At 69.9% G+C, this 215,842-nt stretch carries 192 protein-coding genes, 4 tRNA genes, 1 other RNA gene and 6 pseudogenes; 96 read left to right on the plus strand and 107 right to left on the minus strand.

Annotation, left to right across the window (positions count from 1 at the left end):
- Positions 1–107 precede the first annotated feature (107 nt).
- Both ACWCRD_RS13930 and ACWCRD_RS13935 read right to left on the minus strand, forming a co-directional pair.
- Positions 108–839, minus strand: coding sequence for a maleate cis-trans isomerase family protein (locus ACWCRD_RS13930; protein WP_450966077.1), 732 nt, complete (start codon positions 837–839; stop codon positions 108–110).
- Complete coding sequence (locus tag ACWCRD_RS13935) at positions 836–1,633, minus strand: maleate cis-trans isomerase family protein (protein WP_389071115.1); 798 nt, start codon at positions 1,631–1,633, stop codon at positions 836–838. The genes ACWCRD_RS13930 and ACWCRD_RS13935 overlap by 4 nt, the downstream gene beginning before the upstream one ends.
- A gap of 152 nt (positions 1,634–1,785) precedes the next feature.
- Here ACWCRD_RS13935 and ACWCRD_RS13940 point away from each other — a divergent pair, with 152 nt between their 5' ends.
- On the plus strand, positions 1,786–2,733 hold the full coding sequence (locus ACWCRD_RS13940) for a D-2-hydroxyacid dehydrogenase (protein ID WP_450966078.1): 948 nt from the start codon (positions 1,786–1,788) through the stop codon (positions 2,731–2,733).
- A gap of 21 nt (positions 2,734–2,754) precedes the next feature.
- Positions 2,755–4,167, plus strand: a complete 1,413-nt coding sequence (locus ACWCRD_RS13945; RefSeq protein WP_450966079.1) for an amidase — start codon at positions 2,755–2,757, stop codon at positions 4,165–4,167.
- 29 nt (positions 4,168–4,196) lie between these two features.
- Here ACWCRD_RS13945 and ACWCRD_RS13950 read toward each other — a convergent pair whose 3' ends face one another.
- A complete protein-coding gene (locus tag ACWCRD_RS13950) occupies positions 4,197–4,691 on the minus strand; it encodes a DUF3830 family protein (protein WP_450966080.1) in 495 nt (164 codons plus the stop codon).
- A gap of 204 nt (positions 4,692–4,895) precedes the next feature.
- Here ACWCRD_RS13950 and ACWCRD_RS13955 point away from each other — a divergent pair, with 204 nt between their 5' ends.
- The 9 genes from ACWCRD_RS13955 to ACWCRD_RS13995 all read left to right on the plus strand — a co-directional run bounded on the left by ACWCRD_RS13955 (position 4,896) and on the right by ACWCRD_RS13995 (position 11,016).
- Entirely contained in the window at positions 4,896–5,276 is a 381-nt protein-coding gene (locus ACWCRD_RS13955; protein ID WP_450966081.1) for a hypothetical protein, read from the plus strand.
- Between the two features lie 164 nt (positions 5,277–5,440).
- Positions 5,441–6,376, plus strand: coding sequence for an ectoine/hydroxyectoine ABC transporter substrate-binding protein EhuB (ehuB, locus tag ACWCRD_RS13960; protein WP_450966082.1), 936 nt, complete (start codon positions 5,441–5,443; stop codon positions 6,374–6,376).
- Positions 6,373–7,128, plus strand: coding sequence for an ectoine/hydroxyectoine ABC transporter permease subunit EhuC (gene ehuC / locus ACWCRD_RS13965; protein ID WP_450966083.1), 756 nt, complete (start codon positions 6,373–6,375; stop codon positions 7,126–7,128). The genes ehuB and ehuC overlap by 4 nt, the downstream gene beginning before the upstream one ends.
- Entirely contained in the window at positions 7,125–7,775 is a 651-nt protein-coding gene (gene ehuD, locus ACWCRD_RS13970; RefSeq protein WP_450966084.1) for an ectoine/hydroxyectoine ABC transporter permease subunit EhuD, read from the plus strand. Before ehuC ends, ehuD begins: the two co-directional genes overlap by 4 nt.
- 34 nt (positions 7,776–7,809) lie before the next feature.
- Positions 7,810–8,580 (plus strand): ectoine/hydroxyectoine ABC transporter ATP-binding protein EhuA, encoded by a 771-nt coding sequence (ehuA, locus tag ACWCRD_RS13975; protein ID WP_450966233.1) that lies wholly within the window; start codon positions 7,810–7,812, stop codon positions 8,578–8,580.
- Positions 8,581–8,764: 184 nt separating this feature from the next.
- Entirely contained in the window at positions 8,765–9,256 is a 492-nt protein-coding gene (locus tag ACWCRD_RS13980) for a hypothetical protein (protein ID WP_450966085.1), read from the plus strand.
- 335 nt (positions 9,257–9,591) lie between these two features.
- The gene (locus ACWCRD_RS13985; protein ID WP_030943859.1) at positions 9,592–9,816 is read left to right on the plus strand and encodes a LuxR C-terminal-related transcriptional regulator; all 225 of its coding nucleotides are present in this window, start codon (positions 9,592–9,594) and stop codon (positions 9,814–9,816) included.
- A gap of 262 nt (positions 9,817–10,078) precedes the next feature.
- On the plus strand, positions 10,079–10,837 hold the full coding sequence (locus ACWCRD_RS13990) for an IclR family transcriptional regulator (protein WP_389071138.1): 759 nt from the start codon (positions 10,079–10,081) through the stop codon (positions 10,835–10,837).
- A 105-nt stretch (positions 10,838–10,942) separates the two neighbouring features.
- Positions 10,943–11,016, plus strand: a tRNA-Lys gene (locus tag ACWCRD_RS13995).
- Positions 11,017–11,367: 351 nt separating this feature from the next.
- On the opposite strand, the gene ACWCRD_RS14000 is transcribed toward ACWCRD_RS13995, so the two are convergent.
- From ACWCRD_RS14000 to ACWCRD_RS14020, 5 genes are all read right to left on the minus strand, one after another.
- A complete protein-coding gene (locus ACWCRD_RS14000) occupies positions 11,368–13,002 on the minus strand; it encodes an AMP-binding protein (protein WP_450966086.1) in 1,635 nt (544 codons plus the stop codon).
- A gap of 40 nt (positions 13,003–13,042) precedes the next feature.
- Positions 13,043–13,558: a hypothetical protein gene (locus ACWCRD_RS14005; protein WP_450966087.1), complete on the minus strand. Its 516-nt coding sequence runs from the start codon at positions 13,556–13,558 to the stop codon at positions 13,043–13,045.
- A 90-nt stretch (positions 13,559–13,648) separates the two neighbouring features.
- Positions 13,649–14,254 (minus strand): lytic polysaccharide monooxygenase auxiliary activity family 9 protein, encoded by a 606-nt coding sequence (locus tag ACWCRD_RS14010; RefSeq protein ID WP_450966088.1) that lies wholly within the window; start codon positions 14,252–14,254, stop codon positions 13,649–13,651.
- Between the two features lie 113 nt (positions 14,255–14,367).
- Positions 14,368–15,480 carry an SPFH domain-containing protein gene (locus ACWCRD_RS14015; protein WP_450966089.1) on the minus strand — a complete coding sequence of 371 codons (1,113 nt, stop codon included), beginning with the start codon at positions 15,478–15,480 and terminating at the stop codon, positions 14,368–14,370.
- 134 nt (positions 15,481–15,614) lie between these two features.
- A complete protein-coding gene (locus ACWCRD_RS14020) occupies positions 15,615–16,922 on the minus strand; it encodes a peptidoglycan-binding protein (protein WP_450966090.1) in 1,308 nt (435 codons plus the stop codon).
- Between the two features lie 187 nt (positions 16,923–17,109).
- Between ACWCRD_RS14020 and ACWCRD_RS14025 the strand changes: the two genes are divergently transcribed.
- The 4 genes and pseudogenes from ACWCRD_RS14025 (at position 17,110) to ACWCRD_RS14040 (ending at position 21,850) form a co-directional block, all read left to right on the plus strand.
- A tRNA-Lys gene (locus ACWCRD_RS14025) sits at positions 17,110–17,183 on the plus strand.
- 237 nt (positions 17,184–17,420) lie between these two features.
- Positions 17,421–17,594: pseudogene (locus ACWCRD_RS14030) on the plus strand (FCD domain-containing protein); the annotation flags it as partial.
- A 315-nt stretch (positions 17,595–17,909) separates the two neighbouring features.
- The gene (locus tag ACWCRD_RS14035) at positions 17,910–19,916 is read left to right on the plus strand and encodes a glycosyltransferase family 2 protein (RefSeq protein ID WP_450966091.1); all 2,007 of its coding nucleotides are present in this window, start codon (positions 17,910–17,912) and stop codon (positions 19,914–19,916) included.
- Positions 19,913–21,850, plus strand: a complete 1,938-nt coding sequence (locus tag ACWCRD_RS14040) for a galactose oxidase-like domain-containing protein (RefSeq protein WP_450966092.1) — start codon at positions 19,913–19,915, stop codon at positions 21,848–21,850. Before ACWCRD_RS14035 ends, ACWCRD_RS14040 begins: the two co-directional genes overlap by 4 nt.
- A gap of 89 nt (positions 21,851–21,939) precedes the next feature.
- On the opposite strand, the gene ACWCRD_RS14045 is transcribed toward ACWCRD_RS14040, so the two are convergent.
- From ACWCRD_RS14045 to ACWCRD_RS14070, 6 genes are all read right to left on the minus strand, one after another.
- Positions 21,940–22,953: a glycoside hydrolase family 6 protein gene (locus tag ACWCRD_RS14045; protein ID WP_450966093.1), complete on the minus strand. Its 1,014-nt coding sequence runs from the start codon at positions 22,951–22,953 to the stop codon at positions 21,940–21,942.
- A 752-nt stretch (positions 22,954–23,705) separates the two neighbouring features.
- On the minus strand, positions 23,706–24,371 hold the full coding sequence (locus ACWCRD_RS14050) for a class F sortase (RefSeq protein ID WP_450966094.1): 666 nt from the start codon (positions 24,369–24,371) through the stop codon (positions 23,706–23,708).
- Positions 24,372–24,375: 4 nt separating this feature from the next.
- Positions 24,376–24,942: a hypothetical protein gene (locus ACWCRD_RS14055; RefSeq protein ID WP_450966095.1), complete on the minus strand. Its 567-nt coding sequence runs from the start codon at positions 24,940–24,942 to the stop codon at positions 24,376–24,378.
- A gap of 93 nt (positions 24,943–25,035) precedes the next feature.
- Complete coding sequence (locus ACWCRD_RS14060; RefSeq protein WP_344402802.1) at positions 25,036–25,815, minus strand: HAD-IIA family hydrolase; 780 nt, start codon at positions 25,813–25,815, stop codon at positions 25,036–25,038.
- An 86-nt stretch (positions 25,816–25,901) separates the two neighbouring features.
- A complete protein-coding gene (locus ACWCRD_RS14065; protein ID WP_450966096.1) occupies positions 25,902–26,642 on the minus strand; it encodes a hypothetical protein in 741 nt (246 codons plus the stop codon).
- Positions 26,643–26,904: 262 nt separating this feature from the next.
- Positions 26,905–28,023 carry an ROK family transcriptional regulator gene (locus tag ACWCRD_RS14070; protein ID WP_450966234.1) on the minus strand — a complete coding sequence of 373 codons (1,119 nt, stop codon included), beginning with the start codon at positions 28,021–28,023 and terminating at the stop codon, positions 26,905–26,907.
- A gap of 65 nt (positions 28,024–28,088) precedes the next feature.
- On the opposite strand from ACWCRD_RS14070, the gene ACWCRD_RS14075 reads away from it, so the two are divergent.
- Together ACWCRD_RS14075 and ACWCRD_RS14080 are read left to right on the plus strand one after the other, a co-directional pair.
- Positions 28,089–29,162 carry a Gfo/Idh/MocA family oxidoreductase gene (locus ACWCRD_RS14075; protein WP_450966097.1) on the plus strand — a complete coding sequence of 358 codons (1,074 nt, stop codon included), beginning with the start codon at positions 28,089–28,091 and terminating at the stop codon, positions 29,160–29,162.
- Positions 29,159–29,665: a heme-degrading domain-containing protein gene (locus ACWCRD_RS14080; RefSeq protein WP_450966098.1), complete on the plus strand. Its 507-nt coding sequence runs from the start codon at positions 29,159–29,161 to the stop codon at positions 29,663–29,665. Before ACWCRD_RS14075 ends, ACWCRD_RS14080 begins: the two co-directional genes overlap by 4 nt.
- A gap of 98 nt (positions 29,666–29,763) precedes the next feature.
- On the opposite strand, the gene ACWCRD_RS14085 is transcribed toward ACWCRD_RS14080, so the two are convergent.
- The 4 genes from ACWCRD_RS14085 to ACWCRD_RS14100 all read right to left on the minus strand — a co-directional run bounded on the left by ACWCRD_RS14085 (position 29,764) and on the right by ACWCRD_RS14100 (position 32,480).
- Positions 29,764–30,621: a fumarylacetoacetate hydrolase family protein gene (locus tag ACWCRD_RS14085; protein ID WP_450966099.1), complete on the minus strand. Its 858-nt coding sequence runs from the start codon at positions 30,619–30,621 to the stop codon at positions 29,764–29,766.
- A gap of 127 nt (positions 30,622–30,748) precedes the next feature.
- Positions 30,749–31,471: a YidC/Oxa1 family membrane protein insertase gene (locus ACWCRD_RS14090; RefSeq protein ID WP_450966100.1), complete on the minus strand. Its 723-nt coding sequence runs from the start codon at positions 31,469–31,471 to the stop codon at positions 30,749–30,751.
- Positions 31,472–31,560: 89 nt separating this feature from the next.
- Positions 31,561–31,878, minus strand: a complete 318-nt coding sequence (locus tag ACWCRD_RS14095; protein ID WP_365831475.1) for a DUF6412 domain-containing protein — start codon at positions 31,876–31,878, stop codon at positions 31,561–31,563.
- Positions 31,879–31,940: 62 nt separating this feature from the next.
- The gene (locus tag ACWCRD_RS14100; RefSeq protein ID WP_450966101.1) at positions 31,941–32,480 is read right to left on the minus strand and encodes a winged helix-turn-helix transcriptional regulator; all 540 of its coding nucleotides are present in this window, start codon (positions 32,478–32,480) and stop codon (positions 31,941–31,943) included.
- 69 nt (positions 32,481–32,549) lie between these two features.
- Between ACWCRD_RS14100 and ACWCRD_RS14105 the strand changes: the two genes are divergently transcribed.
- The 3 genes from ACWCRD_RS14105 (at position 32,550) to ACWCRD_RS14115 (ending at position 35,111) form a co-directional block, all read left to right on the plus strand.
- Complete coding sequence (locus tag ACWCRD_RS14105; protein ID WP_450966102.1) at positions 32,550–33,998, plus strand: MFS transporter; 1,449 nt, start codon at positions 32,550–32,552, stop codon at positions 33,996–33,998.
- A 232-nt stretch (positions 33,999–34,230) separates the two neighbouring features.
- Positions 34,231–34,653, plus strand: coding sequence for a hypothetical protein (locus ACWCRD_RS14110; RefSeq protein ID WP_450966103.1), 423 nt, complete (start codon positions 34,231–34,233; stop codon positions 34,651–34,653).
- Between the two features lie 56 nt (positions 34,654–34,709).
- Complete coding sequence (locus ACWCRD_RS14115; protein WP_450966104.1) at positions 34,710–35,111, plus strand: hypothetical protein; 402 nt, start codon at positions 34,710–34,712, stop codon at positions 35,109–35,111.
- A 57-nt stretch (positions 35,112–35,168) separates the two neighbouring features.
- Here the strand turns inward: ACWCRD_RS14115 and ACWCRD_RS14120 are convergent, their stop codons facing one another.
- Positions 35,169–35,942 carry a class E sortase gene (locus tag ACWCRD_RS14120; RefSeq protein WP_450966105.1) on the minus strand — a complete coding sequence of 258 codons (774 nt, stop codon included), beginning with the start codon at positions 35,940–35,942 and terminating at the stop codon, positions 35,169–35,171.
- 259 nt (positions 35,943–36,201) lie between these two features.
- On the opposite strand from ACWCRD_RS14120, the gene ACWCRD_RS14125 reads away from it, so the two are divergent.
- From ACWCRD_RS14125 to ACWCRD_RS14140, 4 genes are all read left to right on the plus strand, one after another.
- Entirely contained in the window at positions 36,202–37,674 is a 1,473-nt protein-coding gene (locus ACWCRD_RS14125; RefSeq protein ID WP_450966106.1) for a beta-1,6-galactanase, read from the plus strand.
- 44 nt (positions 37,675–37,718) lie between these two features.
- Positions 37,719–38,876: an MFS transporter gene (locus ACWCRD_RS14130; protein ID WP_450966107.1), complete on the plus strand. Its 1,158-nt coding sequence runs from the start codon at positions 37,719–37,721 to the stop codon at positions 38,874–38,876.
- A 62-nt stretch (positions 38,877–38,938) separates the two neighbouring features.
- Positions 38,939–39,949 carry a hypothetical protein gene (locus ACWCRD_RS14135; RefSeq protein ID WP_450966108.1) on the plus strand — a complete coding sequence of 337 codons (1,011 nt, stop codon included), beginning with the start codon at positions 38,939–38,941 and terminating at the stop codon, positions 39,947–39,949.
- A 129-nt stretch (positions 39,950–40,078) separates the two neighbouring features.
- The gene (locus ACWCRD_RS14140; protein WP_450966109.1) at positions 40,079–43,228 is read left to right on the plus strand and encodes a DUF3427 domain-containing protein; all 3,150 of its coding nucleotides are present in this window, start codon (positions 40,079–40,081) and stop codon (positions 43,226–43,228) included.
- Between the two features lie 15 nt (positions 43,229–43,243).
- Here the strand turns inward: ACWCRD_RS14140 and ACWCRD_RS14145 are convergent, their stop codons facing one another.
- The gene (locus tag ACWCRD_RS14145; RefSeq protein ID WP_450966110.1) at positions 43,244–43,915 is read right to left on the minus strand and encodes an ATP-binding protein; all 672 of its coding nucleotides are present in this window, start codon (positions 43,913–43,915) and stop codon (positions 43,244–43,246) included.
- Positions 43,916–44,096: 181 nt separating this feature from the next.
- On the opposite strand from ACWCRD_RS14145, the gene ACWCRD_RS14150 reads away from it, so the two are divergent.
- Both ACWCRD_RS14150 and ACWCRD_RS14155 read left to right on the plus strand, forming a co-directional pair.
- Entirely contained in the window at positions 44,097–44,945 is an 849-nt protein-coding gene (locus tag ACWCRD_RS14150; RefSeq protein ID WP_450966111.1) for a helix-turn-helix domain-containing protein, read from the plus strand.
- Complete coding sequence (locus tag ACWCRD_RS14155; RefSeq protein WP_450966235.1) at positions 44,945–45,145, plus strand: DUF397 domain-containing protein; 201 nt, start codon at positions 44,945–44,947, stop codon at positions 45,143–45,145. The genes ACWCRD_RS14150 and ACWCRD_RS14155 overlap by 1 nt, the downstream gene beginning before the upstream one ends.
- Here ACWCRD_RS14155 and ACWCRD_RS14160 read toward each other — a convergent pair.
- Positions 45,138–45,713 (minus strand): hypothetical protein, encoded by a 576-nt coding sequence (locus tag ACWCRD_RS14160; RefSeq protein WP_450966112.1) that lies wholly within the window; start codon positions 45,711–45,713, stop codon positions 45,138–45,140. The genes ACWCRD_RS14155 and ACWCRD_RS14160 overlap by 8 nt on opposite strands.
- 102 nt (positions 45,714–45,815) lie before the next feature.
- Here ACWCRD_RS14160 and ACWCRD_RS14165 point away from each other — a divergent pair, with 102 nt between their 5' ends.
- The 10 genes from ACWCRD_RS14165 (at position 45,816) to ACWCRD_RS14210 (ending at position 53,725) form a co-directional block, all read left to right on the plus strand.
- A complete protein-coding gene (locus tag ACWCRD_RS14165; RefSeq protein WP_450966113.1) occupies positions 45,816–46,847 on the plus strand; it encodes a hypothetical protein in 1,032 nt (343 codons plus the stop codon).
- A 126-nt stretch (positions 46,848–46,973) separates the two neighbouring features.
- On the plus strand, positions 46,974–47,612 hold the full coding sequence (locus ACWCRD_RS14170; RefSeq protein WP_450966236.1) for an HAD family hydrolase: 639 nt from the start codon (positions 46,974–46,976) through the stop codon (positions 47,610–47,612).
- Between the two features lie 135 nt (positions 47,613–47,747).
- The gene (locus ACWCRD_RS14175; protein WP_450966237.1) at positions 47,748–47,975 is read left to right on the plus strand and encodes a hypothetical protein; all 228 of its coding nucleotides are present in this window, start codon (positions 47,748–47,750) and stop codon (positions 47,973–47,975) included.
- Positions 47,953–48,465 carry a DUF6879 family protein gene (locus tag ACWCRD_RS14180; protein ID WP_450966114.1) on the plus strand — a complete coding sequence of 171 codons (513 nt, stop codon included), beginning with the start codon at positions 47,953–47,955 and terminating at the stop codon, positions 48,463–48,465. Before ACWCRD_RS14175 ends, ACWCRD_RS14180 begins: the two co-directional genes overlap by 23 nt.
- 30 nt (positions 48,466–48,495) lie before the next feature.
- Positions 48,496–49,344, plus strand: a complete 849-nt coding sequence (locus ACWCRD_RS14185; RefSeq protein WP_450966115.1) for a helix-turn-helix domain-containing protein — start codon at positions 48,496–48,498, stop codon at positions 49,342–49,344.
- A gap of 370 nt (positions 49,345–49,714) precedes the next feature.
- The gene (locus tag ACWCRD_RS14190; RefSeq protein WP_450966116.1) at positions 49,715–50,194 is read left to right on the plus strand and encodes a hypothetical protein; all 480 of its coding nucleotides are present in this window, start codon (positions 49,715–49,717) and stop codon (positions 50,192–50,194) included.
- 209 nt (positions 50,195–50,403) lie between these two features.
- Positions 50,404–50,841 (plus strand): hypothetical protein, encoded by a 438-nt coding sequence (locus tag ACWCRD_RS14195; RefSeq protein WP_450966117.1) that lies wholly within the window; start codon positions 50,404–50,406, stop codon positions 50,839–50,841.
- A gap of 89 nt (positions 50,842–50,930) precedes the next feature.
- Complete coding sequence (locus tag ACWCRD_RS14200; RefSeq protein WP_450966118.1) at positions 50,931–51,338, plus strand: hypothetical protein; 408 nt, start codon at positions 50,931–50,933, stop codon at positions 51,336–51,338.
- A 123-nt stretch (positions 51,339–51,461) separates the two neighbouring features.
- The gene (locus ACWCRD_RS14205; RefSeq protein WP_450966119.1) at positions 51,462–51,887 is read left to right on the plus strand and encodes a DUF6879 family protein; all 426 of its coding nucleotides are present in this window, start codon (positions 51,462–51,464) and stop codon (positions 51,885–51,887) included.
- A 413-nt stretch (positions 51,888–52,300) separates the two neighbouring features.
- Positions 52,301–53,725, plus strand: a complete 1,425-nt coding sequence (locus ACWCRD_RS14210; RefSeq protein ID WP_450966120.1) for a non-reducing end alpha-L-arabinofuranosidase family hydrolase — start codon at positions 52,301–52,303, stop codon at positions 53,723–53,725.
- Between the two features lie 225 nt (positions 53,726–53,950).
- Here the strand turns inward: ACWCRD_RS14210 and ACWCRD_RS14215 are convergent, their stop codons facing one another.
- Positions 53,951–54,310: a dihydrofolate reductase family protein gene (locus ACWCRD_RS14215; protein ID WP_450966121.1), complete on the minus strand. Its 360-nt coding sequence runs from the start codon at positions 54,308–54,310 to the stop codon at positions 53,951–53,953.
- A 335-nt stretch (positions 54,311–54,645) separates the two neighbouring features.
- Between ACWCRD_RS14215 and ACWCRD_RS14220 the strand changes: the two genes are divergently transcribed.
- Together ACWCRD_RS14220 and ACWCRD_RS14225 are read left to right on the plus strand one after the other, a co-directional pair.
- Positions 54,646–55,422 (plus strand): polysaccharide deacetylase family protein, encoded by a 777-nt coding sequence (locus ACWCRD_RS14220; protein ID WP_450966122.1) that lies wholly within the window; start codon positions 54,646–54,648, stop codon positions 55,420–55,422.
- Between the two features lie 176 nt (positions 55,423–55,598).
- Positions 55,599–57,185, plus strand: coding sequence for an amidohydrolase family protein (locus tag ACWCRD_RS14225; protein ID WP_450966123.1), 1,587 nt, complete (start codon positions 55,599–55,601; stop codon positions 57,183–57,185).
- Positions 57,186–57,364: 179 nt separating this feature from the next.
- Here the strand turns inward: ACWCRD_RS14225 and ACWCRD_RS14230 are convergent, their stop codons facing one another.
- The 3 genes from ACWCRD_RS14230 to ACWCRD_RS14240 form a co-directional block, all read right to left on the minus strand.
- Positions 57,365–57,985 (minus strand): nitroreductase family protein, encoded by a 621-nt coding sequence (locus ACWCRD_RS14230; protein WP_450966124.1) that lies wholly within the window; start codon positions 57,983–57,985, stop codon positions 57,365–57,367.
- Between the two features lie 160 nt (positions 57,986–58,145).
- Complete coding sequence (locus ACWCRD_RS14235) at positions 58,146–58,448, minus strand: hypothetical protein (RefSeq protein WP_450966125.1); 303 nt, start codon at positions 58,446–58,448, stop codon at positions 58,146–58,148.
- Between the two features lie 62 nt (positions 58,449–58,510).
- A complete protein-coding gene (locus tag ACWCRD_RS14240; protein WP_450966126.1) occupies positions 58,511–59,248 on the minus strand; it encodes an alpha/beta fold hydrolase in 738 nt (245 codons plus the stop codon).
- A gap of 63 nt (positions 59,249–59,311) precedes the next feature.
- On the opposite strand from ACWCRD_RS14240, the gene ACWCRD_RS14245 reads away from it, so the two are divergent.
- The 3 genes from ACWCRD_RS14245 to ACWCRD_RS14255 all read left to right on the plus strand — a co-directional run bounded on the left by ACWCRD_RS14245 (position 59,312) and on the right by ACWCRD_RS14255 (position 62,933).
- Positions 59,312–59,734 (plus strand): MarR family winged helix-turn-helix transcriptional regulator, encoded by a 423-nt coding sequence (locus ACWCRD_RS14245; protein WP_450966127.1) that lies wholly within the window; start codon positions 59,312–59,314, stop codon positions 59,732–59,734.
- A gap of 138 nt (positions 59,735–59,872) precedes the next feature.
- Positions 59,873–61,396: a serine/threonine-protein kinase gene (locus ACWCRD_RS14250; RefSeq protein WP_450966128.1), complete on the plus strand. Its 1,524-nt coding sequence runs from the start codon at positions 59,873–59,875 to the stop codon at positions 61,394–61,396.
- A 76-nt stretch (positions 61,397–61,472) separates the two neighbouring features.
- Positions 61,473–62,933, plus strand: coding sequence for an alginate lyase family protein (locus tag ACWCRD_RS14255; RefSeq protein WP_450966129.1), 1,461 nt, complete (start codon positions 61,473–61,475; stop codon positions 62,931–62,933).
- Between the two features lie 38 nt (positions 62,934–62,971).
- Here ACWCRD_RS14255 and ACWCRD_RS14260 read toward each other — a convergent pair whose 3' ends face one another.
- A complete protein-coding gene (locus tag ACWCRD_RS14260) occupies positions 62,972–64,492 on the minus strand; it encodes an MFS transporter (RefSeq protein WP_450966130.1) in 1,521 nt (506 codons plus the stop codon).
- A 119-nt stretch (positions 64,493–64,611) separates the two neighbouring features.
- A complete protein-coding gene (locus ACWCRD_RS14265) occupies positions 64,612–65,919 on the minus strand; it encodes a DUF445 domain-containing protein (RefSeq protein WP_450966131.1) in 1,308 nt (435 codons plus the stop codon).
- A gap of 219 nt (positions 65,920–66,138) precedes the next feature.
- Between ACWCRD_RS14265 and ACWCRD_RS14270 the strand changes: the two genes are divergently transcribed.
- Positions 66,139–67,473 carry a GDSL-type esterase/lipase family protein gene (locus tag ACWCRD_RS14270; RefSeq protein WP_450966132.1) on the plus strand — a complete coding sequence of 445 codons (1,335 nt, stop codon included), beginning with the start codon at positions 66,139–66,141 and terminating at the stop codon, positions 67,471–67,473.
- Positions 67,474–67,673: 200 nt separating this feature from the next.
- Here ACWCRD_RS14270 and ACWCRD_RS14275 read toward each other — a convergent pair whose 3' ends face one another.
- Genes ACWCRD_RS14275 through ACWCRD_RS14290 form a run of 4 tightly spaced genes read right to left on the minus strand, consistent with a single transcriptional unit; the run spans position 67,674 to position 71,164 of the window.
- Complete coding sequence (locus ACWCRD_RS14275) at positions 67,674–68,510, minus strand: DUF1707 SHOCT-like domain-containing protein (protein ID WP_450966133.1); 837 nt, start codon at positions 68,508–68,510, stop codon at positions 67,674–67,676.
- Positions 68,511–68,543: 33 nt separating this feature from the next.
- Complete coding sequence (locus tag ACWCRD_RS14280; protein WP_450966134.1) at positions 68,544–69,527, minus strand: ABC transporter ATP-binding protein; 984 nt, start codon at positions 69,525–69,527, stop codon at positions 68,544–68,546.
- Positions 69,528–69,549: 22 nt separating this feature from the next.
- Entirely contained in the window at positions 69,550–70,314 is a 765-nt protein-coding gene (locus ACWCRD_RS14285; protein ID WP_450966238.1) for an ABC transporter permease, read from the minus strand.
- Positions 70,315–70,363: 49 nt separating this feature from the next.
- The gene (locus tag ACWCRD_RS14290; RefSeq protein ID WP_450966135.1) at positions 70,364–71,164 is read right to left on the minus strand and encodes an ABC transporter permease; all 801 of its coding nucleotides are present in this window, start codon (positions 71,162–71,164) and stop codon (positions 70,364–70,366) included.
- 203 nt (positions 71,165–71,367) lie between these two features.
- Here ACWCRD_RS14290 and ACWCRD_RS14295 point away from each other — a divergent pair, with 203 nt between their 5' ends.
- On the plus strand, positions 71,368–73,782 hold the full coding sequence (locus tag ACWCRD_RS14295; RefSeq protein WP_450966136.1) for a transglycosylase domain-containing protein: 2,415 nt from the start codon (positions 71,368–71,370) through the stop codon (positions 73,780–73,782).
- Between the two features lie 51 nt (positions 73,783–73,833).
- Here the strand turns inward: ACWCRD_RS14295 and ACWCRD_RS14300 are convergent, their stop codons facing one another.
- Both ACWCRD_RS14300 and ACWCRD_RS14305 read right to left on the minus strand, forming a co-directional pair.
- Positions 73,834–74,190 (minus strand): GroES family chaperonin, encoded by a 357-nt coding sequence (locus ACWCRD_RS14300; protein ID WP_450966137.1) that lies wholly within the window; start codon positions 74,188–74,190, stop codon positions 73,834–73,836.
- Between the two features lie 54 nt (positions 74,191–74,244).
- Complete coding sequence (locus ACWCRD_RS14305) at positions 74,245–74,574, minus strand: DUF3618 domain-containing protein (RefSeq protein ID WP_390699771.1); 330 nt, start codon at positions 74,572–74,574, stop codon at positions 74,245–74,247.
- A 133-nt stretch (positions 74,575–74,707) separates the two neighbouring features.
- On the opposite strand from ACWCRD_RS14305, the gene bcp reads away from it, so the two are divergent.
- From bcp to ACWCRD_RS14320, 3 genes and pseudogenes are all read left to right on the plus strand, one after another.
- On the plus strand, positions 74,708–75,175 hold the full coding sequence (bcp, locus tag ACWCRD_RS14310) for a thioredoxin-dependent thiol peroxidase (RefSeq protein WP_115907926.1): 468 nt from the start codon (positions 74,708–74,710) through the stop codon (positions 75,173–75,175).
- A gap of 138 nt (positions 75,176–75,313) precedes the next feature.
- A pseudogene (locus ACWCRD_RS14315) lies at positions 75,314–75,951 on the plus strand (HNH endonuclease signature motif containing protein).
- 45 nt (positions 75,952–75,996) lie between these two features.
- Positions 75,997–76,080, plus strand: a tRNA-Leu gene (locus ACWCRD_RS14320).
- 46 nt (positions 76,081–76,126) lie between these two features.
- Here the strand turns inward: ACWCRD_RS14320 and rdgB are convergent.
- From rdgB to ACWCRD_RS14340, 4 genes are all read right to left on the minus strand, one after another.
- Entirely contained in the window at positions 76,127–76,732 is a 606-nt protein-coding gene (gene rdgB, locus ACWCRD_RS14325) for an RdgB/HAM1 family non-canonical purine NTP pyrophosphatase (protein WP_450966138.1), read from the minus strand.
- Positions 76,733–76,765: 33 nt separating this feature from the next.
- Positions 76,766–77,167 carry a hypothetical protein gene (locus ACWCRD_RS14330; RefSeq protein WP_450966139.1) on the minus strand — a complete coding sequence of 134 codons (402 nt, stop codon included), beginning with the start codon at positions 77,165–77,167 and terminating at the stop codon, positions 76,766–76,768.
- 142 nt (positions 77,168–77,309) lie between these two features.
- On the minus strand, positions 77,310–78,047 hold the full coding sequence (rph, locus tag ACWCRD_RS14335; protein ID WP_450966140.1) for a ribonuclease PH: 738 nt from the start codon (positions 78,045–78,047) through the stop codon (positions 77,310–77,312).
- A 105-nt stretch (positions 78,048–78,152) separates the two neighbouring features.
- Entirely contained in the window at positions 78,153–78,386 is a 234-nt protein-coding gene (locus tag ACWCRD_RS14340) for a glucose PTS transporter subunit EIIB (RefSeq protein ID WP_030943649.1), read from the minus strand.
- Between the two features lie 263 nt (positions 78,387–78,649).
- On the opposite strand from ACWCRD_RS14340, the gene ACWCRD_RS14345 reads away from it, so the two are divergent.
- On the plus strand, positions 78,650–79,915 hold the full coding sequence (locus ACWCRD_RS14345) for a PTS transporter subunit EIIC (protein WP_450966141.1): 1,266 nt from the start codon (positions 78,650–78,652) through the stop codon (positions 79,913–79,915).
- 98 nt (positions 79,916–80,013) lie between these two features.
- On the opposite strand, the gene ACWCRD_RS14350 is transcribed toward ACWCRD_RS14345, so the two are convergent.
- A complete protein-coding gene (locus ACWCRD_RS14350; protein WP_344402860.1) occupies positions 80,014–80,766 on the minus strand; it encodes an MBL fold metallo-hydrolase in 753 nt (250 codons plus the stop codon).
- A 289-nt stretch (positions 80,767–81,055) separates the two neighbouring features.
- Here ACWCRD_RS14350 and ACWCRD_RS14355 point away from each other — a divergent pair, with 289 nt between their 5' ends.
- Positions 81,056–81,508: a type II toxin-antitoxin system PemK/MazF family toxin gene (locus ACWCRD_RS14355; protein WP_450966142.1), complete on the plus strand. Its 453-nt coding sequence runs from the start codon at positions 81,056–81,058 to the stop codon at positions 81,506–81,508.
- A gap of 34 nt (positions 81,509–81,542) precedes the next feature.
- Here ACWCRD_RS14355 and ACWCRD_RS14360 read toward each other — a convergent pair whose 3' ends face one another.
- The 7 genes from ACWCRD_RS14360 to clpS all read right to left on the minus strand — a co-directional run bounded on the left by ACWCRD_RS14360 (position 81,543) and on the right by clpS (position 86,253).
- Complete coding sequence (locus ACWCRD_RS14360; protein ID WP_450966143.1) at positions 81,543–82,493, minus strand: PLP-dependent cysteine synthase family protein; 951 nt, start codon at positions 82,491–82,493, stop codon at positions 81,543–81,545.
- A 5-nt stretch (positions 82,494–82,498) separates the two neighbouring features.
- Complete coding sequence (locus ACWCRD_RS14365) at positions 82,499–82,777, minus strand: MoaD/ThiS family protein (protein ID WP_115907918.1); 279 nt, start codon at positions 82,775–82,777, stop codon at positions 82,499–82,501.
- A gap of 105 nt (positions 82,778–82,882) precedes the next feature.
- On the minus strand, positions 82,883–82,984 hold the full coding sequence (locus tag ACWCRD_RS14370; protein ID WP_311736770.1) for a putative leader peptide: 102 nt from the start codon (positions 82,982–82,984) through the stop codon (positions 82,883–82,885).
- A gap of 79 nt (positions 82,985–83,063) precedes the next feature.
- Positions 83,064–83,486, minus strand: coding sequence for a Mov34/MPN/PAD-1 family protein (locus ACWCRD_RS14375; protein ID WP_450966144.1), 423 nt, complete (start codon positions 83,484–83,486; stop codon positions 83,064–83,066).
- A 78-nt stretch (positions 83,487–83,564) separates the two neighbouring features.
- Positions 83,565–84,998 (minus strand): amino acid permease, encoded by a 1,434-nt coding sequence (locus ACWCRD_RS14380; protein ID WP_450966145.1) that lies wholly within the window; start codon positions 84,996–84,998, stop codon positions 83,565–83,567.
- Between the two features lie 322 nt (positions 84,999–85,320).
- Positions 85,321–85,923 (minus strand): DUF2017 domain-containing protein, encoded by a 603-nt coding sequence (locus tag ACWCRD_RS14385; RefSeq protein ID WP_450966146.1) that lies wholly within the window; start codon positions 85,921–85,923, stop codon positions 85,321–85,323.
- A gap of 12 nt (positions 85,924–85,935) precedes the next feature.
- Positions 85,936–86,253 (minus strand): ATP-dependent Clp protease adapter ClpS, encoded by a 318-nt coding sequence (gene clpS / locus ACWCRD_RS14390; protein WP_030943626.1) that lies wholly within the window; start codon positions 86,251–86,253, stop codon positions 85,936–85,938.
- 57 nt (positions 86,254–86,310) lie between these two features.
- Here clpS and ACWCRD_RS14395 point away from each other — a divergent pair, with 57 nt between their 5' ends.
- Together ACWCRD_RS14395 and ACWCRD_RS14400 are read left to right on the plus strand one after the other, a co-directional pair.
- Positions 86,311–87,657, plus strand: coding sequence for a nicotinate phosphoribosyltransferase (locus tag ACWCRD_RS14395; protein ID WP_450966147.1), 1,347 nt, complete (start codon positions 86,311–86,313; stop codon positions 87,655–87,657).
- A gap of 128 nt (positions 87,658–87,785) precedes the next feature.
- Positions 87,786–88,376: an isochorismatase family protein gene (locus ACWCRD_RS14400; protein WP_450966148.1), complete on the plus strand. Its 591-nt coding sequence runs from the start codon at positions 87,786–87,788 to the stop codon at positions 88,374–88,376.
- 41 nt (positions 88,377–88,417) lie between these two features.
- Here the strand turns inward: ACWCRD_RS14400 and ACWCRD_RS14405 are convergent, their stop codons facing one another.
- A complete protein-coding gene (locus ACWCRD_RS14405; protein WP_450966149.1) occupies positions 88,418–88,786 on the minus strand; it encodes a hypothetical protein in 369 nt (122 codons plus the stop codon).
- Between the two features lie 133 nt (positions 88,787–88,919).
- Positions 88,920–89,259, minus strand: a pseudogene (locus ACWCRD_RS14410) (immune inhibitor A domain-containing protein); the annotation flags it as partial.
- Positions 89,260–89,642: 383 nt separating this feature from the next.
- On the opposite strand from ACWCRD_RS14410, the gene ACWCRD_RS14415 reads away from it, so the two are divergent.
- On the plus strand, positions 89,643–89,918 hold the full coding sequence (locus tag ACWCRD_RS14415; protein WP_365842146.1) for a hypothetical protein: 276 nt from the start codon (positions 89,643–89,645) through the stop codon (positions 89,916–89,918).
- 100 nt (positions 89,919–90,018) lie between these two features.
- Here ACWCRD_RS14415 and ACWCRD_RS14420 read toward each other — a convergent pair whose 3' ends face one another.
- Both ACWCRD_RS14420 and ACWCRD_RS14425 read right to left on the minus strand, forming a co-directional pair.
- Positions 90,019–90,621 carry an RDD family protein gene (locus tag ACWCRD_RS14420; RefSeq protein ID WP_450966150.1) on the minus strand — a complete coding sequence of 201 codons (603 nt, stop codon included), beginning with the start codon at positions 90,619–90,621 and terminating at the stop codon, positions 90,019–90,021.
- A gap of 89 nt (positions 90,622–90,710) precedes the next feature.
- On the minus strand, positions 90,711–92,168 hold the full coding sequence (locus tag ACWCRD_RS14425; protein WP_450966151.1) for an RDD family protein: 1,458 nt from the start codon (positions 92,166–92,168) through the stop codon (positions 90,711–90,713).
- Positions 92,169–92,466: 298 nt separating this feature from the next.
- On the opposite strand from ACWCRD_RS14425, the gene ACWCRD_RS14430 reads away from it, so the two are divergent.
- Positions 92,467–92,880 (plus strand): SsgA family sporulation/cell division regulator, encoded by a 414-nt coding sequence (locus tag ACWCRD_RS14430; RefSeq protein ID WP_450698270.1) that lies wholly within the window; start codon positions 92,467–92,469, stop codon positions 92,878–92,880.
- 19 nt (positions 92,881–92,899) lie between these two features.
- Here ACWCRD_RS14430 and ACWCRD_RS14435 read toward each other — a convergent pair whose 3' ends face one another.
- Positions 92,900–94,315 carry an FAD-binding oxidoreductase gene (locus ACWCRD_RS14435; protein ID WP_450966152.1) on the minus strand — a complete coding sequence of 472 codons (1,416 nt, stop codon included), beginning with the start codon at positions 94,313–94,315 and terminating at the stop codon, positions 92,900–92,902.
- Between the two features lie 101 nt (positions 94,316–94,416).
- Between ACWCRD_RS14435 and ACWCRD_RS14440 the strand changes: the two genes are divergently transcribed.
- Positions 94,417–95,850, plus strand: coding sequence for a tetratricopeptide repeat protein (locus ACWCRD_RS14440; protein WP_450966153.1), 1,434 nt, complete (start codon positions 94,417–94,419; stop codon positions 95,848–95,850).
- Positions 95,851–95,872: 22 nt separating this feature from the next.
- On the opposite strand, the gene nthA is transcribed toward ACWCRD_RS14440, so the two are convergent.
- Genes nthA through hppD form a run of 4 tightly spaced genes read right to left on the minus strand, consistent with a single transcriptional unit; the run spans position 95,873 to position 98,189 of the window.
- The gene (gene nthA, locus ACWCRD_RS14445; RefSeq protein ID WP_450966154.1) at positions 95,873–96,454 is read right to left on the minus strand and encodes a nitrile hydratase subunit alpha; all 582 of its coding nucleotides are present in this window, start codon (positions 96,452–96,454) and stop codon (positions 95,873–95,875) included.
- Positions 96,451–96,747, minus strand: coding sequence for an SH3-like domain-containing protein (locus ACWCRD_RS14450; protein WP_115907904.1), 297 nt, complete (start codon positions 96,745–96,747; stop codon positions 96,451–96,453). The genes nthA and ACWCRD_RS14450 overlap by 4 nt, the downstream gene beginning before the upstream one ends.
- Positions 96,740–97,030 carry a hypothetical protein gene (locus ACWCRD_RS14455; protein ID WP_450966155.1) on the minus strand — a complete coding sequence of 97 codons (291 nt, stop codon included), beginning with the start codon at positions 97,028–97,030 and terminating at the stop codon, positions 96,740–96,742. The genes ACWCRD_RS14450 and ACWCRD_RS14455 overlap by 8 nt, the downstream gene beginning before the upstream one ends.
- Positions 97,031–97,043: 13 nt before the next feature.
- Positions 97,044–98,189 (minus strand): 4-hydroxyphenylpyruvate dioxygenase, encoded by a 1,146-nt coding sequence (gene hppD / locus ACWCRD_RS14460; protein ID WP_450966156.1) that lies wholly within the window; start codon positions 98,187–98,189, stop codon positions 97,044–97,046.
- Between the two features lie 128 nt (positions 98,190–98,317).
- Here hppD and ACWCRD_RS14465 point away from each other — a divergent pair, with 128 nt between their 5' ends.
- The 7 genes from ACWCRD_RS14465 to ACWCRD_RS14495 all read left to right on the plus strand — a co-directional run bounded on the left by ACWCRD_RS14465 (position 98,318) and on the right by ACWCRD_RS14495 (position 103,225).
- Positions 98,318–98,797 carry an Lrp/AsnC family transcriptional regulator gene (locus tag ACWCRD_RS14465; protein WP_115907901.1) on the plus strand — a complete coding sequence of 160 codons (480 nt, stop codon included), beginning with the start codon at positions 98,318–98,320 and terminating at the stop codon, positions 98,795–98,797.
- Positions 98,798–98,818: 21 nt separating this feature from the next.
- On the plus strand, positions 98,819–99,466 hold the full coding sequence (locus ACWCRD_RS14470; protein WP_450966157.1) for an ABC transporter permease: 648 nt from the start codon (positions 98,819–98,821) through the stop codon (positions 99,464–99,466).
- Positions 99,459–100,694 carry an ABC transporter ATP-binding protein gene (locus ACWCRD_RS14475; RefSeq protein WP_450966158.1) on the plus strand — a complete coding sequence of 412 codons (1,236 nt, stop codon included), beginning with the start codon at positions 99,459–99,461 and terminating at the stop codon, positions 100,692–100,694. The genes ACWCRD_RS14470 and ACWCRD_RS14475 overlap by 8 nt, the downstream gene beginning before the upstream one ends.
- A complete protein-coding gene (locus ACWCRD_RS14480) occupies positions 100,691–101,524 on the plus strand; it encodes an ABC transporter permease (protein WP_450966159.1) in 834 nt (277 codons plus the stop codon). The genes ACWCRD_RS14475 and ACWCRD_RS14480 overlap by 4 nt, the downstream gene beginning before the upstream one ends.
- Positions 101,521–102,483 carry a glycine betaine ABC transporter substrate-binding protein gene (locus ACWCRD_RS14485; RefSeq protein WP_450966160.1) on the plus strand — a complete coding sequence of 321 codons (963 nt, stop codon included), beginning with the start codon at positions 101,521–101,523 and terminating at the stop codon, positions 102,481–102,483. Before ACWCRD_RS14480 ends, ACWCRD_RS14485 begins: the two co-directional genes overlap by 4 nt.
- 65 nt (positions 102,484–102,548) lie before the next feature.
- Positions 102,549–102,791: a hypothetical protein gene (locus ACWCRD_RS14490; RefSeq protein ID WP_450757220.1), complete on the plus strand. Its 243-nt coding sequence runs from the start codon at positions 102,549–102,551 to the stop codon at positions 102,789–102,791.
- A complete protein-coding gene (locus ACWCRD_RS14495) occupies positions 102,788–103,225 on the plus strand; it encodes a TA system VapC family ribonuclease toxin (RefSeq protein WP_450966161.1) in 438 nt (145 codons plus the stop codon). Before ACWCRD_RS14490 ends, ACWCRD_RS14495 begins: the two co-directional genes overlap by 4 nt.
- Positions 103,226–103,241: 16 nt before the next feature.
- Here the strand turns inward: ACWCRD_RS14495 and ACWCRD_RS14500 are convergent, their stop codons facing one another.
- From ACWCRD_RS14500 to ACWCRD_RS14510, 3 genes are read right to left on the minus strand one after another with little or no spacing between them, the layout of a single operon-like run.
- Positions 103,242–104,033 carry a YlbL family protein gene (locus tag ACWCRD_RS14500; protein ID WP_450966162.1) on the minus strand — a complete coding sequence of 264 codons (792 nt, stop codon included), beginning with the start codon at positions 104,031–104,033 and terminating at the stop codon, positions 103,242–103,244.
- Positions 104,034–104,054: 21 nt separating this feature from the next.
- Positions 104,055–105,185: an o-succinylbenzoate synthase gene (gene menC / locus ACWCRD_RS14505; protein WP_450966163.1), complete on the minus strand. Its 1,131-nt coding sequence runs from the start codon at positions 105,183–105,185 to the stop codon at positions 104,055–104,057.
- Positions 105,182–105,952 carry a chorismate synthase gene (locus tag ACWCRD_RS14510; RefSeq protein ID WP_450966164.1) on the minus strand — a complete coding sequence of 257 codons (771 nt, stop codon included), beginning with the start codon at positions 105,950–105,952 and terminating at the stop codon, positions 105,182–105,184. Before ACWCRD_RS14510 ends, menC begins: the two co-directional genes overlap by 4 nt.
- 123 nt (positions 105,953–106,075) lie before the next feature.
- Between ACWCRD_RS14510 and ACWCRD_RS14515 the strand changes: the two genes are divergently transcribed.
- Positions 106,076–107,626 (plus strand): PucR family transcriptional regulator, encoded by a 1,551-nt coding sequence (locus ACWCRD_RS14515; RefSeq protein WP_450966165.1) that lies wholly within the window; start codon positions 106,076–106,078, stop codon positions 107,624–107,626.
- On the opposite strand, the gene dapE is transcribed toward ACWCRD_RS14515, so the two are convergent.
- The 5 genes from dapE to ACWCRD_RS14540 all read right to left on the minus strand — a co-directional run bounded on the left by dapE (position 107,598) and on the right by ACWCRD_RS14540 (position 112,311).
- Complete coding sequence (gene dapE, locus ACWCRD_RS14520) at positions 107,598–108,701, minus strand: succinyl-diaminopimelate desuccinylase (RefSeq protein WP_450966166.1); 1,104 nt, start codon at positions 108,699–108,701, stop codon at positions 107,598–107,600. The genes ACWCRD_RS14515 and dapE overlap by 29 nt on opposite strands.
- A 123-nt stretch (positions 108,702–108,824) precedes the next feature.
- The gene (locus ACWCRD_RS14525) at positions 108,825–109,466 is read right to left on the minus strand and encodes an IclR family transcriptional regulator (protein WP_450966167.1); all 642 of its coding nucleotides are present in this window, start codon (positions 109,464–109,466) and stop codon (positions 108,825–108,827) included.
- A 299-nt stretch (positions 109,467–109,765) separates the two neighbouring features.
- Complete coding sequence (locus ACWCRD_RS14530; protein ID WP_390699805.1) at positions 109,766–111,568, minus strand: DEAD/DEAH box helicase; 1,803 nt, start codon at positions 111,566–111,568, stop codon at positions 109,766–109,768.
- A gap of 177 nt (positions 111,569–111,745) precedes the next feature.
- A complete protein-coding gene (locus tag ACWCRD_RS14535; protein ID WP_062703422.1) occupies positions 111,746–112,114 on the minus strand; it encodes a type II toxin-antitoxin system death-on-curing family toxin in 369 nt (122 codons plus the stop codon).
- Positions 112,114–112,311 (minus strand): hypothetical protein, encoded by a 198-nt coding sequence (locus ACWCRD_RS14540; protein WP_124441851.1) that lies wholly within the window; start codon positions 112,309–112,311, stop codon positions 112,114–112,116. The genes ACWCRD_RS14535 and ACWCRD_RS14540 overlap by 1 nt, the downstream gene beginning before the upstream one ends.
- Positions 112,312–112,498: 187 nt before the next feature.
- On the opposite strand from ACWCRD_RS14540, the gene ACWCRD_RS14545 reads away from it, so the two are divergent.
- Positions 112,499–112,570 (plus strand) — tRNA-Cys (locus ACWCRD_RS14545).
- A 96-nt stretch (positions 112,571–112,666) separates the two neighbouring features.
- On the opposite strand, the gene ACWCRD_RS14550 is transcribed toward ACWCRD_RS14545, so the two are convergent.
- The 8 genes and pseudogenes from ACWCRD_RS14550 to ACWCRD_RS14585 form a co-directional block, all read right to left on the minus strand.
- Entirely contained in the window at positions 112,667–113,842 is a 1,176-nt protein-coding gene (locus ACWCRD_RS14550; protein ID WP_450966168.1) for an SUKH-4 family immunity protein, read from the minus strand.
- Between the two features lie 190 nt (positions 113,843–114,032).
- Positions 114,033–114,560 (minus strand): annotated as a pseudogene (locus tag ACWCRD_RS14555) (AAA family ATPase).
- A gap of 40 nt (positions 114,561–114,600) precedes the next feature.
- Positions 114,601–116,910 carry a xanthine dehydrogenase family protein molybdopterin-binding subunit gene (locus ACWCRD_RS14560; RefSeq protein ID WP_450966169.1) on the minus strand — a complete coding sequence of 770 codons (2,310 nt, stop codon included), beginning with the start codon at positions 116,908–116,910 and terminating at the stop codon, positions 114,601–114,603.
- A complete protein-coding gene (locus tag ACWCRD_RS14565) occupies positions 116,907–118,682 on the minus strand; it encodes a 2Fe-2S iron-sulfur cluster-binding protein (RefSeq protein WP_450966170.1) in 1,776 nt (591 codons plus the stop codon). The genes ACWCRD_RS14560 and ACWCRD_RS14565 overlap by 4 nt, the downstream gene beginning before the upstream one ends.
- Positions 118,679–119,572, minus strand: a complete 894-nt coding sequence (locus tag ACWCRD_RS14570) for an FAD binding domain-containing protein (protein WP_115907883.1) — start codon at positions 119,570–119,572, stop codon at positions 118,679–118,681. The genes ACWCRD_RS14565 and ACWCRD_RS14570 overlap by 4 nt, the downstream gene beginning before the upstream one ends.
- Before the next feature lie 245 nt (positions 119,573–119,817).
- A complete protein-coding gene (locus ACWCRD_RS14575) occupies positions 119,818–121,467 on the minus strand; it encodes a beta-N-acetylhexosaminidase (protein ID WP_450966171.1) in 1,650 nt (549 codons plus the stop codon).
- A 270-nt stretch (positions 121,468–121,737) separates the two neighbouring features.
- Positions 121,738–122,019 (minus strand): DUF3039 domain-containing protein, encoded by a 282-nt coding sequence (locus ACWCRD_RS14580; protein WP_078912757.1) that lies wholly within the window; start codon positions 122,017–122,019, stop codon positions 121,738–121,740.
- Positions 122,020–122,049: 30 nt separating this feature from the next.
- Complete coding sequence (locus ACWCRD_RS14585; RefSeq protein WP_266955832.1) at positions 122,050–122,622, minus strand: YqgE/AlgH family protein; 573 nt, start codon at positions 122,620–122,622, stop codon at positions 122,050–122,052.
- Between the two features lie 252 nt (positions 122,623–122,874).
- Between ACWCRD_RS14585 and murA the strand changes: the two genes are divergently transcribed.
- A complete protein-coding gene (murA, locus tag ACWCRD_RS14590) occupies positions 122,875–124,215 on the plus strand; it encodes a UDP-N-acetylglucosamine 1-carboxyvinyltransferase (RefSeq protein WP_450966172.1) in 1,341 nt (446 codons plus the stop codon).
- A gap of 196 nt (positions 124,216–124,411) precedes the next feature.
- On the opposite strand, the gene ACWCRD_RS14595 is transcribed toward murA, so the two are convergent.
- The 6 genes from ACWCRD_RS14595 to ACWCRD_RS14620 all read right to left on the minus strand — a co-directional run bounded on the left by ACWCRD_RS14595 (position 124,412) and on the right by ACWCRD_RS14620 (position 131,613).
- Entirely contained in the window at positions 124,412–124,693 is a 282-nt protein-coding gene (locus ACWCRD_RS14595; RefSeq protein WP_007382399.1) for an HU family DNA-binding protein, read from the minus strand.
- A gap of 344 nt (positions 124,694–125,037) precedes the next feature.
- Complete coding sequence (locus tag ACWCRD_RS14600; RefSeq protein WP_450966173.1) at positions 125,038–126,450, minus strand: malic enzyme-like NAD(P)-binding protein; 1,413 nt, start codon at positions 126,448–126,450, stop codon at positions 125,038–125,040.
- Positions 126,451–126,858: 408 nt separating this feature from the next.
- A complete protein-coding gene (locus tag ACWCRD_RS14605; protein WP_450966174.1) occupies positions 126,859–129,261 on the minus strand; it encodes a HelD family protein in 2,403 nt (800 codons plus the stop codon).
- A gap of 92 nt (positions 129,262–129,353) precedes the next feature.
- Entirely contained in the window at positions 129,354–130,175 is an 822-nt protein-coding gene (locus tag ACWCRD_RS14610) for an anti-sigma factor family protein (protein ID WP_450966175.1), read from the minus strand.
- Complete coding sequence (locus tag ACWCRD_RS14615; protein ID WP_010039908.1) at positions 130,175–130,696, minus strand: sigma-70 family RNA polymerase sigma factor; 522 nt, start codon at positions 130,694–130,696, stop codon at positions 130,175–130,177. The genes ACWCRD_RS14610 and ACWCRD_RS14615 overlap by 1 nt, the downstream gene beginning before the upstream one ends.
- A gap of 317 nt (positions 130,697–131,013) precedes the next feature.
- A complete protein-coding gene (locus ACWCRD_RS14620; RefSeq protein WP_450966176.1) occupies positions 131,014–131,613 on the minus strand; it encodes a CGNR zinc finger domain-containing protein in 600 nt (199 codons plus the stop codon).
- Positions 131,614–131,995: 382 nt separating this feature from the next.
- On the opposite strand from ACWCRD_RS14620, the pseudogene ACWCRD_RS14625 reads away from it, so the two are divergent.
- Positions 131,996–132,181 (plus strand): annotated as a pseudogene (locus tag ACWCRD_RS14625) (anthrone oxygenase family protein); the annotation flags it as partial.
- 182 nt (positions 132,182–132,363) lie between these two features.
- On the opposite strand, the gene ACWCRD_RS14630 reads toward ACWCRD_RS14625, so the two are convergent.
- Positions 132,364–133,524: a uroporphyrinogen-III synthase gene (locus ACWCRD_RS14630; protein ID WP_450966177.1), complete on the minus strand. Its 1,161-nt coding sequence runs from the start codon at positions 133,522–133,524 to the stop codon at positions 132,364–132,366.
- A gap of 116 nt (positions 133,525–133,640) precedes the next feature.
- On the minus strand, positions 133,641–135,020 hold the full coding sequence (locus ACWCRD_RS14635; protein ID WP_450966178.1) for a nitrate/nitrite transporter: 1,380 nt from the start codon (positions 135,018–135,020) through the stop codon (positions 133,641–133,643).
- A gap of 664 nt (positions 135,021–135,684) precedes the next feature.
- Between ACWCRD_RS14635 and ACWCRD_RS14640 the strand changes: the two genes are divergently transcribed.
- A complete protein-coding gene (locus tag ACWCRD_RS14640; RefSeq protein WP_450966179.1) occupies positions 135,685–136,002 on the plus strand; it encodes a helix-turn-helix domain-containing protein in 318 nt (105 codons plus the stop codon).
- Positions 136,003–136,049: 47 nt separating this feature from the next.
- Here ACWCRD_RS14640 and ACWCRD_RS14645 read toward each other — a convergent pair whose 3' ends face one another.
- Both ACWCRD_RS14645 and ACWCRD_RS14650 read right to left on the minus strand, forming a co-directional pair.
- On the minus strand, positions 136,050–136,664 hold the full coding sequence (locus ACWCRD_RS14645) for a Uma2 family endonuclease (RefSeq protein ID WP_450966180.1): 615 nt from the start codon (positions 136,662–136,664) through the stop codon (positions 136,050–136,052).
- Between the two features lie 65 nt (positions 136,665–136,729).
- Positions 136,730–137,470, minus strand: coding sequence for a helix-turn-helix domain-containing protein (locus ACWCRD_RS14650; RefSeq protein ID WP_450966181.1), 741 nt, complete (start codon positions 137,468–137,470; stop codon positions 136,730–136,732).
- 247 nt (positions 137,471–137,717) lie between these two features.
- Between ACWCRD_RS14650 and ACWCRD_RS14655 the strand changes: the two genes are divergently transcribed.
- Entirely contained in the window at positions 137,718–138,383 is a 666-nt protein-coding gene (locus ACWCRD_RS14655) for a DUF4097 family beta strand repeat-containing protein (RefSeq protein ID WP_450966182.1), read from the plus strand.
- Between the two features lie 79 nt (positions 138,384–138,462).
- On the opposite strand, the gene ACWCRD_RS14660 is transcribed toward ACWCRD_RS14655, so the two are convergent.
- Entirely contained in the window at positions 138,463–139,419 is a 957-nt protein-coding gene (locus tag ACWCRD_RS14660) for a LysR family transcriptional regulator (protein WP_450966183.1), read from the minus strand.
- A gap of 96 nt (positions 139,420–139,515) precedes the next feature.
- Between ACWCRD_RS14660 and ACWCRD_RS14665 the strand changes: the two genes are divergently transcribed.
- The 7 genes from ACWCRD_RS14665 (at position 139,516) to ACWCRD_RS14695 (ending at position 150,302) form a co-directional block, all read left to right on the plus strand.
- Positions 139,516–140,835, plus strand: coding sequence for an MFS transporter (locus tag ACWCRD_RS14665; protein WP_450966184.1), 1,320 nt, complete (start codon positions 139,516–139,518; stop codon positions 140,833–140,835).
- A 175-nt stretch (positions 140,836–141,010) separates the two neighbouring features.
- Positions 141,011–142,306, plus strand: a complete 1,296-nt coding sequence (locus ACWCRD_RS14670) for an extracellular solute-binding protein (protein ID WP_450966185.1) — start codon at positions 141,011–141,013, stop codon at positions 142,304–142,306.
- Entirely contained in the window at positions 142,303–143,262 is a 960-nt protein-coding gene (locus tag ACWCRD_RS14675) for a carbohydrate ABC transporter permease (protein ID WP_450966186.1), read from the plus strand. The genes ACWCRD_RS14670 and ACWCRD_RS14675 overlap by 4 nt, the downstream gene beginning before the upstream one ends.
- A complete protein-coding gene (locus tag ACWCRD_RS14680) occupies positions 143,259–144,083 on the plus strand; it encodes a carbohydrate ABC transporter permease (RefSeq protein ID WP_450966187.1) in 825 nt (274 codons plus the stop codon). Before ACWCRD_RS14675 ends, ACWCRD_RS14680 begins: the two co-directional genes overlap by 4 nt.
- Positions 144,084–144,094: 11 nt before the next feature.
- Positions 144,095–146,344 (plus strand): alpha-xylosidase, encoded by a 2,250-nt coding sequence (gene yicI / locus ACWCRD_RS14685; protein ID WP_450966188.1) that lies wholly within the window; start codon positions 144,095–144,097, stop codon positions 146,342–146,344.
- Positions 146,344–147,351: a LacI family DNA-binding transcriptional regulator gene (locus tag ACWCRD_RS14690; protein WP_450966189.1), complete on the plus strand. Its 1,008-nt coding sequence runs from the start codon at positions 146,344–146,346 to the stop codon at positions 147,349–147,351. Before yicI ends, ACWCRD_RS14690 begins: the two co-directional genes overlap by 1 nt.
- A 41-nt stretch (positions 147,352–147,392) precedes the next feature.
- Positions 147,393–150,302 carry a glycoside hydrolase family 3 C-terminal domain-containing protein gene (locus ACWCRD_RS14695; RefSeq protein WP_450966190.1) on the plus strand — a complete coding sequence of 970 codons (2,910 nt, stop codon included), beginning with the start codon at positions 147,393–147,395 and terminating at the stop codon, positions 150,300–150,302.
- Here ACWCRD_RS14695 and ACWCRD_RS14700 read toward each other — a convergent pair.
- The 8 genes from ACWCRD_RS14700 to ftsE all read right to left on the minus strand — a co-directional run bounded on the left by ACWCRD_RS14700 (position 150,289) and on the right by ftsE (position 157,432).
- Positions 150,289–151,275 carry an extracellular catalytic domain type 1 short-chain-length polyhydroxyalkanoate depolymerase gene (locus tag ACWCRD_RS14700; protein WP_450966191.1) on the minus strand — a complete coding sequence of 329 codons (987 nt, stop codon included), beginning with the start codon at positions 151,273–151,275 and terminating at the stop codon, positions 150,289–150,291. The genes ACWCRD_RS14695 and ACWCRD_RS14700 overlap by 14 nt on opposite strands.
- 90 nt (positions 151,276–151,365) lie before the next feature.
- Complete coding sequence (locus ACWCRD_RS14705) at positions 151,366–151,839, minus strand: hypothetical protein (protein ID WP_450966192.1); 474 nt, start codon at positions 151,837–151,839, stop codon at positions 151,366–151,368.
- 76 nt (positions 151,840–151,915) lie between these two features.
- Positions 151,916–153,265, minus strand: a complete 1,350-nt coding sequence (locus tag ACWCRD_RS14710) for a hypothetical protein (RefSeq protein WP_450966193.1) — start codon at positions 153,263–153,265, stop codon at positions 151,916–151,918.
- Between the two features lie 171 nt (positions 153,266–153,436).
- Positions 153,437–153,823, minus strand: a transfer-messenger RNA (tmRNA) gene (gene ssrA, locus ACWCRD_RS14715).
- 93 nt (positions 153,824–153,916) lie between these two features.
- Positions 153,917–154,459: an SsrA-binding protein SmpB gene (gene smpB, locus ACWCRD_RS14720; RefSeq protein ID WP_450966239.1), complete on the minus strand. Its 543-nt coding sequence runs from the start codon at positions 154,457–154,459 to the stop codon at positions 153,917–153,919.
- A gap of 82 nt (positions 154,460–154,541) precedes the next feature.
- Positions 154,542–155,720, minus strand: coding sequence for a S41 family peptidase (locus ACWCRD_RS14725; protein WP_450966194.1), 1,179 nt, complete (start codon positions 155,718–155,720; stop codon positions 154,542–154,544).
- 67 nt (positions 155,721–155,787) lie between these two features.
- On the minus strand, positions 155,788–156,708 hold the full coding sequence (gene ftsX / locus ACWCRD_RS14730) for a permease-like cell division protein FtsX (protein WP_450966195.1): 921 nt from the start codon (positions 156,706–156,708) through the stop codon (positions 155,788–155,790).
- A 34-nt stretch (positions 156,709–156,742) separates the two neighbouring features.
- Positions 156,743–157,432 (minus strand): cell division ATP-binding protein FtsE, encoded by a 690-nt coding sequence (ftsE, locus tag ACWCRD_RS14735; RefSeq protein WP_030943440.1) that lies wholly within the window; start codon positions 157,430–157,432, stop codon positions 156,743–156,745.
- A 368-nt stretch (positions 157,433–157,800) separates the two neighbouring features.
- Here ftsE and ACWCRD_RS14740 point away from each other — a divergent pair, with 368 nt between their 5' ends.
- Positions 157,801–157,992, plus strand: a complete 192-nt coding sequence (locus tag ACWCRD_RS14740; RefSeq protein ID WP_016438128.1) for a hypothetical protein — start codon at positions 157,801–157,803, stop codon at positions 157,990–157,992.
- Positions 157,993–158,097: 105 nt separating this feature from the next.
- Here ACWCRD_RS14740 and ACWCRD_RS14745 read toward each other — a convergent pair whose 3' ends face one another.
- From ACWCRD_RS14745 to ACWCRD_RS14760, 4 genes are all read right to left on the minus strand, one after another.
- Entirely contained in the window at positions 158,098–158,955 is an 858-nt protein-coding gene (locus tag ACWCRD_RS14745) for a hypothetical protein (RefSeq protein ID WP_450966196.1), read from the minus strand.
- 293 nt (positions 158,956–159,248) lie between these two features.
- Positions 159,249–160,352, minus strand: coding sequence for a peptide chain release factor 2 (prfB, locus tag ACWCRD_RS14750; protein WP_365835071.1), 1,104 nt, complete (start codon positions 160,350–160,352; stop codon positions 159,249–159,251).
- A 201-nt stretch (positions 160,353–160,553) separates the two neighbouring features.
- Positions 160,554–161,795 (minus strand): serine/threonine-protein kinase, encoded by a 1,242-nt coding sequence (locus ACWCRD_RS14755; protein ID WP_450966197.1) that lies wholly within the window; start codon positions 161,793–161,795, stop codon positions 160,554–160,556.
- Positions 161,796–161,908: 113 nt separating this feature from the next.
- Positions 161,909–163,549 (minus strand): serine/threonine-protein kinase, encoded by a 1,641-nt coding sequence (locus tag ACWCRD_RS14760; protein WP_450966198.1) that lies wholly within the window; start codon positions 163,547–163,549, stop codon positions 161,909–161,911.
- Between the two features lie 369 nt (positions 163,550–163,918).
- On the opposite strand from ACWCRD_RS14760, the gene ACWCRD_RS14765 reads away from it, so the two are divergent.
- The 7 genes from ACWCRD_RS14765 to ACWCRD_RS14795 all read left to right on the plus strand — a co-directional run bounded on the left by ACWCRD_RS14765 (position 163,919) and on the right by ACWCRD_RS14795 (position 178,183).
- Complete coding sequence (locus tag ACWCRD_RS14765) at positions 163,919–167,371, plus strand: FHA domain-containing protein (RefSeq protein ID WP_450966199.1); 3,453 nt, start codon at positions 163,919–163,921, stop codon at positions 167,369–167,371.
- 241 nt (positions 167,372–167,612) lie between these two features.
- A complete protein-coding gene (locus ACWCRD_RS14770; protein ID WP_450966200.1) occupies positions 167,613–168,989 on the plus strand; it encodes an ABC transporter substrate-binding protein in 1,377 nt (458 codons plus the stop codon).
- Between the two features lie 10 nt (positions 168,990–168,999).
- Positions 169,000–170,352, plus strand: a complete 1,353-nt coding sequence (locus ACWCRD_RS14775; RefSeq protein ID WP_450966201.1) for a carbohydrate ABC transporter permease — start codon at positions 169,000–169,002, stop codon at positions 170,350–170,352.
- A complete protein-coding gene (locus ACWCRD_RS14780) occupies positions 170,349–171,230 on the plus strand; it encodes a carbohydrate ABC transporter permease (protein WP_450966202.1) in 882 nt (293 codons plus the stop codon). Before ACWCRD_RS14775 ends, ACWCRD_RS14780 begins: the two co-directional genes overlap by 4 nt.
- Positions 171,231–171,388: 158 nt before the next feature.
- Entirely contained in the window at positions 171,389–173,596 is a 2,208-nt protein-coding gene (locus ACWCRD_RS14785; protein WP_450966203.1) for a bifunctional glycosyltransferase/CDP-glycerol:glycerophosphate glycerophosphotransferase, read from the plus strand.
- Positions 173,597–173,747: 151 nt separating this feature from the next.
- Complete coding sequence (locus ACWCRD_RS14790) at positions 173,748–175,946, plus strand: bifunctional glycosyltransferase/CDP-glycerol:glycerophosphate glycerophosphotransferase (RefSeq protein WP_450966204.1); 2,199 nt, start codon at positions 173,748–173,750, stop codon at positions 175,944–175,946.
- A 5-nt stretch (positions 175,947–175,951) separates the two neighbouring features.
- Positions 175,952–178,183, plus strand: coding sequence for a bifunctional glycosyltransferase/CDP-glycerol:glycerophosphate glycerophosphotransferase (locus tag ACWCRD_RS14795; RefSeq protein ID WP_450966205.1), 2,232 nt, complete (start codon positions 175,952–175,954; stop codon positions 178,181–178,183).
- A 13-nt stretch (positions 178,184–178,196) separates the two neighbouring features.
- Here ACWCRD_RS14795 and ACWCRD_RS14800 read toward each other — a convergent pair whose 3' ends face one another.
- On the minus strand, positions 178,197–178,610 hold the full coding sequence (locus ACWCRD_RS14800) for an organic hydroperoxide resistance protein (RefSeq protein ID WP_344402943.1): 414 nt from the start codon (positions 178,608–178,610) through the stop codon (positions 178,197–178,199).
- Positions 178,611–178,733: 123 nt separating this feature from the next.
- On the opposite strand from ACWCRD_RS14800, the gene ACWCRD_RS14805 reads away from it, so the two are divergent.
- The 4 genes from ACWCRD_RS14805 to ACWCRD_RS14820 all read left to right on the plus strand — a co-directional run bounded on the left by ACWCRD_RS14805 (position 178,734) and on the right by ACWCRD_RS14820 (position 184,134).
- Positions 178,734–179,225, plus strand: coding sequence for a MarR family winged helix-turn-helix transcriptional regulator (locus tag ACWCRD_RS14805; RefSeq protein WP_450966206.1), 492 nt, complete (start codon positions 178,734–178,736; stop codon positions 179,223–179,225).
- A 1,618-nt stretch (positions 179,226–180,843) separates the two neighbouring features.
- Positions 180,844–182,127 (plus strand): glycosyltransferase 87 family protein, encoded by a 1,284-nt coding sequence (locus tag ACWCRD_RS14810; RefSeq protein WP_450966207.1) that lies wholly within the window; start codon positions 180,844–180,846, stop codon positions 182,125–182,127.
- Between the two features lie 75 nt (positions 182,128–182,202).
- On the plus strand, positions 182,203–183,183 hold the full coding sequence (gene galE, locus ACWCRD_RS14815) for a UDP-glucose 4-epimerase GalE (protein WP_450966208.1): 981 nt from the start codon (positions 182,203–182,205) through the stop codon (positions 183,181–183,183).
- A gap of 9 nt (positions 183,184–183,192) precedes the next feature.
- Entirely contained in the window at positions 183,193–184,134 is a 942-nt protein-coding gene (locus ACWCRD_RS14820; protein WP_450966209.1) for an ADP-ribosylglycohydrolase family protein, read from the plus strand.
- 2 nt (positions 184,135–184,136) lie between these two features.
- On the opposite strand, the pseudogene ACWCRD_RS14825 reads toward ACWCRD_RS14820, so the two are convergent.
- Both ACWCRD_RS14825 and ACWCRD_RS14830 read right to left on the minus strand, forming a co-directional pair.
- Positions 184,137–184,593, minus strand: a pseudogene (locus tag ACWCRD_RS14825) (response regulator transcription factor).
- Positions 184,590–185,216, minus strand: coding sequence for a TetR/AcrR family transcriptional regulator (locus ACWCRD_RS14830; protein ID WP_450966210.1), 627 nt, complete (start codon positions 185,214–185,216; stop codon positions 184,590–184,592). Before ACWCRD_RS14830 ends, ACWCRD_RS14825 begins: the two are co-directional and overlap by 4 nt.
- A 244-nt stretch (positions 185,217–185,460) precedes the next feature.
- Between ACWCRD_RS14830 and ACWCRD_RS14835 the strand changes: the two genes are divergently transcribed.
- Both ACWCRD_RS14835 and ACWCRD_RS14840 read left to right on the plus strand, forming a co-directional pair.
- A complete protein-coding gene (locus ACWCRD_RS14835) occupies positions 185,461–186,378 on the plus strand; it encodes an ABC transporter permease (protein WP_232652744.1) in 918 nt (305 codons plus the stop codon).
- The gene (locus ACWCRD_RS14840) at positions 186,353–187,177 is read left to right on the plus strand and encodes an ABC transporter ATP-binding protein (protein WP_450966240.1); all 825 of its coding nucleotides are present in this window, start codon (positions 186,353–186,355) and stop codon (positions 187,175–187,177) included. The genes ACWCRD_RS14835 and ACWCRD_RS14840 overlap by 26 nt, the downstream gene beginning before the upstream one ends.
- A gap of 66 nt (positions 187,178–187,243) precedes the next feature.
- Here ACWCRD_RS14840 and ACWCRD_RS14845 read toward each other — a convergent pair whose 3' ends face one another.
- Complete coding sequence (locus tag ACWCRD_RS14845; protein ID WP_450966211.1) at positions 187,244–192,190, minus strand: NAD-glutamate dehydrogenase; 4,947 nt, start codon at positions 192,188–192,190, stop codon at positions 187,244–187,246.
- 576 nt (positions 192,191–192,766) lie between these two features.
- Here ACWCRD_RS14845 and ACWCRD_RS14850 point away from each other — a divergent pair.
- Complete coding sequence (locus tag ACWCRD_RS14850) at positions 192,767–193,333, plus strand: DJ-1/PfpI family protein (RefSeq protein WP_450966212.1); 567 nt, start codon at positions 192,767–192,769, stop codon at positions 193,331–193,333.
- 189 nt (positions 193,334–193,522) lie between these two features.
- Here ACWCRD_RS14850 and ACWCRD_RS14855 read toward each other — a convergent pair whose 3' ends face one another.
- A complete protein-coding gene (locus tag ACWCRD_RS14855; RefSeq protein WP_450966213.1) occupies positions 193,523–194,188 on the minus strand; it encodes an HAD family hydrolase in 666 nt (221 codons plus the stop codon).
- A gap of 45 nt (positions 194,189–194,233) precedes the next feature.
- Positions 194,234–194,749: a DUF6912 family protein gene (locus ACWCRD_RS14860; RefSeq protein ID WP_450966214.1), complete on the minus strand. Its 516-nt coding sequence runs from the start codon at positions 194,747–194,749 to the stop codon at positions 194,234–194,236.
- A gap of 315 nt (positions 194,750–195,064) precedes the next feature.
- On the opposite strand from ACWCRD_RS14860, the gene ACWCRD_RS14865 reads away from it, so the two are divergent.
- Positions 195,065–195,820 carry an Rv3235 family protein gene (locus tag ACWCRD_RS14865; RefSeq protein ID WP_450966215.1) on the plus strand — a complete coding sequence of 252 codons (756 nt, stop codon included), beginning with the start codon at positions 195,065–195,067 and terminating at the stop codon, positions 195,818–195,820.
- A 98-nt stretch (positions 195,821–195,918) separates the two neighbouring features.
- Here the strand turns inward: ACWCRD_RS14865 and secA are convergent, their stop codons facing one another.
- Entirely contained in the window at positions 195,919–198,732 is a 2,814-nt protein-coding gene (gene secA / locus ACWCRD_RS14870; RefSeq protein WP_450966216.1) for a preprotein translocase subunit SecA, read from the minus strand.
- Between the two features lie 282 nt (positions 198,733–199,014).
- Here secA and ACWCRD_RS14875 point away from each other — a divergent pair, with 282 nt between their 5' ends.
- Both ACWCRD_RS14875 and ACWCRD_RS14880 read left to right on the plus strand, forming a co-directional pair.
- Entirely contained in the window at positions 199,015–199,605 is a 591-nt protein-coding gene (locus ACWCRD_RS14875; RefSeq protein WP_450966217.1) for a GNAT family N-acetyltransferase, read from the plus strand.
- Positions 199,606–199,657: 52 nt separating this feature from the next.
- Positions 199,658–200,854 carry a winged helix-turn-helix domain-containing protein gene (locus ACWCRD_RS14880; protein ID WP_450966218.1) on the plus strand — a complete coding sequence of 399 codons (1,197 nt, stop codon included), beginning with the start codon at positions 199,658–199,660 and terminating at the stop codon, positions 200,852–200,854.
- Between the two features lie 18 nt (positions 200,855–200,872).
- On the opposite strand, the gene ACWCRD_RS14885 is transcribed toward ACWCRD_RS14880, so the two are convergent.
- From ACWCRD_RS14885 to mtnA, 7 genes are all read right to left on the minus strand, one after another.
- Positions 200,873–201,619, minus strand: a complete 747-nt coding sequence (locus tag ACWCRD_RS14885; RefSeq protein WP_450966219.1) for a response regulator — start codon at positions 201,617–201,619, stop codon at positions 200,873–200,875.
- 205 nt (positions 201,620–201,824) lie between these two features.
- Complete coding sequence (hpf, locus tag ACWCRD_RS14890; RefSeq protein WP_260326615.1) at positions 201,825–202,517, minus strand: ribosome hibernation-promoting factor, HPF/YfiA family; 693 nt, start codon at positions 202,515–202,517, stop codon at positions 201,825–201,827.
- A gap of 313 nt (positions 202,518–202,830) precedes the next feature.
- Complete coding sequence (locus tag ACWCRD_RS14895) at positions 202,831–203,766, minus strand: ComF family protein (RefSeq protein WP_450966220.1); 936 nt, start codon at positions 203,764–203,766, stop codon at positions 202,831–202,833.
- Between the two features lie 148 nt (positions 203,767–203,914).
- Entirely contained in the window at positions 203,915–205,741 is a 1,827-nt protein-coding gene (locus ACWCRD_RS14900) for an LpqB family beta-propeller domain-containing protein (RefSeq protein WP_450966221.1), read from the minus strand.
- Positions 205,731–207,782, minus strand: coding sequence for an MtrAB system histidine kinase MtrB (mtrB, locus tag ACWCRD_RS14905; protein ID WP_450966222.1), 2,052 nt, complete (start codon positions 207,780–207,782; stop codon positions 205,731–205,733). The genes ACWCRD_RS14900 and mtrB overlap by 11 nt, the downstream gene beginning before the upstream one ends.
- Before the next feature lies 1 nt (position 207,783).
- On the minus strand, positions 207,784–208,473 hold the full coding sequence (gene mtrA, locus ACWCRD_RS14910) for a two-component system response regulator MtrA (RefSeq protein ID WP_187284748.1): 690 nt from the start codon (positions 208,471–208,473) through the stop codon (positions 207,784–207,786).
- 301 nt (positions 208,474–208,774) lie between these two features.
- Entirely contained in the window at positions 208,775–209,923 is a 1,149-nt protein-coding gene (gene mtnA, locus ACWCRD_RS14915; protein ID WP_450966223.1) for an S-methyl-5-thioribose-1-phosphate isomerase, read from the minus strand.
- Positions 209,924–210,063: 140 nt separating this feature from the next.
- Here mtnA and ACWCRD_RS14920 point away from each other — a divergent pair, with 140 nt between their 5' ends.
- From ACWCRD_RS14920 to ACWCRD_RS14940, 5 genes are read left to right on the plus strand one after another with little or no spacing between them, the layout of a single operon-like run.
- Positions 210,064–211,425: a hypothetical protein gene (locus ACWCRD_RS14920; protein ID WP_450966224.1), complete on the plus strand. Its 1,362-nt coding sequence runs from the start codon at positions 210,064–210,066 to the stop codon at positions 211,423–211,425.
- A 4-nt stretch (positions 211,426–211,429) separates the two neighbouring features.
- A complete protein-coding gene (locus tag ACWCRD_RS14925) occupies positions 211,430–212,215 on the plus strand; it encodes a DUF4129 domain-containing protein (protein WP_450966225.1) in 786 nt (261 codons plus the stop codon).
- Positions 212,212–213,408, plus strand: coding sequence for a DUF4350 domain-containing protein (locus ACWCRD_RS14930; RefSeq protein WP_450966226.1), 1,197 nt, complete (start codon positions 212,212–212,214; stop codon positions 213,406–213,408). The genes ACWCRD_RS14925 and ACWCRD_RS14930 overlap by 4 nt, the downstream gene beginning before the upstream one ends.
- Positions 213,408–214,397 carry an AAA family ATPase gene (locus ACWCRD_RS14935; RefSeq protein ID WP_450966227.1) on the plus strand — a complete coding sequence of 330 codons (990 nt, stop codon included), beginning with the start codon at positions 213,408–213,410 and terminating at the stop codon, positions 214,395–214,397. The genes ACWCRD_RS14930 and ACWCRD_RS14935 overlap by 1 nt, the downstream gene beginning before the upstream one ends.
- Entirely contained in the window at positions 214,397–215,707 is a 1,311-nt protein-coding gene (locus ACWCRD_RS14940) for a DUF58 domain-containing protein (RefSeq protein WP_450966228.1), read from the plus strand. The genes ACWCRD_RS14935 and ACWCRD_RS14940 overlap by 1 nt, the downstream gene beginning before the upstream one ends.
- Positions 215,708–215,842: the final 135 nt, after the last annotated feature.

The raw sequence follows: 215,842 nt of genomic DNA on the forward strand, positions 1-215,842 counted from the left end.
CCGGAGGGGCTGGATTTTTCAGCCCGTCCGGCGTTTGAGGAGCGGGGGTCCGGGGGCTGGCCCCCGGGACGGGACGAAACGGGTAGGGGCGGCGGGGGCGAAAATCCTCAGACCTGCACGATCGGCTCCCGAGTGAACAAAGCCCCCAGCATCGGCGCATTCACCCGCCGATCAGCCAACCGCAACGCCTCCCACACAGTGACCTGATTCGCGGTGAGCACGGGCTTCCCCAGCTCCTTCTCCAAGGCGGGAATGTGCGCCGCCGTATGCAGCGCCGTGTCCGGCAACAGCAGCGCGTCCGCATCCGGACGGTCGGCCTCGCGGGCCAGCAGAAACACCTCCGCCTCCCCCCACGTCCCGACCTCCGCCGCCGTGATGATCCCGGCACCCCGCACGGACGTGACCTGCGCGCCCCCCGCCCGCAGAAACTCCGCGAACAGCCCGGCCACGTCCTCGGGATACGTCGCCCCGACCGCCACCCGCCGCACCCCGACCTCCTGCAGCGCGTGCACGAAGGCGAAGGACGTCGACGAAGCCGGCATCCCGGCCGCACGGGCAAGAGCGCGCACCTGCTCGTGGGCGCCCTCCCAGCCGTAGACGAAACTTCCGCTGGTGCAGGCCCACACCACCGACTCGGCGCCCGCCATGCGCAGCTCCTCGACTCCCGCCGCGAGCCGCTCGGCCGAGCCCATCTCCCGCAGCGCGTCCACCCGGTGCGCGTCCTCGCCGATGTCGGTGTGGACGACGTCGAGGCGGATGTTGCTGCCGAGCAGCTGCTCGATGCGTGGGTATTCGTCCTCCGCGGAGTGGCCGGGGTAGAGGAATCCGAGTGACGTCATGACCTGCCTTCCTGCTGCTGTTCACCGTCCGGGAGCTGTGGCAGTACGGGGCCGGAGCGCGCCGCCGGATCGATCAGCGCCTGATAGGGCCCCACCGCCCGGGTACCCAGTCGGGACAGCGCAGCCCACATCGTCACCTGGTTGGCCGAGATCACCGGGATGCGCAGTTCGGCCTCCAGTTGCGGGATGACGTCGTAGGTCGGGAGGTTGGTGCAGCTGATGAACAGGACGTCGGCCGGCCGTCGTACCGCCTTGTGGGCCATGGCGACCACATCGCGGTACGGGACCTTCCAGATGTGCCGGGTCAGGCCCATGTACGCGCGTCCGGTGACCTTGATTCCGGCCTCGGCGACGTACTCCTCCAGTGCGCGCGTCACGGACACGGTGTACGGCGTCACCAGCGCGACCCGTCGGGCGCCGAGCGCCACCAGGGCCTCCAGCAGGGCGCCCGAGGTGGTGACGGAGGGCATCGCACCGGCCCGGGTCATCGCCGCGCACATCGCGCGCTCCCCGGCGATTCCGCCGACGAAGCTGCCGGAGGTGCAGGCGTACGCGACGACTTCCGGCGCGACCGCGTTCAGCGTGCGGACCGCGTCGTCCAGCGTCTCGTGCTCGCTGACCAGCCGGGCCAGGTCGAGACTCACCTCGACCGGCACGAAAGGCGTCCGTGTCAGATGGAGCGACACGTCGTCCGGGACCCAGCGCCACAGCTCGCGGTCCAGAGCGAAGTCGAAGGGGGCGACCACACCCACACCCCGCTGGGGCAGTGGTCCACCGAGAAAGGAAACGTCCATGGCACCCATGGCGGCCACCGCCTCACCGTGAGAAACAGCGGAGCAACGGACCCCCCATCGCACCCGTGTTGACGAAGGTAGGTTCGGGTGCGAGCGTGGTCAAACCTCGCATGTCAGACGGCCCGCACCCGCCCGTAGAAACGGCTTTCCGCATGACCACCCCGACGCTTCTCGTCCTGGACACCGACCCTTTGCCCCGCCTCGGCAGACTCACCGGCCGCGCCCGGATCGAGCACGCGGACGAGTCGACCCTCGCCGAGCGCCTGCCGCACGCGGACGTCCTGCTGGTCTGGGACTTCACCTCCCGGGCGGTGCGTTCGGCCTGGCCGGGCGAGGGCCCGCGCCCGCGCTGGGTGCACACGGCGAGCGCGGGTGTGGACCACCTGATGTGTCCGGAACTCGCCGCCTCCGACACCGTGGTCACCAACGCCCGCGGTGTCTTCGACCAGCCCATCGCCGAGTACGTCGCCGCGCTCGTCCTGACCATGGCCAAGGATCTGCCGCGGACCTGGGAGCTGCAGCGGGAGCACACCTGGCGGCACCGCGAGACGCAGCGGGTCGCGGGCACGCGCGCGTGCGTCGTCGGTTCCGGGCCCATCGGCCGTACGATCGCCCGCACGCTCAAGGCGCTCGACATGACGACGGCGATCGTCGGGCGCACTCCGCACACCGGCATCTACGGCCCGAACGACCTGGACCGGCTGATCGCCCGCGCCGACTGGGTGATCGCGGCCGCTCCGCTGACCGAGCAGACGTACGGCATGTTCGACGCGCGCCGCTTCGGTGTGATGCAGCCCTCCGCGCGCTTCATCAACATCGGGCGCGGCGGTCTGGTCGTCGAGGAGGCGCTCGCCGAGGCGCTGGCCAAGCGGTGGATCGCGGGTGCCGCACTGGATGTCTTCGAACACGAACCCCTCACCGCCGACAGCCCGTTGTGGGAGGTTCCTGGCCTGATCGTGTCGCCGCACATGAGCGGCGACACGGTCGGCTGGCGCGATCAACTCGGCACTCAGTTCGTCGAGTTGTACGAGCGCTGGGAGGCGGGCAGACCTCTGCTGAACGTGGTGGACAAGAAGCGCGGATACGTACCAGGACGCTAACCGCCCAGCGATGGAGGGCAGATGACGGACCCCGGCCTCGACCTCACCGAGCTGACCGCCGCACGACTCGTCGAGGGCTACCGCAAGGGCGAGTTCAGTCCGGAGGAGGTCACGCGGTCCGCGTTGGAACGGGCCGAGCAAATCCAGCCGGAGGTGAACGCCTTCGTGCGGCTGCTCGCCGAGGAGGCCCTCGCGCAGGCCCGTGAGTCGACGGAGCGATGGCGGCGGGGTGAGCCGAAGGGGCTGGTGGACGGGGTTCCTGCGACGGTCAAGGACATCATCCTGCTGCGGGGCGCTCCCACCCTCAAGGGCTCCAAGACGATCTCGGAGCAGGGCAGTTGGGACGAGGACGCCCCCTCCGTCGCCCGCCTGCGCGAGCAGGGGGCCGTGTTCATCGGCAAGACCACGACCCCGGAGTTCGGCTGGAAGGGCGTGACGGACTCGCCGCGGTCCGGGGTGACCCGCAATCCGTACGACCCGACCCGCACCGCGGGCGGCTCCAGCGGTGGCGCGGCGGCGGCCGTGGCGCTGGGCGCGGGACCCCTCGCGCTGGGCACGGACGGCGGCGGCAGCGTCCGTATCCCGGCGGCCTTCTGCGGCATCTTCGCTCTGAAGCCGACGTACGGCCGGGTGCCGCTCTACCCGGCGAGCGCCTTCGGCACGCTGGCCCATGTCGGCCCGATGACCCGGGACGCGGCGGACGCGGCGCTGCTCCTGGACGTGATCGGGGCGCCGGACCACCGCGACTGGTCGGCGCTGGCCGCCGCGCCGGACTCCTTCGCCGCCGGACTGTCCGGCGGGGTGAAGGGCCTGCGGATCGCCTACTCACCGTCCCTCGGCGGCCAGGTCGCGGTGCAGCCCGCGGTGGCGTCCGCGGTACGGCGGGCGGTGGAACGCCTGGCGGAACTCGGCGCGTACGTCACCGAGACCGACCCCGACTTCACCGACCCGGTGGACGCCTTCCGCGCCTTGTGGTTCTCCGGGGCGGCCCGGGTGACCCAGCAACTCGGCCCCGAGCAGCGCAAGTTGCTCGACCCGGGGCTGCGGGAGATCTGCGCGGCGGGCGCCCGCCTGACCGCCCTCGACTACCTCGCCGCTGTCGACGTCCGCATGGAACTCGGCCGCCGTATGGGCCGCTTCCACGAGTCCTACGACCTCCTGGTCACCCCGACCCTGCCGATCACCGCGTTCGAGGCGGGCGCCGAGGTGCCGAAGGGCTCCGGCCACCGGCGCTGGACGGGGTGGACCCCGTTCACGTACCCCTTCAACATGACCCAGCAGCCGGCGGCGACCGTCCCGGTGGGTGCGGACGGGGAAGGGCTGCCGATCGGCCTGCAACTGGTGGCGGCGCGACACCGGGACGCACTGGTGCTGCGGGCGGCGCATGCGCTGTACGAGGCGGAGGTTGCTGGGACGCCACGCAGGGTGGGGTGAACCTGGGATGGTGCCTACTGAAGGTGACCTCACACCCGCTGGAAGCTGAGCGTCTCCCCCGCCGCCCCCGACCGCCACAGGTCGTTGCAGGCCTCGGCCATCGCGTCGAGGCCCTCGGTCACCTGGCCCCAGACGATTCCCGGGACCCAGCCCACGTCCCCGTTGAGCAGCAGGTTGTTGCGCTCGTAGAAGAGGGCGAGGTCGACGACCGTGGTGCCGGGGCGTACGCCGGTGTCGTAGCCGTAGGCCTTGGTGGCCAACTCCGTGCCGGCGAAGGAGAAGTAGCAGAGGTCGCCGGGGATCGGCGTGACCGTCGGGTTCTCCAGGGGTGGCTCCCGGTCGGCGAAGGGCGGGAACAGCGCGTAGATCTCGTTGCGTGCGTATTTGGCGTGGTAGACCTCGCCACTCAGTGGAAGGGCGTCCCACACCGCCGCACAGGTGTGCGGCGCGCGCTCGTCGAGGAGCCTCGCCGTGCAGTGGACGCCCCTTTTGACCAGCGAGACTTTGATGTGACGGTCGGCCATGTGCCCTCCTGTGGACCTGCTTTCAGCCGGGTCTGCTTCAGCCCTGTATGCCACGCCCCCGCCTCAGTTGCACGTTCGGTCACCTCCCCAAGAGTCAATGGCAGCGATGGCGGCCGGGCCACAAGACTCTTGGTGCCCGCGCAGGAGGACGCCACGCGTGACCTCTTGTGAAGCATCAGCACATCCCGCTCAGGAGGCGCCTTGATGACCTCGACGACCGCCCGCCGTCCCCGCAAGACCCTGCTCGGAGTCCTGGCCGTCGCCATGGCCGCCGGAACGGCCCTCGGCGCCACCCCCGCCGAGGCCGCGACGGCGACCAAGAAGTGCAGCGGCGGACCGGCCAACTGCGTCCTCGCCAAGGTGCACCCCGTGAAGGGGACCGTGAAGGTCACGGTCGACCTCACCGGAGGCAACAAGCCGTACAAGTACGGCTGGGACCTGCGCCAGAACGGCAGGATCCTGTGCAGCGGAGAGATCCGCGAGCGCTGGCCCGCGAAGACGTTCACCTGCAAGAACATGCCGAAGGGCAGGCTGACGCTGACCGCGTCGTACCAGAAGAGCGCCACCATCGGCATGAAGTGGTAGGCGCCACCGTCAAGCAGTGACCGCTTCACGAGGGCTCACCCGACGGCGTACCCGATGTCCGCGCCGGGCATCGGGCACGTCCCTTTTGTCGCTTTACGCCCCACTCTCATCAGGGGCCGCAAACAGACGGCATAGGCGCAATCGGTCTGGGTAGACGCGCGCCCATGGCTCCACCACACGGCAAGAACTCAGGAAGCGACACAAGAAACGACACAAAAGGCATCCGGCGCCGCTCGCTGCTCGCGGGGGTAGCGGCGCTCGGCGCGGTGGGCACGATGGGCGCGACCAGCGCATGCAGCAGGGTGGCGACGGCGGACACCGGCGACGGCGGGCATCTGCTGGACCAACTGCGGGCGAAAGGCGTCGTCCGGCTGGGCCTGGCCGGCGAACAGCCCTTCGGTTACATCGGCAAGGACGGAAAGATGACGGGCGAGGCGCCGGCCGTCGCCGAGCGCATTTTCAAGCGGCTCGGCGTGGAGAACGTAGAGCCGTTCGCGACCGAGTTCGGCTCACTGATCACCGGCCTGAATTCCCTTCAGTTCGACTGCGTAGCGGCCGGCATGTACATCACTCCGGAGCGCTGCGATCAGGTCATCTTCGCCGACCCCGAATACCAGATGCTCGATGCCTTCATCGTGCCGAAGGGAAATCCGAAGAACCTCCGCACCTACAAGGACATCGCCAGGACCGGCGCCAGAATGGCCACCGGCCTCGGCTACGCGGAGATCGACTACGCCAAGGAGGCCGGGGTCAAGCACATCACGACCCTGCCCGACCAGCTGGCCGGGCTCCTCGCGGTCGAGCAGGGCCGTGTCGATGTCTTCGTCGGCACGGCGGTCACCGTGCGCAATGTCGTGAACCAGAGCAAGTCCCGGAAGGTGGAGGGCACACCGGAAGTCACGCCGTATGTGAAGGGAAAGCCGGTCATCGACGTCGGCGCCTTCGCGTTCCGCAGCCCCGAGACCCATCTCCGGGACGCTTTCAACCGCGAGCTGCACAAGATGAAGCGGAGCGGTGAACTCCTGGAGGTCATGCGGCCCTTCGGCTTCACGAAGGACCAGATGACGTCCATCACCGCCAAGGAGAAGTGCAAGCCATGAGCGAAATCAGCTGGGGTCTGTGGAAACTCCTCCTCAACGGCATATGGGTCACCGTCCAGCTCACCGTCTACAGCGCCGCACTCGCCGCCGCCGTGGCCTTCGTCATCGGCCTGGCGCGCACCCATCGGCTGTGGATCGTGCGCTTCCTCTCCGGCGCGTACTTCGAGATCTTCCGCGGCACCTCCGCGCTGATCCTGATGTTCTGGATCTTCTTCGTGCTGCCGATCGGCTTCGGCTGGCAGCTGGTCCCGATGTGGGCCGCGGTGCTGGCCCTCGGCCTGAGCTACGGCGCATACGGCTCCGAGGTCGTGCGAGGTGCCGTCAAAGCGGTGGCGCCGGCCCAGCGTGAAGCGGGCATCGCGCTCAGCTTCAGCCCCGCCCAGCAACTACGCAAGATCATCCTTCCGCAGGCCTGGCCGGGGATGGTCCCGCCGTTCAACAACCTGCTCATCGAGATGCTCAAGGGCAGCGCCCTGGTCTCGATCATGGGCGTCGGCGACATCACCTTCGGCGCCTCACTGGTGCGCAACGCCACCGGCCAGAGCGCACCCGTCTACACGATCATCCTCGTCATGTACTTCGTGCTGGCGTTCGTCCTCACCCGCGGCATGCGCGTCGTGGAGCGACACGCCAAGGCCGGGATCGGTCAGGCCCCGCGGAAGCGCGAGGGCCTGCGGGCCCGGATGAACGGCAGGCAGGTCGACGACTTCGCGCGGTCGGGCGCGACTCCCGGTGGAGGTGCTGTCCGGTGAAGTGGGACTGGAACGCGGTCAGCGACTTCATGCCGATGTTCTGGCACGGTCTGCTGGTCACCCTCGAGGCGCTGGCGCTCGGCGCCGTGCTCGCCTTCGCCCTCGGCCTGGTGTGGGCCATGATGCAGCGCTCGGAACACGTCGCGGTGCGCTGGCCGGTGATGGCGGTCACCGAGTTCGTACGGAACACCCCGCTGCTGGTGCAGCTGTTCTTCCTCTTCTACGTGCTGCCCGAATGGGGGCTCACGCTCTCGGCGCTCACCACCGGCGTGATCGGCCTGGGCCTGCACTACTCGACGTACACCGCCGAGGTGTACCGCGCCGGTATCGACGGTGTGCCCGCGGGCCAGTGGGAGGCGGCCACGGCGCTCAACCTGCCCCGCACCCGGACCTGGTTCGCGGTGATCCTGCCGCAGGCGATCAGGCGCGTCGTGCCGGCGCTGGGCAACTACGTCGTCGCGATGCTCAAGGACACTCCGATGATCTTCGTGATCGGTGTGCTCGAGATGCTGGGCGAGGCCCGGCAGTACTCCGCCCAGACCTTCCACACGGTCGAGCCCATCACGATCGTCGGCATCGCCTTCATCGTCATCTCCTACCCTGCGTCCCTTCTCCTGCGAGTCCTGGAGCGTCGCCTTGTCCACTGACAGCAACCTCTCGAAAGAAACGGCCAATCCCTCGGTGGACGGCAGCGAGCTGATCCGCTTCGACAAGGTCACCAAGCGCTTCGGCGCCAACACGGTCCTCGATTCACTGGACTTCACCGTCTCGTCCGGCAAGCACGTCACGCTGATCGGCCCCTCCGGATCGGGCAAGACCACGATCCTGCGGCTGCTGATGACCCTGACGAAGCCCGACGAGGGCACCATCAAGGTCGGCGGCGAGTACCTCACGCACGAGGTGCGGGGCGACGGGCTCGTCCCGGCCGGCGAGAAGCACGTCCGTGAGGTGCGCAAGAACATCGGCATGGTGTTCCAGCAGTTCAACCTGTTCCCCAACATGAACGTCATGCGGAACATCACCGAGGCCCCCGTGCATGTCCTCGGCCTGTCCAAGGACGAGGCCGAGGAGCGGGCGCGGGAGCTGCTCGAGCTGGTCGACCTGACCGAGCAGGCGGACAAGTACCCGACCCAGCTCTCCGGCGGCCAGCAGCAGCGCGTCGCCATCGCCCGCGCCCTCGCCATGCGCCCCCAGGTGCTGCTGCTCGACGAGGTCACCTCCGCACTCGACCCCGAGCTGGTGGCCGGGGTGCTGGACGTGCTGCGCGACATCGCGCACACGACGGACATCACGATGCTCTGCGTCACCCACGAGATGAACTTCGCGCGGGACATTTCCGACGATGTCCTCATGTTCGACGCGGGCCGGGTCATCGAGTCCGGTCCGCCGGAGAAGATATTCAGCGAACCCGACCACGAGCGCACCCGGCAATTCCTGAGCGCTGTTCTGTGACCGGTCAGGGGCGGTTGCGTGAAGGGCGTACGACTTTCTCTTCACCCAGCCGCCCCGCACGTGACCGCCCACCAGGGCATTGCCCTTTCGGACACCTCCCCAAGTCCCAATAGTGGCCGGGCAGGCGGACGTTGAAGAATTTCAACGAATCCACCGGTTCCCGGTTACCTGGAGGTATCCCCCCATGGCATTGACCACTCCTCGCCGCACTTCCCTGGGCCGCGTCGCAGCCGCGGGCCTGGCCGCCACGGCCTCCCTCGCCCTGCTGGGAGCGGCAAGCCCTGCCGCCACCGCCGCACTGCGCGTCGGCACCGCGCACTCCGGTGCATCCGCCGTGGTCGGGAAGGACGGGTACGGCAAGTGGGTCGCGACCGGGCCGGCCCGCTACAAGTGCCGCGTCTACGTCGCCGTCAGCGCCGGCGGGACCGCCAACGGCGCGGCCTCGGGCGAGTGCAAGGTGAGGATGTCCCAGGTGGTGGTCGTCGGCATCAGCATCAACAACAACCAGATCAAGCACACCACCGCCCGCGGCACCGCCAAGAAGGTCTACACCAAGGCCCTGAAGGAGACGAACCCCAGGGGCAAGCAGAACATCTGCGCCTTCGCCTACGTCAACTCCCCCCTCGACGAGTCGAACCCGGTGCGCAGCGAGGCAAAGGTCTGCGTCAAGGCCTGAGCCGCACACACCTGCAACCCCGGGACGGCCCGCCTGCCGAGGTGGGCCGTCTCACATTGCTGCATTTCACGAGCACTGCAAGGGCTGCAAATACCCCGCCTTCCTCAAATGAATCTCGACACCTTTCACTTGCCTTCGGATCCCATCAATTGATCGCGAACGCGAAGACTCTGCCCTAGAGTGTCGAGCGAAGGTGAAGGAAAACGGGGAAGGTAGCCATCACCGTGCCGATCAAGGATGCAACGCAATACCACTGCCACACCACAGCGCACGAGTCCGGAGACCCGCACTGCCCCTGTCGGCTCGCATTCCAACCGGCCGAGACCGAACCGGCCGTGAATGAGCTGACGGACCGTGAGCGACAGGTCCTGGTCCTCCTCGGAGGCGGGCTGCCCAACCGGCTCCTCGCCCGCCAACTGGGCATCGCGGAGCGAACGGTCAAGGCCCACGTCGCGCACATCATCGAGAAGCTGGGGCTGCGCACCCGGCTGGAGGCGGCAGTCGTCGCCAACCTTCACCACGACCTGATCTGCCCGGGAAGAAGCTCCCACAGCGGGTGACCGTCTCGCCCGGGCCCGGGGGCGGGGAAATTTCCGGCGCGATGCCGCCGCTTCATGGGTTGAACACGATTCAATCTCCGAGGTCCGGGCTCCGGGGCATGACGATGGCATATGCCAGAGTGCCTGCGCCCCTGCTGAGAGCCGTGCGCCGGGGACTTAATCTCGTCAACAACCGCTCACAACAAGCCGCTTGGCCGTTATCGTGGAAGAGATCACTGTCCGCAATACGGCCCAGTTGTAGAGCGAGCGCAGGGGGACCACCGTGGCGCTGAAGCACGAGCCGACCGCGCCGTACCACTCGGCCCAGGACGCCCTGCGCGTCCTGGAGACCGTGGCACGGCACACCACCGGAGTCACCGACACCGAGCTCGCCAGGCTGACCGGCCTCACCCCGGAGCGGCTGACCACGCTCCTGAGGATGCTCCGCCGCGAGGGCTACGTCGAGCAGATCACCGACGGCGCCTATGTCACGGGCGACGCGCTCACCCGCCTCGGCTCCGCGCAGGGCCGCGAGCAGGCGCTGCGCGAGAAGCTCCAGCGCACCCTGGACCGGCTGCGCGACTCGGTGGGCGCGGCCGTGTACCTGAGCCGGTACGTGGACGGCGAGGTCAAGATCGCCCAGTACGCCGACGGCCCGACCACCCCGGTGGTCAACGAGTGGGTCGACTTCCGCTACTCGGCCCACGCCACCGCGATCGGCAAGAGCCTCCTCGGCCAGCTGGACCACAACAGCCGGCGCGACCACCTCTCCCGCCACAAGCTGGCCCGGCTCACCTCGCGCACGATCACCAGCGACCGGCTCCTGCTCTCCCGCCTGGAGTCCCAGCCGCCCACCGTGCCCCACCTGGACCTCCAGGAGTACGCGGTCGGCACGGTCTGCGCGGCCGTCCCGATCAGCGCCGGCTCCTCGGTCGGCTGCCTGGCCCTCTCCCTCCCCGTCGAGGACGCCCACCGCCTCCGCCAGGCCGCGGACACCCTGAACCGGAACGCGGCGCCCGTACTGCTGTCCCTGGCGATCTAGGCCGACATCGGCAGGGTGGTCCGGAGCACCCCTCCGGACCAGGTACTATTTTCTTCGTCGCCACCGCGAGACACGGAAACGTGAACCGCGGCCGACGTGAGTCATGCGCCGCTAGCTCAGTTGGTTAGAGCAGCTGACTCTTAATCAGCGGGTCCGGGGTTCGAGTCCCTGGCGGCGCACAAACGGTAAAGGCCTCTCGCAAGCGCGGGGGGCCTTCGCCTTTTGAGGAGGTTCCCCCGGGTCGCGCAGAGCGGCGGCTGGGGGTCTGGGGGTTATCCCCCAGGGAATGCAGCATCAGCGGGTCCGGGGTTCGAGTCCCTGGCGGCGCACGATGGCGATGGCGAGGCGTGTTCGCGGAAAGCGCGAACCACCTCGCCGTCGTTGTTTCTGCGCGGCTTCGCCGCGCACTGTGGGGGCTTCGCCACCCACACCCCCCTTCCACCAGCGGCCCCCCGCGGCCCGCAGGGTGGAGGAGTCGATCCCCCCAGTTGTGACACCGCGCGCGGGGGCGGCTTCGTCACCCGGGCCCCTCAGGCCAGGTCTCTCCCGGGAGTGGGAGGGGCTTCGGCGGCTTTTCGGTCGTTGCTGGTCAGTCTTCGGTAGGTGGGGGTCTGGTCGGTCGGCGGGCGCCACCACAGCGGGTCGGGGCAGCGGAGGCCCTCCCTTCTTAGCTGGGCGCGGTGGATCTTGTTCGTGGCTGTGACCGGCATCCGGTCCACGACGCGCACGAACCTGGGTGCCATCTTCGTGCCGAGGTCGGGCTGGGCGGCCAGGAAGTCGGCGAAATCCGCCGGGTCGAAGCGCCCGGCGATCGTCGCCATCACCTGGTCCCCGGTCACCGGATCGGGCACGGCGTACACGGCGACGGCGTCAGCGCCCTCGTACCGGGCGAGGATGTTCTCGATCATCGCGGCGGCCAGGTTCTCGCTGTCGACGCGGAGGCGGTCGTCGGTGCGGCCGGCGAAGTAGAGGTAGCCGTCGGCGTCCCGGCAGAAGAGGTCGCCGGTCCAGTACCAGCCGTCGCGGAGCCGCTCGGCCTCCGCCGCGGGGTTGCGCCAGTACCCCTCGAAGGGGTTCGGCCCCTGGTTCACCAGCTCCCCTATGGCCTCGTCCCCGTTGAGCAGCCGCCCGCCCGCGTCGAACACCGCGGGCGGGCACTCCTTGCATGTCTCCGGATCGAGTACGACGAGCCCGGGCGCCGCCCGCCCGACCGCACCCGGCGGTGTCCCCGGCGACCACTGCACGGCCGCCCCGCCCTCCGACGACCCGTACCCCTCCACCAGCCGCACCCCGAACCGCCGCTCGAAGGCCGCCGCGTCCACCGCCCCCGCCTCCGTGCCGAAGCCGAGCCGCAGCGGATTGTCCCGGTCGTCCGCGCGCTCCTCGGTGGCCAGGATGTACTGCACGGCACGCCCCACATACGTGAAGTACGTCGCCCCGTACTTCCGTACGTCCGTCAGGAACCCCGACGCCGAGAAGCGCCGCCGCAGCGCCACGCCCGCGCCGGCCGCCAGCGCGGGCGCCCAGTCGGCGATCACCGCGTTGCCGTGGAACATCGGCATGCAGATGTAGTGCACGTCCTCGGGGCGCACCCCGAACTGGCCCACCAGCGAGGCTCCCGCTGCGGCCAGTCGCCCCTGGGAGCAGATCGCGGCCTTCGGGGCACCGGTCGAGCCCGAGGTGAAGTAGAGGAGGAGGCGGTCTTCGGGAGTGGCCCGGCAGGCGTCCGGTGCGGCGTCCGTATACGAAGCGAGCAGGTTGTCGTACTCCTCGCCGTCGGTCAGCAGGAGGCGCACGCCCGGGAGATCGAGGCCGCCGAGGAGCGGGAGGTGGGTGCGCTCGGTGAGGACGATCCGGCACTCGGTGTGCAGGATGTCGCGAGCCAGCTCCGGTCCCCGGCGGGTGGGGTTGATCCCGGCGACCGCCGCTCCCGCGAGCGCCGCCGCGCCCAGCCACAGCGGGTACTCGGGGGTGTTGTCGAGCAGCACGCCCACATGCGGCTCGGCGCCCGGCGGCAGCAGATCGGCCAGCAGTGCCGCCCGGGCGGCGGCACCGGCGGCCACCTCGTGGTGGGTGAGCACCCGTTCCCCGCACCACAGCCCGGGCCGGTGGTCGCCCCACCGCTCGGCTACCAGTTCCGCGACCGTGCGCCTGTTGGACTCCATGGCGGCGCACGGTAGTTGATGGGCCGTCAGATGTGGAGGGTCATGGGGTCATCGTGACGCCGTCGACGACGACGGTGTTGGTGGTGTCCTCGGTACCCTCGCCGAAGCCGAAGCCCTCGGACGTCTGGTGGTACGTGACCATGAAGCCGACGCAGAACACGGCCATCACTCCGAGGAATGCCAGTACGCCGACGGTGGACGCCGCCAGCCCGGCCCGCCGCGGCGCCTTGGCCGTGGCGACGGCCTCATCGTCTTCCTTGTAGTAGACGGTGACGAAGTCGCCCTCCAGCACCGTCGCCGGCCCGCCCCGCTCCTCGAAGCGGACGACGCGGCCGCTGCGTGCGGTGAACTCGTAGACATGGTGCAGCGTGGTGCTCACCGACGTGTCGCCGCCGCCACCGTGGGTCGTCGTGAACATCCGAAGACAGCGCCCCTCGGCCGTCAGCCCGCTGTTCCAGGCGCTACGGATCCGCAGTGCGCGACGCAGCACGGCGTACGCGCCGAGGAGGACCACAGCCAGGATCAGGCTGGGCACGAGGTAGAAGATCACGTCCATGGGGGTCCCCCGGTCTTGGTACGCCGCCCCCGTTCGGTCGGCGTGGCAGGAACCTACCCACGCCGACCGCGCCATTGGCTCAAGGAATCCTCAGAACCTGACGTCCGAGCAGGCATAGAACGCGTTGCCCGTGTCCGCGATCGTCCATACGGCGACGATGACGTGGTGACCGCTCAGCCCGGACGGCAGCGTGCCGCTGTGGGAGAGGGTGGCCGGGGGGCGCTGCCCGTTGTACGGCACCGTCAGGAACGGTGTCGTGTTGAGGTCGGAGCGGGCCAGGTTGTGGTTCTGGTTCCAGCCCTGCCTGGTGACGAAGTACTTGAAGTCGGTGGTGGCGTGCATGGCGGTGAACTGCCAGCGGAAGGTGTAGCTCTGCCCGCCCGTCACCCGGGTGGTGGGCCAGGCGCCGCCCGAGGGCGTCCTCGGGCTGTCGAGCTGGGAGAAGCGGGCGTTGCCGCCGGAGCAGATGGCGCCGTCGGCCGGTCCGGTGGCGGGGAAGCCCTTGGGGCCCTCGACGCTCTGCGGCTCGTACTGGATCTCGCCGCAGTCGGTCACGGTGCCGTTCTGGCAGAGCTTCTGCCTGCTGACGGGGAGGTCGGTGTAGCCGTGGCCGCTCGCTCCTCCGGCGGAGAGCACGAAGGCTCCTGCCGTGGTGAGTCCGAGCGCGGCGGCGTACCACTTGGTCTTTTTGCGCATGCTGCCGCTCCTGAAGAACGTGGGGGAAGTTCCATGAGGCGTGCAGGTCTAGACCAAGTCTCAGATTATTGCCGATTGTTGGCCGTGTCCATGCACAGGACATGGCCGCGCCATCACGGACCCGGTTCTGTGCGCCCGGCACAGAACGCCACCGTCAAGTCCTTGACCAGCGCCTTGCGTTCGTAGTCGTCCAGCTCCACCAGGCCCCGCACGGTCAGCCGTGTCACGGTGTCCTCCACCGAGTCGACGACCGAGGTGAGCACGGTCGCGCGGTGCTCCGCGTCCAGGGCGGCGATACGGCGGCGCTGCATCGCGGCGGCCACCTCGGGGGCGTACTCGACCCGGACCGGCTGCACCGAGAACACCTCCAGCCCTACCGGCGCCGCGTCCGCCGCCGTCAGTCGGGTCAGCGCCTCCGTGACGGCCTCCACCGAACCCTTCGACGCACCGGGCGCCTCCACCGCGACCCGCGCGAGCGCCGCCTCCACGCACTCGCGCAGATAGGTCTCGTGGTCCTCGATGCCCAGTACCGCCCGCGCGGTGTCCCGCACCCGCCACACCACCAGCACCACGACCCGCAGCGCGACCCCGTTGCCGTCGGCCGCGGGCATCTCCTCGCTGCGCCAGTGCCGCAGCCGGACGTCGACCCGGCGGCGCAGGTGCAGCGGGTTGACCCACATCAGGCCGGTGCGCCGGACGGTGCCCCGGTAGCGGCCGTACAGCCCCAGCACCCAGGCCCGTCCGGTCCGGCCGCGTGCGAGGCCGCCGAACCCGAAGAAGCCCAGCGTCGCGGCGCCCGCGTAGGCCGCCCACTGCGCGGGGCCGAGCCCGGCGCCCGGGTCCGCCGGCAGCCGTAGCGCCGTCACCGCGAGGGACGGCAGGACGCCCGCCCACCACGAGGTCGCCACGCAGCCGGCCGCCCCGCAGGCCCCGGCGAGGACTCCCGCCGTCGCGGGCAGCACCCTGGCGGGCCGCTCGCCCAGGTCGGGGTCGATCTCGGGCGCGGACCGCGGCTTCACCGCAGTCGGGCGCCGGAACCGCGGCTGTTCGCCGGTCCCCTGCCGGCGGCCGACCACCGTCGGCCTGAGCGGTACGGACACCGGGGCGGCTTCGTCGCGGAACAGCAGATGGACGGGGATCTCGGTGGTCGCCTCGTTCTGGATGAGGCGGCCGGGTCTGCCCGGCCCCTCGGACTCGGGCGTCTGTGAAGTGGTCGTCGTACTCATGGGTGCCTCCAGCCTCCGCGCCAGATGCGTCACAACAGATGGGTCACAACAGACGGGTCACAGCAGATGGGTCACAGCAGATGGGTCAAACCGAACCGCTCGGAACCAGACAGAGCAGGTCAGCGCGGAAGCGCTCAGGAGAAGAGCCGCCGCCAGGTCTCCGGGCCCGGGACGCCGTCCGCCGCGCCGCCCCGCCAGCCCTGGGAGCGCTGGAAGTCCTCGACGTTGCGCCGGTCCTCCTCGTCCCAGTCCGGCCCCGGATCGGCCGTGTAGTACTTGTCGAACCCCTTCTTCACCAGCTGGTCCCCCAACTGGGTGACATACGGGTTGGAGGCGCCGGGGCGGAACATCGCCCGTCCCGGATAGCCCGGCACCCCATGGGACGAAGGCACCTGTGGATCCGGCGCGTCGAGCGGAGCGATGTCCTTGCCCTTGCCCGACACCAGCAGGTCCCAGGTCTGCGGCCCCGGCAGCCCGCGCACCTCCGCGCCGTTCCAGCCCTGGGCCAGCTGGAAGGCCCCGGTGGCCCGGCGGTCCGCGTCCGACCAGCGCGGGCCGGGGCCCAGTGCGTAGTACTGCCCGGCACCGCGGGCGACGAGCATCTGCCCGAGCTGGGTCACGTACTTGTTGTTCGCGCCGGGGCCGAAGTACGCCGCTCCCGGGTACGGCGCCGCGATGCCCGGCGGATTCGTCGGCTTGTCCGGACCGGCCGCCGGGTCCTCCTTGAGCCCCTTGTAGCGGTAGGGGACGTAGCGGTTCGACTGGTGCCAGTAGGCGTACGGGGTCTCCTTCCGGCGGGCCTGCGGGGGCCGCTGCTCGTAGGCGAGGTACGAGGTGTGCGTGTAGTCCTTCCAGCCGCCGAAGATGACGACGTGCGAGCCCCTCTCCGGGTTCTGCGGATTGTGGAACAGCAGAATGTCGCCGGGCTGCAGTTCATCCTTGGTGATGCGCTCCGCGAACTTGCCCAGGGTGCCCGTCCATTCGTTTCCGGGCAGTCCCCAGGCCATCGAGACATAACCCGAACAGTCCTGTCGGTAACCGTCGGACCAGTAGGCCTCCATGCTGTACGGCACCTTCGCGTCGACCCATTTCTTGGCCCGGGTGATGATGTCCGCGCGGGTGGTCTGGGGCACCTTGACGTCACTCGCCGGCTCGACGGGCGGGCCGCCCCTGCCATGCAGCGGCGCGCGGTGCCCCTGCGGGGTGGCTACCTCGCTGCCTGCGGAAACGCCCGGCCCGGGCGGTACCTGCGGGGCGGCGAGCGCCGGTGCCACGTGCCCCGCGCCGAGGGCCGCGGACGCGGCGGCCGCCACGATCACGGCGCGGTGGGCCGCCGGGTGCCGTACCGCCCGCGAATACGGCAGAACACTCCGCCAGTGCGCACATCCCGGGCAGTCGCAGTCGTTCGCCGGATCGAATTCCTCGAATACCGGAGTCGCCATGCGATTCCCCTCACACTCCAGATGAAAATGACCGGGCCTGTCCACGATGATCAGTTTCCCAACCCTCTTCCCGACGCGCATGTTGACGGTCCGAATGATGTACAAGCGCCGCCCGTGACCCCGGGAGCCAGCGGGACGGGTGGTCAGAAGCACCCCCGACCGTCCGGTAGAGTTACGACGTCAGCAGGCGCCGCTAGCTCAGTTGGTTAGAGCAGCTGACTCTTAATCAGCGGGTCCGGGGTTCGAGTCCCTGGCGGCGCACAGACAGCGAAGGCCCTCCGCGGAAGCGGGGGGCCTTCGCCTTTGGCGACGTTCTCCCGGGTCGCGCAGAGCGGCGGCTGGGGGTCTGGGGGTTGTCCCCCAGGGAATGCAGCATCAGCGGGTCCGGGGTTCGAGTCCCTGGCGGCGCACAGACAGCAGAGGCCCTCCGCGGAAGCGGGGGGCCTTTCGCATGCCCGGCCGGCCTCGCGGACACCGACCGCGCCCTTCGCCACCCTCCCCCAGGGCCCGAAGGTGACCTGCGGACAGCACCGGGACCTCCTCGACGCGGCGCGTTCGAGCGACTCGGTACAGGCGGAGGAGGCCATAAGGGAGCACTTCGGCAACATCCGCGCCCGGCTGTCCACAACTGGTCCACACGACCCCCACACGCGCCACAATGAACGCGTATGACCGGTAAACACCGCGTTTCGCATCTTGCGATCATGACGAACGCCGTAGAACCCTGTTCTCCAAGATGCTGCGGATACGCGGCAGTTGGGGGGCAAGTAAGCGGTTGCCGGGTTCGCGGGGATTAGGGACCCCGTTCACGAGCGGATGCCGAGGGGGGCATCATGCAACCGGTAGGTCGCGGTTCCATGTCTTCGGGTGTGGAAAGTGTGGTGACTGCGGCCGGTCACTGATTCGTCCGTGGAGAGTCGAGGGGGACTCGAGCGGGCGGAAGGAAACGACACAACACGCAGCGAGCTGCGTGTGGGGGGATGACTCATGACGTCGACGCCGACGGGCGCCCGGCATAACTTCGACCCGTCAGAAACAACCCAGCTCAGGGTGGAGTCCCACCGGAACAGCACGACAGGCCAGTTCCGGCGCATCAAGAAGACCCTTCCGAGATACGACTACGAGCACTACAGCCGGCTGGCCGGTCCCCTCACCCAGCCCGACCCGGACAAGCCGTACAAGGTGCAGTACCGCTCGCTGCTCTCGCAGGAGCCCCACCGGCTGCGCGCCGCCCTGATGCTGGGCGCCGCGCCGCTGCTCTCGCTGATCCTGCTCGGCTGGCTGCTGCAGCCGCAGCACTGGACCGAGCGCGACTACCCCGCCTTCAGCTTCCTGCCGGCGCTGGACGTCGTCATGCTCGTCTCGATCGGTCTGATCGAGTTCTTCCGCTGCATGAACGTGCTGTCCAACGCGCACGCCACGCTGGTCGCCCGCGACCCGATCCCGGTGGTGCCGGAGACCGGCACCAGAGTCGCGTTCATCACGACGTACGTGCCCGGCAAGGAACCCCTGGAGATGGTGACGAAGACCCTGGAGGCGGCCGTACGGCTGCGCCACCGGGGGCTTCTGCACATCTGGCTGCTCGACGAGGGCGACGACGCCGAGGTGAAGGCGGTCTGCGAGCGCCTCGGCGTGCACCACTTCTCCCGCAAGGGCGTCGAGAAGTGGAACCAGAAGAAGGGCCCGCACCGCGCCAGGACCAAGCACGGCAACTACAACGCCTGGCTCGAGGCGCACGGCGACGACTACGACTTCTTCGCCTCCGTCGACACCGACCACGTGCCGCTGCCGAACTACCTGGAGCGGATGCTCGGCTTCTTCCGCGACCCGGACGTCGGCTTCGTCATCGGCCCGCAGGTGTACGGCAACTACGACAACCCCATCACCAAGGCGGCCGAATCCCAGCAGTTCCTCTTCCACGCCCTCATCCAGCGGGCCGGAAACCGCTACGGCGCCCCGATGTTCGTCGGTACGTCGAACGCCGTACGGATCAAGGCGCTCAAGCAGATCGGCGGCCTGTACGACTCGATCACCGAGGACATGGCCACCGGCTTCGAGATCCACCGGCACCGGAACCCGGCGACGGGGAAGAAGTGGCGTTCGGTGTACACGCCTGACGTGCTCGCGGTGGGCGAGGGCCCGGGTGCATGGACGGACTTCTTCACGCAGCAGCTGCGCTGGTCCCGGGGCACCTACGAGACGATCCTGAAGCAGTACTGGAAGGGCTGGTTCTCGCTGCCTCCGGGCAAGCTCTTCAACTACACGATGATGATCATCTTCTACCCGATGTCGGCTCTCAACTGGATCCTGGCGGCGCTGAGTTGTGCGCTGTTCCTGGGTCTGGGCGCCTCGGGTGTGAACATCGACCCGACGGTCTGGCTGATGCTGTACGGCAACGCGTCCGCGCTGCAGATCGGCCTGTACGTCTGGAACCGCCGGCACAACGTCTCCCCGCACGAGCCCGAGGGCTCCGGCGGTGTGGCGGGCATGGTGATGTCGGCCCTCTCGGCGCCGATCTACGCACGCTCCCTGATGGACACCGTGCTGCGCCGCAAGAGCAAGTTCGTGGTGACGCCCAAGGGCGACTCGGCCAGCCCGGACACGCTGTTCGGGACCTTCCGGATCCACCTGTTCTTCATCCTGGTCTTCGGCGGCTCGATCGCCGCCGGTCTCACACTCGGGCACTCGCACCCGGCGATGATCACCTGGGCCACCTTCGCCCTGCTGATCACCGCGTCGCCGATCTTCGCCTGGCGGTACGGCCTCCGGCAGGCGAAGAAGCAGCCGCTCGTACCGCTGTACGAGGAGCCGCAGGACTCGGCGGTGCCCGCGACGGCGTACCAGCCGAAGCCGCTGCCCGGGCAGCACGCTCCGCAGTCGCCGCACGGCTCGGGGCAGAAGCCCAGCTGGGTCGCGTCCGGCGGGGGCTCGGGCGCAGGCGGTGACCAGACGATGCAGATCGCTCTCGGTGGATTTGGGGGACGTAAGGAATGAACGACCGTGCAGGCCGCCGCCGTGCCCGTCGACTCGCGATCGGCACGGCGGTGGTGCTCGCGCTGGCCGGGATGAACGGGCCGTGGCTCTACCGCGTCGGCACCGAGAAATACCACCAGTACAAGATCAACAGACCCGAGTACAAGGCGAAGAACGGGCACTGGGACATCATCGAGTTCCCGCCGGAGTTCCGCCAGGACACCATCCACGCGGCGCTGCTGCGCACCGGCAAGGTGCTGCTGATCGCCGGCTCGGGCAACAACCAGGACAACTTCAACGCGAAGAAGTTCGACACCCGGATCTGGGACCCGGTCAAGGGCACGATCAAGAAGGTCCCGACGCCCAAGGACCTGTTCTGCACCGGCCACACCCAGTTGGCGAACGGCAATCTGCTGATCGCGGGCGGGACGAAGCGGTACGAGAAGCTGAAGGGTGACGTCACCAAGGCCGGCGGCCTGATGGTGGTGCACAACGAGAACCCGGACAAGCCGATGACCCTGCCCGCGGGGACGGCGTTCACGGGCAAGGAGAACGGCAAGACCTTCGTCTCCAAGGACCCGGTGCTCGTGCCGCGCGCGACGAAGGTCTTCGACCCGAAGACCGGCAAGTTCCTGCGCAACGACCCCGGTCTGGGGCGTATCTACGTCGAGGCGAAGAAGTCCGGGACGAAGTACGAGACCGGTACCCAGGACAACTACCGGATCCAGGGCCTGACCGGCGCCGACGCACGCAACACGTACGGCATCGCGCAGAAGCTCGCCCTGGACAAGAAGGACTTCCAGGGGATCCGGGACGCCTTCGAGTTCGACCCGGTCGCCGAGAAGTACATCAAGGTCGACCCGATGAACGAGGCACGCTGGTATCCGACGCTGACGACTCTGTCGGACGGCAAGATCCTCAGTGTGTCCGGGCTCGACGACATCGGGCAGCTGGTGCCGGGCAAGAACGAGGTCTTCGACCCGAAGACCAAGAAGTGGACGTACACGTCGAAGATCCGGCAGTTCCCGACGTATCCGGCGCTGTTCCTGATGCAGAACGGCAAGATCTTCTATTCGGGTTCGAACGCGGGGTACGGACCCGACAACGTCGGCCGTGATCCGGGTGTCTGGGACGTCGATACGAACCAGTTCACCAAGCTGCCCGGGCTGAGCGACGCGGGCGAGATGGAGACGTCCGGCACCGTGCTGCTGCCTCCGGCACAGAACGAGAAGTTCATGGTGATCGGCGGTGGCGGGGTCGGCGAGTCCAAGCTGTCCAGCAACAAGACGCGGCTGATCAATCTGAAGGACAGCGACCCGAAGTTCGTGGACGGGCCGACTCTGGAGAAGGGGACGCGGTATCCGCAGTCCTCGGTGCTGCCGGACGACACCGTGCTGGTGTCCGGCGGGTCGGAGGACTATCGCGGGCGCAGCGACTCCAACATCCTGCAGGCCCGGCTCTATCACCCGGACACCAATGCGTTCCAGCGGGTCGCCGATCCCGAGGTGGGGCGGAACTACCACTCCGGGTCGATTCTGCTGCCGGACGGGCGGGTGATGTTCTTCGGATCGGACTCGCTGTACGGCGACAAGGCGAACACGAAGCCGGGGAAGTTCGAGCAGCGGATCGAGATCTACACCCCGCCCTATCTTTATCGGGATTCGCGGCCGTCGTTGTCCGGGGGGCCGCAGACCATTGCTCGGGGCGGGTCGGGGACGTTCACGTCGCCGCAGGCTTCCGCGATCAAGAAGGTTCGCTTGATTCGGCCCAGTGCGTCGACGCATGTGACCGATGTCGATCAGCGGTCCATCGCGTTGGACTACAAGGTCTCCGGGAACAAGATCACGGTCACCGTGCCGGAGAATCGGAATCTCGTGACGTCCGGGTGGTACATGCTGTTCGTCGATGACGATCAGGGGACGCCGTCGAAGGCGCAGTGGGTGAGGGTGCCGTAGCGCTCCCGCAGGTTGGTCGGTTGGGTGCGGGAGCACTGTGGCTTGTCGCGCCCACGTGGCGGAGCCGCAAATGTCACAGCCCCGCGCCCCTAACCACCTGACCCCGCCGCCAGGCTCAAAGCGTAGGTCGGCCACCATTCGCCTGCCTTGGGGCCGCCCTTGCAGGTGCCGTCGGACTCGCCTGGGCGTTTGACCCACAGGTAGGCGTCCACCAGGGGGTCTGCTGTCTTCGTCGTCGGGGTCTCGCCCAGTTTGCGGCCGGGGGGATTGCACCAGTTCTCGTCCGGCTTGCCCTCCGTGTAGGGGCCGTTGCCGTTGCGGCTGGTGTCGATGACGAAGTGTTTGTTGTCCACCTTTGCGGACAGCTGCTTGCCGTACGCGATGGAGTCCTGGGTGGAGTAGAAGTTGGAGACGTTGACCGAGAAGCCGTCGGCCTGGGCCACGCCCGCGCGCTGGAGTGGCTGGAAGATCTGGTCGGGGTGGCCCCAGCCGGCGTTGCCCGCGTCCAGGTAGACCTTGGTGTTCTTCAGGGACTTGAGCTTGGTGATGGCGTAGTTGAGGAGGCTGTAGCGCTCCTCCTGGAACTGGGGCTGGGTGCAGCCGTCCACCAGGTGCAGTACGGCGTCCGGTTCGAGGATCACCATGGCGGGGCGATCCCCGATGCCGGTGGCCACGCCGTCGATCCAGGCGCGGTAGGCGTTGCCGTCGGCCGCGCCGCCCTGGGAGTACTGGCCGCAGTCGCGGTGCGGGATGTTGTAGAGGACCAGCAGGGCCGTGCGGCCGGCCTTGTCGGCGGCCTCCGTGAAGCCCTGGGCCTCCTGCTCGGGGTTCTCCGGGCCGATCCACTCGCCGGTCGGCTGCTCGGCGATCTTGCGGATCTGCTCGGCTTCGGAGTCCTTGCCGGACTTGGCGTAGGCGGCGACCTGCCGTGCCGCGTTGCCGTCCGGGTTGACCCAGAACGGGTCGCTGTCCTTGGGCTGTTGGGTGATCCTCGCGCCGGCGTTCTTGTCGTCGCCGCCCCCGGAGGAACATCCCGCGACCAGCAGCGCCGCCCCCAGCACCGCCGCGGAAGCCCTCATTCGGGCCCCCCTCATGCCGTACATCCAACTCCCCCTTGGGTGCACTGGTCCGAGTCTCAATCCTGACATACGGCCCGCCTCGCCCACGAGGTCGCGCGGGCCTTGTCGGCGAGCTGTTACAGCGCCACGGTCGGGGTGGCGCGGCAGCACCCGGCCGACCCGGAGGGTCGTCGTAGAACCCCTGATGGACCGTCGGCCACCAGCGTGTATGACGGAGAGCCACCGCAAAGGGACCTGGCGTCATCCGGCCTCTAGGCTGTGGTGCTCATCCGTTCTAGAGTCGTCTCAGACGGCCCCAGCCCCCGGCCGGTCCTTGCCGCTGTGGCCCCATGACCTCCCGCGCCGGTCGCCGGGTTACTCCCGCAGCCCGTGCGCGCGCGGTTGAGGACCAGCCCGGTCGGCGGCTTCAGGGGGAGCAGGCCGCCGACCGGGCCAGGTGCGGGCGGTGCATTTCTGCTGGGGCCCGGGGGTCAGCCCCCGGAATGGCGCAGCACCCCCACAGCCCGTGCCCCCGCGGCCGAGGACCAGCCCCGCCGCCGGCCTCAGGTGGAGCAGGCCGCCGACCCGGCCAGGTGCAGGCAGCCCCGGCGCCGGCACTCAGCATCGCCTCGCGAGGTCCGCACCAAACGCCCCGGCCACCCGCTCTTCTGCCGGAGGCCCGGGACCGGCCCCCGAAATGATGCAGCACCCCCACAGCCCGTGCCCCCGCGGCCGAGGACCAGCCCCGCCGCCGGCCTCAGGTGGAGCAAGCCGCCGGCCGGGCCAGGTGTGGGCGGTCAGTGGCCGGTTCCCGTGAGGTAGGCCGAGACGATCACGTTCGCCGTGTAGCTGCCGGTGTCCCGGTCGAAGGTGCCCCCGCAGGTGATCAGCCGCAGCTCCGCGCGCCCGGGTCGGCGCGGTCCGTAGGCCTGCCGGGCGTCGAAGTGGTCGCGGTTCTGGACCTGGACGCCCTCGACGGTGAACTCGGCGGCCTTGCCGTCGTCGCGGGCGACGCGGACGGTCTGGCCGGGCCGTAGGGAGCTCAGTTTGTAGAAGACGGCGGGCCTGGTCCCGGTGTCGAGGTGACCCACCATCAGCGCGGCTCCGGCGGCGCCCGGTCGGGTCCCGGCCGCGTACCACCCGACGGTGCCCGCCTGGTTGAAGGGCGGCGGTTCGATCGCTCCCTGCCGGTCCAGGCCGCGGGGCAGCACGGGTGCCTGGACGCCCAGGGCGGGAATGTCGATGCGCTGCGGCAGTGCGTTCCCCAACGGGCGGGCAGCGGGCGGGAGTTCCCTGTGCGGCGGCCGTCCGACCGCGCCCATGTCACCGGTGGCGGGTGCGGATGTGTCCTGCCGTACGTCGGTCACCTGCACACCCCACTGCCACAGCGCGAACAGCAGCGCCGCCCAGGTCAGGGCCATCAGGAGCCGCCCGGAGCCGGAGGGGTGTTCTTCGTCGGACATGGGGTCAGTCCGTTCCGCGGCTCCGGCGCGCGCTCAGGACCGCGACGGCGCCCGCGGCCGCGGCCACGAGCACCAGCCCGGTCACCGCCTGCCCCGTGCCGGGCCCGGCCTCGCGGACGTCCACGGTGGCGAAGTGCGCCGTGCCACCGCCGCCCGCATGGACAGGGGCGACGGGGGACGCCGCGAGGTGCGAGGCCGGCTGAGACTGGGACTGCGACTCGGACGGGGAGGCGGACGGGGATACGACGGTGATCCTGGCCGTGGTCACGGCGCCCCCGCAGGTGACCTTGACGTCGTAGGAGCCGGGCGCGGCCGAGGCGCGGACGCGGCTGTTCCCGGTGAGGGTGCCGTCGGCGCCCGCGAGTCGCACGTCCGCGACGAACGCCCTGGACGCGGCGCTCCCCGCCTTCGCCGAGCAGCCGGTCACATGGAGCGCGACGTCCGCCCCCGGTGCGGGGGACGAGGGGCTCACAGAGATACCGGCTCCGCCCGCGTCGACCGCGTACACCGGCGGGGTGAAGGCGCAGACGGCCAGGACCCCGGTACAGAGAGTGAGACGTAGTGAACCCATCGTGAAACCTCCAGATATCTGGAGACTCCCCCGCGGGCCGGGTCCCCGCATCCTCAGCGGGGCCGCATTGCTCCGAATGGGTCAAGCCGGGTTTCAGACCCGGTCGACGAGGTCCGCGATCGAGTCGACGACCTTGGACGGCCGGTACGGGAAGTTCTCGACCTGCTCGGGCCGGGTCAGCCCCGTGAGCACCAGGAACGTCTGCATTCCGGCTTCCATGCCGGCCAGTACGTCGGTGTCCATGCGGTCGCCGATCATCGCGCTGGTCTCGGAGTGCGCCCCGATGGCGTTGAGACCGGTCCGCATCATCAGCGGGTTGGGCTTGCCCGCGAAGTACGGCTTCTTGCCGGTCGCCTTGGTGATCAGCGCGGCGACCGCGCCGGTGGCGGGCAGCGGGCCCTCGGTGGAGGGGCCGGTCTCGTCGGGGTTGGTGCAGATGAAGCGGGCGCCGTCGTTGATCAGCCGTACGGCCTTGGTCATGGCCTCGAAGGAGTACGTCCGGGTCTCGCCGAGGACGACGTAGTCCGGCTCGTGGTCGGTGAGGATGTACCCGATGTCGTGCAGGGCGGTGGTCAGGCCCGCCTCGCCGATGACGTAGGCCGAGCCGCCCGGGCGCTGGTCGTCCAGGAACTGGGCGGTGGCCAGGGCCGAGGTCCAGATGGACTCGACCGGCACGTCCAGGCCCATGCGGCGCAGCCGGGCGTGCAGGTCGCGTGGGGTGTAGATCGAGTTGTTGGTGAGGACCAGGAAGGGCTTGCCGGACTCGCGCAGCTTCTTGAGGAAGGCATCGGCTCCGGGGATCGGTACGCCCTCATGGATGAGCACACCGTCCATGTCGGTGAGCCACGACTCGATGGGCCTGCGTTCTGCCATGTGCGGGATCTCCTGCCGTACGCATGTACGCGGTGCTGCGTGCGCCCCCAGCGTAGACACTGGCCGGATCTTGGGGAATGGGCGTCTCAGCGGCGCCTGCGCTGTCTGCGGGCCAGCAGCAGCGCACCGCCGGTGACGAGGACCGCGGCGGCGGCGAGGGCCAGGCCGGGGGTGCCGAGGCCGGTGCGGGCGAGTTCGTCGGCGAAGGGGAGGCGGGGGGCGCGGCTGGGCGGGGTGGTGCCGGTTCCCGAGGTGGCGGGGGTGGGGGTGGGGCTCGCGTCGTTGTGGATGCGGAAGGCGTAGTCGTTGGACTGTCCGACCCAGTCGCCGTCGTCGCCCCGCCGCTGGACGACGGCGGCGTCGGCGGTGACCTGGTTGGGTGCCGCGTCCGAGGTGATGGCGAGGCGGATCTTCACGGTGACGGTCTGTCGGGGGCCGACGGTGAACCCGGGGAAGCCGTCGTCGAAGGGCCCGACCAGTTCGTCCTCGTCGGTGGTCTCGAACTGGACGGGGTGCGGGTGGGTGCCGTCGTAGAACTCCAGGTGGGGCTGCGAGGGTGTCAGCTCGTGCCTGTCGTCGACGAGCACGACCACCGGGTGGATGTTTCCGCAGGTCCGGGTGGTGGTGTTGGTGAGGTCCAGATACCAGATGCCGTATCCGCCGCCCGCTTCATAGGTGTCGGGGCCGCCGTGGATGCGGGTGGTGAGGGGGAAGCGGCGGGCGTCGGTGGCGGCGCAGGTGGGAGCGTCAGCCGCGTGCGCGGGGGGCGCCGCGGGGAGCAGGGCGGCTGCCGCCAGGCAGAGGGAGACGGGCGTGCAGGGTCGCATGGACACGTGAGTCTGCCGGGGGGCGGCGGGTGGGGAGGGGCGGCGCTCCGTACGGGGTGTCAGGTCCGCTCGTTCAGCGCACTCGGGGGCTGCCGCCGGACGCGGGCGTGGGTTTCGCCCCCTCCGCCCCTTCCCGTCCCGTCCCTGGGGGCTGCGCCCCCAGACCCCCCCTTCGGCCTGACGGCCTCGTCCTCAAACGCCGGACGGGCTGAAAGCTCCAACGCGTGACGGGCTGAGAATCAAACGCGGTAGGGGCTGGGAATCAAACGGCGGACGGGCTGAAAAGCCCTGCCAGGATCAGCTGTGCCGCTCCCTCGGCTACCCCGCCGGAGGCGAGACGGACCGGTACGGGGGGCTCGCCCAGGCGTTCGGCGAGTTCCGTGAGGGCGGTGCCGACACCATGGAGGAAGGGGTCCGGAGCGGATGTGACCGTGCGGCCGCCCAGGAGTACGACGTCGATGTCGAGCAGGGCGACCAGGTTGGCGGCGCCGGTGCCGAGGACGTGGGCCGCCTCGTCGACCGCGCCGCGGGCCACCGCGGCCAGGCAGAGTGCCTCGATGCAGCCGCGGTTGCCGCAGCCGCACGGCGGTCCGTCCAGTTGGACGACCTGGTGCCCGAACTCCCCGGCCCCGGTACGGGCGCCCCGGTGCACGGCGCCGCCGATGACCAGCCCGGCGCCGAGTCCCGTGGCGAGATGCAGATAGGCGAAGGACCCGCTCTCGCCGCTGACGGCGAGTCCCAGCGCGGCGGCGTTGGTGTCCTTGTCGACGACGACCGGCCCCCCGAGCCGCCGCGCGAGCGCGTCCCGCAGGGGGAAGCCGTCCCACTCGGGAAATCCCGTCACACGGTGCAGGACACCACGGTTGTGGTCCAGCGGACCGGGGAGTGCGATACCGACGCCGAGGACGGATCCGGCGCCCGAGGCCCCCACCATCAGCGCGCCCGCCTCCTCGGCCACCGCGTCGACGACGGCCTCGGCCCCCGCCCCCAGGTCCAGCGAGGTGCGCCGCTCGCCCACCACCGTCCCCGTGAGGTCGACCATTACCGCCCGCAGTTCGTCGCGGTCCAGGTGCAGCCCGACGGCATGGCCCGCCTCGGGCACCAGCCGCAGCACCGTAGGGGGCTTGCCTCCCGTCGAGGCCCTGCGGCCCGCCTCCGTCGCGAGCCCCTCGTCCCGCAGCCGGGCGGTGATCTTGCTGACGGCCTGCGGGGTCAGCCCGGTGCGCTCGGCGAGCTCCAGCCGGCTGATGCCCTCGGCCCCGGCCGTGCGCAGCAGATCCAGCACGAGCGCCGTGTTGTGGCTGCGCAGCACCGGCAGATTCACGCCGACGGCCCCGGTCAGCCCCGTGCGCCCGGTCCCCGCTTCCGCCCCTGCGTTCATCCTGTCCACGTCTCCATTCTCCCCCACGCTTGCACTTTGGCAACAGCGTTGCGAAAGTGGGGAGCATGACTCGCACCCCTCTGCGCGTGGGCCTCGTCGGCTACGGCCTCGCGGGCTCCGTCTTCCACGCCCCGCTGATCACCGCCACCGCGGGCCTCGCCCTCGACACGGTGGTCACCTCCCACCCGGAGCGGCAGCAGCAGGCCCGCACCGAGTTCCCGGACGTACGGATCTCGGCCACCCCCGACGAGCTGTTCGACCGCGCCGACGAGCTCGACCTGATCGTCGTCGCCTCCCCGAACAGGACGCATGTCCCGCTGGCGAGCACCGCCCTGAAGGCCGGCCTCCCGGTGGTCGTGGACAAGCCCGTCGCGGGCACAGCGGCCGAGGCACGCGAGCTGGCCGCCCTCGCCGAGGACCGCGGCCTGCTGCTCTCCGTCTACCAGAACCGCCGCTGGGACAACGACTTCCTGACCCTCCGCAAGCTGCTGGCCGAGGGCGAGTTGGGCGACGTATGGCGCTTCGAGTCCCGCTTCGAGCGCTGGCGTCCACAGCCGAAGGGCGGCTGGCGCGAGTCCGGCGACCCCGCAGAGATCGGAGGTCTGCTCTACGACCTCGGCAGCCATGTCGTCGACCAGGCGCTGCTCCTCTTCGGCCCGGCGGCGCAGGTCTACGCCGAGTCGGACATCCGCCGTCCGGGCGCCGAGACGGACGACGACACGTTCATCGCGCTCACGCACACCAGCGGCGTACGCTCCCACCTGTACGTCTCCGCGACGACCGCCCAACTCGGCCCGCGTTTCAGGGTGCTGGGCTCGAAGGCGGGTTACGTCAAGTACGGCCTCGATCCGCAGGAGGCGGACCTGCGGGAGGGCAGGCGCCCGCACACGACCGCCGAATGGGGCACGGAACCCGAGTCCCTGTGGGGCCGCGTCGGATCCGGCGAGTCCCCGCTGACCGGAGGAGGCCGCGCCGAACCCACCCTTCCCGGCGACTATCCGGCCTACTATGCGGCCGTGACCAGGGCCCTCAACGACGACGGTCCCAACCCGGTGACCGCTCTGGAGGCGGCCGCCGCCCTCGATGTGCTCGAGGCGGCCCGCCGTTCGGCCCGTGACTCAGTGGCGGTGGCGCTGTGACGCACAACCAGGAGATCACCCCGAAGTTCCACCCGGAACTCACCCCGCCCCTGGAGGAACTGGAGGCCCAGGAACGGCACCTGGTCTTCAGCCAGTTCACCTACGAGGACGCCTGGGCGCTGGGTTCCCTGCTGGTGGAGATGGCCCGCGAGCGCCAGGCCCCGGTCGCGATCGACATCCACCGCGCGGGCCAGCAGCTCTTCCACGCGGCGCTGCCCGGCTCGACCCCGGACAACGACGCCTGGATCACCCGCAAGCGCCGCGTGGTCGAACGCTTCGGCTCCGCCTCCTACCTGGTCGGCGCCCGCTTCCGCGCCAAAGGCAGCACCTTCGAGGACTCCTCCCGCCTGAACCCCGAAGAGTACGCGGCCCACGGCGGCTCCTTCCCGATCAACGTCCTGGGTGTAGGAGTAATCGGCGCGGTAACGGTCTCCGGCCTCCCTCAACTGGCGGACCACCGTTTCGTGGTGGAGGCCCTGGAGGAGTTCCTGCACAAGGGGTGAGCAGCGCCCCGTAAGGGGCACGGGGAACTGCGCGAGCAGCCACAGACGGCTCGCAGGCGACGAACAAGCGCAGTTCCCCGGCTCTCCCAGCGGAGCGCCTAGGCGTCCTTGAACTCCTGCCGCTGCCGCCCGAGCCCCGAAATCTCCAGCTCCACCACATCCCCGCCCCGCAGGAACGGCTTGGGCTCAGGCGCGCCCATGGCAACCCCCGCCGGCGTCCCGGTATTGATCACATCCCCCGGGTACAAGGTCATGAACTGGCTGACGTACCGGACGACCTCCGCCACGGAGAAGATCTGCTCAGCGGTCGTCCCGTCCTGCTTCAACTCCCCGTTGACCCACAGCTTCAACGACAGATCCTGCGGATCACCCACCTCGTCCGCAGTCACCAACCACGGCCCGAGCGGATTGAACGTCTCGCAGTTCTTCCCCTTGTCCCAGGTCCCGCCCCGCTCGATCTGGAACTCCCGCTCGGACACGTCGTGCGCGACCGCGTATCCGGCGACATACGCCAGCGGATCCTCGTCGTCCGACAGATACCGGGCCGTACGCCCGATGACGACGGCCAGCTCGACCTCCCAGTCGGTCTTCACCGACCGCCGCGGCACGAGCACGGTGTCGTAGGGCCCGACCACCGTGTCCGCGGCCTTGAAGAAGATCACCGGCTCGGCGGGCGGCTCGGCCCCGGTCTCGCGGGCGTGGTCGTGGTAGTTCAGGCCGATGCACACGATCTTGCCGATCCGCCCCACCGGGGGCCCGACCCGCAGCCCGGTGGCGTCCAGCGCGGGCAGCTCGCCGGCGTCGGCGGCGGCGCGGACCCGGCCGAGCGCCTCGTCGTCGGCGAGCAATGTCCCGTCGATGTCGGTCACGACACCGGACAGGTCCCGCAGAACCCCCTCGGCATCGAGCAGCGCAGGCGTCTCCGCTCCCGCCGTACCGACTCGCAGCAGCTTCATGATCACTTTCTCCCTCGATCGCGGGGCGCCCGACCGATGGGTGCAGCCATCGGAGGACTGGTCGATCCTCCAAGGTCACGGTGCAGTCCGCAATACCCGGTTCACGGACTGGACCGTAACCACCGGGTCAGGAGTACAGGGCCGCCCGCTCCACGGCGCTCCACGCCGTACTGGTGACCACGTACAGCGCGGCGGCCAGCGGCACCACCGCCACCGTGAACAAGGTGAAGAAGGACATGAACGGCATCACCTTGCTGACCGCACCGAGCCCCGGCACCGACTCGCCGTCCTGGACGGGGAGGGGGTTGTTGGCGGCCATCATCCGCTTGGTACGCCGGTAGTTGAAGGCGGCCACGACGGTGACCACGGCGAACAGCCCGAGATAGACAAGCCCCGCGCCCCCGAACACTCCACCGCCCCCGAGGGCATCCGCCCACCGCCCGCCCAGCGGAGCGGCGAGCAGCTGGTGCGTGAGCAGTTCGTTCGCCTGCCCGCCGATGTGCGTGCTGGAGAACAGATGGTACAGCAGGAAGAACGCCGGCAGCTGAAGCAGGGACGGCAGGCACCCGGACACCGGTGACACCTTCTCCTCGGCATGCAGCTCCAGCACCGCCTTCTGGAGCTTCTCGGGTTCCTTCTTGTGCTGCTTCCGCAGCTCGGCGATCTTCGGCTGCAGTGCGGTACGGGCCTTCTGCCCGCGGGCGGCGGCCCGGGACAGGGGGTGCACGAGCAGTCGTACGAGAGCGGTGAACACGACGATGGCGGCGGCCGCCGCCGAGGCGCCGAACAGCGGCTGGAGCAGGTCGGCGAAGTGTCCGACCAGGTCGGCGAAGACAGAGAAAACGGACATGGGTGAGCCCTCCGGGGGTCTCGTCGTGCCGGTACTGGAAAGGGCGGCATGACGACCCGCGCGGGGCCGGCTACGTGTGTGAGCGGGCCTTACGCGGCGGTCGCCGGAAGGGCGGATCCGGGGGCTCGGGGCCGGGTGCGCCCCTTGGCGTCGGGGTCGCGTTGCGGCAGGAACGCGGTACGGCGGGCACGGTCGCGGATGGCCGTACGCACCCGCGTGGGCGGCACCGCGGGCGCGCAGCGCGCGGTGAGCAGGGCGCAGGCGGCGAGCGCGGAGCCGGCCGCGGCGGTCGCGGCGAGCGCGACGGTGGCGGTGAGGCTGCCCGTGTCGAGCAGCGCGATCTGGAGGACGAGCAGCGGGAGCAGCAGTACGGCGACGGGGCGCAGCGACATCCGGCTGCGGATCATGGCTGCCTCCCCCTCCTGCACGCACGTGCTGGCACTCGTCTGTTGCTGTTCGTCTGCCTCGGTTATACCTGACCGCCCTCGACGGGCAGTTCCAGGGGCTGCAACAGCCTGCGCGGCGCGAGCAGCGCCCGGCTGACCGGATCCGCCGGGTTCGGGTCGAGTCCGGGTCCCGGCTCCATGAGGACGTCCTCGACGGGTACGACGGTTGCGCAGGCGGGGCATTCGCCGTACAGCCCCAGTTCGGTGCCGCAGGTGGCGTGCCGGAAGTAGCGCAGCCGGGTCTGTGTGTAGTGCTCGCGGCCCCAGAGGCCGAGGGAGCGGAGGGTCGGCCACAGGGCGATGCCGCGCTCGGTGATGACGTACTCGTCCCGCGGCGGCGACTCCTGGTAGCGCCGCTTCTCCAGGACCCCCTCCGCGGTCAGCGACTGGAGGCGGGCGGCGAGGACCGCGCGCGGGATGCCGAGGTGGACGAGGAAGTCGTTGTAGCGGCGCACGCCGTAGAGCGCGTCGCGGATGACGAGCAGTGTCCACCGCTCGCCGACGATCTCCAGCGCGCGGGCGATGGAGCACTCCTGTGTCGCGTAGTCCTTGCCGAGTGCCATGACGCCCACTGTAACCATTTTTCGCGAGCTTGGTTCAGTGACCGAACCTACGGTGTTACGGTTCAGGACATGACTAGGTTCAATGACCGAACTCTCACGGGGGCCGAAGCAGTCGAGGTGCGGGAGGAGGCGGCCGGCAGTGCAGCGCACGCACGGCAGCCCGCCCCGCCCGCCGAAGCACCCCCGCACGCCCGCGCCACCCTCGCCCTGACCAGCGCGGCAACGGCCGTGACCCTCATGACGTACACCGCCCCGGTGGTCACGCTCCGGGACACGGCGATCGCCCTGCACACCCCGCTCTCCGCACAGGCCTGGCTCATCAACGGCACCCCGCTGGGTCTCGCCGCGCTCCTCCTGGTCGCCGGCAGCCTGGCCGACGACTACGGCCGGCGTCGGATCTTCCTCATCGGCACCCTCGCCCTCGGCATCACCACGGCCCTCGGCGCCCTGGCCTCCTCCACGCTGCAGTTCACGCTGGCGCGCATAGCGCAGGGCGCGGCCAGCGCGGCGATCCTGGCGAGCAGCCTGGGCCTGCTGGTGCACGCCTTCCCGACCCCACGGGGCCGGCTCCACGCGACCGGCGTGTGGGGAGCCTTCGTGAGCGGCGGCATCGCGGCAGGGCCCCTGGTCGCGGGCGCGATGCCCGACTGGCGGATGGCTTACGGCGTACTGGGCGCGGCGGCGGTGATCGTGGCGGCCCTGGGGACACGCACGTTGACCGAATCCCGCTCACCGAGAGGCGGCCGCCCGGACATCCTGGGCGCACTGACCTTCGGCCTGGCCCTGGTCTCCCTGGTCGCCGCCCTCACTCTCGGCCGGGACGGCTGGCTGCGCCCCGAGGTGGGCCTGCTGTTCCTGGCGGCCGTGGTGCTGGTCGCCGTGTTCGCGCTGGTGGAGCACCGCACCACGACCCCGATGATCGACCTGGGCCTGCTGCGCCGCCCCGGCTTCCTGGCCTCGTCCGCGGGCGGTCTGTTCACGGGCCTCGCGGTGATCGGCCTCTTCAGCTTCCTGCCGGTCCTGTTCCAGCAGGCGCTCGGCCTGTCCCCCATGGACACGGCCTGGCTGTTCCTGCTCTGGTCCGGCCTGTCCTTCACGGTGGCGTTGCAGGCGAAGCGCCTCGCGGGCCGCGTGCCGCCCCGCCACCAGCTGGCGGTCGGCTTCGCCCTGCACGCGGCGGGCGTCCTGGCGATGCTCGGCGCGATCGACTCGGGTTCCTGGCAGCGCCTCCTGCCCGGCCTGATCCTGGGCGGCATCGGCAGCGGCCTCCTGAACGCCGCCCTGCCCCTGCTGTCGGTGGAGTCGGTACCGGCGGCCCGCGCGGCGATGGGCTCGGGCGCCCAGCAGACCTTCCGCTACATCGGCTCCTGCGCGGGCGTCGCCCTGACGATCGCGATCGTGACGTCGTCGGGCGGAGGTCTGGGGCACGGAGCGAACATCGCCCTGCTGGTGTCGGCGGGTCTGGCGCTGTCGGCCGCGGTGGCGGTGCTGGTGCTGCGCGAGCGGAGCCGGGCATAGAGCCCACCCAGGTCACCCTGAGAAGTCCCAAGTCACCCTGAGGATTCTCAAGTCACCCTGAGGAGTCTCAAGTCACCCTGAGAAGTCTCAGGTTCCGGTTCAACGGCCTGCGTTCCACGATGTGGCGGAGCCGGTCGGTCCGGCACCTTTCGACGGGCTTCGAAGTGTTTGCGGCCGCCTTCGGGCCGCACCTACGTTGAGGCGCCGCGGAATCGACGATCGGGGGACCCCCATGAAGAGTCACGTCCGCCAGGCGGGACACATACGCCGGCGCGCCGCCGCGTTGGCCGGCACGCTGACGCTGGCCGCCGTTGCGGTGGGCACGGCCGCCTCACCGGCCTCGGCCGCGGGCTGGGCCTGCGACCACGACGGGCACACGGTGTGGTGTGCGTCGGTGACCGGCATATCCGCCGGGTCCTATCTGGCCTCCCACAACGGGCCGAGCTACGGCTCGGGCACCACCGGGCACCGCTACTACAACGGCCAGACCATGATGCTGGCCTGCTGGACCACGGGCGACAGCGACGCGGACGGCCACGGCGACCGCTACTGGTTCGCGCTCGACTCCGACAGCGACGGCGGATTCATCAACGACTGGTACGTGACGACCGGTTCGCCGTCGCAATGGCAGCCGCACGTACCGCAGTGCCGGTGAGAACAGCGCAGTAAGCACCCCCCACCCGCCCTACGCATTCCCGTCAGGAGATCACCATGCGTCGCGTCTTCGTCGCGCTACTGGCCTGTCTGGGGCTGGCCGCCCCCATGGTCGTCGCCGCATCCACGGCCGCGTCCGCCGCACCGGTCCTGTCACCCCGTACCGCGCAGACCGCTGCCTGCAACGCCGGTCATGTCTGCATCTACCAGGGCGACATCTGGGACGACAGCCCCAACCACCCGAAGGTGTACGACTTCTACTACTACGGCACGTACAACGTGCACAATCTCATCGGCGACTACACCGTGCTGAACTGCCAGACGGGCGGCGCGGGCGTCAAGGGGTTCACGGGATACAACGGCACGGGCAGCGTGGCGTGGGATCTCAACATCAACAACTGTGCGGGCGGTCTCTGGACGGACCTCACACCGACGAACTCCGTCAGGCTGTACGCCTGACCTCACTCGCAAAGTGGATGTGGGTCCGTCAGCCTGCTGACGGGCCCTTTCCGCCGTCTAGGCCCGAGGCCGCATCGACACCAGCTTCCCCCACACCACCAGCCGGTACCTCGACGTGTACTCCGGGGTGCAGGTCGTCAGCGTGATGTAGTACCCGGGCTCGGAGTACCCGTGGCCGGGCTCGACGATCGAGCGGGGAATCGGGCGTACGACACCGGAGTCGCCGGCCGAGGTCTGCGGGAGCGTCTTGTCGACGGCGTAGGTGTAGGTCGCGCTGCTGGTCTCCACCTCCACCACGTCCTTCGCCCGCAGCCGGTTGATGTACCGGAACGGCTCGCCGTGCGTGTTCCGGTGCCCCGCGAGCGCGAAGTTGCCCGCCTGGCCGGGCTGCCCGGTGCCGCGGTAGTGGCCGACGTACCCCTTGTCGAGGACGTCCTGCTTGCTGACGCCCTCGGCGACCGGGACGCGCAGGCCCAGGCGCGGGATGACCAGGATGGCGTAGGCCTGGGACCCGGAGGGGCGGGGCTGCATGGCGGCGGCCGCCTGTGGGCCGCTACGGGTGCCGGTGCGCGGCTGGGGCGTCGCGGCCGGGACGGACGTACCGGAGTCGTCGCCTTTGTCGGTGGCCCCGTCGCCCCACTCCCGCTCCAGCGCCTCCACCTTGCGCTCGGCGCCGCGCCTGGCCTCCCGGTTGGTCCACCACAGCTGGTGGACGACGAGCAGCAGGAGCACGAGGCCTGCGGTGACGAGGAGTTCGCCGCCGGTCCACAGCGCACGTCGGCGGCGGGCGCGCTGCCGCCGGATGGTGTGCTGCACGACCGGAACGCGCATCCGTACGCCTCCTTCACCGGGCCGCCCGCACGATAAGGGCCGGACGTCGAAGTCACCAGACCCGCACGGCGTCGGCCGCGGGACAGCCGTACAGCAGCCGTACGACAGCCGTGTGACAGCCGTACGACAGGGACCGTTCGGGGCTTCGTACAGCGGTTTTAGAAAGGGCTGGCACAACCCTCGACAACCCCACCCGTCACACCCGATGCTTCCCTCCAGTGGACCTGACGGGCCAGGTCCCAGCGAAGGCGGAGAAGCCATGATCCGACGCAGAACCCTGCTGACCGCAGCGGGCGGCACCCTCCTCGGCAGCGCTCTCGCGACCGGCACCGCACGCGCGGACGCCACGATCGCCGTCAACCCCGGCACCTCGTACGGCAGTTGGGAGGGCTGGGGCACCTCCCTGGCCTGGTGGGCCAATGTGTTCGGCGCTCGGGACGACTTCGCCGACATCTTCTTCACCACCAAGTCGACGACGTACAACGGCACAACGCTGCCCGGCCTGGGCCTGAACATCGCCCGTTACAACCTGGGCGCGTGCAGCTCGAACACCGTGAACGGCGCGAGCATGGTCGCCTCCCCCAACATCCCGGCGTTCAAGCAGATCGAGGGCTACTGGCAGGACTGGAACAACGAGGACCCGACGTCCTCGGCCTGGAAGTGGACGGCGGACGCCACCCAGCGCGCGATGCTGGTGAAGGCGACGGCACGCGGGGCGACCACCGAGCTGTTCGCGAACTCCCCCATGTGGTGGATGTGCCTGAACCACAACCCGTCCGGCGCCTCCGACGGCGGCAACAACCTCCAGTCCTGGAACTACCGCCAGCACGCCTCCCACCTGGCGGCGGTGGCCCTCTACGCGAAGAACAACTGGGGCGTGAACTTCGCGACGGTCGAGGCCTTCAACGAGCCGAGCTCCAGCTGGTGGACGGCGACCGGCACCCAGGAGGGCTGCCACATCGACTCGACCGTCCAGTCCGCCGTACTGCCGTACGTCCGCAGCGAGTTGGACAAGCGCGGCCTGACGAGCACGAAGATCTCGGCCTCGGACGAGACGAGCTACGACCTCGCCCGTACGACCTGGAACTCCTTCTCGTCGACGACCAAGGGCTATGTGAACCGGGTCAACGTCCACGGCTACCAGGGCTCGGGCGGCCGCAGGGACCTGCTGTACTCGGATGTCGTGACGACGGCCGGCAAGGCCCTGTGGAACTCGGAGACCGGCGACAACGACGGCACCGGCTACACCCTCGCCTTCAACCTCCTCTACGACTTCCGCTGGCTGCACCCCACCGCCTGGGTCTACTGGCAGGTCATGGACCCGTCCACGAACTGGGCGATGATCGCGTACGACGCGAACACGCTGCAGGCGGGCGCGGTGCAGACGAAGTACTACACGATGGCCCAGTTCAGCCGGCACATCCGCCCCGGCATGAAGATCCTCGACACGGGCGTGAGCAACGCCGTCGCGGCCTACGACTCGAGCGCGAAGCGTCTGGTGATCGTGGCCCTGAACACCTCCACGTCGGCCCAGACCTTCACCTTCAACCTCTCCAACTTCACCACGGTGACCGGCGGTTCGGGCGGCCTGGTCCCCCGCTGGAACACGGTGACGACGGGCGGGGACCGGTACAAGTCCTACTCGGACACGTTCCTGAACGGGAAGTCGGTCTCGGTCTCGCTGGCGGGGAAGGCGGTGCAGACCTTGCAGATAGACGGGGTGACGATCTGACGTCCTCGCAGTCCACTCCCTCTGCGTCCGCTCCCTCCGGGGGGATGCCGGCCGGGCTGGTCGCGCTGGCGCTCGGCGGTTTCGGTATCGGCCTGACGGAGTTCGTGATCGCGGGGCTCCTGCCTCAGGTGGCCCGAAGCCTCGCCGTGTCGGAGGCCGCGGCGGGCTGGCTGATCTCCGGTTACGCCCTGACCGTCGCGGTGGGCGCGATAGCGCTGACGGCCGCGACGGCGGGGCTGCCCCGCAAACCGGTGCTGACCGGCCTGGTGGTGTTGTTCGTCCTGGGCAACCTGCTCTCCGCCCTCGCCCCGAACTACCCGGTGATGCTGCTGGGCCGCGTCGTGGCCGCCCTCTGCCACGGCTCGTTCTTCGGCATCGGCTCCCTCGTCGCCCGCCGCCTGGTCCCACCGGAACGGGCGTCGCGGGCCGTGGCGGTGATGTTCGCGGGCCTGACGGTGGCGAACGTGCTGGGGGTGCCCTTCGGTGCCCTGGTCGGTGAGCGCTGGGGCTGGCGGGCCACGTTCTGGGCGATCACGGGGATCGGGGTGGTCGCGGCGGTAGCGATTGCGGTGCTGGTGCCGGGCTGGGCGGGTAAGGCCGCCGGGCCGGGGGGCGCCCTGACAGGGCAGCTACGGGCGATGCGCTCCCGCCAGGTCTGGCTGACCCTCACCGCGACCGCCCTCGGCTACGGCGGCATGTTCGGCGCCTTCAGCTACCTCGCGTACACCTTCACCAAGGTCACCGGCTTCTCGGACACGGACGTGGCCTGGCTCCTCATCGTCTACGGCAGCGGCCTGGTCCTCGGCAACCTGGCGGGCGGCCGGGCGGCGGACCACAACCGCGACCTCACTCTGATCGTCTCCCTGGCGGCGCTCGGGGCCACGCTGGCCGTCTTCGGCCTCCTGGCGAGCAGCCCGACCGCCGCCGTGATCCTGGTCTTCCTCACGGGCGTCTTCGGCTTCGCCCAGGTGCCGGGCATGATCACCCGCGTCACGGACCACGCGCAGGGCGTCCCGCTGGCGGCCAGCGCGAACGTATCGGCGTCGAATGTCGGCAACGCGGTGGGGGCGTGGCTGGGCGGGGCGGCGATCAGCGCGGGTCTGGGCTACACGGCCCCCCTCTATATAGGGGCGGGCATCGTGGCGGCGGGGCTGGGGACGATGGTGTGGGCGTCGAGGGGGCGTCCCGAGCAGGTCATGTGATCCCCACCCTTTGACCAGCACATACCTCTTCTTCGCCGCGGATGGGCAGTACGGTTTCCCTCATGCGCCCCGACACGCCTGCCGAGAACGTCGACCACATCGCCGAAGCGGCCCGCCTGGAGCGAACCGCCGGCCTGTACCCCGAGGACGCCGAGGCCCTGCTCCTCCAGGCCGCGGCCCACCTCGAACTGTCCGGCGACCGCCCCGCCGCGACCACGCTCTACGACCGCCTGCTCTCCTCCCAGGCGGGCCTGGAGAACCCCTACCTGGTACGGGCCCTCAAGGCCTCGAACCTGTGGGAGTACGGCCACGAGGCCGAGGCCCGAGCGATCATCGACGGCGTGCGGGCGGCGGCCCCGCGCGACCCGGCCCCCTGGGTGATCGTGGCGGAGTCCCTGGAGGCCCACGACGAACTGGAGGCGGCCGAGGAGACCTTCACGGAGGGGGCGCGCGTGCTCCTGACCGGCGTGGAGGAGCCCCCGTACTCGACGCATCCACTGCTGTTCGGCCGCCACCGCGTACGCCGAATGCTGGGCGTCGCCCACGACGAGTGGGACACCGTGGCGGACCTGCTCCACTCGTCACCGGTCTCACTGGACGAGCTGCACGACCCGAAGCGGGTGTGGTCGCTGGGCTCGGAGAACCCGGCGGAACTGGCGGCGGAGATCTCACGCCTGCGGGCGGAATTGGGGACGTATCGGGAAGCCCTCTCCCGCCCCTTCCCGGTGGCGGTCCTGCACTGGCCGGCGGGCGAGCTGACGGAACTGGTGGAGGCGTATCCGAGTCTGGCCGCCGAGTACCCGTCGCATGAGCAGCACCTGGCGACGATAGAGGGGTCGCTACGGGAGCTTGCGGCCTCCGGCACGCCGAACCTGGGGATCGTGACGGGGACGGTGCCTTCTTATGAGGCGTTCGCGGCTTCGGAGATGGCCTCGCCTGGGGAGGCGGAGCTGCTGCCGCAGTACGCGACGACGCTGGCGGCCCGGGGGCGGGCTGTGGAGTGGCCGCCGCAGCGGGGGGCGGGGTGTTGGTGTTGGTCGGGGCGGGTTTATGAGGGGTGCCACGGGGCGTAGCAGCCACACTTCCCGTCTGTCCGAAAGCGATCACCTTTTTGCAGAAGAGCATCAATTGTCAGTGACTGCTGTTAGAACAGATCCCGTATCTACGCGACAGATCACGCGCGAGGGATCGAAGGAGCAGTAGTGGCGGAATCGGGGGACTCGGCGCAGCCGGTCGCAGGTGTCTACGAGCAACTCATCACGCGGACGCTGCATGACCGGATGGAGCGGCTCGAAGCCGCGGGCTGGAAGGCAATCGACGAAGAGGTCAGCGAAGAGTCCGCACCCCATGTGCTGGCGCGCCACATCAGCGAGGCCGTGGGGCGCAGGCTCAGTCAACTGCCCCAGAGCAAGCAGGTGACGGTTGCCAACCAGATCCTCCAGTCACTGGCCACTCACGCGCCCGACCCGGATACGGACGAAGTAATAGGCACCATCGCCGATGGCCCCCGGCAACTGCTGGTGCTCGCTGAACGGGAGGCCCCCGGTGTCTACGCGGTACGGCCTCTCACGCCGCTCTCGGAAACCGCGCTCATCACCAATTCCCCCGAGGATCCAAGCCTCGGCAGCGAGCTGCGCGCTGAGCTGGCAACAGCAGACCGTATTGATCTGCTCTGCGCTTTCGTGAAGTGGTACGGCCTGCGCGTGCTCGAAGACTCTCTCCGCGCCGCCGCCGAACGCGGCGTCCCCATCCGAGTCATCACAACCACGTACATCGGCGCAACGGACCGCCATGCACTCGACCGGCTCGTCCGCGACTTCGGCGCCGAAGTAAAGGTCAACTACGAGACACGCTCGACCCGCCTCCACGCGAAGGCTTGGCTGTTCCGACGCAACAGCGGTTTCGACACCGCGTACGTAGGCAGCTCCAACCTCTCGAAGGCCGCACTGCTCGACGGCCTGGAGTGGAACGTACGCCTGTCATCCGTAGCCACCCCAGTCGTGCTCAACAAATTCGAGGCCACCTTCGACGCGTACTGGAACGACATCGCTTTCGAGTCGTACAACCCCGATCGCGACGCCCGCAAGTTGGACGAGGCTCTGATAGTGGCGGGCGGTTCGACGTCCGGCCAAGACGCGAAGATCAGCCTCTCGGGCCTTGAGGTTCGCCCACACCCGCACCAGGCCGACATGCTGGAGCGACTGCGAGTCGAGCGTGAGGTACGCGGCCACCACCACAACTTGCTTGTCGCAGCGACCGGTACGGGCAAGACAGTCATGGCCGCTCTCGATTACCGCAACCTGCACAAGGAGTGGGGCGCCAAGGAGTACCCACGGCTGCTCTTCGTGGCACACCGCAAGGAGATCCTGCGGCAGTCGCTCCGCATGTACCGCGAAGTACTCGACGACGCGTCCTTCGGCGAAGTGCTCTTCAGCGGCGAGCTACCCCGTGACTGGAAGCACGTCTTCGCCAGCGTCCAGTCACTCACCGATCAGCGACTCGACCAGTTCGACCCGGAACACTTCGACATCATCGTCATCGACGAGTTCCATCACGCTACGGCTACGACATATCGCCGCGTCCTCAATCACTTCAAGCCGAAGCAACTGCTCGGCCTGACCGCCACTCCCGAGCGTGCAGACGGTCTGAATGTGCAGGACGAGTTCTTCGAAGGCCGGATCGCCGCCGAGATGCGACTGTGGGAGGCCCTCGACAACGACCTCCTCTGCCCGTTCCACTACTTCGGCGTTCCCGACGGCACTGACCTCACTCGCCTCAACTGGCGCTCGGGTACGTACGACCAGAGCCAGCTCGGCAACTTGTTCTCCGGGGACCTTGCGCGCGCCCGTATCGTCATCAAGCAGGTGCGGGACAAAGTGTCCAACCCGATGAACATGCGGGCACTCGGGTTCTGCGTCAGCAGGAAACATGCTCACTTCATGGCGAAGTGCTTCCAAGACGCAGGCTTCAAGGCTGAAGCCTTGGACAGCGCGTCCAAGCCGGAGGTCCGTGACCGCGTTCTGTCCCAGCTCAAGGCGGGAGAGATCCAAGTCATCTTCTCCGTAGACCTCTTCAACGAGGGCTTGGACATCCCCGACGTCGATACGGTTCTCCTCCTCCGCCCCACGAACAGCGCCACCGTCTTCCTTCAGCAACTCGGTCGAGGTCTGCGCCGCACCCCGGACAAGCCGGTGCTCACCGTGCTCGACTTCATCGGCCAACACCGTGCCGAGTTCCGGTTCGAGGAGCAGTTCCGCGCGATGACCAACCTGTCGCGCAACCGGCTCCTTGAGCACGCCGAGCACGACTTCCCTCTGCTGCCATCCGGCTGCCAGATCATCCTTGAGGGCAAGTCCAAGCAGCTCGTGCTGGACAACATTCGCACCCAGATAAAGGCGACCGTTCAGACTCTCGCCAAGGAAGTGAGGGCCTTCGACACACCGGTCCTCGCCGACTACCTCAAGGAGAGTCGCCGTGAAATCCGAGAGCTGTATAAGTCGAGCAACTCATGGACGACAGTCCTACGCCGCGCTGGGCTGACTGACCTTCCTGAACAGGCCGGCGAAGAGGACCTGCTGAAGCGTGTGCACGCGTTCTTGCATGTCGACGACCGCGAACGTGCTGAGGCGTATATGCGCTTGTTGAGCGATGACGCGCCGACGTACGACTCGCTGAGCGCGAAGCACCAGACGTACGCGCGCATGCTCTTCTTCAACCTTTGGGACAAGGCCGGAGGGTTCAACTCGTACGAGGAAGGGCTTGAATCGCTCCGCGAGCAGCAAGCCTTCCGTAGCGAACTACGACAGGTACTCGACCACGTGATAGGGCAAGCCGACCACTTCCCCCTCCCTTTGGAGGGTCCGCACGCCCACATCCCTCTGAAGATCCACAGCGCATACAACCGCTCGGAGATCCTGGCCGCGCTCGGTGTCGCCCGCCTGGGCGGCCAGATGCCGGGATCCTTTGCACAGGGCGTCTTGTGGGACGAGCAGAACCAGACGGACGCGCTACTGATCACCCTCGAGAAGAACGAGAAGGACTTCTCCCCCACGGTCCGGTACAAGGACTACGCGTTGAGCCCTTCCCTCTTCCACTGGGAGTCACAGAGCACGACCGCAGCCACTTCTCCCACGGGTCTGCGCTACCAGCAGCACAAGCAACGCGGGAGCCACGTCCTGCTGTTCATGCGGCGCTACAAAGACACCGACATCGGCAAGGCCCACCCATGGATGCTGCTCGGCCCGGCGACGTATGTCCGCCACGAGGGCAGCAAGCCCATGGCCATCACCTGGCAGCTACATGAAGAGCTGCCTGCGGATGTGTGGTCGTACTCGGGTATCACCGCGGGCTAGAAGGCTCGGCAACCTTCATACGACCTCACCGAGCTCAGCCTCAAAGTGAGTCTGAGCTCGGTCGAGCACGTCATCGGGGTCATAGCCGTGCGCACTCAGCCAGTGCAGCACGTCGGCCATGACACCGATGGCAGCCTCTTCTGCCGCTGCGGCGCTCAGCAGACTGCCTCCCTCTGCCATCGCCCTGCCGTGCGCAAGTGGCCAGGAGCCATACAGATCAAGGATCGCCTCAGCCCGCCTGACCCGAGGGCCATTTGCCTGACCACCGGCGACGAAGGCACCGGCAGCGAGCTCACACCACACCACCTTGGAATTGCTGCGCAGAATCACACCCCACCGGTGGTCGGTTACAGCATCGACGAGTGCCATCCCCCGCCCCGACTCCAGAGCGGCACTGGCGGCAAGCAAAGTGGGCAGCGCCCGCGCGTCGGGATCTTCGACTTCCAGGCGTAGATATGACTCACTCAGCGTCATACGGAGCGTTGTGGGCGTTCCCTCGCCGACATGCCGAATGACGTTGGTTACGAGCTCCGATACACAGATCTGTGCAGCATCCACCTGATCGGACAGCCCCCACAGGATGAGCCGAAGCCTCAACGTCTTTCTCAGCTGGGCGACTTCACTCGGTTGGGCAACGAAAGCGTGCTGCCAGGGCTCTCGTCCGACGCGGCCGCTCACGTAGATCATCCTCGTCCACCTTTCGCCACACACTGTTGCGCACAGCGCATCACTCGATGACTCCGAGTGACAGAGTTGCAGCGAGTGTCCCTCTATGCAACATGCATGAAGGGATTCCCTCTTTAGGGTGATTGGCCTTTCCCGCCCCTTCCGATGGGATGGACCTTCCGCTAATCCACAAGGAGTTGACATGGCCGGATCTCCCACGGCTCGCCGTCGCCGACTTGCGATCGAGCTCAAGCGGCTACGCGAGGAGAGCAGCCTTACGTGTAGCCAGGTAGGCAAGGAGTTGGACTGGAGCAGCTCCAAGGTCAGCCGCATGGAGACGGGACAGGGACGCGTCCAGCCCTCAGATGTCGACGCCCTATGCCGCCTCTACGGGACCGCCGACGAGCTACGCGATCTCCTGAAGTCGCTGGCCAAGGAGTCCAAGACAAAGGGCTGGTGGCATGCTCACGGCGACGCGATCCCGGCCTGGTTCTCCGTGTATGTCGGCCTCGAGCAAGCAGCTTCCAACTTGCGTAGCTACCAAGCAGAGTTCATCCCTGGCCTGCTGCAAACGGCTGAGTACGCAGCCGAGCAGTGCCGCGCGTGGGTCGACCACACCGCCGAGGACATTCAGGGCATGGTCGACGTCCGCATGCGTCGCCAAGAGTTGCTCACCAGCGAGAGCGCGCCCGACCTGTGGGCCGTTGTGCACCAGAGTGCACTGCAGCACGTGGTTGGCAGCCGCCAAGTCATGACCCGCCAGCTCGAACGTATGCTGGAGATCGGCAAGTTGAAGAACGTGACCGTCCAAGTCCTGCCGTTCGACGCGGGTGCCTACCCCACCACGGGGTCGTACACGATCCTCGGCTTCCCGGAGCAAGAGGACCAAGACTTGGTCTACCGAGAGGGGCTTACCGATTCGGTCTACCTCGAAGAGGCCAAGGACGTAGCCCTCTACACGAAAGCGTTCGACCATCTCAGGGCCTTGGCGCTGAGCCCTCAGCGTTCGACCTTGCTCATCTCAAGACTCCTGGAGGAGCACTCCCGATGATGCCGTCGTCCAGCATCCAGTGGCATAAGAGCAGCTACAGCAACGGTATGGGGGGTGAGTGCTTGGAGATGGCCACGCTGGCCGGAGTCATCGCAGTGCGCGACTCGAAGGTCGCCTCGGGGCCGCAACTCACCCTCAGCAGGGTCACATGGATGAACTTCATAGGCGCCATTGCCCAGACAGTGAGCGGCGTCAACTGACGGTCTGCATAGGATCGCGAATTATCTCCCCGGCTCTCTGTAGGAAAGTCGCATAGGCATCGGTCATCCCACTCCTCGCCTGTTCATAGCTCGACCAGTCTGGGTTACGCCCTTCGGAGGTTGCTCTCTCCACTTGAAGCAACGAACTGACGGTCGCAACGGCCGTCCGCGTCAAGGCGTACGCCAGCCCCCTTGCCTCATCCGGCCCCCACAGCGCCAATAGGCTCGTCTTGTCTTGCAGTTCTAGCGCAGTTCGCCGCAGTTCATCTCTAGTTGCTACATCAAGTGGGGCTCCACCCACGACCTCAGGTGTGATGCGTGCGAGCACTTCATCAAGAGCCGTGTAGGCCGTGAGAAGAGAGGCGAAGGACTGGTATCGCTGGCTGCGCACCCACTGCCAGTGCTCCGCTGCCGCTTCCCCGTGAACCTGTGCAAGCGCGGCCTCAACCGCCTTACGGCCGCCTACCTTTGCTCCTCGCTCGGCGTACCTGCCCGCGATCACCGCCCCGATGACTGCTGCTATGAGTCCGATACAACCTGCTAAGACCGTCGCCGTCGCGTCACCCATGCCGCCATCCTCACCTGGGCCGGGGCGCCATCACAATGGCATCACGTGCGACCCGCCTCAGAGCTGCCACTCCGTGCGCAGTGAAACCACTAGCCTCGGATCATGACGACCCACACATCCGGGTTTCGCCCCGGCCAGATCCTCACGCGCGCAGAAATACATCCCGTGCTCGGCGGATCCGGCTTCGCCGGAATCTGCCCAGCAGTCGAGAAGAGGAACGTCCTCATCTTCTCCGACAGCAAGGCCGGCGAAGGCTTCGGATATCGGGACGGGTGGCTTGCCGAGAATGATGACATCGGTCCGATATTTACCTATACCGGAGTCGGGAAACGCGGTGATCAGGCCCTGGCGGGCGGCAACAGGTCAATCCTGGAGCACGCCGAAATGGGTCGAACCTTGCACCTGTTCATCGCCGTGGGCAAGGTCGCCGGTAGCGATACCCGGACACATATGTACATAGGTGAATTCAAGGTCGATGAGCGCAATTCGTTCGAAATAAGGGGAGCTAAGGATGAATTAGGCGTAGATCGCAATGTAATCGTCTTCCGCTTACGCCCCACCGGCCCGTACGTCCGACGGGAAGAGGACACCCTCCCGCGCACCACCAATCCCCGCTCCCGGTTCAACCGCACCGCGGCCAAGCTCCCCCGCGCTTATCGACGTCAGAAACGCCAGCGGGGACAGTTGTCCGACGCCGACCACGTGGCTGCTACTCGCGATGACCTGGCGGACAGCTTCGAAGAGAGCTCTCTGGCTGCAGGAGAAACGATCGGCCAGCTTGAGGTGTCGATGCGCGACGCAACGGCTCAACTCATGCTCGAGCTCTATAACCCAACCAGTAACACGGTCTATGAACCGACGGGGAGTGCGGCCAGCGAGTCGATAGCGGAAGCCATGGCTCAACTCCTTCTAGCACGCCACCACTTGCGGAGCATTGCCCACAGCCAGCCCCTCCACTTGATGGTTCTCACCCCCGAGCTCCCCCGCGAGGACCTCCGCAACCTGCTGGCCGAGCACGGGATCGGCGTGGTGTATCGCAACAGCAGCGGCGGCTTCTCTGAGTTCGAGGCCAGCACCACCGCGGGCAGCACGCCTAGAGCTTTCCGCTGCTTGGACTGCCCTGCGCCCGCCTAGTGGGTGTGAGCCGTGAGTGCGCGCAATCCAGGCCTGCGGCACACCACGCGCATTCTGCTGCAGTTCATGAGTGCTGCTTCGGCTTCCTCACGGACCAAGGCGAAGCGCCGTAGGCTTCAAGGAGTGATTGAGACCATCGTCTTCGATGTCGGCGAGACCATCATCCGCGACGACCGCTACTGGCACTCGTGGGCCGACTGGCTCGGTGTGCCCCGCCATACGCTCTCTGCACTCGTCGGAGCCGTCGTCACTCAGGGCCGTGACAACGCCGATGCCGTACGCCTCGCCCGACCGGGCATCGACATCGCTGCCGAGTACAGCGCTCGCGAAGCCGTAGGACGCGGTGAGTTCCTCGATGAATCGGATCTGTACGACGACGTCCGGCCAACGCTGTCCGCCCTCCGCATGTCCGGGATCCGCGTCGTCATCGCCGGAAACCAGACCTCCCGTGTGGGCGAGTTGCTGCGCGGTCTGGACTTGCCCGCCGACCTGATCGCGACTTCAGGCGAGTGGGAGGTCGCCAAGCCGCAGCCGGAGTTCTTCGAGCACGTGCTGGAGGCGGCGCGAGCCACAGCACGAAGGACGGTCTACGTCGGTGATCATCCAGCAAACGATGTGTTCCCCGCGAAGGCGGCCGGCCTGCGTGTGGCGCATATTCGGCGCGGACCTTGGGGGCGCTTCTGGGCCGATGACTTGGAGGTGGCGGCAGCCGCGGACTGGCAGATCGGCAGTCTCGCAGAACTCGTTTCGATCACTACTGGCTGACGGAAGGAAGGCAACGTACAGCCCCGATCGGCACACAGCAGCCCACTGGCAAGTTCCGGCAAGCTCCTGTCCGTTGCAGGTGCCCCTACGGCACGCTCTGGCATACAGATCACCCCCATGACGGAGGTCGGCAGCATGACCCTGCGCAATCTCGGCAAGGATCCTGAGAGCCCCAGCGGCGGCTCCCCCACGGTGTATCTGGACGACGAGAAGAACACCTACCTTGTACAAGGCTGGAAGGTGCTGGACGACGAGCGACTGGGCCAGATGGACATCCCCGGCCATGAGTCCGTCGTGGAGATCCCGCGACGCATGGTTCAGTTCTTCTTGGAGGTACAGCGTGAGCACGGTTCCGACGTTTGAGGAACTGTTCCGCGACTGCCGGGAGTCGGCGGTGCACCTGGAGATGCGGGACGCCTACATGAAGTCGGACCCGTCCTACCTCGACTGGGCTGCCGGCGTCGCCATCGACCCCGCCGAGAGGTGGGCCGATTGGCTGACCCTGGTCTCACAAGCAACACGCCGGGGCGTCAAGGTCCGCCGAGCCCGCATCGTCTCCGAACCCGTGAGCAAGTACATCAGGTTCGAACACGCGGTGACGAATGGCCTGAACATCGCCGCTGGCGAAGAAGTTCGCTGGCTCCCTCGGCGCAGGGCCACCGGCATAGCCTTGCCGGGAAACGACTTTTGGCTGTTCGACTCATCCCTGCTGCTGGTGAACCACTTCGACGGCGAGGGCGAATGGCTGGACCCCGTGCTCAGCACTGACCCCGAGGAGATCAAACTGTGCGCAAGCGCCTTTGAAGGGGTCTGGGAGCTGGGCATCCCGCACGCCGACTACCAACTCGCTTGATCGATAGGGGAAGAGACCCACTTCTACGTCATGTCGTCCCCTTCCTCAAGCGTTCACGAAGCCCGAAAGGCTCTCGGCCAGCGCCTCCGCGAGATCCGGCTCGACGCCGGCCTGACCGCGCGGGCGCTGGCCGTCCTCGCAGGCTGGCACGAGTCCAAGTGCTCCCGTTACGAGAGCGGGTCTCGCAGCCCTTCAGAAGCCGATCTCCGGACGTGGGCACTCCACTGCGGCGTGCCGCACATTGCCGACGATCTCGTGACGACCGCGCGCGGCATCGACGGCATGTACGTGGAGTGGCGGCGCATGGAGCGAACCGGGCTGCGACGTGCACAAGAGTCGGTGGTCCCACTTTGGGAACGCACTCGCCGATTCCGCATCTACTCGTCCTGGCTCATCCCAGGCCCCGTGCAGACCGGCCCGTACATCGAGGCTCTGCTGAAGTCGATCCGCGATCGCAGGCAGTTGGCCGATGACGTGGTGGAAGCGGTACGTGTCCGCCTCGCCAAGCAGCACGTCGTCCACGAGGGGAACCACAGCTTCGCGATCGTGTTGGAGGAGGCCGCCCTGCGTTATCGCATCGGCGGCCCCGAGGTCATGGCAGGCCAGCTCGGCCACCTGCTCACCGCGGCTTCCCTGCCTTCGGTTTCCCTTGGAATCATCCCGCTGACCGCCGATCGATCCCACATCTGGCCTGTGGAAGGTTTCTTCCTTTACGACGCGGAAGTGGCCAACGTCGAACTCGTCTCCGCGCACCTGACCATCACGCAGACCCATGAGATCAACCTGTACGCGCAGACTTTCACCGAGCTCTCCAAGTTGGCGGTCTACGGCTCGGGAGCGCGTGAACTGATCACGTCGGCCATCGATTCACTCGGGTGATCGTCGGCAAGTTCTGGCACGTTCATTGAGGGAGCTTCTCCACCGTTCGTAGCGTGACTGTCACGGAACGCAGCAACGAGGAGTGAGCAGCCGTGGCAAGCAAGGCCAGAGCAAAGCTCAGGGAAGCGATGGCACTCTTCGGGTGCGAAGGGCACCTGGTCGTCTTCAAGAACAGCGACGAGCCACCGCGTAACGGCGCAGAGGCAACGGCCCTTGCTCAACAATTCGCCGTAACTGCACAGCAGAACGGACGTCCACCGCTGCTCAACGCAGCGACCAACACGAGTGCCGCCGATCGAGACGATGTGCAGCATTTGCGAGGGCCCGGACTGGCCCAACCAGGGCAGCTACCGTGCTGACGTCGGCGGACATGGACAGACTGATCTCTGAATGGCTCGCCCGGGCGCATCCGGTACCGCAGCGGGCCCACGCGGAGTGGGCAAGGCAAGGCGTGACGCTCCTCCCTCTCGGCAAACTGTTTTGCGCGGTTCGGCTGCCGGGTGATCTCGTGTACGCCGCCGTCAGCAGCGCGGACGCGGACCAAGTGGCCGATGCCCTTGGGAAGTTGCTGCACGGTCCTGTCATCCACGATCACCGGAACACGGGAGCCATGTACTACGCCCTGATCAATTGGGGCGCGGGCGTGATCCAGGAGATGGACCAGAACCAGGACGCGCCCTGCCTGGGGGCGGGCACCTACCTCGGTGTCCCGCGCATCGACCGTCGAGAACCACCCGGAATCTACTGGGTGGTGCCGCCGCGATACGACGGTGATCTCTGCCGCCCCGGAGCTGTTCGCTCCCTTGTCGCCAATGGCCGCCGAAGGCTGGCGCTGCGCGCCGCTGCCTGATTTCGGCATTACGGATTCTCGCTGCCGTATCGGAAGCGTGTCAGACACGCGCACCAGTTCGGCGGCGAGGGCAAAAACCCTCTCCCCGAGCTTCGATAGGAATTCGGCACTCAGGGAGAGGTCTACCCGAAGGTCCTCCAACTCTGAGGTGATTCCGTGCTCTGCACAACCCCGTCAAGTCCGGATCGGTACGCAACGGAGGCGACGCGATGACCACCACCGTCGCCACCCCAATCCGCACCGGCCGCTCCCTCGTCACCGACCCCGACTTCGACCTGCTCGCCGCCTTCTGCGCCGACGAGTACGGGCTCGAACGCAGCGTCGCCGACCGCGTCATGGATCAGGCCCTCGCCTTGGTGTACGTCATGGGCTCGACCGGAGAGGGGGCCGCCATGGCCCCCTCCCAGCAGGTCGATCCCGGCTGGCACACGCTCATCCTGCACACCGACTGGTATGCCAACTGGTGCCAGGAGCAGTTCGGTTATTTCCTGCATCACCAGCCGAACAGCAAGACGCGCACGCGCGGCCTGATGACGGATGTGGTCGGGAAGATCCGCGCGGCCGGCTTCGAGGTCGACGAACGGCTATGGGGTACGGCGGCCGACTGCAACCCGCCCGCCTGCTGCGGCGACGGCCCGTGCTGCTGAGCGCCCTCCCGTAAGCACTCCCCGTCTGGGCGGGTCGGTCTTCCCGGTCGGCCCGCTCGCTCCCCCTGCGCCAGATCGGACTCACCCCCGTGCCCCTGACCGAGCTGACCGCGACCAGCCGCCTGACCGTCTTCCCGCTCGAAAAGCTCACCGTCGCCTACACGACCCAGTCCAGTGACGAGCGCGGCCTGGGCGACATCGGGCTCGTCACCGTCGTCCACGAAGACGGCGACGAACTCGACTACGACGGCGATGAGTTGTGGCAGCTGGCGCGCGACCTCGGCGGGCGCACGACCGGCGGGGACCAAGCCCGATGGATTCTCACCCAGGCCAGCCGCGCCCGGATGGTCAGCGCCTACACCAACCTGCCGGACGCGACCTGGACGGCGTACATCCGGCGCCGCTTCACCCTCGACGCGCTCTTCGCCAACCACGACGTCCTGATGACCGGCCGGATCGAGCTGACGACCCGCGCCAACTCCACGCATTCGCCCTGAGGAGGCTGCACATGCCTGACACCGGCTCCGATCCCGTGTACCTGGACGGCGACGACTGGAAGGCGTACTTCCGCGATTTTCAAGCGGTCCGCGTTCCGGCTCGAAGTGCACCAGACGTACACGATGCACGGCGAGGCTGAGACGTTCCGCGCCTTCCGCTCCGGGGAACCGATCCCGACGGACTTCAACAAGGCGTGGCACCAGACCATCCGGGACAACGCGGCGGCGGGGCTGACGATGACCCGCGCAAAGATCGTTCGGCGCCCCCTCTCGTCGTACAGCCGCTATCTGTTCGCGTGGGGCATCCCCGGAAACGTCGAGGCCGGGGAGGATTACCGAATCCTCGATGTGACCGAGCGGCCGAATCCCGGGTTGCCGGAACAGGACTTCTGGATGTTCGACGAGACGACTGCCGTACACCTCAACTACCGCCCGGACGGGACGCAGATCAATCGGGAGCTGATCCGTGATCCGGACATCGGCAAGTACCTCGCGTGGCGTGAGCTTGCTCTGGAGAACGCCGTGCCGTTCCGGGCGTATCAGGGGTGAGTCGCAGAAGCGGGCTCGGCGTGCACCTTTGTCTGAAGGCAAGCCCGCCCCACTCGGAGCAGGTAATCCCGGTGCCAGGATGGACGGCCGTCGACGACCACGGCGGCGGGTGGGAGTTGTGGCGGCAGGCGCGTGACCTCCGCGGACGCACCGGAGGCGGGACCAGGCGCCGCGCCACCATGGAACTTGAGACCACCCGATTTCGGCCTGCGAATGTTTTCGGCTCGCGAATTGTGTGAGAGCTATTGACGCCGATCAGGGGTTCTCTATGATCCGGTTGCTCGACTCTTCGACCTTTGTTCGGCATAGCGAACGGCGCCACAGCTGCACCGCATCGACAGTCCGCACAGCCCAACCGCAAAGCCCCCGTCGGGGTCAATCGGAACCGCTTGCTCGAGGATGACGAGGTCTCCATGCGCAGACGTATTTTCAGCCGCAGACGTCCCTCCGCGGTGCTCGCCGCCGCGATAGCGGTCCTGGTCTCGTTGGCGGCGATGCTCGTCGCCGGCCCGGCTCAGGCCGCCAGCAGCGGCGCCTTACGCGGCGTCGGTGCCGGTCGGTGTCTCGATGTACCGGGCGCCAGCCAGACCGACGGCACGCTCCTGCAGATCTGGGACTGCAACGGCGCAGCCAACCAGCAGTGGACGCTGACGGACAGCAATCAGCTGACCGTCTACGGCAACAAGTGCCTGGATGTTCCGGGCCACGCCACCACGGCCGGGACCAAGGTGGAGATCTGGTCCTGCAACGGCGGCACGAACCAGCAGTGGCGGGTGAACTCCGACGGCACGGTCGTCGGCGTGGAGTCCGGGCTGTGCCTGGACGTGTCGGGCGCAGCCACGGCCAACGGCACGGCGGTGCAGCTCTGGAACTGCACCGGTGGCAGCAACCAGAAGTGGACCGGCCTGTCCGGGACAGGCAGCACGTGTTCTCTTCCGTCGACGTACCGCTGGAGCTCGACCGGTCCGTTGGCGCAGCCGGCGAACGGCTGGGTCTCGCTGAAGGACTTCACCAACGTGACGTACAACGGCAAGCACCTGGTCTACGGCTCGACCGTCAACCAATCCGGGTCGTACGGCTCGATGGGCTTCGCTCCCTTCACGAACTGGTCCGACATGGCGTCGGCCGGCCAGACCGGGATGAACCAGGGCACGGTGGCGCCCACGCTGTTCTACTTCGCGCCCAAGAACATCTGGGTGCTGGCGTCCCAGTGGGGTCAGTGGCCCTTCTTCTACCGCACGTCCAGCGACCCCACCAACCCCAACAGTTGGTCCGCGCCGCAGGCGCTGTTCACCGGCAGCCTCCCCGGCGGCGCCGCCCCGATCGACCAGACCCTGATCGCCGACGGCCAGAACATGTACCTGTTCTTCGCCGGCGACAACGGCAGCATCTACCGGGCGAGCATGCCGATCGGGAACTTCCCGGGCAGCTTCGGCTCGTCGTACACGACGGTCATGAGCGACACGGTGAAGAACCTCTTCGAAGCGCCGCAGGTCTACAAGGTCCAGGGCCAGAACCAGTACCTGATGATCGTCGAGGCGCGAGGTGCGAGTGAACAGCGCTACTTCCGCTCGTTCACGGCCTCCAGCCTGAGTGGCTCGTGGACCCCGCAGGCCGCCACCGAGTCCAACCCCTTCGCGGGCAAGGCCAACAGCGGTGCCACTTGGACCAACGACATCAGCCACGGCGACCTGGTCCGCAACAACCCCGACCAGACCATGACCATCGACCCCTGCAACCTGCAGCTCCTCTACCAGGGCCTGTCGCCCAACACACCGCCGGACACCCCTTACAACCTGCTGCCGTGGCGGCCGGGTGTCCTTACCCTGCAGCGCTGATCCGCCCGATCCACGGTGATCGCGATGCGGTGTGGTCCTCCGACGCGTAGACCCGCGGTCTACGGCGTGGGCGACTCCACCTGCTGACCGGTACTCACCGCCTTGAGGAATCCCGGCCGGGCATCGGCCGGGGTTCCTCTCGCTCAGCCTGGCCCTGGCGCCGGCCGCCGCCGAGGCCCCGGCGGCCGCGGCGGCACACCCACCCGCGACCCCTGACCCCGCGCCTCAGCGCCGCACCAGGACCGCGTGCGTGACGGTCGGCGAGCTGACCAGCTCGGACACCCGGTAGCCGTCGATCCCGTCGGCCAGATTGTCGAGCAGCCGCTCCCCGCGTCCGATGAGCATCGGTGCGATCACGAGGTGGAGCTCGTCGATCAGCCGTGCGCGCAGATACTGCTGGATGACCACGGCGCCGCCGCCGATCCGGACGTCTTTGCCGCCCGCGGCGTCGAACGCGCGCTGCAGCACCGTCTCCAGCGGCTCGTCGGTGAAGTGGAAGGTCGTTCCGCCGGCCATCTCCAGTGTCGGGCGCAGATGGTGGGTGTGTACGAGGACGTCGTGGTGGTAGGGCGGTTGTCGCCCCACCAGCCCTTCCAGGACTCGTCCTCCCACGAGTGCGCGGCGCGGACGGGCTGCGCCTGCTCGCGGGCTTGGGCGCGGACCGCGGTGACATGGTGTCCAGGCCGGCGTCGCGCGGGCGGCAGTCGAGGTGGCCCGCCTGGCGGGCGGCCGCAGCAGCGGGCGGTGCCCGGCGAGAAGCACACCGGCGCCGTCGTCGGCAGCTGAGCACGTGCGGAGGCGCTGCAGCTGATCGCAGCCGAGGTGCGCGCGGCTCACTGGAAACGCGCTGCGCACATGTGTTCTACCTCACCACTGAGGCCTCTGGGCAACTTTTCCGGCGCTGAAGTCCTCTCCTTGGGGTGAACATCCTGAAGAGAAGACCTCTCCTGCTCATATCCCTGACTCTGGCCGTGGTGGCGGCCGTGACGGTGACCGTCGTCATGGTCATCCAGGCGAACAAGATGGAGACGGTCTCCCCGCGCGAGGAACGTGACCGGGCCGCGTCCGGAGCGGCCGTACCGTCCGGGCAGGTTGACTGCCGGAAGGTCAAGTGCATCGCGCTCACCTTCGACGGCAACCCGGGCGAACCCACCGACCGGCTGATGGATCTCCTGAAGGAGTACAAGGCGCCGTCGACGTTCTTCCTGGAGGGCCGGCGGATCCCCAAGTTCCCGGATGTGGTGCGGCGGATCGCCAAGGAGGGCCACGAGATCGGGGACCACACCTGGACGCACGCGGTGCTGACCGATGTCTCCGATGCGCAGATCCGCGACGAGCTGCGCCGCACGGCACGGGCCATCTCCGGCATCACCGGCAGCGAGCCGACGCTGATGCGCCCGCCCCAGGGCCGTACCGACGACCGTGTCTCCAAGGTCTCGAAAGAACTGGGGATGGCGCAGGTGCTGTGGACGGTGACCGCGAAGGACTACGAGACGGACGACACCGCGCTGATCACCAAGCGCGTGCTCGCGGGCGCCGACCGCGACGGGATCATCCTGCTGCACCCGCTGCACAAGGGCACCGTGCCGGCCATGCCTTCCATCCTGAAGGCACTCAGCAAGCAGGGCTACACCTTCGTGACCGTCTCCCAGCTGCTCGCTCCCTCCAAGGCCGAGCCCGGCAAGATCTACAGGTGACTGGCGGACGCGCGAAGCGTCCGCTCCTTGGGCCCGTCGCCGCCATCCCCCGGGTGGCCCCAGCAACACCCCCACATGCACCGCCTGGCCGCACTGTCCGATCGCCCCGTGTCCGCCATTGTCGTGGGGGTCGGCGGACGCAGCCGACAGGTTCACTGGCAGGAGGGGGAAACAGCATGTCCGAAGGGACAGTCGGGGCACGACGTGGGATGGGCCGACGGGGCTTTCTGGTGGGGGCCGCCGCCGTGACGGGTACGGCGCTGGCGGGCACGGGGGTCGCCGGTACGGCGCGCGCGGCCGGGACGAGGGGCGGAAGCGGCGCCGACAGCGGGCCGCTGGCGTTCACCCACGTCACCGTGATCGACGGATCGGGAGCACCTCCGGCTCCCGATATGACGGTCGTCGTCGAGGCCGGCCGTGTCACCGCACTCGCCCCGAGCGCACAGGCCCGGCTGCGCCCGGGCACCCGTACGGTCGACCTGTCCGGCAAGTATCTGATCCCGGGACTGATCGAGGCGCACACCCACAGCGACGGCCCGGAGACGGTGGTCCCGGCGCTGTACGCCCTCACCGGCGTCACCACGGTCCGGGAGATGTGGGGCAAGCCGGTCCACCACGAGTGGCGCGAGAAGATCCGCAGCGGTGCGCTGCTGGGCCCCCGCTGGGTCATCGGCAGCCCCATCGTCGACGGCGCGCCCTCACTGTGGGCGGCCGACGTGGGCCCGACCATCGAGGTGCGCGACGCCGCCGCGGCCCGACCCGCCGTACGGCGGGTCAAGCGCGAGGGCGCGGACTTCGTCAAGGTGTACTCCCGCCTGTCCCGCGAGGCCTACTTCGCCATCGCGGACGAGGCCCGGCGCCAGGGCATCCCGCACCTCGGGCACTGCCCCGACACCGTGCGGATCGCGGAGGCGAGCGCCGCCGGCCACCGCACCATCGAGCACCTGCACGCCCTGCTCCTGGCGACCTCACGGCATGAGAAGGAGATACGGCGCCGGCTGGCCGCCGTACGGATCGACCCGCGCGACCCCAGCAGCCTGTCCCGCTACCACAGCTGGTTCCAGCAGGTGCACCCCCTCGAATGGCAGGCGGTGCAGGGCTACGACCGGGACCGGGCGGACGCCCTCTTCCGGAGCCTTGCGGCCCACGGGACCGCGGTCGTCCCCACGCTCAGCGTGCACCGCACACTGGAGCTGCCCGAAGAGGTTCCGTCCCGGGCCGAGGAGTGGAAGTACCTGCCCGCCTGGCAGGTGGAGAGCTGGCCGGACCAGCTGGCGGCCCTGACCGGCGGGCGCACCCCCGAGCAGGCCCGGCAGATCCGGCGGATCTTCGCGCACCGGCTCCGGCTGGTGAGCGAGCTGCACGGCGCGGGCGTACGGCTGGCGGCGGGCACCGACACCGGCACGGGATATCTCGTCCCGGGCTTCGCCCTCCATGACGAGCTGGCGCTGCTCGTGGCGGCCGGCCTCACTCCGGCTGAGGCGCTGCGCTCGGCCACGCGGGACGCGGCCCGCACCCTGGGGCTGCCCGACGTCGGCACCGTGGCTCGCGGACAGGCCGCCGATCTGCTCGTCCTCGACGCCGACCCGCTGCGCGACATCCGCAACACCCGCCGTATCCACGGCGTGGTCGTCGACGGCAGGTGGATCCCGCCGGAGGAACGCCGTCGGCTGCTCGCGGCGGTGGAAGAGGCCGCCGCGCAGACCCCGCCACCCCAGGAGGGGGCGGCCATGACGGGCTGCGGCTGCGGCGGACATCCCTGAGAGCGGCTCTCCAGCAGCTGCCTCCTGGTGGAACCGTCGTCAACCCGCAGGCCAAGGGCACGGTGGCCCCGAGGGTGGCGCTCTACGACTGAGCCCCGCGCCGGGCCCCTTGGGGAGCCGGCACGTCACCGTAGACACGGCTGAGCCCAGCGGTGGTCCACCGCCGGGCTCAGCCGTGTCTAGGCGTGCCGCCCCCATTGCCCCCGGTGAATGACGTCGTCCGCGCTCCGTCGGCGTTCCTTGACGCGATTGCTCTGCGCGGGCGCATCGTCGGCGCGGTAGCCGACCGTGATCCCCCCGATGGGGGCGTACTCCTCAGGCACCCCGAACTCCTCGCGGAACGGCTGCAGATGCTCCGGCATGATGCCGAAGAAGCAGGCGCCGAGACCTTCGTCGACCGCGGTCAGCAGCATGAGGAGGGCCGCCATGCCGGTGTCGATGTGCCAGTACGGGGCGGGCCAGCGGGCCTCGGCGCGGTCCTCCCAGCCCTTGTCGGGTTCGGCGTAACGCTCCAGGTACGCGGCCTTGTGGGCCAGAGGTACGACGACCAGCGGAGCGTCCTGCATGGTCGGCGTCTTCTCGACGCGGGTCGGCACGAACGGCCAGAAGCGGGCGCGGTCGGCGGGGTCGGTCAGGGCGAGGAAGGCCCAGCCCTGGGAGAAGCCGGCCGAGGGCGCCCGGAGTGCGGAGGCGAGGATGCGCTCGATCACCTCCGGCGCCAGGGGTTTGTCGGAGTAGTGCCGGATCATACGGCGACGACGGACCACCTCGGAGAATTCCATGGTGACGGATGCTGTCATGAACTCCTGGGCCGCCAAGGGAGGTTGAGCGGATCTTGCCGGCTCCTTCACCTCCTGCGGAGCCCGTGCGCCACTGGCTGCGCGGCCCCGCCGGGTGGGCCCGACCAGCCAAGACGGCGCCGCAGCCGGAAGCGAACCCGCCCCGGCCCGACCGGCGGAGCTACCCGCGCCGGTCTGCGACCGCCCACGACGCCGGCGCCACCGCACCGGCCACCCCGAACACAGCGGGCCAGGCCCCCACCTTCTTGGCCAACGGATGAGAAGCTCCGAAGGCGGCAACATACGCAGCGGTCAGCGCCCCCGCGGCCTTCCCTCCGGCCTGCTGCCTCCACTGCGCCGCGGCCGCGGCCCCTGCGACGGCCAGCACGGCCCCGCCCAGTTGCCGCTTCCTGGTCCAGCGGGCCACGCCGTATCCACCGACGAGTCCGCTCGCGGCCACCACCGCACCGGGAACCCTGACCATGCCCGCCTCCTACCGCTTTGACTGATGTGTCCCGAGGCTGACCGAGCCCTCTACCGAGCCCCCTACCGACCCGTCCGCCGGAGATGCTCCTCGATGAGACCGAGCGTGGCCTCCGGCTGCTCGATCTGCGGCAGGTGTCCGGCCTTGGGCACGACCTCGAGCCGCCCGTTCCCGAAGGCGGCGGCGTACGCGGCCCCGTACCCGGGTGTCACGATCCGATCGCTCTCGCCCCACACCAGCAGCGCAGGCGTCCGCACACGCCCCAGCCGCCGCAGCAGCTTCGGATCATGCATGTACGGGTCGCCCGCCAGCGTGCGCATGGTGGCCATATTTCCCTGCCGGACGGCCAGTTGGTCGGGGGGCAGCAAGGCCGCGTCGACGACATAGCGGTCCGGGTCGTGCCAGGAGAGCTCCGCCGCGGCACGGGCATCGAGGGCGAAGTAGTCCGCGATCGGCTCGGACTCGACGTACACACCGACCGCATCGATCAGCACCAGCCCACTGATCCGCTGCCCGGCGTCCCGCACCGCCATCTCCGCCGCGATCCACCCCCCGAGGGAGGACCCGACGACCAGGACGTCGTCCAGGTCGCGGTCCTGGAGGAGATGGAGATAGGAGAGCGCGAGGTCGTCGACACCCGTGCACCAGTCGGGGCGCGGAGTGCCGTCCCACCCGGGGTGCACGGGGGCCAGGACGCGGGCGGAGCCGGACAGATGCCGGGCGATCCCGGCGACGGTGGCGGGACCTCCGCCGCCGTGCAGGACAAGGACAGGACGACTGGAGCTGTGATCTGAAGTCATGCCAAGAGAGCCTAACTAAAGATGCTTATATAAGCTAGCTTAGTTTTCGGCTAGACTCCCTCCATGCATGCTGACCTGCAACTCCTCGGCCGGGCGGTCAAACAAGCGCAGTACCGCCAACACCGCGCGTTGGACAGCGCCTTGGCGGCGGTCGGCTCGACCCTCGCCCAGTGGGACGCGCTCCGCGCCATCAGCCGTACGCCCGGCGCATCGGCCCGCGAACTGGCCGCCGCCACCTTCCAGACCGAGCAGGCCTTCGGCACCCTGGTGGGCCGCCTGACCGCACAGGACCTGGTCGAGCGCCGCCCAGGCCACGGCCGCCGTATCGAACACCACCTGACACCGGCGGGCGAACGCGTCCTGAAGGCCGGACACAAGGTGGCCGACCATGTGCTGGCCGAGGCCTTCGCACCATTGCCCGAGCCGGACCGGGCAACGCTGCTGGACCTGCTGCAACGCCTGAACGGAACGGCCGCGAACCCCTGACCGGGCGGCGCCTCCGCCGGTTCAGTCGAATGAGTTGCCGAATGAGCTATCGTGCCTCTTCGATCTCCCTCATTCTCTCTCGTTCGCGAATGGGAAGCGCAGAAGGAGAGGTCGGAAGGGGATTCAGAAGGAGACACGGTGTCCGATCTTGGGCGGCTCGTCGCCGGCCGGTATCTGCTGGTCGAGCGGGTGGGCAGCGGCGGCATGGGCACCGTGTGGCGTGCCGAGGACAAGCTGCTCGGCCGCCATGTCGCCGTGAAGAAGCTGCACGTCCCGCCGCACCTGCACGACGACGAGGTCCGCACGCTCCACGAGCGCACCCGGCGAGAGGCCCGCAGCGCGGCCCGTATCACCCATCCCAATGTGATCGTGGTGCATGACGTCGTCGACGACGAGGGGCTGCCGTGCATCGTCATGGAGTACATCCCTTCGGCCACCCTGAGCGACGTCCTGAAGCGCCGGGGCGCGCTGCCGCCCCATGAGGCCGCCCGGATCGGCCGCGCCATGGCCGCCGCACTGCGCGCCGCCCACAACGCCGGCGTCCTGCACCGGGACGTCAAACCCGGCAACGTCCTGCTCGCCGAGGACGGCCGGATCGTCCTCACCGACTTCGGGATCGCCATGGAGTCGGGCACGTCCTCGCTGACCAAGTCCGGCGAGCTGATCGGCTCCATCCGCTACCTGGCACCCGAACGCCTCAGGGCGTCGAGCACGGGCCCCGGCCCCGCCAGCGACCTGTGGGCCCTGGGGGCGACGCTGTACCAGGCGGTCGAGGGCCACCACCCGTTCCAGCGCCCCACCCCCATCGAAACCGCGTACGCCATTGCAACCGATCCCTACGAGCCCCTGCGCAACGCCGGCGGCCTGACCCCGGTGATCGAGGGCCTGCTCCTCAAGGAGCCGGAACAGCGCATGGACGTACACGAGGTCGAACGCCGCCTCGCCGACCTGACGACCACCCGAACCGCACCCCTGGACCCACCGACGCGTCCGGAACCCGTCAGCACGGTCGAGACTCCCGATCGAAAGGGAACCGGCAACCGCCGTCGTACGGCGCTGCTGACGGTCTCGGCGGTGGCGCTCGCCGTCTGTGTGGCAGGTGGCGCACTGTGGTGGTTCAAGGGCGGCGCGGATGCACGGGGCAGCCACACCTCCCGGACGACCGCCTCGACGCCGTCTCCTTCCCCGAGCACGAGCCCCACGGTCCCCGCCGTGCCCAGCGGCTACCACCTTGTGCGGGCGGACACCGGCATCTCCGTCCCCGTACGGGACGGCTGGACCCGCAAGACGCTGCCCGGCGGCGAGGTCGGCTACATAGACCAGTCCGGCCTTGTGGGCCTGAGGGTCAACGTCGTCCAGTTCGCGGGCACCGACCCCGTGCGGCACTGGCGCGAGACGGAAGAGAACCAGACCCGCCGGGACAACCCCGGCTACGAACGCGTGCGGATGACCAAGACCACCTTCCGCGGCCGGCCCGCCGGCTACTGGGAGTTCACCTTCGACGGCAGGGCACGGAAGTACCGCGCGGCCGAACTGGCCTTCGCCGGCACCGACGGCACGCAGTACGTGATCTACCTCTCCGCGCCCAATGCCCAATGGGGGGAGTACCGTCCCGCGTTCGACGCGGCCGTCAACGGGGCCCGCCCGAGTTCGACCTCGTAGTCCCACGGTGGGGGCTCCACGACGGCCGCCCGCCCAGTTTTCGTTATCGGGCGCCGCCCCGCCCCGTCTCCGTGGCATGCATGTGACACGACAGATCAGCCGCCGCACCATGCTCAAGGCCACGGGAGCCGCAGCCGGAGCCGTCGGACTCACCGCTGTCACCACCCCTGCGGTGGCCGCGGGCGGGGCCTTCGTGCATCCCGGGCTCCTCCACACCGGCGCCGACCTCGCCCGTATGGCAGCCAAGGTGAAGGCAGGCGCCGCCCCCTACACTGCCGGGTACGCGAAACTGACCGCCAACCCGCATGCGCAGAGCGACTGGACGCCCCGTCCGCAGACCATCGTGTACCGGGGTGTGGAACTGCGCCCCCGCAGCACATGGCCGCAGAACTACGGCATCCTCTACAACGACATCCATGCCGCGTACCAGAACGCCCTGCGCTACCACGTCAGTGGCGACAGCGCCCACGCCGACACCGCCGTCGCGATCCTCAACGCCTGGTCGGCGAAGCTGACGAAAGTCAGCGGCAGCGCCGACCGGTGGCTGGCCGCCGGGATATACGGGTACCAGGCCGCGAACGCGGCCGAGCTGGTCCGCGACCACAAGGACTTCCAACTCGAGAGATTCCAGAAGATGCTGGTCGACGTCTTCTACTCGTTGAGTCAGGACTTTCTCGTCAGGCACAACGGCACTCCCGCCCCCCACTACTGGCCCAACTGGGACCTGTGCAACATGGCCTGCGCGCTGGCCACGGGCATCTTCTGCGACGACCGGGCCAAGGTCGAGCAGGCCGTCGAGTACTTCAAGCACGGCGTCGGCATGGGCTCGATCAAGCACGCCATCCCGGTCGTGCTCGACGACGGGCTCGCCCAGTGGATGGAGGCCGGGCGCGACCAGGGGCACTCACTGCTGGGCGTCGGCCTGATGGGCACCGTCTGCGAGATGGCCTGGAACCAGGGCATCGACCTGTACGGCTACGACGACAACCGCTTCCTCAAGGGCGCTCAGTACGTGGCCAAGTGGAGCCTGGGCGGGAATGTGCCGTACACGCCCTACGCCCTCGTGGACCGTCGGCCGGGGATCCAGCAGCCCACCCGGGTCGCCCCCGCCGACCCGGCGCAGACACGGCCGGTCTGGGCCATGATCGCCAACCACTACACCAAGCGGCGCGGGCTGTCCGCCACCTACCTCACGCAGATCGCCGCCAAGGCCGCGCCCGAGGGCGGCGGCGGGGACTACGGGCCGAACAGCGGCGGGTACGACCAACTCGGCTTCGGGACGCTGGCGTTCACCCGGGACAAAGGGGTGACCACCGCCGCCACGCCTACGCCGTCGGCCTCGGCCTCCGACGCCGGATCCGGCGCCCGGCCCCAGACGGCGGCCACCGCGTCCGCATCCCCCGCCGGCGCCGACCTCGCCGCCACCGGCTCCGAGGACGTCGTCGGATGGGCGGCCGCCGCGGGGGTCACCGCCGTCGCCGGCGGGCTGCTGTTCCTGCGGCGCCGTGACCGGGGCCGGCAGGGCGACGTCCGGTGACCCCAGGTCGTACCCCTTCGTCGCCCTAGGTCACAGCCCTACGCCGTGGCCGGTCGCGACCTCCCCTTCCCCTCCTTCACCGACCGGGCCTTCCCGGTCACCGTCGATGCCGCCGCCGTGAGCGGCTTCGCGATGTCCTCCAGGGAGCGGCGTTCCGCTCGTACCGCCAGGAACGCCGCGACCAGGCCCGCCGCGCACATCAGGGCCGCGCCGATCTGGAAGGCGAGGACCGTGTCGCCGACCTTGCCCGTGCTGGTCAGGTCCGCGAACAGCAGCGGGCCGCTGATGCCGCCGGCCGCGGTGCCGAGGGCGTAGAAGAAGGCGATGGACATCGCGCGGGTCTCCATCGGGAAGACCTCGGAGACCGTCAGATACGCGCTGGAGGCTCCCGCGGACGCGAAGAACAGGACCGCGCACCAGCAGGCCGTCAGGGTGGCCGCGCTCAGCGAGCCCCGGTCGAACAGCCATGCCGTGCCGAACAGCAGCAGGCCCGAGATCAGGTACGTCGACGAGATCATCACCCGGCGGCCGACCGTGTCGAAGAGCTTGCCGAGCAGCAGCGGGCCGCAGAAGTTGCCGATCGCGATGACCGCGAAGTAGTAGCCGGTGTCGTCGGTCGGGACGGCGAAGAACTTCGTCAGGATCGCGCCGAAGCCGAAGGTGATCGCGTTGTAGAGGAAGGCCTGGCCGATGAAGAGCGAGAAGCCGAGGATCGAGCGCCGGCGGTAGTCGGAGAACAGCGTGCGGGCGATCTCCACGAAGGTCACGCTGCGGCGCTGGTGGATCGTGATCTCGCCCTCGGGGCGGTCCAGCGGCCGGCCCTTCTCCGCCTCCACCTGTGCCTCGATCGACGTCACGATCTCTTCCGCCTCACGGTCGCGGCCGTGGATCAGCAGCCACCGTGGGCTCTCCGGGACGTGCCGTCGTACGAGAAGGATCACGAACGCCAGGAGCGCGCCGAGGGCGAACGTCAGTCGCCAGCCCACGTCCTTCGGCAGGATGGCGGTGTTCAGCGCGACGATCGACAGCAGTGAGCCGCCCACCGCGCCGAGCCAGAAGCTGCCGTTGATGATCAGGTCGACGCGGCCGCGGTGGAACGCCGGGATGAGCTCGTCGATCGCCGAGTTGATCGCCGCGTACTCGCCACCGATGCCGAAGCCGGTCAGGAAGCGGAAGGCGAAGAACCACCAGCTCGAGAAGGAGACGGCGGTCAGGGCGGTGGCCGCGAGATACACGGCCAGGGTGATCATGAAGAGCTTCTTCCGGCCCCACTTGTCGGTCAGCCGGCCCCAGAACAGGGCGCCGGCACACGCTCCCGCCACATACAGGGCGGCCGCGATGCCGGTGACCTGGCCCGAGGAGATCGGCAGACCGCTGCCGGACTCGGACAGCCGGCTGGCGATGTTGCCGACGACCGTGACCTCCAGGCCGTCGAGGATCCAGACGGTGCCGAGGCCGATGACGATCGTCCAGTGCCAGCGCGACCATGGGAGACGGTCGAGACGGGCGGGGATGTTGGTGGTCACGGTGTGGCCGGTTGCGGCCTCCGCGGTGGTCATGGGCTCCCTCCTCATTGAGCGAACCGGTGGCGGGTATCCCGGACCGGCGGCCCTACGCCCCGCGGTCGGAGAGTCACCGGCTTGGATCAGCGAACCCAGGCCGATAGGTGGCCCCGCCCTCACGCCCCCAGCGCCCGCGACACCGTATAGATCAACAACCCGGCCAGCGAGCCGACCACCGTGCCGTTGATCCGGATGAACTGCAGGTCGCGGCCGATGTGGGCCTCGATCTTGCGGGTGGTGTGCTCGGCGTCCCAGCCGGCCACGGTGTCGGTGATGAGGGAGGTGATCTCCTTGCGGTAGGTGGTGACCACGTAGACCGCCGCGCCCTCCACCCAGCCGTCCACCTTGGCCTGCACCTTCGGGTCGGACGCCATCCGCGCGCCGAGCGACAGCAGTGAGGCCCGCACCCGCAGGCGCAGCTCGCTGCGCTCGTCCTCCGCCGCCGAGACGATCATGGATCGTACGGCGGTCCAGGCGGAGGCGATCAGGTCCTGGACCTCGCCGCGGCCGAGGACCTCGCCCTTGAGCCGCTCGACGCGCGTGCGCGTGTCGGTGTCGGACTGCAGGTCGGAGGCGAAGTCCGACAGGAACCGGTCCAGCGCTCCCCGCGCGGGATGGGACGGCATGTCGCGCATCTCGCCGGCGAAGCGGAGCAGTTCCTTGTAGACGCGCTCGCCGACCCTCTTGTCGACGAAACGGGGCGTCCAGCCGGGCGCTCCGCCCTGGACGGCCTCCATGATCTCCGTGTCGTGCCAGACCAGCCAGTCGTGCGCCCGTGTCACGATCAGGTCGACGACCCGTTTGTGGCCGCCGTCCGCGACGATCTTCTCCAGCATCTTTCCGATGCCGGGCGCGATCTCCTGGGCGTCCGCGCGCCTCGTGATCGCCTCGCCGACCACCGCCTGGACGTCCGAGTCGCGCAGCACGGTCAGCGCGCCCCTGAGCGCCGCCGACAGCTCGGCCGTCACCCGGTCCGCGTGCTCGGGGTCGGCGAGCCACGCGCCCAGCCGGCTGCCGATGCCGACGGCGCGCAGACGCTGTCGTACGACGTCCTCGGAGAGGAAGTTCTCGCCGACGAACTCGCCCAGGGACACCCCGAGCTGGTCCTTCTTGTTCGGGATGATCGCCGTGTGCGGGATCGGCAGGCCCAGCGGGTGCCGGAAGAGGGCGGTGACCGCGAACCAGTCGGCGAGCGCGCCCACCATGCCCGCCTCGGAGGCCGCCGCGACATAGCCCGCCCAGGGGCCGGCCCCGGAGTTCTCCGCCCACTTGGCGAGGGCGTACACCAGCGCCACGAAGAGCAGCAGCCCGGCCGCGGTGAGCTTCATGCGGCGCACCCCGCGCTGCTTCTCCTCGTCAGCTGCGCTGAACGTCGTCATCGTGCGGGCGGTGACACCCTTCCCCACCGGATTCGTGCGCTCCATACACTCCACCCGTTCGTGATCCCCTGCACACATTGTCCCTTCCTGACCGACTACTGGAACAAAACGAGAGTTCCCGGCGTCTGTGAGAAGGGGGCGGCTCTTCGTGAACTCCGGTGGCCCAAAGGGGGGTCCTGTTCGGCCACCCCTCTCCCCATGTCGCATCATGGGTTGATCAGTTCGGAGCCTCGGGCTCCACTTTTTCGAGGAGACCCGCACCGCATGACCAAGCGTCACGGTTATGCCTTGCTTTGCGCGATCATCGCCGTGATCGTGGGCCTTTCCACCGCCATATACGTCGGGGTCGCGGCCGACGACGGCAGCACCGGCACCGACGCCCTCGGCAGGGCAGGCGCCCCGCGCGACCCCGCCGCCCCCGCGTCCACCGGCATCTGGGTCGGCTCCTGGTCGGCCTCTCCGGCCGGTGCCGAGCCCGGCACGGAGGCGTTCGGCATGGCGGGCCGCTCGGTCCGCAACGTCGTGCACACGAGCGTGGGCGGTACGAGTGCCCGTATCACCCTCTCCAATCTCTACGGCCGGACGGCGCTGACCGTCACGCACGCCTCGATCGCCGTCGCCCTCGCCTCCGACACCGCGGCGGCCTCCGCGGGCACCATGCGGCGGCTGACCTTCGGCGGCAGCACGACGGTCGTCGTCCCGGCCGGACAGCAGGTCCTCAGCGACGCCGTCCGCATCGTGATCCCGGAGGGCGGCGACGTACTGGTCACCACGTACTCGCCCACCCCGTCCGGCCCGGTCACCTACCACCCGCGCGCACGCCAGATCTCGTACGCCGCCGAAGGCGACCTCACCGAGGACGTGACCGGCACCGGCTACACCGAGCAGACGCCGTTCTGGCGCTACCTCACCGCGCTGGACGTGCTGAGCAACGAGTCGGACGGCACCGTCGTCGCGTTCGGCGACTCCCTCACCGACGGCATAACGTCCACGCAGAACGCCAACCACCGCTGGACGGACGTCCTTTCGGAGCGGCTGCGCACGGCGATCAGGTCCGGCCAGGACCTGCCCCGCTACAGCGTCGTCAACGAGGGCATCAGCGGCAACCAGGTCCTCGCGAGCGGCCTGGGCCGCCCCGCCGACAACCCGAGCGGCCTCAGCCGGTTCTCCCGCGACACCCTCGCCCGTACGAACGTCAAGGTCATCGTCACCGATCTCGGCGTCAACGACATCCTGCGCAACCCCCGCCTCGCCGACCCGGACAAGATCCTCGACGGTCTGCGCACCCTGGTCGGCGAGGCCCACTCCCACGGCATCAAGGTCATCGGCGCCACCCTGATGCCGTTCCAGGGCCACCGCGGCTACACCCCGGCCCGCGAGGCGGTCCGGCAACAGATCAACGCCGAAATCCGCTCGGGCCGCGTCTACGACGCGGTGGTCGACTTCGACAAGGCGCTCCGGGACCCGTACAACCCGCGCCGCCTCCGCTCCGACTACGACTCGGGCGACCACCTCCACCCCACGGACAGGGGCTTCGCAAGGATGGCCCAGGCCTTCGACCTGAACGACTTCAAGGGCTCGGCCCCGGCAGAGCTGTAGCCGGGCGCCCTGGCCTGCGGGCCATCGCGCCGCCCTGGCCTGCGGGCAATCGCGCCGCGCGAAGCCTGCGGCGCATGCGTGCCACCCTGCCCAGCCTGCGGGCATGCGTGCCGCCTGGGGCGGCTCCCGACCCGACGAAAAGGCGGCACCAGGCCAGCGCCGGTGAGCGACCCCGCCGTCACCCCAGCCGCACCGCCGGCTCAGTACTCCCCGCCCCGCCGCCGATCCCGCCGCTCCCGCTGCCGCTGCCGCCGCTCTTCATGCCGCTCACGGCGCTGCTCATGCAGGTCGCGCCGCCACTCCCGATGCTCCTCCAGCATCCGGCGGTGATCCGCAAACCCCTCCCCCGGCTGATGCGCACCCCCACGCTCCAGCTTCTCCTGCCGCCGCTCCTCCTTCAGCCGCCGCCGCTCCTCCCGCGTCAGCTTCCGCTCAACCCCGACCCCACCCCAGAAGGCGAACCCGTTCACGATCACCCGAGGCGCCCCGGGCTCCCCCTGCACGCCTTCCTCGCTGTGGTCGAACCCACCCATGATCCCGATGCCACGCACCACGACCTCGACCCCCGGCGGCACGATGATGTTCACCCCGCCCATGATCGCAACGCAGTTGATCTCGACCTCGTGGTCCGCGAAGTTCGCCTCGCGCAGATCGATCTCCCCGCCGCCCCAGAAGGCGAAGCAGTTGAACACCTTCGGCACGGTCCAGCGCCCCTTGCGCTGGAACCCCGACATCACGGCGACGGCCCACGAGGACGACCCCTCACCGCCGACGATCCGACCCGCCCAACTCCCGCTCGGCACAGGCTCCTTGACCAAGGACACGGGAGGCGGCGGGGCCACCCCGGCGGCCGGCAGATCACGGGTGATCGGCGTCAGTTCGCCGTAGGTCCGTGCCTTGTAGGTGGCCTCCAGCCGCTCCTCGAACTCCTCCATGTCGAGACGCCCCTCCGCGAGGGCGTCCCGCAGGACCTCGGCGACTCGTTCACGATCGGCGTCGGATGCGCGAAGCTCCGGGACTGCGGCGTCGTCGGTCATACAAGGCAGCCTACGAGTTCGCCCGCCCCGCGGCTACGAGACCGCTTTCTCGGTGTGCCCAGGGGTCGAACCGGCGTACATCTTCGCGATCACGTCCTCGATGTCCGGCTCCCGTACCGACAGATCCGCCAGCGGGTACTCCGCCGCGATCCGCGCCACCAGGGCCGCCGCCGACTCCCCCGCCGGGAACGCCAGCCACTGCCGCGGCCCCTCCACCTTCACCACCCGGGCGGGCGCCGCGTCGATCGGCTCCGTCTCCCGCTCCAGGTCCACCACCAGGGTGCGTTCGCTCTCGCCCACCTCGTGCAGCCCGGCGAGCGCACCGTCGTACATGAGCCGGCCGTGGTCGATGACCATCACCCGCGAGCACAGCTGCTCGATGTCCTGGAGGTCGTGAGTGGTCAGCAGCACGGTCGTGCCCCGCTCGGCGTTCAACTCCCGCAGGAACCCCCGCACCTTGGCCTTGGAGATGACGTCAAGGCCGATCGTCGGCTCGTCGAGGTACAGCACCTCCGGGTCGTGCAGCAGCGCCGCGGCGATGTCCCCGCGCATCCGCTGGCCGAGCGAGAGCTGCCTCACGGGGACGTCCAACAGGTCGGCCAGTTCCAGGAGTTCGACACAGCGGTCGAGGTTCTCGCGGTAACGGGCGTCCGGGATCCGGTACATGCGGTGCATCAGCTTGTACGAGTCGATCAGCGGCAGGTCCCACCACAGCGTCGTACGCTGCCCGAACACCACCCCGATACGGTGCGCGAGCCGCGTCCGCTCGCGCGAGGGGTCGATGCCGGCGACCCGCAGCCGGCCGCCGGAAGGGGTCAGAATCCCCGTCAGCATCTTGATCGTCGTCGACTTCCCGGCACCGTTCGGGCCGATGTAGCCGACCATCTCGCCGCGTGCCACCGTGAAGGAGATGCCGTCGACGGCCCGCACCTGCCGACGCTCGCGCTTGAGGAAGCCGGTCTTCTTGCGTACGTCGAAGACCTTCTCGACGCGGTCCAGTTCAATGAAGGCGTCCATCGTCTACCCTGCCAACTCCCGGCTAGTTCCCCGTACTCCGATACGACCTGAGCCCGGCCCGCCACGCCAGACCGGACAGCGCGAGGCATGCCACCGCCACCAGGGGCGGGGCGAAGGCCACCCACCGCGGCAGCCCGAGCGGCATCGGCCGCCCCAGCACATAGGCGGCGGGCAGCCAGGTGACGAAGGCCAGCGGCAGCAGGAACGTCACCCCGCGCACCAGCTCCCTGCCGAACACCGTCGGCGGATACTGCAACAGCGTGGCGCCGCCGTACGTGAACGCGTTCTGCACCTCGGACGCGTCCTGCGCCACGAACTGGAAGGCGGCGCCCGCCACGAACACCGCGCAGAAGATCCCCGCACCGCTGAGCACCATCACCGGCATCAACAGCACCTTCAACGGCGTCCAGTCGATGTCGACGGCGCTCAGCGCATACCCGAGCACCAACGCACCCTGCATGATCCGGCCCAGCCGGCGCAGCGCGAAACGGTCGGCCGCGACCTGCGCAAGGACCGGCGCCGGACGCACAAGGAGCGTGTCCAGCGTGCCGTCGCGCACCCGCTGCCCGAGCCGCTCCATCGAGCCGATCGCGAGGTCCGCGAACCCGAAGGCGACGCTCGACAGGCCGTACAGGAAGGCGACTTCGGGCAGCGGCCAGCCGCCCAGCACCTTCACCCGCGAGAACATCAGCAGGATCCCCACGAAGTCCAGCGCGGTCACCGCGAAGTTCGCGAACGTGGTCATCGCGAAGGACGCCCGGTACGCCATCGTGGAGCGGATCCACATCCCGCCGATCAGACGGTAGGCCCGCAGCCCGTCCACCACCCGGCTCACCTCAGCCACCCTGAACGACCACCCTCCGCGTCGCCACCGACTGCAGCAGCCGCCCGGCCCCCAGCAGCACCACCGCCCACGCCCCCTGGAAGGCGAACGTCCCCCACGGATCGGCCTCCCCGAGCAGCACGTCCGCCGGCTTCTGCAACAGCGCCGACCACGGCAGCTCCCGTACGACATCGCCGAGCGCACCCGGGAACACATTGAGCGGCAGCATCATCCCCGAGCAGAAGAACCCGGCGAGCATGGTCATGTGCGTCATGCCGGTGCCGTCCATCAGCCAGAACGTCAACAGCGCGATCAGATAGCGGATACCGAAACCGACCACCATGGCCAGCACCAGGGTCACCAGAAACGCACCCCAGGTCGCCACATCCCGCGGCAGCGCCACCGGAAAGACCAGCGCTCCGAACACGAAAGGGATCACGCCCCGCCCGAGCAGCTGGAACAGCGCGCGGCCCACGTCGGCCGCCAGCCACCACAGTTGAAGATCGGCGGGCCGGTACAGGTCGATCGCGACGTCCCCCGTCCGGATCCGTTCCATCAACTCGCCCTCGACGCCGCTGCCCCCGATCGCCAGCGCCGCGAAGATCGCCTGGCCCAGCCAGACATAGGTGACGGCCTGCGCCTGGTCGTACCCTCCGAGGTGCGGCTTCTCGTCCCACAGCGCCAGATAGGTGTACACGAGGATCAGCCCGAAGACGGTGTTGGTGAACACCCCTGCCGCAGTGGCCGCCCGATACGTCGCGTAACGTCTGAAACCGCCCGCCACGACGGCCACGTACAACCGTCCCGAGCCCACGTAAGTCAACCTCCCGGACCGCCCGACACCGAAGCGCAGGAGCCTAGTCCGCTGGTAGTGACGTACGCCACGCATTTTCCCGAGGGGACGCGTGCCGGGATCCGGGAACGGAACGCATGGTGCGAGAGTCTTCAAGAGGGGACGCAGATGGCGTACGAGGGCGTACGGGAACGTACGACGCGAAACAGGAGTCCGTGCACGAGATGAGCGACGAGCCGCAGCCGCAGCAGCCGAACCAGGGCTGGGCACAGAGAGAGCCGCAAGGCGCTGCCGAGCCCGGCGCTCCCGAACCGGGCGGCGCGAAACCGAAGCGGCCAAAGCGCACCGGCTGGCGCCGGCTCATCCCGACCTGGCGGATGGTCCTCGGCACCTTCGTCGTCGGCGTACTGCTGCTGATCGGCCTGTTCTTCCTCGGCTACTCGCTGGTGAAGATCCCGCCGGCCAACGCCCTCGCCACCAAGCAGGCCAACGTCTACCTCTACGCGGACGGCTCCCAGATCGCCCGCGACGGCGACATCAACCGGGAGAACGTGACGCTCGCCCAGGTCTCCAAGGACGCCCAGCACGCCGTCCTGGCCGCCGAGGACCGCGACTTCTACTCCGAGTCCGCCATCGACCCCAAGGCGATGCTGCGCGCCGCCTGGAACACCGCCACCGGCAAGGGCAAGCAGTCCGGCTCGACGATCACCCAGCAGTACGTGAAGAACTACTACCTCGCGCAGGAGCAGACCCTCACCCGCAAGGCCAGGGAGTTCTTCATCTCGATCAAGCTGGACCGGGAGCAGCCCAAGGACAAGATCCTCGAGGGCTACCTCAACACCAGCTACTTCGGCCGCAACGCCTACGGCATCCAGGCCGCCGCCCAGGCCTACTACGGCCAGAACGCCACCAACCTCGACCCGGCCCACGCCGCCTACCTCGCCGCGCTCGTCAACGCCCCCAGCGAGTACGACGTGATCGCGCACCCCGAGAACAAGGCGGCGGCCGTGGCCCGCTGGAACTACGTCCTGGACGGCATGGTCAAGAAGGGCTGGCTGAGCGAGGCCAAGCGGGCCGGCCTGAAGTTCCCGATGCCGAAGGAACAGACCGTCTCCACCGGCATGTCCGGGCAGCGCGGCTACATCGTCACCGCGATCAGGGACTACCTCACCAAGAACAAGATCGTCACCACGGACGACCTCGAGGCCGGCGGCTACCGCATCACCACGACCCTGCAGAAGAGCAAGCAGAACGCCTTCGTGAAGGCCGTCAACGACAAGTTGATCTCCAAGCTCGACAAGAAGAACAACAAGGTCGACAACTACGTCCGCGCGGGCGGCGCCTCCGTCGACCCGAAGACCGGCAAGGTCGTCGCGATGTACGGCGGCATCGACTACGTCAAGCAGTACACGAACGGCGCGACCCGAGGCGACTTCCAGGTCGGCTCCACCTTCAAGCCCTTCGTCTTCGCCTCGGCCGTCCAGAACCACTCCACGACGCAGGACGACCAGACCATCACCCCGAACACCTACTACGACGGCACCGACAAGCGCCCCGTGCAGGGCTGGTCCGGCGGCAGCTACTCCCCCGCGAACGAGGACGACCGCTCGTACGGCGACATCACCGTGCGCACCGCCACCGACAAGTCCGTCAACTCGGTGTACGCACAGATGGCCGTGGACGTGGGCCCCGACAAGGTGAAGGACACGGCGGTCGCACTCGGCATCCCGTCCGACACCCCCGACCTGACCGCGACGCCCTCCATCGCGCTCGGCGTGAACACCGCCAGCGTCCTCGACATGGCCGAGGCCTATGCGACGCTCGCCAACCACGGCGAGCACAGCGCGTTCACGATGATCGACTCGATCACCAAGGACGGCAAGGACGTCGTGGAGCTGCCGAAGGACACCACCACGAAGGCCGTCAGCCGCGAGGCCGCCGACACCACCACCTCCATCCTGCAGAGCGTCGTCGACAACGGCACCGCGACCGCGGCCCAGGACGCGGGCCGCCCCGCCGCCGCCAAGACCGGCACCGCGGAGGAGGACACGGCCGCCTGGTTCGCCGGCTACACACCCGATCTCGCGACCGTCGTCTCCGTCATGGGCCAGGACCCGGTCACGGCCGCCCACAAGCCGCTGTACGGCGCGCTGGGCCTGCCCCGCGTCAACGGCGGCGGCCCGCCCGGGGACATCTGGGCGCAGTACACGAAGGACGCCCTGAAGGGGAAGCCGGCGACGGACTTCGACCTCCAGCTCCAGGCGGGGGCCGAAGAGACCCAGCCGCCCGCCACCAGCGAGCCCCCGCAGCAGCCGGGCACCGGCGGCACCACCGGCCCCAGCCCCACCACCAACGGCCAGAACAACCAGGGCCAGACCCAGGGCCAGAACAACGGCGGCACGACGAACGGCGGGACCAACACCACGGGCAACACCACGACCGGCGGCACCACGGGCGGCAACACCACCGGCGGCGGCACGACGGACGGCGGAAACACCACGACGGGCGGCAACACGACCGGCAACACGACGGACGGCGGGACCACGGCGGGCGCGGACACCGGGGGCACAACCGACGGCGGCACGACGGCCGGCACGGACGTGGGTACGACGGCGGGCACGGGCGGACCTCCGACCTGACACGACGAAGAGGGCTGGTGACCGTCGTCACCAGCCCTCTTCGTCGTTCTTCTACAGGTACAGGCCCGTCGTGTCCTCGGACCCCTCGAACCGGTCCGCGGCCACGGCATGCAGGTCACGCTCACGCATGAGCACATAGGCGACGCCCCGGACCTCCACCTCGGCACGGTCCTCCGGGTCGTACAGGACCCGGTCGCCCGGCTCCACGGTCCGTACGTTCTGGCCCACCGCTACGACCTCGGCCCAGGCCAGCCGACGCCCGACCGCCGCCGTGGCGGGGATCAGGATGCCCCCGCCCGACCGCCGCTCGCCCTCGCCGCTCTCCTGCTTGACCAGGACCCGGTCGTGCAGCATCCGGATGGGCAGCTTGTCGTGCTGGGTGCTGTGCTCGATTCTCTTGGCGCTCACGCCTTGAACCTACCTGCCTTTGCCCAGTCCGTACGCCGCCGGGTCGGCGGTCGCTCAGCCCCGGCGCCGCCGGGTCCCGAGCGCGAGCAGCCCGACCAGTCCTACGGCGACGACCGCGACCGGCACGATCCGCTCCAGCCGGGGCGCGCCCTCCTCGTCCACGAACTGCGCCTTCACATCGCTCACGACCCTGTTGACCCCGACATAGGCCCGCCCCAGAGTCTGATCGATATTCGACACGACCTTGGCCTTGGCATCCCCGACGATCGTCTTCGGATGCACCCGCACCCCGATCTCGTCGAGCGTCTCGGCCAGCACTTCGCGGCGGCGCCTGATGTCCGCCTCGATCTGCGCCGGGGTTCTGGTGTCCGACGTGTCCGCCACCGTAAGGCCTCCGAAGTCGCCTGATGCCTGTAACTGATACCTGCTGCTGATACCTGCTGCTGCTACTTGTTCCGGACAGTCTGTCAGCTCTTGCCGCGCCTGCACTGTCAGGACCCCCGGTTACGCTGGTTCGATGAGCGAGCGACTCCAGCCGGGGGACGTGGCCCCCGACTTCACCCTCCCCGACGCCGACGGCAACGACGTGTCCCTCTCGGCCCACAAGGGCCGCAAGGTCATCGTCTACTTCTACCCCGCGGCCCTTACGCCCGGCTGCACCAAGCAGGCCTGCGACTTCACCGACAACCTGGAACTGCTGGCCGGCGCCGGTTACGACGTCATCGGCATCTCCCCGGACAAGCCGGAGAAGCTGGCGAAGTTCCGTGAGAAGGAGTCCCTGAAGATCACGCTGGCGGCCGACCCGGAGAAGACGGTCACCGAGGCCTACGGCGCGTACGGCGAGAAGAAGAACTACGGCAAGACCTACATGGGCGTCATCCGCTCCACGGTGATCGTGGACGAGGAGGGCAAGGTCGAGCGGGCGCTGTACAACGTGCGGGCTACGGGGCACGTGGCGAAGATCATCAAGGATCTGGGGATCTGAGGGTCCCTCTCTGCTGCTTCAGCGGCTCGCACTGGGGTGACCCGGTGCGGGCCGCTTTACGTTTCGGGCGTGACTGTCCGATAAGCGGTTCTTTACTCCGTACGGGCAGCGAACGCGCGGCCGGAACGGAGGGGGCTCATGGGGGCCAGTGCGTACAGCAGGGAGCGACTGGAGGAGGCGGCTCGGGGGGCGCGGACGTTGTCGGAGGCGTTGGTGTCGTTGGGGGTGGATCCGGGGAGTTCTACGCGGCGTTACGTCATGGAGCGAATGAAGAAGTTCGGGGTGGACACGTCGCATTTCGAGCGGGAGGGGGTCAAGTGGACGCGAGAGATCCTGCAGGCGGCGGTCTCGGCATCGACGAACATGTGCGAGGTACTACGGCACCTGGGGCTTGAGGTCGTCGGCGGGCACCACACTCACATCAGCCGACGGATCAAGGCGTACGACATCGACACCTCGCACTTTCAGGTGCCGACCCGACGCGGCAAGGCATGGCGCCCCCGGACGCCTGAGGGACTACTCGTCGAGCAGCCCGTCGGCCAGGCCCGGCGCATCCCCAGCGAACGGCTCAAGTGGGCGATGACGGCCCTGGGGATGCAAGAGCGGTGCGCCCGATGCGGGACGGAAGCGGTCTGGCGAGGGCATCCGCTCCCGCTGGAGTCGATCACATCGACGGCAACTGGCGCGACAACCGCATCGAGAACCTGCGGTTCCTGTGTCCCAATTGCCATGCGATCACCAACACGTGGTGCCGAGGTGGCCATAGAGCCGCCTAGGCCCTCGACTACGAAGCCGCCTCGCCGGGTAGCATGAGCGCGCAAGCGGCCGTGGCGGAATTGGCCTACGCGCAACACTTAGGATGTTGTGGGAGAAATCCCTTGAGGGTTCGAGTCCCTCCGGCCGCACACCTTTGATTCGAAGGTCCACCTGAACGCAGGTGGACCTTCACCGTCAGCCCAACAACTCCCGCACCACCGGCACCAACGCCCTGAAAGCCTTCCCCCGATGGCTGATCGCGTTCTTCTGCTCCGCGCTCAGCTCCGCGCACGTCCGCGTCTCCCCCTCCGGCTGGAGGATCGGGTCGTAGCCGAAGCCGTTCGTGCCCACCGGAGCGTGCCGCAGCACACCCCGCAGCTGGCCCTCGACCACGCGCTCCCGGCCGTCCGGCAACGCCAGCGCCGCCGCGCACGCGAAGTGGGCGCCCCGGTGTTCGTCGGCGATGTCGGACAGCTGGGCCAGCAGCAGCTCAAGGTTGGCCTTGTCGTCCCCGTGCCGACCCGCCCAGCGGGCGGAGAAGATGCCCGGGGCGCCGTTCAACACGTCCACGCACAGCCCCGAGTCGTCGGCGACGGCCGGGAGGCCGGTGGCCTGGGCCAGGGCGTGGGCCTTGAGCAGGGCGTTCTCGGCGAACGTCACGCCTGTTTCCTTGACGTCGGGCACTTCGGGGTAGGCCTCCGCCCCGACCAGCTCATGAGCGAGTCCTGCTTCGGCGAGGATCGCCCTGAGCTCGGTGATCTTTCCGGCGTTGCGGGTGGCGAGGATCAAGCGCGTCGTCATGGGGCAACAGTACGGCGCGGCCCGTAGAGGGTCTTACGAGGAGGTGCAGACCTTCGTGAGTTCGCCCGCCGCGTCCGTGACGGGGCTGACGTCCGGGGTCTTGTCACCGTTCTTGATCGCCGTACGGACATTGCTCACGGCCTTGTTCAGGTCGTCGACCGCCTTGTTGACGTCGGCGTTGTCGGTCTTGTCGCCGATCTTGTCGAGGTTCTTGTCTATGGAGGCGAGCGACTCGTCGAGCCGGGTCGGGTCGTTCGAGGCGTTTTCCACGGCCTGCTGGAGGTTGGTGACGCTGTCCGCGATGGTGTCGGCGGTCTGGACGCAGTCCAGGGCCTTGTCGACGGCGTCGCAGCCGGTGGTGAGGCCCGCGGTCAGCACTGTGGCTGCCAGCGCTGCGATGGTGACGGTGATGCGGCGGCCTCGGCTCGCGGCCATGACTGTGGTCCCTCCGTTGTCCAGGCCCGTGGGCCCCCCGTACTGGTCGGGCGCACGGTGGTGTGCCGTGCGCCCGCATTCGTAGGGACGCCGGAAGGGGCGTCGGGGTTGCCCCCGGCCGCCGTTCCGCTTGGTGCGTCCTTTACTTTTCGAGGACCGTATCAAGTGCCTTGCGCTGAAGGACAGTGAGTTCCGAGCAGCCGGAAACCGCCAGGTCCAGAAGGGAGTTGAGCTCCTCGCGGGCGAACGGCTCGGCTTCCGCGGTGCCCTGGACCTCGACGAAGCGGCCGTCGCCGGTGCAGACGACGTTCATGTCGGTGTCGGCGCGCACGTCCTCCTCGTAGCAGAGGTCCAACAGAGGGACCCCTCCCACGATGCCGACCGAGACCGCCGAGACGGTGCCGGTGAGCGGCTGGCGGCCGGCCTTGATCAGCTTCTTGCCCTGGGCCCAGGCGACGGCGTCGGCCAGGGCCACGTACGCGCCGGTGATCGCGGCCGTACGCGTGCCGCCGTCGGCCTGGAGGACGTCGCAGTCGAGGACGATGGTGTTCTCGCCGAGTGCCTTGTAGTCGATCACCGCGCGCAGGGAGCGGCCGATGAGGCGGCTGATCTCGTGGGTGCGGCCGCCGATCTTGCCGCGTACGGACTCGCGGTCGCCGCGGGTGTTGGTGGCGCGGGGCAGCATGGAGTACTCGGCGGTGACCCAGCCCTCGCCGCTGCCCTTGCGCCAGCGGGGGACGCCTTCGGTGACGGAGGCGGTGCAGAAGACCTTGGTGTCGCCGAAGGCGATGAGGACGGAGCCTTCTGCGTGCTTGCTCCAGCCGCGTTCGATGGTGATCGGGCGGAGTTGTTCGGGGGTGCGGCCGTCGATTCGAGACATGGCGATGAGCCTAGCCGCACAGGCGGAAAGGGCCCCTCCCGCGGTGGGAAGGGGCCCCAACGAGTGAGTGCGGGCCGGGGCGGCCGTGGCTCATCTCACGTCGGTTCACATCATGTCTTCGATCTCCGCGGCGATGGGGTCGGCGTCGGTGCCGATGACGACCTGGATCGCGGTGCCCATCTTGACGACGCCGTGGGCGCCGGCGGCCTTCAGGGCGGTCTCGTCGACCAGCGAGGCGTCGCTGACCTCGGTGCGCAGCCGAGTGATGCAGCCCTCGATCTCCTCGATGTTGTCGATGCCGCCGAGCCCGGCAACGATCTTCTCAGCCTTGCTGGCCATGTCAGTCTCCTCACGCGCAGTTGCTGTCGCCCGTAGCTGGTCTACACCACCCGGGAGGCGGTCGCCAACCTGGGGCCGCACTTCGCCGTCGAGGCCTGACAGGCCACCAGAAAACAGTGGGTTCCTTATCCGGCCTTCACCGTGCTACAACAGGTCTACACCACAGGTCTAAACCACTGAGTGTTCCACAATGGTTCAGACCAGCGACGCCGCCGTCCTCTTCCCCTGTCCCCGGGCGGCGCTCTGCCCCTCTGGAGGAAGTTGTGACCACGGCCAGCGCCGCTCCCGCGGCCGAGAAGAAGAAGGGCCCCGGCGCGATGGCTGTGCTGCAGCGTATCGGCCGCAGCCTGATGCTGCCGGTGGCCGTCCTGCCCGCCGCCGCTCTTCTGGTGCGGCTGGGCAACACGGACATGCTGGGACGCCCGTCCTTCCCCACGTTCCTCACGAAGATCGCGGGGTTCATGGCGGCGGGCGGCAACGCGATCCTCGACAACATGGCGCTGCTGTTCGCCGTGGGCATCGCGATCGGCTTCGCCAAGAAGTCGGACGGCTCGACGGCGCTCGCCGCGGTCGTCGGCTACCTGGTCTTCAAGAACGTGCTGGCCACGTTCACGGACAAGAACCTGCCGAAGGTGGCGACGGCCGTCGACGGCAAGGTCGTCATGGTGAACGCCCCGGTCGACGCCAAGGTGCTCGGCGGTGTGGTGATGGGTCTCGTGGTCGCGCTGCTCTACCAGCGCTTCTACCGCACCAAGCTGCCGGACTGGGCGGGCTTCTTCGGCGGCCGCCGGCTCGTCCCGATCCTCTCCGCTTTCGCGGGCCTGGTCATCGGCATCGTCTTCGGCTACATCTGGCCGGTCCTCGGCACGGGTCTGCACAACTTCGGCGAGTGGCTGGTGGGGTCGGGCGCGGTCGGCGCGGGCATCTTCGGTGTGGCCAACCGTGCGCTGATCCCGATCGGCATGCACCACCTGCTGAACTCCTTCCCGTGGTTCCAGGCGGGCGACTACCACGGCAAGAGCGGTGACATCGCGCGCTTCCTGGCGGGCGACCCGACCGCGGGCCAGTTCATGACCGGCTTCTTCCCGATCATGATGTTCGGTCTGCCTGCGGCCTGTCTCGCGATCGTGCACTGCGCTCGTCCGGAGCGCCGCCAGGTGGTCGGCGGCATGATGTTCTCGATCGCCCTGACGTCCTTCGTGACGGGTGTGACCGAGCCCATCGAGTTCACGTTCATGTTCATCGCGCCGGTCCTGTACGCCATCCACGCGGTCCTCACCGGTGTCTCGCTGGCGCTGACCTGGGCGCTCGGCATGAAGGACGGCTTCGGCTTCTCGGCGGGCGTGGTGGACTTCGGACTGAACTGGGGCATCGCGACCAACCCGCTGGGGCTGATCCTGGTGGGCCTGTGCTTCGGCGTCCTCTACTACGTGATCTTCCGCTTCGCGATCATCAGGTTCAACCTGCCGACGCCGGGCCGCGAGTCCGACGAGGAACTGGCGGAACTGCAGAAGGCGGAGGCCAAGTAGCCTCACGCCACGGCGCACGAAGGCTCCCGGAACCCTTGGTTCCGGGAGCCTTCCGCATGTTCGCAGGGCTGGATCTCGTGGCCCTGGATCTCGTAGCGCTAGATCTCGTACGTCTGCCTCGGCGCCGCCAGGGCCACCGGGCCGTCGAAGACCGCCTGGGCGTCCGCCAGGTTGACCTGCGGGTCGGTCCACGGCGGGATGTGGGTCAGGACCAGGCGCCGGGCGCCCGCCCGGGCCGCCGTCTCGCCCGCCTCGCGGCCGTTGAGGTGCAGGTCGGGGATGCTCTCCTTGCCGTGCGTGAAGGCGGCCTCGCACAGGAACAGGTCGGTGTCGCGGGCGAGTTCGTCCAGGACCGAGGTCGTGCCCGTGTCGCCGGAGTACGTCAGGGACTTCCCGCCGTGCTCGATGCGGATGCCGTACGCCTCCACGGGGTGGGCCACGCGTTCCGTGTGCACCGTGAACGGGCCGATCTCGAACGTGGACGGCTTGACCGTGTGGAAGTCGAAGACCTCGCTCATGGAGGAGGCGGTGGGGGTGTCGGCGTAGGCGGTGGTCAGCCGGTGTTCCGTTCCCTCGGGTCCGTAGACGGGAATCGGATCGCAGCGGCCGCCGTCGTGGCGGTAGTAGCGCGCCACGAAGTAGGCGCACATGTCGATGCAGTGGTCGGCGTGCAGATGGCTGAGGAAGATCGCGTCGAGGTCGTAGAGACCGCAGTGGCGCTGCAGCTCGCCAAGGGCACCGTTGCCCATGTCGAGAAGCAGCCGGAAGCCGTCGGCCTCTACGAGGTAGCTCGAGCAGGCCGATTCCGCGGACGGGAACGACCCCGAGCAACCGACGACGGTGAGCTTCATGAAGCAGAAACCTCCGCTGGCGGGAACTTTTCCGGGAAGGAGAACGGGGGTCGTGCGGTCCGTCGAGCGTAAGGCGCAAAACGTCCGGTCGCTCCTCAAGCAAGGGCTGTTGTGGGCGAACTCACCTGTGGTGTCACCGGTTCGGCTGGAAGCGGGGCGCAAGAGGCAGAGGGGGGCGCGCGAAGCGCGCTCGAGCAGGGTGGTGGCGGGTGACGGGTGGGAGTGAGGGTGCGAGCACGGGTTGCGCAGAGGGCGCGCGGCGCTGATCGTGCGCCGGTAACGTCTTCGTATGGACACGTCATGGTGGCTCGCGCTCGCGGCGGTGATACTGCTCGCGCTGGTCGCCACGCTCGTCGACGGCTGGGGGCGGGGGCGACGGCCCGCGGGACGCCGGACGCGGCCGCCGGGCCGTCCGGGTGCGCGGGGTGGCGGGCGGCCCAGGCCCGCGGAGATCTGGTGGGCGAACGTTCCGTACGAGGACCGGCCGGGCAACAAGGACCGGCCCTGTCTGGTGCTGGTGGTGCACGGGGAGCGGGCGGTCGTCGCGAAGATCACCAGCAAGTACCACGACGAGCGGGCCGGGGTGATCCCGTTGCCCCCGGGGGCAGTCGGCGATGCGCAGGGTCGCGCGAGCTTCCTGGAGACGGACGAGCTGCGCGAGGTGCCGGTGTGGGAGTTCCGCCGGCGGGTGGGTGTGGTGGACCCGGTCCTGTGGGACCAGGTCCGTCACCTTGCGACGTGAGCCCTTCGAACAGGCTCACGAAGGACTCGAAGGACTATGCCCAGAGCTGTCCCTGCAGCGTCTCGATGGCTTCCTCCGTCGTGGCGGCCGTGTAGACGCCCGTCGACAGGTACTTCCAGCCGCCGTCGGCCACGACGAACACGATGTCCGCGCTCTCGCCGGCCTTGAGGGCCTTGTTGCCGATGCCGATCGCCGCGTGCAGGGCCGCGCCGGTGGAGACGCCCGCGAAGATGCCCTCCTGTTGCAGGAGTTCACGGGTGCGGGTGACCGCGTCCGCCGAGCCGACGGAGAAGCGGGTCGTCAGCACGGAGGCGTCGTACAGCTCGGGCACGAAGCCCTCGTCGAGGTTCCTGAGCCCGTAGACCAGGTCGTCGTAGCGCGGTTCCGCGGCGACGATCTTGACGTCCGGCTTGTTCTCGCGCAGGAAGCGGCCGACGCCCATCAGGGTCCCCGTCGTTCCGAGGCCCGCCACGAAGTGGGTGACCGAGGGTAGGTCGGCGAGGATCTCGGGGCCGGTCGTCGCGTAGTGCGCGCCCGCGTTGTCCGGGTTGCCGTACTGGTAGAGCATCACCCAGTCCGGGTGCTCGGCCGAGAGTTCCTTGGCCACCCGGACCGCGGTGTTGGAGCCGCCCGCCGCCGGGGAGGAGATGATCTCCGCGCCCCACATGCCGAGCAGGTCGCGGCGCTCCTGCGAGGTGTTCTCGGGCATCACGCACACCATGCGGTAGCCCTTGAGCTTCGCGGCCATGGCGAGGGAGATGCCGGTGTTGCCGCTCGTCGGCTCCAGGATGGTGCAGCCCGGGGTCAGGCGGCCGTCCTTCTCCGCCTGTTCGATCATGTGCAGGGCCGGGCGGTCCTTGACCGAGCCGGTGGGGTTGCGGTCCTCCAGCTTGGCCCAGATGCGGACGTCCTCGGACGGCGACAACCGCGGCAGGCGCACCAGAGGGGTGTTGCCCACCGCGGCCAGCGGGGAGTCGTAGCGCATGCGGATCAGGCCATGCCGCCGGCCACGGCCGGCAGGATCGTGACGTTGTCGCCGTCGGCGACCTTGGTGTTGATGCCCTCGAGGAAGCGGACGTCCTCGTCGTTCAGGTAGACGTTGACGAAGCGGCGCAGCTCGCCGTTGTCCACGATGCGGGCCTGGATGCCCGCATGCCGGGTCTCGAGGTCGGCGAAGAGCTCGGCGAGGGTGTCCCCGTTGCCCTCCACCGCCTTCTCGCCGGCGGTGTAGGTGCGAAGGATGGTGGGGATGCGGACCTCGATGGCCATGGCTCAGGGCTCCTGTCGGGAGTAGTCAGTCGGTGGGCGCGCGGCAGCGCAGTGGAGCTTGTGGTGCACAAGGCGCCGCGGCTCACGGCCGTACGGCGGCAGGGATCAGCGCGTACAGATGGCGCTCTGCAGCCTGCACAGGTCGACGTGCAGCCGCGCCACGAGCAGCATGCCCGGCGTCTTGTCGCTCACGTCGTGGAAAACCATGGGGTCATCGTATCGATTCCCGGAGCCGGTCCCCGAGTGTGATCTCGCATACTGGACGAATTCTGACCGAAGCGCGAGATCAGTAGGCCTCCACGACCGTGACCTCCTCCTCCGTGACCTCGCCCTCCACGATCCGGTACGAACGGAACTGGAAGTCGCCGAGGCCGTCGGTGTCGGCGGTGGAGACGAGGACGTAGTGGGCGCCGGGCTCGTTGGCGTAGGAGATGTCGGTGCGGGACGGGTAGGCCTCCGTCGCGGTGTGGGAGTGGTAGATGACCACCGGCTCCTCGTCGCGGTCGTCCATCTCGCGGTAGAGCTTGAGCAGGTCGCCGGAGTCGAACTCGTAGAACGTGGGCGACATGGCCGCGTTCAGCATCGGGATGAACCGCTCGGGGCGGTTTGAACCGGCCGGGCCCGCGACGACGCCGCACGCCTCGTCGGGGTGGTCCTTGCGCGCGTGCGCGACGATCTGGTCGACGAGGGCCTGGGTGATGGTCAGCATGCTCGCCAGGATAAGCAGAGGGCCGTCCCGTACCGATGGGTGGTACGGGACGGCCCGGATGCCGAACAGGGGGGCGGGTCAGCCGACCTTCTCCAGCTCCGGCTCGCGCCGCCGGGTGACCTCGGGGTTGCTCGCCTTGAGGACCGCCCAGCCGATGCCGAGGACGACCGCCCAGCCGGCCATCACATAGAGGCAGACGCGGGAGTCGGCGTCGTAAGCGATCAGACCGGTGACGAAGAGCAGGAACACGATGGCGATGTACGAGCACACCGCGCCGCCCGGCGCCGGGAAGGACGAGGCGGGCAGCCGCCCCGCGACGACGGCCCGGCGGTACAGGACGTGGCTGATCAGGATCATCAGCCACGTCCAGATGCCGGCCGCGGTGGCCACCGAGGTGACGTAGCCGAACGCCTTCTCCGGGACGATGTAGTTGAGGACCACGCCGATGCCCATGAAGGCGACGGAGACCGTGATGCCGAGGGCCGGCGTCTTGGAGGCCGACAGCCTGGAGAAGGCGCGCGGGGCCTCGCCGTTGTCCGCCAGCGTGCGCAGCATGCGGCCCGTGGAGTACATGCCCGAGTTGCAGGAGGACAGCGCCGCGGTCAGGACGACGAAGTTGACGATGCCCGCACCGGCCGGGATGCCGATCAGCGCGAACGCCTTCACGAAGGGGCTGACGCCGGGCGCGAACTCGGTCCACTTGACGACACAGAGGATCACGGTGAGCGCGCCGACGTAGAACAGCGCGATGCGCCAGGGCAGGGTGTTGATCGCCTTGGGGAGGGTCTTCTCCGGGTTCTCGGACTCGCCGGCCGTGACGCCGACCAGCTCGACGGCGAGGTAGGCGAACATGACGCCCTGCAGGGTCATCAGGGACGAGCCGATGCCCTTGGGGAAGAAGCCGTCGAACTGCCAGAGGTTGGCGACGGAGGCGGTGTCACCGGCGGCGCTGAAGCCGAAGGTGAGGACGCCGAGCCCGATCACGATCATGCCGATCAGCGCGGTGACCTTGACCATCGAGAACCAGAACTCCAGCTCGCCGAAGAGCTTCACGGAGATCAGGTTGACCCCGAAGAGGATCACCAGGAAGACCAGGGCGGTCGTCCATTGCGGGATGTGCGGGAACCAGTAGTGGACGTAGATCGCGGCGGCCGTCAGCTCGGCCATGCCGGTCACGACCCACATCAGCCAGTAGGTCCAGGCGGTGAAGTAGCCGAAGAACGGGCCGAGGAACTCGCGGGAGTACTCCGCGAAGGAGCCCGAGACCGGGCGGTAGAGGAGCAGCTCGCCGAGCGCCCGCATGATGAAGAAGATGATCACGCCCGCGAGGGCGTACATGAAGATGAGGCTGGGGCCGGCCTTGGCGATGTTCGCCCCGGCACCCAGGAAGAGGCCGACGCCGACGGCGCCGCCGATCGCGATCATCTGGACCTGACGGCTGCCGAGCCCGCGCTCGTACCCCTCTTCGGCCCCCTCGGGGGCGTTGTCCGTACCGACCTGAGCGGAGGTCATGTGGTGATGCGCCTTTCTCCATTCCGACCCCGGGCCTCTCGTCGGCCCCGGATCGGGTCTCGATCCCCCCGGATAGATGGAGCGTTGTGCCTGGCCGGCGATTGGCCGGCTCGGTGGCGCACCCGGCCGAACGTGGGTGGTGTTCGCCGGGCGGTCGTGAAGATTTATCACGGCCGCAACCTTGATCATCGGAGCGAGATGTGACACACGCCACAGGGAGAACCGGACAAAGACCACCCCACGGGCGCATAGAAGGCGACCCTGGTGACCTCATCGTTATCCGGATTTGAGCGTCCTCTGAGCGAACGCCGAACGCCTCGTATCAGGGCATAAGGGTCGAGACGAGCGTCTCCTGGAGCCCACCCAGCCACAGGTACGCCATCACCATCGGCTTGCGTGGGTCCTCGTCCGGGAGGCGGTAGAGGAGGTCGGTGTCGTCCTCGTCGGTGATCTCCAGGCGGGAGCCGATCGCCAGGCGTAGGTCGTTGAGGGCGCCGAGCCACTGCCGGGACTCCTCGGCGGACAGCTTGAGGATCGCCCCGCCGTCGCCCGCCGGTGTGAGCGCGTCCAGGGAGCGGATCACGGCGAGGGCGCTCTCGCGCTTGGCGGCGCGCAGGTCGTTCTCCGTGAAACGGCGGAACTCGGCGGAGTACGCCCGCTGTTCCTCGGCCTCCTTGGGCCCGGGGGTGCCCTCCGGGTCGCTGTAGGCGTCCGGGAAGAGCCGCCTGAGCACGGGGTCCTTCGGGGGCTCGCTGGGGCCCTCGGCGAAGAGCTCGGCCAGCGGGTCGTCGGGGGCGTCCTCGCCGGGGCCGGGTCCGACGAGCTCCAGGAGCTGGACGGCCAGCGACCGGATGATGGAGATCTCGACGTCGTCGAGCGCGACGGCCGCGCCGCCGCCGGGGAGCGGTTCGAAGGTTCCTGGCATCAGGTTGAGTCGCTACTTCCGGTCCTGCTGGAGGGTGGCCCACAGTCCGTAGCCGTGCATCGCCTGCACGTCGCGTTCCATCTCCTCGCGAGTGCCGCTGGAGACGACCGCCCGGCCCTTGTGGTGGACATCGAGCATGAGCTTGGTGGCCTTGTCCTTGGTGTAGCCGAAGTACGTCTGGAAGACGTACGTCACATAGCTCATGAGGTTGACCGGGTCGTTGTGGACGATCGTGACCCAGGGGACGTCCGGCTCGGGTACGGCGAAGACCTCTTCCGCGGATTCGGTCCGTTCGATCTCAAGGGGAGCGGGTGACGTCACACAGCCCATGCTGCCACGGGCCCCACAAATCGTCACACTGACGCAAAGGGGTGTACCATTCTTGCCATGAACACAGCGGACCTTGGGCTGCCGGTGGACGTTCCCTCGACGGCGCTCTTCACGGACCAGTACGAGCTCACGATGCTGCAGGCCGCCCTCAGGGCCGGTACGGCCGAGCGGCGAAGCGTCTTCGAGGTCTTCACCCGGCGGCTGCCCGAGGGGCGGCGCTACGGCGTGGTGGCCGGCACCGGGCGGGTCCTGGACGCCGTGGAGAACTTCCGTTTCGACGCGGGTGTCCTGGGCTTCCTGCGCGAGCGGAACATCGTCGACGAGGCGACCCTCGAGTGGCTCGCCTCCTACCGCTTCTCAGGTGACGTGTGGGGCTATCCGGAGGGCGAGGTGTACTTCCCGGGCTCGCCGATCATGCGGGTCGAGGGGTCCTTCGCCGAGTGCGTGCTGCTGGAGACGGTGATCCTCTCCATCCTCAACCACGACTCCGCGATCGCCGCGGCCGCCTCCCGGATGTCCTCGGCCGCCGGGCACCGCCCGCTGATCGAGATGGGCGCCCGGCGTACCCACGAGCTCGCCGCCGTCGCCGCCTCCCGCGCCGCGTACGTGGGCGGCTTCGCCTCCACCTCGGACCTCGCGGCCGGCTTCCGCTACAACATCCCGACCGTCGGGACCTCCGCGCACGCCTTCACCCTCCTGCACGACCGCGAGCGGGACGCGTTCCAGGCCCAGGTCAACTCGCTCGGCCGCAACACCACCCTGCTCGTGGACACCTACGACGTCGCCGAGGCCGTCCGCACGGCCGTCGAGATCGCCGGGCCCGAGCTGGGCGCCGTGCGCATCGACTCCGGCGACCTGCTGCTGGTCGCGCACCGGGTGCGGCAGCAGCTGGACGAGCTGGGCGCGACGGCCACGAAGATCATCGTGACCTCGGACCTCGACGAGTACGCCATCGCCTCGCTGGCCGCGGCGCCCGTGGACGCGTACGGCGTCGGAACGCAGCTGGTCACCGGGTCGGGGCACCCGACCGCCTCGATGGTCTACAAGCTGGTGGCCCGCGCCGAGTCCGACGACCCGAAGGCGCCGCTGGTGCCGGTGGCGAAGAAGTCCAGCGGCGGCAAGAGCTCCGTCGGCGGCCGCAAGTGGGCCGCGCGGCGACTGGACGCCGACGGCGTCGCGGAGGCCGAGGTCGTCGGCACCGGCACCGTCCCGGCCGAGCTGGCGGACCTGCAGCTGCTGGTCGAGCTGGTCAAGGGCGGTGACGTGGTGGCGCGCGAGCCGCTGGACGTCGTACGCGACCGGCACACGGCCGCGCGCGCCAGTCTGCCGCTGTCCGCGACCCAGCTCTCGCGCGGGGAACCGGTCATTCCGACGGAGTACGTACACGGGCGCTCGGGTAGCTAAAGCAGGTGCCGCCGGATACGCCCCGTGACGCCCCCTCCCCTACCGGGCGGGAACTCAATACGCTCGGAAGTTCAATGGCCGGGCCCGCACCCCTCCCCCCGACCCCATCGTCGAGAAGGACACCCACCATGCGCCGCGCCTTGATCGTCGTTGACGTGCAGAACGACTTCTGCGAGGGGGGCAGCCTCGCCGTGGCCGGGGGTGCCGACGTGGCCGCCGCCATCACCGAGCTGATCGGGCAGGCGGGCGGCTCCGGCTATCGGCACGTGGTGGCCACCCGCGACCACCACATAGCGCCCGGCGGCCACTTCGCCGACAACCCAGACTTCCAGCACTCCTGGCCCGCGCACTGCGTCGCGGGCACCGAGGGCGTCGGCTTCCACCCGAACTTCGCGCCCGCCGTCGCCTCCGGGGCGATCGACGCCGTCTTCGACAAGGGGGCGTACGCGGCGGCGTACAGCGGGTTCGAGGGGGCCGACGAGCACGGCGTGAAGCTCGCCGACTGGCTGCGCGCCCGTGAGGTCGACGAGGTCGACGTCGTCGGGATCGCCACCGACCACTGCGTGCGCGCCACCGCTTTGGACGCCGCTCGGGAGGGCTTCCGTACCCAGGTGCTGCTCGACCTGACCGCGGGGGTCGCCGAGGCGACCACCGAGCGGGCCCTCGAAGAGCTGCGCTCGGCGGGCGTGGAGTTGTCCGGGAAGCCCGTGGTTGCCTGAGCGTGCCGCGGTCCGGGGTGCCACGATGGGTCGTCGGGCGGCTATAGGTCCATCGTGGCTGGTCGCGCCGTTCCCCGCGCCCCTTCGGGGCGCTGCCTCAGCAATGCCCTGACCGGGTGCCACAGCTCCTGCGGGCCGACCAGGACACCGTTGTCAGGTGCCGTGCGCCATATGAGGCCGTCGGGGTGGTGCAGGACCGCGGTGATCTCGTCGGGGGTCGGCGGGGCGGCGTTGCCGCGCAGGTAGACCGCCCGCATGCCCAGGTTGCGCAGCCTGGTCAGGGCGCGCGCCCGGTTCTGGGCGTGCACGAGGAAGCGTATGCAGCCCGTGCCGTCGGCGGTGGGGCTGGGCAGGTTCAGCGCCACCACCACGCTGCCTGTCGGCAGCTTGCAGAAACCTCCTGCGGCCATGCAGTCACACCCCCGTGCGAGTCGATGTCGTTACCGGTGTCAATAAGGGAAGCACAGGACGCACCTAAACACGATCGGCGGCGACCCGCCAGGGGGTCACCACCGATACGCTTCTGACCTGCGGAAACACCGACTACTTCATCGCGGGGCCGACCTCGGCCTTGATCGTCGAGCCGTCCTTGGCCTCCTTGACGATCCTGATCTTGGTGTTGGTGTCAGTGATCTTGACACCGGCGAAGGGGGTCGCGTTCTCGTAGTAGGTGCTCGCGTGATCGTCGAAGACCGGCACGTCGAAGACCGGCACGCCCTTCGACGACGGGAGCTTCGTTCGACGTCCGCGTTGTCCAGCGTGATGCCGTCCGCGCGGTACAGGCTGAACGGCGAGACGTAGGACTGGATACGGCTGCGCATAGGCGTGCCGGCGGACCACTGCAGGTGTCCCACTTCCAGATCAACCGGCCGTTCTGGTACGGGGAGCCGGGCCTTGTGACCACGCTGCATCTTCAACTCCCCTCCCAGGCCTTCCGCTTACCGGTCTTGGAGTCCTCGCCGTTCCAGACCACACCCGACACCCGAACGCCCGGGCGGTGCCGACGCACTGACCGGGCGTCGGGTAGACGCCATGCGGAGTTGAGGTTCGCTTTACGGACACCCTGACGGCGCGTTCGAACGTCCACTTGATGGACGCCATGACTCCGTGCGCCCCCTGTGCACCGGCACTGTTGGTTAGGTCACGCTTACCGTTCGTTCCACTCGGGCATGCACGCGATTAGAGTCGGTTGGCGGACTGCCCGGAAATCGGCAGAAACCCAGGCCGACTCCCCCGTGGACCCCCACTTCCGAGGACACGATTGCCATGCCTCGTCCGACGCCCGCCCAGCTCGTCTACGGTTCGTGCACCGTGATCTTCTCGACGCTCGCCATGCTGCTGCTGTCGCAGACGAGTTCGGGCGTGGGGATCGCGGTCATCGCCTTCGCGGCACTCGCCCTCGGGCTGCTGGTCGCCATGACGGTTCCTCTGCCGAAGCCGAGGGTCGTTGCGGTGCAGCAGCCTCCTGCGGTTGCGGAGGAGGCGCCCGTGCCGGTCGCGGCGGCGGCCTCCGAGCCCGTGCGGGAGCGCGCCGCTTCCTGACGTAATACGGCCGTCGGTCGTCTGCGGGCCCGTCGTGGCTTGTCGCGCCCACGCGGCGGAGCCGCATATTGATACGGCCCGCGCCCCTTGGGGCGCGGCTTCAACTGGTGGTCACCACGACCGTCTTGGCGGCCTTGTCGTGCAGGCCCTGTTTGTAGGGGCGGTCGAAGTAGCTCCAGCCGCCTGAGATGGCCGTCCAGATGCAGGCGCAGCAGAACGCGAAGGGGATCCACAGGACCGCCGAGCGGATCAGTGTGGTCTGTACGGAGGGTGTGGAGCCGTTGTCGAGGTTGGCGACGCGCATGCTCAGCCACTTCTTGCCGAGCGTCTGTCCCGTCCTGCTGATCAGATACGTGTCGTAGCCGATGTAGAGCACGGCGGCGATCAGCGACTGCGCGAAGGACTTGGTGTAGGAGAGGTTGTTGCCGTTCACGTCGTACTCGTGAACGTTGAACGCCCAGGTGAGCAGCCAGACGACGATGCCCACGAGGATCAGGTCGATGATCCGGGCGAGCGTGCGCCTGCCGCTGTCGGCGAGCGGGGGCATACCGGCGAGGGGGTCGGTGGGGTACTGGCCGCCGCCGTAGGGGTCGCCGCCGTACGGCGGGGGTTGCCCGCCGCCGCCGGGGGCGTCGTACGGTGACTTCCTGAACGGGTCGTCCTCCGGCGGTCCGCCGGATCCGGGGGGCGGTTCGCTGCTCATGGCCCGAGTGGACCGCGAACCCCCCGGCTCCGCATCCGGCGAACGGCCGTCCGGAGTACCGGATCACCTGGTGCAAACGTGGTATGCGGTCAGCCCGCGACGAACGTACCCGCCGCCTTGTCGTGCCAGCACTGGTGCCACGGACGGTCGAACAGGCACCACAGGACGCCCACGACCCCGACGCCGAGCAGACCGGGCACGCTGTACACGAGCCAGCGGCGCAGCGCCCCGCCGAAGGTCGGCGGCTCGTGCGCCTCGATGTCCCGCACCTCCAGGCCCAGCAGCTTCTTGCCGAGGGTGCGGCCCCACCTGGCGGTGGGCAGCACCTCGTAGAGGACGCCGAAGCCGAGCAGTACGGCCAGGACGATGCCCAGGTACACGGTCGTCGTGCCGTCCAGCAGCCAGACGGTCACGGTCTGGCCGGAGAGTCTGGCCTCGTCGATCTTCTGGTTGACGTGGTCGACGGCCTTGGCGCCGAGCGGTACGGCGGCCACCGCCGTGACGCCGGCGAGGACGACGGTGTCCAGCAGCCGGGCGGCCAGCCGCTTGCCGAGGCCCGCGGGGCGGGCCGACGCCTGGCGCATGGCGGCCGCCTGGAAGATGTCCTCGACCGGCGGCTTCCAGGGGGCCACGGGCTGGTCCTCGTCGGCGCCCGCGAGCCGGTGGACCTGCTGCGCCCAGGAGTGCTGGCCGCCGCCGGGGCCGCTGGTCATCGGGGTGGCGACGGGGGCGGGCGGCTGCGCGGCGGGGGGCTGGGCTGCCGCTGCGGGCCGGGCGCCGCCGCCCTGCGGCGGGATCACCGGGGCGGCCTGCTGGGGGCCCGAAGGGGCGGCCTGCGCGGGCTGCGCCTGCGCCGCTGCGGCGCGGTCGGCGGCCGCCTTGCCCGCGCCGAAGCCGGGCGCCCCCGTGCTGCCGTTCTGCGCCCCGCCCTGCCCACCCGTGCGCTGGGACAGCGCACGGAACGTCATGGTGCCCTCGTCGGCCGTGGGGCCACCGGGGCCGGGGATGCCGCGGCCGGCCGCTGCCGGGGGCTCCTTCTCCCCGGTCGGCGCCGTGGGCCTGCGGAAGACGAAGGTGCCGCCGGAGGCCGGGTCGTCCCCTTCCGAGTCCGCGGGCGGGATCGTCGCCGTGCCGTCGGTGCGGGACGCCTGGCCGTCCGGCTGGGCGGGGGCGCCGTCGGCGAGGCGCGGGTCCGCGGACTGCGGGTTGCCCCAGGACACCCGGCGGTCCTGGTCGCCGCCGAAGCCGGACTGCCGGGAGCTGTCGGCGCCCCAGACCGCCGCGGGTTCGGTGCGGCCGCCGTGCTGGGCCGGGGCCGACTGCGGCACGGGGTCCTCGTCGAAGAAGTGCGGTCCCGTCTCCTCGACCGGAGCCGGGTCGCTGCCGGGCGGCGGGGCGAGCGAGTCGCCGTCCGTCGGGGCCGGACGGCTGGTGCCCGGAACCCAGGACGCACCGTTCCAGTACCGGACATATCCGGGAATGGACGGGTCCGGGTAATACCCTTCGCGGGGCCTGTTGTCACCGGGTGCCGGGGTTGGGGCGCTCATGTCCGTCGTCCCGTATCTGCTCGGGGGTCAATATAGAGGCCTCCACATCTATCAGACGGGCGCAACCCCCACCGACAGTCCCGCCAGTCCCACCCCTTTCCGGGCAACCTCGTACATGTACTTCACACGAGTGGAACCCGGGGAGCCACGAATCTTTCGGCCGGGGGCGTGCACGGTCCTCACGCGTCCGGAAAGAATTCTCCGAACTCGCGTAATGCTGGCGCCCCTCTCCTCTCTCCACGTGTACGGGCCCACCCGCAGGGCCCCGTACACCTGCCCGAGAGAGGAACCGGACAACATGCACTACACCGTGGTGGAGCGCGAGCTGGAGCTCAGACTGATCCTGTCGCCGGAGCGGAGCATTCCGGTGCCGGCCCGGCTGAGCTACCGCACCGACGACCCGTACGCCGTCCACATCACCTTCCACACCAACTCCGAGAACCCCGTGTACTGGACGTTCTCCCGCGACCTCCTGGTGGAGGGCGTGTTCCGGGCCTGCGGGCACGGGGACGTGCGGGTGTGGCCGACCAAGTCGGAGGGGCGCAGCGTCGTTCTGATGGCGCTGAGTTCACCCGACGGTGACGCCCTCCTGGAGGCGCCGGCCGCCCAGGTGTCGGCCTGGCTGGAGCGGACGCTGCGGGTGGTGCCCCCGGGGACTGAGGGCGAGCAGCTGGGGATCGACGCCGCGCTCGACCAGTTGCTCGCCCAGTGAGCCGTACCCCCCACGGGGGTCAGAACAGCTTGCCCGGGTTCAGGATGCCCAGCGGGTCGAAGACCTGCTTGACCGCCCGCTGCATCTCCACCCCCACCGGGCCGATCTCGCGTGCCAGCCACTCCTTCTTCAGGACGCCCACGCCGTGCTCGCCGGTGATGGTGCCGCCGAGTTCAAGGCCGAGCGCCATGATCTCGTCGAAGGACTCGCGGGCGCGCCGGGACTCGTCGGGGTCGGCGGCGTCGAAGCAGACCGTCGGATGGGTGTTGCCGTCGCCGGCGTGCGCGACGACACCGATGGTGAGCTGGTACTTCTCGGCGATCCGCTCGGTGCCTTCGAGCATCTCGCCGAGCCGGGACCGGGGCACGCACACGTCGTCGATCATCGTCGTACCGCTGACGGCTTCGAGCGCGGTGAGCGACAACCGCCGCGCCTGGAGCAGCAGTTCGGACTCCGCGAAGTCGTCGGCCGGGACGACCTGGGTGGCGCCCGCCGCCTCGCACAGCGCGCCGACGGCGGCGAGGTCGGCGGCGGGGTCCGGGGTGTCGAAGGCCGCGAGGAGCAGGGCCTCGGTGGTCTCCGGGAGGCCCATGTGCGCGAGGTCGTTGACCGCCTTGACCGTCGTACGGTCCATCAGCTCCAGCAGCGACGGCACGTGGCCGCCCTCCATGATCCGGCACACCGCGTCGCAGGCGGCGGCGCCGGACGCGAACTCGGCCGCCAGCACAAGCTGCTGTGGCGGCTGCGGCCTGAGGGCCAGGATCGCCTTGACGACGATGCCGAGCGAGCCCTCGGAGCCGACGAAGAGCCGGGTCAGGTCGTAGCCGGCGACGCCCTTGGCCGTGCGGCGGCCGGTGGACATGAGCCGCCCGTCGGCCAGCACCACCTCCAGGCCGAGCACGTACTCGGCCGTGACCCCGTACTTCACACAGCACAGACCGCCCGAGGCCGTGCCGATGTTGCCGCCGATCGTGCACATCTCCCAGCTGGACGGGTCCGGCGGGTAGTACAGACCGTGTTCGCCGACCGCGCGGGACAGGGTCGCGTTGATGACGCCCGGTTCGACCACGGCGATGCGGTCGACGGGACTGATCTCCAGGATGCGGTCCATCTTGGTCAGGGACAGCACGATGCAGCCGTCGGAGGCGTTGGCGCCGCCCGACAGGCCCGTGCGGGCACCCTGCGGGACGACCGGGACGCGCAGTTCGGTGGCGATGCGCATGACGTGCTGGACCTCTTCGACCGTGCGGGGCAGCACCACCACCGCCGGGGTGCCGGCCGGGCAGAAGCTGGCCATGTCGTTGGCGTAGGAGGCCGTGACGTCCGGGTCGGTCAGGACGGCCTCGGCGGGCAGACCTCCCAGCAGACGCTCGACGAGGCTGCCGGTCGCTGCTGTGTCTTCATCGCGACGCGCTTCGATGCGGCTCATGATCACAGCGTCGCACCCGGGGCCATCGGTGTGAACCCCGTCTACGGCACTGGACGTACGCCGGGATGTGCTCGTCGTATGGACGGCAATGACGCACAGTGATCGCCATGGAGAAGCAAGCGGAGGGCCGCCGCCCGCGTCCGGTCCGACGGGTGCTGATCGCCGCCGTCGCGGGGTGTGCGGTCCTCGGCGGGGTGCTGGCGCTGTGGCCCTGGGAGCGGGCGACCGTGCCCCGGCCGGTGGCGCCCGCTCCGGCACCGGGCGCGCAGGCGCTGACGGCGGTGACCTCCGGGGTGCCGGCCGCGCTGCCGGACCTGGCGATGCTGATCGCCGGGCGCGAGGCCCGGGTGCGCGCGCACCCCGAGGACGCGCAGTCGTGGGCGGTGCTCGGGACGGCCTATGTGGAGCAGGGGCGGCGCACGGCGGACGCGACGAACTACCCGCGGGCCGAGAGGGCGCTGCGGACCTCGCTGAAGGTCCGGGAGAAGGGGAACGCGACGGCGTCGGCCGGCATGGCGGCGCTGGCGAACGCGCGCCGGGACTTCCGGTCGGCGCGGACCTGGGGCGTGGCGGCGCTGAAGCTCGCGCCGAAGCGGTGGACGACGTATCCGCTGCTGATCGACGCCTACACCGGCCTCGGCGACTACAAGGCGGCCAAGAAGACACTGGACCGGCTGCTGGAGCTGCACCCCGGGGCGGCCGCCGTGCGGGCGCGGGCCGCGGCCCTCTACCGCGACCGGGGCTGGCGGGAGGATGCCGCAGCCGCCCTTTCGGACGCGGCGGCGGCAGCGGGCACACCGGCCGAGCAGGCGGCATGGCTGGAGCGGGCCGGGCAGCTGGCCTTCGAGCGCGGAGACCTGGAGGAGGCGCTCCGGCACTTCCAGGCGGCGGTACGGCTCGACCCCGACCAGCGGGCCGCGCAGGCCGGACAGGGCAGGACGCTGGCGGCACTGGGCCGCACCACGGAGGCGCTGAACGCGTACCGGGTGGCGCTCGACAGGCAGCCGTGCCCCCAGTACGCCCTGGAACTCGGCGAGTTGTACGAGTCGCTGGGCATGGCGGATGCGGCCCGCGCGGAGTACGACGTGCTGGGCACCCGGGTGCAGGACGAGGTGGCGGGCGGTGTGGACGACGACCTGGTGCGCGGTGTGTTCGAGGCGGACCACGGGGATGCGCGCACGGCCGTGCGGCTGCTGCGCGCCGAGTGGCAGCGGCAGCCGGGGACCGAGGTGGCGGACGCGCTGGGGTGGGCGCTGCACATGGCCGGGGACGACAAGGGGGCGCTGAAGTTCGCCATGGCGGCGACGGACAGGGCGCACGGGGGTGCGGTGCGCAGTGCGCTGTACGTGTACCACCGGGGCATGATCGAGCAGGAGCTGGACCTGGTCTGGCCCGCGCGGCGGCATCTGCAGGAGGCGTTGCGGATCAACCCGTACTTCTCGCCGCTACGGGTGCCGCTGGCGAAGCAGGCGCTGGCGGCACTGGGCGACCCACCGGACGCACCAGTGCCGACGGGGAGCCCGAGCGCCGAGGACGACTAGGGCATCCGGAACCGCCCGAAGGTCAGACGGCCGCCGTTCCGATCAGTGCGTTGCGGGTGACGAGGGCCGCGAGCTGGTCCTCGTCCAGGGCCTCCGTGCCCTCGGGGCGGCGTGGGAGGACCATGTAGCGGGTCTCCGCGCTGGAGTCCCACACCGTGATCTCCGTGCCGGCGGGCAGCTCCAGGCCGAACTCGGCCAGTACGGCGCGGGGTTCGCGGACCACGCGGGAGCGGTAGGCCTCGGACTTGTACCAGCTCGGGGACGGGCCGAGCAGGCGCAACGGGTAGCAGGAGCAGAGGGTGCAGACGATGACGTTGTGGGTGGTGTCCGTGTTCTCGACGACCCTCAGCCGCTGGTACGAGCCCTCCATGAAGCCGAGTTCCCGCACCGCCGCGGTGCCGTCCGCCAGCAGCCGCGCCCTGAAGTCGGCGTCGGTCCAGGCGCGGGCGACGACCCGCGCGCCGTTCGCGGGCGAGGCGCCGGTCACGGACGCGTCGATGATCTCGTCCAGCCGGGCGCCCGACAGGACCCCCTTCTCCTCCAGCAGGGTCTCCAGGCGCCGTACCCGCTGCGCGATCGTCGCGTCGGAGTGGTCACCGCTCATCGGGCCGCACCTTCTTCGTCCGCTTCCAAGTAGCTTTCCCACAGGTCCAGTACGACGTGGTGGTCGCCCTCGCCCCACAGGTCACGGGCCGCGAACCGGACGGCGTAGACCTGCTCGACCGGTGCGTCCCCGCGGCCCTGCGCGCTGACGTCGGCCAGTTCCGCCCGCCCCTCCGGTTCGACCACGATGCCGCGCTTGCCGCGTGCGTACCGCGGCAGGCGGGTGTGGTGCGGCGGGTCGTGGTGGAAGGTGCGGACGGCCGTGCCCGGCGGGAAACGGTCGCCGTCAGCCATCGAGCCCGTCCAGCTCACCCGGCTTGATCACGCCCTTGCGTTCCAGCAGGGTGCAGATCGCCTCGAACCAGCGCTCGTAGTACGACGCCGCCAGGTACTGTCTGGGCGGCATCGACTCGATGGCGTCCCGGAACTCGTTCGTGTTGAAGATCCCCTGCGCACGCAGGGCCCCGAGGAGCCCGACGACCCGGGCCTCCCAGTCCGCGTGGAAGGGCTCGGCGTCGTCGGTGATGTCGACGGCGCCGAAGCCCTCCGTGCCGCCCACGTCGTTGATCCTGGCCATGCGGTCAGACTACTCAGAGGTTGCCGCGCTTCTCCTGCTCCCGCTCGATCGCCTCGAACAGGGCCTTGAAGTTGCCCTTGCCGAAGCCCATCGAGCCGTGCCGCTCGATGATCTCGAAGAAGACGGTCGGACGGTCCTGGACCGGCTTGGTGAAGATCTGCAGCAGATAGCCGTCCTCGTCGCGGTCGGCGAGGATCTTCAGCTCGCGCAGGGTGTCGATCGGCACGCGGGTGTCGCCGACCCACTCGCCGAGGGTGTCGTAGTACGAGTCCGGGGTGTTCAGGAACTCCACGCCCGCCGCGCGCATGGTGCGGACCGTCTGCACGATGTCGTTCGTGTTGAGCGCGATGTGCTGGACGCCCGCACCGCCGTAGAACTCCAGGTACTCGTCGATCTGGGACTTCTTCTTGGCGATGGCGGGCTCGTTGATCGGGAACTTGACCTTGAGGGTGCCGTCGGCGACGACCTTCGACATCAGCGCGCTGTACTCGGTGGCGATGTCGTCGCCCACGAACTCCTTCATGTTCGTGAAGCCCATGACCTTGTTGTAGAAGCCGACCCACTCGTTCATCCTGCCGAGCTCGACGTTGCCCACGCAGTGGTCGATGGCCTGGAAGGTGCGCTGGGCGGGCGGTTCGACCATGGGGGCGGCGGTGACGAAGCCGGGCAGGTAGGGGCCGTCGTAGCCGGAGCGGTCGACGAGGGTGTGGCGGGTCTCGCCGTAGGTGGCGATCGCGGCGAGGACGACCGTGCCGTGCTCGTCCTTCAGCTCGTACGGCTCCGCGACGCTCTTCGCGCCGTGCTCGATCGCGTAGGCGTAGGCGCGGCGGGCGTCCGGGACCTCGATGGCGAGGTCGATCACGCCGTCGCCGTGCTCGGCCACATGCCGGGCGAGGAAGTGGCCCCAGGTGGTGGTGGGCTTGATGACGGAGGTGAGGACGAAGCGGGCGGAGCCGTTCTCGAGGACGTAGCTCGCGGTCTCGCGGCTGCCGTTCTCCGGTCCGGAGTAGGCGACCAGCTTCATGCCGAAGGCGGTGGAGTAGTAGTGCGCCGCCTGCTTGGCGTTGCCCACGGCGAAGACGACCGCGTCCATTCCCTTGACCGGGAAGGGGTCGGCCTGCCGGGCGGTGTCGGGAGAGTGGTGTGTGGTCTGCGTCATAGCGGCAGCCTCATCCCCATACGGCAAGGTGCGCAATAGTTTCTTTTTTTGCTGGGCAATCTGTTCAGTCAGTGGCGGGGATTCCCCGGACTTCTGTACAGGATGACCACCAGACCAGGGAGGCGGCTGTGGCGATCGACCATCTGGACGGCCGGATCATCGTGCTGCTGGCGCGGGAGCCGCGGATCGGGGTCCTTGAGATGTCCCGGCGGCTCGGGGTGGCGCGCGGGACGGTGCAGGCGCGACTTGACCGGCTTCAGTCGAATGGCGTCATCCGCGGGTTCGGACCACAGGTGGACCCTGCCGCCCTCGGGTACCCCGTCACCGCCTTCGCCACCCTTCAGATCCGGCAGGGCCAAGGGGCCGACGTCCGGGCGCACTTGGCGACCGTGCCCGAGGTGCTCGAACTGCACACCACCACCGGCAGCGGGGACATGCTGTGCCGGCTGGTGGCCCGCTCCAACGCCGATCTCCAGCGGGTCATCGACCTGGTTGTCGGTTTTGATGGCATTGTCCGGGCCGCCACCGCGATCGTGATGGAGAACCCGGTTCCGCTGCGGATCATCCCGCTGGTGGAGCAGGCGGCCCAGGACGTCGAGAGGACCTAGCCGACGGCCGGGGGTGAGCGGGTGAGCTTCTGGGAGTACTTGGGCAACCGGCACCAGCAGCTGCTCGCCGACGCCTACCAGCACGCCAGTGCCGTGTTCCAGTGCATGGTCGTGGCGACCGTGATCGGCGTACTGATCGGGATCGTCACCTACCGCAGCGGCTGGGCCGGCAGCCTCGCGACCACGAGCACCTCGACCATCCTGACCATTCCCTCGCTCGCCATGATCGGTCTGCTCATCCCGATCGTGGGCCTGGGCGTGCCGCCCACGGTGATCGCGCTGACGCTGTACGGGCTGCTGCCGATCGTGCGGAACTCGATCGTGGGCCTGCGCGGGGTCGACCCGTCGCTGGTGGACGCCGCGCGGGGCATCGGGATGTCCCGGCTGATGCGGCTGGTGCGGGTCGAGCTGCCGCTGGCCTGGCCGCCGATCCTGACCGGGATCCGGGTCTCGACGCAGATGCTGATGGGCATCGCCGCGATCGCCGCCTACGCCTCGGGGCCGGGCCTCGGCAACGAGATCTTCCGCGGTATCGGCTCGCTGGGCAGCAAGAACGCGCTCAACCAGGTCCTCGCGGGCACCCTCGGGATCATCGTCCTCGCGCTGCTGTTCGACGCCGCGTACGTCCTGATCGGACGGCTGACCATCCCCAGGGGGATCCGTGTCTGAGGCCACCCATGGGGCGACGATCGAGCTGGAGAACCTCTCCAAGCGGTATCCGGGCACCCCCAGCCCCGCCGTCGACAACGTCAACATGGAGATCAAGGCGGGCGAGCTCGTCATCTTCGTCGGCCCGTCCGGATGCGGTAAGTCGACCACGCTCAAGATGATCAACAGGTTGATCGAGCCGACCGGGGGCCGCATCCGGATCAACGGTGAGGACGTTACCGACATTGATCCGGTCAAGCTGCGCCGCAAGGTGGGCTATGCGATCCAGTCGGCGGGGCTGTTCCCGCACATGACGGTCGCCCAGAACATCGCCCTCGTACCGAAGATGATCGGCTGGCCCAAGGCGCGGATCCGCTCCCGGGTGGAGGAGCTGCTCGACCTGGTCGGTCTCGACCCGGTCGAGTTCCGCGGCCGCTATCCGCGGCAGCTGTCGGGCGGGCAGCAGCAACGCGTGGGCGTGGCGCGGGCGTTGGCGGCCGATCCGCCGGTCCTGCTGATGGACGAGCCGTTCGGCGCGGTCGACCCGATCACCCGCGACCACCTCCAGGACGAGCTGATCAGACTGCAGCACGAACTGCACAAGACGATCGTGTTCGTCACCCACGACTTCGACGAGGCGATCAAGCTGGGCGACCGCATCGCCGTGCTGCGCGAACGCTCGCACATCGCACAGTTCGACACCCCGGAGGCGATCCTCACCAACCCGGCGGACGACTTCGTGTCCGGTTTCGTGGGCGCGGGAGCCGCCCTGAAGCGGCTGAACCTCACCCGCGTACGGGACGTCGAGATCACCGACTACCCGACCGTCACCCTCGACGACCCGCTCCAGGAGATCTTCAACCGGCTCCGCGGCAGCGGGACCAACGAGATCCTGCTGCTCGACAAGCGTGGCCGCCCCTACAAATGGCTCAGGCGCGGCGACCTCATGCGCGCGCGGGGCTCGCTGGCCCGGGCGGGCACGCTGGTGAACGACACGGTGACCAGGGACGCCACGCTCCGGGACGCCCTGGAGGCGGTCCTCACCGACAGCGCGGGGCGGGTCGCGGTGACCGGGCGGCGCGGCGAGTACGAGGGCGTCGTCGACGTGGAGACGCTCATGAACTCCGTGCACGAGCTGATGGAGGCGGACCGGCTGGAGGCGCTGGAGGCCCAGCACGAGCTGGAGGAGCTACGGGCCGCCCAGACGCACGCCGAGCAGGAGGGCCCCGGCGGGGTGACCAAGGCATGACCATTCCCGAGCTGGAGGAACCCGAGCAGGACGAACAGGAGGCGGCCCCGCCGGAGACCGAGGCCCCGCCGCCGGCGCCGGTCCCCCGGAAGTCGCGTGTCACCTGGCAGAAGCTGACCTTCCTGCCCGCTGTGATCGTCGCCGTACTCCTCGCGACCTGGCTGTGGTTCCGTCAGGCCGACCTCGACCCGATCTCCGAGAACGCCCTCTCGGGCGGCCAGGTCTCCCAGGCCCTGTGGCAGCACGTCAAGCTCACCGTGATCTCCACCTTCTTCGTGCTGATCATCGCGATCCCGCTGGGCATCCTGCTCACCCGCAGGGCGTTCCGGAAGGCGACCCCGGTGGCGATGACGATCGCCAACATGGGCCAGGCGACCCCCGCGATCGGACTGCTGGCCCTGCTGGTGATCTGGCTGGGCACCGGCACGAAGGCGGCCCTGATCGGCATCATCATCTACGCCGTGCTGCCGGTCCTCTCCAACACGATCGCCGGCCTCAAGGCCAACGACCCGACGCTCCTCGAGGCGGCCCGCGGCATCGGCATGTCCCCGCTGGGGGTGCTGGCCAGGGTGGAACTCCCGCTGGCCGTACCGCTGATCCTCGCGGGCGTCCGTACGGCACTGGTCCTGAACGTCGGTACGGCGACCCTGGCGACCTTCGGCGGGGGCGGCGGCCTGGGCGTGCTGATCACGACCGGCATCACCAACCAGCGGATGCCGGTGCTGATGCTGGGCTCGATCCTCACGGTCGTCCTGGCGCTGCTGGTGGACTGGCTGGCGTCACTGGCGGAGCTTCTGCTCAGGCCACGGGGGCTGGAGGTGGGGACATGAGACGGCGGCCCGTGTGTCTGCTGCTGGGCCCCGCGCTGGTGGCCGCCTCCGGCTGCGGCCTGCAGAGCGGCTCCCCCATGGTCGACGCCGTGAAGCCAGGTTCCATCGGACACGGCAAGCCGCTCGACGGCGCCCATCTGACCGTCACGTCCAAGTCGTTCACCGAGCAGCTCATTCTCGGTGCGATGATGGGCATCGCCTTCCAGGCGGCCGGCGCGGACGTCCTGGACCGCACCGGCATCCAGGGCTCGATCGGCGCACGCGAGGCGGTCAAGACCGGCGACGTGGACGCAATGTACGAGTACACGGGCACCGCCTGGATCACGTACCAGGGCAACAGCGAGCCGATCGCCGACCCGCAGAAGCAGTGGCAGGCGGTGCACGACGCGGACCTGAAGCACGGCCTGACCTGGCTCCCGCCCTCGCGGCTCAACAACACCTACGCGCTGGCCATGAACCAGGCGAACTTCAAGAAGTACGGCACCAGGACGCTGTCGGACGTGGCCGCGCTGGCGAAGAAGAACCCGGGCGCGGTGACGCTGTGCGTGGAGAGCGAGTTCGCCAACCGGGCGGACGGGCTGCCGGGCATGGAGACGGCGTACGGGATGAGCGTGCCCGCGACGAACGTCACGCAGATGGACACCGGGATCATCTACACCCAGGTCGAGAAGGGGAGCTGCACCTACGGCGAGGTGTTCACCACCGACGGCCGCATCAAGTCCATGAACCTGGCGGTGATGGAGGACGACAAGAAGTTCTTCCCCAACTACAACGTGGCACCGGAGATCAACACCGAGGCCCTGAAGAAGTGGCCGGCGATCGCCGAGGTCCTCGACCCGGTGACGAGGAAGCTGAACAACACGGTGGCGCGGACGCTGAACGCCAAGGTGGACGTGGACGGGGAGGATCCGCATCAGGTGGCGCTGGGCTGGATGAAGGCGGAGGGTTTCGTGAAGTAGGTCAAGTCCGCGCATCATCGATTCACTCTGGCGCATCATGATGCAGTCGACTTACGCTCGTATGCATGAGGACTACCGTCGACCTCCCCGAGGACCTGATCCAGCAAGCCAAGCTGCGGGCGGCGCGCAGACGCGTCACGGTCAGTGCGGTGATAGAGGATGCGCTGCGGGCGTCGTTCGCACGGGATGTGGCGGCGGCGCAGAACATCGTCAAACTCACGACTGATCCCGGCGGCAGAGGGGTGCGCCCCGGCGTCAATCTCGACGACAACGCCTCCGTGCGCGACCTCATGGACGGCCTCGAATGATCATCTGCGATGTGAACGTCCTCGTGTACGCGTTCCGCGAGGACGCCAAGGACCACGACCGCTACCACTCGTGGTTCATCGAGCGGCTGCGGGGCGACGAGCCCGTCGGGTACAACGGGGTGATCGACAGCGGCTTTCTGCGCATCGTCACCCACCAGCGGATCTACCAGCCGCCGAGCGAGCCGGAGCGAGCGATGGAGTTCCTCCGGGACGTGCGCAGCGCACCTGTCGCCACGCCGGTCCAGGAAGGGCCTCGCCACTGGGAGATCTTCGAGCGTCTCTGTCTCAAGGCCGGGGCTCGCGGAAACCTCGTTCCGGATGCATACTTCGCCGCCCTCGCCATAGAGCACGGGGCCACCCTGTACTCCGTTGACCGCGGCTTCGCCCGCTTCCCCGGCCTCCGCTGGCAGCACCCCCTGGAGGACACCGACTGAGCCACCGGGAGCCGGGTCAGCAGCTCGGTACGGAACCCTTCCCCGACTCCAGTGCCACCAGTGCGTTCACCGCGCCCTTCAGCGTGGTCACCGGGACCAGCCGCAGGCCCTTGGGCAGTTCGGACTTGGCGTCGGAGCACTCGGCCTTCGGGACGAGGAAGACGGTCGCGCCGTCCCGGCGCGCGGCCTGCGTCTTCAGGGCCACGCCTCCCACGGCACCGACCGTGCCGTCACCGTCGATGGTCCCCGTACCTGCGATGGTGCGGCCGGCAGTGAGGTCGCCGCCGCTGCCGTTCCCGTCGAGCTTGTCGATGATGCCGAGGGTGAACAGCAGCCCGGCGCTGGGGCCGCCGACGTCGGCGAGCTTCAGCGTGACCTTGACCTTCTTGTCGCTGAGGTGCAGATAGTTCAGGGCGGCCCGGGTCGCCGCGTCCTGGGACTGCTTCATCTGCGCGCTGTTGTGCTGCTCGATCTCCTTGGTGGACTGTCCGCTCGGATACACCGAGTCGTGCGGCATGACGGCCCGGTCCGTGGCGAACCAGGCACTGATCACATCGCCCAGCGAGACATGCGCGTCCGGGTTGGTCGCCTCGATCGTCGTCATCCGCAGCTGCCCGCTCGTCTGCCGGGTCTTCGCCCCCGAGATGGTGATCACCGGGGTGCCCTTGTTGTCCCCCAGCACGTTCGCCGTCAGCCCGGGCTGCGCCAGCGAGAACGGCAGCGGCGCGAAGACCGCGGTGGCGATCAGCGCCACGACGGGCAGGGCACACACAGCGAGGGCCTGGGGGCGTGTGAGGCGAGAGAGCACGGGATCAATCTAACGTGACGCTCACTTCCGGCCAGGTGTCGGTCGGCTCACGTACAGGTCTCGCTTCTCCCTGGTGAACCGCTTCAGTGCGTCCGGCAGCGGTTCGACGCCGATCCCGGGCGCGGTGGGGACGGGCAGGTGGCCGTCCTTGAGGACGAACGGCTCGGTGATGTCCTCGGCGAAATAGCGGCTGGAGGCGGAGGTGTCTCCGGGGAGGGTGAAGCCCGGCAGGGCGGCCAGGGCAAGGTTGGGGGCGCGGCCGATTCCCGTCTCCAGCATGCCGCCGCACCACACGGGCACCCCGTGGGCGTGCGCCACGTCGTGGATGCGGCGGGCCTCCAGATAGCCGCCCACGCGCGCGGGCTTCACATTGACGACCCGGCAGGCCTCCATCGCGATCGCGGAGGCGGTGTCACGGGCGTTGTGAAGGGACTCGTCGAGGCAGACGGGCGTCTGCAGACGCCTCTGGAGCTGCGCATGGGCGTACAGATTGTTCTCGTCCAGCGGCTCCTCGATCAGCAGCAGCCCGAAGGCGTCCAGGCGCCGCAGATGCTCGACGTCGGCCAGGGTGTACGCCGTGTTGGCGTCGACCTGGAGGTGCAGTGCGTCCCCGAATCGCTCGCGGACCGCCCGGACCGGTTCCACGTCCCAGCCCGGCTCGATCTTCAGCTTGATGCGGACATAGCCCTCGGCGAGATAGCGCTCGACGTCGTCCAGCAGGTCGGGGACGGCCTCCTTGATGCCGACGGACACCCCCGCGGGGACCCGCTCGCGCACCGCGCCCAGATAGGTGGCGAGCGGCATGCCGTACGACCGCAGCTCCGCATCCAGGACCGCCGTCTCCAGGGCCGCCTTCGCGAGTTCATGGCCCTTGATCTTCGCCATGGCCGGAGCGAGCGCGGCCACGGTGAGCCGCGGAAGGGCGGCGGTGCGCGGCAGCAGGAAGTCCCGCAGCACGATCTCCGCGCCGGCCACGAACTCCGAGCAGTACCGCGGCTCGGGGTCGGCGGCGAACTCCGACCAGCCCTCCGCCACGTCGGTCACGACATGGAGCAGGAAGGTGTCCTTCGTCGTCATCGTGCCGAAGGACGTACGGAACGGGGTGACCAGCGGGATCTCCACATGGACGATCTCCACGCGTTCCAGCTTCATGCCGTTGCCTCTCTCGAAAGGGTGTACCAGCCGTCACGGGACATCCCCGTCGCCGTGAACCCCTGCGCGAAGGCCTCCGTGAACACCTCACGGACGGCATACCGCCAGCGCAGGGCGAGCTCCGGGTCGGCGGCGCGGAGCCGGACTATGTCGTCCGGTACACGGCACCAGATGTGCCGGCCGGCAGGGTCACGGCGGGCGAGCGTCGCGCCGTCGGGGGCGGTGTGGGTGCCGGGGGCGGTGTCCCGGTCGGTGGTCTCGTACGAGGGGGTCGGCGCCGCCAGCTCCCAGGTCACCGTCAGCCGGTCGCTCTCGTCGCCGTCGTTCACGCCGTCCGACATGGGGCCGTAGAAGTCGACGAGGTACTCGGTGCCGGTGGCGCCCAGCTTGGCCAGGTTGAAGCGGGCGTTGCGGCCGACCAGCGGGTCGAAGGTCCAGCGCATGGTGCGGGCGCCGAGGCCGAGGGCCCAGGCGCGCTGGGCCTGCTTCACGGCGTACCCGAGCCCCCGGTCGGCGGCGGCGACCAGGGAGTACGCGTCCCCCTGCGGCCCGAACACCGCGACCGACGCTCCCGCGAGCCGCGTTCCGTCGTAGGCGGCGTGCACGGCGCCGCCCGCGTGGACGAGGCTGTGCAGCACTTCGGCCGGGTAGGGCGGGGCGCTGCGCGGGGTCTGCCAGACCTCGCTGAAGTAGTCGGCGACGGCGGCGAGGCCGGTGACGTCGTGGACGGTGCGGATGCTCACTCCGGGCGGGCGGTCGAGGGTCATGGGTCGAGTTTCGAGGGGAGGTGACCGTTCCGGGTTGTGCATCTGCACAACGGATACGTACGTTCGTTTCGGAATCGGCCAATCACGATCGTTCGGCCGCGACCCCGCACGTGAGGAGCCCCCATGGACGCCTGCACCCTCGGCGATCTCCTGGACGTCATCGGCGGCCCCGCACTGCGCCTGCACACGGCCCCCGGCGGGCTCGCCGCCCAGGTCACCGAGGTGCTCCTGCACGACGCCCACGCTCCGACGCCGCATGCGCCGGGCGCGCTGCTGCTGGCCGTCGGCGTGCGGGCGGCGGCCGCCGGTCCCCTCGTCCGGGCGGCCGCGGAGGCCGGAATGACCGGCCTTGTCGTACGCGGCCCGGACGGACCGGTCGGTGAGGCGGAGGCGCACGGCCTCGCGCTGCTGTCGGTCGAAGAGGACGCGGCCTGGCACCACGTCCACCTGCTGCTGTCCTCGGCGATCGGCGCCCGGCCCGCACCGTCGGCCGGCGGTCTCGGGGACCTGTTCGCGCTCGCGGACGCGGTAGCGGCGGCGACCGGCGGTGCGACGGCCGTGGAGGACCCGCGCCAGCGGGTCCTCGCCTACTCCACGGTCCCGGGTCAGCCGGTCGACGAGGACCGGCGGCAGAGCATCCTCGGCCTGCAGGTGCCGGCCAGCACACCCAACGGCGAGCAGTACCGGGTGCTGTTCGCCTCCCCCGGGCCGGTACGGATGCCCGCGCTCCGGGACGGCGACCTGCCGCGCCTCGCGGTCGCCGTCCGCGCGGGCGGCGAGACGCTCGGCTCGGTCTGGGTGGTCGACGACGGCACGCTCGCACCCGACGCCGAGGAGACCCTGACGCAGGGCGCGTCCACGGCGGCGCTGCTCCTGCTGCGGGCACGGGCGGCCCAGGAGCTGGCCCGCCACCAGAACAGCGACCTGCTGCGCCGGCTGCTCGACGGCACGGCGGACCCGTCGACCGCCTTCGACCGCCTGGGACTCGAGGGCGCGGTCCGGGTGGCCGCCTTCGTACTGGACGCCGCGAGCCTCCCCGACGCCGAGCAGACCGCCCTGCGCCTGCTGGACGTCGTACGACTGCAGTGCGAGGCGCGTTACGGGCGGCACGCGTGCGTGCTGGTGGACGGGGTGGTCTACGCGGTGCTCCCCGGGCCGGGCGCGCGGCACAAGCGGCTGGCCGAGGACATCGTGGCGCGGGCCGGACAGGCGCTGCGGGTGCCCGTGCGGGCGGCCCTGGGCGAGGTGGTGACTGAGCCTGCGGAGGTCGTGGGGTCGCGGGAGGACGCCGAGCTGGTGCTGCGGGTGCTCGGCCCGGAACTGCCGGTCGCGACGGTGGACGAGGTGCGCCCGCGGGTGACGCTGCTGCGGCTCGCGGAAGTGCTGGGCGAGCGGCGGGAGCTGAGCGCGGGGGCGTGGCGGCGGGTGCTGGCGTACGACGGGCAGCACGGAACCGACTACGCGCGCACCCTGGTCAGCTGGTTCGACGCGGGCTGCGACATGGCGGGCGCGGCGAAGCTGCTCGCCGTGCACCCGAACACCTGCCGCTACCGCCTGAAGCAGGCACAGCAGCACGTCGGGATCGACCTCGACGACCCCGACGAACGGCTGGTGCTGTGGCTTCAGTTGAGGACGCTGGCAGGGCTCAAAGGGCCTGAAGGAGCCACTTCCTGAGGCGTTCCTCGCAGGTAAGCAGGTGCTCGACCGGTACGTACTCCCCCGCCGTGTGTGCCAGCGCCGGGTCTCCGGGGCCGTAGTTGAGGGCGGGTGTGCCGAGCGCGGCGAAGCGGGCCACGTCCGTCCAGCCGAGCTTGGGGCGGGGTGGGGCACCGAGCGCGGACACGAGGCCGGCGAGGCGGTCCAGCCCCGGGAGGGCGCCCGGTACCACTTCGGTGACGCGGACCTCGTACTCGGGGAAGAGCCTGCGCACGTACTCCTCCGCCTCCTGCGGCGAACGGCTGGGGGCGAAGCGGGAGTTGACGGTGATCACGCATTCGTCCGGTACGACGTTCCCGGCGACCCCGGCGCGTACCGCGACCGCGCTCAGGCCCTCCCGGTACTCCAGCCCGTCGATCACGACCCGCTCGGGCGTGTGGTCGTGAAGCCGCTGCAGGACGGGGGCGGCGAGGTGCGCGGCGTTGACGCCCATCCAGGAGCGGGCGGTGTGGGCGCGTGCGCCGCGCACCACGACGTCGGCGGTGAGGACGCCCTGGCAGCCGGCCTCGACGCCCGCGTCGGAGGGCTCCATGAGGACGGCGAGGTCGGCGTCCTCGATCAGGTCGGGGCGTTGGGCGGCTATCCGGTGCAGGCCGTTGCGGTCGCCCTCGACCTCCTCGCACTCGTAGAAGACATAGGTGAGGTCGCGGGTGGGGGCCGGGACGGTGGCCGCGAGGCGGAGGGCGACGGCGACGCCGCCCTTCATGTCGCAGGCGCCGAGACCGTGGACGCGGCCGTCATGGAGCCGGGAAGGAAGGTTCCCGGCGGCCGGGACGGTGTCCAAGTGCCCCGCGAGGACGGCCCGTTGGCGGCGGCCGAGGTCGGTGCGCGCGACGACCGAGTTGCCGACCCGCTCGACGGTGAGCTGGGGAAGCACCCGCAGGGCCGCCTCGACGGCGTCCGCGATCCGGCTCTCCTGCCCGCTCTCGGAGGGAATGTCGACCAGGGCGCGGGTGAGGGCGACGACATCCAAGGTGAGGTCGAGCGGGACTGTCCGCCGCCCGACCTCGGCCCGAATTCTGACTGCGTCCACTGGCCGCCCTCTCCGCCGTTCCGCTGCTTGGACCCGATGATGCGGGCGGACGAGCGGACAGCGGCGAGAGGATCGGCCAGAGACGACGGGAGCGGTTTGGCGCATCGGCCAAACCCTGGCAGCTCAGCGAAGGGCTTCGGCCACCTCCCGGGCCGCGTCGACCACCCGCGGCCCGACCCGCTCCGGCACCGCGTCGGCCAGCATGACCACGCCGACGCTGCCCTCGACCCCGGTGACCCCGAGGAGCGGCGCCGCGGCCCCGCTGGCCCCCGCCTCCAACTCCCCATGCGTCAGCGTGTACCCGCAGTCCCCGGCCGGCTTGGCCCGCGCGGCAAGGATCGCCTTGCCCGCGGCCCCCCGGTCCAAGGGATGCCTGAACCCGGCCCGGTACGCCACGTGATAGTCCGTCCACGTCGGCTCGACGACGGCCACGGCCAGCGCGTCCGCCCCGTCCACCAGCGTCAGATGGGCCGTCGCACCTATGTCCTCGGCCAGCGACCGGAGCGCCGGCAACGCGGCCTCCCGCACCAGCGGATGCACCTGCCGGCCGAGCCTGAGCACCCCCAGCCCGACCCGGGCGCGGCCGCCCAGGTCACGCCGTACGAGCGCATGCTGTTCGAGTGTGGCGAGCAACCGGTACACCACGGTCCGGTTCACGCCCAGTTTGTTGGAAAGCTCGGTGACGGTCAGCCCGTGGTCCGTATCGGCCAGCAGCTTGAGGACACGCAGTCCCCGGTCGAGCGTCTGAGAGGTCTCCGCGGTCACGACGCCCACTCCTCCAAGTGGTGAGGTCGGCGACCCCCGCGCGGCGGTGCGTCACCGAGTCCCGTCGGTGACGCGCAACAGAGGCCGCCGATCGGCCGGCGGCCCGGCCGCTGCCGGGCCGCGTCGCTTCACGGCTGCGCTCCGCGGCGGCGCTGCCACGGGGCGTGTGCGTAGCCGGACAGTAGCGAAGGGAGTTCGCTGAGCGGAAGTCTCCGTCCAGAATCCGGTCACATACGGGGAGGGAGTACCTGCGTATGTCCCGATACGTACGGCGTGAAAGGACCGGCGCGCAACGACCGTCACTTCATGCGCGTGGCCCACTCCTGCACCTTGGCGATGCGCTGCCGCAGCTGTCCGGCGGTGGCCTCGGCGCTCGGCGGGCCGCCGCAGGTGCGGCGCAGCTCGGTGTGGATGACGCCGTGGGGCTTGCCGCTCTGGTGGACGTAGGCGCTGACCATGGTGTTGAGCTGCTTGCGCAGCTCCATCATCTCCTTGTGCGAGACGACGGGCCGGCGCTCGGCGGGCAGCTCCAGGAGGTCCGCCTCGGCGTCCGGCTTCTTGCGGCTGTGTGCGATCTGCCGGGCCTGGCGCTTCTGGAGGAGGAGCTGCACCTGATCGGGTTCGAGGAGCCCCGGGATGCCGAGGTAGTCCTGCTCCTCCTCGCTTCCCGGGTGGGCCTGCATGCCGAACTCGGCGCCGTCGTAGAGCACCCGGTCGAAGACGGCGTCGGACTCCAGCGCCTCGAAGGAGAACTCCTCCTGCTCGCCGGTGTCCTCGTCCTGCTCCTTGTTCGCCTCCTCCATCTCCTTCTCGGATTCGGCGTACGGGTCCTCCTCGCCCTCCTTCTTCGGCTTGTCGAGGGCGTGGTCGCGCTCGACCTCCATCTCGTTGGCGAAGGTGAGGAGGTCGGGGACGGTGGGAAGGAATACGGAGGCGGTCTCGCCGCGCCGCCGCGAACGCACGAACCGGCCGACGGCCTGGGCGAAGAAGAGGGGGGTGGAGATGGTGGTGGCGTACACGCCGACCGCGAGGCGGGGCACGTCGACGCCTTCCGACACCATCCTGACGGCGACCATCCAGCGGTCGTTGCTCTCGCTGAACTCGTCGATCCGCTTGGAGGCGCCGGCGTCGTCGGAGAGGACGAGGGTCGCCTTGTTGCCGGTGATCTCGCGGATCAGCTTGGCATAGGCCCGCGCGGAGTCCTGGTCGGAGGCGATCACGAGGGCACCGGCATCCGGGATGGCCTTACGGACCTCGGTCAGCCGCTGGTCGGCGGCGCGCAGCACGCTGGGCATCCACTCGCCGCGCGGATCGAGGGCGGTGCGCCAGGCCTGGCTGATGGCGTCCTTGGTCATGGGCTCGCCGAGCCGGGCGGCGATCTCGTCACCGGCCTTCGTGCGCCAGCGCATGTTGCCGCTGTAGGAGAGGAAGATGACGGGCCGCACGACATGGTCGGCGAGCGCGTTCCCATAGCCGTAGGTGTAGTCGGCGGCGGACCGCCGGATCCCGTCGTTGCCCTCCTCGTACGTCACGAAGGGGATGGGGTTGGTGTCGGAGCGGAACGGCGTACCGGTGAGCGCGAGCCGCCGCGTGGCCGGCTCGAAGGCCTCCAGACAGGCCTCGCCCCAGGACTTGGAGTCACCGGCGTGGTGGATCTCGTCGAGGATGACGAGCGTCTTGCGCTGCTCGACGCGGTTGCGGTGCAGCATGGGCCGCACGCCGACACCGGCGTACGTGACGGCCACGCCCTGGTAGTCCTTGCCGAGCGGGCCCGCGCTGTACTCGGGGTCCAGCTTGATGCCTATGCGCGCCGCCGCTTCCGCCCACTGCTTCTTCAGATGCTCGGTCGGCGCGACCACGGTCACCTGCTGCACGACGTGATGGTGCAGCAGCCAGGAGGCGAGCGTCAGCGCGAAGGTCGTCTTGCCGGCGCCGGGGGTGGCCACGGCGAGGAAGTCGCGGGGCTGCTCCTGGACATACTTCTCCATCGCCCCCTGCTGCCAGGCACGCAGCTTGCTGGCGGTGCCCCAGGGGGCACGGCCGGGGAAGGCGGGAGAGAGGTGGTGGGAGTGCGAGGCAGAGCTGGCGGCGGTGGTAGTCACGGTCTCCGTGTGGGTGGTCGAATCAAAGGGGCCGCGCGAAGCGCGTCAGGTAGGGCGGTGGCGGGAGACGGGCGGGCGGCTCGGCTGGGTATGACAACCGGGCCACCCTACCGGCGCCCCGGTTGGGGCAGCGCGCGGACTGCGCCAGCTCGCCGACGGGTGGGACCGAGGTCACAGTCAGCGAGCGAAGCGGGGCAACTGGGCGGCGATCTTGGGTACGTCCAGGGCGCCTTGGCAGACATCCAGCACGAACCGCTCCGCTTCGTCCACGTCGAAGTCGGCGTCCAACGGGTGCCCGTTCATATGGAGGAAGACCCAGGTCGCGTACCAGGCGATGCGCTTGTTGCCGTCCACGAGGGCATGGTTGCGGGCGAGGGACTCCATCAGCGCGGCGGCCTTCTGCCACACGTCGGGATAGGCGTCCTGCCCGAAGACACTCGACTGCGGACGCGCCAGGGCCGAGTCCAGCAGCCCGTAGTCACGCACCTCGTCCGCCCCGAGCCGCTGTGCGAGATTAAGCAGCTCGGGCAGGGTGAGGTAGTGCATCAGGCGAGCCTCCGGTTCAGCTCGGCGCTCGCCTTCAGTACGTGCTCGGCGGCCTCGTTGAACAGCCGCGAGTGCTCGTTTATGGCTGCGATCACCGCGTCATGCGCAAAGGCCTGCATGCTGCGCCCCTCGGCCGCCGCACGCTCACGCAGGGCGTCGAGCTCTTCGTCCGTAAACCGCAGGTTCAGTCCAGCCATGCTTCGACAGTACTACGTGGTACCACCTGGTGTCACCGGGCGGCATCCATCAGCGAACCCGGCCCGTTCATGAACGCCGTATGGCAGTCCCATTGCAGCCCCCGTGTTTCCCTTGAGCCCCCTCCCGGCCCCGCCGTACGGTCGTTTCACCGAGTTCGGAGCGGAGCCAGGCGCTCCGCATCGACCCGGCCGTGTGCCCGAGTGGCTTAGGGACTCGCCTGCAAAGCGAGGTACGTGGGTTCAATTCCCGCCACGGCCTCTACCTGCCTGACCAGGAAAAACGACAGGGCGGCATCCGCTGAGGGTGTCGCCCTCGGCGTGTTGCGGCCGCCTGCCACGGACTCGCCCTTCGCGGTCACAGGACCCCGCCCGCCTCGTCCTGGAACGCCTCCGTCCAGTAGTGCCGGCCGGGCTCCGTCGTGAGGGTGGCCGGGTCGATGGCCGACAAGGTGTGGATCATCGTCGTGGCCAGTTGGCCGTAGGCGTCGGTCGTCAGCTCGCCTGCCAGGTCCTGGTCGATGGCCCTCTCGCGGTGCAGGAGCCAGAGGGTGAAGGCCAGGGTGGAGACGTCCGTGTTCAGCGGGTACAGGGTGGCCTCGGGCTCGCTCCAGTTGAGGACCGCGCCCGATTCGCCGTCGACCACCAGGCTGTTGTCCTCGATGAGATGGCCGAGCCGTATCAAGTGGGAAGCCCTGTGCGGGAGTCGGGCGGGACCGAAGCCGTCCGGGCCCTGGTAGGCATAGTGCTCGGCCAGGGTCGGCAAGGGGACGTCCGTGTCGAGGTGGAAGAACAGGCCGTCCTCCGGCAGGCCCGTGTCGCGCAGGAAGCGGCGGGTCGGCTCGTGCGTGAGGGTGGAGGGGAAGTCGACGTCCTCGAAGCGCCACACCTTGCCGGGCCCGAACTCCCCGTCCAGGAGGCGGGTGGGGAGGTCGAGAGCGAGTCCGGAGGCTGTTCCCGGACCCGCCACCAGGGACAGGGGGCGGATCAGGGCCGCCATTTTCCAGAACGGCGGCACCTCGCCGTCCGCGCCCTCCTCGAACACCGCCAGCAGATGGCGTGACGCCTCAGCCGCCGCCTTCGGGCCGAAACGGCCGGCGTAGGACGCGAACTGGCCGCGCAGCGCCGCCAGTTCGTCGGCCGCCGTCGCGAACCGCACCAGCGTGCCGAGCGACGGTGCCAGCGGGCGGCTGTCCATCAGGTCGGGACGGTCGTGCAGGAAGTACGTCGTCGCGATCTCCCCCGTCGCGCCGTCCAGCAGCACCGACTCGGTCTCCAGGCCCCGGGGGTCGAGCACCGCCCCTATGACCAGCTGGTCCCGCAGCTCCGCCGCCAGCCGGCCGTCGGGGTCGCCGGTGCAGTCCCCGACCGTCCGCAGGCCCTCCCGGACCAGTTCCTCGAAGGTGAACAGGCCGCTGTCGCCCGGCAGTCCGGGCCCTGTCAGCCAGCGGCGCGTCGCGCCGTGCGTGACGTACGGATCGAGTTGGTCCTCGCTCAGCGTGATCACCGCCGTGGCGGCACTGGTCGTGCTCATTGCTTCCCCCGCATGTGCTTCGTCACATGTGCCCCGGCGCATGTGTCTGCTCACAGTCCCCGCGCAGGGCGCGGCCGGGCATACGCCGTTGCGCCGTACGACTCCGGCGGCCGTTCCCCACTGCTCAGAACACTACGCCCCGCCACTGACAACGCCCCGGACCGCAGGACAGCCCCGGACCACAGGACGCTCAGCGCACCCTCGCCCGTTCCCGCCCCGCGAGGATCGCGTCCACCGTCTCCCCCACCGTCAGCTCCGAGCTGTCCAGCCACAGCCCGAGCCGGGGGGTGTCCGCGCGCAGCGCCCGGTCCAGGTCCTCGACCGTCTACGCGCCGTAACCCGTCTTCGCCCGCCCGGCCTCCCGCGCCGCCACGGCCTCGGGACTGGGAGCCAGTACGACGACGTACAGGGGCCGCGTGCGCACCAGACCGACGTACGACGTCAGGTCCTGGCCCAGCACCACGTCCTGGACCACCGCCGTGAACCCGGCCTCCGCATACGCGTCCGCGGTCGCCGCCGACAGCCGGTACCGCAGCCGGAGCTGCGCCTCTCCCTGGCCGGCGGCCCCGGGGACGTACTCCTCGCGCCCGGACACGATCATGCGGCGGAAGACGTCACCACGCACGTGTGCCGCCCTCGGAAGGCGTTCCGCCAGCGCCTGCGCCACCGTCGACTTGCCGGACGCCATCACTCCCGTGATGACGACGGCGCCCCTCACGCGAAGTGCACGCCGCCCAGCACGAACGCCAGTTGTGCGGTCACCGGTCGGTCACCACGGCGGCCTGCGGTCTTATCGGGAGCCGGTTCACCGGGCGGCCCGTGGCGGCCCGTACGGCGGAGGCGATGGCGGCCGGGGAGGTGACCACCGGCACCGCGCTGACGGCCTTCGCGCCGAAGGGGGCGACCACGTCGCGTTCCTCGACGAGCTTGACGATCCGGATGTCCGGGGCGTCCAGGGCGGTCGGCAGGGCGTAGCCCGTCAGGTCGGGGTGGCGGATCAACCCGCGCGCGGTGCGCAGGTTCTCCGTCAACGCGATGCCCACTCCCTGCGTCACGCCCGCCTCGATACGGGCGGCCAGCTGGGCCGGGTTGAGGACCCGGCCGACGTCCTGGGCGAGCGCCAGCTCCACGACCCGTACCGAACCGAGCTCGATGTCGACGTCGACGACCGCGCGGATCGCGCAGAACGCCATGCCGACGAAGGCATCACCCTGACCGGCCTCGTTCAGCGGCTCCGTGGGATGGGGTCTGCACTGGGCCGTGGCCCACAGTTCCTTGCCGTCCATCGCCTCGGTGACGGTGGTCGACAGGACGCCGTCGTACGAGGTGATCTTGCCGTCGGTGATCTGAAGCAGCTCGGTCGACATGCCGAACTTGTGCGCCAGGGGCTGCAGAAGCTGCGTGCGGACCATCTTGGCCGCGCGCTCCACCGCACCGCCGGACACCCATGTGTGGCGGCCGCGGCAGCCCGCACCGGCGGGCGGCTGGTCGGTGTCGACGGGCGCCACGTGCACCTCGTCGATGCCGAGGGTCTCCTGGACGATCTGGCGGGCCAGCGTGGTGAATCCCTGCCCCGTCTCGACGGCCGCGCAGAGCACGGTCGCGACGCCGTCCTGGACCTTGACCGTCGCCGTGGAGACCTCGTCGGCGCCCTCCGCGCCGAGCATGTGGACCATGCCCAGTCCGTAGCCCACGCCCCGGCGCACCGCGCCCGGTTCACCCGCGCCCTCGGGGCCGCCGGGCAGCAGCCACTCGTCCTCGGGGGTGTCCTTGGGCAGCGGGGGGAGCGGGAAGTCGCGGACGGCCTGCAACAGCTCCGCCACCGGGGCCGGGCAGGTCACCGTCTGGCCCGTCGGGAGTACGTCCCCGGTGGCCATCACGTTGCGCAGGCGCAGTTCCGCCGGATCCATGCCCAGCTTCTTCGCCAGCTTGTCCATCTGGGCCTCGTAGGCGGCGCACACCTGCATCGCGCCCTCGCCGCGCACATGGCCGGAGGGCGGGTTGTTGGTGCGTACGGCCCAGCCCTCGATGAAGGCGTTCGGGACGACATAGGGGCCGCAGGCGAAGCCGACGGCGGCCGCGAGGGCCTCGGAGGACGTGTCGGCGTACGCGCCCCCGTCGAGGAGGATCTGCGCCTCGACCTTCACCAGCCTGCCCTCGGCGTCGGCGTGGTGCCGGTAGCGCAGGAGGGTCGGGTGGCGGTGGGTGTGCCCCAGGAAGGACTCCTCGCGCGTCGCGGTGAGCTTCACCGGGCAGCCGGTCTTCAACGCCAGCAGGCCCAGCGGGAGTTGGAAGCCCTGGTCCTCGCGGTCGGCCGTGGCGCCGGGGACCCCGGTGACGACGATCTTGACGCGTTCGGGTTCGAGGCCGTAGCAGGCGGCGGCGGTGTCGCGGTCCGCGTGCGGGTCGGTGGAGGCGAGGTACAGCTCGACGCCGCCGTCGGGGCGGGGCACGGCGAGGCCGGCCTCGGCGCCGATGGGGGCCGGGTCCTGGCGGCCGATGCGGTACTGGCCCTCGACGACGATCTCGCCGACCGCGTCCGGGTCGCCGTGGCGCAGCGGGATGTGCCGGATCAGGTTGCCGTCGGGGTGCAGCGGCTCGGCCTCGAAGGCCTGCTCGGGGTCGGTCACCGGGTCGAGTGCTTCGTACTCGACGATGACGGCCGCGGCGGCCATCCGCGCGGTGTCCGGGTGGTCGGCTGCGACGGCGGCGATGGGCTCGCCGTGGTGGCGCACGACGTCGGAGGCGAACACGGGCCGGTCGGCGTTGCGGCGGCCGTGGCGGGCGGTGCCCGGCACGTCCTCGTGCGTGACGACGGCCCGCACGCCCGGCATCTCGCGCGCGTGGGACGTGTCGATGGACACAATGCGCGCGTGCGGGTGCGGGGAGCGCAGTACGGCGGCCCACAGCAGGCCCTCGGCCCACAGGTCCGCCGCGTACGGGAACGTGCCCTCGGTCTTGGCACGGGTGTCGGCGGCCGGCAGGGAGGCGCCGAGGCCGTGCGGCAGCTGCTCGGGAGCGGGTGCGGCCTCCGCGGCGGTGGTCGCGGTGGCGGCTTCGTTGCTCACGCCTGGCCTCCGTCCTGTCCGTACGCCTGGTCATGGGGTCCCGACGGCGCGGGGAACCCGGGTGACTCGAACGCCGACGGGTTGACACCGCCGGCTCCGGGACCCGCCTGGTGAGGGATACGTGCCTCGTCGCCGTCCTGTTCGGAAGCGTCGCCTTCGGAGTGCGCCTCGCGTTCGGCGACGACCTCCTGGACGGCCTCCACGACGCCCCGGTAGCCGGAGCAGCGGCACAGGTTGCCGCACAGGGCCTGGCGGGTCTCCAGCTCGGTCGGCGCCGGGTTTCCCTCCAGCAGGTCGTGCACGGTCATCGCCATGCCGGGCACGCAGAAACCGCACTGCACGGCGCCGCACCGGGCGAGGGCGCGCTGCACGTCCGAGGGCTGTCCGTCGACGGCGAGGCCCTCGACGGTACGGACCTCGCTGCCGGCGGCGGTCACGGCGGGCACCAGGCAGGAAGCCACGAGGCGTCCGTCGACCTGGACGTTGCAGGCCCCGCACTCGCCCTGGGAGCAGCCGTCCTTGGCGCCCGCGAGACCGAGCCGCTCGCGCAGCACGTAGAGCAGCGATTCGCCGATCCAGGCGTCGGAGACGGGGCGCTCGACGCCGTTGACGCGCAGGACGTAGGAGGCGAGGGGGTGCTCCTCGCCGGGGGGCGGCGGGGCCTCGTCGGCGGCGTCGGCGTCGGAACCGTCGGCCGCTTCCGGGTCGACCGAAGTGCCCGAACTGTCCGGAGTGTCGGGCGTGTTGGAGGCGGCGGGTTCGGTCGCCGTCCGCGCGGACGGTCCGGCGCCGTCCGGGCGGGCATCCGCCGCGGGCTCCGCGAGGGGCTCCACGGCCCCCTCAGGCGCCTCTGCGGCCTCCTGGGTACTCTCCGCCGCCCCAGCGGCCTCACCGGGCCCGTGCGCGGGCTGTGAGGCGGCCGTGTCGGCAGGCGTCTCCGTGTAGGCGCCGGCGGGCGGAGTCCCGTATTCGTCGGCCTGAGGGCCGGACTGCTCGGGGTGGTGCGCCCGCGCGCTCTCGGACTCGTGCCCGGCCACATCCGGCTCCACCGGCGCGTGCGCGGCGTCGGCGTGCTCGGCAGAACGGCCGTCGGTGTGGGCCGGGGGCCGCTCGTAAGCGTGTCCCGCACCGGCCGCAGGCTCGGCGGCGTGTTCGCGCGCGTGCCCGTCGCCGTCCTCGGGCGCCGTCGGCTCCTCGGTCTGCGGCTGCCCCCAGGACTGTCCCGCGGCCTCCGTCGCCCAGGGGGCGGGGGCACCGCCCGGGAGCGTGGCCGGCGGAGTGCCACCCCACTGCTGGACCAGGGACGATGTGGTGAACTCGCCCGATTCGTCCGGAAGGTCGCCTCCGGCCACGGGGATCGACCACTGCCCGGTCACATCGTGACCGGGCGCGGGGGCGGACTCCTGGGTCGCCGTCTCCCCGAAGTTCCACTGCTGGGTGGCCGCGGGGTTGTACGAGAACCGGTCGCCCGTGGTGTCCTGCGGCACGGCGTTGGGGTCGGGCCACTGGGCGCCGTCGGCGGGCACGGCCCAGTTGCCGGTCGCCGCCGGGTCGGTCCCCGCGCCCGCGCCGGGATCGGCCGTTATCGGCGGCGGCACATAGCCGTGGCCCGGCGCCGCAAGGGGGCTGTCGGCGGAGGCCAGGAGGGCGTCGATGCCGCCTTCGGGGAGTTTCACGAAGGCGGTGGCGCCGTCGTCGTAGTCGCCCTGGGGCAGCGGGTCCCAGCGGCCGCCGCCGTGGGGTGTGCCCTCTCCGTGCTGGTCGTCGGTCACGACAGCGCCCTCCCCAGTGCTCGTCGGGCCAGCGCGGCGACGGTGCGCCGCAGGTGCAGTACGGCGGGCGGAAGCTGTTGGACGGTGCCGTCCGGTTCGGGAACGGGGTCGGGGATGCAGGCCGCCGCGACGTACTCCCCGAAGGCGGTCAGCGCCTCCGGGACGATCGTCCGGCCGTTGTCCCAGTCGATGAGCCGGGCGACCCACTGCTCGGCGTCCAGGGGCCTGAGCGGCATCGGCGCTATGGCACCGACGGCGCACCTGACTCCGCGCCGGGCGGGGTCCAGGACGAGCGCGACGGACGCGACCGCGCGTCCGGGGCCGGTCCGGCCGGTCGCCTTCAGGAACACCTGCGGCGCGTGCAGCAGCGGCACGCGCACGTACCCGATGAGTTCGCCGGCGCGCAGCATGTCGACCGCGGCCAGCAGGTGCGACACCGGGATCTCCCGGCGGGCTCCGCCCGGGCCCGCGATGATCAGTGTCGCTTCCAGGGCGGCCAGCACCGGCAGCGCGTCCCCGGTGGGGGACGCCGTGGCGATGTTGCCGCCCAGGGTGCCCGCGTTGCGGATCTGCGGCGGGCCCGCGGCGCGCGCGGCGGCGGCGAGCGCCGGGATCAGTGCCGCGAAGTCCGGGCGCCCCATGCGCGCGTGCGTGAGCCCGGCGCCGAGCAGGGCGTGTCCGTCCTGGTACTGCCAGCCGCGGATCTCGCTGATCCTGCCGAGACCGACCAGTGCGGCGGGCCTGAGCTGCCCGGAGTTGACGGCTGCCATGAGGTCGGTGCCGCCGGCCACCGGGACGGCGGCGGGCACGGCGGTGAGTGCCGCCACGGCCTCGTCCAGCGTTGTGGGCAGCGTGACGGCCTGCGCCGCCTGCGGTGCGTGCGTGGTCAAAACCGGCTGCCCCTTCCCGCTGCCCCACCTGGTCCCACCTGTGCTGCCGTACGGTACGTGCTGACAGGGCGGACGTGGCAACTCTGGCACATCTTCGCAAGCCCCGAAGACGGGGGTCCGCTAGGAGGCATTCGCCCACTTCACCAGGGAGATGGTCCGTTTTCGCACGGCATCACCGGTGCGCACGAATTGCCACTCTTCGGTGATGCTTACGACGTTTTTGCCTTACCTGTTCGGGGGCTCACTCACCTGTTCGGGGGCGCCCCGTCCAGTGGCCGCCCGAGCACGCCGGGACGTTTCTGCCAGGGCAGTGGCCCGGTCGGCGGCCGGTAGCCCACTCCCAGGGCGTCAAGTCGCCGGTAGTGGACGGCCATCCGCCGCTCGAAGCCGGCGAAGTCCCGTTCCGCCGGGGCGGGAAGCGCACTCCAGGCCACCTCCGAGAAGGCCGAAAGCCGCGGGTACGTCTGGTAGTCCACCCGTGCGGGGTCCTCCATCACCTCGGTCCACACATTGGCCTGCGTGCCGAGCACATGTTCTGCCTGGGCGGATGTCAACTCCGGTGGAACGGGCTCGAACCGGTAGACGTCCTCCAGGGTGCGCACATATCCGATCGGCACCGGCTCGTCCTCGCCCGCCGCCTGGCGGTGGTCCAAGTACACGTACTGCTCGGGGCACATGACCACGTCGTGACCGGCCCGGGCCGCCGCGAGCCCGCCCCCGTACCCGCGCCACGAGGACACGGCCGCGCCCGGCGCGAGCCCGCCCTCCAGGATCTCGTCCCAGCCGATGAGCCTGCGCCCGCGCGCGGTCAGCCACTTGTCGAAGTGACCGATGAACCAGGCCTGCAGCTCGTCCTCGTCCGCGAGCCCGAGTTCCCTGATGCGGGCCTGCGCGGCCGGAGACTGCCGCCACTGGTCCTTGAGGCATTCGTCGCCGCCGACGTGGATGAACTCCGACGGGAACAGTCCGAGGAGTTCCTCGAACACCCCCTCGTAGAAGCGCAGGGTGTTGTCAGTGGGGGCCAGTACGTTGGCAGAGATCCCCCAGTCGTCCCAGACGGAGAGGGCGGTGTCTCCCTTGGAGGATGCAGCGATGACGTCGGTGTTGCCGAGTTCCGGGTATGCGGCGATGGCGGCCTGCGAGTGGCCGGGTACGTCGATTTCGGGGACGACGGTGATATGCCGCTCGGCGGCGTGCGCGACGATCTCGCGGATGTCGTCCTGGGTGTAGAAGCCACCGTGCGGCTTCTCCTCCCACAGCGGTGAGGCCCGGTGGCCGAATCTGGTGCGCGACCGCCAGGAGCCGACCTCGGTCAGCCGTGGGTGCCTCTTGATCTCGATGCGCCAGCCCTGGTCGTCCGTCAAGTGGAAGTGGAAGACGTTGAGTTTGTGCGCGGCCATCAGGTCGAGGTGGCGCAGGACGCCTTCCTTGGGCATGAAGTGCCGGGCGACGTCGAGCATGAGACCGCGCCAGCGGAAGCGTGGGGAGTCCTCGACCGTGAGGTGCGGCACGGCCCAGGTGCGGTCGCGGTCGAGCGGGGCCCTGCGGTAGGCGTCGGGGCCGAGGAGCTGCCGCAGCGTCTGGGCACCCCAGAAGACACCGGCCGCGCCGCCGCCCTCGATGAGGACGCCGCTGCGGTCGCTGACGAGGCGGTACTCCTCGGGACCGAGCCCTGGGCCGAGCCGGAGCGCGATGCCGTCGCCGTGTGCGTCGTCGGGTTCCCGCCCCTCCGGCAGGGGCAGCCCGGTGGCCTGCCAGAGGACGGTGCGCAGCCAGCGGCCGACGCCCTCCGTCGCCGTACCGGCGTAGAGCCGGGAACCGGCCGTCAGCCGCACCTCGCCGGCACCGGTGACGAGGCTGCGGGGCGTCGGAATCAGTTCCGTCTCTGAAGTCACGTCAGTCCTTTACCGCTCTGCCCGGCCCGGAGACCGGCCGTCGCTGTACGAGTACGAAGAACACCGGCACCGGAGTCGTCATCGGCGCGGAAGCGGAATCGCGGCCCGTCGCGGAAGCGGAAGGCCGCTGCCCGCATCGTCCACGCCCCGGTCCGGGCCGCCGGCGCCTCTGCACGCGACCGAGGCCCCGCAGACGCGCCGAAACGCGCCCCGGGGCCTCGCCGAGCTCGAGCCGGAGGCGGGATCACCTGCCTCGGGCCGAAGGCAGGACTACTTGTCGCCGTCCTTGCCCTTGTCGCCGCCGGCGCCCATGGACTCGTAGATCTCCTTGCACATGGGACACACGGGGTACTTCTTCGGGTCGCGGCCGGGCACCCAGACCTTGCCGCACAGCGCCACGACGGGCGTCCCGTCGAGGGCGCTCGCCATGATCTTGTCCTTCTGGACGTAGTGGGCGAAGCGCTCGTGGTCGCCGTCGCCGTGCGACACCTGTGGCGTCGGCTCTACGAGGGTCCCCGTACCAGTCCCGCGCTCGGGCTCAAGAGTGCTCATAAGTGCCAAGGGTACTGAAGGTCACACGGATCAGTTGAGCGACGGGTCGTCCGGATACGTGGCCACCATCGCCAGCTCGTTGCGCTGGCGGCGCAGCACCTCGCGCCAGAGTCTCTCCGGGGACGGCGAGGAGACGTCGCCGGGCTCGGACTCGACCACGTACCAGGCGCCCTCCACCAGCTCGTCCTCCAGCTGGCCGGGGCCCCAGCCGGCGTATCCGGCGAAGATCCTCAGGGAGCCGAGGGCCGAGGCGAGCAGCTCGGGCGGTGCCTCCAGGTCGACCAGACCGATCGCGCCGTGCACTCTGCGCCAGCCCAGCGGCGCCCCGTCGACGGTCGCGCCGCCCGGGATGACGGCGACCCCCAGGGCCGAGTCGAGGGACACCGGGCCGCCCTGGAAGACGACGCCGGGTTCACCCGCGAGATCCGCCCAGCCCTCCAGGATGTCGCCGACGTCCACCGGGGTGGGCCGGTTGAGGACGACACCGAGGGAGCCCTCCTCGTCGTGGTCGAGAAGGAGCACCACCGCACGGTCGAAGTTCGGGTCCGCCAGGGCGGGCGTTGCCACGAGCAACCGCCCTGTGAGCGAGGACACCTCGGTCATGGCAGACATGATCCCGCATCTTGCCTCCGCGTGGGGAGGCAATGGCGGTTACCGGGTGAATGCAGCTCAGGGAGGAATGAAGCACCCTGGGCGCACGGGAGGGCCGGTGACCCCATGTGCCCACCAGGGAACGGTTCGTGTTGTGACACAGCTATGACGTAGCCGGGCCGCCCTTGGGCTTACAGAAGGGGGGTGGGCGGCGATTACCCTTTCCCTTCTGGCCCCTGCCCCACTCATCGGAACGCGAGATACATGACCGTCAACGACGATGTCCTGCTTGTCCACGGCGGAACCCCGCTGGAGGGCGAGATCCGTGTCCGCGGTGCGAAGAACCTCGTACCGAAGGCAATGGTCGCCGCCCTGCTGGGCAGTGAACCGAGTCGACTGCGCAATGTTCCGGACATCCGGGACGTTCGTGTCGTACGCGGACTGCTGCAGCTGCACGGCGTGACGGTCCGTCCGGGTGAGGAGCCGGGCGAGCTGGTGATGGACCCGTCGCACGTGGAGAGTGCGAATGTCGCGGACATCGACGCGCACGCGGGTTCCAGCCGTATCCCGATCCTGTTCTGCGGTCCGCTGCTGCACCGCCTCGGGCACGCGTTCATCCCGGGTCTCGGCGGCTGCGACATCGGCGGCCGGCCGATCGACTTCCACTTCGAGGTGCTGCGGCAGTTCGGCGCGCGCATCGAGAAGCGGGCGGACGGACAGTACCTGGAGGCGCCGCAGCGGCTGCGCGGCACGAAGATCCGGCTGCCGTACCCGTCCGTGGGCGCGACCGAGCAGGTGCTGCTGACGGCCGTCCTCGCGGAGGGTGTCACGGAGCTCTCGAACGCGGCCGTGGAGCCGGAGATCGAGGACCTGATCTGCGTCCTGCAGAAGATGGGCGCCATCATCGCGATGGACACCGACCGCACCATCCGCATCACGGGTGTGGACCGGCTCGGCGGCTACAACCACCGCGCGCTCCCGGACCGCCTGGAGGCCGCCTCCTGGGCGTCCGCCGCGCTGGCGACCGAGGGCGACATCTATGTCCGCGGCGCCCAGCAGCGCTCGATGATGACGTTCCTGAACACCTACCGGAAGGTGGGCGGGGCCTTCGAGATCGACGACGAGGGCATCCGTTTCTGGCACCCCGGCGGCCAGTTGAAGTCCATCGCGCTGGAAACGGACGTGCACCCGGGCTTCCAGACGGACTGGCAGCAGCCGCTCGTGGTCGCCCTCACGCAGGCCACGGGCCTGTCGATCATCCACGAGACGGTCTACGAGTCCCGTCTCGGCTTCACCTCCGCCCTGAACCAGATGGGCGCTCACATCCAGCTGTACCGCGAGTGCCTGGGCAGCTCCGACTGCCGCTTCGGCCAGCGCAACTTCCTGCACTCGGCCGTCGTCTCGGGCCCGACGAAACTCCAGGGCGCCGACCTGGTCATCCCGGACCTCCGCGGCGGCTTCTCGTACCTCATCGCCGCCCTGGCGGCCCAGGGCACGTCCCGCGTCCACGGCATCGACCTCATCAACCGTGGCTACGAGAACTTCATGGAGAAGCTCGTGGAGCTGGGCGCCAAGGTCGAGCTGCCGGGCAAGGCGCTCGGGTAAACGGCAGCCGTACGAACGCTGATGGGGCGGTCACCCAAGTCCGGGTGACCGCCCCATCGGCGTTTGTGCTGAGCGCCCCCGAGAGGGGCGCGGGGCTGCATCTACATGCGGCTACCGCCGCGCGGGCGCGACCAGCCACGGCGGTCCCGCCGGCCGAGAGACGGCCTGCAGTCACCCGGCGCTCGAAGCGGAGCGCTTACTTGCCCTTCGCGGCTTCCTTGAGCTTGCTGCCCGCGGAGACCTTGACGCTGTAGCCGGCCGGGATCTGGATCGGGTCGCCGGTCTGCGGGTTGCGCGCGGTGCGAGCGGCACGGTGGGTGCGCTCGAAGGTCAGGAAGCCGGGGATGGTGACCTTCTCGTCGCCCTTGGCGACGATCTCGCCGACGGTCTCGGCGAACGCGGCCAGCACGGCGTCGGCGTCCTTGCGGGTCACCTCGGCGCGGTCGGCCAGCGCGGCCACCAGCTCACTGCGGTTCATGTTGTTACTCCCGTGTTCTTCTTGCCGTTGAGGCGTGCCACGCGGCGGAGCCGCATATCGGGCACGGTGAAGCCGATGCTGCCAGGGTCCTCGGAGAGGCCCCGGGCCCGGGTCCGTGGTCAGACCCCTCGCGCCCAGGGACGCATCCTGCCCCTACCTGCGGCGCGAAAGCCAATCCGGCACCCGCAGGAGTCGTGAGAACACCCTTGGGAGTCACACGAAAAGAGGGCCTGAGCCTGGCCGACACGATAAACGCCGACCAGCAGGGTCAGGTTCCACGACGCGCCGGTGCAAGGCCTTGCCGTGGCGATCCTCACAGCCCCCGGAAAAGCCCTTGCAAGCCCTTACGAGGCTGCCGCAGACTTCGCCGCCTCCCGCACCGCACCGGCCACCGCGCCCGCGACCTTGTCGTTGAAGACGCTCGGGATGATGTAGTTCGGGTTCAGCTCGTCCTCGGTCACCACGTCCGCGAGAGCGGTTGCGGCGGCCAGCATCATCTCGGTGTTGACCGTGCGGGACTGGGCGTCCAGCAGACCGCGGAAGACGCCCGGGAAGACCAGCACGTTGTTGATCTGGTTCGGGAAGTCGGAGCGGCCGGTGGCGACAACGGCCGCCGTCTGACGCGCGATTGCCGGGTCGACCTCGGGGTCGGGGTTCGCGAGCGCGAACACGATCGCGCCGTCGGCCATGGCGGCCACGTCGTCGCCGTCGAGGACGTTCGGGGCGGAGACACCGATGAAGACGTCGGCGCCGCGGACGGCCTCCTTGAGGGTGCCGGTCAGGCCCTCGGGGTTGGTGTTGTCGGCGATCCAGCGCAGCGGCGAGTCGATCGCGGCCTCGCGCAGGTCCTCGCGGCCGGTGTGCACGACGCCGTGGATGTCGGCGACGACGGCGTTCTTGACGCCCGCGGCGAGCAGCAGCTTGAGGATGGCCGTACCGGCCGCGCCGGCGCCCGACATGACGACCCGGATGTTCTCAATTGCCTTGCCGGTGACGCGAAGTGCGTTCGTCAGGGCGGCGAGGACGACGATCGCGGTGCCGTGCTGGTCGTCGTGGAAGACGGGGATGTCGAGGGCCTCGCGCAGCCGCGCCTCGATCTCGAAGCAGCGGGGCGCGGAGATGTCCTCGAGGTTGATGCCGGCGAACCCGGGGGCGATCGCCTTCACGATCTCGACGATCGCGTCGGTGTCCTGGGTGTCGAGGCACAGCGGCCAGGCGTCGATGCCGGCGAACCGCTTGAAGAGGGCCGCCTTGCCCTCCATGACCGGGAGGGCGGCCTTGGGGCCGATGTTGCCCAGGCCCAGCACGGCCGAGCCGTCCGTCACGACCGCAACGGAGTTGCGCTTGATGGTGAGGCGGCGGGCGTCCTCGGGGTTCTCGGCGATCGCCATGCAGACGCGGGCCACACCCGGCGTGTAGATCATGGAGAGGTCGTCACGGTTGCGGATGGGGTGCTTCGACGCCATCTCGATCTTGCCGCCGAGGTGCATCAGGAACGTACGGTCGGAGACCTTGCCGAGGGTGACGCCCTCGATGCCGCGCAGCTGTGTGACGATCTCGTCGGCGTGGGCCGTGGAGCTCGCCGCGATGGTGACGTCGATGCGGAGCTTCTCGTGGCCGGAGGCGGTCACGTCGAGGCCGGTCACCGAGCCTCCGTGGGACTCTACGGCCGTGGTGATCTGGGAGACCGCGGTTCCGCTCGCGGGCACCTCCAACCGGACCGTAATGGAGTAGGAGACGCTGGGCGCCGTTGCCATGGCCGACTTCCTCTGCTTTCACCGTGACGCTGGGTATGCCGTCCGATGGTCGCACCTACTGCCGAGTAGGCGTTAGCCGCTCCGGATTGCGATCGTTTTGTTCACAGCAAAAGAGGCCCGCGTCACATGGTGACGCGGGCCTCCCGCTCGTTCACTCAGGCTCGCCTCGCGATGTCCGCGCCGGTCGACCTGCTTCTCTGCTGGGGGTCCGGGGGTTATCCCCCGGGAAATGCAGTAGTGGCACCGACCCGCCATGCTCGCCTCGCGGCAAGTGGTCGCTCGTAGCGACGAAGGTTGGGCCCGGGGGCTTGGATCGGGCCGGTGCCACACCCAGGCTAACAAACAGATCCCGTAAGGCCATTCCCGTGCCGAGAGTTCATCCGGTTCTTAACTTCGATGGAGCAGGTGCTAGTCCCTCAGCAGGTCGGGGACGGCGTTCGCGTCCGGGGCGTCGCGATCGGTGGAGACGATGGTCAGCTGTTGGGTCGCGCGGGTGAGGGCGACGTACAGGACCCGCAGGCCGGCCGGGGACTCGTCGGCGATCTCCGCGGGCGAGACGACGACCGTCGCGTCGTACTCCAGGCCCTTCGCCTCCAGGCTGCCGAGGGCCACCACCCGGTCGCCGAGCCCGGCGAGCCAGCGGGCGGCCTCCTCGCGGCGCTGCATGGCGACGACGACGCCGACCGTGCCGTCGACACGGTCGAGGAGCCGGGCGGCCTCCTCGCGGACGGCCTGCGCGAGGGAGTCCCGTACCACGGTGAAGCGGGGCTCGACGCCGGTGGACCGTACGGCCGACGGGGACTTGGCGCCCGGCATGGCGAGGGCCAGCACCTTGGCGGCGAGCTCGGCGATCTCGGCCGGGTTGCGGTAGTTGACGGTGAGCTCGAAGCGGCGGCGGGGGCGGGTGCCGAGCGCCTCGTCCCTCGCCTCGGCCGCCTCGTCGACGTCGGACCAGGAGGACTGGGCCGGGTCGCCGACGACGGTCCAGGTGGCGTGCCGGCCGCGGCGGCCGATCATGCGCCACTGCATCGGGGTGAGGTCCTGGGCCTCGTCCACGATGACATGGGCGTACTCGGTGCGCTCCTGGGCGAGCCGCTCGGCGCGCTCGCGCTGCGACTCCTCACGCACCGGCATCAGCTCCTCCAGACCGGTGAGCTGGTCCAGCGGGTCCAGTTCGCGCTTCTTCTTGGGGCGGGCCGGGGTGCCGAGGATCGACTGGAGCTCGTCGAGCATCGCGATGTCGTGCACGGAGTGGCCCTCGCGTCTGAGCGAGCGGGCGACCCTCCTGACCTCGCCCGGGTTGAGGATCCGGCGGGCCCAGCGGCCGAGGCGCCGCTCGTCGGCCATCGCGGCGAGGACCGCCTTGGGCGTGAGCTCGGGCCACCAGGCGTCGAGGAAGCCGAGGAAGCTGTCCTCGCTCGACACGTCCTCGTCGAAGGAGGACCGCAGTTCGGCGGCCAGTTCCGGGTCGGTGTGGCGGCCGGCCGCGCCGGACTGCGCCCACAGGGCGTCGAGGAGCAGCTTGCGGGCGCGGGGGCGCAGCAGGTTCACGGGCGCGGTGCCGCCGAGCACGGCCTGGCGGATACGGCCCAGCTCGGCGGCCTCCAGCTCCAGACGGCGGCCGAAGGCGACGACCCGCAGACGGGTGGGCGGGCCCGTGGGGGCGCCGGGCCCGTCCGTGTCGTCCTCGCCGAAGGCGAGCTGACCGGTGGCGGTGGTCGAGCGCGCGTCGGTGCCCGGACCGCCGTGACCGCCGTCCGGCCCCAGCTCCAGTGCTCCGCGCGCCGCCTTCCGCAGGACCTTGAGCATGCGGTAGGAGCCCTTGGCGCGGGCCGTGGACGGGGAGTCGTAGAGCGTGGCCTCCGCACCGTCGACGAGCGAGCCGATCGCGCGGATGGCGACCTGGCCCTCCTCGCCGAGGGAGGGCAGGACACCCTCGGTGTAGGCGACGAGCAGGGGGGTCGGGGAGACGATCAGGATGCCGCCCGCGTACCGGCGCCGGTCCTGGTAGAGGAGGTAGGCGGCGCGGTGGAGCGCCACGGCCGTCTTGCCGGTGCCGGGCCCGCCCTCGACATAGGTCACCGAGGCGGCGGGGGCGCGGATGACCAGGTCCTGTTCGGCCTGGATGGAGGCGACGATGTCCCGCATGGTGTGGCTGCGGGCCTGGCCCAGGGCGGCCATCAGGGCGCCGTCGCCGATGACGGCCAGCTCGTTGCCGTCGAGGAAGGCCTTGAGCTCGGGGCGCATCAGGTCGTCCTCGACGCCGAGCACCTTGCGGCCCTTGGAGCGGATGACACGGCGGCGCACGACCCGGCCGGGGTCGACGGGGGTGGAGCGGTAGAAGGGGGCGGCGGCGGGCGCCCGCCAGTCGATGACGAGCGGCGCGTACTCGGAGTCCAGGACACCGATCCGCCCGATGTGCAGGGTCTCGGCGATGTCGGCGGTGTCGTCGTCCCGCACGGCACCCTCGGCAGGCTCTACGGCCGTGTAGGCGCCGTCCGGCCCCTTCTTGCCGTCCTTGCCGAGCAGCAGGTCGATGCGCCCGAAGAGGAAGTCCTCGAACTCGTTGTTGAGCCGGTTGAGATGGATTCCCGCCCGGAAGACCTGTGCGTCCCGCTCGGCGAGGGCGCCGGGCGTGCCGACCTGACCGCGCTTGGCCGCGTCGTTCATCAGGAACTCGGCCTCGTGGATCTTCTCCTCAAGACGCCGGTACACCCGGTCGAGGTGTTCCTGTTCGACGCTGATCTCTCGGTCGCGTACGGAGTCGTGATCCGAGCCGACGGCGGTTTCGGGTTGAGCCTGAGCGGCCACCGGGCCCCCTTCTGACGTGCATGGCAGCCGTCAACCGTACGCGAAGGGGACCCGGCAAAGCTACGTAAGCCACTCGTGGATCTCCACGAGAACTACGCGCCGATCTCGACGAGCTTCTTACCCTGGAAGGTCATGACCTCGAAGTGGTCGATCTCATTGGGCTTGAAGGCCGCGCTGCCCTGGGCGTAGAGCGGTTCCTTCGCCTCCTCGATCTTGGCGTTCGGGAGGCCGTAGCCCCACTTCGGGACCGTCCAGGAGGACATGGTCTCGCGCTCGCCGTTCTTGCCGACGGCGATGAGCGAGCACTTCAGCGGGCCCTTGACATTGCTGAGCTCGACGACGCCCGTGGTGCCCCAGGCCTTCTCCTGCATCGCGACGGTCGCCTTGACCTGGGTGGACGCGTCCGTGGCCGAGACCTTGTCGGGGAGGTTGTCGAAGGTCGCCTTGGCTCCGGCCGCCAGCGGTGTGGCGCTCGTGCCCGAGCCGCTGCCGCCGTTCACGGCCATGACCGTCAGCGGGCCACCGATGATCAACGCTGCCGCGGCCGCCACCAGGTAGAAGCCCTTGCGGCGCTTCTGCGCCCGCCGCTCGGCGACCTCGTCGACCAGCTTCTCCGCGAGCCGCGGGCTGGGCCTGGCGGACAGGGACTCCCCGATCGCGGGCGAACCGGTCCCCGGCAGATCCGCGAGGGCGGCGAGCATCGGTTCCATCCCGGCCAGCTCGTCGAGCTGCTGGGCGCACCACTCACAGGTCGCGAGGTGCGCCTCGAAAGCGGTTGCCTCGGCGTCGTCGAGGATGCCGAGAGCGTAGGCGCCGACCGTCTCGTGTTCGCTCGGGCCCGGAGATCCCATCATGGAGCCAGACATACCCGAACCACCTGTACCGAATCCCTGGTTTCCCCCGTAAACACTCATCACGCCGTCACCCCCCGCTCCTCCAGTGCGAGCTTCATCGACCGCAGGGCATAGAACACCCGGGACCGCACCGTGCCACTGGGAATGCCCAGCGTCTCGGCGGCCTCGTTGACCGTACGCCCCTTGAAATACGTCTCGACGAGCACCTCCCGGTGGGCCGGGGTCAGGTCGTCCAGCGCGTCCGACAGCGTCATCAACCACAGCGCCTTGTCGATCTCGTCCTCCGCGGGGATGACCTCCAGCGGCGACGGATCGACCTCCTGCGGCCGGGCCTGCCGGCTGCGGTGGCCGTCGATGACGATGCGGCGCGCGACCGTCACCAGCCAGGGGCGTACAGATCCGGTCGCCCGATTGAGCTGACCGGCGTTCTTCCAGGCACGGATCAATGTCTCCTGGACCACGTCCTCGGCGCGCTGCCGGTCTCCGGCGACCAGGCGCAGTACGTATGCAAGGAGAGGTCCGGCGTGCTCGCGATAGAGCGCACGCATCAGCTCCTCATCAGGTTCCGAGGGCTGGGACATGCGATGTCGGGCCCTCGATCCACGTTCATTGGCCACGACGGAATCCTTGCGCACGCCCACCTCCGATGTCCGGGGGTTCCCCCAGTCGGTCGCTCGTCCACGGGTACGGATGTGGGCCGCGTCATGTTCAACGTGAGATGACAGTTTTCTTCTGAGTGACGTGACGAGGGGGACATGGGAGCACATTCCCACCTCGTGATCTTTACATTTCCGCCACATTGGCGAGATCGCAACCGCTGCCCATGTCACGGATGAGGTAAACGGTGTGTAATCGAAATCACGTCGACGACTCCTTCTCAGAAGCCGCATACCGGGCGTCAGGCGCGCGTCAGAGCCGCACGCCGGCGGTGCCGGGCCACCCTTTCCCGGTTCCCACAGACCTCACTGGAGCACCAGCGCCTCCTGCGCCCCCGGGACGAATCCACATAAACGATCGGGCAGTTGTCCCCTTCGCACTGCCGCAGTCCGGCCCGTGCGACGGGGTCCGTGAGGAGCTCCACGGCATCCCGGGCGATCGCGGCGAGCAGCGCCGCGCACTCGGGCGGACCGTCCAACTCACGTACGAGCGAACCGTCCTCGCCGCGCACGGCGCGGGGGGCGGGAGGTGAGACACGGGCGATCTCGTTCACCCGGGCGAGCGCGATGTCGTACGACGGCCGGAGAACTGCCGGCGTCAGTCCGCCGTGCACCAACTGCCCGATCTGTCCGCGCAGTTCACGGAAGCCCACCAGCCAGGACGGGTCGGCGTGGGCCAGCGGGGTGGTCGCGGGGACCAGTCCTGCCCCGGTGATCCAGGCGCACAGCACACCGAGGGAGTCGAACCGCTCCTCGGGGTGGGTGGTGGCGAGGAGGTCGAGACAGATCCGCCCGGCGTCGAACCGCAGCTCGTACGCGACCGTGACCGTACCCAGTGCCATGTGCCTGTCACCGCCTGGCTCGGGAACCTGAGGGCTGAAGCAACCGATCCCTCTTACAGTGCCTTCCCGCTGGCGCGGCCGGAACCCCTCGTACCGGCGGTGGAGGAGATGGCGGCTGGACGCGTGCTTATGCGGCTGCGCTTCTCGGCGATGTTCCGGGCGGGCCGCCGTCCGTTGACTCAAGGGCATGACAACCCACAGCAGGAGCACGGGATTCGTACTGGGTGCGGCCACGGTCGCGATGGGTCTGATCGCGGGCGTCCACTACATCTTCGCGTGCTGCGTGATGCCGGCGCTGGCCCGCAGCGACGACCGGGTCTACGTCGAGGTGATGCGGAACATCAACGACGTGATCCAGAATCCGGCGTTCTTCCTCAGTTTCATGGGGGCGCTGCTCCTGACGGCGGTGTCCTCGTGGCAGCTGCGCGGGCAGCCGTACCGCTGCTGGGTGTGGGCGGCCCTGGCGGCCTACGCGCTCGGTTTCCTCACCACGGTCGCCGTCAACATCCCGCTCGACAACGACCTGGCGACCATGAAGGATCCGACGGCGGCCCGGGAGCACTTCGAGCGGGCGTGGGTGGCGTGGAACGCGGTGCGGGCGGGGGTGTCGACGGCGGCGGTGGGGTGTCTGACGCGGGCGCTGATTCTGTTCAGCCCGTCCGGCGTTCGAGGACGAGACTGTTCAGGCCGAAAGCGGGGGTCTGGAAGCGGCAGCCCCCAGCACGTCCACCCCGGCGCCTGGTACCTGCCTCACACGTCCGCATACTTCGCGTCAGCGGCGGGATCCAAGGCCAGCCGGTACCCCCGCTTCACCACCGTCTGGATCAACTTCGGCGCGCCGAGAGCCGTCCGCAGCCGTGCCATGGCGGTCTCCACCGCATGCTCGTCGCGCCCGGCGCCGGGCAGCGCCCGCAGCAGGTCGGCCCGGGCCACCACCCACCCCGGCCGCCGCGACAGCGCCCGCAGCAGCGACATCCCGGCGGGCGGTACGGGCTTGAGGTCGCCGTCGACGAGGACCGCATGACCGCGGATCTCCACCCGGTGCCCGGCGATGGGCAGGGACCGCGCCCGGTTGGGAAGCTCCTGGCACAGCAGCTGGACGAGCGGGCCGAGCCGGAAGCGTTCGGGCTGGACCGTGTCGATGCCGTGGGCCTGCAGCGGCAGCGCGGTGACCGGGCCGACGCAGGCCGGCAGGACGTCGTGGTGGAGGGCGGCGAGCAGTTCGGGCAGCAGCCCGCGCTCCTCGGCCCGGTTCAGCAGCGACACGGCGGCGGGCGCGCTGGTGAAGGTGATCGCATCGAGGCCCCGGGAGACGGCCGCGTCCAGCAGCCGGTCCAGCGGCGCCAGGTCCTCCGGCGGCATCCACCGGTACACCGGAACCCCGACGACCTCCCCTCCCGCAGCCCGCAGCGACTCCACGAACCCGGGCAGCGGCTCGCCGTGCAGCTGTACGGCGATACGGCGCCCGTCGACGCCCTCCTCAAGGAGCCGGTCCAGCACCTCGGCCATGGACTCGCTCGACGGCGACCACTCCTCGGTCAGCCCGGCGGCCCGTATCGCTCCCTTGACCTTGGGCCCGCGCGCCAGCAGCTCCACGTGCCGCAGCCGGTCGATGAGCGGCTCGCCGAGCCCCCATCCCTCGGCGGCCTCGACCCAGCCCCGGAAGCCGATGGCGGTCGTGGCCACCACCACGTCCGGTGCCTGGTCGATCAGGTCCTTCGTCGCCGCCAGCAGTTCGCTGTCGTCGGCGAGCTGCACGATGCGCAGGGCGGGTGCATGCAGGACGGCGGCTCCCCGTCGCTGCAGCAGCGCGCCCAGCTCGTCGGCACGGCGGGCGGCGGTCACACCCACGGTGAATCCGGCCAGGGGGCCGTGCAGGCCCGGGTCTGGTCGCTGCTGTTCCTCGTACATGGCTCTCGTCCCGAACTCGAGTCGTCGTACATGCAGTAGTGCGGTACCTACATGCCGAACGAGCCTGTCAACGGTGCGTGACAGGCTCGGTTCGGCTTCATGTCGCTGGTGTTACGTCACACCTCGGCGTAGCTGAGCTGCGGCTTCGCGTCTGCGGCGGCCTCGGACTGCGTCGCCGCGGCCGGGCGTCGAAGGTATACGGCCCAGGTCACCGCGAAGCAGAGGGCGTAGTAGCCGAGGAAGGCGACGAACGCGCCGGTGCCGGAGCCGTAGGAGAGGAAGGACTGCCGGAAGGCCAGGTTGATGCCGACGCCACCGAGTGCGCCGACCGCGCCGATGAGGCCCATGGACGCTCCGGACAGCCGACGTCCGTACTTGGCCGCCTCCTCGCCTTCCAGTCCCTTGGCGAGGGCCTTGGTCTGGAAGATGCCGGGGATCATCTTGAACGTGGATCCGTTGCCGATGCCGGTCAGGGAGAACAGGACGACGAAGGCGACGACGAACAGCGGCAGCGACTTCTGCATGCTGGCGACGACCAGGACGGCCGTGGCGGCGCCCATGGCGATGTAGTTGTAGAGGGTGATCTTCGCGCCGCCGTACTTGTCGGCGAGCCAGCCGCCCACGGGGCGGATCAGCGAGCCGAGCAGCGGGCCCATGAAGGTGAGGTACGTGGCCTGCAGCGGCGTGCGCCCGAACTGGTTCGTCAGCACCTGCCCGAAGGCGAAGCTGTAACCGATGAACGAGCCGAACGTGCCGATGTAGAGGAAGGACATGATCCAGGTGTGGGCGTCCTTCGCGGCGTCCTTGGCGGCACCGGTGTCGTTCTTCACGTTCTCGATGTTGTTCATGAACAGCGCGGCGAGCACGGCCGCGACGACGATCAGCGGGATGTAGATCCCGAGCAGCACGCGCGGGCCGCCGCTCGCGCCGATGACCGCGAGGGCCACGAGCTGGATGGCGGCGACGCCGATGTTGCCGCCTCCGGCGTTGAGCCCGAGCGCCCAGCCCTTCTTCCTGAGCGGGAAGAAGGCGTTGATGTTCGTCATCGAGGAGGCGAAGTTGCCGCCGCCGATGCCGGCCAGCAGGCCGATCCCGAGGAAGGTGTCGAAGGAGGTGCCCGGCTTCATCACCGCGAACGCGGCGATCGTCGGGATGAGCAGCAGGCTGGCCGAGACGATCGTCCAGTTCCGGCCGCCGAAGATGGCGACGGCGAAGGTGTAGGGGACTCGGACGACGGCGCCGACCAGTGTGACCATCGAGGTCAGCATGAACTTGTCGGCCGGGGTCAGCCCGTACTGCGGGCCCATGAAGAGCACCAGCACGGACCACAGGGTCCAGATCGAGAACCCGATGTGCTCGGAGAGAACGGAGAAGAGGAGGTTCCGCTTGGCGATCTTCTCTCCGGTCTCGTTCCAGAAGGTCTCGTTCTCGGGATCCCAGTGCTGGATCCAGCGGCCTCCCCTGCTGGGTGCGGGGGCTGTGCTAGGGGCTGTCATGACGCCTCCACGGTGCTCCGGGGCTCGGTCGTGCTTGGGGCAGATGAGCGGTGATGAGTCCCGAAGGTAGGGAGGCAGCGTTTCCGGCCTGTGGCACTGGGTGACCGGAAAGGAACTTTGCTCTCACCCCGGGCGGAGGGGGGATGAGAGGTTGTGCGCCCGCAGGTTACGAAGAGCTCCCCATCACGAACGCATCTCCGTGAAGCGTCACGCGCACGTCCCGGTGAAGGCGACGGTATGCCCGGCCCCGTGGACCGCGACGGCGATCTTCGCACTGCCGCAGGCCTCCGTGCGCAACAGATCACTCCACCCGGTGACTCGGATCGACTCTTCACCCTTGGATGCCGTCAGTACATCAGGGTACTAGTATGGCTACGTACTACACAAAGGTCGCTCATGACCTGGCATCTTGAAATGACGGGGGAGGTGGGCGACCGGCTGCACGCGCTCCGCAAGGACGACCGCACCACAGCACGGCTCGTGGGTCAGGCGATCGAGGCTCTGATGGAAGAGGGCCCCCGGAACGCAACGCCGTCCTGCTGGTCGCGGGTGACAAGTCCGGACAATGGACAGAGTGGTACCGGCACGCGATCCCGCTCGCCGAAGAACGCTATGCCTTGTGGCTGGTTCATCTGGCTGGGCGCCACGAGAAGGAGACACAGAAGTGACCAGCTTCCACTCCTGGGACGAGGTCAAGCACGAGATCTTCGACCCCGACGACCCTGACGAAATTGCTGCCGGGGCCCGCCGCATGGTGGCCGAGGCACGAGCCCACCGACTGGCTGAGATGCGTCGACAACTCGGGCTCACACAACGCGAGATCGCCGAGCGCATGCAGGTGAGGCAGGAGCGGGTCTCCGCCATCGAGCGCGGCAGGACGGCGTCAACTGAATTGGGCACGGTCGCGGCTTACGTCGCAGCCTTGGGCGGCGAGTTGGAGATCGTGGCCAACTTCAACGGGACCCGGGTCGTCGTCGCGTAGATGCACGACCCGCAGGGCTACGGGCAGGAGTGCGAAGTCAGGGGCACTCACCGACCGCCCCGATCGACGGCCGTCAGGTCGATCTCGAAGTCGAAGGGCACGGAGACCTTGAGCCTGTCGTGGAAGATGCCGGTGAGGCCGTACGACTTCGTGGCCGGGTCGAGCTCGTAGACGTACACGACGGGGAAGCCCTTGTCCTCGTCCTGCTCGACCCGCCAGAAGTGCGGAACGCCGGCTGCCGCGTACTTGCGGGGCTTGACCTCGCGGTCGCGCTCTCGGGAATCGGCGGAGACGACTTCGACGGCGAGGATGACGTCCTCTGGCCGGTACCAGGTCTGGTCGGGTCCGGTGTTCGCCTCCAAGGGGAAGACCAGGATGTCCGGTTCGGGCCGGTTCTTCGCATCCAGCTTGACCGTCATCTCCCGCATGACATCCAGGTGATCCGGCGCCTGTCCGAGAAGAGTGTTCTCAAGCAGGCGCATGCACCGGGCGTGGAATGCGGTCTGCGGACTCATGAAGACGAGACTCCCGTCGATCAACTCCGTGTGCGGCGGGAGGCCCGGAATGCGGTCGAGGTCGTCCGCCGTCCAGCCCCCGGGGGGCGGGATGGGCCAGCGGTACGCGGGCTCGTCGTCCGGCCCGTCGTCGGATGCGGCGCTCATCGGTGCTCCCATGGGACGGAGTCTCGACTGTCGGTTCAGCGTACCGAGGGGGAACTACGGGCGCCTCACCTCAATGAGTGACCGTCCGGCGGTGTTTCGGGACGCGCGTGGAGGACGTCTCGCGCCTGGTCCGCGGCGCGGGCGATGCTCTCCGAGACGAAGTCGAGGAAGCGGGCGATGTTCTCCAGGCGGACGGCAGCCGGCGTGCCGGGGCCGAGGATGGCCACGCCCTGCCGTGCGGTCTCGGCGACCTGGGCGGTGCCGCGGACGCTGGCCATCATCGACTGGTACCAGACGTCGGAGTCGACGACGTAGCGGTCCCGGCGGCGTGCGTCGCGTTCCCGCCGGATCATGCCCTGTTCCTCGAGGAACGCGACCGCCTTGGAGATGGACGCCGGGCTGACCTTGAGCCGCTCGACGAGTTCGGCGGCGGTGAGGCTGCCCGCGTCGCTGAGGCAGACGGCGGCCAGCACCCGGGCCATCATCTGCGGCGTGCCCGACTGCACGAACACAGTGGTGAGCGTCTCCTCGTACGCGCGGACCGCCTCGGCGTCGCGCCCGTACGGCTGCGGGGACGCCGGAGAGTTCGGCGGCGCTGACTGCCTGCGGCGGTGGGCGCGGTGTGCCGTCGCGCGGTGGGCGATCTCGGCGCGGTAGCCGGTGGGGCCGCCGTTGCGCAGCACCTCGCGGGTGATGGTCGAGGTCGGGCGGTCCAGGCGTCGGGCGATCTCCGCGTAGGCGAGGCCGTCGGCCAGTCCCAGCGCGATCTGCTGGCGGTCCTGCTGGGTGAGTCTGCCTCCCGGCATCGTCTTCTCCTTCGTACAGGCCTGTTCGGCGTCTCCCACTCTAGCGTTCACTCCCAATCCATTGCAACGAGCAGCGCGCCAATGTTGCATTAAATTCTGAACCGTTGCAACGATTTATCTACTCTCACCTGCATATATTGCAGCTACGTGCAACAACTATGTTGCCAGATCTTCGAACGCAACGTAGCTTTCCACTATCAGAAACAGCGGGCCGACCGAGCGCCCGCTGCATACGAAGGAGAGCACCATGCAGAAGTTCGAGACCCCCGCAGCCGTCTCCGCCGTCCTCGACATCCCCGCCGGGCGCATCGAGTTCATTGCCGCCGACCGGACCGACACCACCGTCGAGGTCAGGCCCGCCGACGCCTCCAGGAACCGCGATGTGAAGGCGGCCGAGCAGCTGGAGGTCGACTACCGCGAGGGTGTCCTGCGCATCGCGGCGAAGCCGGCGAAGAACCAGTACCTCGGCCCCTCCGGATCCGTCGAGGTCACCGTCCAGCTGCCCGCCGGCTCCCGCATCGAGGCGAAGACGGCCGGCGCCGAACTCCGGGCCGTCGGCCGGCTCGGTGACGTCGTCTTCGAAGGCGCCTACCGCCAGATCAAGATCGACGAGGCCGCGAGCCTCCGCCTCACCGCGGTCGACGGCGACGTCGAGGTCGGCCGGCTGGGCGGCCCCGCCGACATCAGCACCGCACGCGGCGACATCCGGATCGCCGAGGCCGTGGGCGGCACGGTGACACTGCGCACCCAGTCCGGCGACATCTCGGTCGGCGCCGCCGCCGGAATCTCCGCCGCCCTGGACGCCGGCACCGGCCATGGCCGCATCAACAACGCGCTCAAGAACGACGGCACCGCCGAGCTCGACATCCGCGCCACCACCTCCTCCGGCGACATCACCGCCCGCAGCCTCTGACCGGTCGCGGCCTCCCAGCCCCTGAAGGAGCACTCCCCATGACCGACCCGGCCATCGCGGCGAACGGACCGCGCAAGTCCTACACGTCCGCATCGATGGCCGGAAACCATCCATCGGAAGGCATCCGCAGCCATGCCTCCTCCGCCGTGAGTTCGGCCGCCGCCCGTCGAAGCGCATCGAATCCGAGGTGCACCAGCCCCTTACGCCACACAAGTGACACCGGCGACAGAGGCACAGGATCGATCAAGGGCCGCAGCACCCTCCCAGGCATGGCCGGAAAATCCACCACGGCGAGAATCGGATTGCGCGTCTTGGCCATGATCCGCTCGAACTCCTCCTCCCCTACGGCCAGCGGAACGGGCGGCGCGATCTCGATGCCCCGCCCGTCGAACAGCCGGCGGGCGAGATCTGTCCACTCCGGTGTCCGCGGATTGCCGGCACCCGCGTACACCGTCTCGCCCGCCAGCGCGGCGAGCGGCACCGCGTCCAGCGCCGCCAGCCGGTGGTCCTCGGGCAGCACGACCGCCATCGGCTCATGGCGCACGGGCTGGTGCTCCAGCCGGGCCCGCAGCGCCGGGCCCAGGCCTGCGAACCGGCCGAACGACGCGTCGAGGCGCCCGGCGAGCAGCTCTTCCGCCGCGCCGGTCAGCCCGCTCTCGTAACGCGCCATCAGCTCTTGGTCGGGGGCGAGTTCGCGGGCCCGGTGCAGGACGCGGCGCGCGGTGGCCGCACCCCGGTAGTTGAGGTCGACCAGCAGCGGCCTGGCCTGCCCGAACGCGGCCAGCAGTTCGTCCTGCGCCTGAAGCACCCGACGCGCGTACGGCACCAGCCGCTCACCGTCGGCCGTGAGCGTCACCTGCCGGGTGCTGCGCACGAACAGTTCGGCGCCCAACTCCCGCTCCAGCCGCCGCACATCGCGACTGAGCGCCTGCTGGGCGACGTAGAGCCGGGCGGCGGCGCGCGTGAAGTGCAGTTCCTCGGCGACGGTGAGGAAGGCGCGCAGGAGGCGCGGGTCGAGATGGCTGTGCGCGGGCATCCGGCGAACCTACAGCAGGACTTACAACACAGCTGCGTGAATCGGCGCGGAGAAGGTGTTGGACCCCTTGATCGCCTCCGGGCGACCGTAGTGCCCATGCCGCAACCGACCCCCGGGAACGCCCCGCTGTTCACCGTCACCGCCGACACCCTCGTCGCCGTCGACTTCGGCCCCCGAACCGGAAACCGCCCACCCGGCCCCTACCGCCTCCTCTTCGCCACCCCCGGCACCCGCGCCTTCACATACGCGAATCTTCTGGCCCGGCTCCCCATGGGCATGTTCAGCGTGAGCGCGGTCGTGATGATCGCCGGCGCGCGCGGCTCGTACGCCCTCGCCGGCGCCGTCACCGCGACCGGCCTCGCGACGACGGCCGTGGTGGCCCCGTGGACCGCGCGGCTCGTCGACCGGTACGGACAGGCCCGTATCGCCGTACCCGCCACGGTGTTCGCGGCCCTCGGCTCCCTCGCCCTCCTGCTCTGCGTGCACTTCGACGCCCCCGTCTGGACCCTGTTCGCCTGCTACGCCGCCACCGCGACGACCCCGAACACCGGCGGCATGTCCCGCGCCCGCTGGGCCCACCTGCTGAAGGGCGACGACGGTGCGCTGCACACCGCGAACTCCTTCGAACAGGCCGCCGACGAGCTCTGCTTCATGCTGGGCCCGGTGCTCGCGGCCTTCCTGTGCGGGACGTTCTTCCCGGAGGCGGGCACGCTGGTCGGGGCGGTGCTGCTGCTGACCGGCATGCTGCTGTTCGCCGCGCAGCGCTCGACCGAGCCGCCCGTGCAGCGGCATGCTCGCGCCCGGTCCCCGTTCCGCGCGCCCGGCATGCCCCCGCTGCTTGCCGTCTGCCTGGCCATGGGCGCGGTGTTCGGCTCCATGGAGGTCGTCACGATCGCGTTCGCGGACGCACAGGGACACCGCTCGGCGGCGGGCCTCGTGCTCGCGCTGCAGGCGGCGGGTTCGTGCGCGGCGGGTCTGCTGTACGGAGCCCTCAAGCCGAGCGGTCCCGCCGACGCCCGCCTGCCGTGGTGCATCGCCACGATGACCGCCCTGATGGCGCTCCCCCTCCTCGCCGCCGCCCTCACCGGCTCGCTCCCGCTCCTGGCCGGTGCGCTGCTGGTCGCGGGCATGGCGACCGCCCCGACCATGGTCACGACGATGACGCTGGTGCAGCAGCGCACCCCCGAGGCCCGCCGCAACGAGGGCATGACCCTCGCGGTGACCGGCCTGCTCGGCGGCATCGCCTGCGGCTCCGCGACCGGCGGCTGGCTGGTGGACCACCTGTCCCCGACAGCCGGCTTCGGGGCACCGGTGACGGCGGCCACCGCGTCGCTGCTGATCGCCGGCGCGGCACCGCGCTTCGCAAGGGGCGCGGTGAACTGCGCGAACAACCCCCACCGACCCGCGGGTCAATAACCACCCCGCGGAGCATTTCTCGCGCAAGCCATTGACGCACCCACAGCGCCCGCATACCTTCGCCCGTCGAAGCGCTTCGACGTCACGCATCGAATCGATTCGACGAGATCCCGTTTTGGGATCCCGTTCGCCGCGTGACGCCCCGATACCCATCCGGCTCTCCAGGAGGCACGGGATGTTGACGGCACGAAGGCGTGTGATGACGGTCACGGCCGCGCTCCTCGGCGGATCGCTGCTGCTCACGGCATGCGGCGGCTCGGGCAGCGGGTCCTCCGACGCCAAGACACTCAAGCTCTGGCACTTCGAGGGCCCCGACAGTGCGATGGGCGTGGCCTGGAACGAGGCGATCAAGGAGTTCGAGGCGAAGCACCCGGGCGTCAAGGTCAAGTTCGAGGAGAAGGGCTTCGAACAGATCCAGAAGACGGCGCCCATGATCCTGAACTCCTCTGACGTGCCCGACGTCATGGAGTACAGCAAGGGCAACGCGACTGCGGGCACCCTCGCGAAGCAGGGCCTGCTGACCGATCTGACGGCCGAGGCGACCCGGCGCGGCTGGGACAAGAAGCTCAGCGCGGGCGTCCGTACGACCAGCATGTACGACACGAACGGGGTCATGGGCTCCGGCAAGTGGTACGGCGTGCCCAACTACGCCGAGTACACGATGGTCTACTACAACAAGGACCTCTTCAAGAAGTACGGGATCACCGAGCCGAAGACGTTCGACGAACTGACCGCCGCCATGGACAAGTTCGTCGCGAAGGGCGTCACCCCGCTGGCCAACGCGGGCGCCGAGTACATCGCCCAGCAGTACCTCTACCAGCTGGCCCTCTCCAAGGCCGACCGCTCCTGGGTCGACAAGTACCAGCTGTACAAGGGCAAGACCGACTTCCACGACCAGGCCTGGACGTACGGGGCCACCACCTTCGCCGACTGGGTGAAGAAGGGCTACATCAGCAAGAACTCCACCAGCACCAAATCCGAGGACGCGGGCGTGTCCTGGATCCAGGGCAAGGCGCCGATCCTCTTCTCCGGCAGCTGGTGGTACGGCCGCTTCCAGCGGGAGGCCAAGTTCGACTGGGACACCACCCTGTGGCCCGGCTCGAATCTGACCCCGGGTTCCGGCGGGAACATCTGGGTGGTCCCCAAGAACGCCAAGAACAAGGACCTGGCCTACGACTTCATCGACATCACCATGTCGAAGAAGATCCAGAACCTGCTCGGCAACAAGGGCGGTGTCCCGGTCGCGGCCGACGCCTCCGCCATCACGGACCCGAAGTCCAAGCAGCTCATCGCCAACTTCAACACCCTCAGCGGGCGTGACAGCCTGGCCTTCTACCCGGACTGGCCGGTGAACGGCTTCTACGACGTCCTCGTCTCCGAGACGCAGAAGCTGATGACGGGCAGCGAGAAACCGGACGCCTATCTCAGCGCACTGCAGCAGGCCTACGACAAGGGCGCGCCGACGAAATGACGGTGACCGTCGAACGGGGTGCGCGGGCTGCCGGCAAGCATCCGGACGCCGGCCCGCGCCGCCCCCGTACCCGCGACTCGTACGCCCTGTTCCTGCTCCCCGGCATCCTGGCCTTCACGGCGATCATCGTGGTCCCGTTCCTGATGAACACGGGCGTGAGCTTCACCCAGTGGCAGGGCATCGGCAGCCCCAAGTGGACCGGGCTCGCCAACTACCGGGAGCTGCTGGACGACTCGGAGTTCTGGGCGTCGTTCCGGCACAGCCTGTTCATGGTCGTCGCCATGGCGGCCGTACCGACGATGATCGGTCTCGTCCTGGCGGCGGCGCTGTTCGACTACATCGGCAAGCACTTCGGATCCCGGTGGGCCGCGGTGCTGCGCGCCTGCTTCTACCTCCCGCAGGTGCTGCCGATCGCGGTCGCCGGCATCGTCTGGAGCTGGATCCTCGCCCCCGACAACGGTTCCCTCAACGAGCTGCTGAAGGCGGTCGGGCTGGGCTCCTGGCAGCAGGACTGGCTCGGTGACCCCGACATCGCGCTGTACAGCGTCATGGGCGTGATGGTCTGGGTGCAGATCGGCTTCCCGCTGGTGGTGTTCATGGCGGGCCTGCAGCGCGTGGACCCGCAGCTGTACGAGGCGGCCGAGCTGGACGGTGCGGGCTGGTGGCGCCGCTTCTGGCACATCACGCTGCCGCAGATCCGCCCGGAGATCTACGTCGTCCTGACCTGGTGCACGATCGCCGCGCTCAAGGTGTTCGGCGCGGTGTACGTGCTGACCAAGGGCGGCCCGGGCGGCGCGACCGACGTCCCGTCCTACTTCTCCTTCTCCACCTTCTTCGAGAAGACCCAGGTCGGCTACGGCGCCGCGATCTCCACGGTCCTCACGGTGATCATCCTGGTGCTCTCCCTCGTCCTGCTGAAGCTCCAGACCCGCGACGAGGAAGGTGACCGCGCATGACGACCGCCCTGCGCCGCTACCCGGTGCTGATCGCGCTGTGCATCGCCGCCCTGTTCATGGTGGTGCCGTTCCTGATCGTCGCCGTCAACGCGTTCAAGTCACCGGCCGAGTACTCCCAGCACGGCCCGCTCAGCCTGCCCGAGGGCCTGTATCTGGACGGCCTCAAGAGTTTCTGGCAGCGCGTCGACTTCGGCCAGAAGCTGGTCAACTCGGTGCTGATCAGCGGCTCGGTGGCGGTGCTCGCGGTGATCCTGTCCGTCCTCAACGCGTACGCCATCGGGATCGGCCGGATCAAGGGCCGCACCTGGGTCCTGGCCTTCTTCGTCCTCGCCAACATGCTGCCGCAGGAGGCGCTGGTCTACCCGATCTACTACCTCGCCAAGCAAGTCGGCCTGTACGACACCAGGCTGAGCGTGATCATCGTCTTCACGGTGATCCAGGCGGCCTTCGGCACGTATCTGCTCTCGTCGGTGCTGGGCCAGTTCCCCCGGGAGATCATCGAGGCGGCCCGTATCGACGGTGCGAACAAGTGGCAGGTGCTGTGGCGGATCGTCGTCCCGGTCAGCCGGCCGACCATCGGCGTGCTCCTGGTCTTCTTCTTCATCTGGACCTGGAACGAGTTCCTGCTCCCCCTGGTCATGCTGATCTCCAACGACAACCAGACGATGTCGGTGGCCCTCGGCGTCCTCCAGGGCCAGCGCCTGATGGACGCCACGATGACCAATGCGGCGGCCCTGCTCGGCGTACTCCCGGCGATCGTGTTCTTCCTCGTCTTCCAACGGACCCTCACCCGCGGCATCGCCGTAGGTGCTGTGAAGTAAGGACCCCCCACGTGAAGTTCACCGATGGTTACTGGCTGCTGCGCGAGGGAGTCACCGCGGCCCACCCCGTCGAGGTCCTCGACGTCACCGCCACGGACGGCTCGCTGGAGGTCCATGCGCCGACCCAGCCCATCCGCCACCGCGGCGACCTGCTGAAGGGACCGGTCGTGACGATCAGCGCGCACACCCCGATGCCCGACGTCATCGGCCTCACCTTCACCCACTTCGAGGGCGAGCAGTCGCGCGGGCCCGAATTCGACCTGGCTGAACAGGAGTTCACGCCACAGGTCGGGTACGACGACGAGCACGCGACCCTCACCTCCGGCGCCCTGTCGGTCCGAGTGGCCCGTACCGGCTCCTGGCACGTCGACTTCCTCGCCGACGGCCGCATCCTGACCTCCAGCGGCCCCAAGGGCATGGGCATCATGCGGAACGCGGAGGGTGCGCACTACCTGCGGGAACAGCTGGGCCTCGGGGTCGGTACGTCCGTCTACGGCCTCGGCGAGCGCTTCGGCCCCCTGGTCAAGAACGGCCAGGTCGTCGACATCTGGAACGCCGACGGCGGCACGGCCACCGAACAGGCCTACAAGAACGTCCCGTTCTATCTGACGGACGCGGGATACGGCGTCTTCGTCGACCACCCGGGCAAGGTGTCCTTCGAGGTCGGCTCGGAGGCGGTGTCCCGGGTCCAGTTCAGCGCGGAGACCCAGGAGCTGACGTACTACGTCATCTACGGTCCCAGCCCCAAGGAGATCCTCCGCAAGTACACGGCCCTCACCGGCCGCCCGGCCCTGCCGCCGGCCTGGTCGTTCGGTCTGTGGCTGTCGACGTCCTTCACGACCTCGTACGACGAGGAGACGGTGACGTCCTTCATCGAGGGCATGCGAGAGCGTGAACTCCCGCTGTCCGTCTTCCACTTCGACTGCTTCTGGATGCGGGAGTTCCAGTGGTGCGACTTCGAGTGGGACCCGCGGGTCTTCCCGGACCCGGAGGGCATGCTCGCCCGGCTGAAGGCGCGCGGCCTGCGCGTCTGCGTGTGGATCAACCCGTACATCGCCCAGCGCTCCCCGCTCTTCGCCGAGGGCAAGGCGCTCGGCCATCTGCTGAAGCGGCCTGACGGAAGCGTCTGGCAGTGGGACATGTGGCAGCCGGGCATGGCGCTGGTCGACTTCACCAGCCCGGCCGCCCGCGACTGGTACGCCTCGAAACTGGAGGCGCTGTTCGCGCAGGGCGTCGACTGCTTCAAGACCGACTTCGGCGAGCGGGTGCCGGTCGACGTGGCGTGGTCCGACGGCTCCGATCCGGAGCGGATGCACAACTACTACACGTACCTCTACAACCGCACCGTCTTCGACGTGCTGCGCAAGCACCGCGGCGAGGGCGAGGCCGTGCTCTTCGCCCGCTCGGCGACGACCGGCAGCCAGAAGTTCCCCGTGCACTGGGGCGGCGACTGCGAGGCGACCTACGAGTCGATGGCGGAGTCGCTGCGCGGCGGGCTGTCGCTCGGCCTGTCCGGCTTCGGCTACTGGAGCCATGACATCGGCGGCTTCGAGGGCACCCCGACCCCTGCCCTGTTCAAGCGGTGGCTGGCCTTCGGGCTGCTGTCCTCCCACAGCCGGCTGCACGGCAGTTCCTCCTACCGCGTGCCCTGGCTGTTCGACGAGGAGTCGGTTGACGTGCTGCGGCAGTTCACGCAGCTGAAGCTGAAGCTCATGCCCTACCTGTACGAGGCCGCGCGCACCGCCCACACCGAGGGCGTGCCGATGATGCGGGCGATGGTGCTGGAGTTCCCGGACGATCCGGGGTGCGCGCATCTGGAGCGGCAGTACATGCTGGGGCCGGATCTGCTGGTCGCGCCGGTCTTCGACGACGAGGGGGATGTGTCCTACTACGTGCCCGAGGGCACCTGGACGCACTTCCTGAGCGGGCGGACGGTGACCGGGCCGCGCTGGGTGCGCGAACGGCACGGCTTCCTGAGCGTGCCCCTGCTGGTACGGCCAGGGACGGTCATCCCGGTGGGCGCGGTGGCCGACCGCCCCGACTACGACCATGCCGACGGGGTCACCCTGCACGCGTACGGCCTGGAGCGGGGCGCCCAGGTGACGGTGCAGGTGGGCGACGTGACCTTCACCGTCGTACGCGAAGGGGACACGCTGCGGGCCTCGTGCAGTGAGCCGGTGGCCGAGTGGAGTCTGGCCGCCGGGGAGCGGACGGCGCGCGCGCAGGCGGGTACCGGATTCCTCTCCCTGGAGCTGGGCTGATGGTGAAGATCACCGATGTGGCGCGGCACGCCGGTGTCTCCCCCAGCACCGTGTCCTACGCGCTCAGCGGCAAGCGTCCGATCTCCGAGGAGACCCGGCAGCGGGTCGAGGCGGCCGCCCGCGAGCTGGGCTACCGGCCGCACGCGGGCGCCCGCGCCCTGGCCAGCAGCAGGTCGAACGTCCTGGCGCTGGTGATCCCGTTACGGGCCGGCATCCACGTCCCGGTGGTGATGCAGTTCGCGGTGTCGGTGGTGACGACGGCCCGCAAGCACGACCACGACGTGCTGCTGCTGACGCAGGAGGAGGGCGAGGAGGGGCTCAGTCGGGTGGCGGACACGGCGCTGGTGGACGCGCTGATCGTGATGGACGTCCAGCTCCGTGAGCCCCGGCTGCCGTTGCTGCGCTCGCTGGAACGGCCGTCGGTGCTGATCGGCTTCCCGGCCGACTCCGAGGGCCTGACCTGCATCGACCTCGACTTCAAGGCGGCCGGTGAGGCCTGCGTGGAACATCTGGCGCGGCTCGGGCACCGGGTGGTGGCGCTGGTCGGGTCGCCGCCGGAGGTGTACGTACGGCAGACCGCCTTCGCCCAGCGGGTGGTGCAGGGCTTCACGGCCGCCGCCGACCGCAGCGGGCTGTCCTCCTCCGTGCACCCCTGCGAGGCCTCGCCCGCGGCCGCCCGACTGGTGGCCGAGCAACTCCTGCGCGAACACCCCGCGTTGACAGGGGTCGTCGTCCACAACGAGCCGATCCTGGGGCCGCTCATCGAGGCCTTCGAGCAGCTGGGCCTGCGGGTGCCCGGCGATCTCTCCGTCACCGCCATCTGCCCGGACGAACTCGCCGAGTCCGTCCGGGTCCCCGTCACCTCCGTCGCCCTGCCCTCCGCCGAGGTGGGCGAGCGAGCGGTGGAGCTCCTGATGAAGAAGCTCGGCGGCAGCGCCGTACCCGAGGCCACGCTGCTGCCGCCGCGGCTGACGGAGCGGGCGAGCACCATGCCGCGCAGTGCCTGACCAACCCACCTGTGCAAGGCCCTACGTGAAGGAGCCGTGACATGAAGGGCAAGCGAAGAAGACAGAGGACCACGCTGCTGGCGGCCCTGACCCTGATCGCGGGTCTGGGCGCCACCGTCCCCGCCCATGCCGACGACCCCGCCTATCCGTTCCGCGACCCGAATCTCCCGGTGGCCGCCCGGGTCTCCGACCTCCTCTCCCGCCTCACCCTCGACGAGAAGATCTCCCTCCTCCACCAGTACGAGCCCGCCATTCCCCGGCTCGGCATCCAGTCCTTCCGCACCGGCACCGAGGCCCTGCACGGCGTGGCCTGGCTCGGCAAGACGACCGTGTTTCCGCAGGCCGTGGGCCTTGCCTCGACCTGGGACCCGGCCCTGCTCCGCCAGGTCGGCTCGGCGGTCGGCGACGAGGCACGCGGCTTCCAGCAGACCCGCCCGGCGGGCTGGGGCCTCAACCTGTGGGCCCCCGTGGTCAATTTGCTGCGCGACCCGCGCTGGGGCCGCAACGAGGAGGGCTACTCCGAGGACCCGTATCTGACCGGCGCGATCTCCACGGCGTACGGCACGGGCCTGACGGGAGGCGACCCGGACCACCTCAAGACGGCCCCGACGATCAAGCATTTCCTCGCCAACAACAACGAGGAGCACCGCGACACCACGAGCTCCGAACTGCGCCCGCGGGTGCTGAAGGAGTACGACGAGCAGGCCTTCAGGCCCGCGATCGAGGCGGACGCGGCGACGGGCGTGATGACCTCGTACAACCTGGTCAACGGCCGCCCGAACACGGTGAATCCGGCCCTCGACGACACCGTCCGCACCTGGACCTCGAAGAACCTGCTGAACGTGACGGACGCCGCGGCGCCCAGCAACCTGGTCGGCAGCCAGAAGTACTACGGCACCCAGACCGAGGCCGACGCGGCGGCGCTGAAGGCGGGCGTCGACAGCTTCACCGACAACGACGCGGACTCCGGACCGACGACCACGGCGATCAAGTCGGCGCTGTCCACAGGCCTGTTGAAGGAGTCGGACGTCGACAAGGCCGCGGGAGACGTGCTGAGCATCCGCGTCCGCCTCGGCGAGTTCGACCCCGGCGGCGGCAAGTACGGCTCCATCGACGCGTCCGTCATCGACAGCCCCGCCCACCGCGCCCTGGCCCGCAAGGCGGCCACCGAGTCGGCGGTCCTGCTGAAGAACGACGGCGTGCTGCCGCTGAAGAAGACGGGCAGTGCCGCCGTCGTCGGCCCCCTCGCCGACACCCTCTACACCGACTGGTACTCCGGCACCCTCCCCTACGCCGTCACCCCGAAGGACGGCATCGAGTCCAAGCTCGGCACCTCGGTCGCGAGCACCGAGGGCGTGGACCGGATCGCCCTGAAGGACACGGCGACCGGCAAGTACGTGACGGCGGGGACCGGCGAGGCGGGCGGGCCCCTGAAGGAGACTGCGGATTCCGGTACGGGAGCCCAGTTCGACGTCTTCGACTGGGGCTCCGGCATCGTGACCCTGCGTTCCGCGGCGAACGGCAAGTACGTCGGCTACAACTGGTCGAACTTCGTCAACGACCAGAAACAGCCGAACGGCTGGTTCGTACAGCAGCAGTTCAAGCTGGAACGCCAGGACGACGGCACGTACCTGCTCCGCTACGCCGGCTACGAGACCTCCGAGTCCTGGTGGTCGAACCCGGTCTACCTGGGCCCGACCGGCACGGACGGCACCCTCGGCCTGGTCGCCAAGGACCAGGCGGCCCACTACACCAAGGACGTGGTCCGCAGCGGTGTCGACGACGCGGTCGCCGCGGTCAAGGGCAAGGATCAGGCCGTCGTGGTGGTCGGCTCCGACCCGTCGATCAACGGCCGCGAGGCCCACGACCGCACGGACCTGGCCCTGGCTCCGACCCAGGAAGCCCTGGTCAAGGCGGTGCGGGCGGCCAATCCGCACACGGTCGTGATCGTCGAGAACAGCTACCCGACCACGCTGGGATCCTTGCAGAAGGAGGTCCCCGCGCTGCTGTGGACCACCCACGCGGGCCAGGAGACCGGCAACGCCCTGGCCGACCTCCTCTACGGCGACGCCAACCCGTCGGGCCGCCTCACCCAGACCTGGTACCGGTCGGAATCGGACCTCCCGCCGATCCTCGACTACGACATCATCAAGTCCGACCGCACCTACCAGTACTTCACGGGGCAGGCGCTCTATCCCTTCGGATACGGGCTGTCGTACACGACGTTCGCGTACTCCGGTCTGCGGCGGGTGGGCGACGGCTACGAGGTGAAGGTCACCAACACCGGCAGCCGGGCGGGCGCGGAGGTCGTCCAGCTCTACACCCATCAGCGCACCTCCCGCGACAAACAGCCGCTCAAGCAGCTCAAGTCCTTCCAGCGGGTGTCGCTGAAGCCGGGTGAGACGCGGACGGTCCGGCTGAAGGTACGGCCGTCGGACCTGGCGCACTGGGATGTCACCCGCTCCAAGTGGGTGGTGGAGAGCGGAAGTTACGACGTCCTGGTGGGCTCGTCGTCCTCCGACATCCGCACCCGTACGTCCTGGCAGGTGAAGGGCGAGACGATCCCGCCCCGAGACCTGTCGAAGGTGACCCGCGCGGAGAACTTCGACGACTACTCCGCCGGCATCGCCCTCGTCGACGAGTCCAAGGCGAGCGGTACGGCGGTGTCGGCGGCCTCCGACGGCGCGTGGCTGAAGTTCGCGGACACCCGGCTGGGGGCGGGTGCCGGCGAGTTCGGCGCACGGGTGGCCGGGACGTCGTCCGGCACGGTGGAGGTGCGGCTCGGCTCACCGACCGGCACCCTCGTCGGCACGGCGCGCTTCGCGGGCACGGCGTCGCCGTACGACTACACGACGGTGACCGCGGAGCTGTCGGGCGCGACGAAGGGCCGTACGGACGTCTACCTGGTGCTGAGCAAGGGCGTGCGCCTGTCGACGTTCACCCTGCGCTGAGGCCCCAGCCGAGCCCGAGCCGGTAGGCGGCGCACAGGTCCACATCGAGGAGGTAGGCCCCGGCGGCACCGCACTGCGCGGTCCCGCTGCCGGGGTCGACCGGCTGCCCGTGCCCCATGCCGGTGATGCTGTACGTCTCGACGGCGGTGTTCCCTGCCGGGTCCCGGAAGGCCTGGTGGGGATAGCCGGCGACGGTGTTGCTGACGTCCGCGGTCTGGTCGGCCCCGTGCACATCCGTCCACTGCTTCATCAGGTCGGTCATGTTGACGGGCTTGACGGTGTAGTCGGCGCTGCCCTGGAAGACGGTGAGCGTGGGCCAGGGGCCGGTGTAGCCCGGCCGGGCGGCGCGCACCCGGTCGCCCCACTGTTTCGCCGTCTGTGTGGCACCGACGTACATGCAGACGTACGGCGATCCGGCGGCCTGTGCGCATCCGTACGGCAGCCCGGCGACGATGCCGCCCGCGGCGAACTTCTCCGGGTAGTCAGCCATCATCACGGCGGTCATGCCACCGCCGGCGGACAGCCCGGTGACGTACACGCGCGAGGCGTCGCCGCCGACGTCGGCGAGCTGCCGGTCCACCATCTGCGCGACGCTCGCGGCCTCGCCCTGCCCCCGCTCGATGTCCCCGCTCTGGAACCAGTCGAAGCAGGACGAAGCATTGTTGGAGGTGGTCTGCTGCGGCAGTACGACGGAGAACCCCCACCGGTCGGCGAGCTGGAGCCAGCCGCTGCCGGTGCCGTAGCCGGATGCGTCCTGCGTGCAGCCGTGCAGGGCGACGACGACGGGCCGCCCGGCGGGCAGCCCGTCGGGCACGTACCGGAACATGCGCAGGGCGCCGGGGTTGGAGCCGAAGCCGGTGACTTCCTGGAGGGAGGCGGCGGCCGCCCTGCCCGGGGTGAGGAAGGCGGCGATCAGGGCGACCAGGAGGGTCGCGAGGAGGGTGCTGTGCCGTGCGGCTCTGGTCTGGGTCATGGGGAGGGACCGTAGAAGCGTGAACGGTCCGTCGACATGTGGTGCGGCACCACATCGGGCGCCGTGGTTGTGGGACGCCTTGTAGGACCCTCAGGCCGGGACCGGGTTTGGCGCCCCCTCGGCGCGGCGCTCGCGCAGGAGGCCGCGGATGGAGCGGATCCGCCAGGCGGTGAAGGCGAGCACGACGACGCCGGTGAGGGCGGGCCACTTCCACCGGCCGGAGCTGTCCTGGGTCGCGGTGCGGGCGGAAGCCCCGTCGACGCGGGCGGCGAGGGGCTTGTCGGGCGGGGACGTCAGGATGCCGTCGATCCCGACCGCGGCGATCCGCACGCTGTGGTCGTCGGACTCGAACGACCCGGCACAGGCCCATCCGTCCTCCCAGAGGTCGCTCCACGCTCCGGTGGCGCGCCGGCAGTCGGTGACCTGGACGGTCCCGGGCGTTCCGGTGAGTTCGGCGTGGGCCTGGACGATGCCGTGGCCGGCGAGGAAGACACCGCCGATGAGACCGATGACGGCGAGGCAGATCTCACGGGGCAGCCTGGGCAGGAGACGGATCAGGAACATGCGTGGGTGGGTCCTTCGTGGGGTGGGGTGAGGTCGTGCGGCCGTGCAGAGGTGCGGGGCGGGGCCGGCCCGGCGGTCACTCGTCCTGGGCGAGGTGCTCGATGGCGTGGGACACGTGATCCTCGCCGTAGCCGAAGCGTTCGCCGAGGGACCGGCAGCGGGCGTACTGCCGCTTGGTGAGTGATCCGGACGCCGTGTGCAGGACCCTCAGCAGCAGCCGGAATCCGAGGTCGGGGTCGACCTGGACGACGACCTGCTCCAGCGCGGGCGCCTCCTCGGGCTCCAACAGGGGTGTGGCTTCCCGTAGTTCGCGCATGACCGCGTCCGCCAGGTCGGCCCGGACCGGGGGCAGGGCGGGGGTGTGCTCGGGGGCGACCTCGGACAGCCGCGCCCGGCACTCCTCGGCGATCCGGCGCAGCCAGCCCGGGCCGTCGGTGCCGAAGCGGCCGGGGTCCGTGTGCGACGCGGCGGCCCAGAGCGTGGTGAGGGTGTCGCCGGACAGCGGGGAACGGAGCAGCCGGACGGTGTCCTCCCACAGCACGAGCGCCTGGACGCCGGGGATGCGATAGCCGTCGGCGATGACGGTCCGGTGCAGGAGTTCGGGCGCCGGGACGGACCGCTCCCACATCGGGTGGAACTGTCCGGCGAGTTCGGACAACCCGAAGTCCCCGTCGAAAAGACGCCGCGCGGCCTCCAGGGGCCGCCACACGACGGTGAGCCCCTCGTAGACGACCCGGAAGGGATGCCCGAACGGTTCACCGAGGTCGCAGAACCTTTCGCAGCGCTCCTCCGGCACCGGCACGCCTGCCGTCTTGAGCGCCCGCAGATAGAGCCGGAACCCGAGATCGAGGTCGACCCGGCCGGCGACCTCCTCCAGCGCCGGCGCCAAGCCGGGCAGTTCACCGGCGGACGCGCGGATCTCCGCCAGGATCCCGTCCCGCACGGTTTCGACGGCAGGCAGTCGCCAGAACGACCACGACGGGCCCGGCGCACGGCCCACCATCGTCCGGGGCGGACGGGCCGCGCAGGTCGCGTCCATCCGCGCCAGCCAGTCACGCACGCCGATGCCGTGCGCCCGCGGATCCCACCCGCCTCCGGTGGCGGCGAGCCACACGGCACCGAGCACCTCGTCGGACAGCGGGGAGTCCAGCAGCTTGCCCAGGTCTCGGCGGAGTTCCTCGGCATACCCGAAGTCGTCGTGGGAGAAGTCGTATCCGAGGATGTGCCGTTGGTCCTCGCCGAGCCGCTCGATGCCCGAGATGTCGACGGGCGTCTCACCGTGGTATGCGGCGAGCTTCTCGGTGACGAGCCCGAGTGCCGCCTCCTCCGTCCCGGGCGTCTTGGCCAGGGCGAAGGACTCGGTGAGGCCACTGAGCCCGAAGTCGGAGTCGTACTTCTCGAAGTAGGGGCCGGACTGGTCCCGCACGGTCTGGTTCCCCCCAGTCGCGGTCGATGCGCACGAGGCCGGAGTGGTCGGGCTCCGCCGGGCGCGGCGATCACCCTATGGCACCTGTGTGGGATCTGTGAAGGTGTGCACGACAAGTGCACGACAAAGGCCCCGCCGCTCGGAAGCGACGGGGCCTTGGCCACATGGGATGAGTGGAGATGGCGGGAATCGAACCCGCGTCCAACGGTGCGGAATCAGGGCTTCTCCGTGTGCAGTTCGCTGCGATTTTCTCGGCCCCGGCGATCACGCGAACAAGTCGCCGACGGGCCCAGTCACTGTTTGGTTTCCCATCCGACCCCGTGACCGGGCCGAATGGTTTAGTCCCCTAGATTATGCCAGGGTCCGGGTCGGGAACATCCCCGGTCTGACACCCGTTAGGGCCTTCACTCACTGCTTATTAGGCAGCGAGGGCGAAGGCGCGGGAATCGCTCTTGGAATTGGCGATTATTGGTTGCGACATATGGTTTACGAGATCATTGCCGCTTCCTCGACACGCTTCCCCTGCTTCGACAGCCGCTGTCGAAACCGATCATCCCCATGTTGTGTTTTCAATGCTCCCACCGGGTTCAGCCGGTGTTGGTGCCATCGTACGTGACCAACGCACCTCGATGCCACCGTATTCCCGGCGTGCTACTCGCCCCGCTGCTTCCGCTTCGCCGCCGCGATCGCCCGGTCCGACTCCCGCCTGTCCTGCTTCTCCCGCAGGGTCTGGCGCTTGTCGTACTCCTTCTTGCCTCGCGCGAGGGCGATCTCGGCCTTCGCACGGCCGTCCTTGAAGTACAGGGCGAGGGGCACGATCGTGTGACCCGTCTCCTGCGCCTTGGACTCCAGCTTGTCGATCTCCTCGCGGTGCAGCAGCAGCTTGCGCTTGCGGCGCGCGGAGTGGTTGGTCCAGCTGCCCTGGTGATACTCCGGGATGTGGGCGTTGTGCAGCCACGCCTCGCCCCGGTCGATCTGGACGAAGCCGTCCGTCAGCGAGGTCCGTCCTTCGCGCAGCGACTTGACCTCGGTGCCGGTCAGCACGAGGCCGGCCTCGTAGGTGTCGACGATCGCGTAGTCGTGGCGGGCCTTCTTGTTCTGGGCGACGATCTTGCGCTTGCCGCCCTTCTCGCCGTCCCTGGCCTTCGCGGCCGCCCCGCCCTGCTTGGGCTGGGACTCCTTCGGTACGTACATTCCCTTGCTCATAGTGCCGTCCATTTTCGCACTACGCGGGGGTGTCCGGGCCAACCCTTTAACTGCTGTCCAGAACGGCTGCCTAATCGGCGTCGCCCAGGCCGTCGAGCACGGTCTCGGCCCGCTCCACGGCCGCCTGGCCCGGCGAGGTCACGTCCAGGTCGGGGGTGATGCCCCGGCCGTCGACGCTGCGGCCGGAGGGGGTGCGGTAGTGCCCGACGGTCAGTTCCGCGACGGAGCCACCGGGGAGCTGCCTCGGCATCTGGACCGAGCCCTTGCCGAAGGTGCGGGAGCCCACGACGACCGCACGGCCGCGATCCTGGAGGGCGCCGGTGAGCATCTCGGCCGCACTCATCGTCCCGCCGTCGACGAGCGCGACCAGGGGTCTGGTGGTGTCGCCACCTGGGGCGGCATGCAGGGCCTGCTGCTCGCCGTCGACGTCGTACGTGGCGACGAGGCCGCCGTCGAGGAAGGCGGAGGCGGTGGTCACGGCCTCGGTGACCAGGCCGCCGGAGTTGCCGCGCAGGTCGAGGATGATCCCGATGCCCGCGGGGGCCTGCCGTACGGCGGTGCGGACGACGTCGCCGGAGCCCTTGGTGAACGCGGCGATCCTGATCACGGTGACCCCGCCGGCGAGCTTTCGAACGGTGACCGAGTCGGTGGACAGATGCGCGCGGCGCAAGGTCTCGGTCCACGCGCGCGTGCCGCGCTGCAGGCCCAGCCGCACCGCCGTACCGGCGGCCGCGTCGGTGGCGTCGCCGCGCAGTAAGGACACGACCTCGGTGACGGGCTGCCCGTCGACCCGCTCGCCGTCGATGCTGCGCAGCCGGTCGCCCTTGCGGATCCCGGCGGCGGCCGCGGGCGAGTCGGCGGCCACCTTGGTCACCTCGATACGGCCGTCCCGCTCGCGCCTGGCCCACAGGCCGACGCCGGTGTACTGGCCGTCGAGGGCCTCCTCGAACTCCTGGTACTCGCCCTCGGAGTAGACGGCGCCCCAGCGGTCGCCGCTGCGGCTGACCGCGCGCTCGGCGGCCTCCATCGGGGACTTGCCGTCGGCCAGGGCTTCCTCGGCCGCCTTCGCCACGTCCTCGTGATGGCCGGCGGGCACGCTCGAACGGGCCGCGCCGGACGGGGATTTCCGGTCGCTCTCGGAGAAGGAGCCGGTCGCCGCGCCCGCGACGAGCACGCTCGCGAAGACCAATGTCAGGACGGCCCCGCGGCGAATGCGGCGGGGCTGGCAGAACAGGTCACGACCTGACATGCCGGTGAGTCTAGGACAACGCGAAGGGCCGCACGGCCGGTTGACCGTACGGCCCTCTTGGCATGCGTCACACCTTCAGGTACTTGCGCAGCGCGAAGAACGCGGCAAGCGCAGGCATCAGCAGACTCGTGGCGAGGATGAGCGGCAGCTTGGTCAACACCGCGTCCCAGCCGATGAAGTTGATCAGATTCAGCTTCTGGGACAGAGCCAGACCGTGGTCGATGATGAAATACCGCGCGACCACCAGGAACCCGCAGGCGACCGTCCCGCCGATGAGGCCGGCGACCGCGGCCTCCGCGATGAACGGCGCCTGGATGTAGAAGCCCGAGGCACCGACCAGGCGCATGATCCCGGTCTCGCGCCGCCGACTGAACGCGGACACGCGCACGGTGTTGACGATCAGCATCAGCGCGACGACGAGCATCAGCGCCATCACCATCCGCGCGGCCCAGTTCATGCCGTTGAGCAGCCCGAACAGATTGTCCAGAATGCCCTTTTGGTCCTGCACGGACTGGACACCGTCACGCCCGTCGAAGGCGGTCGCGATGACCTGGTACTTCTCCGGGTTCTTCAGCTTGATCCGGTACGACTCCTGCATCTGGTCCGGCGTGAGGGAACTGGCCAGCGGGGAGTCGCCGAACTGCTGCTTGTAGTGCTTGTACGCATCGTCCTGCGACTCGTAGGTGACCTTCTGGACGACCGTGGTCATCTTCTCCAGGTCGGAGAGGATCTGCTTCTTCTGGTCGTCGGTGACCGCACCCTTGGCGCAGTTGGGGTCGGACTCGGCGTCGCTCTTGTTGCAGAGGAAGATCGAGACGTTGACCTTGTCGTACCAGTAGCCCTTCATCGTGCTGACCTGGTCGCTCATCAGGAGCGACCCGCCGAACAGGGCCAGGGACAGGGCGACGGAGACGATGACCGCGAAGGTCATGGTCAGATTGCGGCGGAGACCGACACCGATCTCGGAGAGTACGAACTGTGCGCGCATGGCGACTGGTTGAGCCTTTCCGTGGACGTGGCGGTCAGTGCTGGTAGCCGTAGACGCCGCGTGCCTGGTCGCGGACGAGGCGGCCCTTCTCCAGCTCGATGACGCGCTTGCGCATCTGGTCCACGATGTTCTGGTCGTGCGTCGCCATCACCACGGTGGTGCCGGTCCGGTTGATCCGGTCGAGCAGCTTCATGATGCCGACGGAGGTCTGCGGGTCGAGGTTGCCGGTCGGCTCGTCCGCGATGAGCAGTTTGGGCCGGTTGACGAAGGCGCGCGCGATGGCCACGCGCTGCTGTTCACCACCGGACAACTCACCGGGCATCCGATCCTCTTTACCGCCCAGGCCGACCAGGTCGAGCACCTGCGGCACGGACTTGCGGATCTCGCCCTTCGACTTGCCGATGACCTCCTGCGCGAAGGCGACGTTCTCCGCCACCGTCTTGTTCGGCAGCAGCCGGAAGTCCTGGAACACCGTTCCCAACTGGCGCCGCATCTGCGGCACCTTCCAGTTGGACAGGCGCGCGAGGTCCTTGCCCAGAACGTGCACCTGACCGTGGCTGCACCGCTCCTCGCGGAGGATCAGCCGCAGAAAGGTGGACTTTCCGGAGCCCGAGGACCCCACGAGGAACACGAACTCGCCCTTCTCCACTTCCAGGGACACATCCCTGAGTGCAGGACGGGTCTGCTTGGGGTAGACCTTGGAGACGTTGTCGAATCGGATCACGGATGCACCACGGGTCGCCGGGGGTAGATGAGCGTGACCATACGCGAGTCGGGTGCACCAGCGCAGGCAGCGGTTGCGCTTGGGTGCAGGTTGTGCCCTTTTGTACGGGGCTTTGCAAGGGGCCTTGGGGGCAGCGCCGGTAAAGGGCGCGGGGCTGTATCGATATGCGGCTCCGCCGCGGGGCGCGACAAGCCCCCACTCACCCGCAGCCGCGAGACAAGCCTCACATCCCCTCTGGAGGCGCCCCCGCGCACCCTCCGGGAGGAACCCGCGCACCCTCCGGAGGAACCTGGCACAGTAGAGAGGGGAACGTTAGGCAACCACAAACCGTTCTCCCAGTGGAACGTATTCGCAAGGAGGGCGAGCGCATGACGTACGACCGGCTGGTGTGCGCAAACTGCGCGGCGCCCGTGAGCGAGGGCCGGTGCCCCGTGTGCCGTGCGAACCGCGAGCGGCTGCAGCAGGAGAACTTCTTCGCGGGACTAAACCCCATGGCGCTGATCGCACTGCTGGCAGTGCTGATCGCGGCGGTGGCGCTCCTGGCGCACCAGACCGCATAGGGCGCGTCACAGAGGCACTGAGACGCCCGAGGGGCCCGGAGCGATGCACGCTCCGGGCCCCTCGTCGTACGTCGTCGCACACATTGCGTGTGCGCACGGCTACCGTCAGGCAGCCGCACCGCCACGGCCGCCCACGAGGCGCGGCAGAATGCGGAAGCCGACGCCACCGGCGATCATGGTGGCGGCACCGATGATCAGGAAGGTCGTCTGGCCGGCACCGGTCTCGGCGAGCTGCTGACCGTTGCCCTTGGTCTGGGTCTCGGTGTTCGAGCCGGTGTCCGTGAGGACCGAGGAGCCCTGGTCCTGGGTGGAGGTGCCGGTGTTGCCATCGGGGTTGGTGTTGGAGTTGCCACCACCGTTGTGCCCGTGACCGCTGCCGTTCCCACTGCCACCCGAGTTGCCGTTGCCGCCACCCGTGGTGCTGCCGCCGGTCGTGGCACCGCCCGTGGTGTCGCCACCGGTCGTCGCACCGCCGGTCGTGTCACCGCCCGTGGTGTCGCCACCGGTCGTGGCACCGCCCGTGGTGTCGCCACCGGTCGTGTCGCCACCGGTCGTCGCACCGCCCGTGGTGTCACCGCCAGTGGTGCCGCCACCGATCACGCCACCGATCACGCCACCCGTGGTGTCACCGCCCGTGGTGTCGCCACCGGTCGTCGCACCGCCCGTGGTGTCGCCACCGGTCGTGGCACCGCCGGTGGTGTCGCCACCGGTCGTCGCACCGCCGGTCGTGCTGCCACCCGTCGTGCCGCCGGGGTCGCAGGTCGGGTCGACAACGACGTCGCACGGGCCACCGCCCGTACCCCCGGTGTCGTCGCCGCCGGTGTTGACACCCACGTTGACACCGGCCACGTTCACGTCGATACCCACCGCGGAAGCGGCACCGGCGGCGGTCAGCGAGGCACCGGCAGCGATCACTGCGCCAGCGGCTACCCGCGCGACGCGGAGCCGCGTCTTCTTCGTCATAAGGTTGCTACCCCCAGTAGCTCATCGTCATTGAGGCGGCGCTCGGGGGCCGTGATCGACGGAGGTGGCTGCGCTGCAAAATTCCCCCGGTTCACATGCGCCCCAGAGATACGCATGCCGCGCTTTACCTTTCCCATTTTTCAAAGCAACGTCAAGGGCGTTGCGTGCTCAATGTCCACTTGCGGGTCGTTTACAGCGAGTTGGAACCTGTGAGTGTGATGTAAAACCCAGACAAACAGCAACTGCCGCCCGTGGGGCGGCAGTTGTCAAGTCGACAAAGTCACTTGGCTCGGCTACTTCTCCTGCTGCTTGCGCCAGCGAATACCCGCCTCGATGAAGCCGTCGATCTCACCGTTGAATACGGCCTCGGGGTTGCCGACCTCGAATTCGGTGCGCAGGTCCTTGACCATCTGGTACGGGTGCAGGACGTACGAACGCATCTGGTTGCCCCAGGAGCTGCCGCCGTCCTTGAGGGCGTCCATCTTGGCCCGCTCCTCCTGGCGCTGACGCTCCAGCAGCTTCGCCTGGAGAACGTTCATGGCGGTGGCCTTGTTCTGGATCTGCGACCGCTCGTTCTGACAGGAGACGACGATGCCGGTGGGGAGGTGGGTGAGGCGCACCGCGGAGTCGGTGGTGTTGACGCCCTGGCCGCCGGGGCCCGAGGACCGGTACACGTCCACGCGCAGCTCGGACTCGTCGATCTCGATGTGGTCGGTCTGCTCGACCACGGGAAGCACCTCGACGCCCGCGAAGGAGGTCTGGCGGCGCCCCTGGTTGTCGAAGGGCGAGATGCGCACGAGCCGGTGGGTGCCCTGCTCGACCGAGAGGGTGCCGTAGGCATACGGCACCTGCACGGCGAAGGTGGTCGACTTGATGCCGGCCTCTTCGGCGTACGACGTCTCGATGAGCTCGGTCTTGTAGCCCTTCTGCTCCGCCCAGCGCAGATACATCCGCTGCAGCTTCTCCGCGAAGTCCGCGGCGTCGACGCCACCGGCCTCGGCGCGGATGTTGACGAGCGCCTCACGGGAGTCGTACTCACCGCTCAGGAGCGTGCGGACCTCCATCTCGTCCAGCGCCTTCTTGACGGCGGCGAGCTCGGACTCGGCCTCGGCGCGGGTGTCCGGGTCGTCCTCCTCCTCGGCCATCTCGAAGAGCACGGCGAGATCGTCGATCCGCCCGCGCAGCGCCTCGGCCTTCCTGACCTCGGCCTGCAGATGGCTCAGCTTGCTGGTGATCTTCTGCGCCTCGTCCGGGTTGTCCCACAGGGACGGCGCGGCCGCCTGCTCCTCGAGCACGGCGATGTCTGCCCTCAGCTTGTCGAGGTCCAGAACGGCCTCGATCGACTCCATGGTCGAGGAGAGGGACTTGAGCTCTTCGGATACATCGACGACTGCCACGCCTCCAGCGTAACGGCTCCGCCAAGCGAGGCGTGCCGGGCCGCTGGGCTGGGCTGGGCTGTGGCCCGGGGGTGTCGGCGCCGTCTGCTGGGGGCTGCCTCCCCCAGACCCCCGCTTTCGGCCTGAACGGCCTCGTCCTCAAACGCCGGACGGGCTGAATGATGCGGACCGGCGCCCAGAAGTGCCGCCGCCCGGGTCCTCCTACGGCGACGCCGGCGCCGAGTGCTTCGAGTCCTGCGGAGTCGCCCCCGCGTCGTCCCCCGAGGTCGCCAGCCAGGTGCCCACCCCGGCCGCCGCCACCAGCAGCGCCGCGGCCGTCCCCAGCACCATCCGGCGCCGGCGCGTCACGGCGCGGTGCCGTGCGGAACCCGGCCGCGGTGCGCCCGCCGGCCGGGGTACCCGGGCCGTGCCGCGGGCGCCGCCGGCCAGCTCGTCCGGGGCCGGGACCCTCATCGACGTATGGGTGTCCCGGTTGGAGTCGGCCGGCTTCGCGCCCGGTACCAGGGGTACCGCGCCGCGCCGTACCCGTTCGCGGGCCGGGGCCGCGGTCTCCCCGGCCGCCGGCTCCGGCTCCTCCGTCGGCTCCGTGTCCGGCTCGTCCACGTCCAGTGGCGGCATCCCCGCGACCAGCGGCAGCAGTTCCCGCAGCCGGGCGCCCAGCTCCGAGGCGCGCAGCCGGGAGGCCGGTGCCTTGGCCAGGCACTGCACCAGGAGCTGCCAGAGCTCGTCCGGGATCCCCGGGAGCGGGACCACCGTCTCCGTGACGTGACGGCGCAGCACGGCGCCGGGGTGCCCGCCGCCGAACGGGGTGAAGCCCGCCAGCAGCTCGTAGAGGACGGTCGCGAGGGCGTAGATGTCGACGGCCGCGCGTGGGGGCAGGCCCTCCACGATCTCCGGGGCCAGGTAGTCCGGGGTGCCGATGATCTTCGTCGCGCGGGTGCGGCGCGGGGAGTCGATCAGCTTGGCGACGCCGAAGTCGGTGAGGAGGGCGGGGTGCGAGCCGCCGGGGCCCAGCGGGCCCTGCATGTCGAGGAGGACATTCTCCGGCTTGACGTCGCGGTGCACCACGCCCGCCGCGTGCGCGGCAGCCAGGCCGTCCGCGACGTCGGCCACGATCGCCACCGCCGCCGCGGGCGCGAGCCGGCGTTCGCGGTCGAGGCGGGTGCGCAGGTCGGTGCCGCGGACCAGGTCCATGACCAGCGCGAGGTCGTTGCCGTCCACCACCAGGTCGCGTACGGAGACGACGTTCGGGTGGTCGAGACCGAGCAGCGCCGTGCGCTCCTGCACGAAGCGGCCGACGAGTTCCTGGTCGGACGCGAGATCCTCGCGCAGCAGCTTGATGGCGACGGGTCCCTCGGGCCCCTCGCCCAGCCACACCGTGCCGGCGCTGCCCCGCCCCAGGATCTGGTTCGCGGTGTACCGGCTGCCGATCTTCCGTGCCAAGACTGCTCCTACGGGACGCGTTGTGTCGCTAAAGCTACGCGTCCGAGGAGCCAACCTTCACCGCAGAGACGGAAATCACCCGCCAGGTGTCGACAAATCACCAAGCTCGCTGCTCAGTTGCCGCCTTTGCTGCTGACGAGGTGGCCCAGTTTCCCGATCCAGCCGCTCACGGTGCTGAACATGTCGGACAGCTGCTGCCAGTAGCTCTTGGTCGTGCCGATCCACTCCTGGAGCGGGCTCAGCTCCCAGACCAGCCAGCCCGCGACGAACAGGATGACGATCGTGAACAGGCAGCCCTTCAGACAGCCGAGCCCGGGGATCTTCATCCGGTTGGGGCTGGGCTCTCGCGACCGGCGAGGCTCACGCGCGGGCCGCTGCGGCTCCTGCGGGGGCGCGTACCGCTGGGGCTGCTGGTGCTGCGGCGGGGCGTACTGCTGCGGCTGTTGCTGCTGCGGATAGCCGTACGCCTGCTGCGGCCGCTGCTGCCGGGGGCGCTGCTGCTGCGGGCGGGCGGCCTGCCGCTGGGGACGGCGGCGCAGCGGGTCCTCGTCGGGGTCGAGGTACTGGACCTGCGTCTGCTCGTTGCGATCGCGGGCGGCGCGCAGCTGGTTCTGCCAGGGGTGCGGCTGCTCGGGCTGCTGCCCCGGCTGCCCCTGGGGCATCGGCGGCATGACGGCCGTCGGGTCCGCGGCCCCGGTGTTCGGGAGTACGGCGGTGGGGTCGGCGGCGCCCGGTGCGCCGCCGGTGTGGGGCAGGAAGCTGGTCGCCGCGTTCGGGTCGTACGAGCCCGCCCCGTGCTGCAGGACCTGCGTGGGGTCGGCCGAGCCGGGGACGGCGGCCGGCATCGGGTCGGGGGCCAGCAGGGCGCCGACGGCCTCCGCGGCGGCGATCTGCGCGGCGTTCGCGTGCACACCGACGCCCTCGGCGACGACGCGCAGGGCGCGCGCGAGGTTCTCGGCGCTGGGCCTGTCGTCCGGGTTCTTGCGCAGACAGCGCTCTATGACCGTCCAGAGCGGGTCCGGAACCGTGGACGGGCGGCGCGGCTCGGCGCTCAGGTGCTGGTGCAGTACTTCCAGGGCCGATCCGCCGCCGAACGGGGGACGCCCGGTGACCAGCTCGTACATCAGGATGCCGGCGCCGTAGATGTCGACGGCGGAGGTCTGCGGGCGGCCCTCGGCGGACTCCGGTGCGATGTACGCGGGCGTGCCGACGAACTCGTGGGTGCGGGTCAGGCCCGGGGAGTCGGCCAGGCGGGCGATGCCGAAGTCGGTGAGCATCGGGTGCATCTGGCCGCCGTCCTGCTTGAGCAGGACGTTGGCGGGCTTCAGGTCGCGGTGCACCACGCCGTCGGCGTGGCTGGCGGCGAGTGCGTCGGCGATCTGGGCAGTGAGGAGGGATGCGGCCACCGGGCTGAAGGGGCCGTTCTCGCGCAGGTAGCGGTGCAGGTCGGGGCCCTCGACGAGGTCCATGACCAGGGCCAGCAGATCGCCCTCCACGACCAGGTCGCGGACCCGGACGATGTTCGGGTGGGTCAGGCGCAGCAGCACGGAGCGCTCTCTGAGGAAGCGCATCACGATGTCCGCGTCGTTCGCGAGCTCTTCCTTCAGGACCTTGATCGCGACGGTCTCGCCGGGCTGACCGGGCACGGCGGCCTCGGCCCCCGCGGTCTCTCGCTGGCGGGCCCGCCAGACGGTGCCCGTGGCGCCGCGCCCGAGCGGCTCCTCGAGCAGGTACTTGCTGCCTACCGGCCGCACGTCATGTGCTCCCTGCTGCTTGCTTACCGTTCCGACCCACTGTAATGCCGCTGTGCGCGGCACCGACCTGTCGCCGTCCCAGCGTCTTACGTATGCCTCCCCGTGCATGTTCGAAGGAAAGACGCTCGACTTGGCCCGTCGGTTGCCCGAAGCAGACGTGACCGATCTCAAGCGGTCGCCGGTAAGTCAACTGTCAGGCACTTTTGCGGGCAGAGCCGACCAATCAAGATCACTTGCCTCCGAGCGGCGGGCGTGTTGTCAGTGGCAGGTGCGAGGATGCCTTGAGTACCAGTACTGGCCGATGTGCTCGTGTGGGGTGGGGGTAGTCCGCGCCCGCGCAGACCCGCGCAGAAGGGACCGCTGACGGCGATGCAGATCCGGCTGACCGTCGTAGACCCCCTGGGCCCGCCCGATCGCGTGCGGGGCCGCACGGCGAGCTGTGACGTACTGGTCACGGCGCCCGCCGGCACGGCTCTGGCCGCGGTGGCGTCGGCACTGGCCTCGGCGGTCGCGGGCGACGCGAGCGCCTCGGCCTCCGGCGGCGCGGTGGTGCTGTACGCGGGCGCGGAGCGCCTGGACGACCGCCGCAGCACGCTCGGCGAGCCCCCGTTGATCGACGGCGCGGTGCTCTCCCTGGGCGCCCCCGCCGAGCCGGAGCCGCACCCCGAGCTGGACGACGCCCCCACCCAGCTGCATGTCGTCGCAGGTCCGGACGCGGGCGGCGTGCATCTCCTGCACGGCGGCGAGATCCGTATCGGCCGCTCCGCCGACGCCGACGTCCCGCTCGACGACCCGGACGTCTCCCGCCTCCACTGCGCGGTCACGGTCGCCGCGGACGGCCAGGTCTCGGTCGCCGACCTCGACTCCACGAACGGCACGACCCTGGACGGCACCCGTCTGAGCACCCGCCCGGTGCGCTTCACCCCGGGCGCCCTGCTCCGTATCGGCGAGTCGGCGCTGCGGGTTGCTCCGGCCGGGGGACCGGGCGCGCGGGTGCCGACGGCGCCGGACGGCGAAGGGCACGTCCGGGTGACCTCCGGCGGCGAGCGGGAGCCGGCGGCCGCCGACGCGACACCGGCGGCCCCTGGGAGTGGCACCCCGGCGCCCGAAGCGACGCTTCACGCACGCGTGGCCGACGGCGGCGACGCCACGCCCTCGCGCGGCATGCCCTCCGCCCAGGGACACGGCTCCGCCGAAGCGCCGCTGGTGCCCGAGCAGGGCGGCGCACCGCGGATGGAGATGGGGCCCGCAGGACCATCCGCAGCGGGCGGCGACACGCACGCAGGCCACTTCGGCGCGGTCGTATGGGAGTCACCGGAGGGCACGGACGCCCCCGAGAGCGGCCGCCGCAAGGGAACCCCGCTCCGCGGGACCGACGTGCCACCTGGCCTGCGCAGGCGCGGAGGGCTGTCCGCATGGGCACGCCGGCTGGCCGGCGGCCGCGGCGAGCAGGCCACGGCCGAGCATGAGGCGTACGCCGAGGAGGACGGCCCGGACCCGACGGCGGGGCCCGCCCCCCGCACCGGCCCCCTGCTCCCGGAGACCTGGCCCGACCCGGCGGTACTGCTGCTGACGGCGCTCGGCCCCGGCCCCCGGCTGTGGGAGCGCGGGCCGGGGCACCCGGAGGCGCTCACGGTGCGGCTCGGCACCGCGGACCGGGCGGCGCCCGACGGCTCCGGGCTGCTGCCCGCGGTACCGGTGACCGCGGATCTGCGCGAGGCCGGGGCGCTGGGCCTGGCCGGTCCGCGCACCCGGCTGTCCGGGCTGGCCCGTGCGGTGCTGGCCCAGCTGGCCGCGCTGCACTCGCCCGAAGCCCTGGAGATCGTCCTGATCGCCGCGGACCGCTCCCGCCCCCTGGAGGAGCGCACCGCGGAATGGTCCTGGCTCGGCTGGCTCCCCCACCTGCGCCCCGGCCACGGCCAGGACTGCCGTCTCCTGCTCGCCTACGACCGCGAACAGGCCACGGCCCGCACCGACGAGCTGCTGCGGCGCCTGGAGGACCAGCAGACGGAGGCACGGCACGGAACAGGGCCGGCGCCCGGCACCCCCGACGTCCACTCCCAGGCCCGCAGGCCCTCCTGGGCCCGGACGGACGACGGCGGAGAGGAGCCGGGCGGCTTCCCCGGGCCGTACACCGTGGTCGTCGTGGACGGCGACCCCGGAGGCGCCGCGGTGCGGGAGGCGGTGGCGCGGCTGGCGCTGGAGGGGCCGCGGGCCGGGATACATGTCGTCTGCCTCGCCGAGACGGTGTCGGCCTCGCCCGCGTCACCGGTGACGGAGACGTACGAGGCGGCGTGCACGGTGGCACCGGCCTTCCGGGACTGCGGCGCGGTCGCGCTGCTGAGCGGGGACGTGGCGACGGCGCTGCGACTGATGCGGGTGGCGCGGACCGGTTCCGCAGTCCCCGGAGGCGGGGCCGCGGACCGCCCGCCGACACCGGCGGACCCGGCCGTCCGCCCGGATGCGGCGTCACCGGCCGACACACACACCATGCCCAGGCCCCTGCCCGCACCCATGACCACGGCCACCGCCCACCCGCACCCCGGCCCCATAGGCCCCGGCACCGTGGCCGCCGTGGACGCCGTCTCGCTCGCCTGGGCCGAGCGGTTCGCGCGGGCGCTGGCGCCGCTCAGGACGGACGGTTCCGGGACCGAGCAGCACGCACGCGTGTCCGTGCCGTTGCCCCAAGCGGCCCGGCTGCTGGACGAGTTGGGGCTCGCGCGGGCCACCCCGGCGTCGCTGATGGCGCGTTGGGCGGACGCGGCGGACGACGCGGAGTCGCTCGGCGGGCGGGCCTGGGCCGTGCTCGGCGCCGGTCCGCGCGGCCCGGTCGGCGCGGACCTCGCGGCCGACGGCCCGCACCTGCTGATCGAGGGCCCCGCGGGCAGCGGTCGTACGGAGCTGCTGCGGGCCGTGGTCGCCTCGCTGGCCGCGGCCGAGCGCCCCGACCGGCTGGGCATCGTCCTGATGGACGGCCGGGACAGCGTGAGCGCCGGGGGTGCCACCTCCGGGGGCGGCGACGGCCTGCGGGTCTGCACGGACGTCCCGCACGTGACGACCCACCTCACCGCCAACGACCCCGTCCGGATGCGGGAGTTCGCGCAGTCCCTGAGCGCCGAGCTGAAGCGCCGCGCCGAGTTGCTGGGCCGCTCCACCTTCGCCGAGTGGCACACCGGCCGGGAGCTGTCGGGCCGCATGGTGGCCCAGCGGGCGACCGGTACGACCGCAACCGGCGACCTGGACTCCCCGCCCAGCTCGACCATACGGCTGCGTCCGGGAACGGCACGCCGGCAGACCGAAGCGGCACCGCCCCTCCCCCGGCTGGTGGTGGTCGTGGACGACCTGGACGCCCTGGTCTCCCCGGCCCTCGGCTCACCGGGCCGCCCGGCCGCGGGCTCGGTGATGCGGGCGCTGGAGGCGGTGGCCCGCGAGGGCGGGCGACTCGGCGTCCACCTGGCGGCCGCAACCGCCCCCGGCGGCCGTACGGCGGACACGGAACCCGCCCGGAAGGCCACCCTCCGGGTGACCCTCGACGCCCCGGGCACCGGCCCTGACGACCCGGCACCGGGCCGCGGCAGCCTGACCCGCCCCGACGGCCGGACCACCCCCTTCCAGGGCGGCCGCGTCACGGGCCGCATCCCCCGCACGGCCACCCTCCGCCCCACGGTCGTCCCCCTGGACTGGCAGCGCATGGGCGATCCCCCGACCCGCAGACCCGTACGAGAACTGGGCAACGGCCCGACGGACCTGGCGTTGCTGGCCAGCGCACTGGAACGGGCGGCACGGGAGGTCTCGGCGACGGAAGTCCCGTCACTGCTCTAGTACCGGTGAGTAGATCCAGCCCGTCCGGCGTTTGAGGACGAGGCCGTTCAGGCCGATAGCGGGGGCCTGGGGGCGGCAGCCCCCAGCAGCGGTCACACCAATGCCGGACGCCTGGTCACGAGGCGGTCACGATCCCCCGGTTGACAGCGGACGCGCACTTGCCGACCCCATCCCGCAGGCGTAGACCAGATCACACGGGACAGCGCTCGACGTTCGACGAAGAACGGAGAACGGGGCAGTGATGCGCAGCACGAGCAGCAAGAACCGGACACACAGGGCCGCCAAATCCGCGTCCGCGCTCCTCGCGGCAGCACTCGCGCTGGCGCTCACGGGCTGCGGCGGGAGCGGCGACAAGAGCAGCGACGGCGGTGGCAGCTCGGGAGGCTCCGGCTCCGTCAAGCTGCCCAAGCTGAACGGCCAGACGCTCGAGGTGGCAGCGGTGTGGACCGGCGCCGAGCAGGACAACTTCATGAAGGTCATGGACGAGTTCAAGAAGCGCACCGGCGCGAAGGTCAACTTCGTGCCGACGGGCAACAACACCTCCACGTTCCTCGGTACCAAGATCCAGGGCGGCCAGCCGCCGGACGTCGCGTTCCTGCCGCAGGTCGGCGTGTTGCACCAGTTCGCGGACAAGGGCTGGCTCAAGCCGCTCGGCGCGGACGCCAAGGCCCAGTTGGACAAGAACTTCAGCAAGGGCTGGGTCGACCTCGGCGCCTGGAAGGGCAAGCAGTACGGCGTCTACGCCAAGGCCGCCAACAAGTCCCTGGTCTGGTACAACACCAAGGCCTTCGAGGCGGCGGGCATCACGCAGACGCCGAAGACCTGGAAGGACTTCCTCAAAACCGCGCAGACGCTGTCGGACGCCGGCTCGCCCGCCGTGTCGATCGGCGGCGCGGACGGCTGGACGCTCACCGACTGGTTCGAGAACGTCTATCTCTCCCAGGCGGGCCCCGAGAAGTACGACCAGCTGGCCGCGCACAAGATCAAGTGGACGGACCCGTCCGTCAAGGACGCCCTCACCACGCTCGCCCAGCTCTGGGGCAAGAACGACCTGATCGCGGGCGGTACCAAGGGCGCGCTGAACACGGAGTTCCCGAAGTCGGTCACACAGACCTTCTCCGGCTCCTCCCCGGCGGCGATGGTCTTCGAGGGTGACTTCGTGGCCGCGAACATCAACGGCGACACCAAGGCGAAGCTGGGCACGGACGCGAAGGTCTTCCCGTTCCCGGCGGTCGGCTCCCAGGCCCCCGTGGTCAGCGGCGGCGACGTGGCCGTGGCGCTGAAGGACAACAAGGGCGCCCAGGCGCTGCTGACGTTCCTGGCCTCCACCGACGCGGCGGAGATCTGGGCGGCGCAGGGCGGCATCCTCTCCCCGAACAAGGAGATGGACCAGTCCAAGTACAAGGACGCGATCACGGCGCAGATCGCCAAGCAACTCCTCGCGGCCGGTGACAACTTCCGCTTCGACATGTCCGACCAGGCCCCGGCCGCCTTCGGTGGCACGGCCGGCATCGGCGAGTGGAAGGACCTGCAGGACTTCCTGAGGAACCCGAAGGACGTCGCCGGCGCCCAGCAGAAGCTGGAGGCCGACGCGGCCAAGGCGTACGCGGCCGGCTGACGGCGCGGCCATGACGTCCGTAGCGAACTCGACGGGGGGCGCCGGCGCGCTGCCGACGCCCTCCGTCTCGCCGCGCAAGAGCGTCACGGGGACCCGGCTGTGGGTGGCGGTGCTGTTTCTGCTGCCCGCGTTCGTGCTCCTCGGGGCGCTCGTGGTCTACCCGATCGGGTACTCGGTCTGGCGCAGTCTCTACGACGCCGACGGCTCCGGTTTCGTCGGGCTGAAGAACTACAGCGACATCTTCAGCAACGACGCCACTCTGACCGCCGTGCGCAACACCGCGATCTGGGTGGCGGTCGCGCCCGCCGTCGTCACCGCACTGGGTCTGATCTTCGCCGTGATGACCGAACGGGTGCGCTGGGGCACGGCGTTCAAGCTGATCGTCTTCATGCCGATGGCGATCTCGATGCTCGCGGCCGGGATCATCTTCCGTCTCGTCTACGAGCAGGATCCCAACCTGGGCGCCGCCAACGCGGTCGCCAAGTCCATCCACGACACGTTCGTCTCCTCGTCGGTGTATCCGGGTGCGCGGCCGAACGAGACGGCGACCGATCTCAGGCCGTCCGGCGGCGGCTCGTTCACCACGACCGGCACCGTGAAGGCGGGCACCCCGGCCCTGCTCCCGCTGGTCGGCATCGCGCCCAACAGGCTGCCCGGCACCCCCGAGAACGCGAGGACGGCGAGCGGTCCGGGTGTCACCGGCACCGTCTGGCTGGACTTCAAGCTGGGCGGTGGCGGTACGAAGGGAAAGGTCGATCCGGGTGAGAAGGCGCTGAAGGGCGTCAAGGTGGAGGCTGTGAAGGGCGGCAAGGTGGTCGCCTCCGCGAAGAGCGGCGCCGACGGCACCTTCACCCTGCCGGCCGCGGCCGACGGGGCCCGACTGCGGCTGCCCGCCTCGAACTTCTCGGCTCCGTACAACGGCATCGACTGGCTCGGCCCCACGCTGGTCACCCCGGCCATCATCGGCGCGTACGTGTGGATGTGGGCGGGCTTCGCGATGGTGCTGATCGCGGCGGGCCTGGCGGGCGTGGACCGCAATCTGCTGGAGGCGGCCCGGGTGGACGGCGCCAACGAGTGGCAGGTCTTCAGAAGGGTCACGGTCCCACTGCTCGCACCGGTCCTGGTGGTCGTCCTCATCACGCTGATGATCAACGTGATGAAGATCTTCGACCTGGTCTACATCATCGCCCCGCAACCCAGTCAGGACGACGCCAACGTCCTTGCCCTGCAGCTGTTCCTGTCGTCCTTCGGCGGCGGCGGCAACGAGGGCGTCGGCAGTGCGATCGGCGTCATCCTGCTGCTGCTCGTGCTGCCGGTGATGTTCGTGAACATCCGCCGGCTGAGGAAGGAGCGTCAGCGGTGAGCGCCCTCGACACGACCGTGCGCGCCAAGCGCTCCCTCGCCACGCGGGTGGCGAGCGGAGCGGCGGGCGGGGTGATGCGGATCTTCCTGATCCTGGTCGCCCTGTTCTGGCTGGTTCCGACCTTCGGCCTGCTGGTCTCCTCGTTCCGCGACCCGACCGACATCGCCACCTCGGGCTGGTGGAAGGTGTTCACCGCGCCGAGCCAACTGACCGCCAAGAGCTACCAGTCGCTCCTGGAGAAGGACGCGATCACCCACGCGCTGTTCAACACGGTCTGGATCACCGTGCCGGCCACGCTTCTCGTGGTGCTGCTCGGCGCGATGGCCGGATACGCCTTCGCCTGGATGGACTTCAAGGGCCGCGACTGGTGGTTCCTGGTCGTGGTGGCGCTGCTGGTCGTGCCGGTCCAGGTGGCCCTGATCCCGCTCGCCGATCTCTTCGGCAAGATCGGGATCTTCGGCGACATCATCGGTGTGGTCCTCTTCCACGTCGGCTTCGGACTGCCGTTCGCGATCTTCCTGCTCAGGAACTTCTTCGCCGAGATCCCGCGGGAACTCCTGGAGGCGGCACGGCTGGACGGCGCCGGCGAGACCCGGCTGTTCCTCACCGTCGTCATGCCCCTGGGCGCGCCCGCGATCGCGTCGCTCGGCATCTTCCAGTTCCTGTGGGTGTGGAACGACATGCTGGTGGCTCTGGTGTTCTCGAACGCGGAGTCGCAGCCGCTGACGGTCGCCCTGCAGCAGCAGGTACGGCAGTTCGGCAACAACATCGACGTACTGGCGCCCGGCGCGTTCATCTCGATGGTGATCCCACTGGTCGTGTTCTTCGCGTTCCAGCGGCAGTTCGTCTCGGGGGTCATGGCGGGCGCCGTCAAATAGTCCTGGAGAACAACGCGCCGCGGGGGGTGGGACGTTACGGTCCCGCCCCCTTCCGTTCACCCAAGGTCCCCCGTATGCCGCAGCCGGCGTAACCAAGTCACTCCATCGGCCGTTCCCGGGCAAGGCCCCGTCGTCCGCGCCGACCCCATGGATGTGCCTTGCCCAGGTTCAGTGTCATCGTCCCCGCGTACAAGGTTCAGGCATATCTGCACGAATGCCTGGAATCGGTGCTGTCGCAGTCGTATCCCGATCTCGAACTGATCGCCGTCGACGACTGCTCCCCGGACGCGAGCGGCGCGATCATCGACGAGTTCGCGGCCCGCGACCCCCGCGTGCAGCCCCTGCACCTGACCGAGAACCAGGGTCTGGGCCACGCCCGCAACGCGGGCCTCGCGCGGGCGAGCGGCGACTACCTGGTCTTCCTGGACGGCGACGACACGCTCACCCCGCACGCCCTGCGCGCCATCGCCGACCGCCTCAAGGAGACGGGCGAGCCGGACGTCGTGGTCTACGACTACGCGCGCACCTACTGGTCGGGCGAGACAGTCCGCAACGTCGTCGCCGACCAGCTCGCCGAGCAGGGCCCGGCGCCCTTCCGCCTGGAGGACCGCCCGGGCCTGCTGAAGCTGCTGATGGTGGCCTGGAACAAGGCGTACCGGCGGGAGTTCGTCGAACGCGAGGGCTTCGCCTTCCCGCCCGGCTACTACGAGGACACCCCGTGGACGTTCCCGGTGCTGATGGCCGCGGAGTCCATCACGACCCTCGACCGGGTGTGCGTGCACTACCGGCAGCGCCGCCAGGGCAGCATCCTCTCCACCGCCAGCCGTAAGCACTTCGACCTCTTCGAACAGTACGACCGTGTCTTCGCGTTCCTCGACGCACACCCCCGACTCGCCCGCTGGCGGCCGCTGTTGTTCCGCCGCATGGTCGAGCATGTGACGAAGGTGTTCGCCCGCCGCGACCGGCTGCCGCGCGGTTCGCGCGCCGAGTTCCTGCGCAAGGCCCGCGCCCACTACCGCCGTTACCGCGTCCCAGGACCGCCCCTCCCGCTGGGTTCCCGGCTGCGCCACACCCTGGTCCGCTGGGGCCTGCACCGCACCTACCGCTCGCTGCAGCTGGCGGCGGCCCTGCACCGCAGGACGGTCAAGCTCTCCGTCAAACTCCTGCGCACCGCGAGGGCGACGGCGCTGCGTCTGCACTACCGCTTCCAGCTGCGGCTGCCCCTGCGCGCCGACCGCGCCGCCTTCACCGCGTACGACGGCCACGAGCAGGGCTGCAACCCGGGCGCCCTGGAGGAGGCCTTCCGCACCTTCGCGCCGCACATCCGCACGACCTGGCTCCCCCGGCCCGACACGGCCGCGTACTGGACGGCCCTGGCCCGCTCGAAGTACCTCGTCAGCGACACCGGCTTCGAGCCCCGCCTGGTCAAGCGGCCCCAGCAGATCCTGGTGCAGACCCTGGAGGGCACCCCGCTCGGGCACGCGGGCCTCGACCTCCAGGAGCGCCCGGCCGCGGCGCGCGGCCTGGACTTCGAAGGGCTCCTCGACGACGTCGACAAATGGGACTACGTCCTGTCGGCGAACCGCCACTCCACCCTCACCTGGGAGCGGGTCTACCCGGGCGGCTACACCACGCTCGAATACGGCTCCCCGCGCAGCGACGTGTTCCAGAAGGCCACGTCGAACGACGTCACCCGGCTCCGCGAGTCCCTCGGCATCCCCGAGGACTGCGTCGCGGTCCTGTACGCCCCCGCCCGCCGCGACCACTGCCGCACCCAGCGCTCCCCCCTGGACCTGGAACGCGTCCTGCGCCGCCTGGGCCCCCGCTATGTCGTCCTTGCCCGCACCCACGGCCCCGTACCGCAGAGCGCCCGGATCATCGACGTGACCGGCCACCCCGAAGTCGAGTCCCTCTGCCTGGCCTCGGACGTCCTGCTCACCGACTACTCGTCCCTGATGTTCGACTACGCGGGCCTGGACCGCCCGATCGTGCTCCACTCCGCCGACGACGACCGGGCGGCGTACGAGGCGGCCCGCGGCACCTACTTCGACGTGCGCGCCTTCCCGCCGGGCGCGGTCGCCCGCAGCGAGGACGAGCTGATCGACATCTTCGCCACCGGCCACTGGCGCGGCTCCCGCTCGACCCAGCTGCGGACCGCGTTCCGCGAGCGCTTCTGCCCGTACGACGACGGACGCGCCGCCGAGCGCGTCGTACGCCGTGTCGTCCTGGGCGAAACCGACCTGCCGCCGGTGACCCCGCTCGCCGAGCGCCACCCCGTCCCCTCCGCGGCAGCGGCCCTCGCGCGCTCCCCGCAGGCGACCGTGCCGCAACCCGGCGGTCCGCTGACCGTCACCGACAGCCTCTGAACGCCGTTCTCACTCCGGGGAGTTCGCATGCCCTCCAGCCCGTCGCGGCCCACACCGAGCCGGCCCTCCACCTGGCGTCCCACAGGGCGGCCGGGACGCCACGGCTGAGACGTACCCGGGTCCCCGCACGACCATCGACAGAAAGAGCAGCATGCCCCGCTTCAGCATCATCGTCCCGTCCCATGGGGTGGCAGGCCGGCTGTCCCAGGCGCTGGACTCCGTGCTCGCGCAGTCCTTCGGCGACTTCGAGCTGATCCCGGTCTGCGACGGCCCCGGCACGCCCGCCGCGGACGTCGTCGACGGATACGCCGAGCGGGACTCCCGGGTGACCACGGTGCACTCGCCGCCCACGGCCGGTCTGTCCGGGGCGCGCAACACCGGGATGCGGGCGGCGACCGGCGCCTATCTGCTGTTCCTCGACTGCGACGACGCCCTCGTCCCCGGGGCGCTGGCGGCGCTGGACGCACGCCTGGCCGAGACGGGTGACGTGGACGTCCTCTACGTCGAGCACGAGCGGGTGCCCTGGTGGGAGGGCGAGCCGACCAATCCGGCCGCGCTGCTCCTGCCGAAGACACCGGCAGGCGCCTTCTCCCCCGACGAGGTGCCCGAGCTGACGGGCGTGCAGCTGCCGGCGTGGAGCGCCGCCTACCGCAGGGCCTTCCTGGTCGAGCAGCGCATCGGCTTCCCCGACGGCCACTTCACCGATGTGGGCTTCGGCGGGCTGGTCGCGCTGGCGGCCGAGAAGGCCGCGGTGCTGCGCCAGGTCGTCGTACGGCATCTGGTGCGCAGACAGGGCAGCCGGCTCGCCCTTCCCGGCGAGCACCACCTCGAACTCCTCGCCCAGACCGATCTGGTCCTCACCCGCGCCGCCGAACTGGACCTGCCGGGCGACCGGCTGAACGCGCTGTTCGAGCAGCTCTTCGCCGCCGTGCTGAAGACCGCCGCCCACCCCAGGCGGCTGTCCGGCAGGCGCCGCGCCTTCTTCCGCATGGCGAGCACGCTGTACCGCCGGCACCGCCCCGTCGGCCACCGGACCCCGCCCGGCAGCCTCGGCCTGCAGCACCGGCTGCTGGCGGCCGGGGCGTACACGGCGTTCCGGGCCCTGCGGGAGGCCAACCAGGCGGCGGTGAAGGCGGCCGAGCGGCTGCCGCGGCCCCACATGGTGCGCACCCGCCTGCGGTACGCACGCAATCTGCGCCGCCCGCTGGACCCCGATCTCGTCGTCTACTGCGCCTATTGGGGCCGCGGTTATGCCTGCAACCCGGCCGCGATCCACGCCAAGGCACTCGAACTCGCCCCGCATCTGCGCTCGGTGTTCCTGGTCGAACCGGACCAGGAGCACACCATGCCGGAGGGCATCGAGTACGCGGTCATCGGCAGCACCAAGTACTGGGACGTGCTGGCCGCCGCCAAGTACCTCGTCAACAACGCCAACTTCGCGGACGCCGTCGTCAAGCGCCCCGGCAGCGTCCACCTGTCGACCCAGCACGGCACCCCGCTGAAGAAGATGGGCGTCGACCAGGCGACCTATCCCGTGGTGGCCGCGGCGACCGGCAGCTTCGCCAAGCTGCTGGCCCGTATCGACCGCTGGGACTACAACCTCACCTCCAACCGCCACTCCACCGAGATGTGGGAACGGGCCTTCCCCGCCGCCCACGAGACGCTCGAGTACGGCTATCCGCGCAACGACGTGTACTACACGGCGACGGCGGACGACGTGGCCCGCATCCGGCGGGAGCTCGGGGTCCCCGAGGGGAAGACGGCCGTCCTGTACGCGCCCACGCACCGCGACTACCACACGGGCTTCGAGACGGGCCTGGACCTGGAGGCCTTCTGCGAGGAGGTGGGCGAGGACGTGGTCGTGCTGCTGCGCGCCCACTACTTCTACGACCAGGGCTCGGCGCGGAGCACCGGCCGGATCATCGACGTGACCGCGCACCGCTCCTCGGAGGACGTGTGCCTGGCCGCGGACGCCCTGATCACCGACTACTCGTCGATCATGTTCGACTACGCCAACCTGGACCGGCCCGTCGTGGTGTACGCCGACGACTGGGACGTCTACCGGGAGACCCGGGGCGTCTACTTCGACCTGATGGAACACCCGCCGGGGCCGGTGGCCCGCACGCCTCAGGAGCTGGCCCGGGTCTTCCGCGACGGCGCCTGGGCGTCAGAGGAGTCGACGGCGGCACGGGCGGCCTTCCGTGAGCGGTTCTGCCAGTTCGACGACGGACGCGCCGCCGAGCGGGTCGTACGCCGGGTGCTGCTGGGCGAACCGCCCGAGTCGATCCCGCCCGTGATCCCGCTCGCCGAGCGCACCCCGGCCCCGGTCCCCGCCCTTGTGAGGAACTGAAACCCGTGCCCCGCTTCAGCATCATCGTCCCCGTCTACAAGGTGCAGGGCTTCCTGCGCGAGTGCATCGACTCGGTGCTCGGGCAGTCGTACCCCGACTTCGAGGTGATCGCCGTCGACGACCGCTCGCCCGACGGCTGCGGCGCGATCCTCGACGAGTACGCGGCACGCGACGAGCGGGTGCGCGTGCTGCACCTGCCCAAGAACGTCGGCCTGGGCCGGGCCCGCAACGCCGGGCTGGCCGAGGCGCGCGGCGACTACGTCCTCTTCCTCGACAGCGACGACCACTACACCCCGGGCCTGCTCGCCGCCGTCGCCGACCGGCTGAAGTCGGCCGAGGACCCGGACATCCTGGTCTTCGACCATGTACGCACCCACTGGTGGGGGCGGGGCGGCCCGAGCGACGCCTCCGCCCTGCTGGCCGCCGCGGGCCAGGACGTCTTCAGCCTCCGCGAGAGCCCCGAGTACGTGCAGCTGTTCCTGGTCGCCTGGAACAAGGCGTACCGGAGGGCCTTCTTCCAGGAGCACGGGCTGCAGTACGCGTCCGGTCTGTACGAGGACGCGCCCGTCACCTACCGGTCGATGGTGCTGGCCGACCGCATCGCCTGCCTCAACCGGATCGGCGTCGAGTACCGGCAGCGCCGGCAGGGCGCGATCACGAAGACGCCGGGGCGCAGGCACTTCGACATCTTTCCGCAGTACGAGGGCCTGTTCGCGTTCCTGGAGGAGCGCGAGGACCTCGCCTGGGCGCGGCCCCTGCTCTTCGAACGGGCCCTGGACCACATGCTGTTCGTGATCGCCCGCGAGGACCGGGTGACCCCGTCGGACCGCTCCGCCTTCTACCGCGAGATGCGCTCCTTCCACCGCCGTCACTGCCCCGAGGACTTCACCCCGCCGGACGGCCCGCGCGGCACCGAGATGCGGCTCCTGGCGGGCTCGCCCTACCTGTCGTACGCGGCCCTGTGCGGGGCCCGCGGTCTGCGCAGGATCGCCGGGGCGGGCAAGCGGCGTACGCTCGGCAAGGCATCGGCGGTGGTCCAACGCACCTGGTACGCAGCCCAGTCGCGGCTCCCCCTCGATCCGCGCCTGGCCGTCTACTCGGCCACCCACCATGCGGGCGTGCACGGCGACCCGGCCGCGATCCATGCCAAGGCCCGCGAACTCGCGCCGCACATCCGCGGGGTGTGGGTGGTGAGGGAGGACGCGGTGGACTCGCTGCCGCCGGGCACCGACTATGTGACGCCGGGCTCGCGGGAGTACCACACGGTCATGGCGCGGGCCACGTACTGCGTGAACAACGTCAACTGGCCGGGCTCCCTGGCCAAACGCCCCGGCCAGATCCATGTGCACACCCACCAGGGCACACCGCTCAAGTACATGGGTGCCGACCTGTTGACCAAGCCGGGGGCTCGGCACGGCTTCAGCGTGCCGAAGATGCTGCACCGCGCCGACCGCTGGGATCTGAGCCTGGTCGCCAACCGGCACTCCGAGCTGGTGTGGGACCGGGCCTATCCGTGCCACTTCACCTCGCTGCGGACCGGCAGCCCGCGCAACGACGTGCTGGTCGAGCAGCCTGCGGAGCACGGTGCGGCCGTGCGTGCGCGGCTCGGCATTCCGGCCGGGAACACGGTCGTGCTGTATGCGCCGACCCGCCGCGACTACCGCCGGGGCGGGCACGTCGACCGGATCGACCTGGCCCGGTTCGCCGCGGACCTCGGTGCCGGGCACACCCTCGTCGTACGACTGCATCCCACCCTCGCCACCGGTACGGCGCGCGGGCTCGGCCTCGCCGATCTGCACGCACGCGGCGTGCTCGTCGACGCGACGGACGAGCCGCACGTCGAGGACCTGATGCTCGCCTCCGACGTGCTGGTCACCGACTACTCGGCCCTGATGTTCGACTACGCCAACCTGGACCGGCCGATCGTGATCCACGCCGACGACTGGGGTGCGTACGCGGCGAGCCGGGGCGCCTACTTCGACATCACCGCCGAGGCGCCGGGCCATGTGTCGCGCTCCTACCGGGAGCTGGCCTGGCTGTTCGCCTCGGACACCTGGCGGGACGAGGAGTCCGCGGGGCTCAGGGCCGCCTTCCGGGAGCGGTTCTGCGAGTTCGACGACGGGCGGGCCGCCGAGCGGGTCGTACGGACGGTGCTGCTCGGTGAGCAGCTGCCGGCGCCGCAGACGGCCGCCGTGGTGCCCGCTCCCGCGGCGGAGCGGGCGCACTCGCTGAGCTGACGGCTGGTCGGCCTTACTCGATGACGAGGTCGACGTCGATGTTGCCGCGGGTCGCGTTGGAGTACGGGCACACCTGGTGGGCGGTCTCGACCAGCTTGCGGCCGGTCGCCTCGTCCACGGTGTCCGGCAGCTCGATGCGGAGGGTGACCTTGAGCCCGAAGCCCTCGCCCTGCTTGCCTATGCCCACCTCGGCGGTGACCGCGGCGTCGCTGACGTCGACCTTCGCCTGGCGGCCGACGAGGCCGAGGGCGCTGCCGAAGCAGGCCGCGTAACCCGCGGCGAACAGCTGCTCGGGGTTGGTGCCCTCGCCGTTGCCGCCGAACTCCACCGGCGGGGCCAGCTTGACGTCGACCTTGCCGTCGTTGGTGAAGGCGCGACCGTCACGGCCGTGGGTGGCGGTGGCGACAGCGGTGTAGAGCGCGTCCATGGATGACCATCCCTCTCGAAGTCGTGTTCCGGCGGCCCCTCTGGCGGCCGCCTCACGACCACAAGTAGAGCACACAATTCAATTGCACACAACTAAATGGCTCACAAGAGCTATCCTTGATGCATGACGACCGCGCCCGACACCCCGACGACTGACTGGCTCCGCCTCGACCAGCAGATCTGCTTCTCCCTGAACGCCGCCTCGCGCGCCTTCGGCGGCATCTACCGGGTGATCCTCAAGGACCTCGGCCTCACCTATCCGCAGTACCTGGTGATGCTGCTGCTGTGGGAGCACGGCGAGCTGCCGGTCAAGAAGCTGGGCGAGCATCTGCGGCTCGACTCCGGCACCCTGTCCCCGCTGCTCAAGCGGCTGGAGACGGCCGGTCTGGTACGGCGTGAGCGCAGCGCCCGCGACGAGCGCTCGGTGGAGGTCCGGCTGACCGACGAGGGCGCCGCCCTGCGCGATCAGGCGGTTCAGGTACCGCGCCGGATCGTCGCGGCGACGGGCTTCGACGTGGAGGAGATCCGGGAGCTGCGGTCCCGGCTCGACGAGCTCACCCGGGGGCTGGACGCGGCCACGGCGGCGGAGGCCGAGGCAGCGGAGCGGCGGACGTAGAGGAGGAAGGTCACCCGGCCGCTGACGTATCTCTCGCGGGCGGTGAACTGCTCCTCCACGACGGCGAGTTTGACGCGCTCGGTCGGGTCGGCCGGCGGCAGTCCCGAGCTCAGCAGCCTCGACTGGGCGACGACCCAGACGCGGTCCACTCCGACCAGCTTGCGCCGCAGCTCCTGGGGTGTGGTCTCGATGCCGCTCAGCGTCCCGGACCGGGGCCCGGACTCCCGCAGCGCGATGTCCCGGGCCCTGCGGAACGCCCTCGGATAGGCCAGCGCGGTCAGCCGCCAGTTCGACGGCAGGAACAGCACCGGATCGCCCGGACGGATGTCCCGGGCGGCCCGGGCGGCGACGGCCCCGAGGTTCTCGGGGCGGTGCGCCGGGGAGCGGTCCTGCCGGTAGAGCGGGAGGCACTGCACGAAGGCGAGCGCGACGGCCAGGACGCCGGTGAGGGTGCCGAGCCGGCCGTAGGGCAGGCGGTGCCTGGTCCACCGGCGGTCGTCGCAACGGGTGCGCACACGACTACCGCCGAGCCGCAGGCGCCCCACCACCCCGGCCACCCGCTCGGCACCGGCGGCGGCCAGCAACGGCGCCCCCGCCAACGCGTACAGCACATACCGCTCGTGAAACAGCGGCCGGATCTGCGACACGGCGATCAGGAGCGCCGGGGGCAGCACGAGCAGCGGGAGTGCCACCGCCGCCGGCCGGCCCGCAGCCAGCCCCAGCACCATCAGCGCGACGGCCACCCAGAACACCACCCCGTCCGGGGCGAAGGCGAAGTCCCGCACCAGCAGTCCCGCCTGCTCCCACCCGGGTGTCACCAGCCACCCCACCTGCCCCGCCTGCTCGTGCGACACCCACACCAAGGGCAGCAGAAGGACCCCCACCAGCCCCGCCGCCCGCCCCCAGCCCAGCCACACCGGCTTCGGCACCCGCATGAGCGCCAGCGTCAGCGCATGCGCGCACAGCACCAGGACGACCAGTTCGTGCAGCAGACAGGTCATGGCGAGGACGCCCCCGTACCAGCGCCAACCGTGCCGCGAGCGCCCCTCCACCGCGCGCACCAGCAGCAGTGTCGCCGCCGCCACGCCCGCCGCGACGAGTGCGTACGAGCGCCCTTCTTGCGCATAGTGGCCGGTCATGGGGGTGATCGCGTACAGCAGCCCGGCCCACAGGCCGACCCGGGGACGGACCAGCCGTACACCGAGAGCCGCGACCAGGCCGGCGGCCGCGGCGGCCCCGAGCACGGACGGCAGCCGGAGGACGACCTCACCGGGGTGGACGGCGAGGACGACGTGCATGAACAGGTAGTAGAGGCCGTGCACGGCGTCCAGGCCGTGCAGCAGCTGCCAGATCTGGGGCACCGTGCGCCGCCCGACGAGGAAGGTGACGCTCTCGTCGCCCCACATGCCGCCGCGGTCGAGTCCCCACAGACCGATCACGAGTATGACGACGGCGGGAACCGCCACGGCCACGATCTCCGCACGCACCCACCGACGGTTCGCCCGCCCCGCGTCCTCGCTCAGCACACGGCTGATTTTCTCCCGTGGAAAGGCTCTTACCGAGCATTGACGGTGTATTAGCAGGCATACACCATACGCCCGGCTTACGATCCGCCGTGATGAACGCCGTGACGAAAGCCGTGATGTCCGCAGCCGGAAAGCGCCGGCTCCTCGCCCTCGCCGCCGCCTGGCTCGCCACCCGGGCCCTGATGCTGTGGCTGCTCGCACACGACGCGGCGCCCCGGCTCGGCGGGGGCTCGGTCGCACGGGAGGTGTGGCACCTCTACCACGACTGGTACGGCACCCTCGCGCACGGCGCCTTCCCCGCGCACGACCCGCTGTGGCAGTACCCGCCGGGGGCCGGCGCGGTGCTGCTGTCGCCCGCGCTGCTGGCGGGCCTGACGTACTTCCAGGCGTTCGTCGTGCTCACCCTCGCCGCCGACGCGGGGATCGCGCTGGCGCTGGCCGTGGCGGGCAACCGCCCCGGCCGCAGGCTCCTCGGGGCCGCGATGTGGGTGGGCGGCCTCCCGCTTCTCCTGCACGTCCCGCTCGCCCGCTACGACGTGCAGGTCACGGCCTTCGCCGTCATCGCCCTGTTGACCTTGCCCCGCTCCACGCGCGCGTGCGGGGTGTTCGCGGCGCTCGGCGCCCTGGTGAAGGTGTGGCCGGCGCTGGTGCTGCTGGGCACGCCGAGGGGGCGTACGACGCGTTCGGCGTGGGCGTGGGCCGCCGTCACCGGGGCGGGGTCGCTCGCGGTCCTCGCGGCGCTGTTCGCCAACCCCTTCGCCTTCCTGCGCCAGCAGGGCGGGCGGGGCGTGCAGATCGAGTCGCTCGGCGGTACGGCGCTCGCCTTCGCGACACACGCCGGGTGGCCGGGGAAGGTGCGCTACCAGTACGGCGCCATGGAGTTCACCGGCCCGCACGTGCGGACCGTGGCGCACCTCTCCCTCGCGCTCACGGCGGTCGCCTTCGCACTGCTGCTCCTGTGGCGGCTGCGGGCCCGGCGCTGGACGCCCGCGACGCCGTACGACGCCGCGCTGAGCGCCGTGCTGCTGTTCACCGTCACCAGCCGGGTGATCAGCCCGCAGTACATGATCTGGCTGCTGGGCCTGGCCGCCGTGTGCCTGACCTCGCGGCACACCGTGCAGCGCCCGGTGGCCGCCCTGGTGCTGGCCGCGACCGCGCTCAGCGCCGTCGCCTATCCGGCCCTGTACGGCCAGGTCATCGCCTGCACCTGGACGGGCTGCGCACTGATGCTCGCCCGCAACGGGCTGCTCGCCGCGGCCGCCGTGCTGTCCCTGGTCCGGCTGTGGCGCTCCACCCGCCCGACGCCCGTGACCCCGGCACCCACGCCCGGACCGGAGCCGGTCACCCGCCGCCTCCCCCAGCACTCCGACGCGTAGCAATCGCCGACGGCACTCCACCACCTGCTTCACACCGCACCACCACGGGCCAACTGACGAAGGGGACGGCCGCACATGACCTGGCTGATCACCGGCGGCGCCGGATACATCGGGGCGCACGTCGTCCGCGCGATGATCGAGGCGGGCGAGCGGACCGTGGTGTACGACGACCTGTCGACGGGCGACGCCGAGCGCGTGCCGCGGGGTGTGCAGCTGGTGGTGGGATCGACGCTGGACGGCGAGCGGGTCGCGCGTGCCCTCGCGGTCCACGACGTCAGCGGGGTCATCCACCTGGCGGCGAAGAAGCAGGTGGGCGAGTCGATGGACCTGCCGCTGCACTACTACCGGGAGAACGTCGAGGGCCTGCGCGTCCTCCTGGAGGCGGTGACCGGGGCCGGCGTCCCGTCCTTCGTGTTCTCGTCCTCCGCGGCGGTGTACGGCATGCCGGACGAGCCCCTGGTGACGGAGGAGACACCCTGTCTGCCCATGTCTCCGTACGGTGAGACGAAGCTGGTCGGCGAATGGCTGGTCAGCGCCACGGCTCGCGCGACGGGCCTGTCCACCGCCTGCCTCCGCTACTTCAACGTGGCGGGCGCCGCCACCCCCGAACTCGCGGACACGGGCGTCCACAACCTGATCCCCATGGTTTTCGAGAAGCTCACCGCCAACGCACCGCCGCGCATCTTCGGCGACGACTACGAAACCCCCGACGGGACCTGCGTCCGCGACTACATCCACGTCGTCGACCTGGCCGAAGCCCATGTGGCAGCCGCCCGCACGCTCCAGTCCTCACCGGGCCGCCGCCTCACCCTCAACATCGGCCGCGGCGAGGGCGTCTCGGTCCGCGAAATGATCGACCGCATCAACGCCATCACCGGCTACGACCGCCCCCCGACGACCACCCCCCGCCGCCCGGGCGACCCGGCCCGAGTAGTCGCCTCCGCAGACCGCGCCGCCACCGAACTGTCCTGGAAGGCCAAACACGACGTCCAGGACATGATCACGTCAGCCTGGGAGGGCTGGCTACGAACCCATCCGGAGGCGGCGCGCCGCTAGCCTGTCCGGGTGATCACCGCCGCCGACCGCGCCCTGGGCACCGTCATCGGCTCCGCCGTGGGTGACGCCCTGGGCGCCCCGTTCGAGTTCGGCCCGGAGGGAGCCTTCTCAGCCCGCTTTCCCGAGCCGGGGCTGGGCGGCGAGATGTGCGGGGGCGGTGGCTGGGACCCCGGCGAGGCGACGGACGACACGCAGATGGCGGTCCTCGTCGCCGAGTCGCTGCTGGAGCAGGGCGGCCTCGAACTCCCGGACATCTTCGCCAGATTCCGGCGCTGGGCGGCTGCCGACCCGAAGGACATCGGGCTGCAGACAGAAGCCGTACTGACCAGCGGCGACCCCTGGGACCTGGCCGCGCCCCTGCACTTCCAGACCAGCCAACGCGCCGCCGGGAACGGGGCGTTGATGCGGGCCGCCACCTCCGCCGTGTACTTCGCGCACGCGGGCCGGGACGCGACGATGGACGCCGCCCGCCGTATCGCGGCTCTCACCCACGGGGACCGCGCGGCCTGGGAAGGCACCGCGGTCTTCCACGAGCTGGTGCGTGTCGCCCTGGCCGGCGGCGACCCGACCGCCGCCGTCCCCGACACGCTCACGGCGGTCCACCCCGACCACCGCGCCCGCTACGCCTCGGTGCTCGCTCCCGACTGGCATCCCGACCTCGCCACGGAATTCAACGGTGCCGTCTGGCCCTGTCTCGCCTCCGCCGTCTGGGCCCTGCGCACCACCCGCTCCTACGAGGCCGCCGTACGCGTCGCCATCGACCTGGGCGGCGACACGGACACCGTCGCCGCGGTGACCGGCGGGCTCGCGGGAGCCGTGTACGGCATGAGCGCGATCCCCGAACGCTGGACCGCCCCGCTGCACGTCCCCCTGCCCGGCTTCGGCGGACGGGTCCTGCGCACCCCGGAGTTGGCGGCCCTCGCCCGGCGGCTGCACGGCCGGAAGGCCTGAAGTCACTGGTTGTTCAGGTACGTCAGCACGGCCACTGCCCCGCGGTGGCCGCTGTCGCTCGGGGGCAGGCCCAGTTTGAGGAAGACGTTGCCGATGTGCTTGTGGACCGCGCGTTCGGTGACGACGAGGGTCTTGGCGATGGTCGCGTTGTCGCGGCCCTCGGCCATCAGCGCCAGCACCTCGCGCTCGCGCAGGCGTGAGCGAGTCGAGCGGAGCGCCGTACCACCGGCGGCAACCCGCTCCAGCGCGTCGAGGAACCCGTCGACCCGACCCACCCGGTCCTTGAGCACATAGCCGAGCCCGCTCCACTCGTCACGGAAGCCGGGCGGCATGCGCACATCGAGCACGGCGGCGTCGGGGCGGTGTTCCAGGAGCGCGGGCCAGGACCTCGCGCCCGGCGGAGGTCAGCAGCAGGACGAGGCCCTCGGCCACCGGCGGCCAGGGCCGCACCCTACTCACAGCGCCTTGAGTGCCTCCGCGGTGGCCCGCGCCAGCCCCGCCAGGTAGTCCTTCGGCAGCTTCGGGCTGCGGATCACCACCGAGCGCCAGTAGAGGGGGCCGGAGATCAGGTCGAGCGCCAGGTCCTCGTTCAGCCCCCCGCTGACCTCACCGCGCCGCGCCGCAGCCAGGATGATCTTGAGGGCCACACTTTCCTGCCCCTCGCGCAGGGTCTTCTGCATGGCTTCGGCGATCTCCGGGTTGCGCGCCGCCTCGGCCTGCAGGTCCGGGATGATCTGCGAGGCCACAGGGTGTCTCAGGGCGCGCGAGGTGACCTCGTACAGCAGCCGCAGATCGCCCTCCAGGGAGCCCGTGTCGGGCGTCGGCAGGCCCAGCACCGCGAGCGCCGAGACGACATCGAGGACCAGGTGCAGCTTGGAGCGCCAGCGGCGGTAGACCGCGGTCTTGCCGACGCCCGCGCGGCGCGCGATCCCCTCGATGGACATCCGCGCATAGCCGACGGCCGCGAGCTCCTCGAAGACGGCCGCACGGATGGCTTCCGTCACGTCCTCCCGCAGTACGGCCGCCCCCGCGGGGGCTCGGCGGCGCGGACGCGTCCGGGGCTCCTCGGCGTTCGTCGTCATGCGGACCAGCATAGGGGCGTTGCGACGAAACGGTTGCGTCGTTACGGCCCGACTCGACGCACACGTTACGACGAAACGGTTGCGTTCCGACGTCGACGTGTCCTACGCTCGCGTTGCGACGATACGGTCTCGTCTCGACGTAAGAGAACGTGAAGAGAAACGTAAGGAAGCGCCGGAGACCGGACCGTCCGGCCGGCGGGCCGGACGACGCCAGCACCCCCTCCCCCGAGTGAAAGCAGCGGATGTGAGCCAGGTCCTCGACACACCGCCCCCGACGCCGGCCCCGGCCGACGACGACCTCGCGGCCCTCGCCGCCCGCCACGGCCTCTCGGTCAGCGGCGCCCGCCCCTCCCTGCCCGAGTACGTACGGCAGCTGTGGGCCCGGCGCCACTTCATCACGGCGTTCGCCACGGCCAAGCTCACCGCGCAGTACGCGCAGGCGAAGCTCGGCCAGGTCTGGCAGGTCATGACCCCGCTGCTGAACGCGGCGGTGTACTACTTCATCTTCGGTGTCCTGCTCGGCACCAAGCGGCACGTGCCGGACTACATCCCGTTCCTGGTCACGGGCGTGTTCATCTGGACGTTCACCCAGAGCTCGATCATGGCGGGCACCCGCGCGATCTCCGGCAACCTCGGCCTGGTCCGCGCGCTGCACTTCCCGCGGGCCGCGCTGCCGATCTCCTTCTGCCTCCAGCAGCTGCAGCAGCTGCTGTTCTCGATGGCCGCGCTGGTCGTCATCCTGCTCTGCTTCGGGGTGCCGGTCGCGTTCTCCTGGTTGCTGGCGTTCCCGGCACTGGTCCTGCAGTTCACCTTCAACACCGGCATGTCGTTGATCATGGCCCGGATGGGCGCCAAGACCCCGGACATCGCCCAGCTGATGCCCTTCGTCCTGCGCACCTGGATGTATGTGTCCGGTGTGATGTGGAGCATCGACAAGCTGGCCGGCAAGCACAGCGGCCTGCCGCACTGGGTGGAGCCGGTGCTCCAGGCCCAGCCGGCCGCCGTCTACATCGACCTCATGCGCTTCGCGCTGATCGACAGCTTCCACGCCAAGCAGTTGCCGCACCATGTGTGGCTGTACGCGGCCGGTTGGGCCCTGCTCGCCGGAGTCGGCGGCTTCATCTACTTCTGGAAGGCTGAGGAGACGTACGGCCGTGGCTGAGCACAGCATCGAACGCATCCCCACCGTCGTCGCCGACGGCGTCGACATCGTCTACCGGGTCAACGGCACCGGCGCCGGGCGCGGCTCCGCGACTGCCGCCCTCAACCGCATGCTGCGCCGCCGGCAGACCGAGAAGGCGGCCGGCGTACGCACGGTGCACGCCGTCAAGAACGTCTCCTTCGTCGCCTACAAGGGCGAGGCGGTCGGTCTGATCGGCACCAACGGCTCCGGCAAGTCGACCCTGCTGAAGGCGGTCGCGGGCCTGCTGCCGGTCGAGAACGGCCACATCTACACCGACGGTCAGCCCTCCCTCCTCGGCGTCAACGCGGCCCTGATGGGCGATCTGACCGGCGAGAAGAACGTCTACCTCGGCGGCCTCGCCATGGGCATGTCCCGCGAGGAGATCAGGGACCGCTACGAGGGCATCGTCGACTTCTCCGGCATCAACGAGAAGGGCGACTTCATCACCCTCCCCATGCGGACGTACTCCTCCGGCATGGGCGCCCGGCTGCGCTTCTCCATCGCCGCCGCCAAGGACCACGACGTGCTCCTCATCGACGAGGCGCTCGCCACCGGCGACCGGTCCTTCCAGAAGCGCTCCGAGGAACGCATCCGCGAACTGCGCCAGAAGGCGGGCACGGTGTTCCTGGTCAGCCACAACAACAAGTCCATCCGCGACACCTGCGAACGCGTGCTGTGGCTGGAGCGCGGCGAACTGCGCATGGACGGCCCGACCGAGGAGGTCATGGCGGCGTACGAGGAGTTCACCGGCGGCGCGGACAAGCCGAAGGCCGCCTGAACACCGCCACCGAAGCGAGGTGCCCCGAGCCGGTCGGCTCGGGGCACCTCGTTTTCGTACCGCCTGCTACGAGTGCGTCCGCAGCAGGGTGCGCATCGTGCGCATCGCCACCGACAGGTTGGCGAGGTCGAACGTCTCCGAGCTCTGGATCTCCTCCAGGGTCGTGCGCGCCCGGCCCAGGATCGCCGCGTTCTTCTCCTCCCAGGCCTTGAAGCGCTGCTCGGGAGTCGAGGTGCCGTTGCCCACCGCCAGGACGTCCGCGGTCAGCGCCGCGTGCGCCGCGTACAGATCCTCACGGATGGAGGCGCGGGCCATGGACTGCCAGCGGTCGGCGCGCGGCAGTTCGATGATGCGGTCCATGAGCTGGGTGATGTGCAGCCGGTCGGCGAGGTCGTAGTACACCTCGGCGACGTCCAGCGGCTCCTTGCCCATGCGGTCGGCCACCGAGACGATGTCGAGCGCCGGGAAGGCGGAGGAGAACCCGGCCACGCGGGTGGCGAGCTCGTCCGGGACGCCGGCGCCGGTCAGCTCGTCGTGGATCTGCTGCCACCACTCGAGGTCCGCGCCGCGCAGCAGCTTGGTCAGCTGCTGCCAGACCTGCTCGACGCGCTCGCCGAAGAAGTCCACCGTCTCCGCGAGCTGCAGTGGCTGCGGCCGGTTGTTGAGCAGCCAGCGCGTGCCGCGCTCCACCAGCCGGCGCGAGTGCAGCCGGATACGGGTCTGGACGGCGGCCTCGACCCGGTTGTCCAGGCCCTCGACCGCGTCCCACACCGGTGCCGAGCAGAAGATCGCCCGGGCCGCGGTCTGCGCCCGCACGATCTCCTCGAGGGAGGCGCCGGTCTCCTCGCGCAGACGGTGCAGATAGGTCGTACCGCCCGTGTTGACCGTGTCGTTGACCAGGACGGTCGTGGTGATCTCGCGATGCAGCGGGTGACCGTCGATGCGGTCGGCGAACGTCTCGCGCAGGGCCGTCGGGAAGTACGCGTGCAGCAGACCGCGCAGATACGGGTCGTCCGGCAGCGAGGTGTGCAGCAGCTCCTCGGCGACCGTGATCTTCGTGTACGCCAGCAGGACGGCCGTCTCGGGGCCGGTGAGGCCCTGGCCGGCGCTGAGGCGCTCGCGGATCTGGCGGTCGGTCGGCAGGAACTCCAGCGCCCGGTCCAGATGCCCCTCGCGCACCAGGTGGCGGATGAACCGCTGCTGGGCGTGGAGCATGTCCTTGGACTGGGCCAGGGCGTTGGCGATCGCCGTGTTCTGCGCGTAGTTGTTGCGCAGGACCAGCGCGCCGACCTCGTCGGTCATCTCGGCGAGGATCTTGTTGCGCTGCTTGACGGTCATGTCGCCGTCGGCGACCAGGCCGTTGAGCAGGATCTTGATGTTCACCTCGTGGTCGGAGGTGTCCACGCCCGCGCTGTTGTCGATCGCATCGGTGTTGATCTTGCCGCCGTGCCGGGCGAACTCGATCCGGCCGAGCTGGGTCAGACCCAGGTTGCCGCCCTCGCCGACGACCTTGACCCGCAGGTCGGCGCCGTCGACCCGGATCGGGTCGTTGGCCTTGTCGCCGACGTCCGCCTGGCTCTCCGTGCTGGCCTTCACATAGGTACCGATGCCGCCGTTCCACAGCAGGTCCACCGGGGCCTGGAGGATGGCCTTCATCAGGTCGGCCGGGGTCATCTTGGAGACCTTGCCCTCGATGCCGAGGGCCTCGCGGATGTGCGAGTTGAGCTGGATGGCCTTGGCGGTACGCGGGAACACGCCGCCACCGGCGGAGATGAGCTCGGCGTTGTAGTCGGCCCAGCTGGAGCGCGGCAGCTCGAAGATACGGCGCCGCTCTGCGTACGAGGTGGCCGCGTCCGGGTTCGGGTCGATGAAGATGTGCCGGTGGTCGAAGGCGGCGACCAGGCGGATGTGCTCGCTCAGCAGCATGCCGTTGCCGAACACGTCACCGGACATGTCGCCGATGCCGACGACGGTGAAGTCCTCGCTCTGCGTGTCGACGCCCAGCTCCCGGAAGTGCCGCTTGACGGACTCCCAGGCGCCGCGGGCGGTGATGCCCATGCCCTTGTGGTCGTAGCCGGCCGAGCCACCGGAGGCGAAGGCGTCACCGAGCCAGAAGTTGTACTTCTCGGCGACCCCGTTGGCGATGTCCGAGAACGTGGCGGTGCCCTTGTCGGCGGCGACCACGAGGTAGGTGTCGTCCTCGTCGTGCCGCACGACGTCCGCCGGGGGCACGACCTCGCCGGCCACCATGTTGTCGGTGATGTCGAGCAGCGCCGAGATGAACGTCTTGTAGCTGGCGATGCCCTCGGCCAGCCACGCGTCCCGGTCCACGCCCGGGTCCGGCAGCTGCTTGGCGACGAAGCCGCCCTTGGCGCCGACCGGCACGATGACGGTGTTCTTCACCATCTGTGCCTTGACCAGGCCGAGGATCTCGGTCCGGAAGTCCTCACGCCGGTCGGACCAGCGCAGACCGCCTCGGGCGACCTTGCCGAAGCGCAGGTGCACGCCCTCCACGCGCGGCGAGTACACCCAGATCTCGTACGCCGGGCGCGGCGCCGGCAGGTCGGGGATCGCCTGCGGGTCGAACTTCATGGACACGTACGCGTGCGGCTTGCCGCCCGCCGCCTCCTGGAAGAAGTTCGTCCGCAGGGTCGCCTTGATGACGGTCAGGAAGGACCGCAGGATCCGGTCCTCGTCGAGCGAGGCCACCTGGTCGAGGGCCGCGTCGACCTCTTCGAGCAGCGCGTCGACGATCTCGTGCCCGGCCCGCTGCCGGTCCGGGGACATCCGCGCCTCGAACAGCGAGACGAGCAGCCGGGTGGTGTGGACGTTGTTGCGGAGGGTGTCCTCCATGTAGTCCTGGCTGAAGGTGGACCCGGCCTGGCGCAGGTACTTGGCGTACGCCCGCAGCACCATCGCCTGCCGCCAGGTCAGTCCGGCGCTGAGCACCAAAGCGTTGAAGCCGTCGTTCTCGGCCTTGCCGGTCCAGGTGGCGGCGAAGGCGTCCTGGAAGCGCTCGCGGGCGTCGTCGCCGAGGTAGTCGCCGCCGCCGTTCTGCAACCTGGGCATGCGCAGGCCGAAGTCGTAGATCCACGCCGTGGTGCGGTCCGAGCAGCGCAGCTCGTACGGCCGCTCGTCCGTCACCTCGACACCGAGCCGGCTGAGGGCCGGCAGCACCGCGGACAGGGAGACCGCCTCGCCCTTGCGGTAGATCTTGAACCGGCGCTCCTCGGGGGCGGCGCCGACGGGCTCGTACAGACTGAGCGAGAAGTCCTGGCCGCTGTCGGCCTGTGCCTCGCTGAGCTGCTCGAGGTGGACGAGGTCGGCGACCGCGGCACGCGGGGTGTGGTCGGCCTTGTAGCCCTCGGGGAAGGCGTTGTTGTAGCGGCGCAGCAGTTCGGCGGCGCGCTCCTCGCCGCACTCGGCGTTCAGCGCCTCGGCGAAGCCGTCGGCCCAGGAGCGGGCGGCCTCCACCAGGCGGGCCTCGATGCGCTCCTTGTCGGCGTCCGACAGCTGCGGCAGCTCGGTGCCCTGCGGGACCCGGACCACGAAATGCAGCCGGGACAGGATCGACTCGGTGTTCCAGGCGGTGAAGTCGACGCTGGTGCCGCCGAGTTCCTCCTTCAGGATGTCGATGATCCTCAGGCGCACACCGGTGGTGTAGCGGTCGCGCGGGAGGTAGACGAGGGCGGAGTAGTAGCGCCCGTACTCGTCCTGCCGCAGGTAGAGGCGCAGCCGCCGACGCTCCTGCAGGTACAGGACGGAGGTGGCGATGGACTCCAGCTCGCTGGCCGGCGTCTGGAAGAGCTCGTCGCGCGGGTAGGTCTCCAGGATCTGCAGCAGGTCGCGCCCGTCGTGGCTGTTGGGCGAGAAGCCGGCGCGCTCCAGGACCTCCTCGACCTTGCGGCGGATGACCGGGACCCGGCGCACCGACTCGGTGTAGGCGGCGGAGGAGAACAGGCCGAGGAAGCGGCGCTCGCCGACGACGTTGCCGTCCGCGTCGAACTTCTTGACGCCGATGTAGTCCAGATACGAGGGCCGGTGCACAGTAGCCCGGCTGTTCGCCTTGGTCAGGACGAGGAGCTTGTGCTCGCGGGCCTTGGCGCGGGCGTCGGCGGGCAGCCGCTCGAAGGACGGGCTCACCGGGTGGCTGTCGTCCCCGGCGTGGTGCGGGTCGGAACGCAGGATGCCGAGGCCGGTGCCGGGCACTGCGGCCAGCGAGTCATCCTCGCGCAGCTGGTACTCGCGGTAGCCGAGGAAGGTGAAGTGATCGGCGGACAGCCAGCGCAGCAGCTCGCGGGCCTCCTCGATGTCCTGCTCGCGCAGGTCGGTGGCGACGGGCTCCTTGGGCAGTTCGTCGGCCATGCGCAGCGCCGCGTCCCGCATCTTGTCCCAGTCCTCGACGGCCTCGCGGACGTCGGACAGCACACGCAGCAGGTCGGCGGTGATCTGCTTGAGGTCGCCGCGGTCGGTCTCGCGGTCGATCTCGACGTGGATCCAGGACTCGGTGTGCGCGTCGTGCGGCAGTTCGCCGCCCGGCTGCACACTGAGCACCTCGATGAGCTTGCCGGTGACATCCCGGCGGACGACGATCTGCGGGTGGATGACGACGTGGATACCGCGTCCCTGGCGCGTCAGCTCATTGGTGACGGAGTCGACCAGGAAGGGCATGTCGTCGGTGACGACCTCGACGACGGAGTGGCTGCACGTCCACCCGTTCTCCTCCACCGTGGGGGTGTGGACCCGCACGTTGGCCGTGCCCTGGGGGCGATTCTCGGCCAGCCGGTAGTGCGAGAGCGCGGCTCCGAAGATGTCGACCGGGTCGCGGCCGTTGAGGTCCTCCGGGGCGGTGTGCAGGTAGTAGCGCTGGAGGAACGCGAGCACGGTCTCCCGGTCCGGGGTGCTCTCGTCCGTCGTCCCGGTCGGTAGGTGCCCCCCGACCGGGCTGTTCTCAGCTACCCGGGCGGCCCTCTCGAGCAGCTCGGCCTTGGCTTCGTCCAGCTTGGTCTGCATTGTCCTCTGGCTCCTGTCGCGCGCCGTTGCGTGACGTAGAAGGAAGTACGGTCTCTTCCCCTGCGGCTCGACGCCACGGCCCGGGTTCTCCGGTCTGCTCCGACGCTATGCCGCAAGGTGAGATGAGCGGGAAGATATGAGCCATATTTGAGCTGCCCCGAGGGTGTGACGCTGCTCTCCGCAGCGGCCGCGTCCAGGGGGCGAATGGCATCCCGGGAGCCCTTCCGGCCCCCTCCTGCCCGCGAAGACCAGCGACCGCCGCCCGGTCACGGAGATGGTCCGTGCTCGCCGGGCGCAGGGCAGGGGCAACGGTGCCCCCGCGAGCTATCGCGCTGATCACGCCATAAGGCTATCGCTCAGTGAGGGGGGCCCGTCATGAGCCGTATGTGTACAAAACCGGGGGTGGAACTTTGACACTCTGCACAGCGGCAAAGGCCCCACTGTCGTGCGGGCCGACGAAACGAACCCCTCATCTGATCCCCCTTGCTCGAATACGACCGGACCCCTTGGCAAGGCCTCCCCCAGGAGGCACGTTGCCCATGACAGCGCACGCCCGCCCGAGGGGAGCCGCCCGACATGACCGCGAAAATCCTCATCGTCACCGGCGACGCAGCAGAGTCACTCGAGGTCCTGTACCCCTACCAGCGCCTCCGCGAGGAGGGCTACGACGTCCATATCGCGGCCCCCTCCCGCAAGAAGCTCCAGTTCGTCGTCCACGACTTCGAACCCGGTTTCGACACCTACACCGAGAAGCCCGGCTATACCTGGCCCGCCGATCTGGCTTTCGCCGAGGTCGATCCCGGCCAGTACGCCGCCCTCGTCATCCCGGGCGGCCGCGCCCCCGAGTACCTCCGCAACGACCCCGAACTCCGCAAGATCCTCAAGTCCTTCTTCGACGCCGACAAGCCGGTCGCCCAGATCTGCCACGGCCCCCTGCTCACCGCGGCGGTCGACGGCCTCCGCGGCCGCCGCGTCACGGCGTACCCCGCCCTGGAACCCGACATGCAGACCGCCGGCGCCACCTTCCAGGACACCGAGGCCGTGGTCGACGGCACCCTGGTCTCCTCGCGCGCCTGGCCGGACCACCCGGCCTGGATGCGCGAGTTCCTCACGGTGCTACGGGCAAAGGCCCCGGTGGCGTGACGGGTTGACGCAGCTACTGGCAGTCGTGCCGCACGGCCGGTAGCTGCGGGCAGTCGTGCCGCACCGCCGGTAGCTGCAGGCAGTCGTGCCGCTGGGGCGGCACGGGTGGGCGCAGCGGCACCCCGCCACGCCGGGTCGCGTGCCCACCCCGCCCGGCTGCAGCACCGGCACGGCACGGCACAACCCCGCTCACGCCGCCAGCCGCTGTGCCTCCGCCACCGCCTCCGCCAGCGTGTCCACCACCGGCACCCCCACCACCTCAAGGCTGGCCCGCCCATGCGACCCGCCGGTGTACAGCACCGCCCGCGCCCCCACATACCGCGCGGCCACCGCATCATCGGCGGCATCCCCGATCACCACCGTCCGAGCCGGGTCCACACCGACCAGTGAGCCAAGGTGCCGCACCATGTGCTCCGCCTTGCTGCCCCCCGAGGGACCGGTCCGCCCGTCGACGCGTATGAAGTGCCCCTCTATCCCGAACCCCCGCACCAACGGGACGAGTTCGTCATGCGTGTACATGCTCAGGATCGACTGACTGCGTCCCGCCGACCGCCACCCCGCGAGCAGCTCCGCCGCCCCTTCGGTCAGCCCGCAGCCGGTCCGGTGCTCGGCGTAGTACCGGTGGAAGGTCCCGTCCATGACCTCCCACTCGGCGTCCGTCGGCAGCCGGCCCATGAGCCGCTCGTAGAACTTGGGCACCGGCACGCAGTACAGCGCCCGGTACCGCTCCAGCGTGATCGGCTCAAGGCCGAGCTCGGCGAACGCCGCGTTCGTCGCCCCGATGATCGCGTCATTGTCGTGGAACAGCGTCCCGTTCCAGTCCCAGACAATGTGCGCCCCTGTCTGCTTCCCCATGCCAAAAACGTACCCGCCGCCACTGACAATCAAGAGACGGTGGGCTCAGTCCCCGAGCCCGACCAGGTGGGGGATCTCCTGCGTCGCGTACCACAGCAGTTCGTGGTCCTCGGCGCCGTCCACCACGAACTGGGCGTCGTCGTCCCCGCGGTCCGCCGCTTCGAGCGCCGCGGCCGCGGCCGCCACGTCCTCCTCCGCGTCGTCGAGGTCGACGTGCACGGCGGCGGCCTTCGCAAGCGCCACGGCCCCGGTCACCCGCACCTCGCCGAGCGCGGCCGGGTCGAGGCCCCGGTCCGGGTCGGCGGAGGCGGCGCCGTCCGGCACGTCGACGGCGACCACGACGCGGCGCCGTACCGCCCCGGGGTCCGCGGCCAGCAGCCGGAGTGAGGCCAGCGCGGCGCGGTTGAGGGCCGCGTACTCCAGTTCCTCGATGTCGTCCGAGAGGTACCACTCGCGCAGGGCGGGCGTGACGGCGTACGCCACGAGCGGCCCTGCCCCCAGCTCTCCCGTCTTGTACGCCTCGGCGAGACCGGAGAGGGTCAGGGGGACGTAGACGCGCATGGCTGGCCGCTTTCGTGGTCGGTGGCTGGGCGCTCTCACGCGCCTTGTGAAGGGGCCTTCAGGATACGTGCGGGAGTCCCCTTTCGAGTCCCTGCCCGCAAGCCCGGAGGCGTCCACTTCAGGCCTCGGAATTCACCCGGCGCACCCCAGTGATCACGGGGTTCCGCACCCCCTCCGCCACCCTGATAGGTGAATATTCCGGCCACCCCGGCCCGGCTCCCCATGCGCTTGCTGCCGTCACCCCTGGCCCCGTACAAGATCCCCAACGCCAAGTTACCGACGGGTATCGACTCGTCTCAGCGAACGGGGACGCACATGCACAAGATCATGACCAGGGCACAGCACCAGCCGGACACCCGCCCTCCCGGCCGCCGCGACTCCCGCCGCCCCGGCGGCGCCCCGCCCCGCACCCCGGGCGGAACCCCGACCCGCACCGCCCCGGGCGGCGGCCGCCCACCGCGCTCCCGGACGGACAGCCCCTCCCCGAGCACAGGGCCCGCCGACAACCGCCCGCCGACAGCCCCTGCCGCTGCGGCCAGGAACACGACCAGCGCCCTCACGGGGCCGGCGCGCCCGGGCACGGCCGCACCGCCCAAGGACACCACCACGACGGCTCCGGGCGCGCGTACCGCCACCGCGACCCGCACCACGATCCACGCGCCGGGCAACACGGCTCCCGCCCCAGATGAAACCGCCTGCTCCACCGGACACACCCGGCCGATCCCCCAGCCCCGCCCCACTGACGTCTTCGCCGACCTCCTCCTCGCCGTGCTGAGCGGTCAGCGCCCCGTCCACTCGATGCTGCGGCACACCGCGGGCCGGGCCTACGACGAACTGGCCTGGCTCGCCGAACGCGGCCCCCTGCGCACCCGCGGCGCACGCCCGGTCGTCCGCGACATCGGCTACTACGAAGCCCGTCCCGGTGCCGTCGAGGCCTTCGCCCGCATCGGCGCCGGTGACCAGCTGCGGGCCATGGCCTTCCGCCTGGAACGGGGCCGGGACCTGCGCTGGCGCTGCACGGCGGTGGAACTCGGCGGTCCCCGCCCGCCGCGCCCCACGGGCGACGACTAGACGACCAGAGGGACCTCGACCCAGCCCGCACCGCCGCACGCGGAAGGGCCGGGCCACCCCGAGGTGACCCGGCCCTTCAAGCCGCTACGACGCGCCGCTCACTTCTTGCGGCGACGCCCGCTCCGGGACTGCTTGCGCCGCTCGGCGCGCGTGAGACCGTCGGCCTCCGAGCGCACCGGCTCCTCGTCGCCCACGAACTCGCCCTCGATGGTGCCGCCCTCGCCGTCCACGGTCGGCGCGGAGAAGTGCAGGTTCCGGCGCTGCGGGGCGTCCAGCCCCTTGGCGCGGATCTCCGGACGGCTGCCCGCCTGCGCCGGCACGACGTCCTGCTTCTCCATGTCGACCGGCTCGGCGTCCTCGACCGGGACCTCCTCGACCTGCTGCTCGACCTGGACCTCCAGGTTGAACAGATAGCCGACGGACTCCTCCTTGATGCCCTCCATCATGGCGGTGAACATGTCGAAGCCCTCGCGCTGGTACTCGACCAGCGGGTCCTTCTGCGCCATCGCGCGCAGGCCGATGCCCTCCTGGAGGTAGTCCATCTCGTAGAGGTGCTCGCGCCACTTGCGGTCCAGGACCGACAGCACGACCCGGCGCTCCAGCTCCCGCATGATCTCGGAGCCGAGCTGCGCCTCGCGTGCCTCGTACTGCTGGTGGATGTCGTCCTTGATGGACTCGGAGATGAACTCGGCGGTCAGACCGGCTCGGTCACCGGCCGCCTCCTCCAACTCCTCGACGGTCACCTTCACCGGGTAGAGCTGCTTGAAGGCGCCCCACAGCCGGTCGAGGTCCCAGTCCTCCGCGAAGCCCTCGGCGGTCTCCGCGGCGATGTACGCGTCGATCGTGTCGTCCATGAAGTGGCCGATCTGCTCCTGCAGATCCTCGCCCTCCAGGACGCGGCGCCGCTCGCCGTAGATGACCTCACGCTGGCGGTTGAGGACCTCGTCGTACTTCAGGACGTTCTTACGGGTCTCGAAGTTCTGCTGCTCGACCTGCGACTGCGCGGAGGCGATCGCGCGCGTGACCATCTTGTTCTCGATCGGGACGTCGTCCGGGACGTTCGCCATCGACATCACCCGCTCGACCATCTGGGCCTTGAAGAGCCTCATCAGGTCGTCGCCGAGCGAGAGGTAGAAGCGGGACTCGCCCGGGTCGCCCTGACGGCCGGAGCGACCACGCAGCTGGTTGTCGATACGCCGCGACTCGTGCCGCTCGGTGCCCAGGACGTAGAGCCCGCCGAGCTCCTTGACCTCTTCGAACTCCGCCTTCACGGCCTTCTCGGCGCGCTCCAGGGCGTCGGGCAGGAAGTGCGCCCACTCCTCGATGTGCTCCTCGGGGTCGAGGCCGCGCTGGCGCAGCTCCGCCTCGGCGAGGTCGTCGGGGTTGCCGCCGAGCTTGATGTCCGTACCACGACCGGCCATGTTGGTGGCGACGGTCACGGCGCCCTTGCGGCCGGCCTGGGCGACGATCGTGGCCTCACGGTCGTGCTGCTTCGCGTTCAGCACTTCGTGCTGGATGCCGCGCTTGGAGAGCTGCTGCGAGAGGTATTCGGACTTCTCGACCGACGTCGTACCGACGAGGATCGGCTGGCCCTTCTCGTGCTTCTCGGCGATGTCGTCGACGACCGCCTCGAACTTGGCGACCTCGGTGCGGTAGATCAGGTCCGACTGGTCCTTGCGGATCATCGGCTTGTTGGTCGGGATCGGGACGACGCCGAGCTTGTAGATCTGGTGGAACTCGGCGGCCTCGGTCATCGCCGTACCGGTCATGCCGGAGAGCTTCTTGTAGAGGCGGAAGAAGTTCTGCAGGGTGATCGTGGCGAGCGTCTGGTTCTCGTCCTTGATGTCCACCCCTTCCTTCGCCTCGATCGCCTGGTGCATGCCCTCGTTGTAGCGGCGGCCGGCGAGGATACGGCCGGTGTGCTCGTCGACGATCATGACCTCGCCGTCGATGACGACGTAGTCCTTGTCCTTCTTGAAGAGCTCCTTGGCCTTGATGGCGTTGTTCAGGTAGCCCACCAGAGGCGTGTTCACCGACTCGTAGAGGTTGTCGATGCCCAGCCAGTCCTCGACCTTGCTGACGCCGGACTCGTGGATGGCGACCGTGCGCTTCTTCTCGTCGACGTCGTAGTCGCCGGTCTCCTCGACGCCCTTGAGCGGGTTGCCCGCCTCGCCCTTCTTCAGGCGCGTGACCAGCTTGGCGAAGTCGCCGTACCACTTCGTGGCCTGGTCGGCCGGGCCGGAGATGATCAGCGGCGTACGGGCCTCGTCGACCAGGATGGAGTCGACCTCGTCGACGATGGCGAAGTTGTGGCCGCGCTGCACCAGTTCGTCCTTCGACCACGCCATGTTGTCGCGCAGGTAGTCGAAGCCGAACTCGTTGTTCGTGCCGTAGGTGATGTCGCACTCGTACTGCTGGCGGCGCTCGGCCGGCGTCATGTTGGCGAGGATGCAGCCGACGCTCAGGCCGAGGAACTTGTGGACGCGGCCCATCATCTCGGAGTCGCGCTCGGCCAGGTAGTCGTTGACCGTGATCAGGTGAACGCCGTCCCCGGACAGGGCGTTCAGATACGCCGGCAGCGTGCCGACCAGGGTCTTGCCCTCACCGGTCTTCATCTCGGCGACATAGCCGAGGTGGAGCGCCGCGCCACCCATCATCTGCACGTCGTAGTGACGCTGCCCGAGGACGCGCTTGGCGGCCTCGCGCACGGTGGCGAACGCCTCGGGGAGCAGGTCGTCCAGGCTCTCGCCGTCGGCGTACCGCTGCTTGTACTCATCGGTGAGGGCCCGCAGCTCGGCGTCGGAGAGGTCGACGAAATCCTCTTCGATGGAGTTGACCTGGTCCGCGATGCGGTGCAGCTTGCGCAGGATTTTGCCTTCGCCTGCACGCATGATCTTCGAGAGGACGGACACGGGGGTTGGTCTCCTTGCCGGTCGGGCCTGGGACGGTCGGGTTTCCATTTGACTTGCTGAGCAACGGCCATCGTATGCGAGGACCCCACCAAGCCGGGAGGCCTGCCGGTACGACGACCGCCGAAGGCTTCGGGCACCGCTTCAAATCTTCTTCAAAGGGGACAACGGACGGGCCCTGCGGATGGTGCCGCATGACGCCCCCGAATTGCGCGAATTGTGATCACGCGCTCACGCACGGCAAAAGGATGGCGTCCATGCCGGGCCTGCGAGGAGAATCAGCCGATGGAACCCGTCACGCTCATCACCTCCCGGCTGCTCCTGCGCACGGTCGGCCCCGAGGACACCGACGCGGTGTACGCCGCGGCCCAGGATCCCGACATCCAGCGCTGGACGACGATTCCCTCGCCCTACCTCGCCGAGCACGCTCGGACTTTCACCGAGGAACTCGCCCCCAAGGGGTGGGCGAACGGTTCCACACTCACCTTCGCTCTGTTCCTCCCTGAAGGGGAGGAACTCGTGGGCATGCTCAGCCTCACCATGCATTCTCTGAGCATGGCCGAGATCGGCTTCTGGGCGACGAAGGAACACCGCGGCAACGGCTATGTCACCGAGGCCGTCGTCGAGGTCTCCCGCTGGGCCTTCACCCAACTGTCGGTGGACCGCGTGGAATGGCGTGCGGAAGTCGGCAACCACGCCTCCCGCGCGGTGGCGGAGCGCGCCGGCTTCGTCATCGAGGGCGTCCTGCGCTCCGCGATCATCCACCAGGGCGTGCGCCGGGACTCCTGGGTGGGTGCCCTGCTGCCCTCGGACCTGGGGCTGGCCTCGACGGCGCCGTATCTCCCCGCACCGGCCTCAACACCGGGCGGCCGGTGACGAGTTCGCTGGTCATCCCGCGTTGTCAGTGCCGCCGTCTATCGTGCCGACCATGACGTCCCCGCGCCCCGCCACCGATCTCTCGGCAGACGAAGCCCGCCGCATCGCCCTCCGCGCCCAGGGCCTTCTCGGCGCACCCGACCGCAGAGCCGGCGTCCGCGGCGTCCTGCGCCATCTCGGCGCGGTCCAGCTGGACACGATCTCGGTGCTGGCGCGTTCCCACGAGCTCATCGCGTACGCCCGCCTCGGCGCGGTGGGCCGCGCAAAGGTGGAGGACGCGTACTGGAAGGCGCCGTCCGCCGCCCCGCACGCCTTCGAGTACTGGTCGCACGCCGCGTGCATCCTCCCCATCGAGGAGTGGCCCCACTTCGCCTTCCGCCGCCGCGCCTACCGAAGCCGCCCGCACTGGAACCACGCCCTCCCGGACGGCACCTACGACCAGATCATCAAGCAGCTCCGCGCCGAAGGCCCCCTCACGGCGACGGAGTTGGGCGGCGCGAAGCGCACCAGTGAGTGGTGGGACTGGTCCGGCGCCAAGGTCGCCGTGGAGCGTGCGCTGATGTACGGGGAGGTGGTGTGCGTGGAGCGCCGCGGCTGGAAGCGGGTGTACGACCTCGCCGAGCGCGCGATCCCGGACGGGCTGCTGCACGACGAGCTGGATGACACGGAGTGCCTGCGCCGTCTGGTCCGCCTGGCGGGCCAGTCCCTGGGCGTCGGCACGCGCGCGGACATCGCCGACTACCACCGCCTCAAGGGCGAGCAGGTCGACGCGGTGATCGCCGACTCGGGACTGGTCCCGGTCACGGTCGAGGGCTGGTCCAAACCCGCCTGGGCCGACCCGGCCGCCCTGGACACGCCGCCGCGCGGCCGCCACCGCACCACGCTCCTGTCCCCCTTCGACTCCCTGATCTGGGAGAGGGCGCGCACGGAGCGGATCTTCGGCTTCACCCACCGCCTGGAGGCCTACGTACCGAAGCCGAAGCGGGTGTACGGCTACTTCGCGATGCCGGTCCTCGCGGGCGGCCGCCTCGTCGGCCGGGTGGACCCGACCCGTGACGGCGCCACGCTGGTCGCCAAGCAGGTCACCCTGGACGGCCCGAAGGCGGTCCCGGCCGTGGCAGAGGCTCTGGTCGAGGCGGCCAGCTGGGTGAACTGCACCAGCGTCCGCGTGGAGCGCGTGGACGCCCCGGAGCTGCACGAGCCGCTCACCAGGGAGGTGACCCGGGCACTCGTCGCGGCAATGCGCTGACCCGGGGCCACTGGCCCGTCAGCGGATCTCGAGGATCTTCTCCCGCATCGCGTACACCACCGCCTCCATCCTGGAGTGCAGCTGCAGCTTCTCCAGGATGTTGCGGACGTGGTTCTTCACGGTGTTCTCGGAGATGAACAGCTCCTTGGCGATGTCCCGGTTGTTCATCCCGGTGGCGACGAGTTTGAGGACCTCCAGCTCGCGGTCCGTCAGCCGCGGCGCGGGCACCAGTCGGCGCTCGTCGGTCCGCTGGATCATCGACTTGAACTCGGTGAGCAGCTTCGACGCCATGGAGGGGCTGATCTGGGACTGTCCGTCGGCGACCGCGCGGATGGCGGTGGCCACCTCGTCCGTGGAGATCTCCTTGAGGAGATAACCGGTCGCGCCCGCCTTGATCGCGTCGTAGAGGTCGGCTTCCTCGTCGCTGATCGTCAGCATGATGATCTTGGCGCTGGGGGCGACCTCCTTGATGGAGGTGCAGGCCTCGATCCCGCCCCGCTTCGGCATCCGTACGTCCATCAGGACGATGTCCGGCAGCAGGTCGGCCGCCTTGTCGACGGCCTCCGCGCCGTCCCCGGCCTCCCCGACGACCTGGATGTCCTCCTCGGCCGCGAGCACGATCTCCAGGCCCCGGCGGAAGAGGGCGTGGTCGTCCACGACAAGGACTCTGATCGGCTCCTTGCGTGGAGAGCCCGCCTCCGGGCCCATGCCGACGACGCCGCCGTCGGCATCCTCGTCATGCATCGGTCCGAAGCTGTCCGCCATCGTTCCTCCCCCTGAAGGCTGTGGCCTGTGGTGCTGTGCCATCGCCAACCCAAGGCAATGACCCACCGGTTGGGCCATTGCCGCCATGATTCCATGCCCGGGCGACAATGCGATGACAGAGCTGCTCGTGAAGGGGTCGCACACCGATGCCCCTGGGGGCGCACAGGCGCTCCAGGGGCACCGGCTCAGCCGTCAGCCGCGCGGGTCAGCCACCCAGCGTGCCGCCCGGCGCGGGAGACTGCGCCTGGGCGACCATCGGGTCGGTGCTGAGGTGGATGACGCCGTAGTCGTAGGCGTGCCGCCGGTAGACGACACTGGGTTCCTTCGTCTCGGAGTCGACGAACAGGTAGAAGTCGTGTCCGACCAGTTCCATCTCGTAGAGGGCCTGGTCGAGGGTCATGGGGGAGGCGACGTGGGTCTTCTCGCGGACGATGAGGGGGCCTTCGCCCTTGACCTCCAGTGAGCCGATCTTCTTGGTGGGCACTCCGTCCTGGTCTTCCTCGTGGACGGGGTGGCCGTTCCCGTTGAGCGTCGCCGCGCCCGGAACGTGGTCGGGGACCTCGGCGGCCGAGATCCTGCGCGCGCCGCGGCGAGAGAACCGCTTGTCGTGCTGCTTGCGCAGCCGGGCATCCAGCTTCTCCGCTGCCAGGTCCAGCGCCGCGTAGGGGTCGCTGGCCGCTGCCTCCGCCCGGATCACCGGGCCGCGGGAGCGGAGCGTGATCTCCACTCGGTCACAACGGTCGGCCTGTCGGGGGTTGGGCTCCTTGGACACCTCGACGTCGAGGCTGATCACCTTGCCGTCGAGCTTCTGGATCTTCTCCAGCTTCAGCTTCTCGGCCACGTGCTTGCGGAACCGCTCGGGCACCTCGGTCTTGCGGCCCTTGACGACGATGTCCACGCAGAACTCCGTTCCCGGATCACTCCGCTCCACTGGCGGAGCATCTCCCTTTTGCACCAGGTTCCGGCGAGCTCCGGAACCTACGGACTCGGTGACTTCCACCTCCTCCCCCGCGGACAAGATCTCCACTCCACCGCGACGGGTGATTGTGAAAAACCCGCAGCACGGCATTCGGGTACGAGAGCGATGGCCTGCGCCTTTCTCTCACAACCGAACATATCTCGCCCGGACGGATGTCGTCACCCTCTACCGCGCCGTACCTCCGTTCAGGTGAATTGACCCTCTCATTACCTGCAACGATGCAAGTTGGCTGTCAGTTCCGGTTCTTTTCGAAAGAATCTGGGGGCGCTGCGACCACGGCTGCGCAGATGACGTCACCTGCGCCGCCCGCACCCGCCATTCCTGGCACTGAGTGCACACGACCGGGCGCCCCGTCCGCCGAGCCGGCGATCTGTTCTTCTGTGCCTTCCCGAACGGCTGCGGTGTACACAGCCGTAGTTGCTTCGTCGTACGAAACCAGCCCCGAGAACTGCCGTTGCGCAACCGCCTGTTGTTCTCTCCTCCTGCGGGCGCCCGCCCTTTCTTCCGGCTCCGTCGCCGCCCGCACGGCACGCGCCGCTTCGGCCAGGGATGCGCCGGTGGTCATCAGGTCGTCGACGAGCACGACCGAGCCGCCGCGCAGCAGCCGGTCCGCACCGGGGGCCACCGCAAGGGCGCCCGCGAGATTGTCCAGCCGTTGTCGGGAGTTGAGCCCCGACTGGTCGGCCACGGCTCGCCGCTGCCGCAGCACGGCGAGGACTCGGGACGCGATTCCGGTCCGCCGCAGTTCCCCCGCCGCCGCGAGCGCGATCCGCCGTGCCGGGTCGTGGCCCCGCGCCCGCACCGCCGCACGCGCGGACGGAACGGGAACGAGCAGTACGGGCACTCCACCGCCCGCAGCCGCAGGGCCGGCCGCCTCCCTGAGCGCCGCCTGCACGGCACCTGCCAGTGCCGTGCCGAGCGGTGCTGCGAGGGTCAGCGCGCCCCGTTCCTTGTGGGCCAGCAGCGTGGCCCGCACCTCGTCGGCGTACCGGGCGGCCGCGTGCACCACGGGCAGCCCGGGCGGCTCCGGCACCGGTCGCACCCGGCTCGGTGCGGTCCCGCTCAGGACGGCACGGCACTCCGGGCAGAGCACCGTACGAGGCCTGCCGCAGCCTCCGCACTCGGCCGGCAGCACCAGGTCGGTGAGGTCCTGCCACCACCCCCGCATGCCCACCACTCTGCCAACGCCCGAGCTCCCCGGCCAGCCCTGTGGACAACTCCCTGTGGACAAGTCGTCCCCGGCGCAAACCGCCCCTTTGACGCGACCCAAAACGGTCACCGCCGGGCAACCCCGCCGGCTCCCCCGCCCGACAGCCTCACCCCGGATAGACCGGCGCCGCCCCGTCCGTGACCTTCTGCCACTGGCCGCCGGACGGCAGTCGTACGATCCCGTCCTCCGAGCCGGCCACCAACGGCAGCCGGTCGGACTCGGCCGCGGTGATCCCCTTGATCCCGGACAGGGCCGCGGGTGCAGGGCCCTCGGGTGTGGACCCGTCGACCTGCGCGTACCGCATGGTCTGCAGTCCGCCCTGTTCACGCCCGACCACCACGAGCCGGCTGTCCCCGGCCCACGACATGGCCGTGACGTCCTGCAACTCCGGTGTGGCGGTGTGCAGTCCGAGCACCGAGACGGTGGGCCGCCCCGCCGCGGCTTCCTGCCGCCGCTCGATCCGCCCGATGAGCAGGGACTTCGTGCTGCCCTTCGCCACCACGAGCGCTATGCGTACTCCGTCGGCGGCCACCCGGACGTCCGTGATCCGGCCGTCCAGCTCCGGGATCTTCACTGCGAGCGGTTCACCCCTGCCCTGTTCCAGCAGGAGCAGCCGGGGATTGCCCGGGTCGCGGTCGGCCACCCAGAGGTCACCGTAGACATCCCAGCTCGGTGCCGTCAGCCGGTCCTGATCCGACTTGGCCCGGCTGGTCAGTACGGGGGTTCCAAGAGAATCGCCGGACACCAGCGACGCGACGTACAGCTCCTTGCCGTCGCCGGAAACGGCGGCCGCTCTGCCCTCGTCGTGCGACACGGCGACCGAGCGCAGGTCCTTCTCGCCCTCGCCGAGCGCCCCGGCCACCGGTTCGGCCTTGGGGCTTGGGTTGTTGCCGGTTCCCATCCGTACGAGCCGGTTCTTGCTGTCGATGAAGTACAGGTAGCCGGGCTGCTGCACCGAGCCGCGGGCGGTGGCGGCGTCGGCCTCGCGGAGCGAGCACAGCCGCGAGTTGCCGGACTGCAAGTCGACCTGGTCCACCGCGGGGGTGAGGTTCTGCACGGTGAACAGGATCTGCGCGGCCATCTCGTTGCACTGACTCTGACCGACCCGGCGGGCTTTCTCGTTCAGTGGCACGGTCAGCGTGTTCTGGTCGTCGGGCGTCAGCGCGGTGGCGCCGTCCTTCAGCGCCGTACCCTTCGGGAAACTCGTCCGCACCACGTGGTCGAGCCAGTTCGTGGGCCCGTTGAGCAGTGAGCGGACCGTCTGCGTCATGGGGTCGACGCGCCGGCGGACGTACACGGGATCGGCGACGGCCGCCGGCTGCGTCGTGCTGCCGGCCGCGGCGTTCGAGGCGAAGTAGTACTTGTTGACGGACATGTAGTTGCGCTGGAAGTCCGACTTACCCATGACGATGCCCTGCGGCAGCCTGTCGATGCGCCACTGCTTGGTCTTCTCGTCGCGCGTGAGATGCACCGGCGCGTCATAGGGCCCCTCGTCGGGGGAGTACGCCTGCTGCTCGTCCACTTTCGCGACCCTGGTACCGGTCAGTGTGAACGAAAGGTCGTCGCCCTCCCGGCCGCCCAGGCGGTTGGGGTCGATGCCGGGCCCGTTGGCGAGGACCGTGCTGGACTGCCCCGGTTTCCATGTCTGTGACGCCGTCTTGGTCAGGTATTGGCGCGCCGTCGAATAGTTCGGATCGTCGCTGGTCAGTGCCTCGAGAAAGCCGGAGACGATGTCCGACGGCTGGGCGTCCTCCTGGGGCGGCATGGCGAAGACCCGCACCTGGGTGTCCTGTCGCGGTGTGGAGTCGACACCGCTCAGGTCGCCGCTGTCGGGCATGGAGGCGCATCCCGCCAGCAGTACCGCACCACAGGCTGCGTACGCCGCCGCGCGCATCGGTCTGCGCTCGGCGCCCCCCTTGCGGTCAGCGCCCACGAAATGCCTCCCCTTGCTTCTTCGACTCCTCCGGCACGGTGTCCGGGCGGCTCGAGGTCTCGGCCCCGTCCTCGCCGGGCGTCTCGTTCTGCCGTCTGGCTCCGGAGGTCGGACGGGGCACCACGCGCGCGCCGTTCCCGGGCAGTGCCGTCGGGTCGGCTGTGGCGGCCGCACCGCCCAGTCCGGGGGCCATGGGCGGTATCTGGTCCGCGACCGGCTGCGCGGGCACGGTGGCGGCTTTGTCACCGCGCGGCAGCCCGGCGTCGTTGAGTCCTCGGTTGCGCCGCGAGTCCTTGGGCTCCAGGGGTATCGGCGAGCCCCGCAGCGGCTCGTCCGCGGTCCGCGGCAGCGTCAGCCGGAACTGCGAGCCTCCGCCGGGCTCTCCCCAGGCCTGCAGCCAGCCGCCGTGCAGCCGGGCATCCTCCAGAGCGATGGACAGTCCCAGGCCCGTACCACCGGTCGTACGCGCGCGTGCCGGGTCGGCCCGCCAGAAGCGGCTGAACACGCGCGTGGCCTCACCGGGCTTGAGTCCGACGCCGTAATCGCGCACCGCGACGGCGACCGCTCCTCCGGCCGAGGCGAGCTTGACGAGGACGTCCTTGCCCTCGCCGTGCTCCACGGCGTTGACGACGAGGTTGCGCAGCACCCGCTCCACGCGCCGCGCGTCCGCCTCGGCGATGACGGGCTGCTGGTCGCCCAGCACACGTATGTGCGTGCCCTTGCGCTCGGCGAGCGGCTCGGCCCCGCTGACGACGCGCCGTACGACCTCCCTGAGATCTATCGGCTCCGCCTCCAGCGCCGCCGCGCCCGCATCGAAACGGCTGATCTCCAGCAGGTCGGCGAGCAGCGACTCGAACCGGTCCAGCTGGTCGGCCAGCAGCTCCGCCGACCGCGCGGTCACCGGATCGAAGTCCTCCCGCGCCTCGTGGATGACGTCCGCCGCCATCCGTACGGTCGTCAGCGGTGTCCGCAGTTCGTGCGACACGTCCGACACGAACCGCCGCTGCATCCGCGACAGGTCCTCCAGCTGCTGGATCTTCAACTGCAGGTTCTGCGCCATCTTGTTGAAGGCCTCGCCGAGGCGGGCGATGTCGTCCTCGCCGGTGACCTTCATACGCTCCTGCAGCCGCCCGGCGGACAGCCGTTCGGCGATCCCGGCAGCCATGCGCACGGGGGTGACCACCTGCCGTACCACCAGCCAGGCGATGGCCCCGAGCAGTACGACGACGAAAAGTCCCGCGGTCGCCAGCGTGCCCTTGACCAGGCTCAGTGACTTCTCCTCCTGGGTGAGCGGGAAGAGGTAGTAGAGCTGGTACGGCTCGCCGTTGGGGTCGTTGACCTGCTTGCCGATGACGAGTGCCGGCTGCGACTCCTTGTTGTTGCTGTACAGGATCCGGGTGTAACTCTGGGCGGCCGCCGTGTCGTCGTTGATCCGCGCGCGCAGGTCCTCGGGCACGCTGGCCGTCGGATCGACGTATCCGGAGCCGCGCGGACCGCGCCCGCCGCCGCTGTTGTCGTCGCCCGCGGGCAGGGTCACCACTTCGAAGGCGCCCTGGCCACCGCTGGACAGGGACTCCACGAGGTCGCTCATCCACGAGGTGAGGTTCTGCGACTGCCGTTGGTCCGCAGCCGTGCCGTCGTCGCTGGTCCCGACCGCTGCCTCGTCGGCCTTCTGCTTGGCCACCGCGAACCCACCGGTGGCCTGGCTCTGCGAGGCCTTCACCTTGGCGTCCAGCAGCCCGTTGCGCACCTGACCGATGACGACGAATCCCAGCAGCAGCACCACGCCCAAGGACATCAGCAGCGTGGTGACGACGACCTTGAGCTGGATGTTCCGCCGCCACAGCCGCATGACGGGCAGCAACGGCCGACGGACCCAGCGCATGAACAAGCGGAGCACCGGGCTGCCCTGGACTCCGCCCTGCAGCAGACCGCCCTCCAGCAGTCGGCCCCAGCGCGAGCCTGTCGTCTTCCGGCCGACAGGCCGCCCCGCGCCGGCCCTGTCCGGCCCTGGCGCCGAAGCGGCACTGTCACCGGACATGTCAGCTGGGCCCTGCCTTGTAACCGACGCCCCTGACGGTCACCACGATCTCCGGCCGCTCCGGGTCCTTCTCGACCTTGGAGCGCAGCCGCTGTACGTGAACATTCACAAGCCGGGTGTCTGCGGCGTGCCGGTATCCCCACACCTGCTCGAGCAGCACCTCACGCGTGAACACCTGCCACGGCTTGCGGGCCAGCGCCACCAGCAGATCGAACTCCAGCGGCGTCAACGCGATCGACTGCCCGTCCCGCTTCACGGAGTGACCGGCCACGTCGATGACGAGGTCACCTATGGCCAGCTGTTCCGGCGCCGGTTCCTCCGACCTCCGCAGCCGTGCCCTGATCCGGGCGACCAGCTCCTTCGGCTTGAACGGCTTCACGATGTAGTCATCGGCGCCCGACTCCAGCCCGACCACCACGTCGACGGTGTCGCTCTTGGCCGTGAGCATCACGATCGGCACGCCCGACTCCGCCCTGATCAGGCGGCACACCTCGATGCCGTCCCGCCCGGGCAGCATCAGGTCGAGCAGCACCAGGTCGGGTTTGCTCTCACGGAATGCGGCCAGCGCCTTGTCGCCGTCGGCTACGAAAGACGGCTCAAAACCTTCACCACGCAGCACAATGCCGAGCATCTCGGCCAGTGCCGTGTCGTCGTCGACGACAAGGACTCGTCCCTTCATAAACGACATCATCCCATTCTCATAACGGTGGCGAAGGTGCAGGTGAGCAGCGTCACTGGCCCGTGACGATAGTCGTACACGGCCGTCACTGTCTGCCCCTGTCCCGCGACGTCGATGTCAGCCACGGATGTCAGCTACCCAGGGTAGGCGCAGGCTGACCATACGGTCGGCCTAGTGACTCCTGGCCGGACTGCTACGACACCGCTACGAACATGGCATGCCCGCCCGATCCCTCACTGCTGGACGAGCGGGAAAGCACCCTTTGCCGGCCTCGAACCTCTACCGGGCAACCTCACCCAAGCCGAGCTCCCCCTCAGCTGATCGTCACCTCGCGCGACCTGGCACAGAGCTCCGCAAGAGCCTCAGCCGTCACGGGCGAGACGGCACCCTGTTCCGTGACGATCGCGGTCACCAGCTCGGGCGGCGTCACATCGAACGCCGGGTTGTAGGCCTGGGTCCCCAGGGGCGCCACCGGAACCCCGCCCCCTGCTTCCGCTCCTGCCACCGGCACCTGAGGTGCGGTGACCTCCGTCACCTCATGGCCGGGCCGCTGCTCGACCTCGATGGAGGCCCCGTCGGGGGTGTCCGGATCCACGGTCGTCAGCGGTGCCACCACGATGAACGGCACATGGTGGTACCGCGCGAGCACCGCGAGCGGATAGCTCCCGACCTTGTTCGCCACCGAACCGTCGGCCGCAATGCGGTCCGCCCCGATCAGCACCGCGTCCACCTCGCCGGCCGCGAAGAGCGAGCCCGCCGCGTTGTCCGTGAGCAAGGTGTACGCCATGCCGCTGCGGGCCGCCTCATAAGCGGTCAGGCGAGCGCCTTGCAGCAATGGACGCGTCTCGTCCACCCACAGCCGCCGCAACCTCCCCACGCGGTGCGCCGCGAGCGCCACCGCGAAGGCGGTCCCCTCCCCGCCCGACACCAGCGACCCGGTGTTGCAGTGGGTGAGGATCCGGTGCCCGCCACCGGGCAGCAGCTCGTCCAGAAGTGCCAGCCCGCACTCGGCCATACGGGCACTGGCCTCGGCGTCCTCCTTGTGCAGCCGACGGGCCGCGGCAAGCGCCGCCGCCGCGGCCTGCCCGGCATCGCCGCTCCTGGCGAACTCGGTCCGGTAGGCGGTCTGGGCCCTGCGCACTCCGACAGCGAGGTTCACCGCAGTGGGCCGGGCACCTGCCAGCGCGGTTGCGGCCTCGTCCACGTCGAAGCCGCGCGCGGCGGCGAGCGCGACACCGTACGCTCCGGCGATGCCGAGAAGCGGCGCCCCACGCACAGCCAGCGAACGGATCGCCTCCACCAGCGCGGGCGCGTCCGTGCAAACCCGCTCGACCTCCTCGGCCGGCAATCTCGTCTGGTCGAGAAGTACCAGTACGGGCCCTTCTGGTGGCTCGTCCCAGCGGATCGCCGGTATCTCGGTCGGACTGCTGTCTTCGCCGGATTGCACGTACTGATCAGCCATGCGATCAGTCTGCCCCGTATCCCGCAGACAATTGAAGGTGTGCAGCCCATACCGCGGCCGGTACCTCGGCGACCACCCCATGGCACGATGGCTGCCAACCTGCCGCCGCGACCGCGGACGGGCACCGTGAAGGAGCGACGATGAAAGACACTCCGGGCTGGGCCTCGCCCGGATCTGCCCCGTCCGACGGGCAGGAGCCCGGCGCGTCCGGCGCTGCCGGGCCCACCGACCGACCCGGCCCCGCGCAGCCCGCGGACCAGCCCGGTTCCGACCCGCAGGACACGCCTGACCCGCAGGGCCCCGGCCCGCAGTGGTCCAAGCAGCAGCCGCCACCCGGCCAGTGGTCCGCGCCCGCCGATCCGGCAGGCTCCGGCCGACCTGCTCCGCCACCCCCACCGCCGCGCCCCGGCTGGGGCACACAGCCTCCCCCCGGCCCCGGGAGCCACGGTCCCGGCGGCTTCCAGGCCCACGGCACTCCTGGATACCCCGCATGGGGCGGCGGCTGGGGCGGCCCCCCACCCGCCGCCAAGCCCGGCGTCATCCCGCTCCGCCCGCTCGGCGTGGGCGAGATCCTCGACGGCGCCGTCTCCACCATGCGCACCTACTGGCGCACAGTGCTGGGCATCTCCCTGACCGTTGCGGTGGTCACCGAGGTCCTCGTCATCCTGCTCCAGGGCCTGGTACTCAACGACACCAGCACCGCGGCCCTCAACGACCCGAGCGCCACCGCGAGCGAACTGACCCGGGCCATGGGCGAGGTCATGCTCAGCTCCGGCGCGGTCTTCCTGATCTCTCTGATCGCCACAGTCGCCGCGACCGCCCTGCTCACCACCGTCACCAGCCGCGCGGTCCTCGGCCGCCCCGTGACCACGGGCGAAGCCTGGCGCGATGCCCGCCCTCAGGTCATGAAGCTGTTCGGCCTGATCCTGCTGCTGCCTCTCATCGCCGTCACCATCGTCTTCGTGGGCGCGCTGCCCGGCATCCTCGTGGCGGTCTTCGGGAACGCCGACGGGGGTGTCGCACTCGCCGTCCTGGGCGGCCTCGCCGCCGGCGTCGTCGCCCTGTGGATGATGATCCGCTTCTCCCTGGCCTCGCCCGCACTGATGCTGGAGAAGCAGGGCGTCGTGAAGTCGATGAGCCGATCCGCGAAGCTGGTCCGAGGCTCCTGGTGGCGTGTCCTCGGTATCCAGTTGCTCGCCGGAATCATCGCGAACATCATCTCGGCGATCGTCGTCATCCCGTTCACTTTCCTCGCCGCAGCGCTCGGCGGCGAAGGCGTCGTCGGCTTCCTCAACGGTCAGGGCAACAACCTCGGCTGGACCTTCCTCATCATCAGCGGGATCGGCTCGGTGATCGGCTCCATGATCACTTTCCCGATCAACGCCGGCGTCACCGTGCTCCTCTACATCGACCAGCGCATCCGCCGCGAAGCACTGGATCTCGAGTTGGCCCGCGCCGCCGGCGTCCAGGGCTACGGGGCCGACGCCGGCTCGGGGGGCTGATGCAGTGAACATGACGGGGGGAGTTCTCACAGCGGTGCCGACGGTCCTGCCGCGCGCCGCAGAATCGGCCGTACGGACGCTGCTGCGTGCCGGCAACACATCCGTCCTGTCGCTGGCGCACTCCGGCGACGAGCCGCCGGTGACGATCCCCCGGGATCCCGCACGTGAGGCAGCCCGTCGTGAGCTGTCGAAGCGCATGTACCACGAGAACGACCCCAGCCTGTTCCAGCGCGCCCTGAACGCCTTCTGGGACTGGGTCGACAAGCTGTTCGGCTCGGCGGCGGCCGCGACGCCCGGAGGCGCACTCGGCCTGGTCGTCGTCATCGTCGCCGTCCTCGCACTGCTGGGCGCACTGTGGTTGCGGCTGGGCACACCACGGCGTGAACTCTCCTCGTCCGCCGCCCTGTTCGACGACCGCCCCCGCAGCGCCGCCGAACACCGCGCGGCCGCCGAGGCGCACGCCGCCCAGGGCCACTGGAACCAAGCCGTCCAGGAGCGCATGCGCGGCATCGTCCGCTCCCTCGAGGAACGCGCGCTCCTCGACATCCGCCCCGGCCGCACCGCGGACGAGGCAGCCGCCGAAGCAGGTCGCGCACTGCCCGACCACCGAGACAGGCTGCACGCCGCGGCCCGGGACTTCGACGACGTGACATACGGCGGCCGAAGGGCGAGCGAGCAGTCGTACCACCGCATGGCCGAACTCGACCGCGACCTCGAACGCACCAAACCCCAGCTCGCGAGCAACATCCCCAGCACAGCCCACAGCGCCCGCCAGGGAGCCGCCGGATGACGACCGAGGTCATGCTCCCGTCCACCTCGGCCTCGCCCACCGCCCGCCAGGTGTGGACCCGCGCACGCGGCATTGCACTCGCCGTAGTGCTCCTCCTGGCGGCTGCCGTCGTGATCGCCGTGATCCGCTCCGACACCCGGCACGGCGAACTCGACCCACGCTCCGTCGACCCCCAGGGCAGCCGCGCCATCGCCGAACTCCTCGCCGACCGCGGTGTGTCCACACGCGTGGTCACCACTTTGGAGGGGGCGCGCGCAGCAGCCGCCCCTGACACAACCCTCCTGGTCGCCCTCCCCGACCTGTTGACACCCCGTCAACAGACCCGGCTGCACTCCGCGACCGCGCACTCCGGTGGCCGCACCGTTCTCATCGCCCCGGGCAGCTCTTCGGTCGAGAAGCTTGCCCCCGGCGTCACCGCGGACCCCGCGACCAGCCTCGACTCGACGCTGCCACCCGACTGCCAACTGCCTGCCGCCCGCCGCGCGGGCACCGCAGACACGGGCGGCCTCCGCTACACCACCACACGCCTCGGCGCCGACGAGTGCTACCGCAGCGAGCGCCTGGCCACCCTCCTGCGCATTCCGGAGACCTCCGGAAACGGCGACACCGTCGTCCTCGGTGCGCCCGACATCCTCATCAACGACCGCCTCGACAAGGAGGGCAACGCCTCGCTCGCCCTCCAACTCCTCGGCTCCCGCCCTCATCTGGTCTGGTACCTCCCCTCTCTTTCCGACAACTCCGCAGCCGACACGGGCGACGAAAAAGGCTTCTTCGACCTGCTCCCCTCCGGCTGGCGCTGGGGCACGCTGCAACTCTTCGTCGCGGCAGCCCTCGCCGCCTTCTGGCGGGCACGCCGACTGGGCCCCCTCGTGCCCGAAAAACTCCCCGTGGCGATCCGCGCCTCCGAAACAGTCGAAGGCCGCGCCCGCCTCTACCGCAAGGCGAACGCCCGCGACCGCGCGGCCGCCGCTCTTCGCTCCACCACCCGCACCCGCCTCGCCCCCCTCGTCGGCGTCCCCGTCACCCAGGCGCACGCGCCCGAGGCCCTGCTCCCCGCCCTGTCCGCCCATCTCCACGGCGACGGGCAGGCCCTGCAGCCCCTCCTCTTCGGCCCGCCGCCAGGCGACGACGCGGCCCTCATCGCCCTCGCCGACCAACTCGACGCCCTCGAAAGAGAGGTACGCCGTCCATGATGGACCCGACCACTGACAACGCCGGGCACACCGGGGATCCGGGCAAAGCCCGAGCCTCCCTGGAGGCCCTGCGCGCCGAGATCGCCAAAGCCGTGGTCGGCCAGGACCCTGCCGTGACCGGCCTCGTCGTCGCCCTCCTCTGCCGCGGACATGTACTACTAGAAGGAGTCCCCGGGGTCGCCAAAACGTTGCTCGTACGCGCCCTCGCCTCCGCACTCGAACTCGAGACCAAGCGCGTGCAGTTCACCCCCGACCTGATGCCGAGCGACGTAACGGGCTCCCTGGTCTACGACACTCGCACCGCCGAGTTCTCGTTCCAGCCCGGTCCGGTCTTCACCAACATCCTCCTGGCCGACGAGATCAACCGCACGCCCCCGAAGACCCAGTCGTCCCTCCTGGAAGCCATGGAGGAACACCAGGTCACGGTCGACGGCACCCCACGCCCGCTCCCCGACCCCTTCCTGGTCGCCGCAACCCAGAACCCCCTCGAGTACGAGGGCACATATCCCCTCCCTGAAGCCCAACTGGACCGTTTCCTCCTCAAACTGACGGTCCCTCTTCCCTCCCGCCAGGACGAGATCGACGTCCTCACCCGACACGCCGAGGGCTTCAATCCGCGCGACCTGCGCGCCGCCGGCGTACGCCCCGTGGCCGGCGGGGCCGACTTGGAGGCCGCTCGCGCCGCGGTCGCCAAGACGACCATCTCCCCGGAAATCACCGCCTACGTGGTGGACATCTGCCGGGCCACCCGCGAGTCGCCTTCGCTCACCCTGGGCGTCTCCCCACGCGGCGCCACGGCCCTCCTTGCCACCGCGCGCGCATGGGCATGGCTCACGGGCCGTGACTACGTCATCCCCGACGACGTCAAAGCCCTGGCCCTCCCCACTCTCCGACATCGCGTGCAACTCCGCCCCGAGGCGGAGATGGAAGGCGTCACGGCCGACTCCGTCATCAACGCGATCCTCGCCCACGTCCCCGTCCCCCGCTGATGCCACTCACCGGACGCGCCGCGCTCCTCGCGGCCCTCGGCTCCCTCCCCGTCGGTATCTGGGACCCAAGCTGGACGGGCATCCTCGCTGTGAACGGCCCACTGGCTTTGGCCTGCGCCTGCGACTTTGCCCTCGCGGCACCGGTACGGCGCCTAGGCCTGACCCGCTCCGGCGACACGTCCGTCCGCCTGGGCGAGGCCGCCGACGTGACCCTCGCCGTCACCAATCCATCGCGCCGTCTCCTCCGGGCCCGTCTGCGTGACGCCTGGCCCCCCAGCAGCTGGCAGTCCGGCACGGAAATCGCGGCCTCGCGCCACCGCCTGACTGTGCCTGCAGGCGAACGCCGCCGGGCCACCACCCGGCTACGCCCCAGCCGCCGCGGCGACCGTGAAGCAGACCGCGTGACGATCCGCTCCTACGGCCCCCTCGGTCTGATCTCACGCCAAGGCAGCCACCAGGTCCCCTGGACGGTACGCGTCCTGCCCCCCTTCACGAGCCGCAAGCACCTGCCCTCCAAACTCGCCCGCCTCCGCGAGCTCGACGGCCGCACCAGTGTGCTCACCCGCGGCGAAGGCACAGAATTCGACAGCCTGCGCGAGTACGTACCGGGCGACGACACCCGCTCCATCGACTGGCGTGCGACGGCACGCCAGTCCGCGGTCGCCGTGCGCACGTGGCGTCCCGAACGCGACCGTCACATCCTGATCGTCCTGGACACCGGCCGCACCTCCGCAGGCCGCATGGGCGATGCCCCACGCCTGGACGCCTCCATGGACGCGGCCCTGCTCCTGGCGGCACTCGCTTCACGCGCCGGCGACCGGGTGGACCTGCTCGCCTACGACCGTCGGGTACGCGCCCTCGTCCAGGGCCGCACAGCACGCGACGTCCTCCCGTCCCTGGTCAACGCGATGGCCACGCTCGAACCCGAACTGGTCGAACTGGATGCTCGAGGCCTGACAGCGACCGCACTCCGCACGGCCCCCCGCCGCTCGCTCATCGTGCTGCTCACCAGCCTCGATGCGGCACCCGTGGAGGAAGGCATGCTGCCCGTGCTCTCCCAACTCACCCAGCGCCACACAGTTCTGATGGCATCAGTAGCGGATCCATACATCGCCCGTATGGCGAACGCCCGTGGAAACACGGAGTCCGTCTACGAAGCTGCAGCCGCAGCCCAGGCCCAAAGTGAACGCCACCGCACAGCGGAGCAGCTCCGCCGTCACGGAGTCACAGTCGTCGACGAGACGCCGGAAGAACTGGCGCCGGCACTGGCAGATGCGTATCTGGCATTGAAGGCGGCGGGACGTTTGTGAGGGGAGGGCCCTCTTTGAAGGGCCCGAGACCTAATGCCTAAAACGCAGAAAACCCCCGCACCGAATGGTGCGGGGGTTTTCTCAACAATTGTTCGGCGGCGTCCTACTCTCCCACAGGGTCCCCCCTGCAGTACC

The organism is Streptomyces sp. NPDC002092 (assembly GCF_053593775.1).

Excerpts from the sequence above, each read along its gene's own strand:
- ACWCRD_RS13930 (WP_450966077.1), bottom strand. The coding sequence starts at position 839 with ATGACGTCACTCGGATTCCTCTACCCCGGCCACTCCGCGGAGGACGAA.
- ACWCRD_RS13935 (WP_389071115.1), bottom strand. The coding sequence starts at position 1,633 with ATGGACGTTTCCTTTCTCGGTGGACCACTGCCCCAGCGGGGTGTGGGT.
- ACWCRD_RS13940 (WP_450966078.1), top strand. The coding sequence starts at position 1,786 with ATGACCACCCCGACGCTTCTCGTCCTGGACACCGACCCTTTGCCCCGC.
- ACWCRD_RS13945 (WP_450966079.1), top strand. The coding sequence starts at position 2,755 with ATGACGGACCCCGGCCTCGACCTCACCGAGCTGACCGCCGCACGACTC.
- ACWCRD_RS13950 (WP_450966080.1), bottom strand. The coding sequence starts at position 4,691 with ATGGCCGACCGTCACATCAAAGTCTCGCTGGTCAAAAGGGGCGTCCAC.
- ACWCRD_RS13955 (WP_450966081.1), top strand. The coding sequence starts at position 4,896 with ATGACCTCGACGACCGCCCGCCGTCCCCGCAAGACCCTGCTCGGAGTC.
- ehuB (WP_450966082.1), top strand. The coding sequence starts at position 5,441 with ATGGCTCCACCACACGGCAAGAACTCAGGAAGCGACACAAGAAACGAC.
- ehuC (WP_450966083.1), top strand. The coding sequence starts at position 6,373 with ATGAGCGAAATCAGCTGGGGTCTGTGGAAACTCCTCCTCAACGGCATA.
- ACWCRD_RS13980 (WP_450966085.1), top strand. The coding sequence starts at position 8,765 with ATGGCATTGACCACTCCTCGCCGCACTTCCCTGGGCCGCGTCGCAGCC.
- ACWCRD_RS14000 (WP_450966086.1), bottom strand. The coding sequence starts at position 13,002 with ATGGAGTCCAACAGGCGCACGGTCGCGGAACTGGTAGCCGAGCGGTGG.
- ACWCRD_RS14005 (WP_450966087.1), bottom strand. The coding sequence starts at position 13,558 with ATGGACGTGATCTTCTACCTCGTGCCCAGCCTGATCCTGGCTGTGGTC.
- ACWCRD_RS14010 (WP_450966088.1), bottom strand. The coding sequence starts at position 14,254 with ATGCGCAAAAAGACCAAGTGGTACGCCGCCGCGCTCGGACTCACCACG.
- ACWCRD_RS14015 (WP_450966089.1), bottom strand. The coding sequence starts at position 15,480 with ATGAGTACGACGACCACTTCACAGACGCCCGAGTCCGAGGGGCCGGGC.
- ACWCRD_RS14020 (WP_450966090.1), bottom strand. The coding sequence starts at position 16,922 with ATGGCGACTCCGGTATTCGAGGAATTCGATCCGGCGAACGACTGCGAC.
- ACWCRD_RS14035 (WP_450966091.1), top strand. The coding sequence starts at position 17,910 with ATGACGTCGACGCCGACGGGCGCCCGGCATAACTTCGACCCGTCAGAA.
- ACWCRD_RS14040 (WP_450966092.1), top strand. The coding sequence starts at position 19,913 with ATGAACGACCGTGCAGGCCGCCGCCGTGCCCGTCGACTCGCGATCGGC.
- ACWCRD_RS14045 (WP_450966093.1), bottom strand. The coding sequence starts at position 22,953 with ATGTACGGCATGAGGGGGGCCCGAATGAGGGCTTCCGCGGCGGTGCTG.
- ACWCRD_RS14050 (WP_450966094.1), bottom strand. The coding sequence starts at position 24,371 with ATGTCCGACGAAGAACACCCCTCCGGCTCCGGGCGGCTCCTGATGGCC.
- ACWCRD_RS14055 (WP_450966095.1), bottom strand. The coding sequence starts at position 24,942 with ATGGGTTCACTACGTCTCACTCTCTGTACCGGGGTCCTGGCCGTCTGC.
- ACWCRD_RS14060 (WP_344402802.1), bottom strand. The coding sequence starts at position 25,815 with ATGGCAGAACGCAGGCCCATCGAGTCGTGGCTCACCGACATGGACGGT.
- ACWCRD_RS14065 (WP_450966096.1), bottom strand. The coding sequence starts at position 26,642 with ATGCGACCCTGCACGCCCGTCTCCCTCTGCCTGGCGGCAGCCGCCCTG.
- ACWCRD_RS14070 (WP_450966234.1), bottom strand. The coding sequence starts at position 28,023 with ATGAACGCAGGGGCGGAAGCGGGGACCGGGCGCACGGGGCTGACCGGG.
- ACWCRD_RS14075 (WP_450966097.1), top strand. The coding sequence starts at position 28,089 with ATGACTCGCACCCCTCTGCGCGTGGGCCTCGTCGGCTACGGCCTCGCG.
- ACWCRD_RS14085 (WP_450966099.1), bottom strand. The coding sequence starts at position 30,621 with ATGAAGCTGCTGCGAGTCGGTACGGCGGGAGCGGAGACGCCTGCGCTG.
- ACWCRD_RS14090 (WP_450966100.1), bottom strand. The coding sequence starts at position 31,471 with ATGTCCGTTTTCTCTGTCTTCGCCGACCTGGTCGGACACTTCGCCGAC.
- ACWCRD_RS14095 (WP_365831475.1), bottom strand. The coding sequence starts at position 31,878 with ATGATCCGCAGCCGGATGTCGCTGCGCCCCGTCGCCGTACTGCTGCTC.
- ACWCRD_RS14100 (WP_450966101.1), bottom strand. The coding sequence starts at position 32,480 with ATGGCACTCGGCAAGGACTACGCGACACAGGAGTGCTCCATCGCCCGC.
- ACWCRD_RS14105 (WP_450966102.1), top strand. The coding sequence starts at position 32,550 with ATGACTAGGTTCAATGACCGAACTCTCACGGGGGCCGAAGCAGTCGAG.
- ACWCRD_RS14110 (WP_450966103.1), top strand. The coding sequence starts at position 34,231 with ATGAAGAGTCACGTCCGCCAGGCGGGACACATACGCCGGCGCGCCGCC.
- ACWCRD_RS14115 (WP_450966104.1), top strand. The coding sequence starts at position 34,710 with ATGCGTCGCGTCTTCGTCGCGCTACTGGCCTGTCTGGGGCTGGCCGCC.
- ACWCRD_RS14120 (WP_450966105.1), bottom strand. The coding sequence starts at position 35,942 with ATGCGCGTTCCGGTCGTGCAGCACACCATCCGGCGGCAGCGCGCCCGC.
- ACWCRD_RS14125 (WP_450966106.1), top strand. The coding sequence starts at position 36,202 with ATGATCCGACGCAGAACCCTGCTGACCGCAGCGGGCGGCACCCTCCTC.
- ACWCRD_RS14130 (WP_450966107.1), top strand. The coding sequence starts at position 37,719 with ATGCCGGCCGGGCTGGTCGCGCTGGCGCTCGGCGGTTTCGGTATCGGC.
- ACWCRD_RS14135 (WP_450966108.1), top strand. The coding sequence starts at position 38,939 with ATGCGCCCCGACACGCCTGCCGAGAACGTCGACCACATCGCCGAAGCG.
- ACWCRD_RS14145 (WP_450966110.1), bottom strand. The coding sequence starts at position 43,915 with ATGATCTACGTGAGCGGCCGCGTCGGACGAGAGCCCTGGCAGCACGCT.
- ACWCRD_RS14150 (WP_450966111.1), top strand. The coding sequence starts at position 44,097 with ATGGCCGGATCTCCCACGGCTCGCCGTCGCCGACTTGCGATCGAGCTC.
- ACWCRD_RS14155 (WP_450966235.1), top strand. The coding sequence starts at position 44,945 with ATGCCGTCGTCCAGCATCCAGTGGCATAAGAGCAGCTACAGCAACGGT.
- ACWCRD_RS14160 (WP_450966112.1), bottom strand. The coding sequence starts at position 45,713 with ATGGGTGACGCGACGGCGACGGTCTTAGCAGGTTGTATCGGACTCATA.
- ACWCRD_RS14165 (WP_450966113.1), top strand. The coding sequence starts at position 45,816 with ATGACGACCCACACATCCGGGTTTCGCCCCGGCCAGATCCTCACGCGC.
- ACWCRD_RS14175 (WP_450966237.1), top strand. The coding sequence starts at position 47,748 with ATGACCCTGCGCAATCTCGGCAAGGATCCTGAGAGCCCCAGCGGCGGC.
- ACWCRD_RS14185 (WP_450966115.1), top strand. The coding sequence starts at position 48,496 with ATGTCGTCCCCTTCCTCAAGCGTTCACGAAGCCCGAAAGGCTCTCGGC.
- ACWCRD_RS14190 (WP_450966116.1), top strand. The coding sequence starts at position 49,715 with ATGGACAGACTGATCTCTGAATGGCTCGCCCGGGCGCATCCGGTACCG.
- ACWCRD_RS14195 (WP_450966117.1), top strand. The coding sequence starts at position 50,404 with ATGACCACCACCGTCGCCACCCCAATCCGCACCGGCCGCTCCCTCGTC.
- ACWCRD_RS14205 (WP_450966119.1), top strand. The coding sequence starts at position 51,462 with ATGCACGGCGAGGCTGAGACGTTCCGCGCCTTCCGCTCCGGGGAACCG.
- ACWCRD_RS14210 (WP_450966120.1), top strand. The coding sequence starts at position 52,301 with ATGCGCAGACGTATTTTCAGCCGCAGACGTCCCTCCGCGGTGCTCGCC.
- ACWCRD_RS14225 (WP_450966123.1), top strand. The coding sequence starts at position 55,599 with ATGTCCGAAGGGACAGTCGGGGCACGACGTGGGATGGGCCGACGGGGC.
- ACWCRD_RS14230 (WP_450966124.1), bottom strand. The coding sequence starts at position 57,985 with ATGACAGCATCCGTCACCATGGAATTCTCCGAGGTGGTCCGTCGTCGC.
- ACWCRD_RS14235 (WP_450966125.1), bottom strand. The coding sequence starts at position 58,448 with ATGGTCAGGGTTCCCGGTGCGGTGGTGGCCGCGAGCGGACTCGTCGGT.
- ACWCRD_RS14240 (WP_450966126.1), bottom strand. The coding sequence starts at position 59,248 with ATGACTTCAGATCACAGCTCCAGTCGTCCTGTCCTTGTCCTGCACGGC.
- ACWCRD_RS14245 (WP_450966127.1), top strand. The coding sequence starts at position 59,312 with ATGCATGCTGACCTGCAACTCCTCGGCCGGGCGGTCAAACAAGCGCAG.
- ACWCRD_RS14255 (WP_450966129.1), top strand. The coding sequence starts at position 61,473 with ATGCATGTGACACGACAGATCAGCCGCCGCACCATGCTCAAGGCCACG.
- ACWCRD_RS14260 (WP_450966130.1), bottom strand. The coding sequence starts at position 64,492 with ATGACCACCGCGGAGGCCGCAACCGGCCACACCGTGACCACCAACATC.
- ACWCRD_RS14265 (WP_450966131.1), bottom strand. The coding sequence starts at position 65,919 with ATGGAGCGCACGAATCCGGTGGGGAAGGGTGTCACCGCCCGCACGATG.
- ACWCRD_RS14270 (WP_450966132.1), top strand. The coding sequence starts at position 66,139 with ATGACCAAGCGTCACGGTTATGCCTTGCTTTGCGCGATCATCGCCGTG.
- ACWCRD_RS14275 (WP_450966133.1), bottom strand. The coding sequence starts at position 68,510 with ATGACCGACGACGCCGCAGTCCCGGAGCTTCGCGCATCCGACGCCGAT.
- ACWCRD_RS14280 (WP_450966134.1), bottom strand. The coding sequence starts at position 69,527 with ATGGACGCCTTCATTGAACTGGACCGCGTCGAGAAGGTCTTCGACGTA.
- ACWCRD_RS14285 (WP_450966238.1), bottom strand. The coding sequence starts at position 70,314 with ATGTGGATCCGCTCCACGATGGCGTACCGGGCGTCCTTCGCGATGACC.
- ACWCRD_RS14295 (WP_450966136.1), top strand. The coding sequence starts at position 71,368 with ATGAGCGACGAGCCGCAGCCGCAGCAGCCGAACCAGGGCTGGGCACAG.
- bcp (WP_115907926.1), top strand. The coding sequence starts at position 74,708 with ATGAGCGAGCGACTCCAGCCGGGGGACGTGGCCCCCGACTTCACCCTC.
- rdgB (WP_450966138.1), bottom strand. The coding sequence starts at position 76,732 with ATGACGACGCGCTTGATCCTCGCCACCCGCAACGCCGGAAAGATCACC.
- ACWCRD_RS14330 (WP_450966139.1), bottom strand. The coding sequence starts at position 77,167 with ATGGCCGCGAGCCGAGGCCGCCGCATCACCGTCACCATCGCAGCGCTG.
- rph (WP_450966140.1), bottom strand. The coding sequence starts at position 78,047 with ATGTCTCGAATCGACGGCCGCACCCCCGAACAACTCCGCCCGATCACC.
- ACWCRD_RS14340 (WP_030943649.1), bottom strand. The coding sequence starts at position 78,386 with ATGGCCAGCAAGGCTGAGAAGATCGTTGCCGGGCTCGGCGGCATCGAC.
- ACWCRD_RS14350 (WP_344402860.1), bottom strand. The coding sequence starts at position 80,766 with ATGAAGCTCACCGTCGTCGGTTGCTCGGGGTCGTTCCCGTCCGCGGAA.
- ACWCRD_RS14355 (WP_450966142.1), top strand. The coding sequence starts at position 81,056 with ATGGACACGTCATGGTGGCTCGCGCTCGCGGCGGTGATACTGCTCGCG.
- ACWCRD_RS14360 (WP_450966143.1), bottom strand. The coding sequence starts at position 82,493 with ATGCGCTACGACTCCCCGCTGGCCGCGGTGGGCAACACCCCTCTGGTG.
- ACWCRD_RS14365 (WP_115907918.1), bottom strand. The coding sequence starts at position 82,777 with ATGGCCATCGAGGTCCGCATCCCCACCATCCTTCGCACCTACACCGCC.
- ACWCRD_RS14370 (WP_311736770.1), bottom strand. The coding sequence starts at position 82,984 with ATGGTTTTCCACGACGTGAGCGACAAGACGCCGGGCATGCTGCTCGTG.
- ACWCRD_RS14375 (WP_450966144.1), bottom strand. The coding sequence starts at position 83,486 with ATGCTGACCATCACCCAGGCCCTCGTCGACCAGATCGTCGCGCACGCG.
- ACWCRD_RS14380 (WP_450966145.1), bottom strand. The coding sequence starts at position 84,998 with ATGACCTCCGCTCAGGTCGGTACGGACAACGCCCCCGAGGGGGCCGAA.
- ACWCRD_RS14385 (WP_450966146.1), bottom strand. The coding sequence starts at position 85,923 with ATGCCAGGAACCTTCGAACCGCTCCCCGGCGGCGGCGCGGCCGTCGCG.
- clpS (WP_030943626.1), bottom strand. The coding sequence starts at position 86,253 with ATGGGCTGTGTGACGTCACCCGCTCCCCTTGAGATCGAACGGACCGAA.
- ACWCRD_RS14395 (WP_450966147.1), top strand. The coding sequence starts at position 86,311 with ATGAACACAGCGGACCTTGGGCTGCCGGTGGACGTTCCCTCGACGGCG.
- ACWCRD_RS14400 (WP_450966148.1), top strand. The coding sequence starts at position 87,786 with ATGCGCCGCGCCTTGATCGTCGTTGACGTGCAGAACGACTTCTGCGAG.
- ACWCRD_RS14405 (WP_450966149.1), bottom strand. The coding sequence starts at position 88,786 with ATGGCCGCAGGAGGTTTCTGCAAGCTGCCGACAGGCAGCGTGGTGGTG.
- ACWCRD_RS14415 (WP_365842146.1), top strand. The coding sequence starts at position 89,643 with ATGCCTCGTCCGACGCCCGCCCAGCTCGTCTACGGTTCGTGCACCGTG.
- ACWCRD_RS14420 (WP_450966150.1), bottom strand. The coding sequence starts at position 90,621 with ATGAGCAGCGAACCGCCCCCCGGATCCGGCGGACCGCCGGAGGACGAC.
- ACWCRD_RS14425 (WP_450966151.1), bottom strand. The coding sequence starts at position 92,168 with ATGAGCGCCCCAACCCCGGCACCCGGTGACAACAGGCCCCGCGAAGGG.
- ACWCRD_RS14430 (WP_450698270.1), top strand. The coding sequence starts at position 92,467 with ATGCACTACACCGTGGTGGAGCGCGAGCTGGAGCTCAGACTGATCCTG.
- ACWCRD_RS14440 (WP_450966153.1), top strand. The coding sequence starts at position 94,417 with ATGGAGAAGCAAGCGGAGGGCCGCCGCCCGCGTCCGGTCCGACGGGTG.
- nthA (WP_450966154.1), bottom strand. The coding sequence starts at position 96,454 with ATGAGCGGTGACCACTCCGACGCGACGATCGCGCAGCGGGTACGGCGC.
- ACWCRD_RS14450 (WP_115907904.1), bottom strand. The coding sequence starts at position 96,747 with ATGGCTGACGGCGACCGTTTCCCGCCGGGCACGGCCGTCCGCACCTTC.
- ACWCRD_RS14455 (WP_450966155.1), bottom strand. The coding sequence starts at position 97,030 with ATGGCCAGGATCAACGACGTGGGCGGCACGGAGGGCTTCGGCGCCGTC.
- hppD (WP_450966156.1), bottom strand. The coding sequence starts at position 98,189 with ATGACGCAGACCACACACCACTCTCCCGACACCGCCCGGCAGGCCGAC.
- ACWCRD_RS14480 (WP_450966159.1), top strand. The coding sequence starts at position 100,691 with ATGACCATTCCCGAGCTGGAGGAACCCGAGCAGGACGAACAGGAGGCG.
- ACWCRD_RS14485 (WP_450966160.1), top strand. The coding sequence starts at position 101,521 with ATGAGACGGCGGCCCGTGTGTCTGCTGCTGGGCCCCGCGCTGGTGGCC.
- ACWCRD_RS14490 (WP_450757220.1), top strand. The coding sequence starts at position 102,549 with ATGAGGACTACCGTCGACCTCCCCGAGGACCTGATCCAGCAAGCCAAG.
- ACWCRD_RS14495 (WP_450966161.1), top strand. The coding sequence starts at position 102,788 with ATGATCATCTGCGATGTGAACGTCCTCGTGTACGCGTTCCGCGAGGAC.
- menC (WP_450966163.1), bottom strand. The coding sequence starts at position 105,185 with ATGAAGCTGGAACGCGTGGAGATCGTCCATGTGGAGATCCCGCTGGTC.
- ACWCRD_RS14510 (WP_450966164.1), bottom strand. The coding sequence starts at position 105,952 with ATGACCCTCGACCGCCCGCCCGGAGTGAGCATCCGCACCGTCCACGAC.
- ACWCRD_RS14515 (WP_450966165.1), top strand. The coding sequence starts at position 106,076 with ATGGACGCCTGCACCCTCGGCGATCTCCTGGACGTCATCGGCGGCCCC.
- ACWCRD_RS14535 (WP_062703422.1), bottom strand. The coding sequence starts at position 112,114 with ATGCACTACCTCACCCTGCCCGAGCTGCTTAATCTCGCACAGCGGCTC.
- ACWCRD_RS14540 (WP_124441851.1), bottom strand. The coding sequence starts at position 112,311 with ATGGCTGGACTGAACCTGCGGTTTACGGACGAAGAGCTCGACGCCCTG.
- ACWCRD_RS14550 (WP_450966168.1), bottom strand. The coding sequence starts at position 113,842 with ATGAGCACGACCAGTGCCGCCACGGCGGTGATCACGCTGAGCGAGGAC.
- ACWCRD_RS14580 (WP_078912757.1), bottom strand. The coding sequence starts at position 122,019 with ATGAGCACTCTTGAGCCCGAGCGCGGGACTGGTACGGGGACCCTCGTA.
- ACWCRD_RS14585 (WP_266955832.1), bottom strand. The coding sequence starts at position 122,622 with ATGACCGAGGTGTCCTCGCTCACAGGGCGGTTGCTCGTGGCAACGCCC.
- murA (WP_450966172.1), top strand. The coding sequence starts at position 122,875 with ATGACCGTCAACGACGATGTCCTGCTTGTCCACGGCGGAACCCCGCTG.
- ACWCRD_RS14595 (WP_007382399.1), bottom strand. The coding sequence starts at position 124,693 with ATGAACCGCAGTGAGCTGGTGGCCGCGCTGGCCGACCGCGCCGAGGTG.
- ACWCRD_RS14600 (WP_450966173.1), bottom strand. The coding sequence starts at position 126,450 with ATGGCAACGGCGCCCAGCGTCTCCTACTCCATTACGGTCCGGTTGGAG.
- ACWCRD_RS14610 (WP_450966175.1), bottom strand. The coding sequence starts at position 130,175 with ATGAGTGTTTACGGGGGAAACCAGGGATTCGGTACAGGTGGTTCGGGT.
- ACWCRD_RS14615 (WP_010039908.1), bottom strand. The coding sequence starts at position 130,696 with ATGTCCCAGCCCTCGGAACCTGATGAGGAGCTGATGCGTGCGCTCTAT.
- ACWCRD_RS14620 (WP_450966176.1), bottom strand. The coding sequence starts at position 131,613 with ATGGCACTGGGTACGGTCACGGTCGCGTACGAGCTGCGGTTCGACGCC.
- ACWCRD_RS14630 (WP_450966177.1), bottom strand. The coding sequence starts at position 133,524 with ATGTACGAGGAACAGCAGCGACCAGACCCGGGCCTGCACGGCCCCCTG.
- ACWCRD_RS14635 (WP_450966178.1), bottom strand. The coding sequence starts at position 135,020 with ATGACAGCCCCTAGCACAGCCCCCGCACCCAGCAGGGGAGGCCGCTGG.
- ACWCRD_RS14645 (WP_450966180.1), bottom strand. The coding sequence starts at position 136,664 with ATGAGCGCCGCATCCGACGACGGGCCGGACGACGAGCCCGCGTACCGC.
- ACWCRD_RS14650 (WP_450966181.1), bottom strand. The coding sequence starts at position 137,470 with ATGCCGGGAGGCAGACTCACCCAGCAGGACCGCCAGCAGATCGCGCTG.
- ACWCRD_RS14655 (WP_450966182.1), top strand. The coding sequence starts at position 137,718 with ATGCAGAAGTTCGAGACCCCCGCAGCCGTCTCCGCCGTCCTCGACATC.
- ACWCRD_RS14660 (WP_450966183.1), bottom strand. The coding sequence starts at position 139,419 with ATGCCCGCGCACAGCCATCTCGACCCGCGCCTCCTGCGCGCCTTCCTC.
- ACWCRD_RS14665 (WP_450966184.1), top strand. The coding sequence starts at position 139,516 with ATGCCGCAACCGACCCCCGGGAACGCCCCGCTGTTCACCGTCACCGCC.
- ACWCRD_RS14670 (WP_450966185.1), top strand. The coding sequence starts at position 141,011 with ATGTTGACGGCACGAAGGCGTGTGATGACGGTCACGGCCGCGCTCCTC.
- ACWCRD_RS14675 (WP_450966186.1), top strand. The coding sequence starts at position 142,303 with ATGACGGTGACCGTCGAACGGGGTGCGCGGGCTGCCGGCAAGCATCCG.
- ACWCRD_RS14680 (WP_450966187.1), top strand. The coding sequence starts at position 143,259 with ATGACGACCGCCCTGCGCCGCTACCCGGTGCTGATCGCGCTGTGCATC.
- ACWCRD_RS14690 (WP_450966189.1), top strand. The coding sequence starts at position 146,344 with ATGGTGAAGATCACCGATGTGGCGCGGCACGCCGGTGTCTCCCCCAGC.
- ACWCRD_RS14695 (WP_450966190.1), top strand. The coding sequence starts at position 147,393 with ATGAAGGGCAAGCGAAGAAGACAGAGGACCACGCTGCTGGCGGCCCTG.
- ACWCRD_RS14700 (WP_450966191.1), bottom strand. The coding sequence starts at position 151,275 with ATGACCCAGACCAGAGCCGCACGGCACAGCACCCTCCTCGCGACCCTC.
- ACWCRD_RS14705 (WP_450966192.1), bottom strand. The coding sequence starts at position 151,839 with ATGTTCCTGATCCGTCTCCTGCCCAGGCTGCCCCGTGAGATCTGCCTC.
- smpB (WP_450966239.1), bottom strand. The coding sequence starts at position 154,459 with ATGTACGTACCGAAGGAGTCCCAGCCCAAGCAGGGCGGGGCGGCCGCG.
- ACWCRD_RS14725 (WP_450966194.1), bottom strand. The coding sequence starts at position 155,720 with ATGTCAGGTCGTGACCTGTTCTGCCAGCCCCGCCGCATTCGCCGCGGG.
- ftsX (WP_450966195.1), bottom strand. The coding sequence starts at position 156,708 with ATGCGCGCACAGTTCGTACTCTCCGAGATCGGTGTCGGTCTCCGCCGC.
- ACWCRD_RS14740 (WP_016438128.1), top strand. The coding sequence starts at position 157,801 with ATGACGTACGACCGGCTGGTGTGCGCAAACTGCGCGGCGCCCGTGAGC.
- ACWCRD_RS14745 (WP_450966196.1), bottom strand. The coding sequence starts at position 158,955 with ATGACGAAGAAGACGCGGCTCCGCGTCGCGCGGGTAGCCGCTGGCGCA.
- ACWCRD_RS14765 (WP_450966199.1), top strand. The coding sequence starts at position 163,919 with ATGCAGATCCGGCTGACCGTCGTAGACCCCCTGGGCCCGCCCGATCGC.
- ACWCRD_RS14770 (WP_450966200.1), top strand. The coding sequence starts at position 167,613 with ATGCGCAGCACGAGCAGCAAGAACCGGACACACAGGGCCGCCAAATCC.
- ACWCRD_RS14775 (WP_450966201.1), top strand. The coding sequence starts at position 169,000 with ATGACGTCCGTAGCGAACTCGACGGGGGGCGCCGGCGCGCTGCCGACG.
- ACWCRD_RS14790 (WP_450966204.1), top strand. The coding sequence starts at position 173,748 with ATGCCCCGCTTCAGCATCATCGTCCCGTCCCATGGGGTGGCAGGCCGG.
- ACWCRD_RS14800 (WP_344402943.1), bottom strand. The coding sequence starts at position 178,610 with ATGGACGCGCTCTACACCGCTGTCGCCACCGCCACCCACGGCCGTGAC.
- ACWCRD_RS14805 (WP_450966206.1), top strand. The coding sequence starts at position 178,734 with ATGACGACCGCGCCCGACACCCCGACGACTGACTGGCTCCGCCTCGAC.
- ACWCRD_RS14810 (WP_450966207.1), top strand. The coding sequence starts at position 180,844 with ATGAACGCCGTGACGAAAGCCGTGATGTCCGCAGCCGGAAAGCGCCGG.
- galE (WP_450966208.1), top strand. The coding sequence starts at position 182,203 with ATGACCTGGCTGATCACCGGCGGCGCCGGATACATCGGGGCGCACGTC.
- ACWCRD_RS14830 (WP_450966210.1), bottom strand. The coding sequence starts at position 185,216 with ATGACGACGAACGCCGAGGAGCCCCGGACGCGTCCGCGCCGCCGAGCC.
- ACWCRD_RS14845 (WP_450966211.1), bottom strand. The coding sequence starts at position 192,190 with ATGCAGACCAAGCTGGACGAAGCCAAGGCCGAGCTGCTCGAGAGGGCC.
- ACWCRD_RS14850 (WP_450966212.1), top strand. The coding sequence starts at position 192,767 with ATGACCGCGAAAATCCTCATCGTCACCGGCGACGCAGCAGAGTCACTC.
- ACWCRD_RS14855 (WP_450966213.1), bottom strand. The coding sequence starts at position 194,188 with ATGGGGAAGCAGACAGGGGCGCACATTGTCTGGGACTGGAACGGGACG.
- ACWCRD_RS14860 (WP_450966214.1), bottom strand. The coding sequence starts at position 194,749 with ATGCGCGTCTACGTCCCCCTGACCCTCTCCGGTCTCGCCGAGGCGTAC.
- ACWCRD_RS14865 (WP_450966215.1), top strand. The coding sequence starts at position 195,065 with ATGCACAAGATCATGACCAGGGCACAGCACCAGCCGGACACCCGCCCT.
- ACWCRD_RS14875 (WP_450966217.1), top strand. The coding sequence starts at position 199,015 with ATGGAACCCGTCACGCTCATCACCTCCCGGCTGCTCCTGCGCACGGTC.
- ACWCRD_RS14880 (WP_450966218.1), top strand. The coding sequence starts at position 199,658 with ATGACGTCCCCGCGCCCCGCCACCGATCTCTCGGCAGACGAAGCCCGC.
- ACWCRD_RS14885 (WP_450966219.1), bottom strand. The coding sequence starts at position 201,619 with ATGGCGGACAGCTTCGGACCGATGCATGACGAGGATGCCGACGGCGGC.
- ACWCRD_RS14895 (WP_450966220.1), bottom strand. The coding sequence starts at position 203,766 with ATGCGGGGGTGGTGGCAGGACCTCACCGACCTGGTGCTGCCGGCCGAG.
- mtrB (WP_450966222.1), bottom strand. The coding sequence starts at position 207,782 with ATGTCCGGTGACAGTGCCGCTTCGGCGCCAGGGCCGGACAGGGCCGGC.
- mtrA (WP_187284748.1), bottom strand. The coding sequence starts at position 208,473 with ATGATGTCGTTTATGAAGGGACGAGTCCTTGTCGTCGACGACGACACG.
- mtnA (WP_450966223.1), bottom strand. The coding sequence starts at position 209,923 with ATGGCTGATCAGTACGTGCAATCCGGCGAAGACAGCAGTCCGACCGAG.
- ACWCRD_RS14920 (WP_450966224.1), top strand. The coding sequence starts at position 210,064 with ATGAAAGACACTCCGGGCTGGGCCTCGCCCGGATCTGCCCCGTCCGAC.
- ACWCRD_RS14930 (WP_450966226.1), top strand. The coding sequence starts at position 212,212 with ATGACGACCGAGGTCATGCTCCCGTCCACCTCGGCCTCGCCCACCGCC.
- ACWCRD_RS14935 (WP_450966227.1), top strand. The coding sequence starts at position 213,408 with ATGGACCCGACCACTGACAACGCCGGGCACACCGGGGATCCGGGCAAA.
- ACWCRD_RS14940 (WP_450966228.1), top strand. The coding sequence starts at position 214,397 with ATGCCACTCACCGGACGCGCCGCGCTCCTCGCGGCCCTCGGCTCCCTC.